This is a genomic window from Amycolatopsis kentuckyensis (assembly GCF_041679295.1).
In the GTDB taxonomy this organism is placed as follows: Bacteria; Actinomycetota; Actinomycetes; order Mycobacteriales; family Pseudonocardiaceae; genus Amycolatopsis; species Amycolatopsis kentuckyensis_A.
Map to the genome: position 1 here is coordinate 170,399 of NZ_JBGDMD010000011.1, position 218,008 is coordinate 388,406.

General features: G+C 70.6%; 174 protein-coding genes, 2 tRNA genes, 2 pseudogenes and 1 riboswitch. Of the genes and pseudogenes, 79 read left to right on the forward strand and 99 right to left on the reverse strand.

From position 1 onward, the window contains the following. Positions 1 to 76 precede the first annotated feature (76 nt). Genes cobC through ACERZO_RS39145 form a run of 4 tightly spaced genes read right to left on the reverse strand, consistent with a single transcriptional unit; the run spans position 77 to position 4,968 of the window. Positions 77 to 1,093, reverse strand: coding sequence for an Rv2231c family pyridoxal phosphate-dependent protein CobC (cobC, locus tag ACERZO_RS39130; RefSeq protein ID WP_372671055.1), 1,017 nt, complete (start codon positions 1,091 to 1,093; stop codon positions 77 to 79). Then, a complete protein-coding gene (locus ACERZO_RS39135) occupies positions 1,086 to 2,417 on the reverse strand; it encodes a cobyrinate a,c-diamide synthase (protein ID WP_372671056.1) in 1,332 nt (443 codons plus the stop codon). The genes cobC and ACERZO_RS39135 overlap by 8 nt, the downstream gene beginning before the upstream one ends. After that, positions 2,411 to 3,025, reverse strand: a complete 615-nt coding sequence (gene cobO / locus ACERZO_RS39140) for a cob(I)yrinic acid a,c-diamide adenosyltransferase (RefSeq protein WP_372671057.1) — start codon at positions 3,023 to 3,025, stop codon at positions 2,411 to 2,413. The genes ACERZO_RS39135 and cobO overlap by 7 nt, the downstream gene beginning before the upstream one ends. Further along, the gene (locus tag ACERZO_RS39145; protein WP_372671058.1) at positions 3,025 to 4,968 is read right to left on the reverse strand and encodes a putative cobaltochelatase; all 1,944 of its coding nucleotides are present in this window, start codon (positions 4,966 to 4,968) and stop codon (positions 3,025 to 3,027) included. The genes cobO and ACERZO_RS39145 overlap by 1 nt, the downstream gene beginning before the upstream one ends. Positions 4,969 to 5,036: 68 nt before the next feature. Here ACERZO_RS39145 and cbiE point away from each other — a divergent pair, with 68 nt between their 5' ends. From cbiE to ACERZO_RS39175, 6 genes are read left to right on the forward strand one after another with little or no spacing between them, the layout of a single operon-like run. Next, the gene (gene cbiE / locus ACERZO_RS39150) at positions 5,037 to 6,188 is read left to right on the forward strand and encodes a precorrin-6y C5,15-methyltransferase (decarboxylating) subunit CbiE (RefSeq protein WP_372671059.1); all 1,152 of its coding nucleotides are present in this window, start codon (positions 5,037 to 5,039) and stop codon (positions 6,186 to 6,188) included. Then, complete coding sequence (cobM, locus tag ACERZO_RS39155) at positions 6,185 to 6,946, forward strand: precorrin-4 C(11)-methyltransferase (RefSeq protein ID WP_372671060.1); 762 nt, start codon at positions 6,185 to 6,187, stop codon at positions 6,944 to 6,946. Before cbiE ends, cobM begins: the two co-directional genes overlap by 4 nt. After that, positions 6,943 to 7,956, forward strand: a complete 1,014-nt coding sequence (locus ACERZO_RS39160) for a Gfo/Idh/MocA family protein (RefSeq protein ID WP_372671061.1) — start codon at positions 6,943 to 6,945, stop codon at positions 7,954 to 7,956. Before cobM ends, ACERZO_RS39160 begins: the two co-directional genes overlap by 4 nt. Next, entirely contained in the window at positions 7,953 to 8,672 is a 720-nt protein-coding gene (locus tag ACERZO_RS39165) for a cobalt-precorrin-6A reductase (RefSeq protein WP_372671062.1), read from the forward strand. Before ACERZO_RS39160 ends, ACERZO_RS39165 begins: the two co-directional genes overlap by 4 nt. Then, a complete protein-coding gene (gene bluB / locus ACERZO_RS39170) occupies positions 8,669 to 9,328 on the forward strand; it encodes a 5,6-dimethylbenzimidazole synthase (protein WP_372671063.1) in 660 nt (219 codons plus the stop codon). The genes ACERZO_RS39165 and bluB overlap by 4 nt, the downstream gene beginning before the upstream one ends. An 18-nt stretch (positions 9,329 to 9,346) precedes the next feature. Further along, the gene (locus ACERZO_RS39175) at positions 9,347 to 12,439 is read left to right on the forward strand and encodes an arabinosyltransferase domain-containing protein (RefSeq protein ID WP_372671064.1); all 3,093 of its coding nucleotides are present in this window, start codon (positions 9,347 to 9,349) and stop codon (positions 12,437 to 12,439) included. Here the strand turns inward: ACERZO_RS39175 and ACERZO_RS39180 are convergent. Genes ACERZO_RS39180 through ACERZO_RS39200 form a run of 5 tightly spaced genes read right to left on the reverse strand, consistent with a single transcriptional unit; the run spans position 12,436 to position 16,628 of the window. After that, positions 12,436 to 13,149, reverse strand: coding sequence for a hypothetical protein (locus tag ACERZO_RS39180; protein WP_372671065.1), 714 nt, complete (start codon positions 13,147 to 13,149; stop codon positions 12,436 to 12,438). The genes ACERZO_RS39175 and ACERZO_RS39180 overlap by 4 nt on opposite strands. Further along, on the reverse strand, positions 13,128 to 14,618 hold the full coding sequence (locus tag ACERZO_RS39185; RefSeq protein WP_372671066.1) for a precorrin-2 C(20)-methyltransferase: 1,491 nt from the start codon (positions 14,616 to 14,618) through the stop codon (positions 13,128 to 13,130). Before ACERZO_RS39185 ends, ACERZO_RS39180 begins: the two co-directional genes overlap by 22 nt. Further along, positions 14,615 to 15,238 carry a precorrin-8X methylmutase gene (locus ACERZO_RS39190; RefSeq protein WP_372671067.1) on the reverse strand — a complete coding sequence of 208 codons (624 nt, stop codon included), beginning with the start codon at positions 15,236 to 15,238 and terminating at the stop codon, positions 14,615 to 14,617. The genes ACERZO_RS39185 and ACERZO_RS39190 overlap by 4 nt, the downstream gene beginning before the upstream one ends. After that, the gene (locus ACERZO_RS39195; protein WP_372671068.1) at positions 15,235 to 16,308 is read right to left on the reverse strand and encodes a precorrin-3B synthase; all 1,074 of its coding nucleotides are present in this window, start codon (positions 16,306 to 16,308) and stop codon (positions 15,235 to 15,237) included. The genes ACERZO_RS39190 and ACERZO_RS39195 overlap by 4 nt, the downstream gene beginning before the upstream one ends. Positions 16,309 to 16,313: 5 nt before the next feature. Further along, positions 16,314 to 16,628: a DUF6191 domain-containing protein gene (locus ACERZO_RS39200; protein ID WP_372671069.1), complete on the reverse strand. Its 315-nt coding sequence runs from the start codon at positions 16,626 to 16,628 to the stop codon at positions 16,314 to 16,316. 109 nt (positions 16,629 to 16,737) lie between these two features. Here ACERZO_RS39200 and ACERZO_RS39205 point away from each other — a divergent pair, with 109 nt between their 5' ends. From ACERZO_RS39205 to ACERZO_RS39215, 3 genes are read left to right on the forward strand one after another with little or no spacing between them, the layout of a single operon-like run. Next, positions 16,738 to 17,664 (forward strand): ABC transporter ATP-binding protein, encoded by a 927-nt coding sequence (locus ACERZO_RS39205; protein WP_372671070.1) that lies wholly within the window; start codon positions 16,738 to 16,740, stop codon positions 17,662 to 17,664. Beyond that, the gene (locus ACERZO_RS39210) at positions 17,661 to 18,506 is read left to right on the forward strand and encodes an ABC transporter permease (RefSeq protein ID WP_372671071.1); all 846 of its coding nucleotides are present in this window, start codon (positions 17,661 to 17,663) and stop codon (positions 18,504 to 18,506) included. Before ACERZO_RS39205 ends, ACERZO_RS39210 begins: the two co-directional genes overlap by 4 nt. A 2-nt stretch (positions 18,507 to 18,508) precedes the next feature. After that, positions 18,509 to 18,742, forward strand: coding sequence for a helix-turn-helix transcriptional regulator (locus ACERZO_RS39215; protein WP_372671072.1), 234 nt, complete (start codon positions 18,509 to 18,511; stop codon positions 18,740 to 18,742). On the opposite strand, the gene ACERZO_RS39220 is transcribed toward ACERZO_RS39215, so the two are convergent. Next, the gene (locus tag ACERZO_RS39220) at positions 18,739 to 19,641 is read right to left on the reverse strand and encodes a hypothetical protein (protein ID WP_372671073.1); all 903 of its coding nucleotides are present in this window, start codon (positions 19,639 to 19,641) and stop codon (positions 18,739 to 18,741) included. The two genes, ACERZO_RS39215 and ACERZO_RS39220, sit on opposite strands and share 4 nt — an antisense overlap. Before the next feature lie 196 nt (positions 19,642 to 19,837). Here ACERZO_RS39220 and ACERZO_RS39225 point away from each other — a divergent pair, with 196 nt between their 5' ends. The 9 genes from ACERZO_RS39225 (at position 19,838) to ACERZO_RS39265 (ending at position 33,967) form a co-directional block, all read left to right on the forward strand. After that, on the forward strand, positions 19,838 to 22,186 hold the full coding sequence (locus ACERZO_RS39225) for a HAMP domain-containing protein (protein WP_372671074.1): 2,349 nt from the start codon (positions 19,838 to 19,840) through the stop codon (positions 22,184 to 22,186). Position 22,187: 1 nt separating this feature from the next. Beyond that, complete coding sequence (gene pgsB / locus ACERZO_RS39230) at positions 22,188 to 23,366, forward strand: poly-gamma-glutamate synthase PgsB (protein ID WP_372671075.1); 1,179 nt, start codon at positions 22,188 to 22,190, stop codon at positions 23,364 to 23,366. Beyond that, entirely contained in the window at positions 23,366 to 23,848 is a 483-nt protein-coding gene (locus ACERZO_RS39235) for a poly-gamma-glutamate biosynthesis protein PgsC/CapC (protein WP_372671076.1), read from the forward strand. Before pgsB ends, ACERZO_RS39235 begins: the two co-directional genes overlap by 1 nt. A 7-nt stretch (positions 23,849 to 23,855) precedes the next feature. Continuing rightward, positions 23,856 to 24,863, forward strand: a complete 1,008-nt coding sequence (locus ACERZO_RS39240) for an NlpC/P60 family protein (RefSeq protein WP_372671227.1) — start codon at positions 23,856 to 23,858, stop codon at positions 24,861 to 24,863. 72 nt (positions 24,864 to 24,935) lie between these two features. Beyond that, positions 24,936 to 25,046: riboswitch (cobalamin riboswitch) on the forward strand. 49 nt (positions 25,047 to 25,095) lie between these two features. Beyond that, positions 25,096 to 28,659, forward strand: a complete 3,564-nt coding sequence (cobN, locus tag ACERZO_RS39245) for a cobaltochelatase subunit CobN (RefSeq protein WP_372671077.1) — start codon at positions 25,096 to 25,098, stop codon at positions 28,657 to 28,659. A 39-nt stretch (positions 28,660 to 28,698) separates the two neighbouring features. After that, positions 28,699 to 30,537 carry an ArnT family glycosyltransferase gene (locus ACERZO_RS39250; protein ID WP_372671078.1) on the forward strand — a complete coding sequence of 613 codons (1,839 nt, stop codon included), beginning with the start codon at positions 28,699 to 28,701 and terminating at the stop codon, positions 30,535 to 30,537. A gap of 35 nt (positions 30,538 to 30,572) precedes the next feature. Further along, the gene (locus ACERZO_RS39255) at positions 30,573 to 31,229 is read left to right on the forward strand and encodes a response regulator transcription factor (RefSeq protein ID WP_372671079.1); all 657 of its coding nucleotides are present in this window, start codon (positions 30,573 to 30,575) and stop codon (positions 31,227 to 31,229) included. Further along, on the forward strand, positions 31,226 to 32,308 hold the full coding sequence (locus tag ACERZO_RS39260) for a sensor histidine kinase (protein WP_372671080.1): 1,083 nt from the start codon (positions 31,226 to 31,228) through the stop codon (positions 32,306 to 32,308). The genes ACERZO_RS39255 and ACERZO_RS39260 overlap by 4 nt, the downstream gene beginning before the upstream one ends. Positions 32,309 to 32,761: 453 nt before the next feature. Next, positions 32,762 to 33,967, forward strand: coding sequence for a chitinase (locus tag ACERZO_RS39265; RefSeq protein ID WP_372671081.1), 1,206 nt, complete (start codon positions 32,762 to 32,764; stop codon positions 33,965 to 33,967). Here the strand turns inward: ACERZO_RS39265 and ACERZO_RS39270 are convergent. Next, positions 33,964 to 35,055 (reverse strand): dihydrofolate reductase family protein, encoded by a 1,092-nt coding sequence (locus ACERZO_RS39270; RefSeq protein WP_372671082.1) that lies wholly within the window; start codon positions 35,053 to 35,055, stop codon positions 33,964 to 33,966. The two genes, ACERZO_RS39265 and ACERZO_RS39270, sit on opposite strands and share 4 nt — an antisense overlap. Positions 35,056 to 35,141: 86 nt before the next feature. Here ACERZO_RS39270 and ACERZO_RS39275 point away from each other — a divergent pair, with 86 nt between their 5' ends. Further along, positions 35,142 to 35,393, forward strand: a complete 252-nt coding sequence (locus tag ACERZO_RS39275; RefSeq protein ID WP_372671083.1) for a hypothetical protein — start codon at positions 35,142 to 35,144, stop codon at positions 35,391 to 35,393. Between the two features lie 134 nt (positions 35,394 to 35,527). On the opposite strand, the gene ACERZO_RS39280 is transcribed toward ACERZO_RS39275, so the two are convergent. From ACERZO_RS39280 to ACERZO_RS39290, 3 genes are all read right to left on the reverse strand, one after another. After that, complete coding sequence (locus ACERZO_RS39280) at positions 35,528 to 36,760, reverse strand: aldehyde dehydrogenase family protein (RefSeq protein ID WP_372671084.1); 1,233 nt, start codon at positions 36,758 to 36,760, stop codon at positions 35,528 to 35,530. A gap of 54 nt (positions 36,761 to 36,814) precedes the next feature. Next, on the reverse strand, positions 36,815 to 37,588 hold the full coding sequence (locus tag ACERZO_RS39285) for a M50 family metallopeptidase (RefSeq protein WP_372671085.1): 774 nt from the start codon (positions 37,586 to 37,588) through the stop codon (positions 36,815 to 36,817). Between the two features lie 706 nt (positions 37,589 to 38,294). Continuing rightward, positions 38,295 to 39,197 (reverse strand): DNA-3-methyladenine glycosylase family protein, encoded by a 903-nt coding sequence (locus ACERZO_RS39290; RefSeq protein WP_372671086.1) that lies wholly within the window; start codon positions 39,195 to 39,197, stop codon positions 38,295 to 38,297. A gap of 143 nt (positions 39,198 to 39,340) precedes the next feature. Here ACERZO_RS39290 and ACERZO_RS39295 point away from each other — a divergent pair, with 143 nt between their 5' ends. The 3 genes from ACERZO_RS39295 (at position 39,341) to ACERZO_RS39305 (ending at position 42,603) form a co-directional block, all read left to right on the forward strand. After that, positions 39,341 to 40,093, forward strand: a complete 753-nt coding sequence (locus ACERZO_RS39295) for a class I SAM-dependent methyltransferase (protein ID WP_372671087.1) — start codon at positions 39,341 to 39,343, stop codon at positions 40,091 to 40,093. A 39-nt stretch (positions 40,094 to 40,132) separates the two neighbouring features. Continuing rightward, positions 40,133 to 41,455 carry a M20 family metallopeptidase gene (locus ACERZO_RS39300; protein ID WP_372671088.1) on the forward strand — a complete coding sequence of 441 codons (1,323 nt, stop codon included), beginning with the start codon at positions 40,133 to 40,135 and terminating at the stop codon, positions 41,453 to 41,455. Positions 41,456 to 41,553: 98 nt separating this feature from the next. Then, positions 41,554 to 42,603: a S1C family serine protease gene (locus tag ACERZO_RS39305; RefSeq protein ID WP_372671089.1), complete on the forward strand. Its 1,050-nt coding sequence runs from the start codon at positions 41,554 to 41,556 to the stop codon at positions 42,601 to 42,603. A 113-nt stretch (positions 42,604 to 42,716) separates the two neighbouring features. On the opposite strand, the gene ACERZO_RS39310 is transcribed toward ACERZO_RS39305, so the two are convergent. Then, positions 42,717 to 43,094 (reverse strand): DUF3224 domain-containing protein, encoded by a 378-nt coding sequence (locus ACERZO_RS39310; RefSeq protein ID WP_372671090.1) that lies wholly within the window; start codon positions 43,092 to 43,094, stop codon positions 42,717 to 42,719. Between the two features lie 67 nt (positions 43,095 to 43,161). Further along, positions 43,162 to 44,694: a helicase HerA-like domain-containing protein gene (locus ACERZO_RS39315; RefSeq protein WP_372671091.1), complete on the reverse strand. Its 1,533-nt coding sequence runs from the start codon at positions 44,692 to 44,694 to the stop codon at positions 43,162 to 43,164. A 102-nt stretch (positions 44,695 to 44,796) separates the two neighbouring features. Here ACERZO_RS39315 and orn point away from each other — a divergent pair, with 102 nt between their 5' ends. From orn to proP, 3 genes are all read left to right on the forward strand, one after another. Continuing rightward, positions 44,797 to 45,405, forward strand: coding sequence for an oligoribonuclease (orn, locus tag ACERZO_RS39320; RefSeq protein WP_372671092.1), 609 nt, complete (start codon positions 44,797 to 44,799; stop codon positions 45,403 to 45,405). A 77-nt stretch (positions 45,406 to 45,482) separates the two neighbouring features. After that, positions 45,483 to 45,558, forward strand: a tRNA-His gene (locus ACERZO_RS39325). Between the two features lie 96 nt (positions 45,559 to 45,654). Then, positions 45,655 to 47,079 (forward strand): glycine betaine/L-proline transporter ProP, encoded by a 1,425-nt coding sequence (proP, locus tag ACERZO_RS39330; RefSeq protein ID WP_372671228.1) that lies wholly within the window; start codon positions 45,655 to 45,657, stop codon positions 47,077 to 47,079. On the opposite strand, the gene ACERZO_RS39335 is transcribed toward proP, so the two are convergent. Further along, positions 47,076 to 48,260, reverse strand: a complete 1,185-nt coding sequence (locus ACERZO_RS39335) for a L,D-transpeptidase (RefSeq protein WP_372671093.1) — start codon at positions 48,258 to 48,260, stop codon at positions 47,076 to 47,078. The two genes, proP and ACERZO_RS39335, sit on opposite strands and share 4 nt — an antisense overlap. 166 nt (positions 48,261 to 48,426) lie before the next feature. Between ACERZO_RS39335 and ACERZO_RS39340 the strand changes: the two genes are divergently transcribed. Next, a tRNA-Lys gene (locus ACERZO_RS39340) sits at positions 48,427 to 48,499 on the forward strand. A gap of 245 nt (positions 48,500 to 48,744) precedes the next feature. Here the strand turns inward: ACERZO_RS39340 and ACERZO_RS39345 are convergent. After that, positions 48,745 to 49,167 (reverse strand): annotated as a pseudogene (locus ACERZO_RS39345) (tyrosine-type recombinase/integrase); the annotation flags it as partial. Beyond that, on the reverse strand, positions 49,164 to 49,979 hold the full coding sequence (locus ACERZO_RS39350) for an AAA family ATPase (protein ID WP_372671094.1): 816 nt from the start codon (positions 49,977 to 49,979) through the stop codon (positions 49,164 to 49,166). The pseudogene ACERZO_RS39345 and the gene ACERZO_RS39350, both read right to left, overlap by 4 nt. A 138-nt stretch (positions 49,980 to 50,117) precedes the next feature. On the opposite strand from ACERZO_RS39350, the gene ACERZO_RS39355 reads away from it, so the two are divergent. From ACERZO_RS39355 to ACERZO_RS39375, 5 genes are all read left to right on the forward strand, one after another. Continuing rightward, the gene (locus ACERZO_RS39355) at positions 50,118 to 52,706 is read left to right on the forward strand and encodes a hypothetical protein (protein WP_372671095.1); all 2,589 of its coding nucleotides are present in this window, start codon (positions 50,118 to 50,120) and stop codon (positions 52,704 to 52,706) included. A gap of 193 nt (positions 52,707 to 52,899) precedes the next feature. After that, entirely contained in the window at positions 52,900 to 54,615 is a 1,716-nt protein-coding gene (locus tag ACERZO_RS39360) for a hypothetical protein (protein WP_372671096.1), read from the forward strand. A 131-nt stretch (positions 54,616 to 54,746) separates the two neighbouring features. Continuing rightward, on the forward strand, positions 54,747 to 55,034 hold the full coding sequence (locus tag ACERZO_RS39365; protein ID WP_372671097.1) for a hypothetical protein: 288 nt from the start codon (positions 54,747 to 54,749) through the stop codon (positions 55,032 to 55,034). Next, positions 55,031 to 56,479: a WXG100 family type VII secretion target gene (locus ACERZO_RS39370; RefSeq protein ID WP_372671098.1), complete on the forward strand. Its 1,449-nt coding sequence runs from the start codon at positions 55,031 to 55,033 to the stop codon at positions 56,477 to 56,479. The genes ACERZO_RS39365 and ACERZO_RS39370 overlap by 4 nt, the downstream gene beginning before the upstream one ends. 34 nt (positions 56,480 to 56,513) lie before the next feature. Further along, positions 56,514 to 57,110, forward strand: coding sequence for a hypothetical protein (locus tag ACERZO_RS39375; RefSeq protein WP_372671099.1), 597 nt, complete (start codon positions 56,514 to 56,516; stop codon positions 57,108 to 57,110). On the opposite strand, the gene ACERZO_RS39380 is transcribed toward ACERZO_RS39375, so the two are convergent. Further along, positions 57,107 to 61,453 (reverse strand): FtsK/SpoIIIE domain-containing protein, encoded by a 4,347-nt coding sequence (locus tag ACERZO_RS39380; protein WP_372671100.1) that lies wholly within the window; start codon positions 61,451 to 61,453, stop codon positions 57,107 to 57,109. The two genes, ACERZO_RS39375 and ACERZO_RS39380, sit on opposite strands and share 4 nt — an antisense overlap. Here ACERZO_RS39380 and ACERZO_RS39385 point away from each other — a divergent pair. Continuing rightward, positions 61,390 to 62,865, forward strand: coding sequence for a serine/threonine-protein kinase (locus ACERZO_RS39385; protein WP_372671101.1), 1,476 nt, complete (start codon positions 61,390 to 61,392; stop codon positions 62,863 to 62,865). The two genes, ACERZO_RS39380 and ACERZO_RS39385, sit on opposite strands and share 64 nt — an antisense overlap. Positions 62,866 to 62,917: 52 nt before the next feature. On the opposite strand, the gene ACERZO_RS39390 is transcribed toward ACERZO_RS39385, so the two are convergent. From ACERZO_RS39390 to ACERZO_RS39405, 4 genes are read right to left on the reverse strand one after another with little or no spacing between them, the layout of a single operon-like run. Continuing rightward, the gene (locus ACERZO_RS39390) at positions 62,918 to 65,056 is read right to left on the reverse strand and encodes a DUF3488 and transglutaminase-like domain-containing protein (RefSeq protein WP_372671102.1); all 2,139 of its coding nucleotides are present in this window, start codon (positions 65,054 to 65,056) and stop codon (positions 62,918 to 62,920) included. Next, positions 65,053 to 66,204, reverse strand: coding sequence for a DUF58 domain-containing protein (locus ACERZO_RS39395; RefSeq protein WP_372671103.1), 1,152 nt, complete (start codon positions 66,202 to 66,204; stop codon positions 65,053 to 65,055). The genes ACERZO_RS39390 and ACERZO_RS39395 overlap by 4 nt, the downstream gene beginning before the upstream one ends. A gap of 3 nt (positions 66,205 to 66,207) precedes the next feature. Next, positions 66,208 to 67,173, reverse strand: a complete 966-nt coding sequence (locus ACERZO_RS39400) for an AAA family ATPase (RefSeq protein ID WP_372671104.1) — start codon at positions 67,171 to 67,173, stop codon at positions 66,208 to 66,210. Between the two features lie 28 nt (positions 67,174 to 67,201). Continuing rightward, the gene (locus ACERZO_RS39405) at positions 67,202 to 69,832 is read right to left on the reverse strand and encodes a fibronectin type III domain-containing protein (protein WP_372671105.1); all 2,631 of its coding nucleotides are present in this window, start codon (positions 69,830 to 69,832) and stop codon (positions 67,202 to 67,204) included. Between the two features lie 230 nt (positions 69,833 to 70,062). Between ACERZO_RS39405 and ACERZO_RS39410 the strand changes: the two genes are divergently transcribed. Further along, a complete protein-coding gene (locus ACERZO_RS39410) occupies positions 70,063 to 71,823 on the forward strand; it encodes a hypothetical protein (RefSeq protein ID WP_372671106.1) in 1,761 nt (586 codons plus the stop codon). 36 nt (positions 71,824 to 71,859) lie between these two features. Here ACERZO_RS39410 and ACERZO_RS39415 read toward each other — a convergent pair whose 3' ends face one another. The 6 genes from ACERZO_RS39415 to ACERZO_RS39440 all read right to left on the reverse strand — a co-directional run bounded on the left by ACERZO_RS39415 (position 71,860) and on the right by ACERZO_RS39440 (position 74,507). Beyond that, positions 71,860 to 72,252, reverse strand: a complete 393-nt coding sequence (locus tag ACERZO_RS39415; RefSeq protein ID WP_372671107.1) for a hypothetical protein — start codon at positions 72,250 to 72,252, stop codon at positions 71,860 to 71,862. 77 nt (positions 72,253 to 72,329) lie between these two features. Continuing rightward, complete coding sequence (locus ACERZO_RS39420; protein ID WP_372671229.1) at positions 72,330 to 72,503, reverse strand: transporter substrate-binding domain-containing protein; 174 nt, start codon at positions 72,501 to 72,503, stop codon at positions 72,330 to 72,332. Beyond that, positions 72,422 to 72,751 (reverse strand): hypothetical protein, encoded by a 330-nt coding sequence (locus tag ACERZO_RS39425; protein ID WP_372671108.1) that lies wholly within the window; start codon positions 72,749 to 72,751, stop codon positions 72,422 to 72,424. The genes ACERZO_RS39420 and ACERZO_RS39425 overlap by 82 nt, the downstream gene beginning before the upstream one ends. Before the next feature lie 125 nt (positions 72,752 to 72,876). Continuing rightward, complete coding sequence (locus ACERZO_RS39430) at positions 72,877 to 73,389, reverse strand: caspase, EACC1-associated type (RefSeq protein WP_372671109.1); 513 nt, start codon at positions 73,387 to 73,389, stop codon at positions 72,877 to 72,879. A gap of 450 nt (positions 73,390 to 73,839) precedes the next feature. Continuing rightward, entirely contained in the window at positions 73,840 to 74,253 is a 414-nt protein-coding gene (locus ACERZO_RS39435; protein WP_372671110.1) for a hypothetical protein, read from the reverse strand. Next, on the reverse strand, positions 74,184 to 74,507 hold the full coding sequence (locus tag ACERZO_RS39440; RefSeq protein ID WP_372671111.1) for a hypothetical protein: 324 nt from the start codon (positions 74,505 to 74,507) through the stop codon (positions 74,184 to 74,186). The genes ACERZO_RS39435 and ACERZO_RS39440 overlap by 70 nt, the downstream gene beginning before the upstream one ends. Positions 74,508 to 74,635: 128 nt before the next feature. Between ACERZO_RS39440 and ACERZO_RS39445 the strand changes: the two genes are divergently transcribed. Beyond that, on the forward strand, positions 74,636 to 75,010 hold the full coding sequence (locus tag ACERZO_RS39445; protein WP_372671112.1) for a hypothetical protein: 375 nt from the start codon (positions 74,636 to 74,638) through the stop codon (positions 75,008 to 75,010). Between the two features lie 322 nt (positions 75,011 to 75,332). Here ACERZO_RS39445 and ACERZO_RS39450 read toward each other — a convergent pair whose 3' ends face one another. Further along, the gene (locus tag ACERZO_RS39450) at positions 75,333 to 76,028 is read right to left on the reverse strand and encodes a hypothetical protein (protein ID WP_372671113.1); all 696 of its coding nucleotides are present in this window, start codon (positions 76,026 to 76,028) and stop codon (positions 75,333 to 75,335) included. 542 nt (positions 76,029 to 76,570) lie between these two features. On the opposite strand from ACERZO_RS39450, the gene ACERZO_RS39455 reads away from it, so the two are divergent. The 7 genes from ACERZO_RS39455 (at position 76,571) to ACERZO_RS39485 (ending at position 85,558) form a co-directional block, all read left to right on the forward strand. Then, on the forward strand, positions 76,571 to 77,122 hold the full coding sequence (locus ACERZO_RS39455; protein ID WP_372671114.1) for a hypothetical protein: 552 nt from the start codon (positions 76,571 to 76,573) through the stop codon (positions 77,120 to 77,122). A 99-nt stretch (positions 77,123 to 77,221) separates the two neighbouring features. Next, entirely contained in the window at positions 77,222 to 77,680 is a 459-nt protein-coding gene (locus tag ACERZO_RS39460; protein WP_372671115.1) for a hypothetical protein, read from the forward strand. Further along, on the forward strand, positions 77,677 to 79,410 hold the full coding sequence (locus ACERZO_RS39465) for a hypothetical protein (RefSeq protein ID WP_372671116.1): 1,734 nt from the start codon (positions 77,677 to 77,679) through the stop codon (positions 79,408 to 79,410). The genes ACERZO_RS39460 and ACERZO_RS39465 overlap by 4 nt, the downstream gene beginning before the upstream one ends. A 1-nt stretch (position 79,411) precedes the next feature. Beyond that, positions 79,412 to 79,567: a hypothetical protein gene (locus ACERZO_RS39470; RefSeq protein ID WP_372671117.1), complete on the forward strand. Its 156-nt coding sequence runs from the start codon at positions 79,412 to 79,414 to the stop codon at positions 79,565 to 79,567. A gap of 4 nt (positions 79,568 to 79,571) precedes the next feature. Next, positions 79,572 to 80,090, forward strand: coding sequence for a hypothetical protein (locus tag ACERZO_RS39475; RefSeq protein ID WP_372671118.1), 519 nt, complete (start codon positions 79,572 to 79,574; stop codon positions 80,088 to 80,090). A 13-nt stretch (positions 80,091 to 80,103) separates the two neighbouring features. Beyond that, on the forward strand, positions 80,104 to 81,648 hold the full coding sequence (locus ACERZO_RS39480) for an AAA family ATPase (RefSeq protein WP_354916893.1): 1,545 nt from the start codon (positions 80,104 to 80,106) through the stop codon (positions 81,646 to 81,648). A gap of 10 nt (positions 81,649 to 81,658) precedes the next feature. Next, positions 81,659 to 85,558, forward strand: coding sequence for a CHAT domain-containing protein (locus ACERZO_RS39485; protein ID WP_372671119.1), 3,900 nt, complete (start codon positions 81,659 to 81,661; stop codon positions 85,556 to 85,558). Here the strand turns inward: ACERZO_RS39485 and ACERZO_RS39490 are convergent. Continuing rightward, a complete protein-coding gene (locus ACERZO_RS39490; protein ID WP_372671120.1) occupies positions 85,539 to 86,696 on the reverse strand; it encodes a toll/interleukin-1 receptor domain-containing protein in 1,158 nt (385 codons plus the stop codon). The two genes, ACERZO_RS39485 and ACERZO_RS39490, sit on opposite strands and share 20 nt — an antisense overlap. 1,734 nt (positions 86,697 to 88,430) lie before the next feature. Here ACERZO_RS39490 and ACERZO_RS39495 point away from each other — a divergent pair. Then, positions 88,431 to 88,637: a hypothetical protein gene (locus ACERZO_RS39495; protein ID WP_372671121.1), complete on the forward strand. Its 207-nt coding sequence runs from the start codon at positions 88,431 to 88,433 to the stop codon at positions 88,635 to 88,637. Positions 88,638 to 89,235: 598 nt separating this feature from the next. Here ACERZO_RS39495 and ACERZO_RS39500 read toward each other — a convergent pair. The 15 genes from ACERZO_RS39500 to ACERZO_RS39570 all read right to left on the reverse strand — a co-directional run bounded on the left by ACERZO_RS39500 (position 89,236) and on the right by ACERZO_RS39570 (position 112,556). Continuing rightward, the gene (locus ACERZO_RS39500; RefSeq protein ID WP_372671122.1) at positions 89,236 to 90,009 is read right to left on the reverse strand and encodes a DUF2637 domain-containing protein; all 774 of its coding nucleotides are present in this window, start codon (positions 90,007 to 90,009) and stop codon (positions 89,236 to 89,238) included. Between the two features lie 191 nt (positions 90,010 to 90,200). Then, a complete protein-coding gene (locus ACERZO_RS39505; protein WP_372671123.1) occupies positions 90,201 to 91,211 on the reverse strand; it encodes a site-specific integrase in 1,011 nt (336 codons plus the stop codon). Then, entirely contained in the window at positions 91,193 to 91,897 is a 705-nt protein-coding gene (locus ACERZO_RS39510) for a hypothetical protein (protein ID WP_372671124.1), read from the reverse strand. Before ACERZO_RS39510 ends, ACERZO_RS39505 begins: the two co-directional genes overlap by 19 nt. 696 nt (positions 91,898 to 92,593) lie before the next feature. Then, on the reverse strand, positions 92,594 to 95,332 hold the full coding sequence (locus ACERZO_RS39515; RefSeq protein WP_372671125.1) for a DUF4365 domain-containing protein: 2,739 nt from the start codon (positions 95,330 to 95,332) through the stop codon (positions 92,594 to 92,596). A 287-nt stretch (positions 95,333 to 95,619) separates the two neighbouring features. Then, complete coding sequence (locus ACERZO_RS39520; RefSeq protein ID WP_372671126.1) at positions 95,620 to 97,209, reverse strand: hypothetical protein; 1,590 nt, start codon at positions 97,207 to 97,209, stop codon at positions 95,620 to 95,622. A 730-nt stretch (positions 97,210 to 97,939) separates the two neighbouring features. Continuing rightward, complete coding sequence (locus ACERZO_RS39525; RefSeq protein WP_372671127.1) at positions 97,940 to 102,316, reverse strand: trypsin-like peptidase domain-containing protein; 4,377 nt, start codon at positions 102,314 to 102,316, stop codon at positions 97,940 to 97,942. Positions 102,317 to 102,324: 8 nt separating this feature from the next. After that, positions 102,325 to 102,627, reverse strand: coding sequence for a trypco2 family protein (locus tag ACERZO_RS39530; protein ID WP_372671128.1), 303 nt, complete (start codon positions 102,625 to 102,627; stop codon positions 102,325 to 102,327). An 862-nt stretch (positions 102,628 to 103,489) separates the two neighbouring features. Then, positions 103,490 to 103,960 (reverse strand): hypothetical protein, encoded by a 471-nt coding sequence (locus ACERZO_RS39535; protein WP_372671129.1) that lies wholly within the window; start codon positions 103,958 to 103,960, stop codon positions 103,490 to 103,492. 1,803 nt (positions 103,961 to 105,763) lie between these two features. Continuing rightward, entirely contained in the window at positions 105,764 to 106,732 is a 969-nt protein-coding gene (locus ACERZO_RS39540; protein WP_372671230.1) for an IS481 family transposase, read from the reverse strand. Positions 106,733 to 106,848: 116 nt separating this feature from the next. Next, complete coding sequence (locus ACERZO_RS39545) at positions 106,849 to 107,643, reverse strand: LLM class flavin-dependent oxidoreductase (protein WP_372671130.1); 795 nt, start codon at positions 107,641 to 107,643, stop codon at positions 106,849 to 106,851. 484 nt (positions 107,644 to 108,127) lie between these two features. Beyond that, complete coding sequence (locus tag ACERZO_RS39550; protein ID WP_372671131.1) at positions 108,128 to 108,403, reverse strand: muconolactone Delta-isomerase; 276 nt, start codon at positions 108,401 to 108,403, stop codon at positions 108,128 to 108,130. Between the two features lies 1 nt (position 108,404). Next, positions 108,405 to 109,523, reverse strand: coding sequence for a muconate/chloromuconate family cycloisomerase (locus ACERZO_RS39555; protein ID WP_372671132.1), 1,119 nt, complete (start codon positions 109,521 to 109,523; stop codon positions 108,405 to 108,407). Between the two features lie 33 nt (positions 109,524 to 109,556). Next, positions 109,557 to 110,402, reverse strand: a complete 846-nt coding sequence (gene catA / locus ACERZO_RS39560; RefSeq protein ID WP_372671133.1) for a catechol 1,2-dioxygenase — start codon at positions 110,400 to 110,402, stop codon at positions 109,557 to 109,559. 15 nt (positions 110,403 to 110,417) lie between these two features. Continuing rightward, positions 110,418 to 111,974: a 4-hydroxyphenylacetate 3-hydroxylase family protein gene (locus ACERZO_RS39565; RefSeq protein WP_372671134.1), complete on the reverse strand. Its 1,557-nt coding sequence runs from the start codon at positions 111,972 to 111,974 to the stop codon at positions 110,418 to 110,420. A gap of 27 nt (positions 111,975 to 112,001) precedes the next feature. Beyond that, positions 112,002 to 112,556: a flavin reductase family protein gene (locus ACERZO_RS39570; RefSeq protein ID WP_372671135.1), complete on the reverse strand. Its 555-nt coding sequence runs from the start codon at positions 112,554 to 112,556 to the stop codon at positions 112,002 to 112,004. 124 nt (positions 112,557 to 112,680) lie between these two features. Between ACERZO_RS39570 and ACERZO_RS39575 the strand changes: the two genes are divergently transcribed. Continuing rightward, positions 112,681 to 113,475 carry an IclR family transcriptional regulator domain-containing protein gene (locus ACERZO_RS39575; RefSeq protein WP_372671136.1) on the forward strand — a complete coding sequence of 265 codons (795 nt, stop codon included), beginning with the start codon at positions 112,681 to 112,683 and terminating at the stop codon, positions 113,473 to 113,475. Positions 113,476 to 113,569: 94 nt separating this feature from the next. On the opposite strand, the gene ACERZO_RS39580 is transcribed toward ACERZO_RS39575, so the two are convergent. Further along, positions 113,570 to 114,721, reverse strand: coding sequence for an oxidoreductase (locus ACERZO_RS39580; protein WP_372671137.1), 1,152 nt, complete (start codon positions 114,719 to 114,721; stop codon positions 113,570 to 113,572). A 101-nt stretch (positions 114,722 to 114,822) separates the two neighbouring features. Between ACERZO_RS39580 and ACERZO_RS39585 the strand changes: the two genes are divergently transcribed. After that, the gene (locus ACERZO_RS39585; protein ID WP_372671138.1) at positions 114,823 to 115,650 is read left to right on the forward strand and encodes an alpha/beta fold hydrolase; all 828 of its coding nucleotides are present in this window, start codon (positions 114,823 to 114,825) and stop codon (positions 115,648 to 115,650) included. Here ACERZO_RS39585 and ACERZO_RS39590 read toward each other — a convergent pair. Next, complete coding sequence (locus ACERZO_RS39590) at positions 115,625 to 116,428, reverse strand: IclR family transcriptional regulator (protein ID WP_372671139.1); 804 nt, start codon at positions 116,426 to 116,428, stop codon at positions 115,625 to 115,627. The two genes, ACERZO_RS39585 and ACERZO_RS39590, sit on opposite strands and share 26 nt — an antisense overlap. Positions 116,429 to 116,552: 124 nt before the next feature. Between ACERZO_RS39590 and ACERZO_RS39595 the strand changes: the two genes are divergently transcribed. Genes ACERZO_RS39595 through ACERZO_RS39610 form a run of 4 tightly spaced genes read left to right on the forward strand, consistent with a single transcriptional unit; the run spans position 116,553 to position 121,124 of the window. Next, positions 116,553 to 117,458, forward strand: coding sequence for a CapA family protein (locus tag ACERZO_RS39595; RefSeq protein ID WP_372671140.1), 906 nt, complete (start codon positions 116,553 to 116,555; stop codon positions 117,456 to 117,458). Between the two features lie 25 nt (positions 117,459 to 117,483). Then, positions 117,484 to 118,683 carry a dipeptidase gene (locus ACERZO_RS39600; RefSeq protein ID WP_372671141.1) on the forward strand — a complete coding sequence of 400 codons (1,200 nt, stop codon included), beginning with the start codon at positions 117,484 to 117,486 and terminating at the stop codon, positions 118,681 to 118,683. Next, positions 118,680 to 119,822, forward strand: coding sequence for a M20 family metallopeptidase (locus tag ACERZO_RS39605; protein WP_372671142.1), 1,143 nt, complete (start codon positions 118,680 to 118,682; stop codon positions 119,820 to 119,822). Before ACERZO_RS39600 ends, ACERZO_RS39605 begins: the two co-directional genes overlap by 4 nt. Before the next feature lie 12 nt (positions 119,823 to 119,834). Further along, positions 119,835 to 121,124 carry an MFS transporter gene (locus ACERZO_RS39610; RefSeq protein WP_372671143.1) on the forward strand — a complete coding sequence of 430 codons (1,290 nt, stop codon included), beginning with the start codon at positions 119,835 to 119,837 and terminating at the stop codon, positions 121,122 to 121,124. On the opposite strand, the gene ACERZO_RS39615 is transcribed toward ACERZO_RS39610, so the two are convergent. The 5 genes from ACERZO_RS39615 to ACERZO_RS39635 are packed head-to-tail and all read right to left on the reverse strand — an operon-like array spanning position 121,125 to position 126,044. Further along, entirely contained in the window at positions 121,125 to 122,150 is a 1,026-nt protein-coding gene (locus tag ACERZO_RS39615; protein ID WP_372671144.1) for a zinc-binding dehydrogenase, read from the reverse strand. Next, positions 122,147 to 122,944, reverse strand: coding sequence for an FAS1-like dehydratase domain-containing protein (locus ACERZO_RS39620; protein WP_372671145.1), 798 nt, complete (start codon positions 122,942 to 122,944; stop codon positions 122,147 to 122,149). Before ACERZO_RS39620 ends, ACERZO_RS39615 begins: the two co-directional genes overlap by 4 nt. Then, on the reverse strand, positions 122,941 to 124,086 hold the full coding sequence (locus ACERZO_RS39625) for a CaiB/BaiF CoA transferase family protein (protein WP_372671146.1): 1,146 nt from the start codon (positions 124,084 to 124,086) through the stop codon (positions 122,941 to 122,943). The genes ACERZO_RS39620 and ACERZO_RS39625 overlap by 4 nt, the downstream gene beginning before the upstream one ends. Positions 124,087 to 124,110: 24 nt before the next feature. Next, positions 124,111 to 124,893, reverse strand: coding sequence for an HpcH/HpaI aldolase/citrate lyase family protein (locus ACERZO_RS39630; protein ID WP_372671147.1), 783 nt, complete (start codon positions 124,891 to 124,893; stop codon positions 124,111 to 124,113). After that, positions 124,890 to 126,044 carry an acyl-CoA dehydrogenase family protein gene (locus ACERZO_RS39635; RefSeq protein WP_372671148.1) on the reverse strand — a complete coding sequence of 385 codons (1,155 nt, stop codon included), beginning with the start codon at positions 126,042 to 126,044 and terminating at the stop codon, positions 124,890 to 124,892. The genes ACERZO_RS39630 and ACERZO_RS39635 overlap by 4 nt, the downstream gene beginning before the upstream one ends. A gap of 89 nt (positions 126,045 to 126,133) precedes the next feature. On the opposite strand from ACERZO_RS39635, the gene ACERZO_RS39640 reads away from it, so the two are divergent. The 5 genes from ACERZO_RS39640 (at position 126,134) to ACERZO_RS39660 (ending at position 130,421) form a co-directional block, all read left to right on the forward strand. Continuing rightward, entirely contained in the window at positions 126,134 to 127,066 is a 933-nt protein-coding gene (locus ACERZO_RS39640) for a LysR family transcriptional regulator (protein WP_372671149.1), read from the forward strand. 414 nt (positions 127,067 to 127,480) lie between these two features. Then, complete coding sequence (locus ACERZO_RS39645; RefSeq protein WP_372671150.1) at positions 127,481 to 127,690, forward strand: hypothetical protein; 210 nt, start codon at positions 127,481 to 127,483, stop codon at positions 127,688 to 127,690. Positions 127,691 to 127,798: 108 nt separating this feature from the next. Further along, a complete protein-coding gene (locus ACERZO_RS39650) occupies positions 127,799 to 128,062 on the forward strand; it encodes a hypothetical protein (RefSeq protein ID WP_372671151.1) in 264 nt (87 codons plus the stop codon). A gap of 54 nt (positions 128,063 to 128,116) precedes the next feature. After that, a complete protein-coding gene (locus ACERZO_RS39655) occupies positions 128,117 to 129,370 on the forward strand; it encodes a PucR family transcriptional regulator (protein ID WP_372671152.1) in 1,254 nt (417 codons plus the stop codon). Between the two features lie 223 nt (positions 129,371 to 129,593). Beyond that, entirely contained in the window at positions 129,594 to 130,421 is an 828-nt protein-coding gene (locus ACERZO_RS39660) for a carbon-nitrogen hydrolase family protein (protein WP_372671153.1), read from the forward strand. Here ACERZO_RS39660 and ACERZO_RS39665 read toward each other — a convergent pair. The 11 genes from ACERZO_RS39665 to ACERZO_RS39715 form a co-directional block, all read right to left on the reverse strand. Further along, positions 130,402 to 131,748, reverse strand: coding sequence for a PepSY-associated TM helix domain-containing protein (locus ACERZO_RS39665; protein WP_372671154.1), 1,347 nt, complete (start codon positions 131,746 to 131,748; stop codon positions 130,402 to 130,404). The two genes, ACERZO_RS39660 and ACERZO_RS39665, sit on opposite strands and share 20 nt — an antisense overlap. A gap of 29 nt (positions 131,749 to 131,777) precedes the next feature. Continuing rightward, entirely contained in the window at positions 131,778 to 133,400 is a 1,623-nt protein-coding gene (locus tag ACERZO_RS39670; protein ID WP_372671155.1) for a copper resistance CopC family protein, read from the reverse strand. Further along, the gene (locus tag ACERZO_RS39675) at positions 133,397 to 134,134 is read right to left on the reverse strand and encodes a DUF1775 domain-containing protein (RefSeq protein WP_372671156.1); all 738 of its coding nucleotides are present in this window, start codon (positions 134,132 to 134,134) and stop codon (positions 133,397 to 133,399) included. The genes ACERZO_RS39670 and ACERZO_RS39675 overlap by 4 nt, the downstream gene beginning before the upstream one ends. A gap of 68 nt (positions 134,135 to 134,202) precedes the next feature. Beyond that, positions 134,203 to 136,521 (reverse strand): YncE family protein, encoded by a 2,319-nt coding sequence (locus ACERZO_RS39680; RefSeq protein ID WP_372671157.1) that lies wholly within the window; start codon positions 136,519 to 136,521, stop codon positions 134,203 to 134,205. Positions 136,522 to 136,718: 197 nt separating this feature from the next. Beyond that, on the reverse strand, positions 136,719 to 137,228 hold the full coding sequence (locus ACERZO_RS39685; RefSeq protein WP_372671158.1) for a hypothetical protein: 510 nt from the start codon (positions 137,226 to 137,228) through the stop codon (positions 136,719 to 136,721). Between the two features lies 1 nt (position 137,229). Next, positions 137,230 to 138,192, reverse strand: coding sequence for a PDR/VanB family oxidoreductase (locus ACERZO_RS39690; protein ID WP_372671159.1), 963 nt, complete (start codon positions 138,190 to 138,192; stop codon positions 137,230 to 137,232). A 209-nt stretch (positions 138,193 to 138,401) separates the two neighbouring features. After that, positions 138,402 to 139,271, reverse strand: coding sequence for a helix-turn-helix domain-containing protein (locus ACERZO_RS39695; RefSeq protein WP_372671160.1), 870 nt, complete (start codon positions 139,269 to 139,271; stop codon positions 138,402 to 138,404). A gap of 94 nt (positions 139,272 to 139,365) precedes the next feature. Next, on the reverse strand, positions 139,366 to 140,181 hold the full coding sequence (locus tag ACERZO_RS39700; protein WP_372671161.1) for a hypothetical protein: 816 nt from the start codon (positions 140,179 to 140,181) through the stop codon (positions 139,366 to 139,368). 450 nt (positions 140,182 to 140,631) lie between these two features. Next, complete coding sequence (locus ACERZO_RS39705) at positions 140,632 to 141,333, reverse strand: helix-turn-helix domain-containing protein (protein WP_372671162.1); 702 nt, start codon at positions 141,331 to 141,333, stop codon at positions 140,632 to 140,634. Between the two features lie 579 nt (positions 141,334 to 141,912). Further along, a complete protein-coding gene (locus ACERZO_RS39710) occupies positions 141,913 to 142,398 on the reverse strand; it encodes a hypothetical protein (RefSeq protein ID WP_372671163.1) in 486 nt (161 codons plus the stop codon). Next, on the reverse strand, positions 142,395 to 148,892 hold the full coding sequence (locus ACERZO_RS39715) for an RHS repeat-associated core domain-containing protein (RefSeq protein WP_372671164.1): 6,498 nt from the start codon (positions 148,890 to 148,892) through the stop codon (positions 142,395 to 142,397). Before ACERZO_RS39715 ends, ACERZO_RS39710 begins: the two co-directional genes overlap by 4 nt. A gap of 625 nt (positions 148,893 to 149,517) precedes the next feature. Between ACERZO_RS39715 and ACERZO_RS39720 the strand changes: the two genes are divergently transcribed. Further along, positions 149,518 to 151,641, forward strand: a complete 2,124-nt coding sequence (locus tag ACERZO_RS39720) for an FUSC family protein (protein ID WP_372671165.1) — start codon at positions 149,518 to 149,520, stop codon at positions 151,639 to 151,641. Here the strand turns inward: ACERZO_RS39720 and ACERZO_RS39725 are convergent. Genes ACERZO_RS39725 through ACERZO_RS39740 form a run of 4 tightly spaced genes read right to left on the reverse strand, consistent with a single transcriptional unit; the run spans position 151,638 to position 153,825 of the window. Then, positions 151,638 to 152,198 (reverse strand): TetR/AcrR family transcriptional regulator, encoded by a 561-nt coding sequence (locus ACERZO_RS39725; protein ID WP_372671166.1) that lies wholly within the window; start codon positions 152,196 to 152,198, stop codon positions 151,638 to 151,640. The two genes, ACERZO_RS39720 and ACERZO_RS39725, sit on opposite strands and share 4 nt — an antisense overlap. Beyond that, positions 152,195 to 152,632 (reverse strand): nuclear transport factor 2 family protein, encoded by a 438-nt coding sequence (locus ACERZO_RS39730; protein ID WP_372671167.1) that lies wholly within the window; start codon positions 152,630 to 152,632, stop codon positions 152,195 to 152,197. Before ACERZO_RS39730 ends, ACERZO_RS39725 begins: the two co-directional genes overlap by 4 nt. 45 nt (positions 152,633 to 152,677) lie before the next feature. Next, the gene (locus tag ACERZO_RS39735) at positions 152,678 to 153,637 is read right to left on the reverse strand and encodes a quinone oxidoreductase family protein (protein WP_372671168.1); all 960 of its coding nucleotides are present in this window, start codon (positions 153,635 to 153,637) and stop codon (positions 152,678 to 152,680) included. Beyond that, a complete protein-coding gene (locus ACERZO_RS39740; protein ID WP_372671169.1) occupies positions 153,634 to 153,825 on the reverse strand; it encodes a hypothetical protein in 192 nt (63 codons plus the stop codon). The genes ACERZO_RS39735 and ACERZO_RS39740 overlap by 4 nt, the downstream gene beginning before the upstream one ends. An 88-nt stretch (positions 153,826 to 153,913) precedes the next feature. On the opposite strand from ACERZO_RS39740, the gene ACERZO_RS39745 reads away from it, so the two are divergent. The 3 genes from ACERZO_RS39745 to ACERZO_RS39755 all read left to right on the forward strand — a co-directional run bounded on the left by ACERZO_RS39745 (position 153,914) and on the right by ACERZO_RS39755 (position 157,146). After that, complete coding sequence (locus ACERZO_RS39745) at positions 153,914 to 154,639, forward strand: TetR/AcrR family transcriptional regulator (RefSeq protein ID WP_372671170.1); 726 nt, start codon at positions 153,914 to 153,916, stop codon at positions 154,637 to 154,639. Positions 154,640 to 154,837: 198 nt separating this feature from the next. After that, on the forward strand, positions 154,838 to 156,271 hold the full coding sequence (locus tag ACERZO_RS39750) for a non-reducing end alpha-L-arabinofuranosidase family hydrolase (RefSeq protein ID WP_372671171.1): 1,434 nt from the start codon (positions 154,838 to 154,840) through the stop codon (positions 156,269 to 156,271). 134 nt (positions 156,272 to 156,405) lie between these two features. Continuing rightward, entirely contained in the window at positions 156,406 to 157,146 is a 741-nt protein-coding gene (locus ACERZO_RS39755) for a ribonuclease activity regulator RraA (protein ID WP_372671172.1), read from the forward strand. On the opposite strand, the pseudogene ACERZO_RS39760 reads toward ACERZO_RS39755, so the two are convergent. From ACERZO_RS39760 to ACERZO_RS39790, 7 genes and pseudogenes are all read right to left on the reverse strand, one after another. Beyond that, a pseudogene (locus ACERZO_RS39760) lies at positions 157,143 to 158,110 on the reverse strand (IS481 family transposase). The gene ACERZO_RS39755 and the pseudogene ACERZO_RS39760 sit on opposite strands and share 4 nt — an antisense overlap. A 641-nt stretch (positions 158,111 to 158,751) precedes the next feature. Continuing rightward, positions 158,752 to 158,892, reverse strand: coding sequence for a hypothetical protein (locus ACERZO_RS39765; protein WP_372671173.1), 141 nt, complete (start codon positions 158,890 to 158,892; stop codon positions 158,752 to 158,754). Between the two features lie 95 nt (positions 158,893 to 158,987). Beyond that, entirely contained in the window at positions 158,988 to 160,241 is a 1,254-nt protein-coding gene (locus tag ACERZO_RS39770) for a mandelate racemase/muconate lactonizing enzyme family protein (RefSeq protein WP_372671174.1), read from the reverse strand. Continuing rightward, positions 160,238 to 162,253 carry an ABC transporter permease gene (locus tag ACERZO_RS39775; protein WP_372671175.1) on the reverse strand — a complete coding sequence of 672 codons (2,016 nt, stop codon included), beginning with the start codon at positions 162,251 to 162,253 and terminating at the stop codon, positions 160,238 to 160,240. The genes ACERZO_RS39770 and ACERZO_RS39775 overlap by 4 nt, the downstream gene beginning before the upstream one ends. Next, the gene (locus tag ACERZO_RS39780; RefSeq protein WP_372671176.1) at positions 162,250 to 163,674 is read right to left on the reverse strand and encodes an ABC transporter substrate-binding protein; all 1,425 of its coding nucleotides are present in this window, start codon (positions 163,672 to 163,674) and stop codon (positions 162,250 to 162,252) included. The genes ACERZO_RS39775 and ACERZO_RS39780 overlap by 4 nt, the downstream gene beginning before the upstream one ends. A 111-nt stretch (positions 163,675 to 163,785) precedes the next feature. Continuing rightward, positions 163,786 to 164,934, reverse strand: coding sequence for a Gfo/Idh/MocA family protein (locus ACERZO_RS39785; RefSeq protein WP_372671177.1), 1,149 nt, complete (start codon positions 164,932 to 164,934; stop codon positions 163,786 to 163,788). A 46-nt stretch (positions 164,935 to 164,980) separates the two neighbouring features. Then, on the reverse strand, positions 164,981 to 165,715 hold the full coding sequence (locus tag ACERZO_RS39790) for a FadR/GntR family transcriptional regulator (RefSeq protein ID WP_372671178.1): 735 nt from the start codon (positions 165,713 to 165,715) through the stop codon (positions 164,981 to 164,983). A gap of 73 nt (positions 165,716 to 165,788) precedes the next feature. Between ACERZO_RS39790 and ACERZO_RS39795 the strand changes: the two genes are divergently transcribed. The 3 genes from ACERZO_RS39795 to ACERZO_RS39805 all read left to right on the forward strand — a co-directional run bounded on the left by ACERZO_RS39795 (position 165,789) and on the right by ACERZO_RS39805 (position 173,664). Further along, positions 165,789 to 166,946 carry a mandelate racemase/muconate lactonizing enzyme family protein gene (locus ACERZO_RS39795; protein WP_372671179.1) on the forward strand — a complete coding sequence of 386 codons (1,158 nt, stop codon included), beginning with the start codon at positions 165,789 to 165,791 and terminating at the stop codon, positions 166,944 to 166,946. 88 nt (positions 166,947 to 167,034) lie between these two features. Continuing rightward, positions 167,035 to 171,918 carry an RHS repeat-associated core domain-containing protein gene (locus ACERZO_RS39800; protein WP_372671180.1) on the forward strand — a complete coding sequence of 1,628 codons (4,884 nt, stop codon included), beginning with the start codon at positions 167,035 to 167,037 and terminating at the stop codon, positions 171,916 to 171,918. A gap of 132 nt (positions 171,919 to 172,050) precedes the next feature. Continuing rightward, the gene (locus ACERZO_RS39805; RefSeq protein ID WP_372671181.1) at positions 172,051 to 173,664 is read left to right on the forward strand and encodes a DUF4041 domain-containing protein; all 1,614 of its coding nucleotides are present in this window, start codon (positions 172,051 to 172,053) and stop codon (positions 173,662 to 173,664) included. 29 nt (positions 173,665 to 173,693) lie between these two features. Here the strand turns inward: ACERZO_RS39805 and ACERZO_RS39810 are convergent, their stop codons facing one another. Further along, positions 173,694 to 175,346 (reverse strand): RecQ family ATP-dependent DNA helicase, encoded by a 1,653-nt coding sequence (locus ACERZO_RS39810; protein ID WP_372671182.1) that lies wholly within the window; start codon positions 175,344 to 175,346, stop codon positions 173,694 to 173,696. A 39-nt stretch (positions 175,347 to 175,385) separates the two neighbouring features. Beyond that, positions 175,386 to 176,045, reverse strand: coding sequence for a hypothetical protein (locus tag ACERZO_RS39815; protein ID WP_372671183.1), 660 nt, complete (start codon positions 176,043 to 176,045; stop codon positions 175,386 to 175,388). A 158-nt stretch (positions 176,046 to 176,203) separates the two neighbouring features. On the opposite strand from ACERZO_RS39815, the gene ACERZO_RS39820 reads away from it, so the two are divergent. The 3 genes from ACERZO_RS39820 (at position 176,204) to ACERZO_RS39830 (ending at position 180,053) form a co-directional block, all read left to right on the forward strand. Next, positions 176,204 to 177,403, forward strand: coding sequence for a HupE/UreJ family protein (locus ACERZO_RS39820; RefSeq protein ID WP_372671184.1), 1,200 nt, complete (start codon positions 176,204 to 176,206; stop codon positions 177,401 to 177,403). A gap of 114 nt (positions 177,404 to 177,517) precedes the next feature. Next, complete coding sequence (locus tag ACERZO_RS39825) at positions 177,518 to 179,047, forward strand: fibronectin type III domain-containing protein (RefSeq protein WP_372671185.1); 1,530 nt, start codon at positions 177,518 to 177,520, stop codon at positions 179,045 to 179,047. A gap of 61 nt (positions 179,048 to 179,108) precedes the next feature. Continuing rightward, entirely contained in the window at positions 179,109 to 180,053 is a 945-nt protein-coding gene (locus tag ACERZO_RS39830; protein WP_372671186.1) for a WxL protein peptidoglycan domain-containing protein, read from the forward strand. On the opposite strand, the gene ACERZO_RS39835 is transcribed toward ACERZO_RS39830, so the two are convergent. The 10 genes from ACERZO_RS39835 to ACERZO_RS39880 all read right to left on the reverse strand — a co-directional run bounded on the left by ACERZO_RS39835 (position 180,041) and on the right by ACERZO_RS39880 (position 190,463). Continuing rightward, positions 180,041 to 181,414 carry a hypothetical protein gene (locus ACERZO_RS39835; RefSeq protein ID WP_372671187.1) on the reverse strand — a complete coding sequence of 458 codons (1,374 nt, stop codon included), beginning with the start codon at positions 181,412 to 181,414 and terminating at the stop codon, positions 180,041 to 180,043. The genes ACERZO_RS39830 and ACERZO_RS39835 overlap by 13 nt on opposite strands. 10 nt (positions 181,415 to 181,424) lie before the next feature. Continuing rightward, on the reverse strand, positions 181,425 to 182,348 hold the full coding sequence (locus tag ACERZO_RS39840) for a poly(ethylene terephthalate) hydrolase family protein (protein WP_372671188.1): 924 nt from the start codon (positions 182,346 to 182,348) through the stop codon (positions 181,425 to 181,427). An 11-nt stretch (positions 182,349 to 182,359) separates the two neighbouring features. Further along, on the reverse strand, positions 182,360 to 183,232 hold the full coding sequence (locus ACERZO_RS39845; protein WP_372671189.1) for a transporter substrate-binding domain-containing protein: 873 nt from the start codon (positions 183,230 to 183,232) through the stop codon (positions 182,360 to 182,362). Positions 183,233 to 183,293: 61 nt separating this feature from the next. Continuing rightward, positions 183,294 to 184,517, reverse strand: coding sequence for a 2-hydroxyacyl-CoA dehydratase (locus ACERZO_RS39850; protein ID WP_372671190.1), 1,224 nt, complete (start codon positions 184,515 to 184,517; stop codon positions 183,294 to 183,296). Beyond that, positions 184,514 to 185,524, reverse strand: coding sequence for a 2-hydroxyacyl-CoA dehydratase (locus ACERZO_RS39855; protein ID WP_372671191.1), 1,011 nt, complete (start codon positions 185,522 to 185,524; stop codon positions 184,514 to 184,516). The genes ACERZO_RS39850 and ACERZO_RS39855 overlap by 4 nt, the downstream gene beginning before the upstream one ends. Next, complete coding sequence (locus ACERZO_RS39860; RefSeq protein ID WP_372671192.1) at positions 185,521 to 186,759, reverse strand: CaiB/BaiF CoA transferase family protein; 1,239 nt, start codon at positions 186,757 to 186,759, stop codon at positions 185,521 to 185,523. The genes ACERZO_RS39855 and ACERZO_RS39860 overlap by 4 nt, the downstream gene beginning before the upstream one ends. Then, positions 186,756 to 187,895: a CapA family protein gene (locus tag ACERZO_RS39865; protein WP_372671193.1), complete on the reverse strand. Its 1,140-nt coding sequence runs from the start codon at positions 187,893 to 187,895 to the stop codon at positions 186,756 to 186,758. Before ACERZO_RS39865 ends, ACERZO_RS39860 begins: the two co-directional genes overlap by 4 nt. Next, a complete protein-coding gene (locus ACERZO_RS39870) occupies positions 187,892 to 188,677 on the reverse strand; it encodes an amino acid ABC transporter ATP-binding protein (RefSeq protein ID WP_372671194.1) in 786 nt (261 codons plus the stop codon). The genes ACERZO_RS39865 and ACERZO_RS39870 overlap by 4 nt, the downstream gene beginning before the upstream one ends. After that, positions 188,674 to 189,549 carry an amino acid ABC transporter permease gene (locus ACERZO_RS39875; protein WP_372671195.1) on the reverse strand — a complete coding sequence of 292 codons (876 nt, stop codon included), beginning with the start codon at positions 189,547 to 189,549 and terminating at the stop codon, positions 188,674 to 188,676. Before ACERZO_RS39875 ends, ACERZO_RS39870 begins: the two co-directional genes overlap by 4 nt. Beyond that, a complete protein-coding gene (locus ACERZO_RS39880) occupies positions 189,546 to 190,463 on the reverse strand; it encodes a transporter substrate-binding domain-containing protein (protein ID WP_372671196.1) in 918 nt (305 codons plus the stop codon). Before ACERZO_RS39880 ends, ACERZO_RS39875 begins: the two co-directional genes overlap by 4 nt. A 210-nt stretch (positions 190,464 to 190,673) precedes the next feature. On the opposite strand from ACERZO_RS39880, the gene ACERZO_RS39885 reads away from it, so the two are divergent. After that, positions 190,674 to 191,663 carry a PaaX family transcriptional regulator gene (locus ACERZO_RS39885; RefSeq protein ID WP_372671231.1) on the forward strand — a complete coding sequence of 330 codons (990 nt, stop codon included), beginning with the start codon at positions 190,674 to 190,676 and terminating at the stop codon, positions 191,661 to 191,663. A 139-nt stretch (positions 191,664 to 191,802) separates the two neighbouring features. Beyond that, a complete protein-coding gene (locus tag ACERZO_RS39890) occupies positions 191,803 to 193,182 on the forward strand; it encodes an endo-1,4-beta-xylanase (protein ID WP_372671197.1) in 1,380 nt (459 codons plus the stop codon). Between the two features lie 50 nt (positions 193,183 to 193,232). Here the strand turns inward: ACERZO_RS39890 and ACERZO_RS39895 are convergent, their stop codons facing one another. Beyond that, positions 193,233 to 194,222: an LLM class flavin-dependent oxidoreductase gene (locus ACERZO_RS39895; RefSeq protein WP_372671198.1), complete on the reverse strand. Its 990-nt coding sequence runs from the start codon at positions 194,220 to 194,222 to the stop codon at positions 193,233 to 193,235. Between the two features lie 26 nt (positions 194,223 to 194,248). Beyond that, positions 194,249 to 195,151 (reverse strand): SMP-30/gluconolactonase/LRE family protein, encoded by a 903-nt coding sequence (locus ACERZO_RS39900; RefSeq protein ID WP_372671199.1) that lies wholly within the window; start codon positions 195,149 to 195,151, stop codon positions 194,249 to 194,251. A gap of 92 nt (positions 195,152 to 195,243) precedes the next feature. On the opposite strand from ACERZO_RS39900, the gene ACERZO_RS39905 reads away from it, so the two are divergent. From ACERZO_RS39905 to ACERZO_RS39920, 4 genes are all read left to right on the forward strand, one after another. Continuing rightward, positions 195,244 to 195,921, forward strand: coding sequence for a TetR/AcrR family transcriptional regulator (locus ACERZO_RS39905; RefSeq protein WP_372671200.1), 678 nt, complete (start codon positions 195,244 to 195,246; stop codon positions 195,919 to 195,921). Between the two features lie 105 nt (positions 195,922 to 196,026). After that, positions 196,027 to 196,551 carry a PadR family transcriptional regulator gene (locus tag ACERZO_RS39910; RefSeq protein ID WP_372671201.1) on the forward strand — a complete coding sequence of 175 codons (525 nt, stop codon included), beginning with the start codon at positions 196,027 to 196,029 and terminating at the stop codon, positions 196,549 to 196,551. Next, on the forward strand, positions 196,548 to 197,237 hold the full coding sequence (locus ACERZO_RS39915) for an ABC transporter ATP-binding protein (protein WP_372671202.1): 690 nt from the start codon (positions 196,548 to 196,550) through the stop codon (positions 197,235 to 197,237). Before ACERZO_RS39910 ends, ACERZO_RS39915 begins: the two co-directional genes overlap by 4 nt. Then, positions 197,237 to 199,528: an FtsX-like permease family protein gene (locus ACERZO_RS39920; protein WP_372671232.1), complete on the forward strand. Its 2,292-nt coding sequence runs from the start codon at positions 197,237 to 197,239 to the stop codon at positions 199,526 to 199,528. Before ACERZO_RS39915 ends, ACERZO_RS39920 begins: the two co-directional genes overlap by 1 nt. 314 nt (positions 199,529 to 199,842) lie before the next feature. Here the strand turns inward: ACERZO_RS39920 and ACERZO_RS39925 are convergent, their stop codons facing one another. Further along, positions 199,843 to 200,733 carry an NmrA family NAD(P)-binding protein gene (locus ACERZO_RS39925; RefSeq protein WP_372671203.1) on the reverse strand — a complete coding sequence of 297 codons (891 nt, stop codon included), beginning with the start codon at positions 200,731 to 200,733 and terminating at the stop codon, positions 199,843 to 199,845. Between the two features lie 67 nt (positions 200,734 to 200,800). On the opposite strand from ACERZO_RS39925, the gene ACERZO_RS39930 reads away from it, so the two are divergent. The 3 genes from ACERZO_RS39930 to ACERZO_RS39940 are packed head-to-tail and all read left to right on the forward strand — an operon-like array spanning position 200,801 to position 202,854. Further along, positions 200,801 to 201,433: a TetR/AcrR family transcriptional regulator gene (locus ACERZO_RS39930; RefSeq protein ID WP_372671204.1), complete on the forward strand. Its 633-nt coding sequence runs from the start codon at positions 200,801 to 200,803 to the stop codon at positions 201,431 to 201,433. Between the two features lie 10 nt (positions 201,434 to 201,443). Then, complete coding sequence (locus tag ACERZO_RS39935) at positions 201,444 to 202,334, forward strand: helix-turn-helix domain-containing protein (RefSeq protein WP_372671205.1); 891 nt, start codon at positions 201,444 to 201,446, stop codon at positions 202,332 to 202,334. A gap of 58 nt (positions 202,335 to 202,392) precedes the next feature. After that, positions 202,393 to 202,854: an SRPBCC family protein gene (locus ACERZO_RS39940; protein WP_372671206.1), complete on the forward strand. Its 462-nt coding sequence runs from the start codon at positions 202,393 to 202,395 to the stop codon at positions 202,852 to 202,854. Positions 202,855 to 202,861: 7 nt separating this feature from the next. Here the strand turns inward: ACERZO_RS39940 and ACERZO_RS39945 are convergent, their stop codons facing one another. Then, positions 202,862 to 203,302 carry a MarR family winged helix-turn-helix transcriptional regulator gene (locus ACERZO_RS39945; RefSeq protein ID WP_372671207.1) on the reverse strand — a complete coding sequence of 147 codons (441 nt, stop codon included), beginning with the start codon at positions 203,300 to 203,302 and terminating at the stop codon, positions 202,862 to 202,864. 89 nt (positions 203,303 to 203,391) lie between these two features. Here ACERZO_RS39945 and ACERZO_RS39950 point away from each other — a divergent pair, with 89 nt between their 5' ends. Continuing rightward, entirely contained in the window at positions 203,392 to 204,612 is a 1,221-nt protein-coding gene (locus tag ACERZO_RS39950) for an amidohydrolase family protein (protein WP_372671208.1), read from the forward strand. Between the two features lie 19 nt (positions 204,613 to 204,631). Here the strand turns inward: ACERZO_RS39950 and ACERZO_RS39955 are convergent, their stop codons facing one another. Both ACERZO_RS39955 and ACERZO_RS39960 read right to left on the reverse strand, forming a co-directional pair. After that, entirely contained in the window at positions 204,632 to 206,215 is a 1,584-nt protein-coding gene (locus tag ACERZO_RS39955) for an ABC transporter substrate-binding protein (protein ID WP_372671209.1), read from the reverse strand. A gap of 23 nt (positions 206,216 to 206,238) precedes the next feature. After that, on the reverse strand, positions 206,239 to 208,140 hold the full coding sequence (locus tag ACERZO_RS39960) for a hypothetical protein (protein WP_372671210.1): 1,902 nt from the start codon (positions 208,138 to 208,140) through the stop codon (positions 206,239 to 206,241). A 274-nt stretch (positions 208,141 to 208,414) separates the two neighbouring features. Here ACERZO_RS39960 and ACERZO_RS39965 point away from each other — a divergent pair, with 274 nt between their 5' ends. The 3 genes from ACERZO_RS39965 to ACERZO_RS39975 all read left to right on the forward strand — a co-directional run bounded on the left by ACERZO_RS39965 (position 208,415) and on the right by ACERZO_RS39975 (position 211,364). Further along, complete coding sequence (locus tag ACERZO_RS39965) at positions 208,415 to 209,272, forward strand: oxidoreductase (RefSeq protein ID WP_372671211.1); 858 nt, start codon at positions 208,415 to 208,417, stop codon at positions 209,270 to 209,272. Between the two features lie 9 nt (positions 209,273 to 209,281). Next, complete coding sequence (locus ACERZO_RS39970) at positions 209,282 to 209,884, forward strand: TetR/AcrR family transcriptional regulator (protein ID WP_372671212.1); 603 nt, start codon at positions 209,282 to 209,284, stop codon at positions 209,882 to 209,884. A gap of 151 nt (positions 209,885 to 210,035) precedes the next feature. Further along, the gene (locus ACERZO_RS39975; protein ID WP_372671233.1) at positions 210,036 to 211,364 is read left to right on the forward strand and encodes a glycoside hydrolase family 6 protein; all 1,329 of its coding nucleotides are present in this window, start codon (positions 210,036 to 210,038) and stop codon (positions 211,362 to 211,364) included. On the opposite strand, the gene ACERZO_RS39980 is transcribed toward ACERZO_RS39975, so the two are convergent. From ACERZO_RS39980 to ACERZO_RS39995, 4 genes are read right to left on the reverse strand one after another with little or no spacing between them, the layout of a single operon-like run. Further along, positions 211,353 to 212,498: an NAD(P)/FAD-dependent oxidoreductase gene (locus ACERZO_RS39980; protein WP_372671213.1), complete on the reverse strand. Its 1,146-nt coding sequence runs from the start codon at positions 212,496 to 212,498 to the stop codon at positions 211,353 to 211,355. The two genes, ACERZO_RS39975 and ACERZO_RS39980, sit on opposite strands and share 12 nt — an antisense overlap. Then, positions 212,499 to 213,263 carry an amino acid ABC transporter ATP-binding protein gene (locus tag ACERZO_RS39985; protein ID WP_372671214.1) on the reverse strand — a complete coding sequence of 255 codons (765 nt, stop codon included), beginning with the start codon at positions 213,261 to 213,263 and terminating at the stop codon, positions 212,499 to 212,501. Then, positions 213,260 to 214,081 carry an amino acid ABC transporter permease gene (locus ACERZO_RS39990; protein ID WP_372671215.1) on the reverse strand — a complete coding sequence of 274 codons (822 nt, stop codon included), beginning with the start codon at positions 214,079 to 214,081 and terminating at the stop codon, positions 213,260 to 213,262. The genes ACERZO_RS39985 and ACERZO_RS39990 overlap by 4 nt, the downstream gene beginning before the upstream one ends. Next, on the reverse strand, positions 214,078 to 214,974 hold the full coding sequence (locus ACERZO_RS39995; protein ID WP_372671216.1) for a transporter substrate-binding domain-containing protein: 897 nt from the start codon (positions 214,972 to 214,974) through the stop codon (positions 214,078 to 214,080). The genes ACERZO_RS39990 and ACERZO_RS39995 overlap by 4 nt, the downstream gene beginning before the upstream one ends. Before the next feature lie 72 nt (positions 214,975 to 215,046). On the opposite strand from ACERZO_RS39995, the gene ACERZO_RS40000 reads away from it, so the two are divergent. Continuing rightward, the gene (locus tag ACERZO_RS40000; RefSeq protein WP_372671217.1) at positions 215,047 to 215,937 is read left to right on the forward strand and encodes a MurR/RpiR family transcriptional regulator; all 891 of its coding nucleotides are present in this window, start codon (positions 215,047 to 215,049) and stop codon (positions 215,935 to 215,937) included. On the opposite strand, the gene ACERZO_RS40005 is transcribed toward ACERZO_RS40000, so the two are convergent. After that, entirely contained in the window at positions 215,938 to 216,891 is a 954-nt protein-coding gene (locus ACERZO_RS40005; RefSeq protein ID WP_372671234.1) for a helix-turn-helix transcriptional regulator, read from the reverse strand. It lies immediately after the preceding gene. A gap of 93 nt (positions 216,892 to 216,984) precedes the next feature. Between ACERZO_RS40005 and ACERZO_RS40010 the strand changes: the two genes are divergently transcribed. Then, positions 216,985 to 217,440 (forward strand): VOC family protein, encoded by a 456-nt coding sequence (locus ACERZO_RS40010; RefSeq protein ID WP_372671218.1) that lies wholly within the window; start codon positions 216,985 to 216,987, stop codon positions 217,438 to 217,440. Between the two features lie 201 nt (positions 217,441 to 217,641). After that, positions 217,642 to 217,989 carry a UBP-type zinc finger domain-containing protein gene (locus tag ACERZO_RS40015; protein WP_372671219.1) on the forward strand — a complete coding sequence of 116 codons (348 nt, stop codon included), beginning with the start codon at positions 217,642 to 217,644 and terminating at the stop codon, positions 217,987 to 217,989. Positions 217,990 to 218,008: the final 19 nt, after the last annotated feature.

Here is a 218,008-nt window from a genome sequence, read left to right on the forward strand (position 1 = left end):
TCCTTCCGCTGCCACGCCGGGCGTTTCCCGGCTGCACCCACTTTCGGCCGCGGTAGCGACAACCCCCTGTCGGTGTTTACAGAAGTTTCCGCAACGCGGTCAGGAACGCGTCCGTCGTCGCGCGGTCGCGGACCGCCAGGCGCAGGTGGTCCGGGCCGAGGCCGGGGAACGTGTCCCCGCGCCGCACCGCGTAACCTGCCTCACGCAGACGCGCGCGCAAGGAAACACCGTCGGGCACGCGGACCAGTACGAACGGGCCGCGCGGGTCGCCCAGTACCGGCACACCCGCCGCCGTCAGGCCGGACACCAGGTACTCGCGGTCCGATTCCGCCGCGATCGCCAGCTTTTCCGCTTCCTCCAAGGCGGACGGGCGACAGCAAGCCACCGTCGCCACCCCGGCCAAAGTGGACACCGACCACGGCACCTGCACCGCCCGCAGCCGCTCGATGACGTCCGCCGAAGCGAGCACGTACCCCGCCCGCAGCCCGGCCAGCCCCCACGTCTTCGTCAGGCTCCGCAGCACGACGACACCGGGAACACCGGACGCCAGGCTCTCGGCCTCCCCCGGGATCGCGTCCAGGAACGCCTCGTCGACCACGAGCAGTCGCCCAGGTCGCGCCAAGGAAAGCAGCGACGACGCTGGATGCAGGACCGACGTCGGGTTCGTCGGATTGCCGACGAACACCAGGTCGGCCTCGGCCGGAACCAGCGCCGGGTCCAGCACGAAACCGTCCACTTCGGACAAAACGACCCGCGAAACCGGATGCCCCGCGCCCCGCAACGCCGCTTCGGGCTCGGTGAACTGCGGGTGCACGACGACCGCGTGCCGGGGCCGAAAAGCCGACGCCAGCAGCGTGAACGCCTCCGCCGCACCCGCGGTGACCAGGACTTCCGAGGGGGAACGACCATGGCGTGCGGCGACGGCGTGCACAGCATCCGAAGTGGAGGGGTAAGCCGCGAGAGAGTCCAAAGCGGACGCCAGTTCATCCCGCAGCCACGCGGGTGGCCGTGGCAACCGGACGTTCACAGCGAGGTCGACCAGCCCCGGCCCGACCTCGCGATCGCCGTGGTGGTGCAGGTCGTAGTCAGGCATGGGCCCGGACCCGCGCCGCGAACCGGTGGGCCAGCTCGGGATACCCCGCCCAGTGGACGTGCAGGTAGGACGCGTGCAACGTCGGCGACGCGAAGCCGTCCAGCTGCCGGTCCCAGCCCCACGCCGCCGAAGTCCCGTGCGACGGCGTCACTTCGGTGCGGTGGAACTCGTGCCCGGTGACGCGCTGGCCGGCCGACGCCAGCAGGTTGTCCTCGACGGCGACCGCGCGCCGGTAGCCGAGCTTGCCGCGCGCGGTCATCTTCGCGTCCGCGGGGACCGCGCCGACCATCGGCACGCCGTCCAGCGACTGGCACAGGTACAGCAGGCCCGCGCACTCCGCGCTCACCGGCATCCCGCCAGCGATGGCCGAAGCCACTTCCCGCAGCAACGGCGTGTTCGCCGACAGCTCCGCCGCGTGCACCTCGGGAAACCCGCCGCCGAAGTAGAGCCCAGCACAGCCGTCGGGCAACGCCGTGTCCCGCAGGGGATCGATGTCCACGACGTCGACGCCGCACGCGGCGAGCAGCTCCACGTTCTCCGTGTAGCGGAAGGTGAACGCCGGTCCCCCGGCGGCCGCGACCGTCACCCGCGGACCGTCCATTCCGGACGGTTCCCAGACCGGCGCGGACAGCGAGGGCGCCGCGGACGCGATCCGGACGATCGCTTCCAAGTCGACCCCGTCGGAAACCCAAGCGGCCAGCGCCGGCAGCACGTGCTGCGCTTCCGCCGCCCGTTCCGCCGCCGGGACGAGCCCCAGGTGCCGGCTCGGCGCGTGGATCTCTTCGTTGCGGTACAACGCTCCGAGCAGCGGGACGCCGGTGGCCTCCAGCGCGGACGCGATCTCGTCGAGGTGCCGCTGCGAGCCCAGCTTGTTGAGGATCACGCCGGCGAGCCGCACGCGGTTGTCGTAGTGGGCGAACCCGAGCACGGTCGCCGCGACGCTGCGGGAGGCCGCCGACGCGTCCACGACCAGCACCACCGGTGCGTCCAGCAGGCGGGCCACGTGCGCGGTCGAGGCGTAGCCCTCGGTCCCGAGAGCGCCGTCGAACAGGCCCATCACGCCTTCGATGACCGCGATGTCCGCGCCGAGGGAACCGTGGCGCAGCAACGGGATCAAGGTGTCCTCGCCCTGCAGGAACGGGTCCAGGTTCCGCGCCGGGCGCCCGGTGGCGAGGGCGTGGTAGCTCGGATCGATGAAGTCGGGCCCGACCTTGTGCCCGGAGACCCGGTGCCCGGCCGCGCGCAGCGCCGCCATCAGCCCCGCCGCGACGGTCGTCTTGCCGTGCCCCGACCCGGGCGCGGCGACGACCACGCGCGCTACCACTCGATCCCCCGCTGGCCCTTCTGGCCGGCGTCCATCGGGTGCTTGACCTTGGTCATCTCGGCGACCAGGTCGGCGGCCTCGACCAGCTCGGGCGGCGCGTACCGCCCGGTGATGACGACGTGCTGGTGCCCCGGCCGGTCGACCAAAGCGGACACGACGTCGTCCACCTCCAGCCAGCCCCACTTGAGCAGGTAGGAGAACTCGTCGAGGACGTAGAAGTCATGTGTTTCGGCCGCCAGCCGGCGCTTGATCTCGGCCCAGCCCTCACGGGCGTTCGAGGCGTGGTCCTCTTCGGAGCCGGACTTGCGCGCCCAGCTCCAGCCCTCGCCCATCTTGTGCCACTCGACCGGCCCGCCCTGGCCCGTGTCGTCGTGCAGCTTCCCCAGCGCCTTGAACGCGGCTTCCTCGCCGACGCGCCACTTCGCCGACTTGACGAACTGGAACACGCCGATCGACCAGCCCTGGTTCCACGCGCGCAACGCCATCCCGAACGCGGCGGTCGACTTGCCCTTCATCTCGCCCGTGTGCACGGCGAGCAGCGGCCGGTTGCGGCGCTGGCGGGTGGTCAGGCCGTCGGCCGGCACCACCGACGGTTTTCCCTGCGGCATCAGGCGGCCTTTCCGGTCCGGGCGCGGACGGCGCTCGCCAGCGACTCGGCGGCGACGTCGGCCAGCGGCACGTGCTCCGCGCCGAGGTGGGCGGCCAGCTCGGCGGCGAGGCCGAGGCGCATCTTGCCGCTCTCGCAGTCCATGACGATCGTCGTGACGCCGGTCAGCAACCCGGCCGCGGCCTGGGCGCGCGCGACGGCGTCGGGCCCGCTGGTGGCACGGCCGTCGGTGACGACGACCAGCAGCGGACGGCGCCGCGGGTCGCGGATCTCCTCGACGCGCAGCACCCGCGCGGCCTCCAGGAGGCCTTCCGCGAGGGGCGTCCGGCCGCCGGTCGGGAGGCCTTCGAGGCGGGACGCGGCCGCGTCGACGCTGATCGTCGGCGGGAGCACGAGCTCGGCGGCGTCACCGCGGAACGTGACGAGCCCGACCTTGTCACGGCGCTGGTAGGCGTCGAGCAGCAGCGAGAGCACCGCGGACTTGACCTCGCGCATGCGGGCCTTCGCACCCATCGAGCCGGACGCGTCGACGCAGAACAGCACGAGGTTGCCTTCGCGCCCTTCGCGCAGCGCGTACCGCAGGTCCTCCGGGCGCAGCTTCAGGGCGGCGCCGTCGCGGCCGCGGGACTTCTGGTGCGGCGCCGCGGCTTTCACGGTCGCGACCAGGTGCGGGCGGCCGTCGCGAACGCTCGGGGGCTGGACGCCGATGGTGCGGCCGCTGTCGGTGATCGCGCGCGACCGGCGTCCGCGCTCGCCTTCGCCCATGCCCTTGACGCGGAACACGCGGGCCTTGAACGTTTCGCCGGCGCCGACGGTCTTCTGCGGGCCACCGCCGTTCTGCTGCTGGGGCTGGGGTGCGTCTCCCGGTGGGACTTCCTGAGGGGCGTCCTCGGGCGTCGAGCCCGAGCCGGGGCCGTCGTCCTCGGGTCCCGGGTCCGGCTGGGCGTCCTGGAGGGCCTGCTCCAGCTGCTCTTCGGAGATTCCCGGGGCGTCGAAGGGGTTGCGGCGACGCCGGTGCGGCAGCGCGAGCCGCGCGGCGACGCGGACGTCGTCGGTGGTCACCTCGTCGCGGCCGGCCCAGGCCGCGTGCGCGACGGCCGTGCGCGCGGTGACGATGTCCGCGCGCATGCCGTCGACCTCGAAGGACGCGCAGATCTCGGCGATCTGGCGCAGGGCGTCGTCGGGGAGCTTGACGGCGGGCAGAAGCCGTTGCGCCGCTTCGATGTCCGCGGCGAGCTGCGCGTCTTCTTCGGCGTACTGCGCGGCGAAGGCGTCAGGATCCGCTTCGTAGGCGAGACGGCGCCGGACGACTTCGACGCGCTGCTCCGGGTCGCGGCTGGAGGCGACCTCGACGGTCAGCCCGAACCGGTCCAGCAGCTGCGGCCGCAGCTCGCCTTCCTCGGGGTTCATGGTGCCGATCAGGACGAACCGGGCCGCGTGCGACACCGAGACGCCCTCGCGCTCGACGGTCGCGCGGCCCATCGCGGCGGCGTCGAGCAGGGTGTCGACGAGGTGGTCGTGGAGCAGGTTGACCTCGTCGACGTAGAGCAGGCCGCGGTGCGCGGCGGCGAGGAGGCCGGGCTGGAAGTCCGTGACGCCTTCAGCCAGCGCGCGTTCGAGATGCAGCGAGCCGATGACGCGGTCCTCGGCGGCGCCGACCGGCAGTTCGACCAGCTTGGCCGGGCGGCGGTGGCTGGTCGCGCCGTCGTGCGGGCCGTCCGGGCAGAGCGGGTCGGGAGCCGTGGGAGCACACGAAAAGCGGCAGCCGTCGACGACGTCCACGCCCGGCAGCAGGCCCGCGAGCGCGCGGACCATGGTCGACTTCGCGGTGCCCTTCTCGCCGCGCACCAGCACGCCGCCGACCGCGGGGGAAATCGAGGAGAGGACGAGCGCCAGGCGCAGGTCCGGCAGCCCGACGACGGCGGTGAACGGGTACGGCTTCAACAGCGCTCCTCCAGCTCGGCGACCGGCCGATCATCGCACAGCGCCCGGCTCGCTTAGGGTGGGAAATCGTGCGCGAAAAATCACGGTTGACGGTGGTGGGGATCGGGGCGGACGGGTGGTCCGGCCTGTCCGAGCAAGCCCAGGCCCTGGTGCTCGGCGCCGACGTCGTGCTGGGCGCGCCGCGGCAGCTGGCCTACCTGCCCTCCGAGGTCGCGGGCGAGCCGTGGCCGTCGCCGTTGCTGCCTGGGCTCGATGCGTTGATCGCCGAGCACGAAGGCGAGCGGATTTGTGTCCTGGCCAGCGGTGATCCGTTTTTGTCGGGGGTCGGCACTACGCTCGTGGCACATGGATACGAGGTCGAGGCGCTGCCCGCGCTCTCGTCGGTGACACTGGCCCGGGCGCGGCTGGGCTGGTCCGCCGAGGAGACCGAGGTGGTGACGCTCGTCGGCCGGTCGTCGGCCCGCGTCGCCCGGGTGCTGGCGCCGGGGCGGCGGGTGCTGGTCCTGGGGGCCGACGCGGCGGCGCTGCGCTCCCTGCTGACCGTGCGGGGGTACGCCGAGAGCGAGCTGTTCGCGCTGGAGAACCTGGGCGGGCCCGACGAGCGCATCTCCGACGGCTGGTCCGGCGACCCCGGCCCGCTGACGGTGTTCGCGCTGGCGTGCGCGGGTCCGGCGCTGCCCGTGATCGGCATTCCGGACGACGTGTACTCCCACGACGGCCAGCTGACCAAGCGCGACCTGCGGGTGTCGGCGCTGGCCCGGCTCGCGCCGAGCCCCGGCGAGCTGCTGTGGGACGTCGGCGCGGGGGCGGGCAGCGTCGGCATCGAGTGGTCGCGCCTGCACGGGCTGAACCGCGCGATCGCGATCGAGCGCGACCCCGCCCGGGCGGAGCGGATCGGGCGGAACGCGCTGGACCTGGGAGTACCGGAGCTGGAGGTGGTGACGGGCGAGGCACCGGACGCGCTGAGCGCGCTGCCGGCGCCGGACGCGGTGTTCATCGGCGGCGGGGTGACGGTGCCGGGCGTGCTGGACGCATGTTTGGCGACGGAGGCGCGGGTGGTCGCGCACGGAGTGACGTTGGAGGCGGAGCAGGTGCTGGCGCGGGCGTATGCGCAGTACGGGGGCGAGCTGGTGCGGATCGGGGTGGAACGGGCCGGGGCGCTCGGCGGGTTCACCGGGTGGACGCCGGCTCGGGTCGTGACCCAGTGGAGCAGCCGGTGACCGTGCACTTCGTCGGCGCCGGGCCCGGTGCCGCGGACCTCATCACCGTGCGTGGGCGCGACTTGCTCGCCCGCTGCGAGGTGTGCCTCTACCCCGGCAGCATGACGCCACCCGACCTGCTCGCCTACTGCGCGTCCGGGACGACCCTGGTCGACACCGCGAACCTGAGCCTCGAACAGATCGTGGACAAGCTGGTCGAAGCGCACGAAGCCGGTCACGAAGTCGTCCGGCTGACCTCCGGCGACCCCTCGCTCTACAGTGCCGTCGCCGAGCAGATGCGCCGGCTGGACGCGCGGAACGTGCCCTACGACGTCGTCCCCGGCGTACCTGCCTTCGCCGCCTCCGCGGCCGCGCTGAAGCGGGAGCTCACCGTGCCCGAAGTCGGGCAGAGCCTGGTGATCACGCGCGTGCAGGCGCGGTCGACCAAGATGCCGCCGAAGGAAACCCTCGCCGCCTTCGCCGCCACCGAGGCCACCCTCGCGCTGCACCTCGCCGTCAACCACGTCGAGCGCGTCGCCGAAGAACTCGCTCCGCACTACGGCGCCGACTGTCCCGTCGCCGTCGTCGCGCTCGCTACGCAACCCGGCGAGACCGTCGTGCGCGGGGTGCTCGGCGAACTGCCGAAACTCGTGCGGGAAGCCGGGATGACCCGCGCCGCCACGATCTTCGTCGGCCGGGTGCTCGCCGCCGCGAACTTCCCCGACAGCTTCCTCTATTCCAGTGCCCGCGACCGGGCGAACCAACCGGAGTCGTTGTGACCGAACTGCGTTGGGGCCTGCTGGCCGCCGGGACCATCGCCGCCCACTTCGCCGCGGGCGTCGACGAAAGCAAGCACGGCACGCTCACCGCCGTCGGGGCCCGCGACGGCGGCCGCGCCCGCGAGTTCGCCACCCGCTTCGAGATCCCGAAGGCCTACGGCAGCTACGAAGACCTCCTCGCCGACCCGGACGTCGACGCCGTGTACGTCTCGACGCCGCACGCGCTGCACAAGCAGTGGGCCATCGCCGCGGCCGAAGCGGGCAAGCACGTGCTGTGCGAGAAGCCCCTGACGCTCACCGCCGCCGACGCCGAAGAGGTCATCGCCGCCGCGCGCGAAAACGACGTCTTCCTCATGGAGGCGTTCATGTACCGGCTGCACCCGCAGACGCGGCGGCTGGTCGAGCTCATCGCGAGCGGCGCGATCGGCGAGGTGCGCGCGGTCGACACGACCTTCTCCTTCGACAGCAACCCGGAGGAGACCGCGCGCCTGTCCGACCCCGCGCTCGGCGGCGGCGGGATCCTCGACGTCGGCTGCTACTGCACGTCGCTGGCCCGGCTGGTCGCCCAGGCCGCGACCGGCCAGGACGTCGTCGAGCCCACCGAGGTCAGCGGGATGGCGGAGCTGTCCCCGCAAGGCGTCGACGAGTACGCCACCGGCCTGCTGCGCCTCCCCGGCGACATCCTCGCGACGATCTCCTGCGGCATCCGGCTCACCCGCGAGGACGGCATCCGCGTCTACGGGTCACAAGGTCAGCTCTACGTGCCGCAACCCGCGTGGATCCACCCGCTGCGCAAGCCCGGTACCTCGCAGATCATCCTCACGCCGGCCGACGGCGAACCGGAGGTCATCGACGTCGAGGCGACGCAGGGCGTCTTCGCGCGCGAAGCCGATCACGTCGCCGCGCACGTCGCTGACCGGCAGGCACCCGAGCTGACCTGGGCGGAGACCCTGGCCAACATGCGGACGCTCGACCGCTGGCGCGAGGCCGTCGGATACGGAAAGCCGTGATCCTGATCCTCGGCGGCACCGGCGAAGCGCGGAACCTCGCCGAAGAACTCGCGAAGAGCGACGTCCGGGTGGTGTCTTCGCTGGCCGGACGCGTCGCGCGGCCGCGGCTCCCGGTCGGCGAAGTGCGCGTAGGCGGCTTCGGCGGCCCGGACGGGCTCGCGGCCTACCTGCGCGAGAACGACGTGAAGGCCGTCGTGGACGCGACGCACCCTTTCGCCGAGCGCATCGGCGCCAACGCGGCCAAAGCGGCCGAACGCACCGGAACTCCCCTGCTCCGGCTCGCCCGGCCGGGCTGGGAACCGGGCGAAAACGACGTCTGGCACTGGGCGGACGACCTCGAAGACGCCGCGAAAATGCTCCCCGGCCTGGGCAAACGCGTCTTCCTCACCAGCGGCCGCCAGGGCCTGCCCGCCTTCGCGCACCTGGACGACCTTTGGTTCCTGATCCGCTGCGTCGACCCGCCGGAGCCGCCGCTGCCGCGGCACCACGAGCTGATCCTCGCCCGCGGACCGTACGAGGTGGCCGCCGAACGCGAGCTGCTCGCGAAGGTCGACGTCCTGGTCACCAAGGACTCCGGCGGTCCGCAGACCGAAGCGAAGCTGACGGCGGCCCGTGAACTCGGGAAGCCCGTCCTCGTGATCCGGCGGCCGCCGAGACCGCGCACGGAGACCGCCGAAACCGTGGCCGACGCCGTCGAATGGGTACGCAACCGATGATCGAAGAGTTCTACGAAGTCCTCCGCAAGCGCCGGGACGTCCGCGGCGAGTTCACCGGCGAGCCGATCCCGGAGGCGACGCTCACCCGGATCCTCGAGGCCGCGCACGCCGCGCCGAGCGTCGGGCTCACCCAGCCGTGGGACTTCGTGCTGGTCGACGACCACGAGACGCGCGAGACGTTCGCGAAGCACGTCCACGAGGAGCGCGAGGTCTTCGCCGCGCAGCTCGACGACGACCGCGCGAGCACCTTCGCGAACATCAAGATCGAGGGCATCCTCGAATCGAGCCTCGGCGTCGTCGTCACCTACGACCCGGCGCGCGGCGCGCCCGACGTCCTCGGCCGGCACGCCATCGCCGACGCCGGCCTGTACTCGGTCTGCCTGGCGATCCAGAACCTCTGGCTCGCCGCGACCGCCGAAGGCCTCGGCGTCGGCTGGGTCAGCTTCTACCGCGAGCCGTTCCTGAGCGAGCTGCTCGGCGTCCCGGACGGCATCCGGCCGGTCGCGTGGCTCTGCGTCGGGCCGGTCAGCAGGCTGGAAACCGTGCCCGACCTGGAGCGCCACGGCTGGCGCAGCCGCCGTCCCCTGACCGAGGCCCTCCACCACGGCCGCTTCACGCCGCGTGACCCGGGGGTTGCGTCAGAGGCCGACGTCTGACCCGTTAGCGTTGCGCCGATGCGTCTGATTGCCGTAGCGCTGGGGTTGCTCTCGGCCTTGTGCGCGCTGGCTTTCCCCTTCCTGCCGGTGGTGCAGGACACGGCGGAGGTCGTCTGGCCGACCGGCAGCGACACCCGCTCCGTCAACGCGCCCTTGACCGGGTACTGGGCCCAGGACCTGCGCGCCGAACTGCCGTGCGCGGCCATCCGCTCGGTCGACGCCCGCACGAACGGCCCGGGCCTGCTCTTCGCCACCGTGCCGGACGGCCGCACCGACCCGAACGCCGGCAAGGGCGTCGGCCTGCAGCTGCGCATCGACAACGGCGTGCTGTTCGCCTCCAGCCAGGGCCAGCAGATCGCCCAGCAGCCGCTGCCCGCCGAGAAGTGCGACGTCGAGCTGGACGTCGACGCGACGCAGATGACCCTGGCCGTGGCCGGGACGCCGATCTTCCACGCGAACGGCGACGTCCGGCCCCGCGTGGTCGGCATCTACTCCTCGATCAACTCGAGCAAGGACCCGATCGTCGGCCTGCACGTCTCGGTCGTGCCGGACACGCGCTACCAGACGTCGCCGACCGCGCTGAAGATCGGCGTCGGCGTGGTCGCCGTGCTGTCGCTGATCGGCTGCATGATCGCGGTCTGGCGCCGCGACTCCGGCTCCGCGAGACGCGCGCCGCGCTGGGCGCCGGTCGGCTGGTGGCGGCTGACGCTGCGCGACGCCACGGTGATCGCCGCGCTCGGCGCGTGGGTCTTCATCGGGCCGGTGACCTCGGACGACGGCTACATCCTCACGATGGCCCGGGTCACCGAGCAGACCGGGTTCCTGACGAACTACCACCGCTGGTTCGGGGTCGCCGAGGCGCCGTTCGGCTGGTTCTACCACGTCTTCGAGCTGATGGCGCACGTCAGCGTGGTGCCGCCGTGGATCCGGCTGCCGTCGTTCCTGCTCGGCGTGCTCAGCTGGCTGCTGATCAGCCGCGAGGTGATGCCGCGCCTCGGCACCCAGATCCGCACCAGCCGCCCGGCCAGCTGGGCGGCGGCGACGGTGTTCCTGATCTGGTGGATGCCCTACAACAACGGCGTCCGCCCGGAACCGGTGGCCGCGCTCGGCTCGCTGCTGGCGATCTGCGCGGTGGAGCGCACGCTGGTGACGCGCCGGATGCTGCCGATGTGCCTCGGCCTGACCGCGGCCGGGTTCACGCTCGCCGCGACGCCGACCGGACTGATCGCGGTGGCGCCGTTCCTGGTCGCCGCGCGCCCCCTGTTCAAGCTGATCCGCCAGCGCGCCAACGAAAGCGGCTGGATCCCGGTGCTCGCCCCCATCGCCGCGGCCGGGCTGCTCGTGCTGGTCGTGGTGTTCGCCGACCAGACGTTCGCGACCGTCCAGGAGGCGACCCGGATCCGGACGCAGGTGGGCCCGAACCTGTCGTGGTTCCAGGAGCTCGCGCGCTACCAGCTGCTGTTCGAGAGCCTGCCGGACGGCTCGGCGCCGCGCCGGTTCCCGGTGCTGCTGGTCGTGCTCTGCACGGCCACCTGCCTGGTGGTGCTGCTGCGCCGCGGCCGCATCCCGGGCGCGTCGCTCGGCCCGGCCCGCCGCCTGATCGGCACGACGGCGCTGTTCTTCCTGCTGCTGGCTCTGACGCCGACGAAGTGGACGCACCACTTCGGCGCGTTCGCCGCGGTCGGGGCGTCGATGGCCGCGCTGGCCGCGCTCGCGACCAGTTCGACGGTGCTGCGGTCCAAACGCAACCGCGCGGCCTTCCTCGCGGCGCTGCTGGTGGTCGCCGCGCTCGCCGCGACCGGGCCGAACACCTACTGGTTCGTCTCGCGCCTCGGCGTCCAGTGGACGAACGTGGCGCCGTCCATCGGCGGCATCCCGCTGTCGACGATCCTGCTGATCGCGGCCGCGGTCGCCGGGATCTACGCGTTCGTCGAGAACGTCCGCGCGCACCGGCCGGGGCTGCCGGCCCAGCCGCAGGAAGGCCGGCTGCGTGCGCTGCGGCTCGGGTCGCTGTCGCTGGTGGTGGTCTGCGGCCTGGTGGCGGCGGGCGAGTTCGTCACGATGGCGTGGGCGATCCACAACCAGTCCGGCAGCTACAGCCTGGGCGCGGCGAACGTCGGGCACCTGTTCGGCAAGAGCTGCAACCTGTCCGACCACGTGATGGTCGAGCGCGACGCGGCGACGAGCATCCTGCGCCCGCAGTCCGAGCAGCGGACGGTCGCGGAGAAGCCGAAGGAGACCGACTCCCCGCTGCCGAACCCGGACCAGGACAACGGCCGCGTCCAGACGGGCTTCCACACCCGCCCGGTCGACGACAAGGACCCCCTGGCCGAGCCGCCGCACGGGTTCACCCCGGAGACCGTGCCGATGTGGTCGAGCTACCTCGACCCGGAGACGCGCGCCGGTCGCCTGCGCAGCGACTGGTACGCGTTGACGGAGAAGCCGGCGGACGGCCAGATCGTGGTGGCGACGGCGGGTGCGGCCCGCCGCCCGACGTCGGTGAGCCTCGACTACGGCGTCAACACGCCGGAGGGCGTCAAGATCCTGCGCAGCCAGTTCATGCTCCCGCCGGGCTCGGGCACGGGCGGCTGGAACGACACGCGCATCAACCTGCGCGACCTCCCCGCGGAGACGAACGCGGTCCGCATCAACATCGTCGACAACGACCTGACGGAGGACGGCTGGATCGCGGCCTCGGCCCCGCGCGTCCCGACGTTCACGACGTTGACGGACAAGATCGGCTCGAAGCCGGTGTACGTCGACTGGCCGGCGTCGTTCGTGTACCCGTGCGTGCAGCCGGTGACGTCCCACGACGGGATTTCCCAGGTGCCGGAGTACCGCATCACGGCGGGCGGCCTGGCGGACGAGGCGCAGTGGGCGTCGTCGACGAACGGCGGGCCGATCGGGTGGCTGGAGGAGCTGGCCGAGGAACCCGAGGTGCCGAGCTACCTGATCGGGCAGCCGAGCCAGTCGTGGGGCCAGCTGCTGCAGATCGAACCGTTCACGGAGGGCATCGCGCCGACCGTGGTGCACGGGGAGAAGACCGTGCCGGGGTGGTGGTCACCGGGGCCGGGACCGAGCCAGCCCAACGGCAAGGATCCGACGCGCTAAGGCTTCGTCCAAGCCTGACGGCGGTGGAGGCGGAACCCGGCCCGCTCCAGGTTCACCACACTCGGTGAGCCGGGGCGGGCCGTCGCCACCGCCAACGTGCAGCCCTCCGCCGCGGCCGCTTCGAGGCGGCGGCGCAGCAACGTCGGCTGGGCGCCTCGGCCGCGGTGAGCAGGCAGGGTCGACGCGGCGCCGAGGATCGCGACCCCCGCGTCGACCGTCATGCCCGCGGCCGCGATGTCCGCCAGCAGGAACCGGCGCATGATCGGGAGCCGGTGTTCCGCCGCCATGAACGCCGCCACCGCTCCCCTCGCCTCGAAGCCGGCCAGCAGGACGCGCAGGAAGACCTCCTCGTCGGCCGCTTTCGGGGGCGGCGACGGCGCAGGCTCGATGTGGCGGACGGCCAGGAACCGCTCGCCCGCCGGCACCAGGCCTGGTACCGGCAGACCCGCCGGCGCGACGACCGCCGGGTGAACGCCGTTCCAGTCCGGTGCACTCAGCAGCTCCGGGAGCGCGGGCAGCGTCTCCGGCGTCACCCCGGTCACCGTCGACAGGTAGGCGAGCGCGGGGTCAGTGGCCAGTACGGCCAGCAACCCCGCGTGCTCCCACGTGTGGAAGCGGCCGGGCACCCCCGCGGCCGACGCCGCCTCGCCCGCCCGCGCCGCCCGGCGGTGCAAGGCCCGCTCGGCCGTCAGTAGCTGCGCGGGGTCCACACCACCCCGTTCTCCGCGCGGGTCCTCGACGAGCCCACGATCAGCAGGCAGCGCATGTCCACTGTGGACGGATCGAGGTCCCCGAGCGTGGTGATCCGGATGTCCTCCTCCGGGCCGCCGACGTCCCGCGCGACCACCACCGGGGTCGCCGGGGCGCGGTGGCGGAGGAGGACGTCCCGGGCGTCGGCGAGCTGCGTCGTCCGGGACCGCGACGCCGGGTTGTACAGCGCCAGCACCAAGTCCGCCGCGCCCGCCGCATTCAGCCGCTTCTCGATGATCTCCCACGGCTTCAAGCGATCCGACAACGAAAGCACGCAGTAGTCGTGGCCCAGCGGCGCGCCGACGCGCGAGGCCGCCGCCTGCGCCGCCGTCACGCCCGGGACGATCCGGACCCGCACTCCCGCGCCGTGCCCGGCCGCGACCTGCTCCAGCACCGCGGACGCCATCGCGAACACGCCCGGGTCGCCCGAGGACACGACGGCCACCCGGGATCCGCCGGCGGCCAGCACCAGCGCTTCGCGAGCCCGGTCCGCTTCGACGCGGTTCCCGGACGCGTGCCGCTGCTGCCCCGCCTTCTGCGGAACGCGGGCGACGTACGGCCCGTACCCGACGACGTGCTCGGCCGCGTCCAGTTCCGCCGCGGCTTCCGGAGTGAGCCACTCGGGACCGGCCGGACCGAGACCCACGACCACGACCTCGCCCACGGAAGCCGGCGAAGGGGAAGCGGCGGGAGCGGGCGAAACGCGCGAGGCGTAAGCCGGCGAAGGCAGCAACGCCAGGGAAAAGTACGGAACAGTCGAAGGATCCACCGAAGCGAGGGGTTCGATCCGCTGCTGTCCCCAGGTCGCGCGCTCGACGTACACGGCGTCGTCCAGCTTCCCGGCCTCTGCCAGTGCTTCCCGGACCGAGCCGAACGTCCGGCCCAGCTTGAGGACCGCCGCCGCGTCGGTGTCCGCGAGCCGCCGCGCCAGCTCGGGCGCCGGCAGCGTGCCCGGCAGCACCGTCAGCACCTCGTCGCGCTGGACCAACGGCCGGCCGAGCACCGCCGACGCCGCGCTCACCGACGTCACCCCGGGCACGACGACCGCGTCGAAACGGCCGGAAAGCCGTTCGTGCATGTACATGTACGAGCCGTAGAAGAACGGGTCGCCTTCGCAGAGCAGGACGACGTCACGGCCGGCGTCGAGGTGCTCGGCGAGCCGCTTCGCGCTCAGCTCGTAGAAGTCGGCGATCGCGCCTTCGTACCCGCCGGGGTGGTCGGTCGTCTCGGTCGTGACCGGGTAGACGAGCCTCTCCTCGATCTGCCCTTCGCGCAGGTACGGCTCGGCCACCGACCGCGCGATGCTGCGCCCGTGGCGAGCGCAGTGGTACGCGATCACCGAAGCCTCGGAGATCAGCCGCGCCGCCTTGACCGTCATCAGTTCCGGGTCGCCGGGGCCGAGCCCGACGCCGTACAGGGTTCCCGTCATTCTTCGGCGCTCGCGAGGGCGTTGATCGCGGCGACGGCCATCGCGCTGCCACCACGGCGTCCGTGCACCACCAGGTAGGGCGCCGGGGCCTGCTTGGCGAGCTCCACTTTGGACTCGACCGCGCCGACGAACCCGACCGGCACGCCGATGATCGCCGCGGGCGCGCCGACGCCTTCGTCGAGCATCTCCAGCAGGCGGAACAGCGCGGTCGGCGCGTTGCCGATCGCCACGACCGAGCCGGGCAGCCTGTCGCGCCACAGTTCCAGCGCCGCCGCCGACCGTGTGGTGCCCATCCGCTCCGCCAGCGAAGGAACGCTGGGGTCCGACAGCGTGCAGACGACTTCGTTGCCCGCGGGCAGGCGGCGCCGCGTGACGCCGCTGGCGATCATCTGCGCGTCGCACAGGATGGGCGCGCCCGCCTCGAGCGCGGCGCGGCCGGACTCGACGACGTCGAGCGTGTAGCGCAGGTCGTCGACCAGATCGACCATGCCGCAGGCGTGGATCATCCGGACCGCCAGGCCCGCCACGTCGTCGGGCAGGATCGCCAGGTCCGCCTCTTCGCGGATCGTGGCGAACGAATGCCGGTAGATCTCGGCACCGTCCCGCAGGTAGTCGATCACAGCTTCCCTTCCATCTCGTCGAGCGGCACCCAGCGGCCGTCGATGCGGTAGCCCCCCGCTTCGGCGACAACGTCCACATGGGACTGCGACGGCTTTCCGCACCGCCGTTCGCAGCCCGAGAAGTGCGCGCGCAGGCCCGGCCGGAAGACGGCGTCGGCCCGCACGTCGGCGCGGGACTTCGCGCAGCCCGGCCGGCCGATGCACGCGGTGGTCCCCAAGGCGACGCCACCGAAGCCCAGCCGCTCGAAGACGTCGGCGGGGACGTCCGGCAGGACCAGCGACTTCCACGGCGTGACCAGCGCGGGGCCGAACTCCGCCAAGGCGCGGGCCTGGTCGGCCGTCAACTGCCCGAAGCGCGGCACGACACCGGCGGCCCGGCCGCCGTCCCGCTCGATGAGCCCGGCCGGGACCTCGACCTCGGCCCGCGCCACGGGCGTCCCGCGCCAGGCCGGGTCGTCGAGTTCGGCGACGCGCCAAGCGGATCCGCGCACCCGGCCGAACTCCAGCGCGACCTCGACGAGCGTCGCCACGGCGTCGGCGCGCGCCACACGACGTCCGGTGTCACCGCCAGCGAGCAGCAACGTCCCTTCGTCCGCGTCAAGAGCCAGCCAGCAGACGTCGGCGCCTTCGCCCGCGACGTCACCGCGTCCGTCGTCGAAGGCGAAGAGGAAACGGCCCGGCAGCGAGGCCAGCTCGGGCGTCGCGCACAGCAGGACGTCGAGGTCGTGCGCCAGGCCCCGGACATCGGCGAGCCCGCCGCGGATGCCGCTCAACGGCGACGCGAGGACGTTCCGGACCCGCTCGTGCGACGGCGAAGGCAGCAGACCCGCGTCGGTCAGCCGCGCCGCGAGGCCGGGCCGGGTGACGCCGCGCAGCTGGACGTTGCCGCGCGAGGTGAGGTGGAGGTCGCCGTCGCCGCACGCCTCGGCGCAGTCGGCCAGCGCGCGCAGCTGCGCCGCGGAAACCGCACCACCGGGCAGCCGGACCCGCGCCAACGGGCCGTCGGCGGCGTCGTGGGGTGCGAAAACACCCGGGCACGCGTCGGCTCGCACACGCGCTGGGGTCGGCATGGGAGTCACTGTAGCTGGCGGTTTTCCGGCTCCGGCGGGTCCGAACGCGGCCGGATCCGGGCGGTCCCGGCGTCCAAGTCCACGTCACGCCGGGGAGGCGCGCCCTCGGCGTCCTGCTCGACGAGCATCGACATCGTTTCCCGGTGTTCCAGCTCACGCCGCTTGGTGCCGTAGAGGAACGCGGTCGTCTCCTCGAGGTACGTCGCGGACAGCCGCGCCTTGAAGCGCGAGCCGTTCTTGCGCGGGCGCAGCTCGATCGCGGCCATGACCAGCAGGATCACGACGCCGCCCGGAAGAGCCAGCCCCAGCCAGGTACCCATGCCCGGCGAACCGGGTGACCGCCGGTCAAGTTCCCGGCACAGCAGAACTCTGATCGAATGTAGTAGGTGTGCTACATTCGATCGCATCAGTCCGATGGGGGTTGGCGAGATGAGAGATCCAGCTGTTCCCGTGGTCCGGGTGCGCGGGCTGCGGATGCGCTACGGCGCGAACGACGTGCTCCACGACGTCGGGTTCGAGGCGTACCGGGGCGAGGTCGTGTGCCTGCTCGGACCGAACGGCGCGGGCAAGACGACGACGATCGAGATCCTCGAGGGGTTCCGGATGCGGTCGGCGGGCGAGGTCGACGTCCTCGGCGCCGACCCGGCGCACGGCGGTGAGGACTGGCGGGCGCGGCTGGGGGTCGTGCTCCAGTCGTGGCGCGACCACGGGAAGTGGCGCGTCCGCGAGCTGCTCGCGCACCTCGGCCGTTACTACGCGCCGTACTCGACGGCGTCGCACCCGCGGCCGTGGGACGCCGACGAGCTGATCGCGGCCGTCGGGCTCACCGAGCACGCGCACAAGAAGATCAAGACGCTCTCCGGTGGCCAGCGCCGGCGGCTCGACGTCGCGATCGGCATCGTCGGGCGGCCCGAGCTGCTGTTCCTCGACGAGCCCACCGCGGGCTTCGACCCGGAGGCGCGACGGGAGTTCCACGACCTGGTGCACCGGCTGTCCGACGAGCTGGACACGACGATCCTGCTGACCACGCACGACCTCGACGAGGCCGAGAAGCTGGCCGACCGGATCCTCATCCTCAACGGCGGGCGCATCATCGCCGACGGCTCGGCCGACGCGCTGTCGCGGCAGATCTCCGGCGAGGCCGAGGTCCGCTGGACGATCGACGGCCAGCGCTTCGTGCACCTGACGACCGAAGCGACGAAGTACGTCTACGACCTGTTCAAGCAGCACGGCGAGGCCGTCGCGGACCTCGAGGTGCGACGGGCGTCGCTGGAGGACACCTACATGACGCTGGTCCACCGCGCGGAAGCCGGCGGCGAAACCGAGCTCGGCCTCCAGGAAGCGGGTGCGCGATGAACGCCGTCGCCGTGCGGGCCGGGGTGGCCCGCGGCTGGATCGAGTTCAAGCAGACGTGGACCAACCTCGACGACGTGATCGGGCAGGTCGTCTTCGTGCTGCTCTTCCTCGGTACGTTGTTCTTCATGCGCAACGCCACGCTGCCCGGCACGTCGTTCTCGCTCGGCGCGGCGACCGTACCCGGCGTGCTCGGCGCCGGCATCGTGTTCCAGGGCCTGACCGGCGCGGCCGGCTACCTGGCCATCGACCGCGAGGACGGCACGCTGCTGCGCGCCAAGTCGACCCCGAACGGGATGCTCGGCTACCTGGTCGGGAAGACGACAGCGCTGACGCTCGCCCAGCTCACGTCCATCGCCGCGGTCCTGATCCCGTGCCTGTTCGCCTTCTCCGCGCTGGCGCCGGACGGCGGCTGGTCGTACCTGCACCTGCTCGGTGTGCTGCTGCTCGGCATGGCCGCGACGATGCCGATCGGGGCGGCGCTCGGGTCGCTGACCAACAGCGCCCGGTCGATCGGGCTGATCACCCTGCCGGTCATGGCCATGGGTGCGATCTCGGGGATCTTCTACCCGATCACCGCGCTGCCGGCGTGGGTGCAGGGCATCGCGCAGGCGTTCCCGATGTACTGGCTCGGCCTCGGGATGCGGTCGGCCCTGCTGCCGGACGGCGCGGTCGTCGTCGAGATCGGCCAGTCGTGGCGGCCGGTGGCGACGGTCGCGGTGCTCCTCGCCTGGGCGGTGCTCGGCTTCGCGCTGGCCCCGGTCCTGCTGCGTCGCATGGCGCGGCGGGAGGCGGGTTCGTCGGTGGCCGAGCGGCGGCAGAAGGCCATGCAGCGTGTGGGGTAGCCATGAGTGAGGTCGTCTACAACCGCATCGCGATGCTGCGCGCGGAGCGGTCGATCTCGCGCCGGCAGCTGGCGGAGGCCCTGGGCGTGCACTACCAGACGATCGGCTACCTGGAACGCGGCGAGTACAGCCCGAGCTTGTTCGTGGCGCTGCGGATCGCGGAGTTCTTCGAGGTCCCGGTGGAGGTCCTGTTCTCGACGAAGCCGTTCCCGCGGCTGGGTGAGCGGTCCGCCTAGGGCTTGGTGAGCTCGGCCTCGACGAGCGCCCGGACGACGCCGGCACGTCGTTCGGGCGATTCCCGCACCGTCCGGCTCATCTCCACGTGCAGGAACACCGTGTCGTCCGCCGCCGCCAGCTTGCCTTGGACGTTCTTCGTGCCCTCGAGCGCTCCGCAGCGCTCTTCCCAGGCCCGGCACACCGCGAACCCGTCGGCGGTCAGGCGCGTCGCCGTGCGGCGGGCCGCGTCGCCGGCCACCGACGCTCCCGAGGACAGCACGACGTCCGTCGACGGCAGGTTTTCGTCGTGGAACCCGTGCAACTGGACCTGCGCCAGCCCTCGCCCGGCCAACGCCGAAGCCACGACGTGGAACACCGAGTCCTCTTCGTGCGCGACGTCGGCCTTGCTGTCGTCGGCCTTGCGGTGCGCGCCCGCCACCAGCAGCACCGCGCCCGGCGTGCGGCGGAACAGGTCGACGCCGAAGAGCTCCGTCCGGAGGTCGAATGCCGGGTGCGGCACCTCGACCGCCAGCGACGGCGGGGCCGACCGGTCGATCACGTACATCCCCCACGCCCGCTCGCTGTCGGGCTCGTTGACGGCGATCGTGTACGGCCGCCCGGTCGCCGGGTCGACGCCGTCGCGCACCGAGAACCCGAGCTTTTCGAAGTCCGCCGTGCCCCGGCGGTCCAGGAGCGCCGCGAACCCGGCCGCCGCCGTACGACGTTCGTCGGATTTCGGTGAGCGGTACTCCTGGTCCGCGGACAGCTTCGAGGTGAAGTCGGTCACGAGGGAATCCAAACCGGCCTCCGGGGCGGGCTTCGGCGGTGCGTCGTCACCGAGGGTCAACACCAAGGTGAGGACCAAGGCCAGCGCGACGGCCAAGCCGGCCACGCTGAGCAACACCCGTGGTCGGCTCATCACAAAACGGAGTGTACTGATGTCACCCGTTAGTTAGCCTTAGCCGCCATTTGTCCCCCGATGGGGGCAGTTGTAACGTCACCGAACACAGCATTGCTACGTTCATGTAACCCGAACGGGTGGGTGCTTCGCTAGCGGCCGCGGTGGCCGGCGGTCCTCCGGGGCCGTGTGACTGGAAGGGCCTGGGGAGACCCTCTTGAAACAGCAGGAAGTTCGCACCGCGCGGCTGCGCGCGCAGATTCCGGAAGCGGGGTTCCCCCGCGGCGTCGGGGTCGCCTCGGCGACCACGTTCGTCCTGCTGCTGATCATCGCCGCGTTCACCGCGCTGTACCTGTCCACCGCGGGTCCGCTTTCCCTCATCCGCGCGAACGACGCCGCCGGCCGGGTCCCCGACGAGGTGACCGCCGGCCAGCAGCGCACCGCCGCCGGTCTCGCGCAAAGCGTCGCGACCTCGGCGACGGCCGCCGCCGGCGACCTCCAGGTCGCTTCCGGCTCGGGAGTGTTCGAGACCGCCGACGACACCGCCCTCCTCACCCGCCTGGGTGAGACCTACGAAGACTGGCGCGGGGTCGTCGTCTACGACCCGGCCGCGCAGAAGGTCCTGGCCACCCGCGGCGAGCCGGTGCCGGTCGAGACGCTGCGCGGGGTCGCCGTCGCGAACCTCACCGTCCGTCCGGTCGCCCGGCCCGGCGACACCCCGCTCGTGCTGACCGCGCTGCCGCTCACCGGCCCGCGGGCGGGCAAGGTCCTCATCGTCTCGACCGCCCTGCGCACCACCGCCGGCGAACTCGACAAGGACACCCAGCAGCAGGTCCGCCTGGTCACCGCGGACGGCGCGGTGCTGTACACGCACGGCTCCGACGTCGCCGCGACCGACACCCCGGCCCAGGAACTGCTGGCCCGTGCCGCCACGGCGGCCGCGGCCGGGCAGTCCGGTGTCCTCACCGGGGCCGCCGTCGCCGAGAAGGGGAAGGAACGGGCACCGGTCGCCTCCTACGCCCCGGTCTCCCCCGCGGGCATCGGCGGCAGCCTCGGCCTGTCCGTCGTGACGTTCAGCCGCTTCCCGGTGGAGGCCGTGCCGGTGCGCTGGCCGGGCCTGATCCCCGCCGCCGCGCTGCTCGCGCTGGCCATCACGGGCTTCTTCCTGCTGCGGCGCACGGTCGTCGCGCCGATCCGCCGGCTGCGCACCGACGCGCTCGCCGTCGCCGCCGGGGTGCTCGGCAAGCCGGTCCGGCAGTCGCGGATCCGCGAGGTCAACCGCGTGACCGCCGCCCTCGAGCGGTCCCGCGCCAAGCTGCGCCGCCGCAAACCCGCACCGAAGGTGCGTCCGTTCCTGTCCGCGCAGCTCGTCATCGTGCTGGTCGCGCTGGCCCTGCTCGGCTGGTCCGGCGCGGTCGCCGCGACGCTCGGCCGGCAGCACGCCGAGGTGTCGCCGACCATGCTCAGCGAACACGGCGTCCGCGTCACGCGCTCGGCCGACACGCTGCGCCGCAGCCTCGCCGAAGGCCTCACCGACCTGCAGTCCGTCGCCCGGCTCGGCAAGGGCAAGGAGCCCGGGCAGCTGCGCGGCATGCTCGACCGGCTGGCCGGCACCGAGAGCCGGTTCCGCAGCGTCTACGTCGCCGACGAGCAAGGCGCCGTCCAGCTGCTCGCCGGGCGCGAGTCGCTGCGCGACCCCGGGAAGCTACCCGAGGGCGAAGGCCTGCGCCAGCACAACACGAGCGGCCGGGTCCCGGTCGTCTACGCCTTCACGCCGCTGCCGGATTCGAAGAACGTCCTGGTCGGCGAGTACGACGTGCCGCGGATGGCCGAGCTGCTCGGCTCCGCTGGCGGCCGCGTCCGCGTCGTCGACGAGGGCAAGCGCACGATCGCCGACACCGAGGGCTACCTCGCGTTCTCCCCGCTGTCGGACCCGGCGCTGATCAAGAACGTCGACGCCGCGCAGTCCGGCAAGGACGCCCGCGAGACGACGTCGTCCGCGCTGGTGGCGGCGCAGCGCCTGGCCGACAAGGGCAACGCCGCGACGCTCAAGTGGGTCGTCGTCGCCGAGCAGCCGATCGGCTCGCTCGGGGTGGCGGACAACACCGTGCGCTCGGGCGCGCGGGTCGCCGCGCTGCTCACCGCCGTCGTCGCGCTGATGCTGTTCGCCTGGCACCTGCTGGTCGTCGTGCGGCCGCTGCGGCGGGTCGGTGACGAGGCGCGGCAGATCGCGGCCGGCGACACCGGCGCGGTCGTCTACCCGCAGCGCCAGGACGAGATCGGCACCGTCGCCTCCTGCGTCGAGATCTGCCGCCAGGCCCTGACCGACGGTCGCGACCGGCTCGGCGAGGTCCGGCGGCCGACGGGTGCGGCGACCGACGAGACCGAGCTGCTCCAGAAGATCGTGGACGAGCCGGCGCCGAAGCGGCAGCCGAGGCCACAGCCGCCGCGTCCGGCCCGCCCGGCCCGGCCCCGCCCGCAGACGCCGCCGCGCGTGGCGGCCCGGACGCCCGAGGAAAAGGCCACGCGCGACTACCTCAGCTGGCTGGACGGGGCCGGGGTCTGACGTGACGTTCCTCTACGTCGTGCTGGTCCTGGCATCGGCGGCGATGCTGGCCGCCGGGATCGCCGAGCAGCGGCAGCACTACAAGCACCTGCACAGCATCCCGACGCGCGTGCTGGTCAACGGCATCCGCGGCAAGTCGTCCATCACCCGCCTCTGCGCGGGCGCGCTGCGCGGCGGCGGGCTCGTCACCACGGCGAAGACCACCGGTACGGCGGCCCGGTTCATCCACCCCGACGGCAGCGAGGAGCCGGTCTACCGCAAGTTCGGCATCGCGAACGTCGTCGAGCAGATCGGCATCGTCCGCCGGGCCGCCGCCTACCGGCCCGACGCGCTGGTCATCGAGTGCATGGCCGTCATGCCGGACCTGCAGGAGATCAACCAGAGCAAGCTGATCCGCTCGACCATCGGCGTGCTCTGCAACGTCCGCGAGGACCACCTCGCCGAGATGGGTCCCACGCTCGACGACGTCGCCCGCTCGCTGAGCCGGTCGATGCCGGTCGGCGGGATCTGCCTGACCGCGGAGAAGGACCGGCTGCACATCCTGCAAGAGGAGGCCGACAAGCGGAACTGCGAGCTCATCGCCGTCGACCCCGAATCGGTCACCGACGCCGAGATGCGCCGCTTCAGCTGGATCACGTTCAAGGAGAACGTCGCCATCGCGCTGGCCGTGGCGGACCTGCTCAACGTCAACCGGCAGCTCGCGCTGGAAGGCATGTGGGCCGCGCCGCCGGACCCGGGCGTGCTGCAGGTCCACCGGTACCGCGCCGGACGGCGGCTCCTGCGCTTCGCCAACGTCTTCGCCGCGAACGACCCCGAATCGACGTTGCTGAACATCGACCAGCTCCGCCGCCAGGGCGCGATCAGCGACCCGCTGCACGTGATCATCAACTGCCGCCCGGACCGCGTCGAACGCAACGGCCAGATGGGCGCGCTCATCCCGAAGATCGCCCCGGAACGCGTGGTGCTGATCGGCGAGCCGACGCGCAGCGCGCGGGTCGCGATCCCGAGCGAGTGGCACGACCGCGTCGTCGACCTCGGCGGTTCGCGGTCGCCGCGGGAACTGCTGCGCGGGATCGTCGGCGGCGTCGGGCGCCAGGCGTCGCTGATCGCCATCGGCAACATCCACGGCCAGGGGGAACTGCTCATCGAGGAACTCGCCAAACTGGAACCGGTCGCCTGATGCTCACCACGTCCCTCGCCCCCGAGGTCGCCACCGTCGGCCTGGCCATCGGCCTGCTGCTGTCGCTGGTCTGCTACCTCACGACGAACCTGTCGCCCGGCGGGATGATCACACCCGGCTGGATCGCGCTGACCATGGTCGAGGACTACCGGCGCGCGGCGATCATCGTCCTGATGACGGCGCTGACCTTCGGCGGCACGAAAGCGTTGCAGCGCATGGTCATCCTCTACGGCAAGCGGCTCTTCGCCGCGGTCGTGCTGCTCGGCGTCGTGCTCCAGACGACGTTGCTCCTCTTCCTCCAGGCCGACTTCCCGCTGCTGTTCGTGCACCAGACGCTCGGGTTCGTCGTGCCCGGCCTGGTCGCCTACCAGCTGGTGCGGCAGAAGCCGGTGGCCACGATGCTCGCGACCGGCGGGGTGAGCCTGGCCAGCTACGCGATCCTGATCAGCGGGGTGCTGGTCGGGCTGGTTCCCACGGTGTGAGGTGACGATGCGCAAGGCGGTCCGGATCGGCGTGCTGGCCGCGGTCATCGGCGTGTCCGGCACGGCGGCGGTCTACGTCGCCACGCAGGACCGGCAGGGCATCACGGCCATCTCGGCGTCGGCCGCGCCCTCGGGCGCGGCCGTCACCGGCGGGTACACCTACGAGCGGCTGGAGAACCCGGCCCGGACGGTCGTGCGCGACGCGGCGGGCGCGCAGCTCGCGTCCTTCACCGACGGCTCCCGCACGGCGATGCTGACGGGCCGCTCGCGGACCTTCACCGAGCCGAAGTTCACCAAGGTCAGCATCACCTCGACGGCCTGGATCCGGCTCGCGCCGCAGGTGTGGCACGGGGGCGCGGAGAAGGAGAAGTGGTTCACCGACTGGCTGCCGAAGGCGGTCGGCGACACCGATCCGGACATCCTGGCCATCGCGTTGCAGTACACCGACGGCGCGGCCGACCAGACCGCGAAGAAGCTGCGGATCGCCGGGGACGCCAACTTCGGCCCGGACAGCGCCGAGGGCCGGCTCGAGAAGTCGGATTTCTACGACTACCTGGGCATCGGCTGGGACTTCCCGGGTGGCGTCCACGAGGCGGCGGAGCCGGCGCGAGCGCGGTCGCTGGACTGCTCCGGGTTCGTGCGGATGGTGTACGGCTACCGGTCGGGCTACCCGCTGCTCGGGACGAACACGAAGGGCCCCGGCCTGCCGCGCCGGGCGTGGGCGCTGTCGGAGCTGGGCCCGGGCACCGAGGTCATCCACGACGAGAAGAAGCAGGCGACGGACTTCAGCACGCTCCAACCGGGTGACGTGCTGTTCTTCAACCTCGAGCCCCAGCTGGGGACGCAGGTGTCGCACACGGGCATCTACCTGGGCATCGACAGCGACGGCCACCACCGCGTGCTGTCCAGCCGGAAGGTGGCGAACGGGCCGACCTTCGGGGACGCCGGCGGGGTGTCGCTGATCGACGGCTCCGGGACGTACGCGAAGGCGTTCCGCGCGGCGAAGCGCCTCTAAGCCACGTACGTCACCTTGACGCACCTCGACCGGCACCGGAGAGTGGAGCCGATACCCACGCGTCGGCAGGTGGAGGAACCCGGTGAGAGTCCGGGGCGGTCCCGCCACTGTCATCGGAGAGCGCTGTATCCGATTGCCCCTCCGAGGGAGGGAGTACGTCGGGGCTCCGAGAGCCAGGAACTCCGGCCGGCGCGCCCGTCTACCCGGGGCGCGGACCCCGAGGAGGAACCTCGTGATCCTGCTGCTGTCCACTTCGGACACCGACCTGCTCAGCGCCCGTTCGGCCGAGGGCTCGTACCGGCTCGCGAACCCGTCGCGCATCGACGTCGGCGAGCTGCCCGCGCTCTTGGATGGCGTGAAGATCGTGGTCGTCCGGATTCTCGGCACCCCGCGGACCTGGCAGGACGGCCTGGACACGCTGCGGGCGTCGGGCGCGCACGTCGTCGTCCTGGGCGGGGAGCAGACGCCGGACGCCGAGCTGATGAAGCTCTCGACCGTCCCGGCCGGCATCGCCGCCGAGGCCCACGCCTACCTGGCGCAGGGCGGGCCGGCGAACCTCACGCAGCTGCACCGGTTCCTCTCCGACACGCTCCTGCTGACCGGCGACGGCTTCGAGCCGCCCGCCCGCCAGCCCGAATGGGGCGTCCTCGAACGTCCTTCGCGGGGTGACGGCCCGGTCATCGGCATCCTGTACTACCGGGCGCACCACCTGTCCGGGAACACGCACTTCGTGCACGCGCTCGCCGACGAAATCGAAGCGGCGGGCGGGCGCGCGTTGCCGATCTACTGTGCTTCGCTGCGTACGCGCGAGCCGGAGATGATGGCCGAGTTGGGGAAGGTGGACGCCCTGCTGGTCACGGTGCTCGCGGCGGGCGGCACGCGGCCGTCCGAGGTGGGCGCCGGGGGCGACGACGAGGCGTGGGACGTCGCCGAGATGGCCGCGCTCGACGTCCCGATCCTGCAGGCGCTGTGCCTGACCAGCGACCGCGAGACGTGGGCGGCCAACGACGACGGCCTGTCGCCGCTCGACGCCGGGAACCAGATGGCCGTCCCGGAGTTCGACGGGCGGCTGATCACGGTGCCGTTCTCGTTCAAGGAGCTGGACGAGGACGGTCTCCCCCGGTACGTGCCGGACACCGAACGCGCGTCCCGCGTCGCTCGCATCGCGCTGGCGCACGCCCGCCTGCGTCATACCCCACCGGCTTCTCGGCGGATCGCGCTGATGCTGTCCGCGTACCCGACGAAGCACTCTCGCGTCGGCAACGCGGTCGGGCTGGACACGCCGGCGTCGGCGATCGAGCTGCTGCGGCGGATGCGCGCCCAGGGTTACGACCTGGGACCGGACGCGTTTCCCGGCGTCGACCCGACCGGCACCGACCAGCCCGACGGGGACGCGTTGATCCACGCGCTGATCGCCGCCGGCGGGCAGGACCCGGAGTGGCTGACCGAGGAACAGCTGTCCGGCAACCCGATCCGGGTGCCCGCTTCCCGGTATCGCGAGTGGTTCGCCGAGCTGCCCGCGGAGCTGCGGGCGGGCGTCGAGGAGCACTGGGGCCCGGCGCCCGGTGAGCTGTACGTCGACAACGGCGACATCGTGCTGGCGTCGCTGCAGAGCGGCAACGTGATCATCATGATCCAGCCGCCGCGCGGGTTCGGCGAGAACCCGGTCGCGATCTACCACAACCCGGACCTGCCGCCGAGCCACCACTACCTGGCCGCGTACCGGTGGCTGGAGGAGGAGTTCGGCGCGCACGCGGTCGTCCACCTGGGCAAGCACGGGTCCCTGGAGTGGCTGCCGGGCAAGACGGCCGGGCTGTCGGCGTCGTGCGCGCCGGACGCGGTGCTCGGGAACCTGCCGCTGGTGTACCCGTTCCTGATCAACGACCCGGGCGAGGGCGCGCAGGCGAAGCGGCGGGCGCACGCGACGATCGTCGACCACCTGATCCCGCCGATGGCGCGCGCGGAGTCCTACGGCGACCTGGCGCGGCTGGAACAGCTGCTCGACGAGCACGCGAACATCGCGGCGATGGACCCGGCGAAGCTGCCGGCGATCCGCGCGCAGATCTGGACGTTGATCCAGGCGGCGAAGCTGGACCACGACCTCGGCGTCGACGAACGCCCGCACGACGCGGAGTTCGACGACTTCCTGCTGCACATCGACGGCTGGCTCTGCGAGGTCAAGGACGCGCAGATCCGCGACGGGCTCCATGTGCTGGGTTCGGCGCCGACCGGCGAAGCACGCGTCAACCTGGTGCTGGCGATGCTGCGGGCACAGCAGATGTGGGGCGGCAAGCAGGGCGCGGTGCCGGGGCTGCGGTCCGCGTTGGGACTGAAGGAAGACGCGCCGCTGTCCGAAGTGGACACTGTCGAGACGACGGCTCGTGCGTTGGTCTCGGAGATGGAGGCGCGCTCGTGGGACGTCTCGGCGGTTGCGTCGGTGACGTCGGACGCCGAGGTCGCGCGGGTGCTTTCGTTCGCGGCTTCCGAGATCGTGCCGCGACTGGCGGGAACGTCCGCGGAGCTGGACGCGGTGCTGCACGCGCTGGACGGCGGGTACATCCCGGCAGGGCCGAGCGGATCGCCGTTGCGCGGGCTGGTGAACGTCCTGCCGACGGGCCGCAACTTCTACACGGTCGACCCGAAGGCCATCCCGAGCCGGCTGGCGTGGGAGACGGGGCAGGCACTGGCGGACTCGCTGCTTCGCCGCTATCGCGAGGACAACGGCGACTGGCCGCGCTCGGTCGGGTTGTCGGTGTGGGGAACGTCGGCGATGCGCACGTCGGGCGACGACGCGGCGGAAGTCCTGGCGCTGCTGGGAGTCCAGCCGGTGTGGGACGAAGCATCGCGGCGCGTGACGGGGATCGAAGCGATTCCCCTGGCGGAGCTGGGCCGGCCGCGCATCGACGTGACGATCCGGATCAGCGGCTTCTTCCGGGACGCGTTCCCGCACGTGATCACGCTTCTCGACGACGCGGTGCGCCTGGTGGCCTCTTTGGACGAACCGTCGTCGGAGAACTTCGTCCGGGCGCACGTTTCCGCGGACATGGCCGCACACGGCGATTCCCGCCGGGCGACAACGCGGATCTTCGGTTCGAAGCCGGGCGCGTACGGCGCGGGTTTGCTGCCGTTGATGGACAGCGGAAACTGGCGCGACGACAAGGACCTGGCGGAGGTGTACGCGGTCTGGGGAGGTTTCGCGTACGGCCGAGACCTGGACGGCCGCCCGGCGCGCGAGGACATGGAGAACTCGTACAAGCGCATCGTGGTGGCGGCGAAGAACACGGACACGCGCGAGCACGACATCGCGGACTCGGACGACTACTTCCAGTACCACGGCGGGATGATCGCGACGGTCCGGGCGTTGACGGGCACGGCCCCGGCGTCGTACGTGGGCGACAGCACGTCCCCGGACGCGGTCCGCACGCGGACGCTGGGCGAGGAGACGGCCCGGGTGTTCCGCGCCCGGGTGGTCAACCCGCGCTGGCTGGCGGCGATGCGACGGCACGGGTACAAGGGGGCGTTCGAGCTGGCGGCCACAGTGGACTACTTGTTCGGCTTCGACGCGACGGCGGGCGTGGTCGGCGACTGGATGTACGAGAAGCTGACCGAGTCGTACGTGCTGGACGAGGTGAACCAGGAGTTCCTGCGGCAGGCGAACCCGTGGGCGCTGCGGGGGATCGTGGAGCGGTTGAACGAGGCCGCGGACCGGGGGCTTTGGGAGGAGCCGGACCCTTCGCTGCTGGAGAAGATGCGCGAGGTGTACCTGTCCCTGGAGGGTGACCTCGAGTCGGAGTAGAAACGCCTGGGAAACGCGGGCCGGAGTTGGGTGGCGGCCATGATCACCGCTGCCCCTCCGAAAACCCGTCCCTGGGCGCTTCCCCTCGTCTGCCTCGGCGCCGCCCTGCTTTACGCCTGGAAGATCGGCGACGGGCAGCTCGGGAACACCTACTACTCCGCCGCCGCCAAGTCGATGACCGAAAGCTTCACCAACTTCCTCTTCGGCTCCTTCGACCCCTACGGCGTCGTCACCGTCGACAAACCGCCGATGGCCCTGTGGCCGCAAGCCCTCTCCGTCCTGGTTTTCGGCTTCCACGGCTGGGCCCTGCTGCTGCCCCAGGTCCTCGAAGGCGTCGCCGCGGTGTTCCTCCTGCACCGCACCGTCCGGATCTGGGCCGGCGAGAACGTCGCCCTCCTGGCCGCCGCCATCCTCGCGCTGACCCCGGTCACCGTCATCATCAACCGCGACAACAACCCCGACACCCTGCTCGTCCTCTTCCTCGTCGCCGCCGCGTACGCGCTCACCCGCGCGCTCCGGGACGGCCGGCACTGGCTGTGGTGGTGCGCCTTCTTCGTCGGCTGCGGCTTCCTCACCAAGATGCTGCAAGCGTGGATCATCGTCCCCGCGCTGGTCGCCGCCTACCTCGCCGGGACGAGCGGGCCGCTGCGACGTCGCCTGCTCGACGTCCTCGGCGCGGGCCTCGTGCTCGTCGTCTCGTCGTTCTGGTGGATCGCGCTCTACGACTGGTGGCCCGGCGCCAAGCCGTATATGGGCGGCAGCGAAGACGGCTCCGCGTGGGACCTCGTCTTCGGCTACAACGGCTTCGGCCGCCTCTCCGGCGACGGCGAAGGCGGCGGCATGATGATCATGCGCAACGGGCAGCAGACCATGAGCTCCTTCGGCGGCGACCCCGGACCGGGCCGGATGTTCAACGACCTCGTCGGCGGGCAGATCTCGTGGCTGCTGCCGCTGTCCCTCGTCGTCCTGGTCGTCATCGGGCGCCGGTGGCGCGACGCCGGCTGGCTGCTCTGGGGCGGCTGGCTGCTCGTGACGGCCGTGGTCTTCAGCTTCGCCGGCGGCATCTGGCACCCGTACTACACGACGGCGATGGCCCCCGCCGTCGCCGCGGTCTCCGCCGCCGGGCTGGCGCTGCTGTGGCGGCGGTACCGGCGGACCCTGCTCCCCCTGGTCATCGCGCTGACCGCGGCCTGGGCGTTCGTCCTGACTTCGCGCGACACGTCGTTCCACGGCTGGACGCGCTGGGCGGTCGCCGGCACCGCCGCGGCGGCCATCGCGGGCCTGCTCGTCGCGCGCGACCGGTGGACACTCGCCGCCGCGCTGGTGCCGCTGCTGCTCACGCCCGCCGTGTGGTCGTACGCCGCCGCGCAGAGCACGTCGGCCGGGACGCTGCCCGCCGCCGGCCCGGCCACCGGACCGGGCGCGCCGCCCCCGCCGTCGCCCGGCGGACCGGGACCGCGGTTGATGCTCTCCGGCGGCGACGGCACCGCCACGCTGTCCGACGAGCAACGCCGCATCCTCGACTACGCCCGTCGCGACGGGACCGAAATCACCCTGGCGGTGAACGCCGAAGCGGGCGCGGTCGCGCCGTTCCTCATCGACTCCGACGCGACCGTGATCGGCATGGGCGGCTTCGGCGGCCGCGACGACGCGCCGTCGGTCGCGCAGCTCGACCGCTGGCTCGCGGAGGGCAAGTTGCGGTACGTGTTGAGCGGCGCCGGCACCCCGCCCGGGCCGCCGCGGAGCCCCGTCCAGGGCGAACGCCAACGCTGGATCGAGCAGCACTGCACGATCGTCGACGCGGGCGCGTACGGTGGCGGCCACCCGGGCCCGACGCGCGTCATCGGCGGCGCGGACACGCTTTACCGGTGCCGCTAACGGCGAGGAAACACCGCCGCGGCGATCATCGGGGCATGCGGGTATTGGTGGTGGAAGACGAGCCGATGCTCGCGGACGCGATCGCGGAGTGGCTGCGCGACGAGTCGCACGCGGTCGACATCGCCCACGACGGCGGTGCCGCGCTCGACCGGATCGCCGTCCACGACTACGACGTCGTCGTGCTCGACCGGGACCTGCCGGTCGTGCACGGCGACGACGTCTGCCGGCAGGTCGTCGCGTCCGAGGCGGCGACGCGGGTGCTGATGCTCACCGCCGCGGTCGAGGTCACCGACCGCGTCGCGGGACTGTCCCTCGGCGCCGACGACTACCTGACGAAGCCGTTCGCCTTCCCCGAACTGGCCGCGCGCATCCAGTCGCTGGGGCGGCGCTGCCGGCCGGCCGCGCCGCCGGTGTTGTGCCGCTCCGGCGTCACGCTCGACCCGGCGCGGCACGAGGTGTTCCGCGACGGGCGCTACCTGCCGCTGTCCAAAAAGGAGTTCGCCGTGCTCGCCGAGCTGCTGCGCGCGGACGGCGCGGCCGTGTCCGCCGAACACCTGCTGGAGAAGGTGTGGGACGAGCACGCGGACCCGTTCACCGGCGCCGTCCGGCTCACCATCCTCAAGCTGCGCCGCAAGCTCGGCGACCCGCCGCTGGTGGAGACGGTCACCGGCGTCGGCTACCGGCTCCGGTGAGCCTCCGGCTGCGGCTGACCGTCCTGTACGGCGGCCTGTTCCTGCTGGCCGGCGGCGTGCTGCTGGGCGTGACGTACCTGCTGTTCACCCAGCAGGTCGGCCGGCGGGTCACGGTGATCTCGGGCAGCCCGCCGCCGGGACTGCCCACGCTGCCGTCGCTCGAGGCCCTCGACGAGCAGGCGCGGCAGGTGCGCGCCGCGGCGGCGACGTCGCTGCTGACGCAGGGGGCGATCGCGCTCGGCGCGGTGGCGGTGCTGGCGGCCGCGCTGGGCTGGCTGGTGGCGGGGCGCGCGCTGGCGCCGTTGCGGCAGGTGACGGACACCGCGCGCGGCATCGCGGCGGCGGCCGACCCGGGCGGCCACGCGCGGATCGCGTTGCGCGGCCCGGACGACGAGGTGAAGGACCTCGCCGACGCGTTCGACGTGATGGTCGAGCGCCTCGACCGCTCGTTCGACGCGCAACGCCGGTTCGTCGCGAACGCGTCGCACGAGCTGCGCACGCCGCTGACGTTGAACCGGTCGCTGGTCGAGGTGGCGATGCACCGCCGCACGGCGTCGGACGACGTCCGGCAGCTCGGCGGCAAGCTGCTGGAGATCAACGCGCGGCACGAAAAGCTGATCAGCGGGTTGCTGCTGCTGGCCCGGTCGGAGAGCGCGCTGACCGAGCGCTGCCCGGTCGACCTGGCGGCCGTGGTCGCGCACGTGGTGCCGCCGGAGGTGCTCGCCGATCTCGGCGAGGCGACGGCGCCGGGCGACGCGCTGATGCTGGAGCGGCTGGCGCACAACCTGGTGGAGAACGGCCTCCGCCACAACGTGCCGGACGGCTGGGTGCGCGTGACGACCCGGTCGCGGCCGGGGCGGGTGGAGCTGGAAGTGGCGAACAGCGGACCGGTGATCCCGCCGGCTGAGGTGCCGGCGCTGTTCGACCCGTTCCACCGGCGGGCCCGGGTGGCTGCCGAGGGCGCGGGGCTGGGGTTGTCGATCGTGCGCTCGGTGGCGCACGCGCACGGCGGGGAAGTCGTCGCGACGGCGCGGCCGGAAGGTGGCTTGGTGGTGGTCGTGACGCTGCCGGCAGCTTGAGGTGCGTTGCTTCGGGGCGCCGCGCTTCGGCGCGCTCGCCCGCACCGCCGATCGTTTGCCCGCACCGCCTCGCCCTCGCCCGCCGCCGCCTCAGCCGCACCGCCGCGCTCGTTTGCTCGGCACCGCCTCGCCCTCGCCCGCCGCCGCCTCGGCCGCACCGCCGCGCTCGTTTGCTCGCACCGCCGCTTGCCCGAATCTCCGGCGCCGTTGCCCTTCACCGCCGTAGCGCCTCGCCTCGGCGCGCGGGAAACCGGCCGCAGCCTTACTCTCCCGCCTCCGCCACCACGCGGAACCGGCTCGACCTCACCCGCGCGTCCTCGATCGCGGACCAATTTCGGATATTCCGGCGCTTATCGCCCGCCGTTTCCCCCTATCCGACCTTCGCGTCTTGACTTCATCAATGGTCTAGTCCAATAGTTTGTCCACCCTCGATCCCCACCGGGAGGACAGATCATGCGCAGGAGCAGACTGGCCGCCATCGGGCTCGCCGCCGCCACTTTCGCCGCCACCGCCGTGAGCCTCGTGCTCGGCGCGCCGTCGGCCACCGCGGCGTTGAGCAACAACTGGTACGCCGCCGCGCCTTACCTGATGCCCGTGAGCAACAACCCGCCCGACCCGATCACCGTGATGAACGCGACCGGGCTCAAGGCGTTCCAGCTGGCGTTCATCCTGGCGCCCAACGGCGGCGGCTGCAGCCCGACCTGGGACGGCACCAACGCGGTTTCCTCCGACACCACGGTCGCGAACGTGATCTCGCGGATCCGCGGCGCGGGCGGCGACGTCTCGGTGTCCGTCGGCGGCTACGGCGGCACGAAGCTCGGCCAGACCTGCGGCACCGTCGCGGCGACCGCCGCCGCCTACCAGCAGGTCATCACGAAGTACTCGCTCAAGGCGATCGACTTCGACCTCGAAGAGCCCGAGTACGAGAACACCGCGGCCATCGCGAACGAGCTCGGCGCGGCGAAGACGTTGCAGGCCAACAACCCCGGCCTCTTCGTGTCGGTGACCATGCCGGGCACCGCGGCCGGCACCGGCTGGTTCGGCACACAGCTGCTCGACCAGGCGAAGTCGATCGGCTTCACGCCCAACAACTTCTCGATCATGCCGTTCGACGGCGGGTTCAACGGCGGCTCGTCGCAGGTGTCGGCGCTGGAAGCGTTCCACGGCCTGCTGACGTCGCACCTGGGGTGGGACAGCGCGACCGCGTACTCGCACGAGGGTTTCTCGGGCATGAACGGCAAGTCGGACGCGGCGGAGATGTTCTACACGGCGGACTTCCAGACGGTCTACGACTACGCGACGAGCCACGGCCTCGGCCGCTTCACGTTCTGGTCGGTCAACCGCGACCGCGCCTGCGTCGGCACGACCGACAACGGCGTCTGCAGCAACGTCCCGCAGAACGACTGGGACTTCACGAAGTTCAGCGTCCGCTTCGCCGGCGCTACGCCGCCGCAGACGACGCCGACCGCGACGACGACCCCGACCACCCCGGGCGGCGGCTCCTGCACCGCGGCGGAGTGGGACCGGACGAAGGTCTACGTCAAGGACGACGCCGTTTCGCACAACGGCCACAAGTGGACGGCCAAGTGGTGGACGCAGGGCGAAGAGCCCGGCACCACCGGCGAGTGGGGCGTCTGGGCGGACAACGGCGCCTGCTAGAACTCGAGGTGGGTGTTCTCGCGCTGGACCTCTGGGGTCAGCGCGGGAACCTCCACGACGTGCCGCCCGGCTTCGCGCAGCAGCTCGGTACCCCGGGCGTCGACGAAGACGGGCGGCTCGCGCCAGGCGAACACGACCCGCGGGATCCCGGCGTCGAGGATGAGCTGCGTGCAGCTGCGCGGGTGCGAGCTGCGGTGGCTGCACGGCTCCAGCGAGCTGTACATCGTCGCGCCGGCCAGGCGCGGATCGCCGGCGCACTTGGCGAGCGCGGCTTCCTCGGCGTGGTTGAGCGGATCCCCCTCACCGGAATGCCCGGTGGCGACGACTTCGCCGGCGGCGTCGGTGATGACGGCCCCGACCCGGAAGGTGTGGCTCGGCGGGCATTCGGCGGCGAGCGCGATGGCTTCCCGCAGGCGCGCGATGTCCCGGCCGGTCGGCTCGGGCGCCGCGCGGTACCGGAGGATCGCCATCCCCTGCAGTTCTTCGGCGCTCGTGAGGAGCAACGGACGCGGGTAGAGCCCGGGCCCGACGAACCGCGGCGCGTCCGGCTGCCCGACGAAGAACGGCGCGATCGCGAGCCGCAGCTCGTCGGCGAGGCCTTCGGTGAGGAACCGGGTGTGGATCCCACCGCCGCCCTCGACCAGCAGGTTTTCGATACCGCGCGCGCCGAGGTCGTCCAGGACCCGCGCGAATTCGGGTGGATTCCCGGCATCGACGACGGTGGCGACGTGCTTCAGCGCGTCGGCGGCGCCAGGCGGGGCGTAGACGATCTTTTCGGTGTCCCCGACGGTGAAGAACTGCGCGTCGGGGTCGAGGCCGCGGGTGGTGACGGTGACCTTGACGGGTTGTTCGGGTTTCCCTCGTTCCAGACGTCGTCGCCGCAGCTCGGGGGATCGCACGAGCAGCCGCGGGTTGTCGGCCCGCACGGTCCCGGCGCCGACGAAGATCGCGTCGGCCTCGGCCCGCAACCGGTCCACGACGGCGAAATCGTCCTCTGTGGACAGCACGAGCCGCTCGGGCGAGGTGTCGTCGAGGAAGCCGTCGAGCGACTGCGCGGCGGACAGCAGGACGTGCGGCCGGGTGATCACGCGGCCCAGTATGCCGTAACGCCCTCGGCCGTCCGGGCGTCTCACGACGTATCCCTGTCGAGCCCATCCCCCGGAGCTTTCTGAACATGACAACGCGAGGCTGGTACAAGGAGCGGACGCTGACCACGGTCGACACGGTCGGCCGCGAGGTGTCGGTGACGACCGGACTCACCCGAGACCCGGAGGGCCGCCTGGTGGCGGCCATAGCGATCAGCGACGGCCCGACGGCGATCTACCGCTACGCGGGCGACGTGGGAGAAGGCACGGAGCTGGTGTGCAACGCGACGGACACGGTGAAGGAACTCCGCCGGTTGGCCAGCATGGGGCCGACCATCTAGCGGAGGTCGGGCCGGGCGGGGCCTCGGCGTGCTGCCGGAGCCCCACGGCCCCGGCTGCGCGCGAGCCGCCCGCCCGCGCAAGGCCCGCCCGGCTCGGCCGAGCGGGCCGGCCGTGGATTCGTCCCGTGCCGGCGTCAGGCGGGCAGGACCGCGTACTGGCGGACGTAGAGGTCCGTGTACGTCACCGGGCCGCGGGGGCCGGGGACCTTGTCGAGGTTGATGCCGGTTTCCGGGACCGCGAGCAGCTTGAAGCCGTCGAGGAGGCGGGTCGGGGCGTTCCAGAACACGCCCGTGCCGGTGTAGCCGTCGAAGAACGCGTCGGCGGCCGAGGTGTCCTCGGTCGCGATGCCCGCCGCCAGGCCCGAGGTCTGTTCGTTGGCGATCTCGACCGCGTCGGCGAGCGCGCCGACCTTGGCCACCGTGACCGTCGCCTCGCGGTCGGAGTCCAGCGCCCACTCGTAGCCGATCGCGTGCTCGTGCGGGGCCAGCGACGGCGTCACCCCGCGCTCCGCCAGCGCGTCGGCGATGCCGGGCCAGACGTCGTCGTGGATGCCCTCGTGGATGAGCAGCAGGTTCAGCCGGTTGCACACGCCCAGCCGGTCGAGGCTCGCGAAGACGAGGTCACGCACCTTCGTGACGTCCGCGCCGCGGTCGACGTACAAGACGCCGCCGCCGTCGGCGTGGGCCAGCGTGCGCACGCCGTGGACGGCCGCCTCGGTGGCCAGCGCCCGGGTGCTGTCGCCGCTGCCGCGCAGGATCACCAGCGGGACCAGGTTCGGCAGCCGGACCAGCGCGGACGCCGCCTCGCGCTCCGTCCGCGGCACCAGCTGGACGCAGTCGGCGTCGATGCCGGCCTCGGTCAGCGCCGGGGCGATGACGACCTCGCGCAGCCGCTGGGCCGAGCCGAGTGCGGCCGAGCCGGTGCGCAGCACGCCCGCGTTGCGCGACTTGACCAGCTGCGACGCCACGTCGACAGTCACGTTCGGCCGCGCCTCGTAGTTCGCGCCGATGACGCCGACCGGGCGTCGCCGCTCGACCAGCTTCAGCCCGCCGTCCAGGGTGGACACGTCGACCGAGCGCTCCTGGTGCGGGGCGCCGGCGAGCAGCCGCAGCTGCTCGGCCATGCCGGTCAGGCGCTCCGGGGTGATGGTGAGCCGGTCGAGCAGACCGGCACTCATCCCGTCGGCCTTCGCGCGCTCGACGTCGGCCTGGTTGGCCTCGAGGATCTCGTCGCGGTGGGCGAGCAGCCGCTCGGCCATCCCGGTCAGGGCGGCGTCGACGGCTTCGGCACTCGCGGCGGCGAGCGACGGCGCGGCCAGCTTCGCCGCCCGTGCGCACTCCTCCACGGCCTTGGCGACCTCGTCCATCGTTCGTCTCCCTCCGCGCGGACCAGCGGAGACCAGTTTGCCGCATGGGCGTGGCTAGGCGGCCACGGGCTCCAACAGCCACAGCCCGCCGGCGATCAGGCAGCTGATCGTCGCGACGGCGAAGACCAGCACCCACAGCACCGGCGGCACCGCGGTGAGCCGGCCCAGCTGGTCGGCGTCGGAGTCGCGGGCCTGGCCGCGCCGCCGCTTGACCTGCAGCTCGACCACCGGCCGCACGCCGCCGAACAGCAGGAACCACGTCACGAGGTAGCTGAACGGAGCCTGCACCTCGACCGGCGCGACGAACGCGACCAGCGCGAGCACGACGGCGCTGACGACGACGGTGAACACCCCGTAGGCGTTGCGCACCATCACCAGCACGCCGAGCAGCAGCAGCGCGATCAGCCCCAGGACAGTCCCGACCAGGTCGGCGCCGAGCAGGCTGGCGAACAGCAGCCCCAGCACGGACGGCGCCAGGTACCCGGCCATCGCGGTGAAGGCCATGCCCGGCCCTTCGGGCTTGCCGCGCGAGACGGTGACGCCCGAGGTGTCCGAGTGCAGCTTGATGCCCTGCAGCCGCCGCCCGACCAGCACGGCGGCCAGCGCGTGCCCGGCCTCGTGCACGATGGTGACGCAGTTGCGCGCCATCCGCCACGGAGTGCCCCCGACGAGCACGACCAGCAGCGCCACCCCACCGGCGACGAGCGTGATGACGGCGGGGGTCTGGGCCTGCTCGAGCAGCGACGGAGTGGTGGCGGCCGCACGGAGGGCAGCGCCGACGCCGGCGCGGGCCGGATCGCCGAGCGCGAGTTGAACGGGCGAGCTCACCCGAACACCTCACCACAGGCGACATCTGGCTACGGTGAGTCCCCACGGCTCGCGGTTTCGCGGCTTCGGGTAAGGGGTCGATGTGGTCTCCTTTCGCGGGTTTGGTCGGCGCGGCGGGTTCGGCGGTGCGCGGACGGCGGGAGCGGGGCCGGCGGTGCTCGCTCACCGGCGAGTGAGCCGCGGCCCTCGGCGGGCGCGGGCCCACGTGGGTCGCGCGGGCGGCCGCCGGACTCAGGCTGGCGGCGCCTGCTCACCAGTGGGGCAGCCGCGCCTGGCGGCCGCGGACCCAAGCGGGCAGCCCACGCCGCTGGGATCGAGCCACCCCAGCGCCGGGCGGTACTCGCGTGCCGGCGGACGAGCTGTGGCACTGGCGAGCGCCGCGCGAGGCAGCCGAGCGGGCGCCCGATCGAGCCAGGCTCGGGCAAGCAGAGCCTGCTCACCAGCGCGTGAGGTGTGGCCCGGGCGGGCCCACGCGGGCAAGCGGTCGGCCGCTGGATTCGAGCCGACTCGGGCCGGCTGTGCTGCTCGCCAGTCGGTCAGCCGCGTCCTGCGGCCGCGAGCCCACGCGGGACGAGCGGCGGCTGCCGGACTCGGCTCGGCGACGCCGGCTCACCAGTGAGTGAGCCATGGCCGACGCGGACGCGCAGCCAAGCTACCGAGCCGACGCGATCGGCAAGCCACCCAGCCGAGAAGGTCGGCCCTCAGCTCAGCGGGACTCCCTCATCCGGGCCTCTCCCTCCACTCTGAACAGGAACGACGCCCAGCTCCGGAACGGCGCCCACGCTTCGGCGATCTCCGCCAGTTCCTCCACCCCCGCGTCCGGGAGGTGGTACGCCTCGCGCATGATCTCGTGGAGGCGCGTCTCGGCCCTCGGAAACACGTCCGGGTGGCCTGCCCCGCGGATCAAGATCAGCTCCGCGCTGAACCTGCCCACTCCCGGCAGGACTTGTAGCTGTTTCAGTGCTTCGTCCGCCGGCATCGAGCGCAGCGAAGCCGCGTCGAGGGCGCCGTCACCGGCCGCTTCCGCGATCGCTCGCAAACGCTGCATCTTCGGCCCCGACAAGCCCGGCAGGTACTCCAGCTTCGCCAGCACCGCCGGTGCCGGGAACGACGTCAGGACGCTGCCGCCGACCTCTACCTCCGTTCCGTGGCGCTCGGCCAGGCGGCGGCGCAAGCGGACCGCCTGTGTCATCCAGATGCGATGGCTCAGCACCGCCCAGCACGCCGCCTCGTACGGGGACGCGAACAGCACCGGGCGCAACCCCGGGTGCAGCTCCTGCAGCAGGGACACCACCGGGTCGCGGCCGGCGACCTCGCGGAAGCCGGTGCCGTCGATGTCGAGTGAGCACATCCTCGTCACCTGGGCCACCACCGCTTCCGCCGACGCAGGCGAGCCGTGGACCTCGACCGACACCTCACCCGGCGATCTCTGGCGCAGCACCACTCCCACCGGGGTCCACTCGCCGTCGAGCGGGAACGCCACCCGGAGCGCGCCCGGTTCCGCTTCCGGCTGCCCCGCCGGCGCGAAGCCGGTCAAGAACCTGGCCGCCGCGGCCAGGTCGAACTCGCCCTGCACCGTGATCTCGTTGCCCAGCATGGAAATCGTCATCTCTCCTCCTCGGATCGGGACCTCGGCTGCGACGCTAGGCCGGGACACCGACAATTCCGGGGCTCGAACGCCTGAGCCCGCGGATTGTTCACTCGATCGAGTGCAGTGGATTTGACATACTGCCGGTATCCGAGAGGAGCGCAATGCCGACGAAGACCGCCACCGAACGCCTCGAAGCCCTGCTCGAAACGCCCGCGAAGGCCGGCGACGGCTACCTCGACCTGCTGGGCACCGCCCCCCAGGCCGGCCCGCCGACCGGCCTCACCCAGCGCCTGATGCGCACCACCCTCCTCCCGCAGGTCTACGAGCGGTACTGGCGCCCCGCGCTCGGCCGCGCGCTCAAGGGCCCGCTCGGGCCGAGCATGGCGGGCGAAGTCTGGATCGCGACGGAACTGCTCGCCCTGAAACCCGGCGACACCGCGCTCGACGTCGCCTGCGGGACCGGCCGGTTCACGCGCGCGTTCGGCGCGGCCGTCGGGCCGGACGGGCTCGCCGTCGGCCTCGACGGCGCGCGCTCGATGCTCGGCAAGGCCGCGGCCGAAGCAAGCCCTGGCTCCGTCGCCTACCTGCGCGCGGACGCCGTGCACCTCCCGCTGAAAGAGTCCACTGTGGATGGCCTCTGCTGCTTCGCCGCCCTCCACATGTTCGCCGAGCCCGAGACCGCGTTGGACTCCTTCGCGCGCGTGCTGAAACCCGGCGGCCGGATCGTGTTGCTCACCAGCGCCCGGCGGGGCTGGCAACCCGCGCGAGTCGCGGAGACCGTCGGCGGGATCCTGAGCGGGCAGCGGATGTTCGACCGGGGCGAGATCGCGGCGAGCCTGCGCGCCCGCGGCTTCACCGGGATCACCGAGCGGTACGCGGGCGTCACGCAGATCGTGGCGGGCCGGCTGAGCTGAGCACCGCGGATTGTCGGTGCTGGCGGTTAGCATCGCCCCATGACCCACCACGAGCCCGTCCCGCCCGACGACAGCTACCTGCGTTCCCTGGTCGAGGCCACCGCCGACGCCGTCGCGGCCGCCGAACCGCTGTCCTCGCCGCACACCGGCGCGGACGAGGCGACGCGGGCCGAAGTGACCGCCGCGGTCGAGCGCAGTTCACCCGATCTGGTGGCGTTGAGCCAAGATCTGCACGCCCACCCCGAGGAGGGGTTCGCCGAGCACCGGTCGGTACAGGCCTTGGCAGACCTCCTGAAGCGCCACGGCCACGAAGCGACCGTCGGCGTCGGCGGGCTCGACACCGCGCTGCGCGTCAGCACGCCACCTCGGGACGGTCCGCACATCGCCGTCCTCGCCGAGTACGACGCGCTGCCCGGGCTCGGCCACGCCTGCGGTCACAACGTCATCTGCACGACCGCCGCGGGCGGCTTCCTCGGCGCCGCCACCGTCGCCGAGCGGCTCGGCGGCCGCGTCAGCCTCATCGGCACGCCGGCTGAAGAAGGCGGGGGCGGCAAGGAGATCCTCGCCCGCGCCGGCGTGTTCGACGACGTCGACGCCGTGATCATGCTGCACCCGTTCAGCCACGACATCGCATTGCACCCGTTCCTCGGCCGCCGCCAGCTGGAGATGGTCTTCCACGGCGTCGGCGCCCACGCGAGCGCCCAGCCGTTCATGGGCCGCAACGCCCTCGACGCCGCCGTCGCGGCCTACCAGGGCGTTTCCGCGCTGCGCCAGCAACTCCCGCAGAGCGACCGCGTCCACGGCGTGTTCAGCGACGGCGGCGCGCGGCCGAACGTCATCCCGGCGCGCGCCGCGCTGCTGTTCTACCTGCGCTCCCAAACCCCCGACACCCTGCGCGACCTCGCCGCCCGCATGACGTCGATCGCCGAAGGCGCGGCGGCGATGACCGGCTGCGGGGTCGAGCTGATCTGGGACGCCCAGGCCGCCTACCTGCCGATCCGGTTCAACACCGCGCTCGCCGCGCGCTGGACGGCCAACCAGCTCGGTACCGGCCGCAAGCCGCTCCCGCCGGGCATCGTGCCGGAGTCGCTGACCGGCTCGACGGACCTGGGCAACCTGTCGTACCGGATGCCCGCGCTGCACCCGATGCTCGCCGTCTCGGGACCGACGGTTGCGTTGCACACCAAGGAGTTCGCGGCCGCGGCCGGTTCGGAGACCGGCGACGCGGGCGTCCGGGACGGCGCGCTCGGGCTGGCCCTGACCGCCGCCGACTACCTGGGCGACGCCGAGCTGCGGCAAGCGGTGCACGACGAGTTCGAGGCGGCGGGAGGAGCGCTGGACGTACCGTCGTTCTTCGCGTGACGCCTGAGGATTACCTGAGTTTTCTCAGCTGATTCTTCTCAGCAAAGCCTGAGGTATTTCCACAGGCTGTTCACAAGCACGGGCGCGAATCTAGTGCCATGACCGAGAACGAGAGTCGGCCCGGCCCCGCCTCACCCGGTGGGCACCAGCCGCACCAGAGCACCCAGCAGTACGGGCCGTACGCGCAGCAGCCGCAGCCGCAGCCGCCGCACTACGGCTACCAGCACCAGGCCGCGCCGAACCCTCTGTTCACGCACCAGCCGCCGACGGGTCAGGCGCCTACGGCGCTGAAGACCAAGCCGCGCAAGGGCGGCCGCGTCGCGATGTTCGTCAGCGCGACCGCCCTCGGCGCCGCGCTGGTCGGCGGGGTCGGCGGCGCCGCGATCGTCGGCCTGACCACGAACTCGGCCGACGGCGCGACGACGTCGGTGAGCACGCCGGCCGCGAGCGGGCAGACGGTCGCCAACTCGACCGCCTCCGGCGACGTCAGCGGCGTCGCGGCGAAGGTGACGCCGAGCGTGGTCCAGATCAACGTGACCACCGGCGAGGGCGAGGCCATCGGGTCCGGCGTCATCCTCACCTCGGACGGCCGGATCCTGACCAACGCGCACGTCGTCGACGGCGCCCAGAACGTCGTGATCACGACGTCCGATGGCAAGAAGTACCAGGCCAGCGTGGTCGGCGCGGACACCAAGGCGGACATCGCCGTGGTCCAGGCCCAGAACGCCAGCGGCCTGACCGCCGCGACGCTGGGCGACTCGAGCAAGCTCGTCGTCGGCCAGCAGGTGATCGCGATCGGCTCGCCGGGCGGCCTGCAGAACACCGTCACCACCGGCATCGTCAGCGCGCTCAACCGGAACCTGTCCGACATCGGCGAGGGCCAGCAGCAACAGCAGTCGCCGTTCAGCCGCACGTCGAACCAGGCGCAGGACTCGCCGAGCTACACCGCGATCCAGACGGACGCCTCGATCAACCAGGGCAACTCCGGCGGCGCGCTGGTCGACGCCCAGGGCAACGTCATCGGCATCAACTCCGCCCTCTACAGCCCGACGGCCTCGGCCAACGGCTCGGCGGGCAGCGTCGGGATCGGCTTCGCCATCCCGATCAACGACGCCAAGAAGATCGTCGACCAGATCGTGAACAACTAGGACGCGGACGGGCCGTGGTCGGGGCGGTCCGTCCAACCCGCTTTCGGGGAGCGGGGACAGCGAAGGCCGTTTCGAGAGTCAATCGGGGGCTCTCGAAACGGCCTTCGCGCTGTCTACAGGTCGTAGCTGAGGACCAGCGTGTGGTTCTGCTCGGCGTCCATCTCGATGTTCGCCGTGCCGGAGATCCCGGCCAGCTCGCCGAAGCCCGAGCCGGTGAGGATCTTGAGCGTCAGGCCCGAGTCGTCGGCGGTGTGGTGCAGGACGAAGCCGCCCTTGCGGCCGTCGACTGAGACCTCGAGACGTTCGAAGGCGACATACGCGCGCGAAGTCGCGTTGGACGCCGAGAGCATCTCGACGGTGCTGGTCCCCTCCACCGCCCCGGTGAACGTCTTGGCGATGGCCACCCGGGCGAACTCGGTGCCGCCGGCCTCGTCGGTCGCCTGCGGCTCCCACTTGTCGAGGACGAACGACGCGGTCGCAGTGCTGGTCATGGCTTTCCCCTGTCTCGATGGTGGAGCCAGCTTGGCAGCCATACCTGACAGTTCGCGTCAGGTTTTGTCAGCGCCTCCGGTTGCCGAACAGCCCGCGCGTGATCTCCCGGCCCAGCGCGCTCGCGGCGGACCGCATGAACGACTTCACGGCCGGGTTCTTCATCGCCGACTCGATGAAACCCGGCTCGTCCTTGCCGGGAGCCTGCGCCGGGGCAGGAGCGTCAGGAGACGGGGCGGGGGCGGGCGCGGCGGCGACCTTGGCCGCGAGCTGCTCGTAAGCGGACTCGCGGTCGATCGTCTCGGCGTACTTCGCATGCAGGTCGGACGAAGAAACCGAAGCGGCGACAGCCTCGTCGCCGATCGAGCCCATCTTCGACCGCGGCGCCCGCAGCCGCGTCCACGCCACCGGCGTCGGCGCACCCCGCTCCGACAGCACCGTGACGATCGCTTCGCCGATGCCCAGCGACGTCAACGCCGTGTCGAGCTCGTAGAACTTCGTCTTCGGGTACGTCTTCACGGTCTTGGCCAGCGCCGCCTGGTCGTCCGGGGTGAACGCCCGCAGCGCGTGCTGGATCCGCGCGCCGAGCTGCGAAAGCACGTTGTTCGGGATGTCCGTGGGCAGCTGCGTGCAGAAGAACACGCCGACGCCCTTCGACCGGATCAGCTTCACGGTCTGCTCGATGCGTTCGAGAAACGCCTTCGACGCATCGTTGAACAGCAGGTGGGCTTCATCGAAGAAGAAGACCAGCTTCGGCTTGTCGAGGTCGCCTTCCTCCGGCAGCTCCTCGAACAGCTCGGCCAGCAGCCACATCAGGAACGTCGAGAACAGCGCCGGCTTCGACTGCAGGTTGTCCAGCTCCAGCAGTGTGACGACGCCCTTGCCGTCCCGTGCGCGCATGAGGTCGTGGACGTCCAGCTCGGGCTCGCCGAAGAAGTCCTCGCCGCCCTGCGCTTCGAGATTGGACAGGGACCGCAGGATCACGCCGGCCGTCGCGGCCGAGACCCCGCCGATGCCCTTGAGGTCCTCCTTGCCCTCGTCGCTGGTCAGGTGCGTGATCACCGACCGGAGGTCCTTCGTGTCCAGCAGCGCGAGGCCGCGCTGGTCCGCCCAGTGGAAGATCAGCCCGAGCGTCGACTCCTGCGTCTCGTTCAGCCCGAGCACCTTGGACAGCAGCACCGGACCGAAACTCGTGATCGTCGCGCGGATCGGCGAGCCCTTGCCGCCGGTCCCCAGCGAGAGGAACTGCACGGGGAACGCCGTGCCGGACCAGTCGTCGCCCAGCTCCTGAGAGCGCTTCGCGACCTTGTCGTTCGCCTCGCCGGCCGCGGCCAGCCCGGACAGGTCGCCCTTCACGTCCGCGAGCACCACCGGCACCCCGGCCGCCGACAGCTGCTCCGCCACCAGCTGCAACGTCTTCGTCTTGCCCGTTCCGGTCGCGCCGGCCACCAGGCCGTGCCGGTTCAGCGTCGCCAACGGCAGGCGCACCGCGGCCGCGGCGTCCGCCGTGCCGTCGATCACCACCGCGCCCAGCTCCAGCGCGGCACCCTCACTCGCATAACCGGCGGCGATCTCACTCGCCGGCGACCCCTGCTCCGTCACTTGCAGCTCCCCGATCGTGTGTCCTGCACCACACTGGGAGCGTAACGCGCCGTACGCACAGGTAACGCCCGTCGTATCCCCGTGTCGGGTTAGGGTCACCAGGTGACCGACCGCCTAGTCTGGATCGACTGCGAAATGACGGGGCTCGACCTCGGCAAGGAAGCGTTGATCGAAATCGCCGCCCTCGTCACCGACGCGGAGCTGAACGTGCTCGGCGACGGAGTCGACATCGTCATCCACGCCGACGAGGAAAAACTCGCCGGGATGCCCGACGTCGTCCGCGAGATGCACGCCCACTCCGGCCTCACCGAAGAGGTCCGCCGTTCGACCGTGACCCTCGAGGAAGCCGAACGCCGCGTCCTCGAGTACATCCGCGAGCACGTCCCCGAGTCGGGCACCGCGCCGCTCGCCGGCAACTCCATCGCCACGGACCGCGGCTTCATCGCCCGCGACATGCCGGACCTCGACGCCCACCTGCACTACCGCATGGTCGACGTCTCCTCCGTCAAGGAGCTCGTCCGCCGCTGGTACCCGCGGATCTACTACGCCAAGCCGGAGAAGGGCCTCGCGCACCGGGCCCTCGCCGACATCAAGGAATCCATCGGCGAACTCGACTACTACCGGCGCGTCGCCTTCGTGCCACAACCCGGCCCGACCAGCGACGAAGCCAAGGCTGTGGCCGCTGAAGTGCAGGAACGGCACCAGGGGTAACCCCCTGCAATCCGGTTGAGGGCACCCGCTACGATTACTCCCAGCGAGGTGATCGCAAGCGGATCCCCTTGGCAATGGTGGGCGTAGCTCAGCTGGTAGAGCACCTGGTTGTGGTCCAGGAGGTCGCGGGTTCGAAACCCGTCGCTCACCCCATCACCCCAGTTCGGACTTCGATCCGAGCTGGGGTTTTTGCGTTCCGCCGTCGGTGGCAACCCTCACGTCCGGATGGCTCAGCGTGCGAGCCGCCGTATGCCGGTGCACGGTGTTCGGGTGGCACGTTCAGGACCGAAGCTCAGGCGGAAGAAGAAACTGCGGTACGAGGACATCACCGTCGTCGACCAGTCGCTGCTCAAGCGCGCGGTGGGGGCCGCCGCGCTGGGCAATGCCATGGAGTGGTTCGACTTCGGCGTCTACGCCTACATCGCCGACACCATCGCCGAGGTGTTCTTCCCGCCGACCGTGTCCCCCGGCGTCCGGCTGATCGGGACGTTCGGCGCGTTCACCGCCGCCTTCCTCATGCGGCCGCTCGGCGGCCTGGTCTTCGGGCCGCTCGGCGACCGGATCGGGCGGCAGAAGGTCCTCGCCGTCACCATGATCATGATGGCCATCGGGACCCTCTGCATCGGGCTGATCCCGTCGTACTCGAGCATCGGCGTCTGGTCGCCGATCCTGCTGGTGGTCGCGCGGATGGTGCAGGGCTTCTCCACCGGCGGCGAGTACGGCGGCGCGACCACCTTCATCGCCGAGTACTCACCCGACAAACGACGCGGGTTCATGGGGTCCTGGCTCGAGTTCGGGACGCTGTCCGGGTACGTGCTCGGCGCGTCCGTCGTCACCGGGATGAAGGCGTGGGTCCCCCACGAGACACTGCTCGACTGGGGCTGGCGCATCCCGTTCCTGGTCGCCGGGCCGCTCGGGATCATCGGCCTCTACCTGCGGCTGAAGCTCGAAGAGACGCCCGCGTTCCAGAAGCACGCCGAAGAAGCGGAGAAGCGCGGGCGCTCCGGCGAGCCGTTCTGGAAGATGTTCACCGAGTACTGGCCCGCGCTGCTCATCTGCGTCGGCCTGGTGCTCGTGTTCAACGTCACCGACTACATGCTGCTGTCGTACATGCCGACGTACCTGTCCGAGCAGCTGCACCTCGACGCCACCCACGGCCTGCTGCTGATCATCGTCGTCATGGTCGTGATGATGCTGATCATCCTCGTCGGCGGGCGGATCACCGACCTCGTCGGCCGCAAGCCCGTCATGATGGCCGGCTGCATCGGGTTCGTCGTCTTCTCGTGGCCGCTGATGCTGCTGGTGCACGACGGCGGCCTCGTTCTCACCTTCCTCGGCCTGATGGGCCTCGGCCTGCTGTTGCTCTGCTTCGAGGTGTCGATGCCCGCAGCGTTGCCGGCGCTCTTCCCCACGGCCATCCGCTACGGCGCGTTGTCGATCGCGTTCAACATCTCGGTGTCGCTCTTCGGCGGCACGACGCCGCTGGTGATGCAGGCACTGATCTCGTCGACCAAGCACGACTTCTGGCCGGCCTGGTACCTGATGGCGGCCGGCGTGGTCGGCGCCGTCGCGGTGTTCTTCAGCCGCGAGACGGCGAACCAGCCCCTGTGGGGTTCGGGCCCGTCGGTCGCGACGGAGGCCGAGGCCCGGGAGCTGGTCCGCGACTCGGGTTAGTTGCCCGCCGTCCGCCACTCGTCCCAGGACAGCTGCCAGACGCTCCAGCCGTCGGTGGGCTCGAGCTTCGGGCCGCCGCTGTTCTGGACCGTGACGATGTCGCCCTTCTTGGACGTGTCCATCAGCCACTTCGTGTTGTCGGTCGAGAGGTTGAGGCAGCCGTGGCTGACGTTGCTGTGGCCCTGCTGCCGCACCGACCACGGCGCGGAGTGGTAGAAGATGCCGCTGTAGGACAGGCGCACCGCGTACTGGACGAAGGTGCTGTACCCGCCGGGCGCGTCTTCGGGGACGCCGTAGGTGGCGGAGTTCATGGTGTAGCCGGTGTGCTCGCTCATGACGGTGTAGGTGCCGGCCGGCGTGTTGTGGCCGGCCTTGCCCATGGAGGTCGGCATGGTCTTGACCTCCTTGTCGTTGATCGTGACGGTCATCTGGTGGGTCTGGCCGTCGGCGACCGCGACGAGCTTGTCGCCGACGGCGGCGTTGATCGTCTTGTCCTCGCGGCCGTAGCTGCCCTTGCCGAGCGCCTTGCCGTAGACGGCGGCGGCCACCTTGATCTTGGTGCCGCTCTTCCAGTAGTCCTTCGGCCGCCAGGTCACCTGCTTGTCGCCGGACCAGCGGAAGGCGCCCTCGGTGGCCGGCTCGGCGGTGACCTTGAGCGCCTTCTCGGCGGCAGCCTTGTCCGCGACGTTCCCGGTGAAGGTGAAGATCAGCGGCATCCCGACGCCGACGGTCTCGCCCTCGTCGAGGTTCACCGAGACGCCGAGCTGGCGCGCGGGCTTGACGGTGCTGAAGCTCGACTCGGCGCTGACCGGCTTCCCGTCGGTGCCGGTGGCGGTCGCGGTCAGCTTGTAGGTCTTGTTGTAGCCGAGCGGCTCGGCGGAGTCCCACCCGGAGCCATCGGCGCGCGCCTTCCCGGCGACGACCTTCCCATCGGCCCCGGTCAGCGTCACGGCACCGACCTTCCCATCGGCAACGACGACGCTGACGGGCTCCCCGGGCGCGACGTCCTTGGCATCCTTGGCGGGAGTGAGCGTGAGCGCGGCCGGCTTCACGGGAACCGGCGGTTTGCTCTGAGACGACGTCGGCGCCGGCGGTTCACCCGAAGGGCTACTGCTGCAGCCGGCCACCGTGAGGCCGATCACCCCCGCGGCCAAGAGCAGCCGCACCCCCGAACTCGTCATGCCCACCTGCCTGTTTCGCCGTCGATGTCCGACTACAGTGTGCCCGACCAGCCCCGACGGGGGTGCGGCAACGTCGAAACCCGGGTTGGGGACCCCCCGTGAAACGGCCTCCGAACCGGGTGCTAATCTTTTCCACGTCGCCGAGGGAAACCTCCGGCAGACACCGGCGCCATTAGCTCAATTGGCAGAGCAGCTGGCTCTTAACCAGCGGGTTCGGGGTTCGAGTCCCTGATGGCGCACCCCCACTCCCCAGGTTGAAGATCTCTTCAGTCTGGGGTTTTGTGGTATCCGGAATCATTTCTTCCGCTTCCTGTCCGTCCACAATGGTCGCCGAAGAGCCCGAGATGTGCCCGAGCTGTCGCGTTGCCGTCCGCGGGATGATCTTGGCCGTCGCCTCGGCTGCGGCCAGCGCCACCTCCGGCAGCACAGTGGTGTAGATGTCGGCGGTCACAGTGATCGACGAATGCCGCAGCATGCTCTGCACGACCTTCATGTCCGCACCCGCAGCGAGCTCCAGCGTCGCAGCACTGTGGCACAGATCATGCAGCCGGATCGGCGGCAGCCCCGCCTCACGTGCCAACTCCTGGAACCGGGCGGTGACATCGGCCGGGCGCAGCGGCCTACCGTCGGGCCCAGTGAACAAGAGGTCCGTGTCGATCCAGTCGCTACCAAGCCGCGCACGGGCCGCGTCCTGGTCGGCCTCATGCTGGCGAAGCACGAGGACCGTGTCGCCGTCCAAGGCCCCGATTCCTTCGGACTTGGTGGTCTTGGGCTTGGACTCACCGGTCTTCTCCCAGCCGTACTGCACGATCTGGTTCGCCACCAGCAGCATTGCCTGATCCAGATAGGTCTCCGAACGTCGCTGCCCGCATGCCTCCCCACGACGGAGCCCGGTGTGCGCTATCACGTTGAGCGTGCGAGGCTGGCGCTGGTGAGCGTGCGGTGCGCATCTCCGTCGACGAAGAGGCGCATGTTCCGGATCAGCTTCAGCGGGTCCTCCGGCGCCGCGGCGAGCTCGGTTTCGATCGCTTGCGCGTCACCCACCATGTCGGTCAGGCGGCCGCCGATGTTCCGGCTCAGGTCACGGATCACCTCCAGTTCGTTCAGGCGGTCGTTGGCTTCCCGCATGGACTTCCGCACGTCGTCAAGATCCTCCTCCTCAGCCGCCGATGCCGCGGCCTGGAGCAGGGCCCGTAGGGGGGATCGGCGCCAGTTGCGGATGTCGGCTTCGACGTCGCGGAGCGCGTGCAGGAAGAGCAGGTAGATCGTCGACCGCACATCGGAGGGCAAGGGCCGCTCCCCCTGGTCGCCACCGTAGACCGCACCGCGATCGCGCGGGACGGCCGCCGTGACGCCGTCGTCGATCGGCGCGAACCGGTAGGTCAGCCGCGCCCGGAGCGGTGCCTCGTCGAGCAAAGCTTCCGCGAGAGCGGCCAGGAGCTGCGGTTCCTGCTCGAAGTCGACGATGTCGATCGAGGCTTCGACGACTTCGCCGAGGGCCATCGGGTCGCGGTCAGTCCCGGGCGCTGCCCAGAAGTCCTCGCGGCCCAGCTGCCGGTCCGCATGGGAGAGGATTCCGTCAAGGATCAGCCTTAAGGCGTGCACGAGGTTGGTCTTGCCGACCCGGTTCGCGCCCACGACGACCGTTCCGGGGCGCAAGAAGATTTCGACATCCTCGAGGTTCCGGAAATTCTTCACGCTCAGTCGTTCGATGTGCATCGTGCTCCGCCCGGTGGTTCCGCGGGACCGTGGCTGTCCATGGTCAAGTCCTCGGCAGAGATATCGTGATCGCGTCGATGAGGTGTTGATGGATTGTGGAGGTCCTTTGTGGCGTCGTCCTAGGCGCAGGACCAGTACGTGGCCGACAACCGCGTCGCGGACCTCACCTTGGCGGGTCCCTGGTCGATTGCAGGGCCGGACAACAGGCCCGACTCGCAGGCGAAGAACGCCGAGTCCGCCTCGCGAGCCCGGCCGACATCGGCACCGCGCGCGGACCGGACGAGCTGTACTTGTCAGCACCTGCCGATCTTTGCCACGCTTCGAATTCACCGTCGCGGCAGCATCGGTGGCGGGGAGTCAGCGGTAGGCTGGAACTCGCTCGGCCTGTCGGCTTCGGGGAGGAATCAGGTGACGTTGGCCGCCATCCAGAGCGCGCTCCGGTCGGGCACACCTCTCAATATGGAACTCCGCCAGCTCGACTCGGCCCTGGTCCGGAAAGCCCTGTCACTCGTCGGAGACGGCGTCGATCCCCGTGGCCTCACCATTTCCAACGCCGGGCTGACCGGCCGGTTGGATCTGCGGGCGATGCGGTTCGCGCACCCTCTTCGATTCGATAATTGCACCTTCGACTCCGTCCTCGATCTCGAAGGCGCTTCCCTGTATGAGCTTTCCCTCACCGATTGCCCCAAGATCCCAGGCCTTCTCGCGAACGGTCTCACGCTCAGCCGGGACCTGACGCTCTCGGGTTCCCGCGTCGCCGGCAGCGAAAAGACGTCCGGCAGCACCTCCAAGGCTGCCGCGATCTGGCTCTGTGAAGCCGACATCGCCGGGAAGATCCTCTGCGTCGGAACCATCATCGATCCGGGCTGCGGGCGCGCCATCCACGCCGACCGGCTCCACGTCGGCGGTACGGTCCGCCTGCTCGATGGATTCATCGCGCGTGGGGAGATCCGGATGATCGGCGCACAGATCGACGGATCCATCGACTTCACCAACGTCTCCGTGCACAGCAGGCGGCGTGCCCTCGACCTCGCCGAGGCCGAAATCGGCGGCAGCATGTTCATCGTGAACCTGATCGGAACACGACCCTCGCACATCCGCGGGCTGATCGACATGGGCAACGCGCGCATCAAGGGAGAGCTTCTGCTGCGCAACACGGTGCTCGAAGAGAACACGTCGAAACGGGAGCCGGAAGAGTACGTCAGCGACAAGCGGCGCGGAACGACCATCAACGCGCCGAGATTGACCGTCGAGGGTGATGTCAGCTTCGAGGGCAACTGCGTCGTCGACGGCGGGATCGACCTCAGCCGCGCCAGTTTGGGGCACTTGATCTTCCACGCCGGCTGCACCCTACGAGCGCCGCATCGAACCGTCCTCGACCTGGCCAGGGCCGACCTCCACGCCGATCTGGTGCTCGCGCCCGGTGTGGAGGTCGCCGGAACCATCCGCATCACGAGCGCTCGCTTCGGCGGCAATGTCATTCTCGCCGGGGCCAAGCTGGATCGTCCGGAGGGACGGTCCCTGCTCGCCGCGCAAGCAGTTCAGGTCGCCGGCGATGTCGAGCTCCAGAATCTGGTCGCGACGGGCGGACAATTGCGTTTCCGCAACGCGACGCTGGGAAGCGTCTTCGACGCGGGCGGCGCGGAGCTGTCGAACCCGTCCGGTTCCACGATCAGCCTGCACCAGGCGGTCGTCGAGGGATCGGTCAACCTCAACGCCGGATTCACCTCGGTCGGCCGGGTCTCACTCAACCGCTGCCTCGTCAAGGGGCGTCTCGAGTGCTCGACGGGTAGCTTCACCGGCGCCCCGCATCCGGAAAGCCCCCGGAAGGCGAACGCTGTCGACGCCATCGCCGCCACCGTTCAAGGCGGGCTCTACCTGGGCTGGCGCGACCTCACCCCAGGCATCGACCTGACCGGCTGCACTACCTCGACGCTGGTCGACGACCCGGCCAGCTGGCCGCCCAGGTATTCCCTCTCAGGGCTGACCTACGACCGGTTCGGGCAGCTCCCGGGCTCGCCACCTGACTCGGTCTGGAACAGCCGAGATCGTCTCGCTTGGCTCGACGGGCAGACTGACTTCGACCGCGGTCCCTACGAACAAGCAGCTCAGGTCTTCCGTCGGCACGGCTTTCCAGCCGAAGCCGAGTCGTTCTTGATCGCACAACGAAGCCGGGCGCGTCGGCACTCACGGCAAGCAGGCCGGCGAGGTCACCCCAAATATGCGCTCAGGAACTTGCGAGACGCCCTCTACGGCGTCTCGGCCGGCTACGGCTTTCGGCCGGCACGCACCCTGTGGGCGATCCTCGCACTGCTCATCGCCGTGGTCATCGGCGTATACGTCCACCAGGCGGACTTCCGCGCCACCGACCCGCGTGGAAACGTCTACTCCCCCGGGGGCCGGCTGGTCACCGTCGCCGACGTACCCACCTCCAGCCCGGCACAGTCCACGAGCGGCCACCGAGGCGACTTCGCCACGAACGCCCCGGCTCCGGCGACGGCCGACGCCTGCGGCGATGGTCAGGTTCGCTGTTTCAACGGGTTCTTCTACGCCGTCGACACGGTCGTGCCGTTGATCTCGTTCAGCCAGCGCAGTACCTGGTACCCCGATACCCGGAGCCCGGCCGGGCTCATGCTGGAAATCCTGCTCAACACCGCGACTGTCCTGGGCTGGCTCCTCTCGTCGATCTTCGCGCTCTCATTCACGCGTTTCGCTCGAAATCTGTGAACCGCGCGCGTCGCCGAACTCGTCGCGCAGTTGGTCGCCGATCTTCCGGGATACGGGCGTGTCCGTAACACCGGCCGCCGGTGCAGAGACTCTGGTGGCGAGGAACGCACACCCGTCGATTCCTCGGACGCCGGAAAGCCCGGGAGGATGTGTGCCGCCGCGATCGCGTCGAAAACGTGCTGTTCTCGCCCTCGTGACGGTGGTCGTGCTGGCAGCGAGCGGGCTGACCGCCTGGCTGCTGACTGGCCCCTCCACTCCGTCCGAAGACACCGCGAGCGGCTCGTTCCGGGACATCGGCGGCGGCGTGAGCGTCTCGGACGGTGCGCCGTCGTCGATGGAGGCGATCCTCGACAACGTGGTTGCGAAGCCGTTCTTCGCGGGGACCGAGTCGCTTAACGGTGTCGTCCACCTGGCACCCGACGGGGATCTGCCGACGCCCGTCACACTCCGGTTCGCGCTGAACCGCCCCGTCGAAGCAGCAGACGTCGTCATCGGCGTCAACCGGACCGGCGCGGCCGACGGCTGGGAGCTCGTGGCACCAACCAAAGTGGAGAGTGGATTCGCCTACGTCACGACCGCCCACCTGTCGCGTTGGGACCCGCTGATCCGGCACTTCGGCGACCTGGTGGACACGGCCAAGACCGAGTTGAAGAAGAGCTTCGACACCCTGACCGGTGACGCGTTCGCGGAGGCGGAGCAGCCCAAGTGCGCCGGTGAGCGCGACGCCCGCGCTCAGGGCTACTCCATCGGCACGAAGGGAAGCGACCCACTCCACTGGTGCCTGGGCATCGAGAACGGCAAGCCGATCGTGCGGATCGTAGACAAACGGCGCTATCCGATCCTGGTCAACCACACCGGATTCACCGTCGCCGAGCGGCCAAAGGACCGGTTTGCCTTGCAGTGGGTCGCCCAGCAGTCCTTCAGCGACAAACGTACGGCCCTGATGCCGTTCGACCAGGCCGGGCTGGTGTTCCAGCTCGGCAACAGCCAGAACATCAGCTTCACGACCGAATACGACGGCTTCGCCGAGTCCCTGTACCAGCTCGAGTTCGGCCTGACCTCTTTGATCAACATTCTCACGCGGTTCGGCGCCGGGGGCGGCACGATCAGCAACGGCGCCCTCAAGATCAGCGAGTACGACCGGGTCGTCGAGAAGATGGCGAAGGCCCTCGGCATCAAGGAGTGCGCCGCGGCCGTCGACCAGCGGACGCCGGACGTCGGCGCCATCCTGAAGGGCTGCTTCAGCCCGGCGGCACTTGCGGAGATATTCGGCTGGCGAGGCGTGCTGCTGGGTGCGGTGATGGTCGCGGGCCCGGCCACCGAGTTCTTCCGCAGCCAGTTCGAGACCCTCCGCGATCTCCTCGGCGGTCGCGTTCGGGAGACCGTGACCGTCGGCTACCACCCGAAGGTGACTGACCAGGATCCCCACGTCGTGCGGTTCGACGGAGTCGGGTCGTTGAACTTCGACCTGACCGCGAACGATCTGCGCGAGCGTGGATACACCGACCAGGGCAATGCCTACGACCAGAACTCCCCGTCGTGCGTGCGGTACGCCAAGGGCAATCAAAGTCTCAGCGTCAGCGTCGAGGCCAAGACCGGCCGGATCCTCGCCGTGCGCAATTTCGGCGGCGACCAAGCCCTCCGTACCCAGGTCGGCGGGATCAGAGTTGGCTCCACCCTGGCCGAGCTGCGGAAGGCGTTCGCCGGTTACACCATCGACGAGCAGCTCGACCTCGACTTCGGGCAGGGCTCCAACGGCGTGGTCGTCAGCTCGGCGAAGGGTGCCATCGGCTTCGGCTTGGAGGACCGCAGCCAGGCAGACTACGCCGCAGGCCAGGCGAAGGTCTCCTACATCGTGGGCGTCGGGTTGCCAGGCCACGCTCCGACCAACCGGGAGGAAGGTTGCTGAGCCCACCGGTGATCAGGTACGCGAATCGCATAGTTCGATCAGGCGTAACAAATCATTGCCGGACAACGACCTGGATACGTGATCTCGGCAGCTCGTGAAACCCGTGCTTACCGGCAAAGGCGGTCCTGCGGATGAACGGATTCACCGTCGACCCGGCGGTGCTGCGCCGACTGGTCACCACACTGCGGAGCATCGACGAACAACTCGATCAGCTCGCGGTTACCGAGCCGTTGAGTCCAGAGGAGACCGGTCACGCACGGCTCGCGCACTCGGTCTCCGACTTCACCGGCCGGTGGGGCGAAGCACGGAAGCAGCTGGGCCAGCGGATCAAAGACTGCACAGACCACCTCGAAAGCGCGATCTCGGCGTACTGCCAGACCGAAGACGATGTCGTCCAGGCATTCGGAGGGAACAGGTGAGCTACCCCGCGCTGGGCCGAGACCCCGCTCCGGGAGAACCTGAGCGTGTCGAGAGCACCGCAAGCGTCTTCCGATCGGTCTCGCGCGATGCCAACGACGCCCGAAACAGGCTTCAGGCCATCAGCGACTCCGGCATCGACGCCGTTTGGACCGGTGACGCCGCGAAGGCGTTCGAACGATCACTGCACGAATTGTGCGCGGACCTCGATCGTCTGACGAACTCCTATGGCGACGCAGGCGATGCACTCGCTTCCTACGCCGCGGAACTCAGGCGGTGCAAGGACGATGCACGACAGCACGAAGCCGCCGCGGAAGCGGCCGAAGCCGACGAGGCGAACTTCACCAGCCGGCACCGGGAAGCAGCGGAAAGGTCAGCTACTTACGCCGCGCAGGCACGATCGGCGCAAGGCCGGATCGTGGCCTCCCGGCTGCAGCAGACCGTGAGCAACGCAGTGGGCGACGTCGCCGGAGCGACCACCGCTCAGAACCACATCACGCAAGACCTGCGCGTGAGCCAGGAAGCCGACTCGGCCAAGTACCAAGCGGACAGTGACGCACGGCACGCGGCGACTCAAGCCGACTCTGCCCGGCAACGCTTGGCCGCGGCTCGGCGCCTGGCCGATCAGGTTTCCGAACTCCAGCGCGACGCCGGCGACAGAGCTGCGACGAAAATCGACAACACGAGCAAGGCCGCCGACAAATACCACCGGAACACCTTCGAAATCATCTTGCGGGGCTTCAGCGACTTCATTGCATCGCCCGAGTTCGACCACTTCCTGAATGCCCTCTCGGAAGTGGGGTCCTTGCTGACCGCCGCAGCGCCGTTCGTCGGGATTTTCGCCCCTCATGCGGCGGCCGTGATGTATGGGGTCGGTCTCGCCGCGACCGGGGTCGTCGCACTCGGCCGCGGCGTCCGAGCTCTTCAGGATCACCGGAAAGCCGGCGAAGCCGGTGAAGCCCTTCTCAGCTTCGGCTTCACGCTTTTGGGAGGTGTTGGCAAAGCCGGGGCTCTGCGTGGCAACGGTGCGAACCTCAACTGGTCGAACGACGTCAAGGAACTCAAGGCAAACTTCGGGCCCGAGCTGAAGCGGCTGGTGAGCCCGGCTGACCACGGCAGCCATGTCGTGCTGAACAGCGCGAAGCTCTCCGGCCCACTCAAGCAACTGACCGAAGGGGTCACCACCGCGAAAGTGCCCTTGGGCATCCAGAACATGGCTCACGGCCACCCGGTTTCGGCAGCGGCGAGAACGATCGTCGCGCGTGGCTATTTCGCCGGTAACGTCGCCATGGAGCCGGTCTCGGTTATAACCGCTCCGGCACTGCTGCTGACAACCGGAACCGAGGTTGTCAGCGACCTCACCGATTGCGAAAATCCCATTCCCCCCGCGGTGAACAAGACTGTCGAGTACAGCGACTACGCGTCCACAGCCTGGAAACAGCTCTGAGACCAGAATCGCACGAAAAGTGAGGACACCCGAGATGCCGATCGAAGCCCCAAACCGCCAGATCGGTGTCCGGTTGCCGAAGGACTGGCTCGAGATCGACCCCCGAGCCGAGGACCTCATCGCCGAGCTCACCCGGACCGCTCGCGAACACCACGGCGATGACGTCGACGAGGACCTGATCGCCCGGTTGGCCGGGCCGCTCGCGCTCGAGCTGCGCCGGCTGACCGCGAGCACCGACTTGATCCTGGCCGGCTTCTTCGCCGAGATCGTCGACACCGGCTCACCGCAGCCCATGCTGATCACCGCGAACGTCGCGATCGCCCTCTCGCCCCCTGTCGGCGATCTCCAGCAGATGCGACGCCAGATCGAACACGACGCGCGTGACACGGACCCCGAGATCACCACCCGGGAACTGCCCGCCGGACTGGCGGTATCGACCGCCGGGCACATCGAAGTCAGCCACCCTGGCTGGTCGGACACCGTGCCGGCGTTCACCCGCCGGTTCTACGTCCCGGTGCCTGGTCTCGGCCGCGTCGCCGCGCTGACCTTCGTCACTCCGAACCTCGACCTCGTCGAGGAGTTCGACGAGGTCTTCGCTGCGATCGCCGGCACCCTCTCTTTCGACAGCTAGTCCCGAGCCGCGGCCGGCCGCGACGCCAGGGTGATGTCCGCGGCCTGCCCCAGCTCCGCTTCACCGTGGGACACGAGGTAGCCGCGCCCCGCCGGGAAGTCGAACGTCGGGCGGGGGAAGTCCACTCCGAGGAGTTCACCGCGCTCCGGCCGCAGCACCAGTCCCGCCTCGGCTTTGGCGAGCACCTTCACCAGTCCCTGCCCGAACGCCAGCTTGTCCGCGCGACACGCCCCCACGAGCGCCGGGCTGCCGGCATTGCCGAACTCGACCAGTCTCGGGTCGGGCAGCGCCAGGCCGTCCGCGTCGTCGACGAACAGCACTTCGACGCCACGTGCCAGCACATCGGCGAGGTCGCCGGTGCCCACGACGTCGACTCCGCTGTCCGCCAGCGCGATGTGCGCCGCATCCCGTCGTGGCGCGACCACCGCGACGCGCTGGCCGCGGCGGGCCGCGGTGAACGCCGCCGAGCACAGCGCCGTGCTGCGCCCGGATCTGCGGGGACCGGCGATGGTGACGACCCGTTCGGCCGACAAGTCGACCCAATGCGGTGCCAGCCGGTCTCCCCCGATCCCGAGCATGAGCGCCGGCCCGGAACCGGGCCCCTCACCGACGACCGACGCGTCCGAGGGCGCGAACCGGGACGGCAGCCGGTCGATCCGGAGCGGCTGCCGGTCGGACGACTCGCCCCAGCGCTGCGCGACGCTGTCGACCACCGCGGTCAGCGCGGCTTGCTGAGCCGGCCCCGAGGGATCCTCGATCAGCAGCGGCAGCTGCACGAACGTGGCGTCCGACTGGCAGAGTGCCCGTCCGGCAGGCAACGCGGTGACGTCCACGCGAGCGGGGAACCCCAGCATCGACAAGCGGTCGTTGTCGGACTGGCGCAGGCTCAACCGGTACTCGAACAACCTCGCGAACGTCGTCCGGACGCCGGAGCCGCTTGTCGTCACGCAGAAGGTCACGCCCGCTGCCGGTCCGTTCTCCAATGCCCGGCGAAGCAGATCGGCGTTCTGTTCTCGCTCGAGAACCGTGTCGACGCCGTCGATCAGCACGACGAGGTGCGGCGGTGCGGTCTGCTCGACCTCGCGCAGCTCGTTCAGGTTCGCCACTCCAAAGCCGGCGAACAGCTCCCGCCGCGCCTTGAGCTCGGCCTCGAGCCGGATCAGCAACCGCTCCACCCGCCAGACTTCACCGGCGTTCGCCACCACCCCGGCGTGCGGTGCCCGAGCGATGTCGTCGAGCCCGTGGCCCGCGTCGATGACGTGCAGCTGAACTGAGTCAGGCCCGGCACTCCGCAGACAACTCGCGGCGATCGCTCGCAGTGCGCTGGTGCGTCCGGACTGCGGCGCACCGACGATCAGGACGTTGCCGGTACCCAGCCGGGGCGCATACGCGTCTTGCCGCTGTTCGTGCGGGACATCTCGCATTCCCAACTGGAGGGAGAGTTCGGTGGCGGGCAGCTCGTCGAGGACGATGACCGGCCGGAGGGGCGGCAGCCAGGCGCGGTGGGGAGGCCGGAGACCGTCCGCGGCCGCCGCGGATGTCACCGCATCGATCAGGTCGTCCAGCTCGGTCCGCGGCTGGTCACCGGACGAGGCCTCGGACTTTTCCGGAATGTCCAGGTCCTGCTCCCGCAGCGGCACCACCCGCAGTTCGACCACCTGTACGGCACCGCTGGGTGCGCCGGACCAAGCCGTCTGGACGATGCGCAGGTTGTCCGCCTGGCGGAGTACGGCACGGCCCTTCTGGCGCTGCCCGATCTGACCGGCGAGCGGGCTGTCCAACAGCAGGTCGCTGCCGGCTCGGCTGACCTTCAGCGCGACGCGCAGCGCCGAGTTGTCCTTGATGTTCTTCTTCACGTCCCCTTCGGTCTGGGTCGCCAGCAGCAGGTGCACGCCGAGCGCGCGCCCCACGCGGGCCAGACCGACGAGATCGTCCACGGCGCTCGGCAGCAGATCGTTGAGCTGCGCGAACTCGTCGACCGCGACGACCAGGCGGGACAGCTTCGGCAGATCCGTGCCGGCGCGCCGGGTCTCGTAGTCGGTGAGCGCGTTGGCCTCGGCCAGCTTGAAGAGCCGTTGCCGCCGCTCCAGTTCGGCTTTCAAGGAAGCGAGGAACCGCGTGGGCGATCCATCGAGGTTGGTCGCGGTGCCGATGGCGTGCGGGAGCCGGTTGAGGTCCTTGAACGTCGCTCCGCCCTTGAAGTCCACGAACAGGAAGCTGAGGTTTTCCGGGGTGTTCGCCAAGGCCAGCGAAGCCAGCAGCGTGACCAGGAACTCGCTCTTCCCTGCGCCGGGCATGCCGACGATGACGCCATTGGGGCCGTCCTTGGCGATGTCGACCAGCACCCGGCCGGAGATGTCCACCCCGATGGGAACCGAGGTGCACGCGGGCACCAGCCGCCAAGCCGCCCGCACCGCGTCGGCGTCCATCGGCGGTACGAGTTCCGTCAGCCGCACCAGCTCCGGGAGCTCCGCCGCCCCTGCGGCGCCCACGACTCGCAGCGGCGCCAACGTGCGCGCGACCCGCTCACCGGCTTCGTCGTCGATCCGATCGGTCGTGATGCCGAACGCGTCCCCGCGATCGAGGCTGAGGCGATCCCCGGCCGAAGACAGGTGCAGGACCGCGGTGCACACGTCGGGCAGAGCGGCCGGTGACGCGTCGATGCAGACGAACCGGATACCGGCGTACCGCCCGCGCTGCAGCAGTTCGGCGACGTCCGGCCGTTCGCAGAGTTCTCGGGTGCCCGACAGCACGACAAGCGTGTCGGCTGCAATTTCGCCGCGGTGCGGTGCCTCGAGCCGGTTCTGCGTCTGGTCGTTGAGCGCGGCCACGACCGGAGCGACCGCGTCCTCGATCCACGCCGCCAGGACACCGCCGGTGGCCGCGCGCGCGTGTGGCAACCACCTCGTCCACATCGGAGCGCCGCCGCGCGGGGCGATCACCACGATCTTCAGCTCGTCGGGTCCGTGCAGCACCGCGGCCTGGACGAGCACCCAGTCCATCACCGCGCGGGCGCCGTCACCGGCGATCCCCAGCGCGCCCGCCGCGGCGAGGTCGACACCAACCGGCGCGCCTCCGAGACGTGGTGCGGCCCAGCCGTCGGCCGGGGCCGGGCCGTGCAGCTTCACGCTCGCGCTCCGAGTCCAGCTGCCGAGCCGCAGGCGCAACCAGTCATCGTCGTCACGACGTCGCTGCCAAAGTCCGGGCGCGGCCGTGCCGGCCCAGCTCAGGACCATCGCCGGAGCCGGCCATTCCCGGCGCAGGTAGGCGTCCTCGTCGTCGACAGCGGCGTGGATGGCGATCTTCGCCTCGGTGAGCCGTCGCTCGTAGTCCGCAGCGCTTCCGTCCCGTTGCCGCCGCGCATTGCGCCGGCTGTTCCACCACATCCCGATGGTCATCACCGGCGAGAGAAGCGCGAACAACAGGAAGAGGTACTGCCGCGTGAACAGCACCATCGCACCGCTGACCAGCAGCGGACCCACGATCATGATCACGAGTGGGATGCGGGGCGGCGTGTGCTGCTGGGGAAGCGGCGGAAGGGTCACTTCGGCCTCCGGACGCCGGGGACGCGTCCGCGGAGCCCGGTTGACCAGGCGTCCGCCGTGGCCGTCGCGGCTCGGCGCGCTCTCCGCGACCGCGTTCTCGACCGCCAGCCGAGTGCCGCCGACCTGGAGCAGCTCGCCGGGCGGCACCACCTGGGTCTCCTTCGCGCGCAGCACCCTGGCGTCGGTGAACCGGGCGTCCCGGCTCACCGACGTCCCGTTGCTGGAACCGTGGTCGATCACCTCGATCCGGTCGCCGTCCCAGCGCACACTGCAATGCACGCGCGAAACATCGGGGTCGGTCAAGGACAGCTGCGCCGACGAGCTTCGGCCGACAACGACGACGTCGCCCCGAGCCAGTCGATGGGATGCTCCGGCGTCGCGCCCGGACACGACGCGAAGCAGCGGCTCCGATCGGTTTCGGCGCGGTTCGGGTGCGACGTCCGCGATTCCGAACTCCACGATCGCGCCGTCCCGCAACGCGGATTCACCGACGGGGTCTTCCCCGGCGAGTGACCGGCCGTCGATGTGCGCCGCGCCCGTACACCCGGCGGCTGCGCGCAGAACACCGACAACTTCGTCGATGGAGTTTTCCGGTACGCATTCGATACCGAAATCGCGTAACACGGAGTCCCGCGGACCACGGACGGACAATCGGATGCGCACGCCTTCTCCCAGGTATTTCGTAGTTGTCACAGAACTATCGCCGCCGAGCTGACGAGCGCTACGCTTCGGTCGTGCATTTCTCGAATCGCGGCGATGAAGTCCCGGAAATTCCCGGACTGTCCCAGTTGACTCCACTGGCGAGCGGTGGGTTCGCCACCGTTTACCGTGCCGTTCAGGAAAACTTCGACCGCCCGGTCGCCGTCAAGGTCTTCCACGCTTCGGCGCTGGATCGGCGTGCCCGCGAATCATTCCTCGACGAATGCCGCGCCATCGGCAAGCTGTCCAGCGGTCTTGACGTCATCACGATGTACGACAGCGGATTGACTCCCGGGCGGGAAAGCCGCCCGTACCTGGTCATGGAACTGTGCCAGCAGTCGCTGGCCTCGCGCATCGCCACCGGCGGCCCGCTGCCGGCCGGCGAGGTGGCTCGGATCGGGCAGCGGATCGCCACCAGCCTGAACGCGGTGCACGGCAAGCAGCTGGTGCACGGCGACATCACGCCGCCGAACATCCTCTTCCGCGGCGCCGTTGACCCCGTGCTCACCGACTTCGGCCTGTCACTGCTCGCCGACGCCGCGGGAGCGAGAGCCGAATACGCCACCTGGGAGCACGCTGCACCCGAGGTGTACCACGGTTCCTCGACGCTGCGATCCGACATCTACGGTCTCGGTTCGACGCTCTACACCGCCCTCACGGGACAGCCGCCGGTACCCCGGCACCCGGGGGAATCGCTTCGCGACTACCGGCTGCGTGCGGTCAGCACTCCCGCTCCGAGGCTGGGCGACGAAGTTGCTGGTGCCGGATTCGCCGCGGTCTTGGCGAAGGCCCTCGCCGAAAACCCGTTGGAGCGGCACGCGAGCGGGAACGAACTCGCACTGGAGCTCGCTGCCCTCGCTCCGGTCGCCTCCAGCGGCCGCCCCGCGCCGGCGGCGGGCTGGGAACCAGCCGCACCGGTCGTTCCGCCGTCGTCCCAGCCCGCGACCGGACTGCGTCCCGAATGGCGGCCGCACGCCGAGCTCGCCGAAGCGGCCGGTCATCAGCGATCGGCAGCCGCGACGTCTCTGCGGCCTTCTCTCGCCGATGAGGCGATCACGAGACGGCGGCCGGCCGCGACCCGCTGGCTCGTGGCCGGCGCCGCCACCCTGGTGGTGCTGCTCGGCGGTGGAACGCTGTGGCTGGTGAACGCCGGGGAGACAGCGGATTCCGCTGTGCCCGGTCCGGCCGCTCCGGCGCCCGTAACGACCGAACCGAGTACGTCTGTCGCGGCCACCGCTCCCGTGCTCGCCCCGCCGGAGGACCTCGGGAAGCAGGTACGCCTCTCCTGGACCGGCGGCGCGGACTGGGACTACGCGGTCGTGATCGCCGAAGACGGCGCCACCACCCCGACCGTTAAGCTCGCCGACCGCCAGACGACCTTCACCGTGGACGTCGCCCAAGGAAAGCGGTACTGCTTCCAGATCCAGGCCACCTGGGACAGCGGAAACCGCACCGCAGCCAGCCAAAGCCTCGGGATCCGCCAGGCTCAGTGCGTGCACCTGAGCACCTAGCTCGCTACGAACATCGAAGCGGGCGCCGACGAACCGGCGCCCGCTTCGGCTTTCAGGCTCTTACTGGCAGCAGGCTTCGCACTGCCAGCGCCGCCCTGATCCGCTGCCGGAAGGTGCCGCGGCCGGCCGCTCGCACAGTGTCCGACGCGGCCCAGGCGCGGCGTGCCACATCGGGCGTGGCGTCCCAGCCCGACCAAAGCGCCAGGTCGACGCACTGGGCCAGCTGCCGGAGTCCCTGAACGACTTCCTCCGGGCAGCCGGGACCGACTTCGGCCGCGAGGTCCCGAGCCGTCATGCCGGGCACCACGGTGACGCCGCGATCGCGCAAGCCGTCCCGGGTGTCGAGCCACGCTCCGACCACGGCCTCCGCCGGTGCGCCGCGACGGCGGCGGTGCCGCCGCTCGGCCTTGACCACGACAGGCGCCAGTGCTGCGAGAAGCAGCACCGCCAGCGGGGTGAGCGCAACCCACACCCACCACGGGGTTCCGGCCGCGGCCGGCTGCGGCGCGACGTCCGGCGTCGGCTGCGGGCGGGTGTCCGGCTGGGCCGGGAGGTTCTTGCGCGCGTCGTCGGTGGCCTGGGCCACGCTGCTTTCCTGCCGCCCGGCGTCCGCGGTGGCTGTGCCGGTGGGGTCGAGCGGCACCCAGCCGATGCCGCGGACCGCGACTTCCGGCCACGCCAGGACGTCACCGTTGTGCACCACCACCGAGCCGCCCGAGGCGGATGCCGGCTGCCGGAAGCCGACCGCTACCCGCACCGGCAGACCCGCCGCGCGGGCCAGGACGGCGTAGGCGGTAGCGAACTGCTCGCTCGTGCCGCGTTTGCTCGAACCGAGGAAGAAACTCAGCTGCGCGTAGCCGTGCCCAGTCGGGATGTCCTCCCCCGACGCCACCTTGTAGTTCTTGCGAAACCACTGTTCCAGGACGAACGCGGTCCGCAGCGACGGGCCCGATCCACCGGTGGCCTCACGAAGGAGCGGCGCGATCTCCTTCGGCAGCTGCCCGACCGGCTCCAACCCGTCCGCCGCCCCGTCCACGTCGGACGATGTCAGCTTTTGGGCCTCGACCGACGGCGGGCGCCAGAACAGGCGGTAAGCCAGGCCGTCCGTGGCCTGGGTCGGCAGCAGTGTCCCGGTGGCGGTGTCCACCAATGGGCTGGCTCCATCGACGTGGTCGGTCCGGGTGACCGTGGGCAGCCAGGCACCGGGCGCCGAGGCGAGCGTGACGGCCGCTTCAGCCGTCGGCCCGCCTGCTGGGACTCCTGGGAGGGCCGGCAGCGAACTGCCCAGCGGCCGGAACCGCGCGCTGCTCGTCCAGTTCACCCCGTCGAACCGGTTCAGCACCGACACGGTCCACCGGTCGACCGGCGTGGAGACGCGGGCGTGGAACACCTCGGCGGCAGGGGTCGCCAGCCGTGAGCCGATCTCGTCGAGCGGGTTGGCCAGCACCGAGGTGACTGACGGCGGCTGGTGGTGGGCGGGCAGCGAATAGGCGGGCCTGCTCAGCGGGGTCCACGCCGTGAACGCCAAGCAGCCGGCCGCGATCGCCGCGACGGTCACCACCGCCGGTAGTGCGTACCCGGTGAGCGAGCCGCGGAACTGCGCCGTACGCCGGTGTCCGGCGGGTCCGCCGACCCGGTCTTCCGCTGACTTCGCCGCGGCCAGGACGACGACCGCGGCCACCGTGTAGCCGCCGCCGAACAGCAGGGCGTTTCCGCCGTCGGCCACGGAGAATGCCTGCGAAAGCCCGACCAGCGCCAGACTCGGGAGCAACGCCACCAGCGGGCTGCGCTCCCGGCGAAGGCATTCGACCCCGAGCACGCCGGTCAACAGCACGAGCACGGGTACGAACAGCAGGAGCGCCGGCTCGGACCGGGCGGGCCACGTGCTCTCCAAGGTGCGGAGCCACCCGTGCAGCACTCCGTCGACCAGCGCGTGCACCGTCGCCGACGTGGGCAAGAGGCCGTCCAACGTCGGGCGCAGCACGGTGAAGCTGAGGGCCAGCAGCCCGAACAGCAAGGCCAGCGGCGGTCGCAGGACCGCCGGTGCGCGTGTGGTGGCCAGGTCGGCGGCCACAACGGCCACGCAGGCGGCGAGTACCGGGATCAGCAACGCGGGCAGCGTGAACACCGGCTGGAACAGCAACCCGCCGATGCCCGCCGCGACCGCGGCGCACGCCGCGAACCGGCTCATGCGGCCACCAGCCGGTTCCAGGCCGCCGCGGCCACGACGGCGTCACGCTCCTTGATGACGGACACCCCGGGCAGCGTCACCGGCTGGGACTGACCGAAGTCGAACAAGATCACCTCGCGCGCCCTCTTGCCCAATGCGCCGACCAGAGCGGTCTCGAACGCGCCGCCGAGCAGGGCCAGGCTGGTGCCGCGGTCACATCGCGACACCAGGACCTCGGGGCTCAGCTCGGCGGCGCCCTGCTCCACGGCGCAGAGGGCGTCCTGCAGTACGCGGCTGCCCGCCACGCCACCCCGAGTGTTCAGGTCGAGGCCGGTCGTCGTGAGCAGCCGGGTCTGGGTGCCGGCGGCCGTGGCGGCGTGGGTGAGCGAAGCGGCGATCTCGACGGCGGCCTCGAACCCGTCCTCGTCGAGCGCGCCCGCGCGGTCGTCGAGCAGAACCGTGAACCGGGGCTGTACGGGGTCGACGTACTCCCGGACCATCATCCGGCCGGTCTTCGCGGTCGCGCGCCAGTGCACGTGCCGGAGCTCGTCACCGAGCACGTACTCGCGGACCGCACGCAGGTCGGCCGATCCCGCCATCGGCCGCGGCGCGATGACCCCTTCGTGGTGGTGACGCGGGTGGGCGCCGAGGCTGACTCCCACGCGGTGCCGTCGCGGGTGCACGAGCAGGGTCGACGTGCTACCGCCGCGGGCGTCCGCAGCAACCAGGCCGAGCAGGTCGGCGCGCCGCACGGTCAGGGGGCCGATGGTGAGCACGCCGCGCCGCTGGGTGGGCAGGCGGTAGACCCGCTCAGTCGATGCTCCAGGGGTGAGCGGGTGCACGGCGAGCTGCGCGTCCTCGGTGGGTGGGTCGATGGCGGTGAACCCACCGCTGCGCCGGCGCGAGCGGTTGGTCAGGGTGAGCGTGGCGACCGCGGCGTCGCCTCGCTCGACACGGTCGGGCACGAGTTCGCGGTGGACGTCGACGCTGACCCGCCGCAAGCAGCTCAGCACCGCCACGACGAGCACAGCTATCGCGGCGCCGGCGACGAGCCGCAGGAGCGGGAACCCCAACCCGATGCCGGCGGCGAGACAGAATGCGGCGGCGCCCAGCAGGCCGACGCCGCGGCGGGTCAGCCGGAGGCCGCGAGCAGCGGGAAAGGACGGCATCGTTCAGCCCCGGACCGTCGCGGAGCCACCGGGGGCGGGTACCGCCCGCAGCACTTCGCCGAGGACGTCGGCGGGCTTGCGGCCGTTGAGCTCCGCCTCCGGGGTGAGCACGAGCCGGTGCTCGAGCACCGCAGGCGCCACGGCCTTGACATCGTCCGGAGTGGTGTACGCGCGGCCGTCGGTGGCGGCCCATGCCCGCGCGGCGCGGACCAGTGCGACGCTGCCGCGCGGGCTCGCGCCGAAACGCACCAGCTCGTGCTGCCGCGTCGCTTCCGCCAGGCTCACGGCGTACGAGCAGACGGCCGGGTGCGCCTGCCCTTGCCGTACCGACGCGATGACGCCGGCGAGCGCCTCCTGGTTCATGACCGGCCCGAGCTGCGCGGGGGTCGCGCCCGCCATGTCGCCGAGCACCACCTGCACCTCGGCGTCGTCGGCCGGGTAGCCGACGTTGAGGCGCACGAGGAACCGGTCGAGCTGCGCCTCCGGCAGCCGGTACGTGCCTTCGAGCTCGATCGGGTTCTGGGTCGCCAGCACGAGGAACGGCCGCGGCATCACGTAGCGCTGCCCGTCGACGGTCACCGCTGACTCGGCCATCACCTCCAGCAGCGCCGACTGCGTTTTCGGCGTGCCACGGTTGATTTCGTCGGCGAGCACGATGTTCGCGAAGATCGCGCCGGGATGGAACTCGAGCCGCTCACTGCTCTGGTGGTAGATCGACGCGCCGGTGATGTCGCCGGGCAGCAGGTCCGGCGTGAACTGGATCCGGTTCAGCGTGCCTTCGACGCTGGCCGCGAGGCACCTGGCCAACGTGGTCTTGCCGAGGCCGGGCACGTCCTCCAGCAGTACGTGCCCCTCGGCGAACATGGCGACGATCGCCATCCGGACCACGTCGGGCTTGCCCTGCACGACGCGCTGCACGTTGGCCGAGATCAGGCTGTAGGCGTCGCCCGGGGTCAGCTGCGGGTTCATTCGTTCTCCTCGTTCACTAAAACCGGGGTCACCAGGTGAGGTGGTTGGATTCGACGCCACCGACGACGGCCCAGACCTGCTTGCCGCGGTAGCCGAAGAAGCAGACGGAGCTGTCGAACGCGCCGGACCCGTTGGTCCGCGCCGTGTACGTGTAGTACGTACCGTCCACGGTCGACACGCATGAAACGGAATAGCCGGTGTTGGCAGCGAAGTTGCGTGCCGAGACGACCACGTAGGCACAGCTCGGGTCGGTGCACGACGAACTCGAATAGCGCCTGCCCTTCGACACTGAAACGGACGGCGGTGGGGGTGGCGGGTCGTTGGTGCGTGCCGAGCCACGAGACCCGGTCGGTCCGCGGCCGAAGCTGTTCTCACCGGTGACGTAGATGTCGTACGTCGTCGCGTAGTCCAAGCCGCCGACGGTGATCGAGTTGCCGCTCGCGCAGCCACCCGTCCACCGCTCGGCGCCGTTGAACACGACGTGGCACGTCACCGCGCCACTGCTGTAGTCGGACACGTTGACCGTCAAAGTGATCTGCCGATCACCGCTGCTCGAAGCTCCGGTCACGTCGACCATCGGGGCACGGCCGGGCGTGGCTTCGGTGGTCGCTGGAGCGCCGTCCACTGTAGATCCAGTTGTGCCGCGCTGGCGCGTCTGCGCACGCACGGTGAAGCTGTACTTGGTGCCATTCGACAGCCCGTTGAAGGCCGCAGTCGTGCTGGTGACCGTCTGCGGCGTCAAGCCGTCGGCCTCGACCAGATATCCGGCGAGGTCACCACCGTTGAGCTCGGGCGCGGTCCAGGTGAGGGTCACGGTCGAATCAGCGGCGGCAGCGCTCAGACCACCGACTGCGGCGGCGGGCGAGTACGGGGAAACCGCACCGCTCGAAGGCGAGTCGGAGCTGGACAGTCCCAGCTCGTTCCCCGCGGTCACGGTGAACGTGTACGCAGTGCCGAGCTTCAGAACGCCCGTGGCGGTGGTGAGTGAGGCCTCCGTCGAGGTACCGGCGGCCGTCGTGCTGCCGTCGGCGCCGTGCGCGGTCACCGTGTAGCCGGTGATCTGGTGGCCCTGACCATCCGCCGGGGCCCAGGTGAGCTTGACCGTGCCATCTTCGACTGCGGTCGCTGTCGGCGCGCCTGGCGCGCCGGGGACCTCGGAGCTCGGGGTGACCGGCTGCGAGTCGGCGCCGGGACCGGTACCGACGGAGTTCACGGCGATAATCGTGAAGACGTATGTCGCGCCGTTTCGCAGGCCCGGGATGTCGGCCTGCAGCTGGTTTCCCCCGACGCTCAGCGCACCGTCGGTGCCCCCGCCCGCGGTCGAGTGCCAGCTGATCCGGTACTCCGCGATGGCCGCGCCGTTCGCACTGGCTTCGCCCCACGACAGCTTCACCGTGGTGTTTCCAGGCTGCGCTTGGACCACTCCTGGCACACCCGGCGCCTTCGGCGGCGTCTTCGCCGGGTCCTTCGTCCCCTTGCCGGCCGTGGGGGCCTGGGGTTTGCCGTGCGAAGCGACTGGAGGCGGGTTCACCGGTGGTTGAGGCGTCTTCGGTGTGTCGGGCGATGGCACGTCCTGCTTGCCGATACCGACCGTGGTGACCGATCCGTCGTGGTCGACCACGACGGTGTGAGCGCCGTCTTGGGCGTCGACGTACACGCGCCCGTCCTGACCGCGCGTCATCCGGGGCTGGCCAGCACCGTCGGGAAGCGGTGTCGTCGCCTTCTGCTTGCCGGTCGGGGTGAACGTCAGCACCCGCCTGCCCGCGCGATCGAGCACCGCGACGGCGTCCGTCGACGTCACTGGCGCCGCGAAGTCGCCCTCCCCCAGGCCGACGGTGATCGGTGCCGATCCGGGCCGTCCGCCACCGAGGCCGTCAAGGCCGGCCAGGATCAGCCGGTTGTCGCCCGGATCGACCATGGGGAGCCGCTGGGCGACCGCGACGGTCGCCGTGCGCGCGTCCTTGGCAACTCGCACCCCGAGGTTCGCCGGCTGGCCGGCCCCCTGCTCGCCAAACGGGGTGAGGGTTCCCGCGGATGGGTCGACGAAGACAGCCTGATCGCCTGTCGCCACCACGTTGCCCTGCTTGCCGTCGGTGTCGACCGGGCAGAGCACGTCGCCAGCGTCACGCTTCACCCGGCACAAGGCACCGTTGTCGACCCGCTGGAACCAGATCGTGCCGTCGGCCAGCGGAGCGGGCTCGCCGACCGTTCCCCCGGCACGCATGGTGACCGGCGGAAGTTGTGCGAACCGCACCACCGTACCGGCCTGCTTGTAGACGTAGTACGGCCCGCCGGGCACTTCGAGGCTGACCGGCACATCTCCGCCAGGCGCGGCCACCGTGGCCGCGACGGCGAGATCGGACTTGCCGAACACCACGGCTTTGCCATCGCCGACAGCACTCAGCTGACGGTCTCCTTGGCCCATCGCGACGGCCCCGTTGAGCTGAACTTTCCCGGTCCGCGCGTCGACCTGCTTGGTCCCGCCGTTGACGTGGAAGGCGGCCTGCTCGGCCGCGTTGTAGACCCAGTGTCCTTCCTGCTGGAAGTTCAGGTCCGGGCGCGCGTCACTGCTCGCCGCGATCACCACGAACGTCGTCGCGGCCAGGAACACTCCCGCCCACACCGCGACCGCGGCACGCGTTCGCCTCTGCCCTGGCACTCGGCCTCCAGAATCGCTGGGAAACGGTCGCCGCGATTGATCCGTCCGGCGGCCACGATCCTCTTAAGCGCCCGAGAGAGCATTGCTGTTACACCGAAGATCGCCTCCGGCTTGCGAAAATGACCAACGCGACCGCCGACGTAACCGGTTTTTCCCGCCGATTGACACTCTCGGATAACAACACCGCGTTCGCCGTAACACCTTGAGGCCGAGGCGGCGATCTTGGATGGGTGAGCCGAAACCGTGCCAAATGGTCGATCGCGATCGCTGCCTTGGCCGCCTGCCTGGCCGCCGCCGGCGCGATCGTCGTGTTCGACACCGACGATGACGCACCCGACGCAGCACGAGGTGCCTCGGCAGAGATCACCGAGCAAGGCGTGTCGCTGTCGGTGGACGACGTCGTCATCACAGGTCCACCTGGTGTGGCGCCCGTCGGCACGGTCCTCACCGCGGACATCGGTACCCGCGCTCCGTTCGGTGCGGGCGCGTCCATGTTCACCGGGGCCGGCTCACTGCTCGAACTGAAACTCACGGACGGAGCACAGCCCGCGAAACCGTTGTCAGTCCGTTTCCCCGTTCAAGCGCGGCCACCTGCCGGCGCGGCTGGAGTGGTGCTCACCAATCCGTCGGGTAGCGATGGAACACACCTGATTCCGGCCGCGTACGACGCCGGGAAACGTACGCTCACCACGGAGATAGATCATCTCAGCAGCTTTTGGCCGGGCTTTTTCGACTTCGGCAAACTGGCCGAATCCGTCAAGCGCTTCACCGGGCAGACGACCGGAATCACGTCGGCTCGGCCTGGCTGCACGGCTTCACCCGTGACGACTGGCGACGGTACGAACGTGACGCTCGGCGGAGCGGTCGCCGGCGACCCGGTGTGGTCGTGTCTGCGGGTCGAGGACGGCCAAGCGATCGTCACGATGACGCCCAATTCGCCACTGCCGCGGCTGCTTCACGCCGCTCCCGACGCGACCCTCGAGCCGCCTGGCACTGTGGACGCCGGCAACGCGGCCGTCCTCGCCGGCTACGACACCTTGATCAAGACCAAGCCGTACGCGGAGGGGCTCCTCGTCCCAGGTGTGCCGCGGACCTACCGGTTCCCGGTCGCCCAGCTTCCCGGCGTCATCACCGGAAAGGTCGACACCGGTACCTACCTGGGCATGGCGCTGCTGTTCGGCGTCGAGGAAGCCCTCGAAGTCTTCGGTATCGACGTTGGACGAATCGGAACTGCCACCGACGCCGTGCGCTGCGTCGGTGACGCGATCGAGGCGGCATACATCACGACGCCGCCGACCGCCGACGCCGTGGCCGGTCTTACCAAAGCAGTTCTCTCCTGCGCCAGCACCGCGGCGACGGCGGCAGGACACCAGGCACCCAGGCCGGTGAAGGTGGTGATCGGCATCCTCACCTCCGGCGTCAGCCTCGTCGCGGCCGGCCTCCAAGGGATCGTCCGCATCGCGACCGGAACCGACACGTTCACCATCAACGTCGATGCCCAAGTGCCGCCTACCGACCTGCACCGCACCAAGCTGACGTCGATCCGTGTCCCGGCCTCTCTCTGCGACACCAACAGCGACTTCACCTTGCGCAACGGTTCCGCCGCCGGCATCCCATCCCGGTACGGGCCTCTCGAAGCCGGCACCAGCGGCACGGTCGTTTACGGAGACCTCGACGGCGACGGCCACGACGAGGCCGCGATCGACGTCTACTGCAACTTCAGCGGCGGCAACGGCGTTCCCGGACAAGGATTCGTCGTCATCACCGGCAAGAGCGGCAAGCCGGCCCCGGTCGGCGTCGTCACGGCGCAGAAGCAAACGCCCCAGACGTACACGTCGGCGGTCGAAACGATCACGATCTCCCGCGGCCGCATCGAAGCCACCGAAGACTGGTACCACCCCGAGGACGCCCACTGCTGCCCTAGTGGCCGCGCCCAAACCACGTGGACGTACGGCGAGGGCAAGCTCACACCGGGGAAGCCGAGAATCTAGGTGAACGCCGTCCCGCGGGTCGGCTGACGCCGGCGATCACCGGCGCATGCGCTCTACCGGCGGACCCGTGGCGACTTCGGGCAGCAGTCTGCCCAGCGAGTTGCGCCACGCGATCCGGTAGCGCCCGTCCGAGTAGCTGCGTTCCAGGATGCCGTCGATTGCGTCGGCCAGCTCCGGGTACTCCAGAGCCACGGCCAGACCGTAGGTCGTGTCGGCGAGGGCGGGGCCGACGATCTTCGCCCGGATGCCGAGGCTGGGCAGGTAGCCCAGCAGCAGCGACCGGTCGGCGCTGACCGGGGTGGTCCGGCCCTGCAGCAGTAGGATGAGGCGGTCGGTGATCGCCGAGCGCATCACCAGCTGGGCCAGATCCGCCAGGTAGGGGCGCAGGTTTTCCGCCGCGGAGCTGCCTACGGCGGCGCAGACTGTCAAATCCGGTCCCGGAACGACTGCGGGCCGTCGACGACGACGTCGGCGCCGCCCACCATGAGCGTCTGGCTGGAGATCTCTTACGGGCCGCCGAAGCGGATCTGTTGCTTGCGTGAGTCGGTGAGGGCCATGCTGTCGGCCACGATGTCGACCTCATGCCTCTTGACCGCGCTCAGCCGCTCCCCGGCAGAAAAGTCGATCCACTGAACGTAATCGAGCGGAAATCCGAGGTCGGTCGCGATGATTTCGGCGATGGCGACGTCGAAGCCAGCCTGCCGTCCGCACAGCGCTCCGCGTGACCTGGACGGCCGAACATCGTGTCGATCCGCAGGACTCGTCGCGAAGACAGGGATGCCGTGGCCGCGCGGACAGCTGGGGTATTCGTTGCGTGGGCGAGCGGGATCGGCTGTTCAGTCACCTTGCACGCCATCGTCGTGGTCAGCTCCGGGGTCACCGCGACCGGGACGGCGTCGGCCGAGGTGAACAGCGAAGCCGTCAGCACGACCGCCGCCGCGACCCGCGATTTCCGAGGCGGAGGTGGCGCGAGGGCGGCGAGCCGGCGCGGTTGCGCACAAGCGGGATACGAGGTCCTGAGTTGCGGCTACGCAGCTGCGGCAGTGGGCGAGCCTAGGCCTGCAAGTTAGCCCGCAGGTACGTGTAGACGGTGTCGACGTCGAGGACGGCCGGCCCGCCGGGAATGCCCTGCGTCAGCATGGTGATCAGCTCGCCGGTGAACGCCGTGAACGGCTCCCCGCGCGGCGCGAGCGCGGTCTTGGTCTCGGCGCTGGCGGTGAGGACGCAGGCACCGTCGACCGCGGCGTGGTCAGCGGCGTCGTCGGCCAGCGTCCCGCCGAGCACCACTCCGCTGTAGCAGCAGTCGAGCACGATCAGCTTGCGTTTCGCCCGCACGGACGGATGCCTGACCGCGCGACGGATCCAGTCGTACGACAGCCCGGTCCACGGTCGCGCGCGGTCGGTACCGGGCAGCGCGAGAAACAGCTCGTCGGATTCCAGGTCGACGAACCCGTGCACGGCGAAGTAGAACGCGAACAGGTCGGTCGCGGCTGCGGCGGTGTCGCGGACCCGATCGAGCACATCGTCCGCCGACGGAGGCGCAACGCGAGCGGCAGGTCGTCGCACAACTTCGCCAGCCGGTCGAGCAGGTCTTCCGCGATGCCGGCGGCGTAGCTGTCCAGCAGCTCGACCGACACCTTCCGGTCCAGGGCGGGACCTGGACGGTGTGTTCGGTAAAGCTCTGCACTCGGAGCCGCGACGTGATCAGGGTGGTCTCCGCGCCGCCGGCCCGGACGATCGGGGATGTGGTCGGCCTCCCTGGCGTTGTCGAGAACGAGCAGAGTTTCGTCCGACGGAGGGCGGCGGCCAGCCGTTCGTACAACGCGGCGTCTTCGCGGAGGCCAGCGACCATCCGCTCGCCCAGCGCGTCCAGCAGGATCCGGGCGGCGGTCCGCGCTCTACGGCGGCTCTCCGGGGTCATGCCGTGGAGATCGAGGTAAAGAACCGTTTCGAGGTCGTCCGCGACCTAGTGGGCCCGGTGCACTGCAACCGCCGACGTGCCCGTCCCGCCGGTCCCTAGAGCCAGACGACGGAGGCGGCCGGGACGGCGTTGAGCAGCCGGCCCCGTCCGCAGAAGCGCTGATCGGCCGCGGGAAGCACGCACATCTGCCGCGCGGCGGGAGTCAGCCGGCGGTCGCGCTCGTCGAGCTTCGTGCGGACAGTTTCCCGCTGTGCCCTCTCCGCCAAGACGACTTCGTGGGAAGTCGACCGGACCGGCGGGGTGAAGCCGGGTAGCAGGCGTCGCCCGGTCGCTTCGGCCAGGTGGTCGCGGAACCGGTCGAGCGCGAGAGTCGCGGTCCCGTCGTCGTCGCGGGTCCAGTGGCGCACGGCTTCGCCGTGGTTCTCCGCTTCGCGGATGATCAGCGCGGCCTGCAGCCTGTGCCGGCGCGCCCGCTCGTCGAAAGCGGGATCGCCGAAGTCCTCGAGCAATGCCTCGACCGCCCGCCGGGGCCGTGGCGGGACGCCCGGCCCAGCAGGTGGTCGTCGATCGCGCTCAGCAGCCCGACCGTCGGGGCCGCCTGCTCCGCCGATCCGGCCGCGTGCCGGCGATGCCGGGCGGAGAGCAGCTTCAGGAGGCGTTCGGCGACGACGGGCAGCGCGTCGTCCAGGACTGCCGTTCCGGCGAGTTCCTCGGGGTGCTTCGCCGCGCCGCCGAGCGGGACGGAGACCGCGACGTGGCCCATCCGGATCCCGCCGGACGAGGTCCGCGGCGACTTCGACGAAGGACCGTATCTCCCCGAGGCCGGTTTCGGAGACAAGCACGACCGTCACGGCGGAGGCGTGGTGCTGCCGCTCGGACTCCTGCCGCGGGGTGTCCGGAGCCAGGACGACGCGGCCGCCCACGCGGGCGCGCTGTTGCAGCGGTTCCGTCAGACGCTGGGCAGCGGGCGCGTCGGGCCGGCGGCAGACGACGAAGAAGTCCAAGCTGGCCGGCGCGGGAACCCGGGCCGGCTTGCCGGTCACCTTGTCCCGGCGGCCGTCCCAGTACGCCGCGTCGCGGGCTGCGGCGGGCAATTCGCGGCACAGCGCGGACGTCCGCGCGCGCGGGCTGTGGGTCAGACACGACTCGACGAAGATCAGCACTGTGCGCCGGCGCGGGTCGGTCTTGCCGGAGAGCAGGTTGCTGATCGTGCGCTTGCTGAGCAACGTGCCCTTGCGGTCGGCGGAGTCGACCAAGTCCTGCTAACCCGGTGATCCGACGGCCTCGTACAAGAGCCGCAACACGTCGTGGCCATTTTCCGCCCCCACCGGCGCTCCCCGCTTCGTTCAGTTCATTCAGTTCGGGACAGCTGCCGCATGGCGAACACCGCGGGGGTGACGCTGCCGTGGCCGCAACCCGCCTGGAGGAGGAACGATGCTGACGACCCTGCTCAACCTCGTGGCCGCGTGGCCGTGGCTGGAACCGATCACGGTGCTGGCTCGCGCCGGATCGGCCGTGCTCGGTCCCGGCGTGGCGGTTCACCGGACCATTCGCTGCGTTCGCCGGTGCCGTTACGAGCCGCCGCCGGTCAACGCGGGGCCGCCGTCTGCACCAGGACGTCGAGGATCGGCTGGAAGTCTGCCCAGCGGGATTCGTCGACCGACGCGTAGACCGCGTAGTCGTGCTCGTTCGCGCGCCAGTACCGGCCGAGCGCGTGGCGCTGGACGCCCGCCTTCGTCGTGAACCGGAACTCCCACACGACTTCGCCGGAGGCGAGTTCGTCGAGGCGGAGCCGCTCGTAATCCCTGCGGATGGTAGGCGTGTCACGCTCCAGCGCCGCTACCGCATCCGGCAGGGACAGCACCGGTGTCGGGCTTCCGCTGTACCGGATGATCGAGCCGGACCCGTCCGGAGCGTCGGCCTCGTCCGTCGTCGCGAACGCGCCCCGCTGCACCGACCAGCCAGCCGGGATGCTGACCGACACGCCTGCCGGGCCGGTCACCTGCTGGTAGCCGTCGGGCACCGCGCCCGGGGAGTACGACGTCGATGCCGCCGACGAAGTTTCCGTCGTGGACGCCGTCGTCGGCGTCGGCGTCTCGGTCGAGGCGTAGGCGGGCGCGTAGGTCGGGACGTAGCTCGAATAGGCGCCCGCGCCGCTTCCGGCCCCCAGGACCTGGCTGTTAGCGTCGGACCGCGGCGCGGGCCGGTAGGTCACCGCGGAGACCACGATGACCGCCGTCACCGCGACGAAGGCCGTCACCGCGGCACCGATCACAACCTTCACCCGGCCGGCGCTCTTTCCCCCGCCGGGCGCGGGCGGCGGCTCCTCGACCGCACCGGGAGGCGCGGGCGGGATCGCCGCGATCGGTTCCGTCGGCGGGCCGTCGGTCCGGAAATCCGTGGATTCCGCACGTTCCGGCGAATCGGCGGGAGCCCGCGCCGGGCCCCACAACGAACCCCGCGGGGGCGGCTCGTTCCCGGGCGCGTCGAAAACCGGAGATCCGTTCACTTCGGGCACCTTTCACGTCGGCGGCCGCGCCGGGTGAGCGTTTCCCAATCGAGACTTCCCGGGCGCGCCATCACCCGACACAATCGCATCCGGTTCGCGTTCTGTTTCGGATTCCGCGAACACCGTGATGGTGAGGAATGACGATCATGCCCGTTTCCTGCCTTTCCTGTGGTGCCCCGCTGAGCACGACAGACACCGATTGCCCCGCGTGCGGCGGCCGCCCGGTCGCGCCCGCGGGACGAGTCGCGGCCGCGACGGAACCACCGCCCCGCGTCCCCGGCCGCCTCGCGACCGGGACGGTGCTCCGGTCCGGCCCGGTGCGGCAGGAACCGGTCCTGGGCCAGAGCCTCGTGTGGGCGAGCCGGATCGGGGCGGCGCTCACCGCCGCGGCGCTGGCCGTCGCCGTGCTCGCGCACGCGTCGCTCGGTCCGCTGCTGGTGGTCTGCGGCGCCGCCGCGGTAGTGCTCGCCCTCCTCGGCGCCGGCCTGCGAACGACGCTGCCCGCGGACGCACGGGAGACCGGAAAACCCTGGTGGTCCTGGGTTCTGCCCCTGCGGGAGCGAGCGCGGTCACGCACCGTGGACGTCTCCGACCTCGTGCTGAAGGACGTGACGGGGACGGAACACGTCTGCGTCGTGACCGGGAAACTGATCCCCGGCGCACCGGCGACGGGCACGGTCGTCGAGGCCTACGGGCGGCGCGACCGGTCGGGCCGGGTGGTCGTCCGGCAGCTGGTGGACACGGGCACCGGGCGGGTCCTGCGGCCCCGGCTGCCCGCGTCCGGCCGGCTCACGAGAATCCTCGCCGTGGCCACCGCCGTGGTCTGGACGGCGGCCGCGACGGCCGTGTTCGTCCTGGCCGCCGGCTGATCCGTTGCGCCATCCGGGTGACGCTGGCGGTATCCGTAATAGCCGCCGCGCGTGCGACGACTAGGGACAGGAAATGTCTCACCCCAGGGAGCCGGCACGGTGCCGAAACCAATGATCACCCGCCAGAACGGGATGCTTTCCCGATCTTCGCGCGCCACGAACAGCGCGGCGACGAGCGGCAGCAGGCTGAAATCCGGACACCGGTCCGAGAACTACGTCCGGGCCCTTCGCGCGCTCGACGCGGCCGGGAGTCTCAGCGCGGTGGAGACCGACGAGTTCGTCGACGGAGTACGCCGCGAATTCGCCGACAAGTACCACACGATTCCGTTCGGCATTGTGGCCGAATGCTTTCTCGGCGAACCGTTCGAGGTGCACACCCTGGCGTTGGACGGGTCGATCATCGAGCACTACCACCGCGGGCAGGCGCTGCCCGCGGCTCTCGAACGCGCCCGCGCCCTCGCCGTGTCACCGGCCTACCTGGCCGTCGAGGTCTACCCGGACCGGCTCGTCTGCGTGCGCGCTGACGGCTCGGTCGTGCTACTGGAAGGTGAGTCGTGACCGACCCCGTCGCCAACGCGTTCCGGCAGATCAGCCGGGCGGTCGAGCAGCTCGCCGACTCGCAGGCCACGCTGAACCAGCAACAAGTCGTGCTCCACCAGTCGATCGGCCAGGTCGCCGTCGCGCAGGACCACACCAAGAATGAGCTGCTCGGCCTGCGCGCGGAGTTCACCGAATACCGGCGCCGGGACGAACTCCGCCACAACCTGCAGGTCGCCCACACCGAGATCATCCAGGTGCGCCAGGAGCTGGAAACGAACTTCGGGCACTTCGCCGAGGTGCGCCGGCTTGCCACCGGCGCACTGCAGGCGCTGGACGTCGGGATCGTCACGCACGGCGCGATGCGCCAGCTGTCCGAAGAGCTGATGCTGGTCACCCCGCGGTACTGGCTCGCCCCGGCGCTCGTGGCCGTCGCCGCCTGGATCCGCGACGATCCCGACCTGGCGCAGAAGGCCCTGGTGGAGACGACCCGCCGGGACAACGACAAGGCGGCCCTCTTCTTCGCGCTGGTGCTGCGCCGGCACCAGCGCAACGAGGCCACCGCGCGGTGGCTGCGCCAGTACACCGCGCGCCAGGACCCCACCGGGCTGTCTCGCGAATTCACCGTGATCCTCGACGCGGTCAGCACCGGCGCGTTCGGGCACGAGTCGAAGCACCTGGTGATGCACCAGCTCGGCGAGTGGTACGAGCGCCTCGCCGACGACCGCGACACCGTCGACAAGCAGGTCGACCGGTGGGCCCGGCTGCTCGACGCCGACCGGCGGCCGGTCGACCCGCGGTACACCGTGCTGCCGGCCATCAGCCCCACCTGGCCGGAGCTCAAGGAGCTCTACGAAGGGGCGACCGTGCACCGCACGGCGGAGGAGCGGTTCCGGACCCTGTTCACCGGCGAGCTGCCGCAGAGCGAGGACCTGCGCCAGCGGGTCGACGACATCCTCGACGGGCTCGTCACCGGCTACGACGTCGAGGAAGCTCCCCTGCGCCGCAAGGAACACGAGCTGCAGGAGATCGTCAAGGCCGACGGCGACAAGACCCAGGCGGCGAAGGCGGTCCAGACGGCCGCCCCGCTGCACGAGGAGACGGTCGACTTCCTCACCCTGCTCAGCAACGCGGCGGTGGGTGACCCGCGCACCGGTACGTCGCCGGGCACCCAGCGGTTCGCGGTGGCGCTGGCGAAGGACTGGATCGTCGAGGGCGCCGGGCGGCTGGAGGCGGCCAACGTCGCCGCACAGCCCGCGGCCGTCGAGTTCCGGCTCGAGGGGTGGGCAGCGCGGATCGACCAGACGACCGGCGAAGCCGACCTCGTCGCCGGCCTGGCCGCGCACATCGACGCCGAAACCGAAGCCGCGGTCGCCAAGGTGAAGTTCACCGGTCCGCCACTGGCGTCCGCGATCACCGCCGGAATGGTGCTGTTGCTGGCGCTGTGGGCGGGCTTGGCGCACAACCCCGGGCTCGCGGTGTTCTTCCTCCTCGGCACGGCCGGCCTCGCCGGTTGGTCCGCCTACCAGGCCCGCGCGCTACCCGCACGCCGCCGGGAACTGCGGCGCCAGGGCGAGCAACGCCGGGCCGTCGCGGTCGCGCAGCTTCGGGGTGGCATCGCCGAGCTGGTGGACCTGCGGGCCGAGTGGGAGCGTGAACTCGCCCTGGCCGCGGCCTTGCGCTCGTACCTCAACCGGTTGAACAGCACGGCGTTCGCCGCCCCGGCGCCCGGCGCGAAGCGAGGAGCGTGACATGCCCAGAGCGATCACCGGTCGCCCGGAAGTTCCCGAACGCCCCGAAGAATCCCGGCCCCGGCCGGTCCTCCAGGATGACGAGGTCGCGCTGGACCTGCCCGGCTGGGACCTGCTGCCGCCCGCCGAGTTCCTCCGACGACACCCCCGGAAGTGACGGCGTGCACCGGACACCCGGCCCGTACGCCGCGTGGGTGAGCTGGCTGACGGCCTTCGGCCGGGGCGAGGACCTGCCGGCGGGGCACCTGCAGCCGATCGACGCCGAACTCGGGCCGCAGATGGCCGAACGGCTGGCCCGGCACGTCGCCGAGGCGTTCCACGACCGGGTCCGCCGCTGGCAGGAGGCCTTCTCCCGTGACCAGCAGCTGCTGCTCGCCCAGCCCGAGCGGGCGATGACCGTGCTCCCGGTCGTCCTCGCGGACGCTCGGAAGCGGCTGGGCCCGTTGGTGGCCTTCACCGTCCACTCCGGACTCCCGAGCGAGCTGCGCACCAGCGTGGCCGACGCGCTCCGGGAGACGATCTCGTCAGCGCAGCGGAGTCTCGAAGACTCCGTGCGCGAGGCGCCGGTCTCGCTGCGCAACGCCGTCCGGCAGAACAGCCTCGAGCCCGCGCTGACCCGCCCGGCGGCGGCACCCTCGCCCGCCGGACCGGCGCGTGGCCGCCGGGTCATCCTCGACTAGGGAGAACAGGGACATGCCCAACGGGGCGGAGACGAAAGCCCGCATCGAGTCCTACCTGCTGGCCCGCATTCCGTTCGTGTCCGTCCGCACGGTCGAACGCGGGCGCGCGCTGGAGATGCTCGGCGAACTCGCCAGGGAGAAGCAGCTCGACATCGTCGTGCACACGCTCAGCCAGGGCCTGCGGGACCTGCGGAACCGGCAGGTGCTCTCGGACGACAAGTCGCTGCTCGGCGCGCTCGACCTGGCCGGCGAATGGTTCCAGGCCCGGGCGAACCAGACCGTCGTGTTCACCGACGTCCAGCACCTCGGCGACGACAACGAGATCTCGCGGCGGTTCGTCGACCTCGCCCAGCTGGCCGAGGAGCACGGCGGGTGCATCATGGTGATCACCGCCGATCCGACCTGGAACACCCTGCAGCGCATGGGGATGGCGGTCGCGCTCGACCTGCCCGACGTGGACGAGATGCGCGCGGAGATCGAGAGCTTCCTGCACCAGTACGCCGGCGAGATCCGCATCGAATGGGGTCCCGCCGAGTGCGAGGAGGCCGCGTCGATCCTCACCGGGGTCACGAAGATCGAGGCGCTGAACATCCTCGCCACGTTCGTGGTGCGGAAGTCCATCACCAAGGCCGAGCTGGTCGAGCTCGGCCGGGCGAAGGACTCCATCTTCAGCGAGCTGGCCGGCATCGAGCGGGTCCCGGTGCGCGCCGGTGACCACCTCGTCGGCGGCCTGGCCGGGCTGCGGCGGTGGCTGGATCGCAAGCGCCCGCTGCTCACCATGGACCTGCGCGACCGCGGGATGCGGCCACCCCGCGGGGTGCTCCTCGTCGGCGTCCCGGGGTGCGGCAAGTCGTTGTCGGCCAAGGCGATCGCGAGCGACTGGCAGCTGCCGCTGTACCGGCTGGACATCGCGTCGGTGCTCGGCATGTACGTCGGCCAGTCGGAGGGACGGCTCCGCGAGGCGCTCGCCACGGCCGACGCCGTCGCGCCGTGCGTGCTCTGGATCGACGAGATCGAGAAAGGGCTGGCCGGCTCGGGCACCGACAGCACCGGCATCACCACCCGGCTGGTCGGACAGTTCCTGTACTGGCTGCAGGAATCCCCCGCCCGGGTCTTCGTGGTGGCGACCGCCAACGACGTCCGGGCGCTCCCGCAGGAGCTGCTGCGCAGCGGCCGGTTCGACGACATGTTCTTCGTCGACCTGCCCGACGCGGAAGAGCGGCGGGAGATCATCCAGATCTACCTGGGCAAGTACCTGCGCGCGCCGGTGGCGGACGACGTCGTCGACGAGCTTGTCCGGCTCAGCGACGGGTTCGCCGGCTCGGACGTCGAGGCGGCCGTGAAGGAGATCGGTTACGAGGCGATCGCCGCCGACGATGACCGGAACGTGCCGATCGAGTTCTACCGCGACGCCTTCCGCAACATCGTGCCACTGGTGCGTTCGGCGCCGGAGCGGATCGACGAGGTCCGCCAGCTGCGCGACCGGGCCATCCCGGCGTCGGGGAAGGTGCGGGACTCGGCCGAAAAGACCGGCTCGCGCCGCGTGGTGCTCGGCTGAGGCTCCGCCGATGACGACCGGGCACCTGAGCGAAGCCGAGCTCCACCGCCGGGCCGGCGAGCTGGCTGCGCAGGTCGAGCGGGATCCGACGGCCGTGGACGCGAGCTTGACCGGGGCCGTCGGCTACCTCCTGGTGGATTCGCTCGACGACGCGGCCCCCGGCTTCGCGGCCGACCTCGACACCGCGGTACTCCTGCTCGAGCACGGGCTCGCCTTCGCCGCCGACGATCCGCTGTCGTGCTCCTGGCGGACCGCGCTCGCGGTGGGGTACGCCTACCGGGCCATCGCCGGAGACAGTACACAGTGGACCGTGGCGCTGCACTGGGGCGAGCAGGCGGTCGCCACCGCGCCGACCGCCGAAGAGCTCGCCGAAGCGGTGCTCACGGTGGCCGACATTCGTACGGACCGGCTGGCGGCGCTGTGGGACGACGACGTGGTTACCCCGGCGACGCGCCGGCACGAACTCGACGACACACTGGCGGCGCTGTCCGTGCTGGGCGAGCAGCTGGCGGACCCCACCGATCGCGCGCTGCTGGACTTGCACCGCGGCCGGCTGCTCGGCGTCCGGTACGACCTCGTGGCCGCCGACACCGACCTGCGGCACGCATTCCGGTTGGTGGACAACGCTGTGGGGTGCCTGCCGGCCGGGCATCCCATGCTGCCGGAGGGGATGTCGTCACTGGCGGGACTCCACCGCGACCGTTACGCGAAGGACGAAAACCCGGACGACCTCCACACGGCCCTCGCCTTGGCGACGGCTGCCGTCGAGGCCACCCCACACGGCGACCCCGCACGGCCGATGCGTCACCTGTTGCTGGCCAGGCTCCTGCTGACGCGCCGGGCCGAGAACCCGGATCCCGACGACCTCGACCGGATCATCGACAGCCTCGCCGTCGTCGCCGACCCGGCCGATCCGGAAACCGCGGTTTGGTACGGCGCAGCGCTGCTCGAACGCGGGGAGGAAACCGGCAGCCTCGCCGACCTCACCGCGGCCGCCGAGTGGCTGGCCCGCGGCGCCACCGACCAGGACCCGGATGCCGTGGACGACTGGCTCGTCTGGAGCCGGCTCGCCGAGACGCACAGCGAACTGTTCGAACGGACCGGAGACCAGCGCCACGCAGACGCGGTCCTGGAAGCAGTCGGCCACGGCATCGGGCTCCCGGTCCCCGATCCGAACTTGACGTACGAGTTCCACGCTCGGCGGCTCCAAGCGGTCTTCCAGGACGGCAACCGACCGGAGCTGCGCGAGCTGCTGGCCCGGCAGCCGGTCGTAGAGTGGGTGCGGCGGGCACACTCGGCCGTCGACGAGGCGGCAGCCGCGGGCGCCCTTTCCGAAGAAGCGGCTTGGCTGTCGTACACGGTCGGGATGTCCTGGTACTACCTCGTCACCAAGGGCGGCCACGGAGTGACCACCGACCTCGGCGCATTCCGCGCCTTGCTGGACTCCATGGGCCCGCTGTTCCAGAACGCCGTCGACGTCCTGGACCTGGGTCCGGAACTCCGGCCGCTGCTGGAAGCGATGACAGAGTTCTTCGGCAACACCGCCCGGATCGTCGCCGGGGACGGCGACGCGGATTTCTCCGCCCTGCGCCGCGTGCTCACCGGAGCGGAGTTGCCGGAGGGCCTCGACGACCTCCCGTCGCTGGCGACCAACTTGATCGCCATGGTCGGATCGGCCACCGGGTCCTTGAGCGCCTTGGACACCGGGTTGACGCACATAGCCGGCATCCGCGACGACGAAGCTGAAGATCCGGCCAAGCGCGCCGAAGCCGCGGCGATGCACGGGTTCTTCGAGGTGAGCCGAGCCGTCCACGCGGGGAAGGAGATGCGGGAGATCTTCGAGCTCGCTCGGCGTGCCTGGGACCTGCTGGACGCACTGCCGCCCGACCCGACCAGCGAACCGCTCTACGACCTGCTCGAAGGTGTCCTCCGTGCCGGGGCAGCCGCCTTGGGGACCGACCCGCCGCCCGTCCGCGACCGCGTGCGCACCGAATCGTGGCTCCGGAAGTTTCTGGCACCGGTAATGGCCAGCGACGAAGCGCTTGTTGCCATCAGGAACAAAGATGTCGCTGCGTTGCGGGAAATCTGCGCGCGCTGGTCGGAGGTGGAGGTACCGGCCGACGCCGAGGAGGCGTTGGGGCTCCACGTGCCGCGAGCCGTCGCGTACGACAACCTCTCGCTGCTGGACCCGAGCGACACCGAAGCACTGGAACGGGCCATCGAAGCCTACCGGGGGTGCCTCACCGGGATCCGCCGGGACGGCACCCCGCTGCTCACCGAGCAGACGACCTCACTCGCCGCCGCGCTGCGGCGGCGCGGCCGTCCTGGGGACTTCGCCGAAAGCCGCAAACTCGCCCGACAGGTCGTGGAGAACGCCGCCTGGCGGGTGCTGATCCAGTCCGAAAGCGAGCACGCGATGGAGATCGCGCGCACGGCGATGGACGCCGCCGACCGGCTCGCCGCCTGGTGCGTTGACGACGACGCGGTGGCCGAACTCGTCCAGATCGTCGACGCGCGGCGCAGCCTGGTGCTGCGGTCGGCCAACACCACCCGGTCGGTCTCGGCCCAGCTCGGCGCCCTGGGCCAGGACGAGCTGGCGCGCGAATGGGAGTCCACCGGCGGCGTCGACGAGCCGCTGGCCTCTGGGCACGGTGGCCCGGCCACCGGCTGGGGCGCCCTGCGGCGCAAGGTGCTGCGGGTACTGGCGGAGGACTCGGAGGACCTGCTCAGCCCGCCCACGGTCGAGGAGGTCCGGAACGCCCTGCGCGCGCAGCGCTCCGACGTGCTCGCCTACCTCCTGCCGGCGAACGACCACCACGGGGCGCTCGCCGTCCTCGTCCCCGCGGACGGTGACCCGGTGGTGCGGCCCCTGCCGAAGCTGGGTGATGCCGAGGCGGTCAAGCGCTACCAGGAGGCCTACGCCGCATGGGACGCCGCGCCGGATCCGAGCGGCCCGGAGTACCGGCAGTGGCGCACCGAGCTGCGCGAAGTCTGCGGCTGGGCCTGGGGCGCCGCGGCCGGTGAGCTCCTCGCCCACGCCACCGAGGTCGCCGGGGTCGCGGGGCGCGATCCGCGGCTCGTGCTGGTCCCGCTGGGCGTCCTGGGCCTGGTGCCGTGGCACGCCGCGTACCGGCGGGTCGACGGCCGCGACCGGCACCTCGTGCAGGACGCGACCGTCTCGTACGTCCCCTCAGGGCGGCTGCTCTGCGAAGCCATGGCGCGCCCCGGCGTGCGCGGCGACGCGGCCTTGCTCGTCGGGAACCCCGTCGGCGACCTGCCCGACGGCGCGGCCGAAGCGCTGGCCATCCGCGACTCCTGCTACCCCGGCGGCCGCTTCCTGGGCGGCACCGGACAGGCGCACTGGTGGATCCCGGCCCCGGCCGGTCCGGGCACCCCCGGCGAGGTGCGGGATCACCTCCGCGACCCGCTCGGCGTGCTGCACCTCGCCTGCCACGCATTCGCGGACGTGCGCAGCCCGCTGCGGTCCCGGATCGAGCTGTCGGGTGGCGCGTTGTCGGCGCGGGACCTCCTGGAGCTGAGCCCGGCCCGGCCCCTGGAACTCGCGCTGGTCGTGCTGGCCGGGTGCACGACCCAGGTGTCCGGAGTGGACTACGACGAGGCGCTGTCCCTCTCGGCGACCTTCCTGGCGATCGGCGCCCGGACCGTCGTCGGCTCCCTGTGGCGAGTGCCCGCCGGGTGGTCCACGGCCGCGCTGATGTGGCTGTTCCACGAGAACCTGCGCCGCCACGGTCTCGCCCCTGCCGAGGCGTTGCGCCGCGCTCAGATCACCCTGCTGGAGGATTCGCCGTCGCTCGACGGGCTGCCGGAGGCACTGCTGGAGCTGCGGCCGCCCGGCTCCCGCGCGATCGGCATCGAGAGCTGGGCGGGGTTCACGCCGCAGGGGCGGTGAACAGGACCTTCAGCAGCTCCGCGGCCGCGTCCGCGGTGATGGCGGAAAGGACGTAGTGGTCGGCGATCGCGGGGAGGAAGGTCAGTGGGATCTCGTCGGGCGACCGGCCCGGCAGGACGACCGGCAGCAACTTCCTCGTCCACAGCTCCCGCTTGCGGTGCAGGAGGTCGGCCAGCCTGCTGTACTCCGACCGGATGCCGAGGTGGCGCGTCCCGTCGGTCAGTTCGCCGTCGCCCACCGCTTTGTACGCCGGTGACGCCACGACGATCACGTAGTCGCTGCGCAAGAGCTGGTTCGTCGTCCACTCGTCCCAGTTGCGGCGGCGTTCCAGGCCGTCCTGGTCGACGCGCACGTCGACGCCCGCCCGGCGCAGCAGCCGACACAGCTTCATGACGGCCTGCTTGTGCGCCAGGGACTCCTGCGCGTAGGAGACGAAGACGCGGGGCCTGCCGTCGCCGGCCGGCATGGCCGGGACCTCCGGTTCCGGCGCTCCCGGAAGCCGCACGGAGAAAGAGTCCGGCTGGCCGCTCGCGCGGAGGGCGAGCCCGCCGTCCACCGTCAGGTTGTACGTGCCGCCGACCAGCACCGGCAGCTCGGTGCAGCCGGGTGGGGCCAGCAGGACGAGCCACGCGGTGTGCGTGCCGGCGCGGACGTCGCCGGAATGCCGCCACCGCACGCGTGCGCCCCCCAGGCCGGAACAGGTCACGTGCGGCCCGACCGCGGGCAGCGCGATGTTGGCCTCGCTGGCGTCGGCTGCCCAGGAGGAGCGGCCGTCGGTGCGGCGGACGAAGTTGAGCTGCCCGGTCAGCTCGTAGGTGCGTGCGGGCTCGGCGGCCAAGACCGCGCGGGGGATCGCGTCGACCACCATCACGTCGGCGGCGTCGAAGGCGAACTGCACCTCCGCCCAGGCCGGCGGCGCCTCCCCGGGCGGCACATCGAACTCGTAGTTCACCCGGACCAGGTAGGCCGCGTGCCCGGCGAAGCCGGCCGGCAGTGGATCGATCCGGTGCAGCTGCCAGCCGGAGAACCGGATCAGGCCGATCTCGATGCCGTCGGGCGCCATTTCGACTGACCTCACGAAGACGTCGAGGAACAGCGGGACACTGCCCGCCATCTGGTTGTCCGTCGACGAAAGCACGGATCCTCCCTGGGTCATGCGAGGGTGACTTTTCGACCAGGCAACGGAACGAGATCCGCCCAGCCCGCAGCGTGGTCCGGACGTCCGGACGTCCGGCGCCGAACTTTTCGTGGCTTAGCAGCGTCGTCCGGTACAAGCCCGGCGCAGCCGGCCGACGCGGCCCGGAGCGCGGCGTCCGCGGCGTTGACGATGCTCGTGGTGAAGCGGGCACCGGACAGCGCCGTAGGCTCCACCACATCCGGCTCGCCGGACGGCGAACGTTCACGGAACAGCTCGTGCAGCGAACGGCGGCCGGGCTCGACGCCCACACCGCGATGTCGAGGTAGCCGGTCACGGGTCCCCGGTGGACCGGCAGCTCGGTGAGGTGCGGAGCACGGACGTCTTCGGTCCGTTCGACGTGCACCGGGCGTCCGGTGACCACCAGCACGTCCAGCCGGGTGCCCGGCTCCGTGGCCACGTCGCGCAGGGACACCGCGACGTCGGCCGAAGCTCCGGTTCCGCGACGCCACGGCCACGTCGAGGTCTCCGGTCGCTCGTCGGCCCCGAAGCGGGCGGTGCCGGCTGGCAGGGTGGGCGCGGGGCAGGCTCGAAATCGATCGTGCGCATACGCAGGCGCCGCTCCTGCGAACCGGACCGGAGCGGTGCCGCCCGGACGCCGTCCTGCTCGAGGACCCGGCCGCCGACGGGCTCTGCGGTCACCAGCACGACGATCGTCTCCGGGCGGGCAACCGCCTGGGGAAGGTCGGCCGGCCAGCTCAACGGCACCCCGCGCAGTGCGCGGACCAGGCCGGTCACCCGGAGGTCGTACTCCAGGTGATGCCCCCGTCTCGTGGGCGACCGCTGCGAGCCACCAAGCTCCCCGAACTGCTCCTTCGAGAAGCGAGATGAGCGGCACCGGCAGCTCGGAAGTCAGCTCGTCCACCAGTTCGTCTCCGGTGAGCTTCAGCTCACTTGGCACCGAGCAGCGACGGAGCACGTGTCGGTCGGAGCGGTCGTCGATGAAGCGCAGGGGTCCGGCCGGCGGGGTGCTGAAGGTCCGCACGAACGGCTCCCGCCAGCAGCTGAGGGTGACCTTGTCGGCCGACGCCAGGAGTTCGGAGCATGGATGTCCGGTGAGCCGCTGCTCGTACTTGGCCGCGTACCACTTCAAGACGGCACGGACGACTGCGGTGCACCGATCGATCTTCCGGCGGCACGCGTACTCCACACCCGCGTTTCTTTCTTGCATCTCCTGAGCGGCGGCGATTCGGTCGAGTACCCCGAGCAGGATCGTCTCCAGTACGTCGAGGTGGCCGGCGAAGGGACGGAAACGGAGGCGTCCGCGTCGATCGGCAACCCAACCGACGACTTCGTCGCGGGCGGCCGCGATCGTCGCCGCGCAGCGCGCCGTCCGTGCCCGCAGGCGGTCGGGTGTGACCGCGCCGGCGAGCAACGACGAGACCGGAATTGTCGGCTGGATGTCCATCGCTCCCTTTGGTCGCTGCGCTACATTCCGGAGTTACACCTTCAAGACGGCCGAACGGGTGATTTCCGAGCGAGGCCAAAAGGGCTGCCACCGGCGGTCACGCCTCCCTCGTACCTGCGATTGCCGCCGATGAGCTCGGTCTGCCACCGCGACGAATGTGCTCTGAGCCGTGGGCGGAGCCAGCCGAGAAGACGCTGAACTGCGCAACTCCAGCAACCTCGGCGATCGTCCGTCAGGTAGTAGTCGCAATGATCATCGAAGGAGGGCTCATGGGTGATCTGGAGAATCGCGTAGGACGGCTCGACGCCGAGGCGGATTACGCGGCCCGCACTTTCGACCGCGCGAACTTCAGGTTTGAACAAGCCAACGAAGAGCAGGACAGGTTCGAGCACTTGCGAACGGCCGCAACCGCACTCAATGCGCTCGGGAACCTCAGGCTCGCCCAAGCGATGCTCTTGACCAGCGACAACAGGTGATTTGCCCGATCGGGGCGCAACCCCGGAAGGAGAGATATCCGTCGTCGGAGCCGCTCACCGTTCAAGGCCCCGGTGGTCCGGCCGGATCCGCGACCTCGTCAGCCGCGCGCCGCCGGGTCCGGGAAGTTCGAGCAACTCGGCCCCCTCACGATCCGAGACGGCGGCACCGGCGACCGCCATCAGGCCAGCCTGTACTTTGCGTGGGCTGGCGACTCCGCGGGCCTCAGCCGCGGCGTTCGAGACGCTCAGCTCCATCCTCAGAGAGTTGGGCGGCCCTCGTCGGCTCGGCCGCCTCCATGGGGACGGAGAGGCGATACAGCACGGCCCGTTGCCGGATTGTCCCCGCCGCATGAACTATGTCTCACCTCGTTGCCGGAATGACCGAGCACCAGGCCAAGGGGCGCGAGGCCGGGCCGTCGGCATGCGGCTCACCCACGGCGAGGCGGCCAAGTTGTCGGCCGGCCTAAGGCAAGACCACTTCGAAGATCGGGTGCTCTAGATCACGCTGACCTGCGCCGCGAGGAAAGTGTTTCCGTTGTTGATTGCCGGTCTCCTCAGGACGCAGACAGGTCTCCAACAAGCCAATCTCTGAGCCGCATCACGACAGCGGAGCCGAGTTCACGACCGCCCCCGTGGGCCTCATTGCTGGGTCGGCGGCCGCAGCACGTCCAGTACCGTTTACCTGCCGGTCTTGTTCGGTCCTCCACTTCCGGAGAATCCGCCGACCGTAGTTGTGCGTTCCAGCCGCTCGGTCAAGCTCGGCGCCAGTCGGCGTGCGGACGCAGGCCCGCTCGCCCACGTAGTACTCCCACATCCGCTGCTCAGCCGTTCGACCGCAGTTCTCCATGCTCAACGTCGAAGCCACGACTGACTGAACCGGCATCGAGGTCTCGCAATCCGTCTCCCTCTCGCGAGCTTGACCAAACGTCTCGCTACCAGCGCCGGCGGTCTCGGTGCCAGTCTCGCGAGACCGCTGCTTCAACGCGCCGTTCAACAACTCGACCGCCAGTAGCAACACCAGTGGCGGACACGCCGCCACCGTCACCTGCAACACGCTCAAGGCCGGCGCCGAACCGATGTTCGCCACCAGCGACAGGCAGATTCCGAACACGAACGCCAGCCACGCCACGCACCGGCCCGACCGACAACCAGCGCGGTGGGTCTTCCAAAGTTCGACCGTCGCGATCGTCAACAGACCGTCAACCAGCAGCGGCCAGATCGATGCCGTCACCGTGTCCGCACCGAAGCGGAGCGCGAACTCCCGTCCGTGGCGATACGAGGCGTACGCCGCGCCCAGGGCGATCAGCCCGGTACAGGCGCACTGAATGGACAGGGCAAGGTCTTGAGCAAGCCGTTCCCTGAGCCGCGTCACGATCGCACCGCATTGCTTGCGGTCTCGACGGCCACACCCGCGTACCGATCAAGTGGCTTCGGCGAGGAGCTCGGATCATGCGACACGGACCGACATTTGCGAGCCCGAGAGCGCACGGTCACGACGACAGACGACGGCACAGGGCGGCACTACCGCGACCCTATGACCGAGAAAGACGACCTTGTCCAGCATCACTCGACATCATCCGGAACATCAAGGTGGGCACTCTTAACCAGCGGGTTCGGGGTTCGAGTCCCTGATGGCGCACCCCACTGAATCGAAGCCCACCTGCGGGTTCCTCCGTCGCGAGGATCTTGCCGGTGGGCTTTGATCATGTGGTGGAACCGGCGTGAGCCCGAATGCGGGCCGCACTTTCGCGATCGATCTTTGCCTGACCTCCGCTTTCGCTGCTTTCGACGCTGCTTGCGCTGCGGCCGCAGGTCGTTGGCTTGGTCACGGGCGGCGGCCAGGATCAGGGCCGCCGTGGCTTCGGCTGCCTGGTGAGCAAGGCAGCGCAGGACGCTCGTATAGGTGTCGGCGGTGATCACGATGCTGGTGTGCCCGAGCAGCGCCTGCACGATCTTGAGGTCGTTGCCTGCCGCCAGCGACAGGCTCGCCGCGCCGTGCCGTAGATCGTGTAGCCGAATCGGCGGTAGCCCAGCCTCTGCGATGAGCCGGGTGAACGTGTGGGTGAGGTAGCCGGGACTCAGTGGCCGTCCGTCCGGCTTGCGGAACAGGAACCCCGTCGGCTCCCCGACATCCTCGCGGAGTTTCCGCAGGGCGCCCACCAGCAGGTGGTCGAGCGCCACGGTACGGACACTTGCTTCGGCCTTCGGCGGGCAGACCACGGTCCGGCCACCACGGTCTTGCACCTGATGCGACACCTGCAGAGTCCCGGCATCCAGGTCGAGATCACACCACCGCAGCCCGGCCGCCTCACCCCGGCGCAGCCCGAGCAGGGCGATCGACAGGAACAGCGCATACAACGGGTGCCCCTTCGCATAGGCGAGGAACTCGGCCGTCTGGCGTGCCGTCCACACCGCCACCGGTGGCCGTTCACCGGTTGCCCGCCAGTGCACTACCCGGGCGTCCGTCCACACCACCGCTCGCGGCCGTCGCCCCGGCGGCAACTCCACCAGGTGCGCTGGGTTGCGCTCGATCAATCCCACGCGGATCGCACCGTTCAGCACCGCATGCAGCACACCGCGGATCCGGACGAACGTCGCCGCCGCCAGCGGCCGCTCCCGATCGGCGTTCGCCCGGCAAGTGCGACGAACATCGCTTGCACTCGAGCCGTGGTCAACGACCGCAGCGGCACGCTGCCGAGGTACGGCTTTAGGTAGGTGTTGATGTGCTGGGTGTATAGGCGGCGGGTGTTGAAACTCAGCGACTGGCACATCTCCAGCCAGATGTCCAACCACTGCCCGACCGTCACCGCGCTCCGGCCGGGATCCACATCCGCACCGAGTAAATACGCCCGCGCCTGCTCCGCCGCCCCACGGCTCCGGAACCCGCCACGCCGCACCCGATGCCGACGACCATTCGGACCGCACGGCAACTCCAACGAGAAGTACCACGTCCCATGGCCACGCTCACCAAGCCGAGGACAACGTGTCCCCATACGGTTACACGGCCCCAGACTTCGACAACCGCATCTCTTATACACCGCAGCTCGTCTCGCCATCACGGCCTCCTTGGACTCGCCGACAGCGTGCACCGCTGCTAGTGACAGCACCACAAGAAGCTCACCGGCTGGCCTGAACAGATGACCCGCGACCAAGGACGTCGCCGCCGGGTCAAGGTGACAGTCGAAGCCATCATCGAGATCGCCGACGAGAACGCACTCGAACAGGCCACCCATCGCCAACATCGAATCAGCCGAGTTCATGCTCCTCCGGCAGCAACGTCAGCGTTTCGCAGAGCCGACTTGACGAACAGGACGACATCCGCGGTAACTCCTTGGCCGCGGTGCAATGGTTGGTCGACGCTGGCGCGGTAGCGTTCAATCGCCCTGGAATCGAGTTCGACGGAGCGACCGAGAGCGTCGACAAGGACGGCTATCCGCTGTCGACTTGGTCGCAGTTCGGTCAGCTTTTTCCCCTACAGCTACGGTGCCAAGTCCTGAACCAATGCAGCGACTTTCAGATGCCGCCATGCACAGCAGCCGCGGTGGACGGCCGCTGGTGTGTTGGCCGACCAGGCCTACGACGATGTGCTCGAACACGGCCACGAGCCTGTGGACAACAACGGCCACCTGAGCTACCGAGGCCCAGGTCATTGACCTGGGCCTCGGTTCCCCCGCTCGGACTCGAAGCAAGAACCCTCCGGATTATTGGTTCGAGTGGTTTCGGGTCGACGTCAGTCGATCTAGCTGGGATGTTTGCAATCGCTCATGCCCTCAGTCGCTGTCAGTCGACCTCGTTCGACCTGCAATTTCGCCCTTAAATCGCCCCCATAGTTCAACAGCCAGTGCAGGCGCGGTCAGGTGATCGGAGTTCGTGTCGCCCTCGACGGCGCCGCGGGAAGACCTGCACGGGCTGTTGCTAAGGCGGTTGTGCGGATCACGCTGACGCGACACTGCGGTCTACCACGGCTGGGCCGCGCTGCCGTCCGCATCGAGACCCCACTTCAGCTCAGCATCGTCTCCGCGCGCCGCGGTCAGTGCTTTTCCCGGTGACGCATCAGACCACTCCATGTCCACCGAGTTGATGGCGCACAGCGCGAGCCGCTCGGCGCTTCGCTGGTCGCCGCGGTCCAGCAATTGCTCACTGACCGCCACCAGCCCCGCCGTTACTCCCAGGACGGAGGCCGCCATGGCCAGGGACTCGGCTTGGGCGAAATCACCCCTCCGGGCATGGAAGCCGGCTAGGGTCACGTACGCATGGGCGACTTCGTCTTCCGTCTGCGCGGGGTCCGCCGTCAACCAGGTGTCCGCGCCTGTCGAGAGCTCACGCGACCGGCTGTTTTCGAGCCTGTCGCGCAGCTGCCGGGCGACTTCGTGCTCGCCGAGTGATTCCAGCACCTCACGGAGTACTCGGCTGAGGTGCGGCGACGCCTCGACGATGGCCGCGGCCTGGTCTTCGACATCCCGCGCGCCGGATACCCTCGCCAGCAGCCTCCTCGCTCGCTCGTAGTCGCCGGCGCGAGCACCGATCAAGGCCACGCGCAACGCGTCCTCAGATTCGTCAGGATCGGGGGCTCGTGCCAGCAACCTGCGAGCCGCGGTCTTGGCGCCTCTGTCCTGCCGTTCGTCCGCGAGCGTCCACAGCACGTCGGGGTGGCCCTCGACGGCTGCTTCCACGGCGAGCCGCTCCGCGCCTTCGGCGTCCTCGAGCCCGTCCCGCCTCGTCGCGAATTCCGCCAGCGCCGCCCATCGCAGTTCTTTGGGCAGGCCTTTGACCAGCTTCTCAGCTTCATAGGGGAAGTCGACGTCCCGCCATTCGGCGATAGACACGGTCGCTGCCCATGACCCGAGTTCGACGGCCCGTCGTGCGACGGCTTCGGCACCTTCCTTGTCCCCAGTGCTTTCCAGCTCGGACGCGAGGTAGTCGAGGGCCTTGAGATCACCTATGTCCCCGGCTTGGCGCAGCAAGGACACCCTGTCACCGCGACCGCGGCCGGACAGAGCCACCAAGGTCAAAGCCTCCGGCACGCCAGCCGCGGCGGCCAGTCGCGCGACGCGCTCGGCGGCGTCTGGGGCTTCCTCGAACAGGCAATGCGATGCGAGCGCACTCAGCTGTCTACCGGCATCGATCGTACCGATGCGTTTGTACAGAGACGCGGCGATCCGCCACCGGAGCCGTGCCGCGGCACCGGCTGCCATCCGCAGCCGGCTATCCGACGTCACCTCGCTCTCGGCAACCGCCGTCCAGAACTCCGCGGGCGGAAACTCGAACCGGCGGTGCACCCGGCCGCGCGCGTCCAGGTAGTCGTCGAGCCGATATCCGGGAAGATCACGGTGGAGCGCCGGACCGCTTGCGGTCCCCGGCTCCAGCAGGTCGGCGATCGCCGCATCGAACCAGGACGGGGTCTCGTCGGCACTGCGCCGGGCGTCGCCGTCCAGATAGCAGCGCGTCGCGGCGTACAAGAATGACGTCGAGAACCATTCGCCGTGCCCGAGCCTGCGTGCATCCATCAGGGCGTGCACAGCGGCCTGCGCCACCGCGCCGGCCGTCTCATACCGGTGCAAGAGATCTGTCGTCCCGGCCAGTTCCTGCGTCACCGAGGTTCCCGCCGGCCGGCTCGCCGCGGCCACGAGCAACGGGTCACCCGACTGTCGCGCCACGGCGACTTCGGCGTTCGTGAACCGGTCCGGCACGCGAACCTGGTTGCCATCGAGGAGCCGCCGGGCCGCGCGAAAGCGATCTACCTCGGCCTTCTCCTCGGGCTCGTGGGTGAGTTCGTGCGCATGTTCGGGCCATAATGTGCCGAGTACCAGGACAGGTCCGCGCGACTCGTCGGCGAGCAGTGCCAGCAGCTCGTTCGCGATCCAGGCTCGGACGTCCTCCGCGGGGTCGGCCAGGTAGCGCTGCGCCTCGTTGAGCCAAATCACTGTCTGCGGCTCGACCAGTTTGAGCTCGTCGAGAAATCGCCTAGGCGGCAGAGGATTCGTCTCGGGCCAAACGCGCCAGCCCGCTTCGGCCAAGCTGGGTGCGCCCGGGCCGCTCCCCCGCCGGTGCAACGCCTCGTACAGAGCTCTGGTCTTGCCCGTGCAGGAATCCCCGACGAGGATCGCGCAGCCCGACCGCGCCGCCGGGCTTGCCGCGCCGGCGACCAGCTCGTCCAGAGCGCGGTCATGAGCGCGGACCACGTACGCGGGCAGGGCGCCGCCGCCTTGTGCCGCTCTGTGCACTTCGAGATCCGACGCGGAGAACGAATCGATCGGCCCGCCGGGCGGCTGGCGGCGTTGTCCGGCGTCGCTCTCGGCGGCCTCCCTTAACGGCCGGACGGCGGAGCTGTCAAGAACGTGTGCTTCCGGCACGAACAGCTTCCACTGTTTCGAGGCGGACTTCTCGACCGTCGCATCGGTGACCAGCTGCCAGTGGCACCGTTTGGTGTCCAGGTCGACGAGCACCACGATCACGGGAACCGAGAAGCGGAGCCAGTACTTGAAGTGCGCGGCCTTATCGCGGAACCACCAGCCGCCGTCGGCCGGGGAACCGAAGTAACTCCGGCCGCTTTTGATCTGCAGCGCGATCAGCCTGCCGAGCATCTCATCGCCGTCGACCAGTTCGACGTGGGCGTCGATTCCGTAGTCCTCGAGCGGCTGCTCACGGAACACCCACTGCAGGCCGGACTCGACCGCGTGCCTGGTCTGGGTCACCCCGGCGCTCGCGGTCCTCGCGGAGGCAGGGCGATGGACCATTTGCCCATCTTCTCCCATGGGCCGGCGCCGTGGCCACTCGCCGCTCGGAGCGCCTTCAGCCGTCCTCGTTGCGGTTCACCACCCGCAGGACCAGCCATTGGTCGAACCAGGCTGCGCCCGTCGTCACCACCAGCATCAACAGGCCGATGAACAGGTGGCGGTAGCTGTGCGCGGCTTCGTTCTGCAGCTTCGTGAGCCCCTGGGCGACCGTCGTCCGGGCTTTGCAGACGTGGCGGCGGTAGTGGTCAGGTCGGTTTGCGGACTAGGCCCGTGTAGGCGGCGATGGCAAGGGTGGCGAGGCCCCAGAGTAGGGCCTGGAGTGCCCAGAGGATAACGGTGAAGGTTTGACCCCAGGCGGTGACGGTGTCGAGGTCGCAGCGAGCGCGCAGGCCAGTAGTGCCGAGCGGGAGACCGCGGTCAATGCCGAGACCGATGAGTTCGACCGGAGAGCAGGTCGCAGCGGGAGAGCTGGCTGACGCGGTGGCGGGTGGGACGCGTTCGGCGGCATGGTGGCCGGGATTGCTCGTAACGTGCCCGGCGACTAAACCGACTCCTGCGGCGAGGGTGAAAACTACCCCGAGGGCGAGCATGAGGCGGTCTGCGCGGTAGCCGTAGCGGCCAAGCCAGCCCCAGAGTGCATGGCGTCCGCGTGCGAGACGGTTGCCCACATCGTGCGGAGCGCGGCGGCGGAGATCGTGTTGTTGCGTGATTAGCACTTCACGGGCGTTGTTTTCGTGGCCGACAGCCCGCTCGGTCGTGGCGAGTTGTTGAAAGGGCTGGGGCCAGTAGCTGGGAGTGTGGTGAACCAACAGGTGCAGCCACTGACGCCATGAGATCTCGCGTAAGACAGGATAGGTCAATCCGTGGGCAGTGATGATGCGGTCGCTGTCGGGGCAGCCACGGCGGCTCATCCCCTGTCTGCCGGCCGGGCACACCAGCGCAGGGGGGAACAGTGCCCCGGTGATCTGCGCCTCATGCAGTATCAGGAGCGGCCCTGAAGTGTTTTCCAGCTTGGACATCAGCAAGGCAGCTTGGCCACTAATTCGAGCGCCGGACAACCGGATCGCTCCGAGCTCTCCGGAGCCGGTGGTGGCAGCTCCTTGCATGAACAGGTTGCCGTCGATCCGGAGGAGCTCGCCCGTCAGGGCAGGCCCCCTGGCGCTGGTGATGTTGGCTCGTTCGAGTTGGCAAGAGCCACCGATCCGGGCATCGAGCAGGCGGAGTGCGCCGCGTTCCCCGGCGCCAGCGATCGTGGCGTCCCGCATGAAGAAGCTGCTGCCCACGCGGAGGCGCTCGGCATCCACTGCGGGCCCCTCGGTGCCGGTGATAGTGGCGCGATCAAGTTCAAGTGTGCCACCTATCTGAGCGCCGAGCAGGCGGAGCGCACCGCGTTCTCCAGCGCCAGTGATCGCGGTGTCCCGCATGAGCAGGTCGCTGTCGGCACGGAGACCGTCTGCGTCCAGGGAGGAGAGCAGGCTACCGTTTAGATGCAGGTAGCGAAGACGCGCGTCTCGGCAAACGATGCCGTCCGGAAGCGCACATCGGTACAAGTCCAGGCCGGTGACGGCGGAGACGTGATCGAGGTCGAGCTGCCCAATGACTCGCGCCCCTACTACCTGGAATCCGCGGGGGTCGAGGTCGCCGCGCATGCCGCGGAGCAGTTCGCGGAGCAGATCTGCTCGTATCAGCAGTTCCGGATCGTCGGTGAGCGCCAGTTCCTCCACCGTCCTCGCGGTGGCGGGTTTTGCCACGCCCCCGCGGCGGGCGGCGGCGACCACTTCTTGCTCGAGCTCGCTCAGGTCAGTCAAGGCGCGTGAGGGGTCCGTCTCGTCCACGTAATCGTAGTCGATTGCACGCTACGGAATGTGACATCTGGCAACCACGCGACAGTCACGGGCTCAAATGCGGCTCACCCTCGTCGACACCCGCCGTGCGCGTGGCCGGCCACGCGCACCTCCAACACCGACGCGATCGACCAGCACCTCGACCACATCACAGCACAAGCATCGCCCTGGACCCTCGCCTGGCCCCGCGGCCTTCGACCGATCCACACCGTGAACCACCTGGACCGAACTCGCCGAGGTCCTCCACTCCCCGGAACCATTCCGAAGTCTTCACAGACTCGTCCGTCGCAGCCGCCGAGACCCAAATGGTCAACGCCGTCTCGAAGCGACGCACTGGTACAGATGAGATCGACCGCTTCGACCCTCTGGTACTTCACCAGCCGCTGAGGCATTCCACTCGGCGTAACCAGACCCGACACAACTCCCGGGCCTACCCTTCCCGCCCCGACCAGGGGCTACTCGTACCGTCGCGTAGCAGGACCATCTCCATCCGCCGCAACCCACAGAGAGCACCTCGCCTCCGGTTAACTGGAGGTGCTAACCCTGGGTCGACGTCAGTCGATCTAGCTGGAAATGTTGGCATTCGCTCATGCCCTGATTCAGTCCCAGTCGACGTCAATCGGTTCGCGTGGTTGTCTCTCGTCTGATGGCCGTCGGGATGTGCGTCGATGGCCCCGTCGCTGGCGTCTGTTGTCCGCCAGCTTCATCCAGCGGATCGTGGTCACGGCCACCACTGGGCGGCGTCCAGAACGGCATGAGCCACTTCGGATGCCGCCTGCTCGCGGAGGAGGCCGGCCGTGTCGGCGAGACGGTCAAGTAGCGTTGCTCGTAGCATTTCGGGCCGTAGGCCGGCGCCCGCCGTCGGCGCGGCGTAACACTGGAGCATGGCGGCGAGGGCGTTGTCGCGGCTGTGGCCGTCGAGGTACGGCGCTATTTGGGCAAGTGTCTGAGAGCGCCGTAGGTCGTCACGGATGGCGAGGGCGGCGTCCAGGGCGGCCGGCCGGTCTTCCGGGAAGCGGGCGAGAGCGGCCATCGCCTCTTCGCGGTCGTCGCCGGTCAGGCGCAATGCTGCGCTCCGCGCCGTAGCGGCGTCAGTTAGCGCAGCCAGAGCTGTCACGTACGCGGGGCCAGCGAGTTGCCCGGCTATGGCGAGGGCGACCTCCGGCTCAGTGCCGTGTAAATGGGGCGCTAGCAGTACAAGAGCTTGGACGGCCTCACGCCGTTGCAACCGAACAAGGTCTTCGACGACTTGCAATGCGATCCGCCGGCCCGAGTCGGTTAGGTCTGCTGCCAGTCGTTCAAGAACGAAGAGGAAGTCGCCGGGCATTTCACGTGCCATCGGGACAGCTTCGTCCAGTGCGTTGTCTGCGCCGGCGTGGCGGCGCGCGGCGAACGCCGCCGTGACGAGGTAGAGATTGCTTCCGCTAGCTTCCGCCATCGTCTCTGCTGCTGACAGCTGAGCCTCCGGCAGGTACGAAACGAGGGCGGCAAGCAGGTGTGACTGCTGAAAACTGTCCTCTATACGGCCCACCGCATCAAGGGCGTCGCCGAGCAGGTGCGGCGCCAGCGACCCGATGAGCGCGGCGTGCCTCTCGTCGCGCAGTAGCGGACCAGCTTTCTCGACGGCCTCTGCAGCGAAGGGAGCTCGCTCCGGCTTGGGCAGCCGCGGCACTAGAGCTGCCAGAGCGTGAGCCTGGTATGGCTCGTCGTGGATCGACTGCACGCGAGCTAGTTCGGCGACGAAAACTGAGTCGCGGCGTGCATTGTCCAGCTGCGGAAGCAGGACTGCCAAGACCCGCGCGCGGAGCTCATGATCTGCAACGTCGTCCTTGGCCCGTACAGCGGCTTCCAACTGGTCTGGAGGTAGGTCGGCAAGCGCGGCGAGGGCAGCCTCGCGCTGCCAGAGCGAGTCCAGCATGCCGGTGCCTGCGGCGGCGTGCACTGTTGCTCCGATCCGGCCCGACAGAATCGCGCGCCGACGCTCAGGTGACAGCGACGTGGCGAGGAGCGGCAGGTTCATGTCGGCGAACGCCTTCGCGAAAAGGCTGGTGTAGCTGAGCAGTTGGTCGACGAACCTGCCGACGCGTGCTGCACGCCGTGCGGGAGACAGGTGCGGGGCGACGACGACTAGCGCTTGCAGGTACCACCGGTCGGTGGTGTCGCGGTCTTCATCCCGGTAGATCCGTTCGGCGAGGTCGAGCAGGCCGTCCAACAGGTCCTCGTCCGGTTCGAGCTGGGTCAATGCCGTCAACACATCGGGGAGACCGTCTTCGTCGAGCGCTTTTGCGAGAGTGGCCACCTCTCGGATTGTCGGTGCCGGATCTGGCTGCGCACTGGCGAGTGCACACAACGCGAGGCCTTTCTCCCAATGCTCCTCCATGTTGTCGATCTCGGCCCGTATCTTCACAGTCAGCTCTTCGCGTAGCGGTTCGCGTGCCTGCGTCCCTATTGCAGCCAGCGCCCGCACGTACCCGAGTGGGTCGTCAATAGAGTCCGCGAGCTGCGCGGCTACCGGGAGGTCCTCGTCTGCCAAACGCGCGGCGACGCGAGTGAGGATGGTCATCACATGCCGGTCGTCGCCGAGTGTCTCGGCGGCCTCGATGATCTCACCAGCTAAGGCCGTCGATGTCGCGGTTGTTGCGGCCAGCGCACTCAGGATCAGGCCACGTTCGTGGTCGTTGCGGTCGTTCGCGGCTTGCAGTTCGACCCTGACGGCTTCTTCCGCGCGTGTCGGGTCCGTGAACAGCGGCAGCAGTCCAGCAATCGCTCGTGCGCGGTTGTAGGGATGCCGCCAGGCGTGCGCTGCATCGATCGCCTGAGACAAGGGTAGCTTTCCGTATTGGACGCACAGCTCCAGCAGTCGGCTAGGAATGCGTGCGATTCCAGCCGGGATCGACGCGAGATAAAGGGCATATCGAGCCTTATGGCCGAGATCCGCCGCCTGCCCCATCGCCTCGCGGACGTCCACCAGGTAGTCGTCCAACTGCCCATTCAAGGTCTTCGCGTGATACCAGCCGTTACTTATTTGACTGCCGACAGACCACTGCCTGCGCAGCAAGGCGTGCAACAGCTCCGGCTGGCCGGAGCGGAGGAGATGCGCTGTCAGGTGCCGCAGGGCATAAGGGTCGAGCGCATGCCACTCCCGTTCCGTCCACTGCTCCAGCGCGGACCCGTAATGGTTCGCAAAGAGTAGGTCGTATTCGACCAACTCGTTGTCTCGTGCAAGAACCTCACGACGCCACTGGGCGATCAGCGGGTGAGACATCACGTAGGTATCCGCCACCGGGTCCCACAGGACCAACCTGCGCAATTTAGACAGCGCGGCGTTGAGAGCGTCGCCACCTTTCACATTGCACCGCGCGGCCAACTCCAGGAGCTGGACGCGGCTTAAGGGCGCAAACGCGCAGGCGAGCACGCTGAATACGACTCCGACGTCAGGTGGCCGGGAACCAAGCGGACCGTCCCACAACTGCTGCTCTTGGTCTTCTAGCCAGCGCTTCAGATATCCCCCTAGCCCAGGCTGTCGGTCGGCCTCAGCCAGCGTCGCTATCCAGTCGTCACGATCAACCGCGGTGGCGAGCTCCTCAAGATAGAGCCGAAGAGCGAGGGGATCGCCGTCGGTAAGGTTGACCAGCAGCGGCCGCAAAGCGCCTGTCTGAACCGGGGTGAGCGACGGTCGCACGCTGTCCAGGGCCTCGCCGACGCCGGCTTCAGTGAGCACCTCCAGGTCCATCGCGCCGGCCTCCCCGGGGTTGTCACCCACGAGGCGATGACACCAGGCTGCAGCATTCGGCCGATCCGCTGTCTGCCGAGCGGCCACCAGCAGCCGGACCCCCTCCCCGAGCCTGCACCGCCGTCGGGACAGCACGGCCGCCGGATCCCAGTCGGCGGCCTCGTCGAGGCCATCCACGATGATCACGAGTGGGTTGCCGAGCGGGGCCGGCCGCGCCAGGAATTCCATCAGTGCGTCACGTAGCTCGCCGACGCTAACCCCTCGGGACGCCTCAGCGGGGTCCTCTCGGTGCACCTGAGCGAGTCGAGCGACCAGCGCGCGCAGAACGTCGTCTTCGGTGTCCGTGCCGGAGCCGATGTTGATTGGTACGAAGACGGTTGGGCCGTTGCGGTACTGCTGCCACCACCGGGTGAGCAGCGTGGATTTGCCCCGGCCGGGTGGCGCCGATACGACGAAGCGGGCAGGCCCGGCTGGGTCCCGGGCCCAGCGGGTCAGCTCGTTGAGCTGCTGGTTGCGTCCGCCGAACGGGATCGGGGCCTGTCCGTCGACTGCCAGATGGTTGGCTTGAAACAGCTCGATGGGCTGCGCCAAGGGTAGCGGCCAGGCCCGATCTGCGTCGCGTTTCTCGGGGACGACGGGATGGCCCGTCACCGTCTTCAGAGCTTCGCGCAGCCGCGGGGACGCCGCCAGCGCGGTGGCGAGTGGCACCGCAAGCAGCCTGCGAGCCTGCCGGTCGGGTTCCACCTCGACGACGATCCCAGCGAGCCGGCCGTCCGCCAGTACGACGCCCGCACCGGACATGCCGCCCCATTGGGCGACTTGTTCAGGCGTAGCGGTTGCGACGTCCAGCGGCATCACCTGGGACGCCCCGCCAGCGCGTGGCTTGACCTGTCCCATCGGCAGCAACATCCCAACAGCATGCTCGCTTTGCCTGACAGTCTCGTCGGCCGAGGTCCCAGGCAGGGGCGGTGCATTCGCATCGGGGAACCCGACCGTCTCGCACCTAAGCTCGGCAGCGCTGGCGAGCTCAACGATCCGCGGCCCATTGGAGGCTGGTGTGAGCCAGGCGGCCAGCCCCTTCGGATCGGCCGGATCCACCTCGAGAACCACGAGGTCCCACTCGGGGTCGTCCGCCACCACCCGCATCAGCACCCATGGCCCGACGGTCGTGCTCGGCCGGCCGGTCGGCCATGCGCCCGCCAGCGACGGGTGCACGCCACGCGCCAGAACCCGGATCGGCTGACCGGCACTCACCACGTGCCGCGAGGTGAGCACTCCTGTGCGACCGAACGCCACCCCGGACCCGGCCTGGCCAGGCGCGGCCCAGACCTCGACCAGCCTGTCATCCCAGAGCCAGTCCGCCATAGCACTAGTCACTTACCAGGCGCGGTCTGGTGCCCGAACACCTGCATGGGCTTACCGTCGATGAGTGGCGTCAATTTCAAAGTCAGCGACTGGGTTCGCTCTTCACTGCTCTTGAGGCCAGCACCCGCCTCCACGACGTACCAACGGATCTTCCCCGAGCCGTCCGCCTCTCGACGTGCGACAGTCTGCAACGTAACCGTCACCTCACTAGCCTGGAACTTGATCGCGCGGTCACGGCCACGCTCCCAGGCCGCCTCAAGCTCGTCGCGCAGTCCCTCCAGCACTGTCGCCAGACTCACCTCGTCTGCCATGTCGCCTCCGAGCGAACATCGATGCGGTTGCACTCATGGCCTGTACACCCACACGCCCACGGATTGGTCTCAATGCCTCGGTCTCCCGCATGCCTACGATCTCACCGCGACAGCCCTGATCGCCAGTCCCAGCGAACAAGCCAAACACTTCCTGTGCCTACTCGTGCGCGGCAACCAGCCAATTGTCACACCACGCGCTAGATTGCTGACTCTTCGACATCAGTCCCGACGCTGCGCAGCTCTCAGATGCGCGCCGAAGCCCCCACCGCCCCTCCCTGATCACCGGCCGAACTCGAGTCATCTCTCCCGGGGCATCCCAGAAGAAGATCACATCGACCCACACCCACGCCGCAGCTAAGAATTTAGTGCCATGCCTCTGTTGGGGCCTGCATGTCTCGACATAGGATGGATGCCCCTTCTCGACGGTGACAGCCACCATAGTTTCGTTCGGGCACGGCGGAGATTCACCGATCGCGTCCGTCGGCTCGTCGACACGCCAGACTTCGTCGGTGTCATCGCCGCGCGGCGAACGATCGAGAAACGCCCGGTATCTTCGGGCTTTCGATTTCTCCCCATTCCGGACTGGTTACCCACACGCGGACGCCGGAGACCTGCTGGACACGGCGGCCATTCGCCGCATGAGCTTGCCAATTATGGCACTTCTCTACCCAATCGCGCCCACCCGCGGAGAAGGTTGATCTCCCGACGAGTTCTCGAAGAGTGTGCTACCAAAGTGAAGCTTCCGGCGTCGCGACTGTCGTACTCTCGAAGCAGTGCGCGCAAGTTAGACCCTTGCCCACCGGGCATCAACCTCCATACCGTGCGTTTTATCGGCTCATCCATCTCCTTGGGTAAGATATCTTTATATGAACTCAAGAACACTGTCCAGCTCTAACAAAAATGGCTCATGCACACGCGCCGATTCATCACGCTGGGATATTCGCCACAAAGCCTCCTCGATTGCACTCTCACCATCGTCAAGCCTGAACACATCGAGCACATCAGCGATCGGTTCACGTTTCGAAGCTGACTGCAACTTGTCGATACTGGAACGAACGGGGCGAGCAGCTATGAAACCATCAACGAGGCTCACTAGCACTATGCCACCCCCAAGAGAATAATTGATACTTCTTCCTGGCCACAGTTGCGAAGCAACGGAAAGGAAGGCGATTCCACCTAACGCTAACACGAGAAACAAAGTCCGAGCCGGAGTTGATCGAGCACAATGTACCGCCAGCCCCACCTTTTCCAAGGTCGGACGCGCCACTGGAACACGCATTATCTGCAATTGCGGAAACCGAAATAGACGCGCCTCAGCCTCCGGCGGAACCACTGCAGCATACGCTATCATTGCAGGCGACCAAGTGAATGCCCACAGCAATAGAACACTTCCCCGCCGCATCTCCCACATGAGCCGTAAGAGCGATGACAGCGCCGACACCTCCTATCGTGAACAACACTAAGGCAACCCCATAATAGTGATTGCACAGGAGCGAACGATCCGTGACATGCGCGACGAAACAGAAATCCAGAGGAAACAATAAAGGTGACTGCTAGAGCAGCGATGGTCGATTCCGTCAGAATATTGGGCAGCTGCGATGCTTTGAGCGCCGCTCGGATCATCCACAAGATGACACACACGGCCATCACTTGACCGATGCGCAGCATCCATCGCATCCGTCCAGGGAGCGAGCTCGCTGAAATATCTTGAGTGACCTGATCAAGAACACGATGAAGCCGATCAGGCTTGGCAGCTGCACCCAGGAGCCACATCCACTGACGGCCACTTATCCTCTGGTAGATACCCGGAGATGCGGCGACCTGTGTCACCAGGTGATCAGTGACGCCGGTCTCGTCCTCAAGCTCGATCACATAAGCGGCGACTGCGGCCGCGACTTCGTGTGAAGTCAACTGGAGCAGATCGATAGCGTCCGATCGGTCGCGGTTGGCGCCCGCCACTATCGCGGTGAGGACAGAGTGTCCACCTCGTCTATGACCGCATTGGCCAGCTGATCTGTTGTTCCGTCGACGAGTCCGTCGCGTATCAACATGAGCAATGAGAGCGAAACCGGGTTCCAAATGAAACTGCCGGGCGTTGGCAGGTGTCCGTTGCCGGTCAAGGATCCAACATCTTCGACAACGTGGTTCATTCATTACTAGGGCTTGCGTCAGAAGTCATGCAAACCGTTCGTCGATTGCGGCCATGGGAACGGTGGACCGCAACGGGCGGGGGTACGTGCCTCCAGCCGGTAGCGCAGAGCTGATCATCTTCAGGCCTCGCGCCCTCAGACCCGGCCGTCAGGGTTTCGTCCAGATGGCCAGCTGTCTACTCTGAGCGGATGAGCTTCGATGATCCCGACATCACGAATCGGTAGATGTTGCCAGGCTGGCATTCAGCGCCGAGGAAGGCGTTGTACAGGACGACCTAACGTGGCAGTCCTACGTCGAGACCGACGACACAGGTGAAATAATCGTGGACGTATACCCCGACCGCAATCCCATGGGGGAAGCGGACACGCATGGGTTTCGCTATCGCGTGCAGTATCTCGGGCCAGTACCAGCAGGACCACATTCTTGATCAATTCGGTGATCACGCCCGACACGCCCAGGTGGTCATTCACCATCCGCTGAGGTCTTCGGTGGTCTATGCCGGGCTGCCCGCGATACCAGAGCAAGCCGTGCGAGCGCTGTTGAGCTTGAGGGCACGCTGTGGATCGAAATGCCGACCTTCGACCGGTTGGAGCCGGCGCCCGGCCACGAGCTCGACGCCTGGCCCTCGGACCGCGTGTGATCGGCACCGTCGTGCATAGCGGGACCCCACGCACACCGGTGCCGCGCACCTCATATACGAGCTGACGGTTCAACCGGCGAACGATCATGGTCTGCAGTACCTGCCGCAGCAGAGCGCCTCACGTTGCCGGGCGTACGTCTATTAGGTGGATTCGCTCCTCGTCCCTCGCTCGCAGGTGGCGTGCGAGTTGTTCTTCGTAGGTGGTTACGACGACCTGCCTGAGCTGTCCCTCGCCACTCGTCGCACGCGAGAGGATGTTGGCCACGCGCCGGCGGACGTCCGGGTCCAGGTGCTCGAGGGGCTCGTCGAACCAGCAGAAGTCGGCCTTTGTGGCCATCTGAGCGGCTAGCTGTAGTGCCCTGTGAGGTTGTTGACGCGGGTGATGGGTGGTTTGCCGCCGAGTGAGGTGTGGGCTCGGTGGTGGTTGTAACGGTGCAGGAACTCGGGTAGCGCTTCGGCTCGGTGGTGTGAGCTGGTGAAGGGTTGGGCGTAGGCCCATTCTTCGGCGAGGGTGCGGTTGAACCGTTCGGCTTTGCCGTTGGTTTGCGGCCGGTAGCGGCGGATGAAGCGGGCTTGGGCACCGAGGTCGGCGAGGGCGTCGCGCCAGGCGTGGGAGCGGCGGTAGGCCAGGGCGTTGTCGGTCATGACTCGTTCGATCCGGTCGATGCCCAGTTCGGCGAGAGCGGTGGCGGCGCGGCGGAGGAATCCGGCGCAGGTGGTGGCGGTTTCGTCGGGGTGGATTTCGGCGTAGGCGATGCGGGTGTGGTCGTCGATGGCGCAGTGGACGTACTCGTAGCCGACGCGTGGTGCGTGACGTGCGGCGGCGTGTTGGGTGCTGTCGCGGCCGTGGACTCGCCAGCCACCACCGTCGCGGAGCCGGCCGAGTTTCTTCACATCGACGTGGAGGAGTTCGCCGGGGCGAGCGCGTTCGTAGCGGCGGATGGGTTGTCCGGTGGGGCGGTCCAGCCAGGCCAGTTTCGGCAGGTGGTGGCGGGTCAGGACGCGGTGCACGGTGGAGGCGTGCAGGTCGAGGATGCCGGCGATGCGGGCCGGGCCCAGCCGGCGGGTCCGGCGCAGGTCGATGATCTGCTGCTCGATCTCCTCGGGAACCCGTCGGGGTGAGTGGTGCGGCCTGGAACAACGGTCGAGCTGGCCGGCTTCGCCGTGTTCGCGGTAGCGGCGGACCCATTTGTGCCCGGTCGCGCGGGAGATTCCCAGCTCGGCGGCGACATGCGCGACTGGGCGTCCAGCGATGACACGGTCGATCAGCAACCGGCGTCCGTGCAGGGTCAACCGGGCGTTACGGTGGGACACGAAGACCTCCGTTGTGTTCGGTGATGGCGTCAGACACCAGCACCACACACGGAGGTCTTCGTCATGTTCAACTCGACGCGCCGCTCAACCGTCAACAACGTCCATGGTCACTACAGCTAGCGCCCAGCCAGCTCGGCCACGACCGGTGCGAGAGCACCCGCGGCGTCGGCGCCGACCACGAAGTAGGAGAAACCGATCTCCTCGCGTCGCCGTTGGATCTCCTCCGCTGCGGCAGCGGGATCACTGGGCAGGAACGCCAGCGAATCCGCAGCTCGGACGGCCGCGGGGTCGGTGTCGGGTCCGGCCATGAACGCGGCGACCGAGTCGCCGACCACCGGGACGTGCAACGCCAGCTCCACACCGCGACGGTTGTCGAAACCTTCCACCCGTTGCGTCGTCGCGGTCCGCGTCTCGGTCTGCGGCATCACGAACGTCACCGTGTCGGCGACTTCAGCGGCGAGCGCCTGCGCCTTCGGGCCGCCCACGGCCATGACCACCGGGGTGTGCCGGTCCGGGCCGTCGAGGTCGCGCAGGGCCGTGACGACCTCGCGCACCTGGCTAGGCCGTTGACTCGCCGGGGTGGGCGGCAGACCCAGCTCGCGGAGCTGGTCGGCGATCCCGGGCCGGCCGGTGCCGATGCCCATCTCGAAACGACCCTCGGTGAGCACGGACAGCGAGTGCGCCTCCCACGCGGTGATCCACGCAGGCCGGACCGGAGACGCGTACACCCAGGTGCCCACGCGCAGACCGGTGATCGTTGCCGCCACGGCGAGCGCCGGGCCCGGTGCCGGCTGCCACTGCGGCACATCGGGCATCAAGATCGTCGAGTAACCACTGTCGGCCAGACCACGTAGCTGGTCGCGCCAAGCCGACATGTCGGTGGTGATCGGCGCGACGACTCCGAATCGCAACGGTCTGCTCTCGGGTGCCGTGTGACCCGTCATGGCGAAGCCCCTTCCCTTGCTGCCCGGCCTGGCGCCAGGCTCCATATCCTCCACGAATGGGCAACAGGGAATCCGACACGCCGTCCGGCGCGACTTCATTCATCGTCCGCGCTCCACGACATCGGCGTGGACACATGGCGGGCCGGCACGGCTCGTGGCGATCCGGGCGCGGAACGGCTGCAGCACGGGACTGTCCGGCAGTGGAGCCGTCCGCCGGTAGGACGGCGCCCGAGCCACCGCGGCCGTCCGGGGCCGCGTCGGGCGAGTGCTGGATCACCGCGGCCGAGGACGGGAAGAGCTCCTGCTGGCCGGCGCAGAACACGAAGCCGACCGCACCGCCGCGGCCGTGATCGGCACCATCCAGGGCGGTGTCACGGTCCTCCACCGAGCACCTGGAAGCCGGGCTGAACCTCTGCCTCGACCGCCCCTTGGTGTGAGCGCCGTCTTCGGCCTACTGGGCGGCCAGATCCGAAGGGTGCGTGGCCAGCGGGGTGACGTCGATGGTCATGAACGGGTAGAGCGGCAGGCCCGAGAGAATGCCGTGCAGCTCGTCGTTCGAAGCGACGTCGAAGACGCTGAAGTTGCTGTAGCGCCCCACGATCCGCCACAGGTGCACCCACACTCCCGCGCGCTGCAGCTCCAGCGCGCGGGCCTTCTCGGCGGCCACCCGGTCGGTGACGTCCAGCCCCGGCGGGATCGAGACGTCCATCCGCACGTGGAACAGCATCTCAGTGCCTTTCCAGGCGGCGCACGGCCGCCAGGTCGAGGTCGACGCCCAAGCCGGGGCCGTCCGGCAGGTGCAGCTCGCCGCCGTCGTAGCGCAACGGCGTCGTCAACAGCTCTTCGCTCATCAGGAGCGGGCCGAACAACTCGCTGCCCCACGTCACCGCCGGGGTCGTGCACGCCAGGTGCAGCGTCGCCGCGGTCCCGATCGGGCTTTCGATGGACGTGCCGGCGTGGCAGGGGATCCCGGCCGCGGCGGCGACCTCCGCGATCGCCCGCGTCGCGCGCAGGCCACCGGATTTCGTCGTCTTGAGGGAGAACACGTCGGCGGCGCGGGCTTTCGCCAGCCGCAGCGCGTCACCGGGGGTGCGCAGGCTCTCGTCGGCCATCACCGGGATCGGCAGTGCGCGGTTGATCTCGGCGAGCGCTTCGACCTCCGCGCCCGGCACCGGCTGCTCGACGAGGTCGACGCCCGCGTCGGCCAGCCGCGGCAGGTACTTGAGCGATGTCAGCAGGTCCCAGCGCGCGTTGAGGTCCACCCGCACGCTGGCCACCCCGACGAGCTTCTCGGCGACCGCGCACACCCGCGCGACGTCCTCGGCCGGGTCGAGCGCACCCATCTTCAGCTTGAAGCTGCGGTGGCCGGCGTCGAGCTTCGCGAGGGCCTCGTCGGCGACGACCGGCGCCGGTTCCGTGCCCAGCGCCCACGTCACCGGCACCGACCGCCGCACGAACCCACCCAGCAGCGTGTGGACCGGGACGCCGAGTGCGCGAGCCCAGGCGTCGTGCAGGGCCACTTCCACGGCGGCTTTGGCGTACAGGTTGGCCGCGACGACGTCGCCGAGATCACGCAGGATCCCGGCGACGTCGTCCACCCGGCGGCCGAGCAGGACCGGCGTGAAGTAGCGCTCCACGACGAGCCGCATGGTCTCCACGGACTCGCCGCCCCACCACGGGCCGCCCGGTACCACGCCCTCACCGACGCCGACGGCGCCGCCGCGGGTGTGGACGAACACCAGCAGCACCGGCTGCGCGGTCATGCCAGTGCGGGCGAAGCGGTGCGGTCGGCGCAGCGGCACGTCCAGCAGCACCGTCTCGACACGCTCGATCCCCAGGTCGGTCATCGATCCTCGTTTCGGCAGAAGAGAAGCGGGACGTCAGGCGCGTTCCAGCACGAAGTCGTACGTCGCGCGCAGCCGGCCGTCGCCGGCCGGCCGCGGGTCGAGCACGAGTTCCGGCTTGGTGGCTTCGGCGACGTCGCTGTCGAGCCACTCGCCGCCCTGGAAGTACAGCTGCGTGGTGATCGTCCGGTGGCCCGGTGCGCGCACCATCAGGTGCAGGTGGGCGGGCCGCCACGCGTGCCACCCGGCGGCGGCGATCAGCCTGCCGGTCGGGCCGTCGGTCGGGATCTGGTACGGCGCCGGCTGGACGGTCGTGATCTCGAACCGGCCCTCGCCGTTGGTCACGACGACGCCGCGCAGGTTGCCCGCCGGGATGTCCGGCGCGAAGCCCGAGTAGTAGCCGTCGTCGTCGGCGTGCCAGATGTCGAGCTCGGCCGCGGCGACCGGACGGCCGTCGAGATCGCGGACCTGCCCGGCGAACACCAGCGGTGTCCCCTTTTCGTCCGGCCGCATCGGCAAGACTGCCTGCCACGGCAGCTTTTCCTGATCCGGCAGGTAGTACGGGCCCTGGATGCTGCCCTTCGTGCCGTCCTGGGTCCGGGCGGCGACCTCCTCGACGACGTGCTCGACGAACACGTCGAGGAACAGCGGCCATTCGCCGCCTTCGCCGACGTCCATCAGCCACTGCTTCGCGGCCTGGAACTCCGGGTAGGTGACGTCGTGGTCGCGGATCGCCTGGTGCACGCCGCGCAACACGGCGCGGGCGACCTCGTCGACGCGTTCGGGCGGCACGTCGTGGGTGGTCCGTGCGGCCGCGCGGAAGGCCGCGCTGGCGGAGCTGCCCGAGCCCGCCGCGGTGGGTACGTGTTCGGTGGTGGTCATCGTGCGTTTCCTTCGTCAGCGGGAAAGGGAAGTGGCGCCGGGGTTGTAGAGGTCGGGCACGGTCCAGCCGTCGAGGTCGTACTCGGCCATGCACTGCTCGGCGAAGCCCTTCATCGCCTCGGCCGAGCCGGACTGCTGAGCGGCGAACAGCAGCTCGGCGCGCACGCCTTCGTGGTTGCCGGAGTAGTTGCGCTCGTAGAGCTCGTGGCGGCCGCCGAACTCGCTGCCGATCGAGTCCCAGATCAGCTTCATCAGCTTCACGCGCTCGACGGAGTCGTACCCGTTGGAGCCGCGGACGTACTGGTCGAGGTAGGGCCGGATCTCCGGCGAGCCGAAGTCCTTCGCCGACGACGGCAGGTAGATCAGCGCGGAACCCAGGTCCTGCATGATGATTTCGCGGATGCGCGGATAGCCGAGCGTCATGAACCAGCGGTAGGCCAGGCCGTAGTCCAGGTGCGGCAGCACGGCGCCGTTCTTCCACTCGTCCGGGTTGGCGGCCATCGCGTCCGAGAGCGCCCAGAACAGGTTGCGCCAGCCGATGACCTCGCCGACGCGGGTTTGGATGCCGCGGAAGTCCTTGGTGCCGGTGACTTCCACCCCCTTCATCAGCAGCCCGGCGATGAAGTCGAGCTTGACGGCCAGCCGCGCGACGCCGTGGAAGGTGAAGCGGTGCAGGAATCCCGAACCCGGGAAGAACGTGCTCGCCTTCTCGGCGTCGCCGTAGATGAAGACGTTCTCCCAGGGGATCTTCACCTTGTCGAGGATGAAGATGGTGTCGTTCTCGTCGAACCGGCTCGAAAGCGGGTAGTCGAACGGGCTCGCTGTCTTGTCCGCGACGTTCGAGTAGGAGTTGCGGCAGATCAGCTTCATGCCGGGCGCGCCCATCGGCACCGTGCAGACGAGCGCGAACTCGCGCTTTTTGATCGGCAGGCCGTAGTGGGCGATGAAGTTGTAGTTGGTGATGGCCGAGCCGGTCGCGACGACCTTGGCGCCGGAAACGATCAGGCCGTCGTCGCGCTCCTCTTCGACGTGGATGAAGAGGTCCTTGACGTCGTCGGGGTTGCGGTCGCGGTCCACCGGCGGGTTGATGATCGCGTGGTTCCAGTACAGGACCTTTTCCTGCGACTCGGCGTACCAGCGCCGGGCGTTGTCGGCGAAGGGCTCGTAGAAGTCGGAGTTCGCGCCGAGGGTGCCGAGGAACGCGGCCTTGTAGTCCGGGCTGCGGCCCATCCAGCCGTACGTCATCCGCGCCCACGCGACGATCGCGTCGCGGTCGGCGAACAAGTCCTCTTCGGACCTCGGCGTGCGGAAGAACGGGTGGGTGAAACCGCTGCTGCCGGTGTCGGTCGGCGCGGTGAGCACCGACTGCTGGTCCGGGTCGTGCAGGGCGTCGTAGAGGCGGGCGGTCATCCGGACCGAGTTGCGGAACGCGGGGTGCGTGGTGACGTCGTCGACCTTGTCCCCGTAGATGAACACCTCCCGGCCGTCGCGGATGGACTCGACGTATTCGTCGCCGGTCATCGGCCGGGTCGTGCGCACCTTCGCCGGCGCGTCGTGCTCTTGGATGGTCATCGGGCAAACCCTTCGTCGGTGAACGGTTCAGGAAGCGGTGGTCAAGGGGGCGAAGTCGGCGGCGCCGAACCAGCCGAGGTCGGGGCAGTCGACCGAGGCCGACCAGTGGGCGTGACCGCGCGGGCCCAGTTCGCGGAACCCGCCGGCGAAGAACAGCAACGGGTCGGCGTCGCTGGTTTCGAGGTGCACGACCTCGCCGATGACGATGAGGTGGTCACCGCCGTCGTAGAGGCGCCACGGACGGCATGAGATGGTGGCCGCGGTGCCGGTCAGCACCGGCGCCACCACTCCCTCCGCCCACGCCGGCGCCTGGTCCTGGGGCCGGCCGGCGAAGTGCCAGGCCGTGTCGAGCTGGTCCGCGGCGAGGACGTTGACGGCGAACGGCGCGCCCTCCAGGTAGCGGCAGGCCTTCGACCGGCGCGTCAGCGTCACCTGGCACAGGGCCGGTTCCAGCGAGACGGCGGTGAAGGCGTTCACCGTCGCCCCATGTGGTTCGCGCTGGTCGTTGCGGCACGTCACCACCGTGACGCCGGTGGCGAACCGGCCGAAGGCGTTGCGGATTTCGCGCTGGTCGAGCGTCATTGCCCATACCTCCTGTACGCTGTGCGTACATAATGAACGCTATGCGGACACGTTAAGGAGAGTCCCCCGGCGGGTCCGCGTTGTCAAGACGGGGTCCCCGGCACGGGTGCGGAAGGATGGAGTGATGGAGACCGACCGCGACTTCATCCAGAGCATCGAGCGGGGTTTCGCGGTGCTGATGGCGTTCGACGCCGAGCGCGCGAACCCGACGCTCGCCGAACTGGCGTCCGCGACCGGCCTGTCCCGCCCGGCCGTCCGGCGGATCCTCCTTACGCTGCAACGGCTCGGGTACGTCCGCGGCGACGGCCCACGCTGGTCGCTGACCCCGCGCGTGCTCAGCATCGGCCAGCACTACTCGGCCTCGCACGCCATGATCGAGACCGCCCAGCCGAGGCTGCTGAGCCTCGCCGAGGAGACCGGCGAGTCGGCGTCACTGGCCGCGCTGGACGGCGCCGAAGTCGTCTACATCGCCCGCGTGCCGGTGCGGCGGATCATGAGCATCAACGTCTCGATCGGCACCCGCGTGCCGGCGCACGCGACGTCGATGGGCCGGGTGCTGCTGGCCTGGGCCCCACCGGCCTTGGTCGACGAGGTGGTGGCGGCCGGGTTGCCGAGGTTCACACCCCGGACGGTCACCGACGGGGAGAAGTTCCGCCAGGCGTTGCGGACCGTGCAGGACCAGGGCTGGTCCTTGGTCGCCGAGGAGCTCGAGGAAGGCCTGCTTTCGGTGTCGGCACCGGTGCGCGACGCGAGCGGAGCGGTGGTGGCGGCGTTGGCGTCGTCGACGTCGAGTGGCCGGTCGGACGTCGAGAAGCTGCGCCAGGAGGTGGTGCCCCTGGTGGTGCGCACGGCCGCGCGGATCAGCGCCGACCTCGGGCACCGCGTCGCACCTGGCAGCGGCCGCGAAGGATTCTTCTGAGCAGTGCCGCGCCGCAGTCGCGCAAGATGCCCCGTGGCCCAGTCCGGTGGTGCGCCGTTTCGCGAGCCCCGGGTGGCTCCGTGGGCGATCCGGCTCAGCGCCCTCCGGCTGTTCGAGCACCGAGGGGCGGCCCGCCCTCGGTGGACGGCACGAATCCCGGGAAGCTCTGCTCCCGCTTGCCGAGCCAGTGCGAAATGCGCGCCGGGGCGCGGACGTAGGGATCGGGCACGCCCAGTTTGCGCGCGGCGTCCAGCGGCCAGTTCGGGTTGTAGAGCAGCTCTCGGCCGAGCGCGACCAGGTCCGCCCGGCCGTGCTCGATGATGGACTGGGCTTGGGCGGCACGGACGATGTGCCCCACGGCCATCGTCGGGCTTCCGGTCCGCTCGCGGATCTGGTGCGCGTAGGGCACCTGGTAGCCGTAGCCGGTTTCCAAGCCCGCGTACGGCAGCCCGGTGATCCCTCCGGAGCTGCAGTCGATGACGTCGACGCCGTGGGTCCGCAACTCCCCGACCAGCTCGACGGTCTGGTCGATCGTCCACTCGACGTCGACGCACGAAAGGCGGACGAAAAGCGCCTTTCCGTCCGGCCAGACCGTCCGGATGCGGTCGACGATCTCCACGAGGAACCGGAACCGGTTCTCCGTTGACCCGCCGTAGTGGTCGGTGCGCCGGTTCGCCAGCGGCGAAAGAAAGCTGTGGATCAGGTAGCCGTGGGCCGCCTGGAGTTCGAGCACTTCGTACCCCGCGTCGTCCGCCCGTCGAGCGGCGTCCGCGAAAGCCGCCACGGTCTCTTCGATGTCGCGCAGCGTCATTTCGACCGGGGTGTCGGAGCCCTCGAGTCCCATGGGGACCGCGCTGGGCGCGAGCAGCGGCCAGTCAGCGGAGGGTGGTGGCGTGCCGGGGACCCACGGCGGGTTCCGGCGCCCTTTGCGACCGGCGTGGATCAGTTGGATACCCGGCACGGCGCCACCGGCTTTGACGACCTCCACGAGCTGCGCGTAGAGCGGAACCACGCTGTCCTCCCAGAGACCGAGGTCGCCCGCCGTGCCGCGGCCGCGCCGGTCCACCGTCGTGCCCTCCTGGATGACCAGCCCCGCGCCGCCTTCGGCGAGGCGTCCATAGTGGACGGTGTGCGTCGGCGTCGGGCGACCGTCCACTCCGGAGTACTGCCACATGGGCGACACGACCACCCGGTTCGGCAGGCGCACCCCGCGGATCTCGATCGGGCTGAACAGGGTCGGCGGCATCCCGCTTCTCCTTCACTCGGCGATTGACATGCCCACACAGCGCACTTACCGTCATGCTACTCGACGAAACGTCGTATCGCATAGTGGCACAGGGAGCAGACATGGCGACGAACCGGGTGATGGACAGCCGCGAAGTCCACCGACCGGACGAGACGTCCATCCGGTATTCGATCAGCGGACCGGACGAGGGACCCACGGTCGTCTTCGTCCACGGCTGGGCGTGCAACCGGACGGACTTCGACGCGCTGACCCGGTTCCTGCCGGACGAGTTCCGCGTGCTCGCGGTCGACCTCGCCGAGCACGGCGAATCGCGTTCGGCGCGCGGCACCTGGACGATCGAGGAGTTCGCGCGCGACGTCGCCGCGGTCCTCGACGCCGAAGGGGTGACCGACAGCGTCGTCGCCGGACACTCACTGGGCGGCGCAGTGGCGGTCGAGACCGGCCGGCTGCGTCCCGAGCGGGTCCGGCACATCGTCGCGCTCGACGCCCTGCACTACCTCTTCCTCTTCGGCGCCATGAGCGACGATGAGGCCGAAGGATTGCTGCGACCGCTGCGGGACGACTTCGCCGGGCTGGTCCGCTCCATGGTCGAAGCCGGTTCGCCCCCGGGCACCGACCCGGCGCTCAAGGACGCGCACTTCGCCAAGATGGCCGCGGTGCGGCAGCCGGCGGGGACCCGGGCGTTCGAGGGCCTGGTCGCCTGGGACATGGACGAGGCACTCGCCGACGTACAGCAGCCGATCACCGTGTTCGGCGTGCGCGACCTGGTCACCCAGGAAGCCCTCGACCGGCTGACGGGCCGCGTCGACGTGGTGCTCGTCGACCTCGGCAGTCACCACTTCCCGGTGGAGTCACCGGAGGGGACGGCCGCGCTCATCGCCGGCGTCGTGCGCGCGCGGGCCGTCACGGGGACGCGAGCAGGCGGCTGATCTCGTCCGCGGCCGCGACGACCTTCTTCGCCAGCTGCTCTTCCCGTGCGGGCTGGTACCGCATTTCCGGGATGCTCAGCGTGACCGCCGCGATGGGTCGTCCGGCCGCGTTGGTGACCGCCGCGCCGAGGGAAGCGACGTGCGGGCGGTACCACGACGACATGTTGACGGCGTAGCCGCGCCCGGCGGTCCGCGCGATCTCCTCGCGCAGCTCGTCGGGGCCGAGCAGCGGCGCGCCCTCGAACTCCCGGGGTTCGGCCCGCAGGAGGTCGCCGACCTCGTCGGGTTCGAGGCGGGCGAGGATCGCGACGCCGCCCGAGCTCGCCCCGAGCGGCACCCGGGTGCCGATCTCCATGAAGACGCGGACGAGCTGCGTGCTGTCTTCGCGCGCGACGATGAGGTACTCGGCGCCGTCGCGCAGGCCGAGGAGCACCGTCTCGCCGGTCTCGGCGGCCAGCCCCTTGATGACCGGCGTCGCCACTTCGCGCAGGTCCTGCTCGCCCGCGCTGCGCAGACCCAGCACGAGCGCCTTCATCGTGACGCCCCACCGCGCGTGCTCCCGGTCCACGATCCGGAGCCAGCGGGCCTGTTCGAGGGTGACCAGGCAGCGCTGGACCGAGCTCTTGGGGATGCCCGTCACCCGGGCCAGTTCCGAGACGCCGATCGGCTGGCGCACCGCGACTTCTTCGAAGACGCGAAGCGTGCTCAGCACGCTGTTCATCGACCGGATGCTGCTGGTCGGCTTGTCCGGTTCGCCGCCGTCGCCAGGGGTGCTCATGAGGCCACGACCGTACCACCGAGCGCACTGCCGTACCTCATCCCGGCACAGCCGTTTCTTTACAACGCCGCCAGCGTCGGTCTACTCTGCGGCACAGCGTGCCACAGTACGGAACGGAGTTCGTATGGATCTGACTGTCGTGGGCGATGTCGTCGTTTCGGGGTGGCCCCGCCGCCCCGGTGGGGCGGACCCCGGCGCTTCGGCGTTCGGGCTCCTGCGCGGCGGCGACCTGACGATCGGCAATCTCGAAGTCCCGCTCACCGGCCGAGGTCAGCGCGCGGAAAAGCTGGTCGCCATGCGGGCTCCGACGTCGGGCGCCGCGGAACTGGCCGCCCTCGGGTTCGACCTGGTGTCCCTGGCCATGAACCACGCGCTGGACTACGGCGCCGATGGGATGCGCGACACCGTCCGCGCGCTGGACGCGGCGGGAGTCGGCCACGCCGGCTTCGGCGAGACGCGCGCCGAAGCGACGCGCGCCCGCGTCGTCTCGGCCGGCGCGGAAAGCCTGGCGTTCTTCAGCTTCTGCTGCGCGCTACCGCGCGGCTTCGACGCGACCGCGGACCGCGCGGGCATCGCCGCCATCCGGGTGCGTCAGTCCTTCGAATACGACAGCGGCTTCCTGGACGAGACACCGGGCACGCCGCCGTTCGTCCACTCCGGCGCCCACGAGCCGGATGTGCAGACAGCCGAAGCCCTCGTCCGGGAAGCGAAGCGGCACAACGACTTCGTCGTCGTCGCCTTGCACTGGGGCGTTCCGCACTGCTACCTGCCCGCCGCGCAGGGGCCGCTCGCCCAGTACCAGCAGCCCTTGGCCCGGCGGCTGATCGACGCGGGCGTCGACCTCGTCATCGGCCACCACCCCCACTGCCTGCACCCCGCGGAGTTCTACCGGAACGGGCTGATCCTCTACTCGACCGGCAACTTCGTCTTCGACTGGTGCGACGGCTGGAACGCCGAAGCGTCCAGGGACCTCGACCCGGCCGTCGTCGTGGACGACGACGGCACCGTTCGCCGCGCTGCCACCGCCTAGCCACCGACCACCCAGGAGCGTCTCGATGTACAGCCCCGCCGCCAAACCCGACGACTACGAGTCATTCCCCTACCTCCGGCGCGGAGCCGACTTCCCCGCCGTCGAACTGGCCGATCCGAGCGCCCGCCGAAGCCGCTTCACCGCCGGTTCGGACGACGCCCGGGTCGAGCGCCTGCTGGCGGACAACGTCACCATCAGCTTCCACGACCACCCGCAGCTGCTGCCGGACGACTTCGCGGACACCCCCGCCTTCCTGCGCGCCAAGCACGAGTTCACCGCGTTCGCCGAGCTGCGCCGGGCCGGCCTGACCGCGGTCTTCGACAACTGGTTCGGCGTCATCGGCAGCACCCGCCGGGCGGGCTGGAAGTGGGACGACCTGATCACGACGCTCGGCCTGCGGCTCGCCGACCTCGCCCACCAGGACGGTGTCGTCGTCGCCCGCACCGTCGGAGACATCCTCGGCGCCCAGCGCGCCGGGCACGTCGCCTTCGTCATGGGCACCGAGTCCGCCGGGATGATCGAGAACGAGCTGGACCGCATCGACGTCCTCTACGGACTGGGCATCCGGCAGATGGGCCTGGTCTACGCGGAGGCCAACACGCTCGGCAGCGGCCAGAAGGAGCAGCTCGACGGCGGCCTGACCGCCTTCGGCCGGCGTGCGGTCGAGCGCATGAACGCCGTGGGCATGCTCATCGACGTCTCCCACGCGAGCGACCGGACGAGCCTGGACGCGATCGAGGTGTCGGCCAAGCCGCTCGCGATCACGCACGCCGGTGCGCGGGCGGTCTGGCCCATCGCCCGGATGAAACCGGACGAAGTCCTCAAGGCGTGCGCGGAACGCGGGGGCGTCCTGGGCATCGAGGCGGCGCCGCACACGACCCTGTCCTACGACCACCGGGCGCAGTCGATCGAGTCGGTGATGGACCACTTCACCCACGCCGTCGAGGTGATGGGCATCGAGCACGTCGCGTTCGGCCCGGACACGCTCTACGGCGACCACGCCGCCTTCCAGAAGGCCATCTCCGACGTGATCGGCTCGTCCACCGTGTTCGACGCGGGCGACCTCGAGTGGGAGCGGGTCAGCCACGTCGACGGGCTCGAGAACCCGACCGAGAACTTCCGCAACATCGCCGGCTGGCTCGTCGAGCACGGGTACCGCGACGACGAAATCACCGCCGTGCTCGGCGGGAACATCCTGCGACTGCTGACCGAGGTGTGGCGATGACCGGTATCGAAAGCGCTTTCGCCCGGCACCTCGACGACGTCTTGGCGCTGTCGCACGCCATCAACGCCGACCCGGAGCTCGCCTTCGAGGAGCACCGGACCTCGGCCGCGATCACCGATGTCCTGGCGCGGCACGGTTTCGCCGTCGAGAAGCCGGTGGCGGACCTGCCCACGGCGTTCGTGGCTTCGGTCGGGTCCGGCGAGCTGGTGTTCGGCATCTGCGCCGAAATGGACGCGCTCCCCGGGATCGGGCACGGCTGCGGGCACAACACGATCGCCGCGGCGGCCGTGGGCGCGGCCCTGGCCCTGGCGCCGTGCGCCGACGATCTGGGGCTGACGCTCAAGGTGTTCGGCACGCCGGCGGAGGAACGCGGCACCGGCAAGGAGATCATGGTCAACCGCGGTGTCTTCACCGGGACGCACGCGGCCATGATGGTGCACCCGTCGCTGAAGGACGTCGTCAGTCCTCAGTTCCGGGCCTCGCGGTCGTGGCGGATCGACTACACCGGCCGCGGCGGCCACGCGTCGCGGCCGTGGAACGCGCTGAACGCCGCCGACGCGGTGGTGGTCGCGCAGACCGCCATCGGACTGCTGCGGCAGCAACTGCGTGACGGGGTCCGGGTCCACTGCGTGGTGCAGGAAGCCGGTTCGGCCGTCAACGTCATCCCCGACCGGGTCGTGGCCGAGTGCATGATCCGCTGCGACACCATCGCGGAAGTCGACGAGGTGTGGGCGCGGGTCCGCCGGTGCTTCGAAGCCGGCGCGCTCGCGGCCGGGACCACTGTGGACTTCACCACCCAGCCGTCGCTGTACCGCGAGTTCCGGCACGACCCGGACCTGGCCGCGCTGTTCGAGACCCACGCGAAGACCTTGGGCCGCACGTTCCCGGACTACCCGGACAAGCTCTTCGGCTCGACCGACATGGGCAACGTCTCGCAGGTGCTCCCCGCGCTGCACCCGATGCTGTCGTTCGACCTCCCGGCGGAGGACGGCAACCACACCGCCGCCTTCGCGGCCGCGGCCGGTGGGGCGGAAGGCGACCGGTTCGTCCGTGACGGCGGACTGGCGATGGCGCTCACGATCGCAGACATCGCCCGGTCCGCACCGATCCGGGCCCGGCTGACGGCCTCCGGGAACTGAGGGAGTACGACCATGGAACCCACTCGGACCAGCACGGCCCCGGCGGCAGCGACCGGACGGGGCAACCGCCGGGCGCTCGTCGCCGGCAGCATCGGCAACGCCGTCGAGTTCATCGACTGGGCGGTGTACACGACGTTCTCGTCCGTCTTCGCGCACCACTTCTTCCCGCCGGGCAACGACAGTGCGGCGCTGCTGTCCACTTTGGCCGTCTTCGCCGTCGGTTTCGTCGTGCGGCCCATCGGCGCCGCGATCATGGGCGCCTACGCCGACCGGCACGGCCGCAAGAAGGGCCTGGTGCTCACGATCGGCCTGATGGCGGCGGCGACGTTCGTCATCGGGGTCTCGCCGTCCTACGCCCAGGTCGGCCTCGTGGCGCCGGTCATCCTGGTGCTCGCGCGGATGGCGCAGGGCTTCGCCGCCGGCGGCGAATTCGGCTCGGCGTCGGCCTTCCTCGTGGAGTCCGCCGGCCCCGGCCGCCGCGCGTTCGCGGGCTCGTGGCAGCAGGTCTCGGTCGGCGCCGGGATCCTCATCGCCTCGGGTATGGGCGCGATCGTCACCTCCGTGCTGCCCCGGCAGGCGGTGGACAGCTGGGGCTGGCGCTTGGCGTTCGTGGTCGCTTCGCTGTTCGGGCTCATCGGGCTCTGGCTGCGCCGCTCGGTGGAGGAAACGGCTTCGTTCCACCGCACCCGCGGTCCCCGGAGCAACGCCCTGGTGACGATGCTCCGGGAGCACCCGAAAGCGGCGTTGCGCGTCTTCGGCCTGAACATCGCCGGCGTCGTGCTCTACAACATGTGGCTGACCTACTTGCCCACCTACGCGGCCGTGTCCACGCACCTCCCGCTCAACCAGGCGCTGCTGGCCAACGTCATCGGGCTCGTCACCTTCGTGGTCCTCCTGCCGTTCGCCGGGATGCTGTCCGACCGGATCGGCCGCAAGCCCACCCTGGTGGCGTTCGCCGGCGGCTTCCTGCTGCTCGCGTGGCCCGCGTTCCGGCTGCTGAACGGTGATTTCCGGCTGCTGCTCCTCGTCCAGGTCGCCGGGCTGGTCCTGCTGCTCGGCTATTCGGCCAACGTCGCGGCCGTCATGGCGGAGCAGTTCCCCCCGGAGGTACGGGCGACCGGCATCGGTCTCCCCTACGCGTTGTCGGTCGCGGTGTTCGGCGGCACCGTCCCGTACCTCACGACGTGGCTGACCACCCACGGGCTCGGGTCGTGGGTGTGGCTGTACTGCGCGATCGCCGCCGCGATCGGCCTGGTCGTCTACCTGACGATGCCCGAGACGAAGGACAAGGCCATCGACTGATCAGCCGATCGTCAGCACCACCTTGCCGAAGCGGTCCGGGCTCACCAGCCGTTCGTGAGCCCGGACCAGGTCGGCCAGGGGGAACACCGAATCGACCGCGGGACGCACCTTCCCCGCGGCGAGCCAGGCGAGGACGTCGGGGACTTCACGGAGGTCCCCGGCGTGCGCCCCGCGAAAGTCGATCTCGTGGCGGTAAAGGCTGTACAGGTCGATCTCGGCGCGCGGGCCGGAGTGCGAGCCCATGCCGATCAGCCGGCCACCGGGGCGCAGCGCCCGGATGGACTCCTGGATGGTCGTCCCGCCCGCCGAGTTGTGGACGAGGTCGACGCCCCGCCCGTCCGTCAGCGAGCGAACCGCTGCGCCGAATCCGGGCACCTGCCGGTAGTTCACGACTTCGTCGGCGCCGATTCCCCGCAGCAGGTCTCGCTTGTCTTCGGTGCCGGTGGTGGCGATGACCCGCGCGCCGAGAGCTGCGGCCAGCTGCACCGCGGCCGTACCCACGCCGCTCCCAGCACCGACGACCAGCGCGGTTTCACCGGGCTGCAGGCCGCCGCGCGTCACCAGCATGTGCCAGGCCGTCAAGTACGCGAGCAGGCTCGCCGCCAGGTCGACGTAGGTCAGGGACTCGGGTGCGGGGACGGCGTTGCGGGCCGGGACGGCGAGGTATTCGGCGTACGTGCCGTCGGTGTGCTCGCCGAGGAACTTCAGCTCGCGGCAGCGACTGTCCACGTCGGACCGACAGGCGTCACACGCGCCGCAGCCGAGCATGGGCAGCAGGACCACGCGTTGCCCCACCTCGACGTTCGTGACCGCACTGCCGACCGCCGCGACGTCTCCGGCGCCTTCGACCCCGAGGATGATCGGGAACGGCGGTTGTTCGGCGAACTTCCCGTCCCGGACGAGCACGTCGGCGCGGTTGAGCCCGGCGGCTCGGATCTGGACCAGGACCTCCCCCGCGCCGAGCGGGGGACGCGGCACGTCGTCGATCTCGACGACGCCGGCTTGCCTCACGATTGCGGCCTTCATCGTGCTTTCCCTTCTCCAGTAAGCGTTTCGACCTGGCCGGTGGCGGTGAGCCGGCCACTGTGGTCACGAACGGAAACCCCGCCGCTGGTGGCGCGCACCACCAGACCTTGGTGGTCGAACAACGGCGCGACGACGCGGTAGCCGATCGCGGTGGCCGCCGCCCCCGTTTCGCGGACGGTTTCCGCCATGGCCAGCGCCTGCAGCGGGCCGTGGACGACCAGCCCCGGGTAGCCCTCGACCTCCCGGGCGTAGTCGCGGTCGTAGTGGATGCGATGGGCGTTGTAGGTCAACGCCGAGAAGCGGAACAGGACGGTCGGGTCGACCGGGAACTCCCGCTCGTCCGCCTCGACCGGCACTGACGTGGCCGCCGTCGCCGAGACAGGCGTGGAGGCGGCGTCGCGGTAGACGATGTCCTGTTCCTCGACGACCTTCACTTCGCCGTCCTGGCTGATGGTGTGCCGGACGACCACGAAGGTCAGCGGGCCCGAACGGCCCTCCTTGTCCGTCGTCGACACGATTTCGGTGCGCCGGGTCGCGGCCCGGCCGACGACCAGCGGCCCGGTCCGGGTGACCCGGCCTCCGGCCGCCATGCGCCGGCGACCCGGCGCCGGGTCGACCCCGCGCACGGGATGGCCGTCCGGCCCGAGATCGGCCTGGTGCGGCCGGTCGAGCAGGTAGACCCAGTGCCACAGCAGGGGCAGCCCGTCGTTCTCCAGGTCGGGCAGATCGACGCCGAGCAGCCCGGCCAGCGCGACGGCGGGCTCCGGTTGCAGCACTTCGGTGCGCTCGGTCACGAGGCGACCTCCTCGAATTCGGCACGGAGGGCGTCGTTGTGCTCGCCGAGCCGGGGCACCGGGCCCAGCACCGGCTCGACTTCGTCGATGTCGACCGGCGGCAGCAAGGCCAGGACGGCACCACCAGGGGCTTGGACCGGCTGCCAGCGAGCACGCCCGGCGAGCTGCGGGTGATCGAGGAGCTCACCCGGCCGGCGCAGGCGGGCGCACGCGATCCCGGCCTCGCCGAGCAGTGCGACGACCTGGTCAGCGTCGAACGCGGCGAAAGCCGCCTCGATCAACGGCCCGATCAGGTCGTCGTGGGCAACGCGTTCCGGGTTGTGGGCGAACCGCGGGTCGTCGGCCAGCTCCGGGCGCCGGAGCACGTCCCGGCACAACCGCACCCATTCACGATCGCTTTGGACGGCCAGGAAAACCTGGTTGCCGTCTCCGGTCTGATAAGGACCGTAAGGCGCGATCGACGCATGTTTCGCCCCGGTCCGGCGGGTTTCCGAACCGCCGTAGACCGCGTGGTAGGCCGGTTGGACCATCCACTCCGCCAGCGCGTCGAGCATGGCGACCTCGACGGTCGCGCCGACGCCCGTGGCGGCTCGGCGCAGCAGCGCGGTGAGGATGCCCGAGTAGGCGTACATGCCCGTCGCGATGTCCGCGATCGAAATCCCGGCCTTGCTCGGCTGCTCCGGCGTGCCGGTGGCGGTGACGAGCCCGGCCTCGCACTGGATCAGCAGGTCGTAGGCCTTCTTCGCCTCATACGGTCCGCCGGGACCGTAGCCCGTTATCGAGCAGTGAACGAGGTCGGGCCGGGTCGCGCGCAGGGTCGCGGCGTCGAGGCCGAGGCGGCCCGCCGCACCCGGTGCGAGGTTCTGGACCACGACGTCGGCGGTCGCGATCATCGCGTCGAGCACCCGGCGGTCGGTCGCGTCCTTGATGTCCAGCTCGATCGACTCCTTGCCGCGGTTGAGCCACACGAAGTAGCTGGAGTCGCCGTGGACCGTCCGGTCGTAACCGCGGGAAAAGTCCCCGGCGCCGGGGCGTTCGACCTTGATGACGCGGGCGCCGAGGTCGGCGAGCTGCCGGGTCGCGAAGGGAGCGGCGACCGCCTGTTCCAGCGCGACGACGGTCGTGCCTTCGAGAGGGAGCATGGAAAGCCTTTCGTAGCCGGCACTTCAGGGCCGGAGGACGGCACGGGCCCGGTCGAGCACGGGCTTGTCGATCATTCGTCCGTCAGGACCGGCGACCGCGCCCGCCGACCCGTCAGCTGCCTGGAGTACTTGCCGTGCCCACGCGATTTCGTCCGCGCCGGGGGCCAGACCCCGTGCCGCGGGCCCGATCTGGGCCGGGTGGATGCAGAGCTTGCCGCGGAAGCCGAGGCTGCGGGCGTAGCGAGCCGCCGTGGTCACAGCGTCGGCGTCGTCGACGACCGTCGTGACGCCGTCGATCGGCGCCGGCAGGCCGGCTACCCGGGAGGCGAGCACGATCGTGCTTCGCGCGAACAGCATCGCCTCGGCGGTGTCGTCGGCTCCGAGGTCGGCGGCCAGGTCGAGCGCGCCGAACGCCAGCCGGGTCACCCCGGGCGCGGTGGCGACATCGTGCACGCGGTGCAGCCCGGCCGCGGTCTCGACCAGCGCCACCACCGCGGTGCCCAGCCGCGCCGACAACGCGGCCAAGGCCGCCGGGTCTTCGGCCTTGGGCACGAGCACGCCGAGCAGCCCGCTCGCGACGGCGTCGACGTCCGCGTCGAACCACGGCGTGCCGGCGGCGTTGAGGCGGACCCAGGCCTCGCCGCCGGTCAGCCAGCGGCGCGTTTCGACCCGAGCGGTGTCCTTGTCCTCGGGACGCACCGCGTCTTCGAGATCGATCACGACGGCGTCGGCGCCCGCGGCCGCCGCCTTGGCGAAGCGCCCGGGGACGTTGCCGGGCACGAAGAGCCAAGTGGCCGCGTGGCTCATCGGACGGGGTTGCGCTTGATGAGCTGACGCGCGATGACGTTCCGCTGGATCTCGTTGGTGCCCTCGCCGACGATCATCAGCGGCGCGTCGCGGAAGTACCGCTCGACGTCGAACTCCGTCGAGTAGCCGTAGCCGCCGTGGATCCGCACCGCGTCGAGCGCGATCTTCATGGCCGTCTCGGAGGCGAACAGCTTCGCCATCCCCGCCTCCATGTCCGCGCGCTCGCCGGAGTCGTACCGGCGGGCGGCGTACTGGACGAGCTGCCGGGCCGCGGTCAGCCCGGTCGCCATGTCGGCCAGGTAGTTGCCGATCGACTGGTGCTGCCAGATCGGCTGCCCGAAGCTTTCGCGTTCCTGGCTGTAGCGGATCGCGCGCGAGAGGGCGGCGCCGCCGACGCCGAGCGCTCGCGCCGCCACCTGGATGCGGCCGATTTCGAGCCCCCGCATCATCTGCGCGAACCCCTCGCCTTCGACGGTGCCCAGCAGCGAACCGCGGGGCACGCGGAAGTCGGTGAAGGACAGCTCGCAGCTTTCCACGCCCTTGTAGCCGAGCTTCGGCAGATCGCGGGACACCTCGAAGCCGGGTCCCTTCTCGACCAGCAGGATGCTGACGCCGCGGTGCTTCGGCTCGGCGTCGCGGTCGGTGAGGCACAGCAGCGCCACCAGGTGCGCCCGGCGGGCGTTGGTGATCCAGGTCTTGGCGCCGTTGACGACGTAGCCGTCCCCGTCCTTCCGGGCCACGGTGCGCATGGCCTGCAGATCGGAGCCGCCGCCGGGTTCGGTGAGCGCCATGGTGGCCCGGATCTCCCCGGTGGCCAGCTTCGGCAGGTAGTGGTCCTTCTGCGCCTGGGTTCCGTAGTGCAGCAGGAGCTTGGCGACGACGCTGTGCCCGCCCATGGCGCCGGCGAGGCTCATCCACCCGCGGGCGAGTTCCTCGGTCACGGCCGCGTAGCACGGGGTGGACACCCCGGCGTCGTTCCACGGCTCCGGAACGGCGAGCCCGAAGATGCCCATTCGCTTCATCTGCTCGATCAGGGCTTCGGGGTAGGTGTCGGCGTGTTCCAGGTCCTGCACCACGGGCTCGACCTCACGGTCGACCCACTCGCGGACGACGTCGACGATCGCTGTCTCGTCTGCGCTGAGTTCGTACATGACTGTCATCCTGAATCGTGATGACAAGTCGAGGGAAATACTGATGCGTGATATCCCTAGACCGGTCCGGCATAGCGGCAGGAGGACGAGTGGAACTCAAGCAGCTCTTGGCACTGGTCACCGTGGGCGACACCGGGAGCGTCACCAAGGCGGCCCGCCTGCTCCACGTCGTGCAACCCGCCGTCAGCCGCTACATCCGCTCCTTGGAGGACGAAGTCGGCGTCCCGCTCTTCGAGCGCAGCCGCCAGGGCATGACCCTCACCCCGGCGGGTGAAGTCTTCGCCGAGCGCGCGAGACGCGCGCTGCTCGAACTGGACCGGGCCCGCGCCGAGATCCGCCCGGACCCCGAGCACGTGCGAGGCATCGTGACGATCGGCTTGCTCGAGAGCACCGTCGAACTCGTGGCCGCGCCCTTGGTGGCGGCACTGGGGCGGCGTCACCCGGGTATCGAGGTGCGGATCCTGAGCGCGTTCTCCGGTCACCTGCAGCAGTGGCTCGACGACGGCTCGGTGGACATGAGCCTGCTCTACAACCTGGATTCGACGCCGTCGATCGCCGTCACCCCGTTGCTGCGCGAAGCTTTGTGGGCGATCGCTCCCCCCGACGCCGGACTCGGCCGCGAGGCGATCACCTGGGCGCAGGTGTGCGAGAACCGGCTCATCCTGCCGGTCGCGGGACACGGCCTGCGCACCCTCGTGGACCAAGCGCTCGGCGCCGTGGCCGCGGCGCCCACGATCGTGTGCCAGACCAACTCGATGCCGGTGCAGAAGAAACTGGTGGCGGTCGGCACCGGGTGGAGCGTCCTGCCCGCCGCCGGCGTCGCCGAAGACGTGGCAGCGGGGCGGTTGCTCGGCGGCCCGATCGTCGATCCCGCGATCTCCCGCACCATCGTCCTGGCGTTGCCGCGAGCCGGCCGCATCCCGCCCGCCGCCGAGGTCGCCGCCACCGAGATCGTCCAGGTCACCCGCCGGCTGGTCGAGGACGGCACCTGGCCGACCGCCAGCGTGGCTCAGGCCGGGTGACCGCTTGATCGCACGACTCAACCGGACCTTCGCGATCAGTGCCGCGACGACCAGGGCCAGCGCTACATATTGCAGCGCTCCATTGCGAATGAAGAACCCCGTGACCGTCTCCGGGAGCTTTGTGAAGAGGCCGTAGTCGAAGTAGTAGAACCCGAGGTAGGCGAGGAAAACTGTCGCGGACAGGACGATGATCGCGTTGAGCACAAGGTCGAGGATCTTCATGGTCTTTCACCATGATCGCCATCGCACGACCCGGGTAGTGACCTGGTGTCACATCTTCGGATGACACCGCAGCACTGCACGTTCGGCAACCGACGGCATGAAATGGAGAGCATGACATCTGGTCCGGCTCTTTCCGAGCGTCCCGCACACTTGCCGTTTTGGCGGCGACCCTTCCGGATCATCCGCGAGAATATGCGCGCCTACCTCATCGTCAACGCGCTGGCGTACGGCCTCCTGGTCATCGGGTTCGTGATCGGGCTCCTCTTCCCCGACCTCGTCGCGGGGCAAGCCACGGCATTGGAGGACAACGGCACCGGCGAGTTGGTGCGCCGGCTGGTAAACACCCCGCCGCTGTTCGCGCTCATGATTCTCGGCGTCAACGTCTTCCGGCTCAGCTGCTGACCATCGTGTTGCCGTCGGTCATCGTGCCCTTCTCGGGGCTCGCGTTCTTCGGCTACTGGGCGGTCGAGACCGGAATCACGATCGTTCCGAGCTCCCCCCAGGGGGTGGGTGGCTCTCATCCCCCACTCGCTGACCGTCGTCATCGAGCTGCAAGCCTACGTGCTTTTTCTGCTCGGCGCCCTTCTCCTGGGCAGGTACTGGCTGTTTCCACACACCATCGATGCGAAGAACCGACGCCAGGGATACGTCCGAGGTGTACAGAGGATCGGCCTGCTGGCACTCCCGGCACTCGTGCTTCTCACAGCCGGGGCGGTGTGGGAGGCCTACTCACTTCGATACCTCATCCACCCGCTCAGTCAGTTGCTCCGGTAACCTGCGATCACTCTCTTGGTCCGCCCGTGGCCACCGCGGCGGTAGCATGCCCGGATGATCGACGAATCGGCCGTCACGGCGCACGTCGAACGCATCGCGGACGGGTTCATCGCGCGGGCCGGCGACCTCACGGCCGAAGTCGTGAAGGTCTACACCCGCGAGCTGCCGAACCTCGTCTACGACGACGAAGCCGTCGTGAACCTGCTTTCGGCGAGCCTGCTGCAGAACCTCGACACCGTCCTTCGAGTCTTCCGGCACGGCATCGACCCCGGCGAAGTCCGGGCGCCCGCCGCGGCCATCGAATACGCTCGGCGGCTGGCGCAACGCGGCACCCCCGTCATCGACCTCATCCGGGCGTACTTCCTCGCCCAGAGCACTCTCATCGCCCATGTGCCCGCCGAAGCCATCAAGCAGTCGGTCGACAGCGAGATGCTGGGCGCCGTCATCGAGCGGTACATGGCCGGCGCCTTCGCCTTCATCGACCGGGTGACGCAGCAAGTCGTTTCCGCCTACCAAGACGAACGAGAGCACTGGCTGCTCGATCGCAGCGCGGTACGCGCGGCGCGAGTGCGGGACTTGCTCGGCAGTGACCGCGTCGACGTGGACTCGGCCGAAAAGACGCTCGGCTACCGGCTACGCGGACGTCACCTCGCGGCTGTCGTCTGGTTCGACGAGACGGCTGCCAAGCCTCGCACACTCGAATCGATGACACGGGCGATCGCGGAGCACCTGCCCACGTCGGCAGCCCCGTTGATCGTTCCGGCGGACGAACAGTGCCTGTGGGCGTGGTTCCCGCTGGCAGCGGGAACCACCCTCGACGACGACCTCATCCGCCGCGTCGCGCAGACCGTCGCCCCAGGTGTTCGGATGGCGCTGGGCGACCCTGGCGACGGCGTTGCCGGCTTCCGCGACAGCCACGAACAGGCCGGCAGGGTGCACGCCCTCGCCGCGATCGCGGGTGACCACCCCGATCACTGCCTCACCTTCCGCGATGTCGGCACACTGGCCCTGATGACGTCGGACCTGCCGGCGACGCGCAGCTGGGTCACCGGCGTCCTCGGCGAACTGGCCACCGACGACGAACAGCACCATCGCCTGCGGGAGACCCTGCTGGTCTTCCTGACGACCGGTGGTAGCTACACCGCGGCGGCGACCACGCTGTCCATGCACAAGAACTCGGTCCAGTACCGCGTGCGGAAGGCGGAAGAGCTGCTCGGCCACCCGATCGCCGACCGGCGGCTCGAGATCGAGCTGGCGCTCAAACTCTGCCGGCACGTCGGTCGAGCACTGCTTTCTTTTCAACCGTGAAGCCGGCAAATAGGTGCCCCAGCCCTCCCGGCCGTCAATGCGGACACAGGCAGTCTCACCAGGACTTCGCCTCCTCGTAAATGCCTTCCGCTTCAGCGCGTCGCGTGAGGTATTTGCCTTTCCCGCCAAACGGATCCGTTTCCGGTAATCCACGAAAAACAACCTTGTGACCTGCCGGTCATGTGTTTCGGCATCATTGACCGGACAGCACCAGGAGGACCGGATGAGGCTATCGCGGATTGCCACCGTCGCCGCTCACTTCGGCCGCGACCTCACGTTCGGCACGGCGCGCGTCGCCGCGCTGATCGAGGAAGCCCGCCAGGCCGGAGCGGCGGTTCTGGTGCTGCCGGACGGCACGCTCGGCGGCTCCTTCGCCGACTTCGGCCGCTCCGATCCCGAGCACCTGGCACCGGCGCTCGACCCGGACGGACCCGAGGTGCGCGCGGTGACGGCGCTGGCCGCGGAAATGGTGGTGTGCTTCGGCTACACCGAAGCGGGCCGGGGAAACGAGCGGTACTCGGTTGCCGCGTGCGTGTCCGGCGACGGCGTGCTCGGCCGGCACCGCAAGGTGCACCTCTCCGCGGCCGAGGCGCTGCACCGGCAGCCGGGCCGGGGGTTCGCCGCCTTCGACACCCCCGCCGGCCGGGTCGGCATGCTGCTCGACTACGAGAAGGCTTTCCCCGAACCCGCCCGCAGCCTCGCCGTCGATGGTGCCGAAATCGTCGCCTGCCTGTGTTCGTGGGCGACCGGTAGCCGAGCCCCGGCACTCGCGCGCGATCGCCAGGCGCGGCTCTTCGACGTCTACGACTGCGTCCGGGCAGCCGAAAACCAGGTGGTTTTCGTCTCCGCCAACCAAGCCGGTGTCCTGAACGGAACACGGTACCTCGGCTTGGCCAAGATCGTCGGCCCGGACGGCACCACCCGTGCCCGAACCGGTTCCCGGGCCGGTCTCGTCGTCGCCGAGCTGGATGTCGAGGGGGAAATCGCCGCGGTGCGCCGCGTCCGCGATCACCTCGAGGAGCGGAAGGGCGCTACGCCGAGCGTCGCTTGACCCGGCTCAGCAGAGCGTCGAGGACCAAGAACACCAGCAGGCTCGCGCCGATGAGCGGCAGGACCCACGCCAGCACCGCGATCCCGAGCAGCACCGCGATCAGCGGGCCACCGGCCAGCTGCCGCCACACCGGACGCGGCAACGACGTCCACCGCCCCTGGTACGGGTGGTGGATCCACCACATGCGGTACCCGAGCGCGAGCAGCACGAGCGTCGCGACCGCCACCAGCGCGAGGACGATCTGGTTCGCCAGTCCGAACAACGTGCCGGTGTGGAACTCCGTCGCCAGGGCGCTGAGCTTCGCGGGCAACGAGTAGTCGCTCCAGCCGATCCGCTCGGTCACCTCCGCCGTGTACGGGTCGATCGTGACCGCACCGCGGTGGATCGGCAGTCCCTCCGCCACCTCCGTGGCGGTGTAGGGCGCGTCCGGCCGCGACGGTACGGCCACGGCCAGCTCGCCGCTCAGCCCCGCGGCCTCGGCGGCCGCCACCGCGCGGTCGATGCCGATCGGCTCCGCGCCCGGCCGGACCGGCACCGGGGCCGCGGCCAGTACCGGGGCACGCAAGTGGATCGGGTCGGTCGACGCGTCCGCGCGCCCGCCCGCGAACTGGCTCATGAGCAGTCCGGTGACCGCCACCACCAGCAATCCCGCGGTGAGCCACAACCCCGCGGCGCCGTGGATCGCGCGTAGCCGGGTCCAGCCCGTCTTGTCCCGGGTGGTGGGCAGGAGCACTTCGCGCAGCGGGCGCTTGCGGCGGGTACGGGCCAGCCACAGGATCACGCCGCCCACGGCGACGAGGGGCACCCAGCTCGCGGCGAGCTCGGCGTAGAGCCGGCCCGGCTCGCCCAGTTGCAGGTTGCTGTGCAGCCGGCGCAGCCACGTGTTGGCGGGCAGCCGGTTCTCGACCGTGCTCAGCTCGCCGTTGATCAGGCCGGTGTACGGGTCGACGAACACCGTGCGGTCCCCGGGCGGGCCGGGGACCGCCAGCACCACGCGGGTCGTGCGGTCGGCGGCGGGCGGCGTGAGGACGGACTTCAGCGTCGCCTCGGGGTGCGCCGTGAGCGCCGCGCGGACCTGGTCGGCGAGCGGGCGGCGCACCTCACCGACGTGGTTCACGTGCAGGTCGGCCCGGTAGAGGCTGTCGTGGATCTGCGGGCTGAACACGTACACGAGCCCGGTCAGGCACAGCACCGCGAGGAAGGGGGCGACGACGATGCCCGCCAGGAAGTGCAGCCGCCGGGAGACGAGCTGGAGGACGGTGCTCAGGCGCGGTCGCGGTGACGGCCGGGTGGCCCGGTGCGAGGGGACGGTGGGGGTCGAAGACAAGGCGGCTCCCGCACGGCTGGAAGGGGCGTTCATCTCACGTCGATGGGCTGCTTGACGGTCTGCGTGCGGCCGTCCCCGGCCCGCAGCGTCAGTGCGAGCTCCCAGCGGCCGGGTCCGGCCGCGCTCGCCTGCCCCGTCCAGTAGCCGGCTCCGGCGCGGTCCAGCGGCACCGGCGTGGGGCCGAGCGCGGCGGTCACGGTCGTGTCGGCGCTCTGCGGGGCCAGCACCGACACGAGCACGTCGAGCCGGCCGGCCGCCGGGATGACGACGAGGTCCAGCGCGCCGGTGTCGTACGCGAGCCGTGTCGGCGCGGCCTGCTGCCGGATCGCCGCCGGGGACCGACCCGCCGGGCCCTGCGCGTGCGCGCTCCGGCCGGGATCGAGCGCGAGCAGCGTCGCGGCGGCCGCGGTGCTCAGCACCGCCGAACCCGCCACCGCGGCGATCCGGCGCGCCTTCACCGGATGCCGCGCCACGAGCCAGGCGAGGACGGCGAGGGCCGCCGCCAGCGCGAGGGCGCCGGCGGGAAGCCAGCCGAGCCGGTGCCCGAACCAGGCTTGCGCGGTGCCCGCGACGGCGAGCAGCGCCGCGCACCCGGCGACCGACCGCGCGAACCGGGAGACCGTGTGCCGGTGCCGGGCGACCGGGTAGCGCAGCAGCACCAGGCCACCGGCCGGAACCGCGAGGGCGACGAGGAGGCCGATGTCCGCGGCGAGCGCGAGCACCGGCGGGGCGCCGGGCGGCCGTGGGTCGGCGAAGGTCCAGGTGGCGAGGACCGCGGCCGCGCAGCCCAGCACCGCCGCGCCGCGCAACCGCCGGTCGCCGGCCGTGGCCGCGGGCGGGCTCTTCACCAGCAGCGCGAGACCGAGCGTGGCGGGGACGAGCGTGGCCAGGCGGGCGAGCAGCGCTCCCCCGGCGCCGGACTCGAAAGCACCCGCCAGCAGCCGCGGGTCGAACGCGTCGCGCCACGGCACCCACGCCGCGTACGGCCCGAACGACACCAAGGCGACCAGCGTTCCGCCGGCCAGCAGCCACCAGGTGGTCTTGACCAGCCGGCGGGTGGCCCGGGTCCGCGCGGCGGCGGGCCCGATCGCCGCGGCGAAGAACGCGAGACCGGTGAGCAGCACCATCGCCGCGACCGCCAGTGTCCGCGCCGTCAGGTGGACGGCCGCCACGACCGGGTCGCGGGTCGTCTCGATCTCGGGCACGCCGTCCGGCTGGATGGGGTAGGACACGTCGAACGTGAAGGAGCCGCTGACCGGCTCGAGCCGGCTCGACGGCACGATCCACGCCACGGCGTAGGTGCCTTCGTGCCGCTCCGCCGGCATGGGCACGGAGATCGCGTCGTCGCGACCGTCCGGATGGGACGGTCGCGTGTAGACGACCTGGCTGCCGTCGGGGTCGAGGACGCGCACGGTGGCCAGCGCGGCCGGCACCGGGCGGTCAAAGGTCAGCACGACGGCGTCGGGCGACTTGACCACTTCGGTGCTGCCCGGGGACGTCGTCAGGAGCACCGGATCCCCGGTCACCGCCGGGGTCACGGCGAGCAGCGCGCCCCAGCAGGCGGCGACCAGGAGCAGGAGCGCGACGAACCGGCCGGCACCGGCGCGCGACCGCGGCGGCGCAACGCGAGGACGCTCTTTCACCGCCGTCATTCGACGCCCACCTCGGCGCGTGGCGACTCGGGTTCCGGCGCGGGCGCGTGCAACCGGCGGCGGTGGGCCCGGTACCCGACGACCCCGATCACGACGAGCGCGAGGCCGAAGGCTCCCCACAGCACGGCGAAGGGCGGCCCGCTCGTGCTCTGCGGCACCTGGTCCATCGGGACCGCGGCGTCGTCGACGGCCGGAAGCTGTTGCTGCGCACCGGGTTCGGCGGCGGGTGCCACCGGTCCGGCGCCGAAGGTGATCGCCGGAGCGGGCGAAGTCGCCTGGTTCCAGTGCGCGACCGTTCCGTTGGCGAACGTCTGCGTCGCCTCGAACAGCAGCCTCCCGTCGGCGGGCAGCGGCCCCATCGTGACGAGGAACTGCTCGAACTGCCTCGGCGCGACCGCACCGCCTTCGACGACGAGGGTGTCCGCGACCTCGCGGACCACCGTGCCGCCGGCTTCGACCGGCGGGTTCAGCGGCCGCGGGCGGACGGTGGCGGTCCACCCCGGCGGCGCGTCGACCTTGACGTAGGCGACCGGCGGGGTGGGCGGGAAAAGCAGTTCGAGGCGGGTGGACTTCGTGTCGGTGCGCTCGTTGGCCAGCCGGAAGGCGAAGGTGTGCGTACCGCCGCCGTCGACGCGATCGGGCACGATGGACACTTGGGCCGCCGCGGGTGGCGCCAGTGCCAGCACGCCCAGCACGGCCGTGAGCAACGCGAACAGGGAACTGCGGTGCGCCATGGGATCTCCTCGGACGGCGGGGCCCGGGGCCGGGTGCGAACCCCGGCCCCGGACCACTACCGTGATGGTCAGCAGGCGGACTGGGTGATGGGGTTGAGCTGCCGGCAGGTCAGCTGCGCCCGCCAGTTCCCCTGGTTCTGCTGGACCCAGCCGTTGTAGACCAGCGGAACGGCCAGCACGCCCTGGCCGCCGTAGCCGGCCTTTCCGGCGATCGAACCGTCCATTTTGGTCGTCGCCGTCGGGTCGAGCGTCAGCTGGCCCGCGACCTTCGCGTCGTCGATGGCACCGTCGCCGTTCGGGTCGACGTCGATGATCTGCATGACGTTGGCGAACTTGTTCGACACGTAGCCGTAGTAGCCGCCGCCCTTCTTGGCCCCGAAGTTGATGCCGTGGCAGCCCGCCGCGCACGGCAGGTCCTTGACGATCTTGTCGATCCTCGGGTCGATGACGCTGACCGTCTGGGACAGCACGTTCGCCGCGAGCATCGCCTTGCCGTCCGGGGTCACCGGCAGCTGGATCGTCAGGCCGCCGAACGGGGCGCCGGCCTTCGGGCCGTCCTGCGGGCTGTAGTTCGCCCACAGGTCGATCGTCTTGCTGTGCACCTTCTGCCCGTTGTCCACGCAAGCGGGCGCCGCGAGCGAAACGCAGGTGATCGATTCGCCGGTGAAGTCCGCCGTGTAGAACTTCGAGGAGTCCGGGGTCATGCTCGAGGCGATCGGGAACTGGCCCGTCTTCTCGGTCCGGACGGTGCCGGTCGGCAGGTCGATCACCGACGCGTTGTTGGTCAGCACGTTCGGGGTGACGACCGTCTTGCCGTCCGAGCTGGTCCAGTGCGCGTGCGGGTGCCGGACCTCACCGGTCGGGCTGACCGTGATCTTCCGGAGCACGTTCGTGCCGCCCGGCGCCAGTTCGACGACCTCGTTGCCGGCGTTGATGCCGATGACGAGCTTTTCGCTGCCCGGCTCCGTCATCACGTGCGCCGGGTTCTGGCCGACCTGGGTCTGCCGGACGAACTCACCCGTCTCCCGGTCGAACACGTCGACCTTGTTGGAGAACCACTCCGTTTGGTAGAGGTACTTGTAGTCCTTGTCGGTCCACATGTTGTGCGGGTTGTTCATGTTGATCGACGGGGCGCCGATCTTGCGGTCGACCGTCCAGTTCGTCACGTTGACCTTGGTCGCCGAACCGACCGCCTTCTTGCCGGCCCACTCCTCGACCTCGGTGTCGATCCACACCTCGCCGACGCCCGGCGTCGCGGGGGGCTGATTGCCCTTCGACAGGGTCTTCGGGTACGAGAACTTCTTGTCGAAGTAGGCGTCCAGGTTCGGGATCAGCACCGGGTTGCCCGCAGCGTCGTACTGCAGGATCGGCACCGGCGGCTGGATCGCGTTGAACTTGTTCTCGGAGTCCGGCTTGAACTGCTGCCAGTTGTTCGGGTTGGTGATGTTGAAGAAGGTGTTCACCAGCCGGTTGACGATGTCGGAGTTGGTCGGGACGACGAGGTTGCGCGAGTTGATCATCGACGCCTTGCCGAAGTCCAGGCCGATGGTGAGCGGGTCGTCGACCACCACCGCGCCCAGCATGTACGGCGTCACCATGTCGGTGAAGGCGTACAGCCCGGGCTCGGTCAGCTGGATCGACCGCCGGCCGAACATCGCCCCGCCGGGCATGTCGTAGGGGAAGCCCTCCGCTCCTTCGGGAGCGATCAGGCCCATCGGGTCGCGCGCGCCGGTCGACTCCTTCGGGTCGACCACGAAGTTGACCGTCACGGGCGGGCCCTTGACGGCGAACTGGGCGAGGTCGTTGAGCGCGCCCTGCAGGTCCAGGCCGACCGGCAGGGAGTTCAGGTTGAGCGGCTGGTCGGCGTGCATCGTGGTCAGCTGCTGACCGAACTGCGCCAGCAGGTTCTCCGCCTTCGCCGCCGCCGGCGCGGCCTGCCGGTTGGTCGCGCCGATCGACTTCACCGCGGACAGGGTGCTGTCGAGGTTCAGCGCCTTCCCCAGCTCACCGCCGAGCGAACCGAGCAGCGGGACCTGGCCGAGGAGGTTCTGCGTCAGGTTGCCGACCGCACCGGCGAGGTCGGAGTTCAGCAGGCTGGACAGCTCACCCCCGGTCGTCAGGCCGCCCAGCGTGCCGAGGCGGGGCATCTCGGCCACGGCGAGCGACTGGTCGCCGAACAGGTTGAGCCCGGAGTCGAACCACTTGCCGTTGTCGTCCTTCATGTGGAACGTGATCGGCACGGGGCCGACCCCGATCGGCTGCTGCGCCGAGGCCGGGACCGCGGCCATCGCGGAGGCGCCGAGGGTGGCGACCGCGAGGGTGACCGTGACGGCCGACTTGGCGCGACGCCGCCTCGTGCGGGCTCCTGGCGGAGCTTCTGGGGACATGGGCTTCCTTTCGGTATTCGTTCGGCCCGGCGGGAAACGGGCCGTCCGGACGCAGGAAAGTGAATCACGAACCCGGCGGGGTATTCCCGGCTTTTCTGTTAACGCGACGTGAAATAATCAGCCCTGAAATGCAGGCGTCTGGTGAGCAATTGTGTCCATAAAAGCGGAGAAACTATTTGCGTTGAATAGTTCCCGGTTCAGCCGAGCAAGCCGAACACGGTGCACAGCAGCGGTCCGAGCAGTCCGCTCGAGTCACATTCCGGGGCGGGCGGCGGCGCGGGTTCGGTCGGCGGGGGTTCCGACGGCTCCGGCGGCACCGGCGACGTCTCGGGCGGCGGCGCCGAAGTGGGCGGCAGCGGCGGTTCTCCGGACGGCGGCGGGTATTCCCCCGTCGGCGCCGGTGGCCCTGGTGTTCCCGGTGGCGTCGTGACCGGGACGCCGCCGGTCACGACGGGCCGGTCGGGGAGGGCCGGATCCGGCCCGGGCAACGACGGCGGTGACGTCGGAGCCGGTGCCGCAGGAGGCGGACCGGGCGGCGTGGCCGAGGGAACGGCCGGCGACGTCGTTCGCGGAGCGGCGACCTGGGCCACCCACGGCCGCCGCTCGTCGCCGAGGTGGCCGGCCACCGTCCACAGTGCCCAGCCACAGGAGGCGGCGGCCAGCAGGGCCGCCAGCCAGGTTCCGAGTTTCTTCGTCGTCACGAGCATCTCAGAGGTCCAGTACCAGCTTCCGGCCGCAGGAGCGGGACACGCAGATCATCATGGTTTCGTTCGCGGCCTGCTCCTCGTCGGTGAGCAGGGAGTCGCGGTGGTCGGGGAGCCCGCCGAGCACCGGGGTTTCGCACGTGCCGCACGTGCCTTCGCGGCACGACGACAGCACCGGCACCCCGGCGTCTTCGGCCACCTCGAGGATCGACCGGTCGGCGGGGACCGTCAGCGTCAGGCCGGACCGGGCCAGTTCGACGTCGAACCCGGCCACGACCCCGGTGATCTCCTTGGGAGAAAACCGTTCCAGGTGCAGTTCGAGGCGCCGGCCGGCGCAGGCCGCCTCGGCGGCGGCCAGCAGCGGCTCGGGTCCGCAGCAGTAGACCGCGGTGCCGGCGGCCGCGGTGCTCAGCACCCCGGGCACGTCGGGCAGTCCCGCCCGGTCGCGCGGCCACAGCACCACCCGGTCGCCGTGCTTCTCGAGCAGCTGTGTGGCAAAGGCCATCGACGAGTGCGACCGGCCGCCGTAGAGCAGCTGCCAGTCGGTGCCGGCCGCGTCGGCCGCCGCCACCATCGGCAGGAGCGGGGTGATGCCGATGCCGCCCGCGAGGAACAGGTACCGCTCGGCCGACACGAACGGGAAGTTGTTGCGGGGGCCACGGATCCGGACCCGGTCACCCGCGAGCAGCACGTCGTGCACGAACGCCGATCCCCCGCGCCCGGCGGGCTCGCGCAGCACCGCGACTTCCAGCACCGAGCGGTCGCCGGGATCACCGCACAGGGAGTACTGGCGCACGATGTCCGGTCGCAGCAGCAGATCCACGTGGGCGCCCGGCGTCCACGGCGGCAGCAGGTCCCCGGCGGGGTGGCGGAACACCAGCCGGACGACGCCGTCGGCGATCGTCTCCTTGTGCGCCAGCAGCACTTCGAGGTCGAGGTCGGCCGAAGGAAGGGTGTTGACGGTCATGGCTCTCCCGGTTGTCCGCGTCGGTTCGCCCACCAAGTCAAACCAGCACCGGAAACAGCGGCATGGCTGAGAAATGAATTCCGTGTATCGCCGTTTTCACGGCGCACGAGAGGAGCGGTGAAGTTTTCCATGACCTCAACTCGGCTCTGTTGTCAAATACTACTCATTCGCGGCGACACCGCAAGACGTACTTGTTCCGTTCTCGGAATTCAGCCGAGTGTGAAGCGCACCGACAGCCGGCCGGCCCGGGGCTCCGGCCAGGCCCGCAGCAGTGCGTCGTGCTCGACGGGCCATTCGCAGACGACGAGGTTGAGGCCTCGGCCGAACTGGCCGGTCAGCCGCGTCAGGAACTCGTCCGCCTGCCGCCCGTCGAAGGCCCCGCGCCGCGCCTGGAAGAACACCATTCCCCGGTGTGACAAGGCGAGCAGGAGGTTGACGTCGCCGTAGTAGTCGCGGAACCCCGTCAGCAGGTTCTGCCGGCTCGCGACCGGGCCGCGCCGCGAACCGGCCGGCTTGTGCGGGGTCGTCCAGGCCAGCCAGAGGACCTCCGCGTCCGGGTTCCATTCGTTGCCGGGCACCGGTTCGCGCGGCCGGCCCGACAGGACGCGCCCGCGCCGCATCTCCAGCAACCGCTGCTCTTCCACCAACCCCCAGCGGGTCAGGTACTGCGACACCGTCGGCGAGCTGATCAGGATGCCGAATTCGCGGCGGACCAGTTGGGAGATCGCCTGCCGGGTCCAGAGCCGCTGGGGCAGCCCGCACAGCTCGGGCAGGCCGGCCACGATCGTCCGCACGACCCACGCCTGCTGCTCGGCCGACAACGCGAACTGCTCACCGGGCCGCCGCCCCCGTCGCCGCGGCCGGAACGCGTCGTCGCCCTCGCGCTGGTAAGCGGCGACCCACGCGCCGACGGTCTTGCGCGAGACCCCGAACAAGCGGGCGACCTCCGCGCGCGTCACCCCCGCTTCGACAGCCGCGACCGCTCGCCGCCGGAGCGCTTCCAGTGCGTCCGCGGAGAGGCTGCGTGCATCACGATCGGTCACGGCCAAGTCCCGGATGATGGCAGCTGCGCTGCTCATGAGGAATGTCCCTTCGTGAACGGGATGTCACCACTCGTCCCTCCTGCGAAGGTCGCCGTAACCGGGCGGTAACGGAGCTTCGCGGGCGGCGGGATCAGCGGGAGCGGCGGACACCCCACCTGCGCACCAGCTGGGCGCTCACCGCGGCCAAGAGCAGGATCCCCGCCAGGACCGGCCAGGAGAGCTCGTCGCCCGGCGGCGCGGCCAGTGCCTCCCCCGAGCCGGCCGAGCGCCGCGCGTCGAGCACCACCGGAGCTCCGCTGCCCGCCTGCGGCATCCCCGAGCCGGCGAACACCGGGAAGCCGTCCCCCGGCAGCCGGCCGGGGATCGGGGTGCCGAACACCGCGCCGCCACTCGACGTCGGCCCGGGCACCGCCGCGACCGTCCACTGCCGGCCCGCGACGGGTGTGCCACCGCTCGGGGAACCGCCGACCGCACCGGGCGGCGCCGGGTCGGCAGGGGGCGTCGGCGAGGAGCCCGCGGGCGCCTGGCCGCGCACGAGGATGCCGCAGAGCGAGGCGAGCGAACTGCGCACCGCGGACACCAGCGGGGTGAGCACCGGCGCGAGCACGGGAAGCTCGCCGAGGCGCGTCACGACCGCGTCCGCGATCCGGGTTCCCGGGATCTCCGCCTCCCCGGCGGGGACGGTCCCCACCGGGATCGGGGCCGTGGTGGCCCAGATCGACCGGAAGGTGCCCGTCAGCAGGCCCAGCGGGTCCAGGCCGGACAGCGCGGACACCAGTGGCTCGGCAACCGACGTGGGCGCCAGCGCCACCTGCTCGCCCGGCACGCCGGTCACCGTGGCCGAGCAGCCCACCACCGTCGCGGGGGTCTCGGCCGCGATCGCGGGTGTCGCGCTCAGGAAAGTGAGCGCGACGGCGCCCGCGGTCAGAAATGGGGTGGTTCGCACGTGCCGCCTCCTCGGGCGCCGGACTCTTGGCCCGGTCTCAGGTATTCGCGGTCCCGATGTGCCAGTCTGGGAAAACTCCGACGACGGCATGGTGACAGCTTCACGGCTTTCTTGACCAGCAGGGCGAAAACGAGCGAGAGGGTTCGTTGCGGCCGTGTTGCGATCACTGGACCCGGCGCCTCTACCAGGGCTTATGCCTACCGCAGCGGAATGAACCCGGAAACAGCGCATCGACCGCGACAGGCAAATACCGGACACCCGTCGACAGGGCGGCTGAGGTCGCGATCGAGGCGGCTGTAACCCTTTCAAAGCGAACACGGAACCCCTTTCCGGCGAAATCACCGGCCGCGATCCGGAAACCGGGCAACTGTTTACGCCGGGGTAACACGCCTTGGGCGCAAGAAAAACCGCCGATCCGGATTCCGGATCGGCGGTCGTGGGGCGCCGGGTTCAGGCCGGCCGTGCCTCGCCGTCGTCGAGCAGCGCCGCGTGGGCGGCGGGCCAGTCGTGCGGGACCAGCCGGACGTCACGGCCGCATTGGATCCGCAGCCGGCGCCGGAACTCGCCGATGCCGGTGAACGGCGTCGTCGCGGCGAGGAAGTGCAGCGTGCCGCGGCCGCTCACCGCGACCAAGGCGTGCAGCGCACCTTCGCCCGTGGGCGACCGCGGGCGGGTCCAGGTCACCAGCAGCGTTCCCGGCGGGCACCCGGGTCGCCGGCAGAAGACGCCGTCGCGGCCGGTCAGTTCCCACCGCAGCAGGTACTTGTCGATCGTCGTCCCGGCCAGCGCGAGACCGCATTCCCGCGCGATCAGCTCGGCAACGGCCTTGCGTGTCCACACCAGCCACGGCAACCCGGCCTCGTCGGGCGGCCCGGCGGCCAGGAGGTCGACCACCCGGCCCTGCTGGGCCGCGGACAGGACCAGCTGCTCCCCCGTCCGGCGGCCGCGAGGCCGGGGACGCAGCGTCGACTCGCCCCCGGACTCGTAGGCGCGCACCCAGGAGCCGACCGCTTTCCGGGACACGCCGAACATGTTCGCGACCCTCGTCTGCGACAACCCCGAGCCGACCGCGGCCACGGCCTGCCGGCGCAGCTGTTCCAGTGCCTCCGTGGGCAGGCTTCGAGCGCCCGGCCCTCGCTGGACCTCCACCATCGCCACCCCATCCGGTTCGTCGGGCTACAGCCGGGCTTCTTCCCGCTCGGGAGCTTCACCGGCGGCTTCGGGCCGCCCGCGGGGTCGGTGGCACAGCCGGCGAAAACAAACGCTCCGCGCCCAGTACGCGACCGACAATGTCCACATCGGACACTCGAAGGCGACCGGAGCGAGACTCGGCGGTTCCGGCCGCCCGATCCGCGGCGAAGGCGCGCACATGGTCTTCCCCTTCGTGGATTCCCCATCGTGACCGGACCATTCCCGGTACGGCCGGATGGCGGAACGGAGATCATGGTCCGGCCAATGGTGCGGGACCACATGACCGATGGATGACGCCACTGTTGACAGCTCTTTACCGAAAGCTCCCCACCGCGGCGGAGGGCGGTGATCCGGCGTGCGTCGCGGGCGGGCTGCCGAGAAAGGTGCCACACCATCCGCGCGGCGCCGGACTTCCCCGGCGCGTTCTTCCACGTCAGGCTAGCAGTACAGCCGCCCTATCGCCCGATGGAGTGAGTCACCTATTTGCCTTCGCGTCTTTTCCTTGACACCGGCTCTCCGGCCTTCTGGCGTGTCGAAGGCCTAGTGGTCACCGATCACCGCGGCATCCGGGAAGACGTAGTGGACGTCGGAACCCCGATCGAACAGGCGCCACTGCTCGATCGGGCCACCGCAAGCCGGGAAGACTTCGATCACGACGGCACCCGTCAGCTCCAGCGTTATCGTCCCCGCCCGGCCCAAGGTCGCCGTTTCGACGACGTACTCGACGGACTGGAAACGCTCGCTCACCTGTCGCGCCCTTTTGTCGAACATCGTCTCGTTCTTCCGGTAGGCCTCGGCCGGGTCGGCGTCGGCCGTTGCGGGGTAGGCCGTGTCCACCGTGCCGAACCAGGTCGACTCGCCGCGGGTCACCCTGAACGGGCATTGTGCGTGCAGCCAGGTTTCGACCTCGCCGCGGGCGAATCCGACTTCGGCGATGTTCACCGTCCTGCTGAAGCCGATCACCCTGGCCGACACCAGATCGGCCAGGGCCGCCTTCAGCTCATCGACCGTCGACAGCGGACTCATCCTCCACAGAACAGGTGCAGGCCTTCACGAAGGATTCCATTGTAGTCGAGCCCACGGTGGCTGATCGCGTCGTGCCAGGTCCGCCGGTCGGCTTCCGTGAGCCGCTTGCCGAGCTGGGAAGCACGCCGCTGGATCTCCCGCCAGGCACTGTCGGCTTGCTCCTGCTGGACGTCCCGGCTCTTCGACGTGTGCCAGCCGTCGTCGTCATCGTCGTCGCCCGGATCCCACTCCATGTCCTCGAAGCGGCCGATGCCGCCGGCCATGGCAGCCGTCATGCCACCGGCGGCCGCGCCGGCCGCGCCGATCACCGCGACGGCGCCGGCGTCGATCGCGATCGCGCCGCCGACCCCGACGGCGATCGCGCCACACGGTTCGAGGACGGCGCAGGCGCCGATGGCCAGCGCCGCGCCGGCGACCATCAGGCCGGCGGTGAACGAGCTCCAGAAACTGCGGCCGGTCGGATCGGTGTAGTTGAGCGGGTTGCCGCCGGTGTAGGCGTACGGCGTGCGGGTCTGGTCGACGAGGGGGTCGACGGTCAGGAACTGCGCCGTCCCGGGGTCGTAGTACCGGGCGCGGAGGTAGACCAGCCCTGACTCCGAGTCGGTGTACTGCCCGGTGAACTGCAGCGGTGTCCGGGCGGTGCCCGCGGCGGTCACCCGGCCGTACGGGGTGTAGGTGTAGCTGCCTGCGACGGCCCCGGCGTTGTTCAGCAACGCAACGGTCGACCCCACCTGGTCGTGCACGTACCAGAACGAGCCGCCGGCACCGATTTGTTCGATCGGGGTGCCGCCCGGGCCGTACAGGTAGCTGTTCGTCCCGTCGTTCAGGAGGTTCGGTGTCGCTTCGGCGTCCCAGACGAACCGGGTGGTGACCCCGGCGGCCGTCTTCGAGACGCGCAGGTCGTCGCCGTCGTAGGCGTAGGTCGCCTGAGCCGGCCCGGTGAGGCTCGTCAACCGGCCGACCTGGTCGTAGCCGTAGGTTGCGGAGCCTGCTGTCTTGCGTTCGCCGAGGTTGTCGAAGGTGTACCCGGTGGCGCCGGCCGGAACCGTTCCACAGCTGGGATTGCTCACCGTGCCGCTCGGCAACGACCAGCACAGCCGGCCGGCCGGATCGAACGCCTGAGTGGCGGCGCCGACGGTGACCGGGTTGTTCGCCGCGTCGTTCGCGTAGGTGGTGGCGCCGTCCGAAGCGAGCTGTTCACGGACGGAATAGCCGAAGTTCTGGGACGTCGAGCCCACCGTACGGGCCGACAGCTGGCCCATAGGGTCACGGCCGAACGTCATCGACACCGCGGTAGCGGTCCCGGCCGCGGCCGTCGTGCCGGTCAGCGCATCGGTGTCGTCGTAGCCGTCGGTGACCGTGATTCCGTCCGGATAGGACGTGGTCTTGACGGCATTGTCGTTGTCGTAGCCGAACGTCGTCTTGTTGCTGTTCCAATCGGTCACGGTCTTCAGCCGCTCGGCGTCGTCGAAACCGCGCACGACCGGCGTCGCCTGACCCGGGTAGGTGATGGAGGTCAGGTTTCCGTTGTCGTCGTAGCCGTAACCGACCACGGTGCCGGAGCCCTGCTTCTGCGAGGTGATCTCGCCGAACGTGTCGTAGGTCCAGGTCGAGGTGCCGGTGCCGTCGGTCATCGACACCCGGTGGCCCGCGGGGTCGTACCCGTAGGTGACTCCCGGGGTCACTCCGTCCGAATAGGACACCGTCTTCGGCTGACCGGCCGCGTCGTAGCCGATGGTGACGACCCGGCCGTCGGGGTCGGTCGTGGACAGCGCCCGGCCGGCCGGATCGAGGTGCGAACCGGTCGTGCGGTTGCCGGCGTCGGTGCGCGAGTTCTTCCGTCCCTGGCCGTCGTAGCCGTACGTCGTCTTGGCGTTGAGGCCGTCGATGGTGTCGGCGACGGTTCCGTCCGGGTTGTGGTCGGTGATCTGCGTCGTGTTGTCCGCCTGCGTCACCTTGCTCAGCTGGCCGACCGGGTCGTAGGCCGAGGTCGTGGTGTGGTGGTCGGCGTCGGTCACCGAGGTCTGGTTGCCGTCGGCGTCGAAGCCCGCGGACGTCTGGTGGCTGAGCGCGTCGGTGGTCAGGGTGACGTGGCCGTGCGCGTCGTGCCCGTAGACCGTGCACCCCTTCGCGGGCGGGGTGCAGCCGGGGACGACTCCGGCCGCGACGCCGTTTCCATCCACAGTGGACGTCTGCAAGCCGGTCTGGGCGTCGTAGCCGAATCGGGTCTTGTCCCCGGCCCCGTCGGTCACCGAGACCTTGTTGCCGTAGCCGTCGTACTCGGTGGTGGTCGTCTTGCCGTTCGGATCCGTCGTGCGGGTCCGGTCGCCGGGGTGGGCGGCGTCGTCGTAGTAGTAGTTGGTGGTCCGGACCGGCGCCGGGCCGAAGTTGCCGGTGGTCGATTCCACGACGTTGTTCGCGCGGGTGATCGTCGTCGAGGTGGGCACCCGCACCCCGATGGCCCCGGCGGGGACGTGGCCGGCCTGGTCGAACTGGCTGACCGTCGCGACGCCATCGGGGTCGATGGTCTCCACGAGGTTTCCCGCGTCGTCGTAGAGGTGGTCCGTGGTGAACCCGAGAGCGTTCGACTCCGAGGTCTTGTTGCCGTGGTCGTCGTAGGTGAAGGTCTGCAGATCGCCGTCCGGATCGGTCAACGTGCTCACGCCCAGGGTGACCGGATCATAGGTGTACGAGGTGGTTCCCGCGTCGGACGTGCCGTATCCCTTGGTCTCCGAAACCAGCAGGCCGTTCTGGTAGGTGTCCAGCTTCTGGTGCCCGGCCGGATCGGTCACCAGCGTCTGCCCGGCCGCGAGGCCGCCGTCCGGGCCGTAGGTGAACGTCGTGGTGTGCCCGTTCGCGTCGGTCTGGGTGTGTACGCGTTCGGCGCTGTCGTAGACCATGGACGTCGCCGCGGACGCTGGTCCCGCGTAGTTCGCCGGGGAACGCATCGACGTCATCAGGTGGTTGCCGTCGTAGGTGTACTTGGTGTGGTCGTCGTCCTTGAGGGCCGGCGTACGCGTGGTCCCGACTCCGTAGACGTCCGTCAAGTTGTCGCCGGCGTCGTACCCGTAGGTCACCTGACGCCCGGCGGTGTCGGCGAGACCGGTGATGTGGTTACCGGTCCAGGTGAGGGTGTACCTGCGGTTGCCGGGATCGGTGACGGTGGCGAGGTGGCCCGAACCGTCGTAGGCCAAGGTCGTCTGGTACTGCGGCGAAGCCTTGCTCCCGGCCAGGTCGGTCTCCGCCGTCAAGTGTCCGCTCGCGGCGTCGAAGGTGAAGATCTGGTTGCCGCGCCGGGTGTAGACGTACGAAGAACCGGACTTCACCAGTGTCGCGTCGAAACGGGGTGCCACGGGCGTGTAGCCGCCACCGCTGCCGACGAACGTGACGGAGGATCCGTCTTCCTGCTTGACGGTGACGTTCCCGGTCGAGGAGTCGGTGACCGCGGTGCTGTTGTAGGAGAAGGTCCAGCCCCAGCCGAACGGGCCGTCGGCCGAGAGTGTCTTGTTGGGGCCGTTGGGGTCGGCGATGCTCTCCGCGTAGGTGCGGTTGAAGTCGAGCGCCATGCCGCGGCCGGGTGTGGCGAGGTCGGTGAAGCTGTCGCCGAAGTAGCCCGTCGAGGTGTCGACCGGGTCGCCCGCGGTGCGGCGGGCGCAGCCGCAGGCGATGTAGGCCGGGTTGGACCCCTTGGGAGCGTCCTGGATGCCCGGTGGGCCGCCGATCGGCTGTCCCGGCGTCCCGCCCTGGGGGACGAACGCGACCGCGTCGAACGCCACGTCGAAGTCCGAATAGCCGAAGCCGCCCTGGTCCTGCGAGCTGCCGTTGTTGTTCAGGGTGACGTTGCCGCCGTTCTGCATGGCGAACGTCCCGATGGTCACCCACTGCTCGGAGTTCCACGCCTGGTTGACCCGGATCTTCCACGGCGTCACCCCGCCACCGGGATTGATGTTGTAGACGACGTTCGTCGCCTGCGCGCCGAGGCCGGGCAGGTGCAGCTTGACCTTGTAGTACTGCAACGACGGCAGGTTCGGCGTCCAGACGCCGGTGTTGATCAGGGCCGGGTTCGAGCCGTCTTCGGTGTGGGTGAACAGCACCCGGCCGCCGAGGCCGGTGCCGAGCTGGTGGGTGTCGATCGCGCCGATCGGGTCGCCGGCGGAGTTCGTGCCGTAGGTGTAGGTGAACGTGCCGTTGCCGGACCAGTTCGCGCCACCGCAGCCCTGCAGGTTCAAGCGGTTCGGCTCGTCGTCGACGATGATCGACCCGCTCGGCACCTTCGAGGTGTCCTGGCTGCACGTGGGTGGGTTCTGGGTCGGGTTCGCCGGCTCGCTCCCTCCCGAGACCGCGTACGGGCTCGTCGCGCACGTCGTGGCGCAGCTGGGGATCCACGTCACCGGGTTGTGCCACCAGCACTGGAAGTCGTCGAGCATGCAGTGGCTGGCGCCGGGGTTGGAGGTGTTGGTGTTGTTCGGGTCGCACTGGTTGGCGGCCAGCGAGCACATCGTGGTGTACGGCGCGGGCTGTACCCAGTGCTGCCCGCCGTTGTACGTCGGTTTGGCGTAGGCCGGGCTGCCGTAGCGGATCAGCGGGCTCGCGGTCCAGCCGAGCACGCGCTCCTGGTACGGCCAGCTCGCCGGGTGCGCCGCGTCGGCGTAGGTGTCCTGCAGGTACGGGTCGCGGTTGGGCGGGTAGTCGAGGTTGGCCGGGTTGTTGGTCCAGCCGAGGCCCCAGGTGCCGTGCGGGCCGGTGCAGGACGGGCCGGGCGTGCAGCCGGTGGTGTTGCCGTTGGCCGCGTTCGGCTGGATGCCGGAGTTGTACGCCCAGGCGGCGAAGTACCAGTTTTCCAGGTAACGCGGGTCGGCGTTGTTCGCGGTGATCCCGGCGCTGTAGAGCTGGTTCCAGGTGGTCTCGAGGATCTGCAGGCCGGCGGCGATGTTCTCCTGGTAGTCGACCGCGACCTTCCACTGGCCGTGCTCGGACAGCGAGTGGTCGCCGATGTGCATGCCGTCGGTGACCTGGCTGATCCCGTAGCCGCAGTCGGAGGCGGCGTAGTTGATGGAGACGATGTCGCCGCCGGCGCCGTAGTAGCTGGCGATCAGCGGGTCGCCCGCGGTGCCGGCGGGGGCGTGCCAGGAGGCCTGTGACCAGTTCGACTCCTGGGCCATGATGCCTTCGAAGATCGACCGCGGCACGGTGTTCGTCCCGCCCGAGGGGTGCGACAGCGGGATCAGCGGGAAGTCGCTGTTGGGCGCGTACGCGACGAGGCCCAGGTTGCCGAAGCCGGCCGGCCGCGTGTAGGCGCTGCCGGTGAGCAGGCCCTGCTCGGCCATCTGCACCGCCCAGTTGACCTGCGCCGGGTTCGGCTGCATCACCTGGCGGTTGGCGTTCAACGGCGGCACCGCGCACTTCGGAGTCTGCGCCTGGGTGGTGTTCGTCGTCTGCGGCGCCGCGTCGGCCTGGGCGCTCAGGCGGTTCTGGTGCGGGGCCTGGGCGGCCTTCGGGGCGACGGAGTACGTGGGCACAGCGGTGGCGACCTTGGCCGCGCTCGGCGGAACCGCGGGCGCGAAGACCTTGCCCGTCTTCGTGGCCAGCACCGCGGGCGTGGATTTGTGCCCGTCGGCGTCCGGGCCGAGCAGGGCGTCGCCGTCCAGCGACGCGGTCGAAGCCCCGCGGGCGAGGTTGGTGTCCGCGACCGCCGTGACGTCCGCCGCGGCCAGCACACTCGCGCCGGCCGGCGTCGCGCCGGAGAGGATGGCGTGCCCCGCGCGGCCCTGGGACAGCTGCACGCGGGTGAGGTCGCCGGTGCCGAGGGTCGTGACGACGCCGCCGTGCTCGTGAGCGGCGGTCGCGACCTTCGCGCCGGATGCGGTGTGCAGGAAGCTCACGCCGCCGTCGGCCGAGGGGCGGAGGTCGTACACCGACCCGGGCACGGACGCGATCACGGCGGGATTTCCCATGGCGGGCACGGAAACCAGGCGGTTGCCCGCGGCCCCGACAATGCCGGTCCGGGTGGGCACGGCCGAGGTGATCTGCCCCGGCGCGGTGATCGCGCCGGTGATCTTCCCCGCGGCGAGGTCGGCGGTCAGCAGCTTCGTCTTCTGGTCGGCCGCGACGGTGAACACGGCGTCGTCACCGGCCCCGCAGCCGGGCGAGTAGTACTTCAGCCCGACGCCACCGGCGAGCGCGTGCACCTCGCCCGAAGCGAGGTCGACGGAGTAGGCGAACGCGCCGTGATCGCGTGCCGCCTGCACGTTCACCGCCGACGCGGGCAGGATCGCGAGCGCGGCGAACCGGCCGTCCCCGGACAGGCACTGGTAACCGGTCCACGACGAGTCGTCGAAACCCGCCGGGTGGATCAGCGCGATCTCGTGCCAGGCGAACCCGGAACTCTCCCGGCCGACTTCGAGGTGGTAGCCCTGCGCGTCACCCCAGCCGTCGACGACGACATCCGCGGACTTCGCCGCGTCCGGGCCGAAGTCGGCGGGCTTCGCGGCCACGACGCCACCAGACCTCGGGTCGGCCGGCGGCTTCGCTTGGGCAGCCGAAACCACGCCGGCCGTCAAGGCGACAACACTCACGAGCAGGGTGAGAGTTCGGGCAAGCCGGAGCAAAGCCCGGATGATCGATCTTTTGCGCGCAGGAACGACCGAACCAGGCATCGCAACCTTCCCCCAGGCAGCCCGCAAGAGGCACTCCAGTCAGCTACCCGGGAACCCGGAGCCGCAGACGAAATCTAACGCGCCTCTTGACCGCACCCATCAGCCGTTGGGGTGAAGTTTTCTCTACGGATTCCAAACATGTGATTCACCGACATTGTTTCCCCTTTACCTTCGGAGGCGGCACCGAGGGGATCAGCAGAGCGCTCGGCCGAACCGAAATCATCCGAGTGGGCCTTTTGGCGTAACAGAAAACGTCGGCTGGGACGCTTTCCGGTCACCGTCGGTTTGTTGTTTTCCCTTTGCAGCCTGATGGCGCGCGGACGCCGAGTCCTTGTGCCTTGTCCGCCCTCCGAGATCGATGCGTATTCACCTTGGTATGCCTGGGACTCGTGCATCAAGGCGGTCCGGTCGCGTACAGCAGCGTAGGCGGCGTTCGGCGACCCCGAGCGCCTATGCTCGGCCGGTGGCGATCGATTCTCCCGCGCCGAAGACACGTGCGTGGATTCCACAGTGGTCGACGGCCGCTGCGCTGCGTGCGGTCCGGGCCACGCTCGTCGTGCCCGGCCTGTTCGCCTTCAGCGTCACCGTGATCGGCGACCTGCAAGTGGCGACCTTCGCCGCGTTCGGCGGGTTCGCCACGCTGGTCTTGGCCTCCTTCGGCGGCGACCGGCGGGACAAGCTGCGCGCGCACTTCGGGCTCGCCGTCGTGGGCAGTGTCCTGCTGGCCGTCGGGACCGCCGCCAGCGCCTCGTTGCCGCTGGCCGCGGTCGTCACGCTGATCGTCACCTTCCTCGTGTTGTTCGGCGGCGTCGCGGGACCGAACGCGGCGGCCGGCGGCACCGCCGCCCTGCTCGCCTACGTGCTCCCGGCCGCCTCGCCCGGTGCGATGAGCATGGTGCCCGCCCGCCTCGGTGGCTGGTGGCTGGCGTCCGTGGTCGGCACCGCGGCCGTCCTGCTGCTGTCGCCCCGCTCGCCCGCGACGACCCTGCGTGACGCGGCGTCCCGGGCGGCCGGCACGCTGGCCGACTACCTCGATGCGGCCCTGCGCGGCGACCCCGCCGTCGGCACCGCCCACGAGGCGGCGATCGAGGCCAAGCACCACCTCATCGACGAATTCACCGCGACGCCGTACCGCCAGACCGGGCTGGCCGCCGAAGACCAAGCCCTCGACAACCTCGTGGGCTTGCTCGAATGGTGCGGTTCGGTCGTCGCCGACACCCTCGGCGAGTACCCGGACCTCGGCGGCGCGCCGGAGGTCGAACGGCAGCTCCTCGCCGAAACCAGCGCCTGCCTGCGCACGGTCGAGCGGCTGATGGCGGGTCGATCCGCCCGGCTGGACACCGGCGAACTGGACCGCAGGATCCAGGCGAGTGTGGCGTGGTTGCGCGACCTGGATTCCGGCGACCCGGGTTACGCCGACGCGGTCCACCTGTCCTTCCACGCCCGCACCGCCGCTTTCGCCGTCCGTGCCGCGGCTGTCGAAGCACAGGCCGCGGCGCCCGGCAGCCGGCGTCCGCGCGGGTTCTCGTTCGCGTCGCTGACCCGCGTCGCTTCACCCCACACGAGCGTGCGGTCGGTGTGGTTCGTCAACAGCCTCCGCGGTGCGGTGGCCCTGACCGCCGCGGTCGTCGTCGCCGGCGTGAGCGGGGTCGAGCACGGGTTCTGGGTCGTGCTCGGCACGCTGTCGGTGCTGCGCGGCAACGCGGCGGCGACCGGGTCGACCGCGCTTCGGGCGTTGCTCGGCACCGCGTTGGGCGTCGTCGTCGGTGCGCTGTTGCTGCTGGTCATCGGCACCAGCGCGCCGGCGTTGTGGATCGCCCTGCCGATCGCGGTGCTGGTCGCCGCCTACGCACCCGGCGCCCTGCCCTTCACCGCCGGTCAGGCCGCCTTCACCGTGACGGTGTCCGTGCTGTTCAACCTGCTCGCGCCGGCCGGGTGGCGGATCGGTGTCGTGCGGATCGAAGACGTCGCCATCGGCTGCGCGGTGTGCCTCGTGGCAGGCGCGCTGTTCTGGCCGCGCGGCGCCCGGGCGGTCGTCGCCGACGACCTCGCCGACGCGTTCCGGACCGGCGGCGCGTACCTGGCCGCGGCCGCGGACTGGGCGCTCGGCCTCCGCCACGACGCCCCCACGCCGGCCGCGGCGACCGCGGCCGGGACCCGGCTCGACGACGCGCTCCGGGGCTTCCTCAGCGAGCAGGGCACCAAGCACGTCCCCAAACACGACCTGTGGCGGCTGGTCATGGGCACGGTCCGCTCGCGGCTGACCGCGCAGTCGCTGGCCGGTCTGCCGAACCCGCACGTCGAGCCGGACCCGTTCCGCCGGCTCCTCGGCGACCAAGCCGGGCAGCTCGCCGCCTGGTACGACCACCTCGCGTCGCGGCTGGACCGCACCGACCACGGCGACGTGCCCATGCTCGCCCCACCCGCGTTCCCCGACGTCCTCGAGCAGCCCGGCGCTTCGGTGCGCGACCTCGCCTGCGCGCTGTGGGTGCACGAACACATCAAGCACATCGCGGCCCGGCTCGGCGAGCTCGTCGAACCCGCCGCCGTGGTGGCGGCCCAGCGCCACCGCCCGTGGTGGCGCTAGCGGGGCCCCTCCGCGGCGGCCGGATCGGCGAGCCCGAGGATCCACCCGCTCCAAGCCGTGTCGGCGCGTCGCCCGGGCAGCTCCAGCGCCGCCGAGACCGTCTGGACGAGACCGGTGGCGAAGAACGTCCGCACCTGCAGGGCATCCGCCCCCGTCAACCGGGCGATCGAGTCCAGCAGACCGAGGTGGCGGCGCCGCACCGCCTCCCGGACGTCCTCGTCGGCCGCCGCCGCGTAACCCTGCAGCACGACGAGCCCGACCGTCCGATCACGCTGCAGCAGCCGCACGTAAGCGGTCCCGAGCGCCACGAGTGTCGGCTCGGCACCGTCGAACGCGGCCTCGATCCGGTCGAAGGCGGCGTGGACGACGTCGAGGAACAGCTTCTGCTTGGAGCCGAACATCTGCACGATCCGCGGGTGCGAGATCCCGGCCCGGCCGGCGATGGCTTCCAGCCGCGTACCCGCCAGCCCGTGCACGGCGAACTCCGCGTCGGCGGCCTCGATGATCCCCGCCCGGCGCGCCGCGGCGGGCAGGCGAGCCCGGCCTCCGTCGGTCACCCCTGCTCCGCGCCGCCGAGCTGGCTCAGCACGAACTTGTTGTCGTACAAGCAGCGATAGGCGTGGATCAGCCCGTCCTCGCCCAGCTCCAAGCGGTCGTCACCGTGGAACTCGACCCGGCGGCCCGTCTTGGCGAAGGTACCGGTGAAGCGCCACGCGACCAGCACGGCGCGGCGCGTCACCTCGGCGTACAACCCCATGAGCGTGAAGGAGTAGTCCGGATAGCCGCGCGCCATGCGCGTCACGAACTCGCGGATCGAATCCGGGCCGTGGACCGTCCGGCCCACCGCGGGTTCGTCGTAGACGAGGTCGTCCGCGCACATCGCGGCGACCGCGTCGGCGTCGTGGTCGTTCCACGCCTTCGCCCACCGGTCACTGAACGCCTGGACCGCGGCCAAGTCGGTCGCGGCCACGGCGGCCTCGAACGTTGTCATGGAGCTAACTTACAAGTAAGTAAGCTCACTGGCAAGCGCGGTGCCTCACGGGGTCACGACGAGCCGCCGGCCGCGCAGGTCGGTTCGCTGCCAAGCCGTCTCGATGTCGCCGAGCGGGGCGCGCTCGACTCCGGCGACGAGTTTCCCCTCGCGCGTCCACCGGACGATGCGGCCGTAGGCGTCGGCCACGGCCCGTCCGTCCAGGCCCTTGCCGACGCCGCAGACCTCCACGCCGGACGTGCGGACGCTGTCCGCGGTGAGCGCGATCCGGGATCCGGCCGACTCGCCCGCCTGGACGAGGCGGGTGGCTTTCGGCCGGCCGATCCGGCTGGGTACGAGCGCCTTGAGCAACAGCTCGGTCGGGCGGCCCCACAGGAAGTCGAGCACCACGTCGTAGCCCTCGCCGGCTTCGGTTGCGAAGGCTTCGGTGAGCTCGTCGTCGGCCACCGCGGTGTTGATCACCGCGTCGGCGCCGAGGCCGGCGACCTCGGCCAGCGCGTCGTCGTCGCGGCCCGTGGCCACCACGCGTCCCGCGCCGAGCAGCCGGGCCACCTGCACGGCAAGCCTTCCGGCGACGCCGGTCGCGCCCTGGACGAGGACGGTCTCGCCCGGGGTGAAGCCGGCCGCGGTCTCGATCGCGAAGCCGGTGACGGCGGAGGAAATCACGACGGCGACGGCCGGGTCGATCCCCTCGGGTGCCGGGGTCGTGTTCCGGACCGGGACGACGGTGCGCTCGGCCAGCGCGCCGTAGGGCGGGCGCGGCCGGCTGAACCCGACGAGGGTGCCGTCGGGGAGGGTGCCGATCCCGTCGAACACGACGATCGCGGGAAGCCCGGGGAGGAAGTGGCGGGCGGCGAAGTGGGTGCCCGCCGCGACGGCCTTGTCGACGTTCTCCACCGCGACAGCCTTCACCTCCACCAGGACCTCACCGTCGCCCGCGACCGGATCGGGGAAGTCCTCGTACCGCGGCACACCCCCGAACTCGTGCAGGACCGCCGCTTTCACCGGCGATCACCTCTTCCGGCGACGAGGCCGGCGATCCAGTTCTGCCACCCGACCAGGACCCGCGGCGGCCTGGTGTGCCGCCGCTTCGGGTTCGCGTGCCGGTGCCGATGGCCTGCTTCCGAGTGCGCGGGCATCCCCGGCAGCTTGTGCAGGTGCTCGTGGAGCCGTTCGGTGATCGATGCCGACATGGAGTCCTCCTCCTGGGCGTGGCCACTTGTTCGTATCAGGTACGAACAAGATGATCGTATCACGCACGAACAGGGCGAGGACAGGAAAATGGCGAAGACGGACAGCAGTGACTTGATCTGGCTGCGACCGCAGCCCCACGAGCGCCGGCCGCGGTTCAGCCGCGAGCAGATCACCGCCGCCGCGGTGCGGGTCGCGGACGCCGAAGGCTTCGGGGCGGTCACGATGAAGCGCGTCGCCGCCGAGCTCGGGGCGGGCACGATGAGCCTCTACTACTACGTGCGCACCAAGGCCGACCTGGTGGCGCTGATGCAGGACTCGATCCTCGCCGACCTGCTGATCCCCGACGACGAGCTACCGCCGGACTGGCGCGACGCGGTCATCGTCATCGCCCGGCGGACCCGCGACGTCCTGCTCGCCCACCCGTGGTCCATCGCGTCGCTCGACGACGCCCGGTTCGGGCCGAACGCCATGCGGCACATCGAGCAATCGCTTGCGGCGCTCGACCAGCTCGACCTGGACCCCGCGGCGAAGCTGTCGCTCTGGGGGATCGTGGACGACTACGTGTTCGGCAGCGCCCTGCACACCATCGAGACGCGCACTCGCGTGGCCCAAGCCGAGCACAACCCCCAGCTCGTCGCCGACGCCCTCACCTACGGGCAGCAACAGCTCGCCACCGGGCAGTTCCCGCGCCTCGCGGCCCTTTACCGGCAGCAGTCAGGGGCCGATCGGAACAACGACACGGCCGGAGCGGATCCGCTCACGGCCCAGTTCGAGCGCGGCCTCGTCGCGCTTCTGGACGGGCTCCGCCTCTGATTCGTCCACTGTGGTCGCGTCCATGTAACTTTCACCGCCGGGACGTTCCCCGGGCGCCTTTCATTGACATTTCTTCTCCCGGACAGCCACGCTGGCGCAACTCATGTTAGCGATAACAACCGGCTCGCCGACGGGGATGCCGCACGACGGCGGGCGCTCCCCGGAAGCGGACCTGAACCTGGCTGGGAGAAGTTCGTCATGAGCAGAGGAAGCATCCGATCACTGATCGCCGCGGCGACCGCCGTCGTGACGGTTGTCGCCACGGTGGTGCTGGGTGGGACGTCGGCGCAGGCCGATGTCACCGGTTCGCTGCACGGGGTCGGTTCGGGGCGGTGCCTCGACGTCCCGAACGCCAGCCAGACCGACGGTACCTCCCTGCAGATCTACGACTGCTGGAACACAGCCGGCCAGCAGTGGACGTCGACCACCAGTGGCCTGCTCACCGTGTTCGGCAGCAAGTGCCTGGACGTACCCGGCAGCTCGACCACCGCCGGCACGCGGGTGCAGATCTGGACCTGCCACGGTGGGGCCAACCAGCAGTGGCGGGTGAACTCCGACGGCACCATCGTCGGCGTGCAGTCCGGGCTCTGCCTCGACGTCACCGGTGGCGGTACGGCCAACGGGACCGCCGTGGGGCTCTGGACCTGCAACGGGGGCAGCAACCAGAAGTGGACGGGCCTGTCGACCACGCCGACGACGACCACGACCACGACCGGCGGGGGCACCGGCTGTTCCCTCCCGTCGAGCTACCGCTGGTCGTCGACCGGTGTGCTGGCGACGCCGAAGAACGGTTGGGTCTCGCTGAAGGACTTCACCAACGTCGTCTACAACGGCAAGCACCTCGTATACGCCTCGAACGTCTCGGGTTCCACCTACGGCTCGATGGCTTTCAGCCCCTTCACCAACTGGTCCGACATGGCTTCGGCCGGCCAGAACGGGATGAGCCAGGCCGCGGTCGCGCCCACACTGTTCTACTTCGCGCCCAAGAACATCTGGGTACTGGCCTACCAGTGGGGTGCCTGGCCCTTCATCTACCGGACCTCGAGCGACCCCACCAACCCCAACGGCTGGTCGTCGCCGCAGCCGTTGTTCACGGGCAGCATCTCCGGCTCCGGTACGGGTCCGATCGACCAGACCCTGATCGCCGACGGCTCGAACATGTACCTGTTCTTCGCCGGGGACAACGGCAAGATCTACCGGGCGAGCATGCCGATCGGGAACTTCCCGGGCAGTTTCGGCTCGAACTACACGACGATCATGAGCGACACGCAGGCCAACTTGTTCGAGGCGGTCCAGGTCTACAAGGTCCAGGGCCAGAACCAGTACCTGATGATCGTCGAGGCGATGGGCGCGAACGGCCGCTACTTCCGCTCGTTCACGGCCAGCAGCCTCGGCGGCTCGTGGACGCCGCAGGCGGCCAGCGAAAGCAATCCCTTCGCGGGCAAGGCCAACAGCGGTGCGAGCTGGACCAACGACATCAGCCACGGTGACCTGGTCCGCACCAACCCGGACCAGACCATGACCGTCGACCCCTGCAACCTCCAGCTGCTCTACCAAGGCAAGTCCCCCAACGCCAGCGGTCCCTACGACCAGCTGCCGTGGCGGCCGGGCGTGCTGACGCTGCAGCGCTGAGCCGACGAAACACGGAAACCCCGGCCCGCGGCCGGGGTTTCCGTGTTTCGCGGAAGTTGATCGACCGGGTTTCCCGGACTAGGCTCGGAACACTCCGGTTTTCCGGCCGGCGCGGACCCGAGGGAGCTGCCGACGTGGTCGAGACGCACGACATCGTTCGCCCGCCCGCCGAGCTCAGCGCGGCGCTCGCGGCCATCGGCAGTGCGACGGCCAGCGGCGAGCTCAGCCGCATGGGCATCCGCAGCGCCTTCATCCGCGGCCCGGTTTCGGTGACGCCCGGCGTGCGCGTGGCCGGGCCGGCGCTGACGCTGCAGTTCCTGCCGAAACGCGAAGACCTCTATCCCGTCGACGAGTACGAAGAACCGGAAAAGCAGCTGCACCGGCACGTCATGTACCACGCCCAGCCCGGCGACATGATCGTCGTCGACGCGCGCGGGGACATGGAAAGCGGCGTGTTCGGCGAAATGATGCTGACCTACTTCAAGGGCCGCGGCGGGGCCGGCGTGATCGTCGACGGGTGCCTGCGCGACACCGGCGAGGCCAAGCAGCTCGGGCTCGGGCTGTGGATCCGGGGCGCCACCCCGAACTTCCACGCCCAGACCGGCATCGTCCCCGCCGCCGTCAACGTGCCGGTGGCCTGTGGTGGCACACTCGTCGAGCCGGGCGACATCGTCGTCGCCGACGACGACGGGGCGGTCGTCGTGCCGGTCAAGCTCGCCCCCGCGCTGGTGGCGCACGCCCAGGAACACGCGGAATGGGAGGAGTTCTCCCGGATCCGGCTGGCCGAGGGCGGCGACATGCGGCTGTACTACCCGCTCTCGGACGAGGCCCGGCCCGAATACGAACGGTGGCGCGCCGACCAGGGCCGCGCCTAGCTGTAGTGCCCTGTGAGGTTGTTGACGCGGGTGATGGGTGGCTTTCCGCCGAGTGAGGTGTGGGCTCGGTGGTGGTTGTAGCGGTGGAGGAACTCGGGCAGGGCTTGGGCGCGGTGGTGTGAGCTGGTGAAGGGTTGGGCGTAGGCCCATTCCTCGGCGAGGGTGCGGTTGAAGCGTTCGGCTTTGCCGTTGTTTGCGGCCGGTAGCGGCGGGTGAAGCGGGCTTCGGCGCCGAGGTCGGCCAGGGCTTCACGCCAGGGGTGGGAGCGGCGGTAGGCCAGGGCGTTGTCGGTCATGACTCGTTCGATCCGGTCGATGCCCAGCTCGGCCAGCGCGGCGGCGGCGCGGCGGAGGAATCCGGCGCAGGTGGTGGCGGTTTCGTCGGGGTGGATTTCGGCGTAGGCGATGCGGGTGTGGTCGTCGATGGCGCAGTGGACGTATTCGTAGCCCACGCGTGGTGCGTTGCGTGCGGCGGCGTGTTGGGTGCTGTCGCGGCCGTGGACTCGCCAGCCACCACCGTCGCGGAGCCGGCCGAGTTTCTTCACGTCGACGTGGAGGAGTTCGCCGGGGCGAGCGCGTTCGTAGCGGCGGATGGGTTGTCCGGTGGGGCGGTCCAGCCAGGCCAGTTTCGGCAGGTGGTGGCGGGTCAGGACGCGGTGCACGGTGGAGGCGTGCAGGTCGAGGATGCCGGCGATGCGGGCCGGGCCGAGACGTCGGTTGCGGCGCAGGTCGAGGATCTGCTGTTCGGTTGCCTCGGGCGTGCGGGTGGGTGTGTGGTGTGGCCGGCTGGGGCGGTCGAGCAGGCCGGCGTCGCCGTGTTCGCGGTAGCGGCGGACCCATTTGTGGGCGGTGGCGCGGGAGATTCCCAGCTCGGTGGCCACGTGGGCGACCGGGCGTCCCGCGGTGACCCGGTCGATGAGCAACCGGCGTCCGTGCAGGGTCAACCGGGCATTACGGTGGGGCACGAAGACCTCCGTTGTGTTCGGTGATGGCGTCAGACACCAGCACCACACACGGAGGTCTTCGTCTTGATCAACCCGACGCGCCGCTCAACGGTCAACAACGTCCATGGTCACTACACCTAGCTGGTCCCGATGACATGAATGAGTCATTCATGTCGCCAGGCGTCAGGGCTCCGGCAAAGTCGGGTGGGGCGATGCTCCGCCCGGCACCACCGCCCGCGGAACGCCGGGCCGAAGAGGCGCTTCGGCGGCCCCCGGACCGGCCGCGCCGATCCGACTATGCCGGGACCCTGTCGTCAGGCGTCATGAATGAGTCATTCATGCCATCCGCCAACCGCCACCTCCACGACTGACTACCCACCGCCTCGCCACGCCACAAAGGCCGACACCAAAGGCGAGAGGCCCCCGAGAACAGACACCGACGAGAACCCAGACTCCCCCCGCACCCCGATCCGAAGCCAGAACACGGCCGGCAACGCCGGGTCAAGGCATCTTTCCCGCCTTGACCCGGTGTTGCCGGCCGTAGTCACCATGACAGCTTCGGGGTGCCGGAAGGGCTTTGACAGGACAGCTGCAGCCGCCCCACCTCACGCGACCCGAATGCGCGTCCCCAAGCCCCACCCCGCCCCGCACGCCATGACCATTCAAGTCACCTGACGCCAGGGCTCCAGCAAAGTCGGCCGGGGCGATGCTCCGCCCGGCACACCTCCGCCCGCGGAACGCTGGGCTTCGGTGGTCATCAACGACTCGTTCATCGCATCCGGCAAGGTGAACGACTCGGTCATGACGTCACCGGCCACCGGGCCGGCCGCACCGATCCGACTTTGCCGGGACCCTGTCGTCAGGCGTCATGAATGAGTCATTCATGTCATCGGTGACCCTAGCTCCACAGCCGGTCGTGGCTCGACTCCTTGTCCCAGTGCGTCGTTTCCGCGAAGAACACCGGATCGCGCGGGTCGAGGTGGCGGCGCAGCAGCTCCTCGTTGAGGTCGCCGAACCCCAGCCCCGGCGTATCCGGCACCGTGATGTGACCCTCCCTGATCAGCGGACCGGTGACGAGGTCGCTCCAGAACTCCACGTCGGCCGCGTGGTGTTCGAGGGCCAGGAAGTTCTCCGTGGCGGCGGCCAGGTGCACGCACGCCATCGTCGCGATCGGTGACGCCGCCAGGTGCAGGGCCATCGCGATCCCGCGCTCCTGCGCGTAGTCGCCGAGCCGCTTGGTCTCCGCGATCCCGCCCGCCGTCGCCGGATCCGGGTGCACGACGCGGATGGCGCCCGCGTCCAGCAGCGGCCGGAAACCCTCGACCAGGTAGATGTCCTCCCCCGTGCACGTCGGGACCGCGACGGCATCGGTCAGCCGACGCCACTGATCGGTGAGCTGCCACGGGATCAGGTCCTCGATCCACGCCAGCGTGAACGGTTCCAGGGCGCGGCCGATCCGGATGCCCGAGTCGAGGGCGATGTGGCCGAAGTGGTCGGCGGCGAGCGCGACGTCGTAGCCGACGACGGACCGCACGATGTCCACATAGGACACGAGGTGCTCGACGCCGCGGGCGGTGACCTGGATGCCGGTGAACGGGTGCATCGTCGTGGCGTCCTCGCGCGCGCCGGGCGGCGCGATCAGCGCCCCCGGCACGTCCCACAGCAGGTCGATGCCGACGTCCATCTTCAGCATCGTGAAGCCGCGCTGCTTGCGCTCCAGCAGCCGGGCACCCATCGCGTGCGGGTCCGGCAGCGACGGCGTGTCCGCGTAGCAGCGGACCGAGTCCCGGAACCGGCCCCCGATCAGCGCGTACGCGGGCACTCCGTACGCCTTGCCGGCCAGGTCCATCAGCGCCATCTCGACGCCGGAGACCCCGCCGCCCTGGCGGCCGTGGTGCCCGAACTGCTTGATCTTGCGGAAGATCTTGTCGAGGTTGCAGGGGTTTTCCCCGACGAGCCTGCTCTTCAGCACGAGCGCGTAGGTGGCGCTGGCCTGGTCGCGCACCTCCCCGTAGCCGACGAGTCCCTGGTTGGTGTCGATCCGGATGATCGACGAGCGGAACGGCACGCCGGCCAGGTTGGCCACCCGCAGGTCGGTGATGCGCAGCTCGCTCGGCCGGGACGCCGTCGGGACGTGCTCCTCGGTGATCATCCCTTCACCGCGCCCGCGGTGAGGCCCTCGGTCAGGAACCGCTGCCCGAACCCGTACATGAGCACGACCGGGATGCTGACCAGCAGCGAGGCCGCGGCCAGCTGCCCCTGCGGCACGACGTCGCCGAAGATCATCGACTGCATGCCGACGGGCAGGGTCTTGTTCTCGTCCTTGGTGATGAACACGAAGGCGAACAGGAACTCGTTCCACGCGTTGGTGAGCGTGAACAGCGCGACCGCCAGCAGGCCCGGTTTGGCCAGCGGCAGCACGATCCGCACGAACGCCCCGAACCGCGTGCAGCCGTCGACCAGCGCGGCCTCCTCGAGGTCGGCCGGGATCGACTTGAAGTAGCCGACGAGCAGCCACGTCGCGAACGGCAGCGTGAACGTCGGGTAGGCGAGCACGAGCGACCACAGCGAATCGTTGAGCCCGATCCAGCTCACCAGCTCGTACAACGGGATGAACAGCAGCGCGCCCGGCATCACGTAGGTGAGCAGGATCGTCACGGTGAAGCTCTCCGAACCCCGGAACTTCAGCCGTGCCAGCGCGTACCCCGCCAGGGCCGCGCAGACCAGGGCGATCGCGGTGGACGCCACCGACACCAGGATCGTGTTGACGTACCAGGTGCCGAACGCCCCGGTGAACAGGTTGGTGAACTGCTGGGTGGTCCACGGGGTCGGCCAGAGGTCGTCGGTGCGCGCGACGATCTGGTCGTCGGACTTGAAGGCCGTGATCGTCATCCAGTACAGCGGGGCGAGCACGAAACCCAGCAGCGCCAGGAGTGCGAGCCCGCTGCCGGTGCCGCCGACCAGGCGCGCGGCCAGCCGGTTGCCGCGGATGGCGAGCACGGAGACCGCCCGGCCGACCGCGGCCGCGAGCAGCACGAACACGCCCAGCACGAGCGCGGCCTTCCAGACGATGTGCGGCGACGCCCAGGCCAGCACGAGCACCGAGACGACCACGATCGCCCACGGCAGCGCCCGGCGCTGCGCCGGAGTCAGCCGGCGGCGCCCCAGGTCGACCGCGCCCGGCCGGTCGTCGCGGCGCATCAGCCGCACGAGGATCACCACGAGGATCGCGATGACCGGCAGCATCACCAGCGTGACCGCGGCGCCCGCGCCCAGCTGCAGCTGCTGGATGGCCTTGGAGTAGGCCACCATCACGTACGGGGCGGTGGCGTCCCCCGGGCCACCCTGGGTCATCAGCCAGATCAGGTCGAAGTTGTTGAACGTCCAGATCGACGACAGCAGGACCGTCACGATCATGACCGGCCGCAGCCCCGGCAGCGTGATGTGCACGAAGCGCTGCCACGGCGAGGCGCCGTCCACCATCGCCGCCTCGTGGAGATTGCCGTCGATGGCCTTGAGCCCGGCCAGGAACGTCACCGTGAAGAACGGGATGCCCTTCCAGACGTTGACCAGGATGACCGCCGGCATCGCGAGCGCGGGATCGGACAGCCACTCCGCGGGCCACTTGTCGACGAGCCCGATCGCGGCGAGGCCGGGCCCGATCCCGGACTCGGTGAGCAGGACGTTGACGCTGCCGAAGATCGGGTCCAGCAACGACCGCCACGTGAAGGCCGTGACGACGGTCGGGATCACCCACGGCAGCAGGATCACGCCGGCGACGATCGCCTTGCCGCGGCGCATGTGGTGCAGCATCAACGCCGCGATGAGGCCGAAGGTCACCTTGAAGATCTCGGCGTACGCGGTGAAGACGAACGAATTCAGCACGCCGTGGTAGAACAGGCCGTCGCCGATGAGGGCGGTGTAGTTGTCCAGCCCCACGAAAACCGTCTCGGCGCCGTGGCGTTCGGTGGCGCTGGTGAAGATCGAACCGACGATCGGGACCAGGATCAGGCCGGCGACGAGCACCAGCGTCGGCCCGATGAAGACGGCGGCGAGGCGCCAGTCGCGCCCGAGCAGCCGCTGCACGCGCGTGAGCGAGGACGACCCGCCCGGCGCCGGGCGGACCGGCGCCGGCCGCGGCGTCTTCGTGCGCACGACCGTCATTGCCGGTAACCCTGCTGCTCGAAGATCTGCACGATCCGGCCGTGGGTCGCGGCGACGGCGTCGGCCGGCTTGGTGCCCTGGATGACCGACTGCATCATGTCGGTCAGCAGGTAGGCGGCGATGGCGGCCTGCTCGCCGGGGCTCGGGGTCTGGGGGAACGCGTAGCCGGTCTCGGTCTTCACCGGGAGCTGCACGCGGGTCTGCTCCCGCAGCGCGGCGAAGGCCGGGTCACCGGTCGTGTAGTACGGGTCGGAGTCCCACACCTTGCTCCACGACGGGTTGACCAGGCACGGTGCTTCCTTCGCGACTCCGAGCAGCGCCGTCCCGCCGGCCATGAACTTCGCCACCACCTTGGCCAGCTGAGGGTTCTTCGCCCCCTTGAACACGACGAAGGAGTTGGACTCGCCGTACGCGAGCGGCACGTCGAGCGCCGGGCCGGTGGCGCCGTTGAACACGTGCGTGTTGCCGTAGACCGGGTTCTTCTTCGTCTTCGAGTCGGCGTAGACGCTGAACTGGTTGAGCGTGAGCCCGAGGATCCCGGCCAGCCAGTTCTCGTTGTTGCTCGAGTCGGTCCAGCTGCCGACCCCGGGCGGCAGCATCGGCTGGTACTTGGGGTTCGTGTAGATGTCGCCGATGAACGTGACGGCGGCGACGGTCTCCGGCGAGTTGAACACCACCTTCGTGCCGGTGTTGTCCGCGATCGCCCCGCCATAGACGTTGATGACGTTCTGGATGAAGCCGTTGGCGTCGCCGGAGCGGTTCACCGTGAGCCCCCAGCCGAAGCGCCGCTTCGACGGATCGGAAACCGCCAACGCGTTGTCGCGCAATTCTTCCCACGTGTAGTACGGCTTGAGCGGGAGGCCCTTCTCCTGGTACCAGTCCTTGCGCAGGTACATCCCCGACGCGATGAAGTGGTACGGGATCGCGAACCAGCGCCCGTCGAACACGCAGTAGTCGTTCGCCTCGGTCGCGGGCTCGCCGTAAAGCGCTTTCATGTCGGTGACCACGTCGGTGACGTCGGTGAGCGCGCCGAGGTTGTGCAGCTGGCCGACGAACCGCCGGTCGCTCACGAAGGCCAGGTCGCGGTTGGTGCCCGCCTTCACCTCGGCGTCCATCTTCGCGACCATGTCCCCGGCGTCGCCGGAGACCAGGTCGTTGCGGATCGTGGTTCCGGTCGCCTGCGCGAACGCCTGCAGCGACTTGTCCAGCGCCTTGTTGGCCGCTTCCGAATACAGCTTCTGCGAAAGCATTCCCACCGACCCACCGCGCAGCGAGGCCGCCTGGTCGAGCAAGGGTTGGGGCACCTGGACGTCGACCTGCGGCGCCGGTGCCGGGCCGCTCCCGCACCCGGCGAGACCGAGCACGCCGAGCGCGCTCACCCCTAGGAACGTGCGCCTCGACAGGTCCGTTTTCTGTTCCATGACAACTCCTCTCGCGTCCGATCGGGCGGACGCGTACCGACGGGGCGACGTTGCAACCGGCGGGACAGCGCGGCGAGCGCCGCGCTGTGAGTCTTCAAAGCTGGGGGTCGTTCATGCGGCGAAGGACGCCGAACTGCTGATGCGTTGTCCTGGCAGCCCGTCGAAGAGCCCGGTCGAGCCACGGGGCCGCCACAGCGGTACCGGGCCCGCGCCGCGCACGGGGTCGATCGCCAGTACCGCCGCCCGTTCCGCGGAGTCGAGCGCCCGCTGGACGACCATCGTGTTGGCCACGCTCTGGGCCACGCTGCCGACCGGCCGCGCGCCGAACTGCACGGCATCGGCGAAGTCGACGAGCTCCGCGCGGTAGCCGTTGTCGCTACCGCGGAAGACTGTCGTGTGGGTGGTGGCGTCGGGACTGCTGCGCGTCACGCGGCGCTCCGACTCGTCCCCGGCGAGCACGAGCACACCCTCGGTGCCGTACAGCCGCATCTCGTTGGGCTCGGGCGGCACCGGGATTTCGGGGAAGGACGCGGTGTAGTTGCCGATGGCGCCTCCGGTGAAGACGAGGGTGAGCGCGAGGTCCGACGGTGCGTCGATCGTGCTGTTGGCCGCCTGCACGGCACCGTGCAGCCGCGCGATGTCGCCGCAGAGCAGCCTGATCTGGGCGATGTGGTGCACGCCGAAGTCGAGGTGCACACCACCGCGGTACTGCGGCCGCTGCCGCCACGGCGTACTCGTGAAGCCGCCCGGCCGGGGCACCGACTGGCCGGCGTGCCGCCACGCCATCAGGTGCGGACGGCCGATCGCGCCGCTGTCGAGCAGGGCGCGGGCGTAGCGCAGGTCGTCACGGTAGAAGAAGTTCTCGCCCACGACGAAGGCGCGGTCCGGGTACCCGGCCGCCAGGGCGAGGAAGGCCTCGGCCTGCTCCGCGTCGACGCCGGCCGGCTTCTCGCAGAACACGTCCTTGCCCGCGGCGAGCGCGTCGCACGCCACCTCGTACAAGTGCGGGATCGGCACCGAGATCAGCACGGCGTCCACGTCGTCGCGGGCGAGCAACGCGGCCCGATCGGTGGTGGCCGACGCCGGATCGGTTCCGCTGTAGCCGGTGAACCGCTTGCGCTGTTCCGCGGAGGGGTCGGTGAACGCGGTGACGACGAACCGGTCGGCGAGCCCGCGCAACGCCGGCCAGTGCAGCTTCTCGACCGCGAGCCCGGTGCCGATCAGCCCCAGCCGGATCGGCCGGATCGCAGGTGCTGCCATGGCTCGTCCGTCCTCGTCATCGGTTCCGGATCGGTCGTGCAGTGTGCTAGCGACGCTTGCTTCGCTGTTTCTTTTCCGCGAGGAGCGTGGAGTAGTTGTTGCTCAGGTGCTTGCGCATCGCCTCGCGGGCCGCGGCCGGGTCGCGCGCCACGAGCGCCTCGTAGATCTCCGTGTGCTGGGCGGTGGCGCGGCGCAGACCGGCCGGCGCCTCGTTGGTGACGCGCCGGCTGGCCGTGCCGAGCCAGCGTGCGGAGTACATGATCCGGTCCAGGATGCGGTTGTCGGCCGCCCGGCAGATCTCCATGTGGAATTCGTGGTCGACCTCGAGGTAGGCCTCGGGATCCGTTTCGAGCGCCGCCATGCGGCCGATCTCGTCCCCGAGCCGGGCCAGCGTCTCGTCGGTGACGCTGGCCGCGGCCATGGCGGCCAGCTCGGGCTCGAGCAGCGCGCGCATCTGGTGCAGTTCCTGCAGCAGCTCGTCGACGATGTCGGCGGGCAGCCACTCGATCAGCAACGGGTTGAGGTAGTCCCACTCCGCGCGGGGGCGCACGACGACCCGGCGGCCCTGCGCGACGTCGACGATGTCGAGCGAGGCGAGGATCTTGAGCGTCTCCCGCGCGACCACGCGGGACACCCCGAACTCCTGGGAGATCTCGAGCTCCGACGGGGCCCGGCCGTCCTCGATCGCGCCGCTGACGATGCGGCGGGTCAGGTGGGCCGCCACCTGCACCGGGAGGGTCCGGACCTTGACAGCGTCCGGAGACTCTTGTCTCCTTGGCATGTCATCAGCTTATAGGACAAGTTGGACTTCGCGACAGTCCGTTCTTTCGGCACTACCCGGCGGCGGGAGAGCAATGCGGATCGTGAACGTGACGACGGCGGTGGTGGCCTACCACGGTCAAGCCACGCTGGTGCGGATCGACACCGACGAAGGCCTCAGCGGGTTCGGCGAGGCCAATCCCGACGCGGGCGCGGGCGCCGTCGTCGGGATGATCGAGTCCCTGACCCCCCTCCTGGTCGGCGAGGACCCGCGCAACGTCGAGCGGTGCTGGGAAAAACTGCGCCGCAGCAAGGTTTTCGCGGGCGCGCAGAGCGGGGTGTTCGTGATCGCCCTGTCCGGCATCGAGCTCGCGCTGTGGGACCTCGCGGGCAAGGCCGCGGGCCAGCCGGTGCACCGGCTGCTCGGCGGGAAGTTCCGCGACCGCATCCGCCTCTACGCCGACTGCGGCGACGGCGACGACCCGGCGGGCTCGGTCGCCGGGTGCGTCGACCGGGCCCAGCGGATGGTCGCCGAGGGCTTCACCGCCCTCAAGTTCGACATCGACGACCTGCGCCACCCGGCCAAGTTCGACGATTTCAACCACACGGTCAACGCGGCCGAGCTGCGCTCGATGGTCGACCGCGTGGCCGCCGTCCGGGAGGCGATCGGCCCGGACGTCGACCTGGCCATCGACCTGCACGCCCGCTACGACGTCCCGAGCGCGTGCCGGATCTCGTGGGAGCTCGAGCCGTTCCGCCTGATGTGGCTGGAAGAACCGGTGCCGGCGGAGAACGTCGACGCGCTGGTGCGGGTGCGCGCGCAGACCCGCACGCCGATCTGCGCGGGAGAAAACCTTTACCTGCGTTGGGGATTCCGCGAGCTGCTCGAACGCGGTGCCGTGGACGTCATCGAGCCGGACGTGCCCAAGTGCGGCGGTCTCGCCGAGGCCAAGAAGATCGCCAACCTCGCGGAGCTGCACTACGTCCCCTTCGCACCGCACCTGGTGTCGACGCCGCTGGGCACGATGGCGACCTCGCACCAGTGCGGCGCGATCCCGAACTTCTACGTCCAGGAATGGCACGCCCTCGAAGAGCGCGAAGTGTGGGACAGCTACGTCCACGCGCCCGACGGGAGCGGCTCGATCGTCAAGGACGGCTACATCACGCTTCCCGACACGCCCGGCATCGGCGTGGAACTCGACATGGACGGCGTCCGGGCGCACGCCGTCCCGGGCTTCGGGTTGTTCGAGTAACTGCGCCGCTGCGTCTCCGGCCACTCGTATTTGCCCGATGGGGCACAGGTCCGGGCGGCCGGGGGCCGGGTTCGATACTGTCGGCGTGGTGAGTAATCCGCTGGTTGCGCCGGTGAAGGATTCGACGACGGCGATTTCCGGCGTGTCACTGCTGGAAAGCGCCTCCGACCTGAAGAAGGCGATCGAGAGCGGCGACTGGGCGTCCGTGGCCATGGGCGCGGTGGGGACCGCGCTCGACGCGCTGTCGATGGCGATGGACCCGTTCGGCGCCATCCTCGCCGCCGGGGTCGGCTGGCTGATCGAGCACGTCGGGCCGCTCAAGGAAGCCCTCAACGCGCTGACCGGCAACGCGGACGAAATCGCGGCGCAGTCGGAGACCTGGGCGAACGTCGCCAAGGAGCTGGGGAGCGTGTCCGCCGATCTGGTGGACGCGGTCAAGGCGGACCTCGGCGGGTGGACGGGCCCGGCGGCCGACGCCTACCGCAAGCGTGCCGAGGACACCTCGACGCTGATGGCGAGCGCGCAGAAGGGCTGCGAAGGCGCGGCCAGCGGGGTGAAGACGGCCGGCGAGGTCGTCGCGGCGGTCCGCGCTCTCGTGCGCGACATCATCGCCGAACTGATCGGGCACCTGATCTCGTGGGCGCTGCAGGTGGTGTTCACCCTCGGCATCGGCCTGACCTGGGTCGTCCCGCAGGTCATCGGCGCCGTCGCGAAGACCGCGTCGAAGATCAGCCAGCTCACCACCAAGCTGGTCAAGGCGCTCCAGGCGCTGATGCCGCTGCTGAAGCGGGCCGGGTCGCTGTTCGACGACGCCGGGAAGGCGCTGAAGAACATCAAGCCGGGCAAGGCCGCGCCGCCGCCGAAGCACGGCGACATCAACGGCAACCCCAAGGACCTGGGCGGCCCCAAGGGCAAGGGCAGTGACTCCACCAGCACCAGCGGTGACCACAGCGGGGGCGCCCCGAACAACCACAAGGGCGACTCCACCGACACCTCCGGGAGCAAGGGTCCGTCGGGCAACGGCGATTCCACCGTCCCGTCCGGCACTCCCGGCAAGGGCCCGGACAACGCGGGCCAGGGCGGCAACGGCTCCCGCGGCAACCCCGACGGCACCAAACCGCAGGGAATCCGCGGCCAGGGGCAGAACAACCGCTCGATCGGCAACGAGGTCTGCGTGACCGACCCGGTCGCCGTCTCGACCGGGCAGATGGTGATGGAAGAGGTCGACGCGAGCCTGCTGGGGGTGCTGCCCCTGGTGTTCCGGCGGACGCACTTCTCCGGCTACCGCGCGGGGCTCTTCCTCGGCGCCAGCTGGGTGTCCACTGTGGACCAGCGGATCGAGGCCGACGCGCTCGGCGTCAGCTTCGCCGCCGAAGACGGCACCCTGCTGCGCTACCCGACCCCGGGCACGGACGACTGGGTCGTCGCCGAAAGCGGCCCGCTGCGCCCGCTGAAGCGCGCGCCGGACGGTGGTTACCTGGTCGACGACCAGGAGCTGGGCCGGCTGCTCTACTTCGCGCCGGGCGAGCGGGCGTTGCTGACCTCGGTGACCGACCGCAACGGCAACGCGTTCGAGGTCGTGCGCGCCGACGACGGGCTTCCGCTGGAGATCCGGCACACCGCCGGGCACCGCGTCCGCTTCGAAACCGTCGACGGGCTCGTCACCGCGCTGTACGCGGTCACCGGCGACGGCGAGGTCGAGCTGGTCCGCTACGGGTACGACCGCCGGAACCTCGTCTCGGTCACCAATCCGTCGGGGCAGCCGATGACCTACACCTACGACCGCGCGGGGCGCATCGTGGGCTGGACCGACCGCAACGACGAGTGGTTCCGCTACCACTACGACCACGCCGGGCGCGTCGTCCGCACCGAAGGTTCGGGCGGGTTCCTGGACTGCGTGCTCGAGTACGACCAGGAGAACCGCGTCACGCGGTCCACCGACGCACTCGGCCACACGAGCGAGTTCCACTACGACGAAGCCGGGCAGGTGGTCCGCGAAGTCGACCCGCTCGGGCACGTGACACTGTCCGAATGGGACGCGCACGGCCGGCGGCTGAGCTCGACGGACCCGCTGGGGCGCACCACGCGCTACCGCTACGACGAGCTCGGCAACCTCCTCGCCGAGACCCGCCCGGACGGCACGGAACGCACCTGGGAACGCGCGGCGGACGGGCGCTCGGTGACGGTCCACGACGCGCCCGGCGTCGCGACGCGCCAGGAGTTCGACGAGCGGGGCAACCTCGTCGCGGTCGTGGAACCGGACGGCGCGACCACCCGGTACCGCTACGACGACCGCGGGTTCACCATCGCGCGGACCGACCCGGCGGGGGCCACGGCCACCATCGTCAACGACGAGGCCGGCCTGCCGATCGCGGTGACCGACCCGCTCGGCGGCGTCACGCGCTACGAACGGGACGAGTTCGGCCGCGTCGTCGCGATCACCGACCCCGTCGGTGGCGTGGAGCGCTTCGGCTACTCCGTGGACGGGAAGCTCGCCTGGCACCAGAACCCCGACGGGACCCAGGACCGGTGGGTGCTGGACGGCGAGGGCAACAACCGGGCGCACACCGGCGCGGCCGGCGGCGTCACCCGCTACGAATACGGCGGCTTCGACCAGCCGACGGCGCAGATCCTCCCGGACGGCAGCCGGATCTCGGTCGGCTACGACGGCGAACTGCGGGTCGAGGCGGTCACCAACGAGCAGGGCCGGGTCTGGCGCTACGAACGCGACGCGGCCGGGAACCTGGTCCGGGAAACCGACTTCGCCGGCGGCGTGACGACGTTCGGCTACGACGCGGCCGGCCGGCTCGTGGAGCGCGTCCGCCCCGACGGGCAGCGCACGACGTTCCGCTACGACCTCGCCGGCCACCTGGTCGAGCAGGTCGACGGGACCCGCACCACCCGGTTCGAGGTCAGCGCGACCGGGCAGCTGCTGGCGGCCGACGACGGCACCACGCGGATCAGCTACGAGCGGGACGCGGCAGGCCGGGTGCTGGCCGAGACGGTCAACGGCCGCACGGTGCGCTCGGCCTACGACGCCGCGGGCCGCCGGGTGCACCGGACCACGCCGTCCGGCGCGGAAAGCGCGTGGGAGTTCGACGCCGCCGGGCTGCCGGTCGCCGCCCGGCTCGCCGGCCGCGACCTGCGGTTCGCCCACGACGCCGCGGGGCGCGAAGTGCGCCGCACCCTCGGCGCCGGCGCCACCCTGACGCAGACCTGGACGCCGAACTCGCAGCTGGCGTCGCAGGTGATCACCGACCGCTCCAGTGCGACCCGCCAGCAGCGCTCCTACGGCTACCGGGCGGACGGCGAGCTGGTCGCGCTGCACGACCAGGCGACCGGTCCGCGCGAGTTCGGCCTCGACCCGCTCGGCCGGGTCACCGACGTGCGGTCCCCGCGCGGGTCCGAGTCCTACCGCTACGACGAAGCCGGCAACATCACCGAGGCGGCGTGGCCCACGGCCGAGCCGGACCTGGTGGGCCGGCGGACGTTCGCGGGCCCGCTCGTCACCACGGCCGGCGGGACGCGCTACGGGCACGACCGGCGCGGGCGGGTCGTGCTCCGGGAACGCACGGTGCCCGGTGGCGCGAAGCTGACCTGGCGGTTCACCTGGGACGGCGACGACCGGCTCGTCGCGGCCGCGGTTCCCGACGGCACCAGCTGGCGCTACACCTACGACGCGCTGGGCCGCCGCGTCGCCAAGGAGCACCTGGCCGCCGACGGCCGGACCCCGCTCGAGCGCGTCGAGTTCACCTGGGACGGCCAGCTGCTGGTCGAGGAGGCCCGGCACACGCCCGACGGCGTCCAGGCCACGGTGTGGGACTACGAGCCCGGCGACTACCGGCCCCTTGCCCAGCGCGGCCGGGCGGCCCGGCCGGGCCAGGCGTGGGTGGACACCCGGTTCGACGCGATCGTCGCCGACCTGACGGGCACCCCCGCGGAGCTGGTCGACGACCACGGCCGGATCACGTGGTGCGCGCGCACGAGCGTGTACGGGGTGGGCGGGGCTTCGGCGACCCCGTTGCGGTTCCCCGGGCAGTACTTCGACGCCGAAACCGGGTTGCACTACAACGCCCAGCGCTACTACGACCCGGTGACCGCGCGCTACTTGAGTCCCGACCCGCTCGGCCTGGTGCCGGGGCCGAATCCCTATGCCTACGTGGACAACCCGTTCGGGCAGATCGACCCGCTGGGCCTCGCCCCGCAGTCCTGCGGCAAGCCCAAGCTGACGATCGACACGAACGTCGGCAACAACCCGATCCAGCAGTCGCCGGGCGGCGGGAAGTACAGCCAGTCCCCGGGCGGCGGCTGGTACAAGGAGTCGGCGCCGGCGGGCCCGAACAAGAACAAGAAGAACCGGCCGGCGGCGGGCATGGACAACCCCAGCTGGACGCACCAGAACATCCGCCCGATGTTCGAAGACGCGTTGGTGAACAAGCACCAGATGCCGCCCGGCCTCAAGACCGACGCGCAGAACAAGTGGATGCAGAAGCACGGCCAGTTCCAGACGTACCACCAGGACGGCACGCCGGACCAGATCGTCCCCAAGAAGAACGCGATCATGGGCCACAACAAGGCGGCGGGGACGTACTTCAACGAGACCGGGCACAAGCTGCCGATCGAGGACAACAAGCACTACAACCGCCAGGGCAGCAGCTACGGCCAGGTCGAGTACTCGAAGAGCTCCTCGGGCACGGGCGCGCACGAGGACAAGTACCTGCCCCCACGCCCGGACCGCGGATCACACCCGACGTACACGAACCCGGCGGCGCCGAACCACACGGGCGGTCCGTGGCCGTCGTACCCGCAGGCGCCGAACGGGCTGCCGCCGGGATCGTCGAGCGTCCTGCCGGACGGGACGCCGATGCCGCACGCGCCGACCAGCCCGACCCCTTCGAGCGGTCCCCCGCCGGTGCACACTCCGCCGGCGTCGCCCACCGGGCCGCCGGCGAAGCGGCCTAGGTTGGGCTAGACCTCGCTGCCCGCCGAGCGGTGGGGCTCGCCGGCAGTATCGAGGACACGGCGCTCATCGGCCGCTAACGTGTAACGCGTGTTCGCGACGTCGCGACTCCTGCTGTGATCGTCAGCAGTGGAGGCACGCGGTATGGCATACAGGTTCAACCCACCGCCGAACTGGCCGGCCGTTCCCGCCGGATGGACACCGCCGCCTGGCTGGCAGCCACCCGCGGACTGGCCGGCGCCGCCGAAGTTCTGGCAGCTGTGGACCCTTGAACCCGAACCGCGGGCCCAACCGGCGCCGGTCCAGGCAGGATCCGCTCCCGCGGCATCGGGCAAGCCCGGCTTGTTCGGCTCCCGGAAACGGGTTCGAGAACTCGAGACTGAACTGAGCGCGGAAAACGCCAAGTTCCAGCAGGCGGCCTCTCAAGTTCGTGAACTCAGTGCACAGAACGCCACGTTGAGCGCGAAGCTAGCGGATCTCAACACCAAGTACGCCGAGCTTCGTGGCAAGGACGCGCTGGAACTGGAGCGAGAAATCCGGCAGATGCGCCGGACTGTCGCCGAGCTTGAGCAGGACGCCCAGAAGCAGCGCGAAGCTCAAGCGCAGCGCCGGAAGGACGCCGAGGCGGAACTGGCCGCCGTCAAGCAAAAACTCGACGAAGCGGCGACGGACCTCCGCTCACTGCGCGGCCAGATCGTCGAGACCGAAGAGATCACACTTCTTCAAGAGGCCGGCATCTACGAGTTCCGGCACCGGCTCGCCGACGCCGTGGCCTACAAGGCGGCTTTGCAGCGGCTGAAGGACTCCATCAAGATCGCCGCGAAGAACAACCACGCGATCACCGCGAGCACGGACTGGACGGTGAACGGCTCCGCCGTGGAAGGCCAGCGCATGGTCCGGGACTTCTCCAAGCTGATGCTCCGCGCCTACAACGCCGAAGCGGACAACTGCGTGAGGTCCATGCGACCCTACCGGCTCGACTCCGCAAAGGACCGTCTGACCAAAACCCGTGAGGTCATCTCCCGTCTCGGCAAAACCATGAACATCAACATCGCTCCCGGTTATCACAGGCTGCGTCTCGAAGAACTCGAACTCACCGCTGACCACCTCGCGAAGGTCGAAGAGGAGAAAGAGCGCATCCGAGCCGAGCGCGAGCGTCAACGGGACGAGCAGCAGGCGCAGCGGGAGTTCGAGCGTGAAAAGGTCCGGCTGGCCAAAGAAGAAGCGCACTGGCGCAACGCCCTGCAGAAGTGGGCGGAGTCCGGTGACGCGCAGCAGGCCGAAGCGGCACGCACGAAACTGGACGAGATCGGTGACGCGATCAGAGGGGTCGAGGAGCGCGAAGCGAACATCCGCACCGGGTGGGTCTACGTGATCTCCAACGTCGGGTCCTTCGGCGACGGTGTCGTCAAAATCGGATTGACCCGGCGGCTCGATCCGCTCGAGCGCGTGCGGGAACTCGGCGACGCCTCTGTTCCGTTCAGATTCGACGTCCACGCCAAGATCTTCGACGCCGACGCGGTGAGCTTGGAAACGCGGCTGCACCAGCACCTCGCCGATCGGCGCGTCAACCGGGTCAACCTCAGGCGCGAGTTCTTCTACGCCACCCCGTCCGAGATTCTCGCCATCCTCGAAGACCTGGGTCTGAAGGACAACCTCGTCGACTACGTCGAGGAACCCGAAGCGGAAGAGTGGCGTTCCAGTCGGCAGCTGGCCGGCGGCACTGATGCACCGGCCGTCTCAGCGGCGGTTTCGTAGTCCGCAGCCACACAGGCCACCACGCCCCGTCAACCCCGCGGCCGACGCGGACCGTCGACGGTGGTGAGGAGGCCTTGCTCGCGGACCGCCGGGGCCGACAGCGTCTTGTAGCCGTGGTCGTCGAACACGGTCGTCACCGTTTCTTCGTCCGAGGACATCACGATGCCCCGGCCCCACTCCGCGTGCTCCACCACGCTGTTCACCGGGAACGCGCCCGGCGATGGTGCCTGGGCGGTGCCGGCGATGCACGTGTCGCAATTTCCGCACGGTTCCTCGAGCTGCTCGCCGAAGTAGCCGAGGAGGAACTGGCGACGGCAGCCGGTCGTTTCGGCGTAGCCGCGCATCATCTCGATCCGGGAGCGGGTCAGGCGTTGGTGGGCTTCGGCGGCCTCCACTCCTCGCGCGACCGCCTCCTCGGGGTCCACATCGGACTGTTCCAGGCGGCCGTCGGGGGTGACGGCGACCGATCCCGTCTGTTCCAGCAGGTTCAGCGCCCGCGTGCGCTGGGCTGAGGAGACCGTCACCTCCTTGCCGAGTTCGGCCGGCTTCAAGGGTTCGTCGTGCTCCGCGAGGGTCGTGGCCACCTCTGTCAGCGCCTGCTCGGGTGCCTTCGCCGCCGTCAAGAACTTCTGCCGGCCCAGGTCGCGCGGGCGGTGGTACAGCGTGATCTCCGCCGGCTCGCCGTCGCGGCCGGCGCGGCCGATCTGCTGGTAGTACGTGTCGAGCGACTCCGGTGCGGCCGCGTGCAGCACGAACCTCAGGTCGGCCTTGTCGATCCCCATGCCGAACGCCGAGGTCGCCACCACGACGTCGAGGTCGCCCTTCAGGAACTCCTCGTGCACCCGCTCGCGGTCGGCCGCCTTCATCCCGGCGTGGTACGCCGCCACCCGGACGCCCTCCGCGGCGAGCTCCCCCGCGTACGTTTCGGCGTCCTTGCGGCTGGTGACGTACACCAGCCCGGGCCGGGTCGCGGGGTCCTCGGTCAGCGCGCGCGTCCGGGTGAGGACGGCCTGGTGGCGGTCGTCGTCGTCCGGGAGCGGGTCGACGCCGAGGCGCAGGTTGGGCCGGTCGAAGCTCGCCAGCACCTCGCGGTGGCCGCGCAGGCCCAGCCGGGCCGCGATGTCGGTGCGGACCGGCAGTGCGGCGGTCGCCGTCAGGGCGATCACGCGCGGGTGCCCGAGCCGCTCGATCACCGGGGCCAGGCGCAGGTAGTCCGGCCGGAAGTCGTGGCCCCACGCGGAGACGCAGTGCGCCTCGTCCACCACGAACAGCGACACGCCGAGCTCGGCGACCGCGTCGAGCACCTCGTCGGACGCCAGCTGCTCCGGGGAGAGGAACAGGTACTCGGCCTCGCCCGCCCGCAACGCCTCCCAGGCGTGCTTGCGCTCGGCCGCGCGCTGGGCGGAGTTCAGCGCGACGGCCGCCGGGGCGCGGCTGCCCTCGATGCCTTCGATCTGGTCGTTCTGCAGGGCGATCAGGGGCGAGACCACCAGCGTCGGGCCGTCCAGCAGCAGCGCGGGCACCTGGTAGATCGCGGACTTGCCGGCCCCGGTGGGCAGCACGGCGAGGACGTCGTGGCCGGCCATCACGTGCTCCATCGCCGCCAGCTGCTCGCCGGTCAGCTGTGACCAGCCGAAGTTCTCCGCCGCGATCCGCTGGAGTTCGTCGCGTCTGCCTGTCATCCGCCGCAGGTACCCGCGCCCCGGCGGCAGAAACCCCCGCTAGGCGAGCCGGATCACGATCCCCGTCAGTCCGTTCAGGACACTCGCCACGCCCGCGCGGACCGCCGCCGACGCGCGGTCCGGGGTGAACGACGCCGGGTCGTAGCCCGTCGACGTGCCCAGGCCCTCGCCGCGGAACGACGCGCCGGGCCAGTTGGCCGCGGTCACGTTCGCCGTGGGTTCGGCCAGCTCGGCGCCGAGGACCAGGAACTGCTGGTCGAGGTGGCTGGCGGTGACCAGGGCCAGTGCGTCGACGAGGTCCTTGCCGGTGCTGATGACGAGGTCCGGCGCGAGCTTCACGGCTTCGCTGATGCTCTCGGTGAACCGGCCGGTCTCGGGCGCCTCGACGGTCTTCAGGCTGACCTGCTCCTGCGCGGCCCAGCTCGTCACCGCGGCCACCAACGTCCGGCTCGGCGCGTCGTCGCCGGACTTCAGCAGCACCACCCGGTAGCCGGGCGACGGGCGGACCGCGTCCCACGAGCCCGGGCTCGGAGTCACCGTCGCCTCCGGCGTGGGCGACGCCGTGACGAAGCCGGGCCCGAGCGCCCCGATCGGGCCCGGCTTCGGGTGCGGTCCCGACCAGTCGTCGGCCGAACCGCAGCCGGCGGCCACGACGGCGAGCGCGGCCACCACGCCGGCCGTCCACAGACGCGAACGCACGCTGATCGTCCTTTCGGGAGGGCAGTTCGGGAGGGGAAGTCGCCTCTTCCTACCCCACGTCCCGTCCCGTGCGACGGCCGTCGGCATCCCGTCGCCGGTTGTTCGCCGTGCGTTCGCCTGCGGCCAGCAGTCTGCGGGGCGACCGGAAAGAGGACCCCATGCGCCGCCGTCTCGCCCAAGCCTTCGCCGTCGCCGCGCTCGCGGCCGTGGCCGTCACGCTGAGCGGGCCGCCCGCTTCCGCCCACGGCTTCTCGTCGACCGTCTACGCCGACCTGACGTCTCCCGAGCAGGGGCACGTCCGTGCCGTGCTGGGTCTCGAGTACGACCTGCTCGTCGTGTCGGCCGCGGACGCCGGACGCGACGACCCGCTGTTCCGGCAGGGCACCGCGGCGTTCGACGCCCGCGACGCCGCCGAGCAGGCCGCCGCCCTGCAGGCCCACGCGGCGACCGTGGTCGAGTACGTGAGCGAGCGGTTCCGCGTCACCGCCACCGGCCAGTCCTGCGTGCCCGCCCAGGACGGCGGCTTCGGGATCGAACAACGCGACGGCGTGCCCTACACCCGGCTCACCCTGGACTACCGGTGCCCGGCGGCCGAGTCCCACGAGGTGGCCGCCACGCTGTTCGGGAACGCCGAGGGCTACGTCCGCGACACCAAGACGATCCTCACCTACCACCTCGACCTGGCCTCGGGCAGCGCCGCCTTGGACGCGCAGCAGCCCTCGTTCTCGACCCACCAGGCCTGGACCCAGCGGTTCCTGGAGTTCTTCCGGCTCGGCGCGGAACACCTGCTGACCGGGCTCGACCACATCCTGTTCCTGCTGGCGCTCATCGCCGGCTCCCGCCGCCTGCGCGAAATCGTGCTCGCCGCGACGACGTTCACGCTCGCCCACTCGGTCACGTTCGTGCTGGCCGCGCTCGGCCTCGTGCACGTTCCCGCCGAGATCATCGAACCGCTCATCGCGCTGTCGATCGCCGTCGTCGCCGCGTGGCCGTTGTGGCGGATGTGGCGCCGCGGCTCGCCGGCCGGCGACCTCGCCGGCGACGGCCACTTCAGCCTGGACCGGGCCGGCTGGATCCGGCTCGGCGTGGTCTTCTGCTTCGGCCTGGCGCACGGGCTCGGCTTCGCGTCGGCACTCGGCATCGACGCCGCCTGGTCGTGGACGCTGCTCTGGTCGCTGCTGGTCTTCAACCTCGGGATCGAGACCGTGCAGCTGGCGATCATCGCGCTGGTGTTCCCGCTGCTGGCCCTGCTGCGCCGCCGGTCCCCGGCCGCGCCGCGCTGGGCGACCGGCGCGATCGCGGCGGCCGTGTCCGTCGTGGGGCTGACCTGGTTCGTGCAGCGGGTGGCCGGCGGCTGAGTTCTTCGGGCGTACGCAACCGGCTGTCCCGGCTCAGTTCACCTGCCCCACATCACGAGCGTCAACGCTCTCACCGCCTCATCCCGCTTTCCCGACCGAAACGGACAAAACTCGATGAAGTTCCCGAGAACGATCGCGGCGGCCGCCCTGGGCGTCGCCGTGGCGTTCGGCACCGGCCCGGTCACCGCGGCCGCCGCCGACACCCCCGTGACGCTGTCCGGCGTCATCCTCGGCGTCGGCGCCAAGGAGTCCCAGCGCGTCGTGAGCTGGTACGCCTCGTCCGACGCCAAGCAGGTCGTGCAGGTCGCGCCGACGAACCAGCTCAAGCACGGCCAGTTCCCGAAGAACGCCCAGACGTTCCCGGCCACCGTGGCCGCGAACAGCGTCAACGGCGGCTTCAACGCCCACACCACGATCGACGGCCTGCGCCAGCGCACCGGCTACTCCTACCGCGTCGGCTCGGGCAGCACGTGGTCGCCGGTGTACACCTTCAAGACCCAGGACTTCCGCGGCGACTTCGACTTCCTGTTCTTCGGCGACCCGCAGATCGGCTCGTCGGGCAACGTCGCCAAGGACGGCGCCGGCTGGGCCGACACCCTGAACGTCGCCCTCGGCGCGAACCCGGACGCCGAACTTCTCGTCTCCGGCGGCGACCAGGTCGAGTCCGCCAACACCGAGGCGCAGTGGGATGCCTTCCTGGCCTCCGACAAGCTGCGCCAGTACCCGTGGGCGGCAACCATCGGCAACCACGACGTCGGCGGCAAGGCCTACGAGCAGCACTTCTGGACGCCGAACACCGACCGCTCGGCCGCGTACTACAACGGCGACCCGAGCACCCGCTCCGGCGGCGACTACTGGTACCTCTACAAGGACGTGCTGTTCATCGACCTCAACAGCAACGCCTACGCCACCGGTGCCGACGAAGCCCACATCGGGTACGTCACCGACGTCGTGAAGAACCAGGGCCGCAAGGCGAAGTACACCGTGCTGGTCTACCACCACTCGATCTACTCGCCCGCCGACCACGCCAACGACAAGGACAACCAGCAGCGCCGCCAGGACTTCCCGACCGCGTTCTCGAACCTCGGCGTCGACCTGGTCCTGCAGGGTCACGACCACAGCTACTCGCGCAGCTACGTGATCAAGAACGGGCAGAAGGCCAACCCGGGCGAACAACCCGGCGCCACCCAGGTCACCCAGGGCCCCGGCGGCGTCGTCTACGTGACGGCAAACTCCGCGTCCGGCTCGAAGTACTACGACCTCACCGACCCGGACACCACCCAGGACCCGAACTACGGGCCCGACCCGCTCAACCCGGACCACCACTGGGCCAACTCGGTGGAGAACCAGGAGCACGTCCGCACCTACGTCAAGGTCGGCGTGCGTGACGACAAGCTCGTCGTGCAGAACCTCCGCAGCGGCACGTGCGCCGCGCCGAACGCGGCGGTCGAGCTGGGCAAGGTCGCCTGGTGCGGCCCGGACAGCGGCGCCACCCCGGCGCAGCCGGTCGGGTCCACTGTGGACAAGGTCGTCATCCACCCCTACCGCGGCCACGGCGGCGGCGGGTCGCCCGCGCCGGGCACGCCGTGCTGGCTCGAGCAGCCGGCCACCGGCCCCGGACGCACCATCACCGCGCTCAACTGATCCGTCCCGCGTGGGTGGGACTCGCTTCCACCCACGCGGGCCCTCTTCGACTGGACACCCCATGCACGCCATCACCCGAGCCGTCGTGACCCTGCTGGCCGCCTCCCTGGGTTTCGCCGTCGCCGCACCCGCCGAAGCACAGGAAACACCGTGGACGGTGTCGACGGCCGCCAACGACTTCGGCGCCGGCCGCGACAACTACAGCTACACGGCGGCCCCGGGCGACCGCATCGACGACGGCCTGGTGATCGCCAACCACGGTTCCGTCCCGCTGGACCTCGCCGTGTACGCCGCGGACGCCTTCACGGCCGAATCCGGTCAGCTCGACCTCCTCGCCCACGCCAAGCCCTCGACCGGCGTCGGCGCGTGGGTCCACCCGGCGCACGACCGCGTCACCGTCCGACCCGGACAGTCGGCGCAGGTGCCGTTCACCCTCGCGCTCCCTGCCGACGCCACCCCCGGCGATCACCTGGGCGGCATCCTCGCCTCCCTCACCCAAGGCGACGTGGAGCGACGAGTCGGCCTGCGGATCCGGCTGCGCGTGGGCGGCGACCTCCGGCCGGCCCTGGCGGTGGAGAACCTGGACATGCGGTATTCCGGCACGATCGACCCGCTCGGCACGGGCGACGCGACCCTCGCCTACACGATCCGCAACAGCGGCAACGCCGTCGTCACGGCCCGGCAGTCGGCCACCGCGACCGGCCCGTTCGGCAGCCTGCGCGTCGCCGCCGACCCGATCCCCGACTCGCCGCCGCTGCTCCCCGGCGAGACGTGGCAGGTGACCGCGGCCGTCCACGGCGTGACACCCGCGCTGTACCTGGCCGGGACGGTCAGCCTCGTCCCGCTGCTCACCGACGCGGCCGGCTCGACGACCCCACTGTCCGGTGTGGACACCACCGCGCACTCCTCGGCCGTCCCGTGGACCGCGGTGCTCTTCATCGTCCTTTGTGTACTGCTGATCGTGTTCCTGGTTGTGCGTCGCCGCAAGCGCGCTCACGCGGGGTAGGGCCGGTTGAAGCGCGGCGGGACGTAGCTCAGGTAGCGTCCCTCCGCACCGTCCACGGCGATCGAGAGCGTGTTCATCGTCCGGGGCGAGGTGTCCGGCCAGTGCCCGGTGCGCAACCGCGTCAGCATGCGGTCGACGGCCGCTTGCTGTTCACCGGTCGTGTAGGTGCAGTGCCCGGCGGTCCGGACGTACGTCTGCCGGAGCAGGGACTCGTTGCCCGCCCGGCGGACCAGTGCGCCGTAGGACTGCTGCTGGGCCACCGTGGAGATCTGGTCGCCGGTGCCGTTGACCGTCAGCACCGGGATCCGCAGGTCGCCGGTGAACACGATGCCCCGCTCCAGGTAGCGGACCGCCGCGGGGTCGGCGGAAACGCGGCGTTCGGCGGCGAGACGGCCGAAGTCGGCCCGCAAGTCCAGGCCCGCGCGGGAGTACAGCCGGCGCACGGCGTTCTGCAGACTCGGTGCCGCCGAGGCGAACTGGCGCGCGTAGTCCACCCCGGTGTTCCAGGACGGGTTGCCGCCCGACAGCTGCTCGATCGTCCGCCGGCTGCTGACCGCCTGCCCGAGGTACGGCAGCGGGCCACCGGCGAGGGCCAGGAACGCGCCCTGCTCGACGCCGTCGGCGTCGCGGTCGTCCGGGACCGGGGTCGCCGAGCCGTCCGGGGCCAGTCCCCAGGCCGGCAGCTGGCCGATCGCCGCCGCGAGGGCGATGCGCGCCTTGCCCGCCGGTGTCGCCTGCGCCGACGCCGTCGCCGAGAGCCACTGCTGCTGCGTCCCCGGGACGTCGGCCGGAATGCCGGTGACCGGCAGGGCCGAGCCGGGGAACAGCAACGTCTTGAGCGTGAAGACGGTGTCGAGCTTCTGGTTCCACTGGCCCACCGAGCCGCCGAGGCCGCCGCACATCGGGATGGCCGCGGCGAAGCGGCCGGGGTGCACCTGCGCCACACCGGCGGCGACCATGCCGCCCATCGACCGTCCTTCGGCGATCGCGTATCTGGCCCGGCCGAACGCGGCTTCGAACCGGCCGAGCGCCTCCGCCTGGTTGTCGATCGCCCGCGCGATGTTCCAGCTGCTGACCGCGCGCGTGGTGCCGCCCACCGCGTAACCGCGGTCCAGCAGGCTCTTCGTGAGCGGGCTCGCCAGGCCGCCCGCGGCGAAGTCGAGGTCGACCAGCACAGCACCGTTCCACCGGCCCGGTTTCGCGAACGTGTACGGCGTGCCGTCGGTCAGCTGCCCGTCGGTGCACCGCGCCGTCGCGACGGGATCCGGACACGGTGTCCCGGCTTCCGCCGCGTGGGCGGTGGCGGGAAGCCCGGCGACGAGGACCGCGACCGCGGCCAGAAGGGTGAGCTTGCTGCGCATGGTGCTCCTGTCAGAAGTTCTTGCCGGTGACGGTCCAGCCCGGTGTGGCGCAGAGACCGCAGTCCGTGCCGAGGAAGTAGCTCCGCGCGGAGCGGTTGCCGTTGAGGGTGAAGTCGAACCAGTTGACCAGGACCCGGACGGCTTCCTCGCGGACGCTCGGGTCGGGGCTGCCGTTTCGCTGGCCGTAGACGAATCCGGTGTGGCCCGCGGCCGGGTTGGTCGCGTGGACCGCCGGGACGGTGACGAGGTCGTAGTTCGCCGCGCTGTTGGGGTAGGCGACGTCGTCCGGGCCGCCGTCGACGAACAGCGTGGGCGTGTGCAGGTTCCGCAGGTGCTCGCGGCCGTAGCCGAGGGTGCCGTCGGCGAAGAACCCGCTGTCCAGCGAGAGCACCGACTTCACCCGGGGGTCCGCGCCGGCGACGAGTGCTTCGATGCCGCCGCAGGAGTGGCCGGTGACGCCGATCCGGTGCGTGTCGAGCCGGTTCCGCAGATCGCTGCCCCGGCGGTCGTCCTCCCGCTGCGCCCAGGTGATGGCGTCGGTGACGACCGCCGGTTCCGGGCTGCCGTTCTCGGTCAGGGCGGGCTCGTCGAACCCGCCGACCGCCACGACGACGAACCCGTGCGCGGCGAGCAGCGTCTCGAGGGTGAGCAGTTCGTCGTTGCTGGCGTGCCGGCAGGCACCGTTGCCGAACACGACGACCGGCAGCCGGCCGGGCACGCGGTCCAGGTCGGCGGGCCGGTAGACGGTGTACTCGGCGGCGTAGTTCCCCGTCCTGGCCGCGGCTTCGCGGACCACGGGGTGGAACACCGTGGACGCGGGCGGCGCGGGCGGGGCCGCGACTTCCGCTTCGGGAGAGCTGGGGACGACGACCGCCGCGGTCAGCGCGACCAGGGCCGTCGCGGCGGCGGCGAGAGCGGGCTTGAAAAGGGCCATCGGAAGTCCTTTCACCGTGGGGTGGCCGCGTTGAAGACCGGCTTCGGCACCGAGACCTGGTTCAGTCCCCAGCGGGACATGATCCCGACGTATGTGCCGTCCGCGAAGAGCTCTTCGAACACCTTCTGCAGCACCGGGCCCAGTCCGGACGACTTGGGGACGTACAACGCCAGGTCGTCCTTGGTGGCCCCCTGCGCTTCGGTCTGGGTGACGTACTTGGTCCCGCCCTGCCGCTGCGTGACGTCGATCGCCGCGGCCTCGGTCATCCCCGCGGCGTCCGCGCGGCCCGAGCGGGTGGCCAGCAGCGTCGCGTTCGTGTCGTCGAGGCCGACGGTCTGCGTTGCCTTCCGCTTGGTGTCCGTGCAGAACCGCGACAGCTTGTTCAGCTGGTCTTCGACGACGCTCGCGGTCACCACGGCGATGCGCTTGCCGCACAGGTCTTCGACCCGCGCGATCCCGGCCGTCGAATCGGTGGGGAACACATAGGCGGTCCGGGTCGTCATCCAGGTGATCGTGTCGAACTGCTTTTCGCGCTCGGCGGTCGCCTTGACCGGGCCGTTGAACGCGTCGTACCGGCCGGCCTGCATGCCCTGCAGCGCGGCCGGGAGCCCGGCGACGACGACGGTCCGGGTGCGGACGCCGAGGACCTGGCCGATCGCGGCCTGGAAGTCGGCGTCGATCCCGGTGACCGTGCCGTCCGGTGCGACCGTGCGGTAGGGCGGGTGGGAGTCGCCGGCGAACCGGATCTCACCCGCGTCCTTGACCGCCCGCGGCAGCGCGTCGTGCAGGGACTGCACCACCGGGAGGCTCGTTCCGGTGGCCAGGCCGGGGGAATCGGTGCCCACCGTGCACCCGGTGGCAGCCAGCCCGAGGGCGGCGGTCACGAGGATCGCACTTCGGCTTCGTCGGCGAAGTGGGGATCTCATGGAGGTCCTTTCCGGACAGTCAGGTCAGGTCGTCGAGCCATTCGGTCATCCGCGCGGTCAACCCGTCCCCCGTGCGGGCGTCGACGTTGTCGGCGTGCAGTTCCAGGACCGGGATACCGGCCGCGCGCAGGGCGCGGGTGGTGAAGTAGCCGCCGCGGGCGTCGTCGGAAACCAGGTGGACCACGCCGTCCACGCCGTGGTGGCGCGCTTCCTTGACGTACCACTCCGCCGACCACGGTGGCGTGTACAGCTGGTCGCCGAACGCCGCGAACCGAGCCGCCAGGGCGCGCAGCGGGTCGTCGCCGTAGCGCAAGTAGCCGTCGGCGGCGATGGCCAGGTACATCGACCACACGAAGACCGCGCCGTGCGACTCCTGGAACCGCCGGTAGAAGCCGAGGTCGAACCACAGCCCGCGGCCGATCCACATCAGCCGCAGCCGCTCGTCCGGGCACACCGCGACACCGGCGTCGATCCGGTCGCGCACCTCGTCGTGGAACGCGCGCGCCGCGTCGCGCGCCCACTCGGTGCCGCGGTGCCACTGGGGCACCATGACGCTGGGGATCCCGTCGGTGACGGCGATCGGGCACGGCCGGGCCGCCGCGATCAGGTCGCGGGTGCGGCGGTTCCACTCCTGCTGCTCGTTCACGAGCGCCAGCACTTCGCGGAACCGGGTCTCGGAGAACACCCGGCCGGTGGTCTGCTCGAGGAACCGGATGAGCCCGGTCAGCTCGCCGGTCAGCAGGTCGAGGCGGTCGCTGCCGATGGCCTCCTCCCAGCGGTGCGGCATCAGCTCCCACCACCGTTCGGGCACCGAGTTCTCCGCCGCGCTTTCCAGCGGGTAGTAGGTGACGCCGGGTTGGGCGTCCCAGACGTCGAAGATCTTGCGGGACGCGTCGCCGGTGGTTTCGCCGAGCACGATCGACGGCGTCGGCAGGCCGCCCCAGGGTGCCTGGCCAAGATCGGTCTCGAACGCCGACGCCAGCGAAGTGGCGCTGTACTGCTCGACGTAGTCGGGGTAGCCGCGCTCGCGCAGCAGGCCGAGGTAGCGCTGGGTCTGGCGTTTCGCCGCGACGATCGAGGCCCACCACTGGTTGACCACGTACGGGATGCCCATCGCGCGGAAGATCTCCTGCGGCGCGTCCGCGTTCACCAGAGCCAAGGGGCCACCCTCGTCGCGCACCCGGGCGAACCACTCGCGCTGGTAGGCGGTCGCGGTGGTCGCCGACGCCAGTCGCGCGGTCATGCCGCCGCTCCGGCCGGGACCAGCGCCGCCAGCGCCTCGGGCGTCAGCTCGCCGTACGGCTGGCGCTCCGCCAGGACCGCGGGCAGCCCAGCCGCGGCCCGTTGCTCCGGGAAGTCCCACGGCGGGGCGTCGTCGTGGACCCGCGCGTAGGAAAACAGGATCTCGGCACCACAGGCGCGGGCAGCCGCCGCCGTGTGTGCGGCGCGCTGCCGGATCGACGCGCGCTGCGCCGTCGGCCCGTTGTGCTGGTAACGCTCGGCGAGCGCGAGTTCCGTCGGTGCCGCGCAGGTGCGCGCGAAGAACAGCTCGCCCCAGTCGTGGTCCTCGCCCACGACGAGGAAACCGTTGCGCTCCACCGTTTCGTACACCTCCGGCGAGTCGTGCGAGCTGCCGGTCAGGAACAACCGCACCCCTTCGGTCTCACGCGGGTCGGCGGAAACGCCGTCCACGAACGCGATCGCGTCGGTGACCGGCAATGCCGTGGTCGCGGCGACGACTTCGAGGAACCGGGTGCCGCTCAGCCGGTTCGCCCTCCGCAGGTCGGCGAGCCGCCCGAGCGACCGCCGCAGCGTGTCGTGCGCGGTGATGGCCGCGGCGAGGTCGTCGTCGCCGATGGGCCGCCACTGCCCCAGCCACTCGCGCAGCTGGGCGATCTTCGCGTGGACGTACCGGGTGGTCGTGTGGTGCGGCAGGTGCAGGACGTCGACCAGACGCACCGGTGGCAGCCGCAGCTCCGGCTCGACGCGGCGCAGCTCGCGCAGGGCGTAGAACAGCCGCAACGACGCTTCGCAGTCGCGGCAGACGACGATGGCTTCCAGTGGCCCGTAGTCCCCGGTGAGGATCCGCGTCAGGATCGACCGGGCGACCGGATCCACCCCACGGCCGAGGTAGCGGTCGCCGAGCGTGCTGTCCTCGCCCGGCTTCCCGGTCAGGCGCAGGGGCCGCAGGCCCGCCGCGGTGATCAGCTCGATCGGGACGTCCGCACCGACATACCCGACGGTGCTCAAATGACCGCCTCCGAAACGAGCTCCGCCAGCTGCTCTTCGGTGTAGCCGAGCAGCTCGCGGTAGACGTGTTCGTTGTGCTCCCCCAAGCTCGGCGCGGGCCGGTCGAGGGAGACGCGGGCGGCGGAGAAGCGGATCGGCACCCCGGTCCCGGCCAGGTCGGCCACGTCCCCGTGCCGCGGGTGGCGCAGGGGCACGACCTCCTCGCGCGCCAGGACCAGCGGATCCCGGACGGCGTCGTGCGGCTCCCGCACCTCGGCCGCGGGCACCCCTTCGGCGGTGAAGGCGGCGAGGATCTCCTTCAGCGGGCGCACCCGGCACCACTCGCGGATCAGCTCGTGCAGCTCGTCGGCGGCCCGCACACGTCGGTCACGCGTGCGGTAGCGGTCGTCCTCGGCCAGCTCCGGCCGGCCGATCGCCCGCAGCACCCCGTGCGCGAAGGCGTCGGTCGGCGCGCAGAGGGCGAGGTGACCGTCCAGCGCGGGCAGGATCCCGAAGGGTGCCAGCCGCGGCACCATCGACCCGGTGCGCTGCGGCAGGCCGACCGCGTCGAAGGCGTCGAAGGGCTCGCACGCGACCAGCGACGTCAACGCGCCGAGCATCGACACGTCGACGTGCTGGCCCTCGCCGGTGTGCTCGGCCTGCAGCAGCGCGGACACCGTGCCGACCACGGCGAAGAGCGGCGCCAGCAGGTCGCCGATCGGCAGCCCGAACCGGACCGGGCCTTCGTCGGGTTCGCCGGCGGTCATCATCACCCCGCTCAGCGCCTGGATGATCGAGTCCATCGCCTTGCCCGAGCCCGGGCCGCCCTGGGCGCCGAACCCGCTGATCGAGGTGTAGACGAGCCGGGGGTTGATCTCCCGGACCCGCTCGTAGGAGATGCCGAGCCGCTCGGTGACGCCCGGGCTGTAGTTCTCGACCAGCACGTCGGCGTCGCGGACGAGGTCGGTGAACACCGCTTGGGACCGCGGGTTCTTCAGGTCGAGGGTGACGCTGAGCTTGTTGCGGCCTCGCAGGAGCATCGACACCGAAAGGTCGTCGTCGTGGCGCCGGGCGAGGTTCAGCCCGTCGCGGCCGACGTACGGCGCGTTGTTGCGGGACGAATCCCCGCCGGTGGCCGGGTTTTCGACCTTGATCACGGTGGCCCCGAGCCCGGCGAGCAGCAGCGTGGCGTACGGCCCGGCGAGCGCGGTGGTCAGGTCGACGACGGTGCGGCCGGCCAGTGGCTGGTCGGTCATGCGGGAACCCCCTCGGTGAGATCGACGAGCACTTCGGTCCCGCGGGTGGTGAACCGGCCGTTGAGCCGGGCCCCGCGGGTGATGTCGTCGATGTACTTCGTGACGGCCTCGCCCTCCGGCGTGCCGCCGACCGGCACCGGGCGGCCCCGGTCGTCGATCCAGCAGGGCACGAAACCGGCTTCGCGCAGCCCGGTTCCGTCGAAGCGGCAGAAGGCGATGGCGGTGTTGCGGCTTTCGGGGTGGAACGGGAAGAACGGCATGTCCGGGTCCGGCGCGAAGCCGTACAGCTCCGTCCGCCGCTCGGCCCACGCGCGCAGCTCGTCCGCGCCGACACCGGCACCCGGGGTCAGGGCGTGGGTGACGGTGGCGAAGTTGCCGAGGCCGTGGAAGATCGGCCGTCCTCTGTGGACTTCGATGCCGCGCATGATGTGCGGGTGGTGGGAGAACACGGCGTCGGCGCCGGCGTCGACCGCCGCGCGCGCGACCGGGCTCTCGTACATCGCGACGACGCCCGGGGTGTGCCCGACGCCCTTGTGCAGCGACACCACCACGACGTCGGCCTCGGCCCGCAGGCGGCGCACGTCGCCGGCCATCGCGTCCAGGCTGTCGGGATCGGCGAAGGTGTAGATCTTCGGCGGACCGCCCGGGCTCGCGTGGTCCAGCTCGTAGTGGGTGAGGACGTGCACGTACGCGCACCCGGGCTTGCGGGAGCCGGCCCAGGACTCGCGCGGGCCGACGCAGTTGTAGGACAGCACGCCGATCCGCAGGCCATCGCGCTCCACGATCGCCGGCCGCCGGGCCTCGGCGAGGTTCACCCCGGCGCCTGCCGTCACCATGCCCGCCTCGCGCGAGTAGGCGATGGTGTCGGCCAGGCCGCCGGCACCGGCGTCGAGGACGTGGTTGCCCGCCAGGGTGACCACGGCGAAACCGGCCTCGGCCACCGCCTTCAGCGCCGCGGGATCCGCGGGCGGCGCCGGGACGTCGGTGCTCTGCTGCACCGACGTGGTCGAGTGCGGCACCTCGACGTGGCCGATCGCCAGGTCCATCGCCTTCAGCACCGGCGCGGCCGGGGCGAGGAAGAACTCCGGGTCCGGCTCGTCCAGGATGAGGTCGCCGACCGCGCCGACAGTGATCACGAAGCACCTTCCTTTTCGGACAGATGACGGGACAGGAACGCGCGCAGCCGGTCGGTCCGCGGCCGGGTGAACAGCTCGGCCGGCGGACCCTCTTCGACGATCCGGCCCGCTTCCATGAACACGCACCGGTCCGCGACCTCGCGCGCGAAGGCCATCTCGTGGGTGACGACGACCATCGTGGTGCCCGCCGCGGCGAGGTCGCGCAGCACGGCCAGGACCTCGTCGACCAGTTCCGGGTCGAGCGCGCTGGTGGGTTCGTCGAACAGCATGATCCGCGGCCGGACCAGCACGGCCCGGGCGATGGCGACGCGCTGCTGCTGCCCGCCCGAGAGCTGCCGCGGGTAGTGGTCCTCGCGCCCGGCGAGGCCGATGCGTTCGAGCAGCTCGCGGGCCTCGGCCTCCACAGTGGACCGAGCACGCCGGTGGACGCGGATCGCCGCGTCGGTCACGTTGCGCAGCACGGTGAACTGCGGGAACAGGTTGAACTGCTGGAAGACCATGCTCATCCGCCGCCGCTGGGCGGCGACCCGCCGCTCGGTCAGCGCGCGCAGGCCACCCGGGGAACGCCGGTGGCCCAGCAGCTCGCCGTCGAGGTACATCGCGCCGCCGTCGATGGGCTCGAGCTGGTGGGCGCAGCGGACGAGCGTCGACTTGCCCGAACCGGACGGCCCGATCACGACGACCGTCTCGCCTTCGTGGACGTCGAGGCTCACCCCCGCCAACGCGGTCACCGCGCCGAACTCCTTGCGGACGTCGTCGATCCGCAGCACCGGGGCGCTCATCGGGCGCTCCGGTGGCCCCGGGAGAACCGGCGCTCCAGCCGGCGTTGCCCGGCGGTGAGGACGGTGACCACGACCAGGTACCAGAAGCAGGCGACCAGCAGCATCGGCACGATCTCGTAGGTGCGGTTGTAGATCACCTGCACCGAGTGCAGCAGGTCCGACATCGCGATGACCGACACGAGCGCCGTGCCCTTGAGCACGTTGATGAACTGGCTGCCGGCGGGCGGGATGATCACCCGCATCGCCTGCGGCAGCACGATCCGCAGCAGCGTCTGGCCCGGCGGGTAGCCCATCGCGCGGGCCGCGTCGCGCTGACCGGGATCGACCGACGAGACGCCGGCGCGGAAGATCTCCGCCAGGTAGGCCGACTCCACCAGCGACAGGCCGATCACCGCGGCGGTCAGCGGCGTGATCACGGTGTTGGCGTCCCACGTCCCGAAGACCGGGCCGAACGGGATGCCGATCGACAGCTTGGGCAGCAGGTAGGCGAGGTTGAACCAGAAGATCAGCTGCACCAGCGGCGGGATGCCGCGGAACAGGCCCACCCACAGCGTCGCCACCCACCGCGCGGGCGCGAACCCGCTCAGCTGCATCGCCGCGACCACGCCACCGGCCAGCGACCCGAGCACCATCGCGGCGACCGCGAGCAGCACCGTGGTGCCCAGGCCCGCCATGACGCTCTTCTCGAAGAGGTACTTCGCCACGACGTCCCACTGGAACCGGGAGTTGCCGGCCAGGAACACGACCAGCTGCGCGGCGAGCACCACCAGCACGAGCACGAACAGCCAGCGCAGCGGGCGGAAGCGGCCGCGGGCCCCGGCGACGTCGTCGCGGGCCGGTGCCGTCTCCTCCACAGTGGACACGGCGGTCATTTCGCCGAGGCCACGTCGAACAGCGGCTGCGGGACCGTGACGTCGTTCAGGCCCCACTGGTTCATGATCCGGGCGTAGGTGCCGTTGCGGAACAGCTCCTCGAAAGCCTTCTGCAGCACCGGACCGAGCTTCGCGGACTTCGGGGTGTACAGCGCGAGATTGTCCTTCGTCGCGCCCTGCTCCTCGGTCTGCGTCACGTACTGGTACTGGCCCTTCTGCTGGGTGGTCACGTCGATCGCGGCGGCCTGGGTCATCCCGGCGGCCTCGGCGCGACCCGACTTCGCGGCCAGCAGGGTGGCGTTCGTGTCGTCGAGCCCGACCACCTGCACGGCCGGTTTCTTCGCGCCTTCACAGAACTTCGACAGCTTGGCGAGCTGGTCCTCCACCACGCTGGCGGTGACCACCGCGACACGCTTGCCGCACAGGTCGGCGGCCTGCTTGATGCCCGCGGCGGAGCCTTCGGGGACCACGTAGGACGTCCGGGTGGTCATCCACGTGACGGTGTCGAACTGCTTTTCGCGTTCGGCGGTGGCCTTGACGGGCCCGTTGAACGCGTCGTACCGGCCGCTGAGCATGCCCTGCAACGCGGCCGGGAGCCCGCTGACGATGGTGGTTTCCGTGCGCACGCCCAGGAGCTGGCCGAGCGCCTGCTGGAAGTCGTGGTCGATGCCGGTGACGGTCTTCCCGTCCGGGCCGACCGTGCGGTACGGCGGGTGCGAATCCCCGGCGAACCGGAGGAGACCGGCGTCCTTGACCGCCTGCGGCAGCTGGTCGTGCAGCGCCTGGTCGGTGGTCAGGGCCGCGGCGGTCGGGGCGGAGGCCGCGCCGTCGTCGACCGTGCACCCGGCCAGGACGAGGCCGGCGGCGAGCACGGCGAGCGAGCTTCGACGGCGTTGACGAAGTGAGGAACCCATGTCGTTTTCTTCCTGAGGAAGGCCGTCCGAGCGGGCGGCGCGGGAACCCGGAGGATCAATTGGTTGCTATCTGGGCGCCGATCGTCGCATGATGTGTCGCGTGATTCAACCCCTCGATCCCGCGGGCCGGACGGCACTGCCACCATGGACACCCGCGGCGGGCAGCCCCGCCCGGCCGCCGACCCGAGCCCCGGAAGAGGCACGCGCGCGATGACGGTGACGCCCTCGGGGCCGCTGCCCCGCTCCCAGCAGGGAGCCGAACCCCAGCTGCTGCTGACGTCCCTGCTCGGCGACTTCTGGTACTGGCGCGACGAGCACATCCCCTCGGCCGCCCTGGTGCAGCTGCTCGGCGAGTTCGACATCAGCCCGGCGAGCGCGCGGGCGGCGATCCGCCGGCTCGCCGCCCGCGGGCTGCTCACCGTGTCGCGCAGCGGCCGGACGACGGCGTACGGCATCCCGGCGCGCACGTCCGAGGTGATCATCGAGCGCACGCACCGGATGCTGACCTTCGGCACCAGCGCCCCCGACTGGGACGGGCGGTGGACCGTGGTGACGTTCTCGGTGCCGGAACAGGACCGCGGGCTGCGCACGGCACTCCGGTCCCGGCTGCGGGTCCTGCGGTTCGCCGCCCTCTACGACGGGGTGTGGGTCAGCCCCCACGACCTGGCCGGACCCGCGCTGACCGCGTTGCGGGAGCTCGAACTGCGCAGTGCGACGGTCTTCCGCGCCACCGAGGTGCCCGGGTCGGCCGCGGCGGTCACGGCGTTCGACCTCGAGCCGCTCGCCCGGGAGTACGAGCAGTTCGTCGAGCGGTACGAGCAGGTGCTCACCGGTCTGGAGGCCGGGCTGATCAGCCCGGCGCAGGCGTTGCGCACCCGCACCGAACTGCGCGTCGACTGGCGCCGGTTCCCGGAGACCGACCCGGACCTGCCGGCCGGGCTGCTGCCGGCCGACTGGGCCCGCGACCGCGCCCAGAAGGTGTTCCTGCAGATCTACGACCGGCTCGGGCCGCTCGCCGAGCTGCGGTTCCGGCAGGTGCTGGCCGCCACGGACCCCGAGCTGGCCGATCTGGCCACCCACCACGACTCGGTGAAGGTGGCCGCGTTGTTCGCCGAGCTCGGCGACCGCCACCCGGCGGGTGACACGCCGTTCGAGCAAGCCGCCGAAGCCCGGCGGCTGGACGACGCGCGCCGCCGCTAAGGGCGGCACTTGGCGGGTCGGTCGTCCGCCTGAGGTGGGATCGAAAGTCGACCGAAAGTCTTTGCGGAGCGGCGAAGCACCGTGTTCTTCTGCTGACGGTAAGCAACTTCTTCGACGCGTGCCGTTAAGGAGACCACGAATGGCCAGAAGTTCTTCGAGCCCGCTCGGCAGGTGGTGGCGGTCGCCCGCCACCCGGGCACTGGCTGGAGTGGCCACCGTCGCCGCGACAGCCGCCGTCCTGGTGACCGCGCCGGGCGCCGACGCCGCCGCCGGCACACTGGGGGCCGCGGCCGCGCAGTCCGGGCGGTACTTCGGCACCGCGATCGCCGGCAGCAGGCTGGGTGATTCGACTTACACCACGATCGCGGCGCGCGAGTTCAACATGGTCACGGCCGAAAACGAGATGAAGCCGGACGCGACCGAGCCGAACCAGAACCAGTTCAACTTCTCCGCCGGCGACCAGATCTACAACTGGGCGGTGAGCCACGGCGCCAAGGTCCGCGGCCACACGCTCGCCTGGCACGCCCAGCAGCCGGGCTGGATGCAGAACATGGGCGGCAGCAACCTGCGCAACGCCATGATCAACCACATCCAGAAGGTGATGGCCCACTACCAAGGCAAACTCGCCTACTGGGACGTCGTCAACGAAGCCTTCAACGAAGACGGCAGCCGCCGGTCGTCGAACCTGCAGAGCACCGGCAACGACTGGATCGAGGTCGCGTTCAAGACCGCGCGCGCGGCCGACTCCTCGACGAAGCTCTGCTACAACGACTACAACATCGACAACTGGAACTACGGCAAGACCCAGGGCGTCTACCGGATGGTCCAGGACTTCAAGTCCCGCGGCGTGCCGATCGACTGCGTCGGCCTGCAGGCCCACTTCACCGGCGGCAGCTCGGTCCCGAGCAGCCTGCAGCAGACGATCTCCAGCTTCGCGGCGCTCGGCGTCGACGTGGCGCTCACCGAGGTCGACGTCACCAACGCGAACACCTCGCAGTACGCGGCGCTGACCCAGGCGTGCCTGAACGTCGCGCGCTGCGTCGGCATCACCGTGTGGGGTGTGCGGGACAGCGATTCCTGGCGCTCCAGCGAAAGCCCGCTCCTGTTCGACGGCGGCGGCAACAAGAAGGCCGCCTACAACTCGGTGCTGAACGTCCTCAACTCCGGCGGGACGACCACGACCCCCACGACCACCCCGACGGGCAGCACGACCCCGACGACACCCACGACGACGCCGACCACCCCGGGCGGCGGCAGCTGCACCGCGGCGCTGTCGGCCGGGCAGTCCTGGGGTGACCGGTACAACCTCAACGTCTCGGTCAGCGGCTCGTCCTCGTGGACGGTCACGATGAACGTGCCCAGCCCCGAGCGGATCAGCGCCACCTGGAACGTCAACGCGACGTGGCCCAGCAGCCAGGTCCTCATCGCGACGCCCAACGGCAGCGGCAACAACTGGGGCGTCACCATCATGGCGAACGGGAACTGGAACTGGCCGAGCGTCAGCTGCAGCGCCTCCTGAGCCACGGCACCCCGGCACCGGCCCGCTCACGAGCGGGCCGGTGCCGCCGGTCAGGCGGTGGCGGCGGCGAGGAACCGCTCGAGCTCGCCCCGGGTGTCGGGTCCGGTCGGCTGGAACACGATCTCGGTGACGCCCTTGGCGGCGACCTCGGCCAGCCGGTCCCGGATCTCCTCGCGGGTGCCGGTCATCGTCACGTCCCGCAGCATCGCGTGGCCGCCGGCTTGCCAGGCGGCCCGGTCGGCTTCCCCCAGCTCCACACAGTGTCCACTGTGGACCGCAAGGTGCCGTTCCGCCGGCGGCGTCCGCTCGACCACCGCCAGCCATTCGGCCCCGCCCGGTAGTTCGCGCACGGCGGCGGGGCCGCCGAACTCGTACGCGCCGTGGTAGGCCAGTGCCCACCCGGGCCCGGCGGCCTGCCGCGCGTGCTCGGTGTCCGTGCGCTCCCCTTCGTCGAGCACCGTGCCCCACACGAGGTAGGGCACCCACGGGTACTCGGTCGCGAACTCGGGCAGCTGCAACGTCACGTACAGCCCGTCGCCGAGTTCCTTGGCCACCCGGTGCCCCTTGGGTCCCAGCGCCCCGATCAGGACGGGGACGTCGACGGGCCGGGCGGGAGCGTGGCCGTCGGGGTGCAGCATCCGCATCCGCGCCCCTTCCCACTCGACGACGTCGCCGCGCAGGAGCCCGCGGTACGCCCGGATGTAGGACTCCATGGAGGACCAGGTGATCGCGCGGTACCCCATGGCGCGGCGGCCGGTGAACCCGGTGCCGAAGGAGACCGCGACGCGGCCGGGCGCCAGCGCGGCGAGGGTGGCGGTCGCCGCGGCGTTCACCATCGGGTGCCGCAGGCTGGGCACCAGCACGCCGGGACCGAGGCCGATCCGCTCGGTCCGCTCGGCGGCCAGCGCGAGGGTCATCCACACGTCGGGGCTCTGCTGCGGGGTGTCGTAGACCCACGCCCGCGCGTAGCCCAGCTGCTCGGCCACAGCGATGTGGTCCGGGGAGTCCAGCGCGGTCGGGAAAGCGCAGGAGACGTCCATGCGGGCCCTCCGTTCATTCGTCGGGGTCAGGGCAGGCCCGCGTGCGGGACCTCGACCCGGACCGCGAGCAGCTGCGCTTCACGGACCGGACGGCGTTCGTGCTCGGCGAAGGACGGCGCCGCGCAGAGGAAGAGCGTCCGCCCGTCGTCACCGCCGAGCATGCAGGCGAAGACCCCGGTGCCGGCGTCGATCTCGTCGAGGACCCGGCCGCCCTCTTCCACCCGCAGGACGCGGTTGTGGACGGCGTCCGCCACCCAGATCGCGCCCTCGGCGTCGGCGCAGATGCCGTCGGGTGCCACCTCGAGGCGTTGCACCGCCTCGCCGACGTCTTCGGTGCGCGGGGGCTGCCCGAACTGCGCCCAGACGCGCCGCCCGCTCAGCTCGCCGTCTTCGCCGATGTCGAAGGCGGTCAGCCGCCCCGCGAAGGTTTCGGCGACGACCAGCACGCCGCCGGGGAGGATCACCATGCCGTTGGGGAAGCCGAGGTCCTCGGCGGCGACAGCCACGCCGCCGTCCGGGTCGACGCGCGTGAGCGTGGTGTAGCGCAACGGCGCGCCGCCCATGAGGTCGAAGCCGAAGTTGCCCACCCAGGCGCGGCCGCGGTCGTCGACGACCATGTCGTTGAGCACCCCGGACACCACGCCGGACAGGTCGGCGTGCTCGGTGAGCTTCCCCTCCTCGTCGCGCACGAGCAGGCGGTGGTCGCGCATGGACACCACGAGCAGGCGCCCGTCGGGCAGGAACCCGAGGCCCGAGGGCTGCCCGGGGACTTCGGCGACGACCTCGGTGCCACCGCGGTCGTCGATCGCCACGACCTTTTCGGTGTAGAAGTCCGACACCCACAGCCGGCCGGCGTGCCACCGGGGGCACTCGAGGTAGGAGAAGCCCGCCACGACGACGGTCGGCTGCCTGGACGCGGTGTGCCCCATCGCGGCTCTCCTCGGTCTTCGTCGACTAACTGAGCGCACAGTTACCATGACCCCGGCGCCCGGAGGTGTCAAGTGCGGAGGGGAGAGCGGGGATGTCAGGGAAAGAACGCCGCCGCGGCGGCGGGCGGCACCCGGCGGCGGCCGGGCTCACGACCAAGCTCGGGCCCGAAGCCGTCCCGGACGAGTTCTGGGGGCAGGACACGTCCCCGGTGGCCCGCGCGCTGCTGTCGTCGGCCGTGCAGTGCTTCGCCCGCACGGGTTTCCACGCCACCACGACCCGCGACATCACCGCCGTCGTCGGCTTGAGCCCCGGTTCGCTCTACGTGCACTTCGCCTCCAAAGAGGCCGTGCTGTTCCACATCGCCCGGACCGGGCACGAGCGGGCGCTCGCGGCCCTGACCGCCCAGCCCGGCGCCGGCGATCCCCGGGCGCACATCCGCTTGCTGGTGGCCGCGCACGTGTCGTGGCACGCCCGCCACCACACCGTGGCGCGGGTGTGCCAGTACGAACTGGCCGGGCTCGAGCCCGCGCACCTGGCGGAGGTCCTCGACCTCCGGCAGCGGTTCTCCGCGGTGGTGCGGACCGCCGTGGAGCGCGGCGCCCGCGAAGGCGTCTTCGACGTGCCCGACGTCGACCGGGCGGTGCGCGCGATCCTGTCGCTCGGCATCGACCTGGTGCGCTGGTACCGCCTGGACGGCGCGGACTCGCCCGAGGCGCTCGGCGAGTCCTACGCCGAACTGGCCGCCCGGATGCTGGGTGGGCCGTCCTGACCTGCGGCGACGCGCTATTCTGCGGGGGTATACACGGGAGGTATACGCCTCGGGTATAGTGATCGTCAGCCTCGGGGAATCCGGGGGTCGAGGAGGGACAGGAGCATGTCGGTTCCGCACACCCTGCTCGCGTTGCTCGAACCCGGGCCGCGGCACGGCTACGACCTGAAACGGGCGTACGACGAGCAGTTCGGGCACGATCGCCCGCTCGCCTACGGCCAGGTCTACTCGACGCTGTCCCGGCTGCTGCGCAACGGCATGGTCGAGGTGGCGGGCGTCGAGAGCGGCGAGGGGCCGGAGCGGAAGCGCTACACGATCACGGACGCGGGGGTCACCGACGTCGAGACGTGGCTGCGCACGCCGGAAAACCCGCAGCCGTACCTGCAGAACACGCTCTACACGAAGGTGGTGCTCGCGCTGCTGTCCGGGCGCAGCGCCGCCGACGTGCTCGACGTCCAGCGCGCCGAGCACCTGCAGGCGATGCGCGCGCTCACCAAGCGCAAGAACGGGGGCGACCTCGCCGATCAGCTGATCTGCGACCACGCGCTCTTCCACCTCGAGGCGGACCTGCGGTGGCTGGAGCTCACCGCCGCGCGCCTCGGCGAACTCGAGAAGGCGGTGCGCGCATGACCGGACCGGGAACGCCGTTGCTCGCCGGCAACGGGCTGCACAAGTCGTTCGGCCCGACGCGGGCGCTCGACGGGGCGGCGCTGGCCGTCTCGGCGGGGGAAGTGCTCGCGATCATGGGCGCGTCCGGTTCGGGCAAGTCGACGCTGCTGCACTGCCTCGCCGGCATCGTCCGGCCGGACGCGGGCACCATCAGCTACGCCGGTGCCGACCTCGTCGGGATGGACGACCGGGGCCGGAGTGCGTTGCGGCGCACCGAGTTCGGCTTCGTGTTCCAGTTCGGCCAGCTCGTGCCCGAGCTGTCCTGCCTCGAGAACGTCGCGTTCCCGCTGCGGCTGACCGGGACCAAGCGGAAGCCGGCCGAGGCCGAGGCGACCGAATGGCTCGCCCGGCTGGAGGTCGACGATCTGGCGAAGCGCCGGCCCGGGGACGTGTCCGGCGGGCAGGCGCAGCGCGTGGCGGTGGCGCGGGCGCTGGTGACCGGGCCGAAGGTGGTCTTCGCGGACGAGCCGACCGGCGCGCTCGACTCGCTCAACGGCGAGAAGGTCATGCAGCTGCTCACCCAGGCGGCGCGGGAGACGCACGCCGCGGTGGTGCTGGTGACCCACGAGCCGCGGGTCGCGGCCTACTCGGACCGCGAGGTCGTGGTGCGGGACGGGCGCACGGTCGACCGGGAGCTGGTCGCGTGATGCGGGATCTGGTGCTGGGTCTCCGGCTGGCCGTCGGGGGCGGCCGGATGTCCGGCGCGGCGCTGCTGCGCCTCGCGATGACCGCGTTCGGGATCGCGCTCGCGGTCGCCGTGCTGCTGCCCGCGGCCGCGGTGTACCACCTGGCCGGCGCGCAGGCCGCCCGCGCGGCGGCGATCAAGCCGGTCACCGAGCCGCGCGCGGGCGTCGCCCCGCTGCTGACCTACAGCTGGTACCCGTCGGCCGGCGAGGACTTCGTCAAGCTCACCGCGGTCGCGGCGACCGGGCCGGGTTCGCCGGTGCCGCCGGGCGTCGGCCGCCTGCCCGCACCGGGCGAGCTGGTCGTGTCGCCGGAGCTCGCCGCGAAGCTGGCTTCGCCCGGCGGCGAGTCGATGCGGGCCCAGCTGCCGGGGCACGTCGTCGGCCAGTTGTCGCGCGACGGCGTCGCCGACGCCGGCGACCTGAGCGCGTACTACGGGGTGCCCGCCGCGCAGATCCGGGCCGAAGGCGACCGGGGCAGCACGGTCTACGCGTTCGGCCGGCCCTACCCCGGGCTCGGACTGCCGGCCGTCATGCTGACCATCATCCTGCCGATCGCCGCGGTGCTGCTGCTGCCGTTGCTGATCTTCGTCACCACGGCGTCGCGGATGGGCGCGGCGCAGCGGGAACGCCGGCTCGCCGCGCTGCGGCTGCTCGGCCTGGATTCGCGGCAGGTCAAGCGGGTCGCGGCGGCGGAGTCACTGGTCGGCGCGGGGATCGGGCTCGCGGCCGGCATCGGGTTCTTCGCCGTGCTGCGCACGTTCGTCGCCGACATCCTGCCGTTCGGCCTGCGGATCTTCCCGGAGGACTTCGTCCCGGACTGGCCGCTGGTCGTGGTGGTCGTCCTGCTGGTGCCCGCGCTCGCCGTCGGCTCGGCGATGTTCGGGCTGCGCCGCACGATCGTGGAACCGCTCGGCGTGATCCGCCAGGGCAAGCCGACGCGGCGGCGGATGTGGTGGCGCTGGGTGCTCACCGCGCTCGGCGCGCTGTTCCTGGCCGCGAGCCTGGCCTTCGACCGCGGGAACGGCGACACGGCCGGCGCGCTGGCCCTCGCGGTGGGCAGCGTGTTCCTGCTGGTGGGCGTCGCGGCCCTGCTGCCGTGGCTGGTCGAGCGGGTCGTGGAGCGGCTGCGCGGCGGTCCGCCGTCGTGGCAGCTCGCGATCCGGCGGCTGCAGCTGGACAGCGGCACCGCCAGCCGCGTGGTGTCCGGCCTGGTCGTCGTGCTGGCCGGCACGATCCTGATCCAGGGCGTGATCACCTCGCTCACCGGCGGCGTCCGGCAGCAGACCCCGCCGGCCGGCGCGGCCGCGGCTCCAGTGCGGGTGCAGACGACCGCCGCGCACGAGGCGGAAGTCGTCCGGCTGGCGGCGTCGGCGGCCGGCGTGACCGGGACGCACCCGGCCCGGAACATCCTGGCCCGGTCCGGGCCGGAGCGGACCTACGGCGTGGTCGGCGACTGCGTCGCGCTCGAGGTGGAAGCGGACGTCGGCGGCTGCGCCGACGGCGACGCGTTCTACGTCGTGCCCGCACGGGGTGCCACCGCCCCGGCCGGCAAGGTGCGGCTGCAAAGCTCGTTCCACGACAGCGAAGTGATCGGTCCTGAATGGACAGTGCCGAGCACGGTCAAGGTCGTGCAGTCGGGTGACACCGCGCGAGGCGCGGAAGGTCAGCTGCTGGTCACGCCGGGCGCGCTCGGCGGGCTCGCGCTGCCGGAGTCGTCGGTCGCGGTCTACGTGTCGGGCACCGGCGACCCGCGGGCGCTGACCGACAACGTCGCGAGGGCGGTCAACCCGCTCGCGTGGCACGCCACGGTGAGCAAGAGCGACTACCTCGACGACTTCGCCGCCCGCGACCAGCGGCTGGTGGAGAGCTTTCGCTCGGTGCTGATCACGGCGTCGCTGTTCGTGCTCGCGGTGGCGGCGATGAGCTTGCTGATGCTGTCGATCGAGCAGATCAGCGAGCGGCGGCGGCCCCTCGCGGCGCTGTCCGCGGCCGGGGTGCCGATCGGCGTGCTGGCCCGCGGATTGCTGTGGCAGACGGCGATCCCGGTGGTGATCGGCGTGGTACTGGCAGTCGCGGCGGGCCTCGGGCTGACGGCGCCGATCCTGCGGCTGGCGGACCGCGAGATGGTCATCGACGCCCCGGCACTGCTCGCCCTGGCGGGCACGACGGTGGTGGCGGTGTTGCTGGTGACCGGGTTGACGTTGCCGTTGCTGCGCCAGGTGACCCGCTTGGACACGCTGCGCTCGGAGTGACCGGCGCCCGGCCATTTCGCGGCTTCGGAGGTGAGGCGCCGGACAGCCTGGACGGCTCGGTCGGGCTGATCGAGGTAGATGTAGTGCTCACTGCCGGTGGCGACGACCGGCTCGCTGCGGCCGGAGAGGGCGAGCCACTTCTCCCGCCCGGCGGTCCACGCCTGTTCCGGCGCGGTCCCGCACTCGGGGATCCGCGTGGCGAGGTAGGGGCTTTCCGTGCCGGAGCAGCTGCCATCGCGCGTGCTTCGGCGGTGGGCGGGCGTCGCCACCGACTGGTCGACGCCGCGCTCTTCGATGCACATCAAGCTCCCAAGTCATTCCGCTGCGGAGAGGGCGTCCACGGCCGGCTTGACGTTCTCCACGGCGAACTCGCGGAACGAAGTGGGCGTGGTGTTCCCGGCGGTGCGCGGCGTGCCGTTGGTGATGCCGCGCTCACCGGCGAGGTCCATGTCCACCATGGACTGCGCCATCGCCTCGGAGACGCCCCGGTCGACGAGGAACCGCTTGACAGCCCCGCGTTCGCCGATCCGGTACCGGACGGGCCGGCCGAGGACGTCGCTGAGGGTCTCGGCGATGTCCTGGTACGAAAGGTCTTCACCGCCGAGGATCTCGACGGACTCCTGCCCGGTCCAGGTGTGGTCGGCCAGGTACCCGGCGGCGAGCGCCGCGATGTCCTTCGTCGCGATCCACGGCATCCGGAAGTCGGCCGGCAGGGTCCCCGGGAGGGTCCCGGTGCCGATCGCCGCCACCTGCCGCAGGACGTTGTCCATGAACGTCGGCAGCGCCAACGCCCGCACGTGCGCGCCGGTGCTGCGGAACAGGTCCTCCATCGCGTGCGACGCGGAGATGTGCCCGGCGTAGATCCGCGACCCCCGCCCCAGCGAGGAAACGATCACGACGCGCGGCACCGCGTGGCGCACCACGGCGTCGGCTCCCGGGATCGAGGCGGTCACGTACGCCTCGTAGGGACTGTTCGCGGTCGCGGCCGCCGGCATCAGCCAGAACACCGCATCGGCGCCATCGAGCGCCCGGTCCAGGACGTCGCGATCACGGTGCGAGCCGACGACGATTTCGGCCCGCTCCCGTACCGCGGCGGTCAGCTTGCCCGGGTCCCGGACGACGAGGCGGATCGGCTCGCTCCGCCGCAGCAGCTCGTCGACGAGCTTGCTGCCGATCTGCCCGGTGGGGGCGGTGACCACGATCATGGATGATGACTCCGTTCGGTGAGAACCAAGTAAACTACACTGTACCGTATACTTTAGGGTGGACGCCATGGCCCGACGCGGCGAAGCGCTGCGCGAGCACATCCTCGACACGGCGAAACTCGCGTTCCTGGATGACGGCTTCGAGCGGACCTCCATGGACGCGATCGCGGCGCGCGCGGAGACGTCGAAGCGTTCCCTGTACGCGCACTTCCCGACCAAGGACGCGCTGTTCCTCGCGGTCGTCGAACGCATCCGCGCCCTGTTCGGCGACCGCATGGGCGTGCCCGCCGACTACGCGGAGGAGCCGGTCGAGGCGGTCGTGCGGTACTGCGGGCGCTTCGTGCAGCTGCTGGGCTGGTCTTCGGTCGGGAAGGTGCTCCGCCTCGGCATCGGCGAGGCCGACCGGCTGCCGGAACTGGCGGCCGGGCTCTTCGACGTCCTCTTCGGCGTCACCACCGGGAACCTCGCGGCGCACCTGGTGACCGCGTCGGGACTCGCCGCCGGCGAAGCCGAGGCCCTGGCGACCGAGCTGATCGGCCTCGCCGTCCACCCGGTGCTGCCCCGGCTGCTGTTCGGCGTCGACCCGCTCACCGACGAGCTGCCGGACCGGGCCCGGCTGGCGGCCGACGTCGACCTCGACCGGATCCGGCGCCTCTTCCGGCTCCTCGTGCCACCGCCGGCGCCGGGGGCCGGTCGGTAGCCTCGGGACCATGGTGTTCGACTCGGCCCGGTTCGACCTGCGGCCCTACACCGGTTTCGAAACGGAACGCTTTGTCCGCCGGACCTTCTGCAGCTGGCAGGACGCGGGCTGGCGGTCCCTGCTCGTGCAGCGGTTCGACCACGTCCCGGTCGCCGAAGACCTGGCGCTGCCCGCGGCCGCCGACCTGCACCTGGTGCTGCCGGTGTCCGGGCGGGCCGAACTGGAGACGCGGGCCGGCGGGCGGGCCGTTCGCGATCGGTGGCTGCCCGGCCGGGTCCAGCTGGGCATTCCGCACCAGGCCGTGGTCCGCCGCTACCGCGGGGACGCGGACATGCGCAGCGTCCAGGTGCACATCCCGCGCGACACCGTCGATTCGGCCGTGGCGCGGCTGGGCGGTGACGTCCCGGACTTCGAGGCCATGGCCGCGTCCGTCGCCGCCGGCGATCCGCTGCTCGAGGCGGCCGTCCGGGCGCTCGGCGAGCCGGGGACCGCGGACGACCTGTACGCCGAGACCGCGGCCGCGTTCCTGGCCACGCACCTGCTGACCCGGCACGGGCGGCTGCGGGCCGGGCGCCCTTCCGGACGGGAGGACGCCCGCGTGCGCGCGGCCGTGGCCTTCCTGCGCGAGCGGCTGGCCGAGCCCGTCACGCTGGCCGATCTCGCCGACGAGGTGCACCTGTCGGTCTACCACCTGGTCCGCGTGTTCCGGACCGCGACCGGGCGGACCCCGCACCGGTTCCTCACCGAACTGCGGGTCGAGGAAGCGAAACGGCTCCTGCGCGAAACCAGCCTCTCCCTCGACCGGATCGCCCCGCGGTGCGGCTTCGCCGGCGCCGGCGCGCTGTCGGCCGCGTTCGTCCGGCACGTCGGTGTCCGGCCGTCGGCCTACCGCAATTCCTGACCGGTACCCCGCAATTCCACGCCTGGGCCGCGCGGAGCGCCGGTCTTAGCCTGCCTGCATGAGCCAGCAGTCCTACGACGTCACCGCCGAATCCCCGGCACCGCCCGCGGCCGTGTGGGCGTTGCTGCTCGACCCGCACAGCTGGCCGTCCTGGTCCCGCATCGACGCCCTGGAGGCGGCGCAGTCGACGGGTCTTTCCCCCGACGGCCGCGACGGCGTCGGCGCGGTGCGCGCGTTCCGGACCGGGAAGGTCGTCACCAAGGAACGGATCACCGCGCTCGAGCCGGAACGCCGGTTCGCCTACGAAGGCGCCGAAAACCCCCAGCTGACCGGCTACCGGGCGGCGGTCGAGCTGACGCCGCGCCCCGGTGGCGGCACCCGGATCCGTTGGCACGGCACGTATTCGGCGCGGTTCGGCATGCGGTGGTTCCTGCGGCGCTACCTCCGCCGCTTCATGCAGGGCATGGCGACCGGGCTGGCCGCGCACGCCGCCGGCGACCGGACCGGCCGCCCGAGCTGAAAGGCGCCTACTCGCCCTCTGCGCTTCGGCGCGACCACGTCGCAGCGTCCGTGGCGTAGCGGACCAGGAGCCGCGCGAACTGGACGCGGTCCGCCGGCGCCCACCCGGCCGTGATGTCTTCGAACGCGGCACGCTGCTCGGCGGCGAACCGGGTCCGCTCGGCCTCGCCGCGTTCGGTGAGCTCGAGCACCGTGCGGCGGCCGTCGGCCTGGGAGGCGGCCCGCCGCAGCAGGCCGTCGGCGATGCACGCCGCGACCGTGCGGCTCGCCACCGGCTGCACCACGCCCATCTCCGCCGCGAGCCCGCCGACCGTCATCTCCCCCGGCGCGTCGGCGACCACGTTCAGCACCAGGTTCCGGGACAGGTCCCGGCTCGACGCCGGAGTGCGCCGGCGCAACCGCGACAGCGCCGGGCCGATCTGGTCCAGCAGAAGGTCTTCACCGCTCACCTCCCGGATCGTAGTACTTCGCGCATTTGCATACCAGTCGCAAACTGCATAGCATCAGGTATGTAACTGCGAACGAAAGCGAGGCCACCATGGCCACCACCGCCATCACCGGCGCCCGGGTCTTCGACGGGGAGAAGACGCTGGGGGTGCAGACGGTCGTCCTCGACGGCCGGAAGATCCGCTCGATCGGCGGCGACGTTCCCGAGGGCGCCGACGTCGTCGACGGCCGGGGCGCGACCCTGCTGCCCGGGCTGATCGACGCGCACGTCCACTCCAGCCCCGGCTCCCTGGCACTGGCCCTGCGGTTCGGCGTCACCACCGAACTGGAGATGCAGGGCATGAACACCCGCGAAAACCGCGCGCACATCACCGAAGACGACACGGTCGCCGACGTCCGGTCGGCGGGCTTCGGCATCACGCCACCCGGCGGTCACCCGAGCGAGCTCATGCCCGAAGGGTTCCGGCCGGCCGGCGAGCTGCCGCCGGTGATGCCGCTGATGCCGTTCTCCACCACCCCGGAGCAGGCCGCCGCGTACGTCCCGCAGCTGCTGGCGCGCGGCTCCGACTACATCAAGTTCATGGTCGACGACGGCAGCGTCGAAGGACACCCCGGGCTGCCGATGCTCGACCAGGCCACGCTCGACGCGGGGGTCGCCGAGGCCAAGAAGTACGGCGCCCTCACGGTGGCGCACACCCTGACCCTCGAAGCCACCCGCATGGCCGTCGAGGCCGGGGTCGACGGCGTCGTCCACGTGTTCATGGACCGCCCGCACACCACGGAGATCGTGGACCTCATCGCCGCGTCGGGGATGTTCGTCGTGCCGTGCGTGTGCCTCGACGCGTCGATGATGGGCATCACCGGCGACGAACTCGCCGACGACCCCCGCGTCGCCCGCCGCCTCGACGACAAGTGGGAGAAGACCCTGCGCGCCAGCTACGACCGCTACCCGCAGGGCCGGCTCGACGACGTCCTGGCGACCGTCCGGGCCCTGGCCGCGGCGGGCGTGGACCTGCTGGCCGGCACCGACGCCTCGATGGCCGAGACCTTCTTCGGCGGCCTGGCCCACGGCGCCAGCCTGCACCACGAACTGCGGTACCTCGTGGCCGCCGGCCTGACGCCCGCCCAGGCCCTGCGCGCCGCGACGGCGACCACGGCCCGCCGCTTCGGCCTCGGCGACCGGGGCCGCATCGCCGAGGGGCTCCGCGCCGACCTGCTGCTCGTCGACGGCGACCCGACGACCGACATCGGCGACACGCTCAGCACCCGGGCGATCTGGCGCCGCGGCAGCCGGCTCGAGCAGGCCTCGTAACACCGGCCGAACGCGTCCCTCAACAGTTCGGCGGGACCCCCGGCCGGACGAGGACGGTCGGGGTCCGCGCCGCCTGGTCGCCCTCCGCCGGGCGGAGCGGGCACACCCGGACCACCGGCGGCCCCGCGTCGGCGCGGTTGCCGCTGTTGTCGAACGTGATCGGCCCGCCGGCCCCCACCACCGCCTGGCCGCTCGAGGAGAACCCGCTGATCGCGGTGTTGACCTGGCTGCGCTGCACCGGTTTCGCCGACGGGAGCGTCCGCAGCGCCGCCGAAACCGTCGTCACGGCGTCGTAGCCGTTGACCGCCCAGCCGTCGTCGAGGTGGGCCGCGTCGAAGCCGGCGCCGGCGAAGGCCGCTTCGAGGTCGCGGAACCCGGGGTTGTCGCCGCGGAAGCGATCCGCGCCGGACACGAGCGTCGACACCAGCCGGATCCGGCCGTCGGCGAAGCTCGGCGACCGCAGCGCGCGCAGGCGGAGGTCCTCCAGCATCGCGGTGTCTTCCGGCGCGCGGACGCGGAGGCCGTCGGAGGTGCTGACGACGGTGACCGACGTGGCCGCGCACCGCCCGCCGAGGAACGCTTCGTCCAGGCTGAAGAGGAACCGGGCGAGGTCGCTGCCGCGCGCGATGTACAGCACCTCGACGTCCTTCGCCGTTCCGCAGACCCGCTGGGCGGTCAGCGGGACCGTGCTCGCTTCGTCGGCGTCGAACTTGACTTCGGTGATCTTGCCGCCGAAGCGGCGCTGCATCATGGGCAGCGCCGTGCACGGGTACGGGTCGGACCCGCCGGTGGGCACCATGATGAAGTCCGGCCGGCCGGGCAGCACCGCGGCGAGCTGCTCGATCTGCACGGCGTTGCGGTAGGCGACGCGGTAGAAGTAGTCCCGCCCGACGCCCCGGGGGTAGGTGATGTCCGGGTCGCACGCGCGGAAGTCCGGCTGGTCGTCGCGGGACCCGGTCTGGTCGAACCCTTCCGCGGTGATCAGGTCGGCCACCATGGGGATCTTGGCCCCCGCCAGCAGGTCCGCCACCTCGGCCGATTTCTGCTGGCTCAGCCCCAGCCCGGCGACCGCCACGACGTCCGGGTCGCCGGCGAGCTCCCGAGCCACCTCGACGGCCTCGTTGTCCGGCCCGTACGCGCCGACGTTCGCGACCACCAGCCGCATCGGGTGCAGGCAGCCGGTGTCGTTGGCGTGCCGCTGCCCGGCGGCCATCCCTTCGAGCTCGTGCAGCGCGCGGCCGCCGGCGTTGCGGTCGGTCAGCGTCAGCAGGACGCCGACGGTCACCGGGGTGCCCTGGGGATCGCACTTGTCCGCGGCGGCGCCGTTCTGCTGCCCGATCACGTGCAGCACGGCGGCGAAGCGGTCGAGCCCGTAGTCGTACGAGCCGTCGCTGAGCCCGACGCACTCGCCGCCCGCCGACCACGCGGAGCCGTCGAACCACCCGCAGGTGAACGCGCGCTGCAGCGGCTGCTGGAAGACGAGGCCGCCCGCCACCACGAGGGCGACGACCAGCGCGACGGCCACCCGCCACCAGTCCGTCCGGCGGTGCGGGAAGTCGCGGTCGGGATCGGGGAGCAGAATCCAGCGGTAGCGCGAGGCCACGGTCGGTCCTTTCGGGACAGGGGTCAGTACCAGCTGCCGTCGGCCGAGTAGCGGCCGGCCCGGTCGAGGAACGGCTCCTTGTCCGCCACCCCTTCGGTTTCGGCCAGCCGCAGGAAGCCGTGGGAGGCCAGCTTCCGCAGGGCCGCGATGTCTTCCGGACGCGTCACGCACGGGTCGCGCTCCAGCGCGGGCACGATGCCGAACAGCGCGTCGGTGTGGCCGGCCGGCGTCGGCGGCCGGCCGAGGCCCTTCAGCTCCGCCAGGTCGGTCACCCGCGGGTCGGGTGTGGCGACGACGGCGTCGAACAGCGCCAGCCACTGCGCGGCCGGCAGTTCGGGCAGCAGGGCAGCCAGCTCCTCGGCGACTTTCGCGCGGCCGCCCAGCATCCGCTCGTGGTGCCACCGCCCGGCCCGGTCGTCGGGGTGGAGTTTTCCCCGCAGGACGCGGAAAACGCCTTCCCAGCCGGTCTGCGGGTCCGGGCGCACCGCCAGCGCCCGCAGGCCGAGGTAGCGGGCCAGCGGGTGGAGCCGGCGTTCACCGCCGCCGGGAGCGGCCCACAACGTCGGCGAGGTGTAGAGCGGCGAGCCGAGGCCGAACGGCGGTGGCAGCAGGGGAACGAGCGCCCCGGCCTCCTGCCAGGTCCGCGCGGCCGACAGCGTGATCAGCGCCTCGACCGAGGCGTCGTCCGGCCTCCGCTGGGGATCGAGGCCGCGGACGAAGATCCGCAGCAGGTGCCGGTCGACCTGGACGTCTTCGTCGGGTTCGCGGCCGCCCAGGAGCGCGCCGAGGTCGTCCGCCGAGCCGGGGTTGTCCCCCAGCAGGCGCAGCACGAACTCGGTGGCGAAAGCGTGGCCGTGGGTGAGCCGGCCGGCCACGGTTCCGGTGCGCTCCGACGTCGCCCAGTCGTGGCTGCGAGCCAGCTGGAGCACCTCCGCGGACGTCAGGTCGGCCACCTCGACCCGCACCCGCGGCCCGGCCACCGGCCCGGTCCCCGGCCACGGCGTGGCACCGGCCGCGGCGGGCCCCGCGCTGGTCGTGACCACGGCCAGCGGATCGGGCAGCCGGTTCTCCGGGGTCGGCCGGCTGTCGGCGATCGCCTGGCGCACGCGCAGCAGCGAGCGGACGAACGTCACCGCCGACGGGACGTCGCCGTCGTCGAGCAGCAGGAGCATCTGCGGCACCCGCCCGCGGACGCGGGCGTGGCTGCGGCGCAGGTCCGCGAGGAACGCGGCGACCAGGACGTCGTCGACACCGCGCCGGACCACCGGGTCCGCGCTCTTCGCCCGGGCGCCGAGCTGGATCAGCGTCACCTCGGCGTCGCCTGCGAAGTCCTGGTCCTGGTGCCCGAACCAGTCCACGGCGTCGCCCCAGGAAAACCGCGTCAGGCCGCGTCCGCGGTACAGCCGGTTCAGGGCGCTCTCGGCGACTTCGGCCGCCAGCTTCGGGACCAGGTCGGACAGACCCGGCACCTGGACGTGCACCAGCGCGAAAGAATCGTGCGCCAGCGCTTTCAGGAAACGGTCGAGCGCGGGCTTGCGCTTGTAGTCGTTGAGCCGTTCTCGCAACCGGATCCGCTGATCGCCCGCGGGCAGCCCGGCGAAATCCGCGCTGAGGGCGAGCTGCGCGACCACCGAGCGCGGAAACGAGACCGGATAACCCGAAACGCCGACGCCCAGCCCGAGCATGACCGACGTCAGCAACGGCCGCAGCGAGGTCCGGTCGCCGTCCAGCACCAGCGGCTGGACCAGCACGGACGCGGTGCGTTTCCGCCACGTCCGCAACGTCTCCTCGAGGATCGCGGTCCGCCCGGATCCGCCGCAGCCCGTCAGGACGACGACCGGCCGCGGGGCGGCGGAATCGTGTTCGCCACGCGGTTCGACCAGGCCGCCGATCAGCTCCAGAACCGATGTCCGGCCCACGAACATGTATCCCCCCGGTGCTCTTCGCCGCTCCCCTGCGAAGACCGGCACCTTATCGTTTCCGATCCGGCGGGAAAACCGCGGAAAGTCACAAAAGGCCGAAGGTCAGCCGAACGCCTCGGCAACGACCCGAATGCCGCAGCGTGCCGCACGCGGAGTAACCGGTTCTGCCGGATGGCCGCACCCAGCAGCCATCCCCGAGAGATTATCGACACAGTGTCGATTTTAGTCGACACCGCGTAGAGTCCGTGGCGACGACGTCCCCGGACAGGAGCAGCCGATGTCCCCCAAGACCTTTCTCATCACCGGTGTCAGCAGCGGGCTCGGCCGGGCCTTCGCCCGGGGTGCGCTCGACGCCGGGCACACCGTCGCCGGCACCGTGCGCCGGGAGACCGACCTCGGCGCTTTCGAAGCCCTCGCACCCGGGCGCGCGCACGCCCGGCTTCTCGACGTCACCGACGACGACGCCGTGTTCGCGCTCGTCCAGGCGGTCGAAGCCGAAGTCGGGCCGATCGACGTGCTCGTCGCCAACGCCGGCTACGGCCACGAAGGCGTCTTCGAAGAGTCGCCGCTCGCCGAGCTGCGCGCGCAGTTCGCCACCAACGTCTTCGGCGTCGCCGCGACCGTGCAAGCCGTGCTGCCCGGTATGCGGCAGCGGCGGTCCGGGCACATCTTCGCCGTCAGCTCCATGGGCGGGCTGATGACCGTGCCGGGGCTCGCCTTCTACTGTGCCAGCAAGTACGCCGTGGAAGGCCTGCTCGAAACCGTCGGCAAGGAGGTCGCCGGGTTCGGCGTGCACGTCACCCTCGTCGAACCCGGCTCCTTCCGCACCGACTGGGCCGGCCGCTCGATGGTGCGCACCGACCGGTCCATCGCCGACTACGACGAGCTGTTCGCCCCGATCCGCGACGCCCGGCAAGCCGCCAGCGGCAACCAGCTCGGCGACCCCGCCAAGGCCGCCGAAGCGCTCCTCGCGGTCGTCGGCGCCGCCGAGCCGCCGACGCACCTGGTGCTCGGCTCCGACGCCCTGCGCCTGGTCGCGGCGGGACGGTCCGCCGTGGACGCCGACATCGAGAAGTGGGCGGAACTGTCGCGCTCCACGGACTTCCCCGACGGGCACCAGCTCGCCGCGAACTAGGATCGCGCCATGGCCACCACGCGCAAGCGGCGCGACGCACCGCGCAAGGGCGACCTGCGGGAACAGGCGATCCTCGACACCGCCGAAGCCCTGCTGGAGCGCGAGCACGTCGAGCCGATGACCGTGGAGACCATCGCGAAGGGCGCGGGTATTTCCCGCGCCTCGCTGTACTTCTACTTCGGGTCCAAACAGGACGTGCTCACCGCGCTCGTCGCGCGCACGGTCGCCGTCCTCGACCGGGACGCCGGTGCCGCCTCCGTGGACACCGGTCCGGCGCCCGCCGAGACGGCGCGGGCGGCCGTGCTGCTCACCGCGAAGATGTGGCGGGCCCACGGACCCGTGATGCGCGCGGCCGTCGAGCTGTCCCCCACCGTGCCGGAGATCGCCCGGCTGTGGAACGGCACCGTCGAGCGCTACGCCGAGGCGATGACCGCCGTCCTGCGGCGGGCGGGCGTGCCCGCGGGCGAGAAGCCGGCCGCGCTGGCGCAAGCGTTGTGCTGGATGACCGAACGCGTCTTCTACCACGCGTCGCGGGCCGGCGAGCCGGGCGAACTCGACGCCGCGGCGGAGACGTGCACCGAAGTCTGGCGCCGCACCATCGCCGCGGGCTGACCACCCGGCCGAACGGGCGGCACCCCTTCCCCATCCCCACATCCGCGGCTACCATTCCGGATCACTGGGAGCGCTCCCAGTCGTCTCGGGCGCGGCGAGGACGGAACACTTCACGGTCGTTCAAGGGAGAACGTGCATGCGAAGCAAAACCGTGGCCGCCGGTGCGGTCGCCGCCTTGGCGGTGAGCAGTGTCGTCGCACTGACGACCTGGGCCGGCGCCGAAGCCGCCGGGTCGGCCTTCTACGTCGATCCCGGGACCAACGCCGCCAAGTGGGTCGCCGCCAACTCCGGTGACTCGCGCGCCGGCGTCATCCGGGACCGGATCGCCTCCGTGCCCCAGGCCAGGTGGTTCACCACCACCAACACCTCGGCCGTGCGCGGCGAAGTGGACGCCTACACCGGGGCCGCGGCCGCCGCCGGGAAGATCCCCATCCTGGTCGTCTACGACATCCCCAACCGCGACTGCGGCGGGGCCAGCGGCGGCGGGGCGCCATCGCACGACGCCTACCGGGCCTGGATCGACCAGGTCGCCGCCGGCCTCGCCGGGCGGCCCGCGGCCATCGTGCTCGAACCCGACGTGCTCGCGCTCATGACGAACTGCCAGAGCGGCGACCAGCAGAGCCAGACCACGGCGTCGATCGCCTACGCCGGCAAGCGGCTCAAGGCCGGCTCTTCCCAGGCGAAGGTGTACTTCGACATCGGGCACTCCGCCTGGCTTTCGCCCGGCGACGCCGCCTCGCGGCTGCGGGCCGCCGACATCTCGAACAGCGCCGACGGCATCTCCACCAACGTCTCCAACTACCGCGCCACCGGCGACGAGGTCGCCTACGACAAGGCGGTCCTCGGCCAGCTCGGCGACTCGCGGCTGAAAGGCGTGATCGACACCAGCCGCAACGGCAACGGGCCGGCGGGCAGCGAGTGGTGCGACCCGGCCGGGCGCGCGATCGGCACCGCCAGCACCGACCAGACCGGCGACAGCGCGATCGCCGCCTACCTCTGGGTCAAGCCGCCGGGCGAAGCGGACGGCTGCATCGCCACCGCCGGCCAGTTCGTGCCGCAGCGGGCCTACGACCTCGCCGTCGCCGCCGGTCCGGTCCCGACCACCACCCCCACCACACCGACGAGCAGCACCACGCCCACGACGCCGACCAGCACCACCCCGCAGCCGACCGGCGGCTGCAAGGTCACGCACCGGGTGGTCAGCACGTGGTCGACCGGGTACACCGGCGAGATCGTCCTCGAAAACCGCGGCGCGCCGGTCGACCACTGGACGCTCACCTTCTCCGCGCCCGGGGTGACCGTCGGCCAGGGCTGGAACGGCACGTGGACCGACACCGGCGACGTCGTCAAGGTCGACAACGCGTCCTGGAACGGCTCCCTCGCCACGAACGCGACCGCGACGATCGGCTACAACGCGAGCTACACCGGCGGCACGCCACCGTTCCAGGCGCCGACGCTCAACGGGACGTCATGCGGCTGACACCCCCAACCGCGCGAACCTGAACGGCCGCAACGGTTCCGGGCGGACACGGTCGAGCGCCCACGTCGCGAGGGCTTCCCCCACCGCCGGCGTGAGCGCGAAACCGTGTCCGCTCCAGCCCGTGCCGACGAGCACAGAACCGAAGCCGGGCACCGCGTCGAGCACCGGGATCCCGTCGATCGTGCTGGTGTCGGCGCGGCTGTTGTCCACGGCGAGCACCTGCGCGCCCGCCAGGGCCGGGATGGTCGCGGCCGCGTCGGCGACGCTCGCGCGCAGGACGTCGGGATCGGGCGTGCCGACGCCACGCACCGGGTCCCAGCCGCCGGGACGGCCGCCGGAGAGCATCACGCGGCCGTCGTCGGTCAGCTTGACCGACAGCGAGCGTCGCGTGTGGCCGATCTGGTGCTCGAGCGAGAACCCCGGCGGGGGTGCGACGAACGTGACCTGGGTGGCCTTCTCCCACAAGGGAAGGCTCAGCCCGAACGCGTCCGCGAGCAGGCGCGGCGTCGACCGGTTGGCCACGACGATCACCCCGCGGCCGGCCCGCAGGGACTCGTCCCCGGCCAGGCGCAGGACGACCGAGCCGTCCGGGTGGGGCTCCAGCGCGGTCACCGCGGTGTGCTCGCGGACGCGGGCTCCGCACTGCTCGGCGGCCTTCGCGAACGCCCGCGTGGTCGCCGGGTGGTCGGCGGTGCCGTCTTCGGGGGTGTGGAGCGCGAACCGGAGGTCCTCGGCCAGCCCCGGCTCCAGCTCCGCCAGCTCGTCACGATCGACGACGCGGCACGGGATCCCGGCCGCCTGCTGGGCTTGCACCCTCGCCGGCAGGCTCTGCCAGCCCGACCCGCCGGCGACCTCGACGTCGTAGACGGTGAGCAAGCCGTTGCGGCGGTACCCGGTCGGCGTCCCCAGCTGCGCGTCCAAGTCCGGCCACAGCTCCAGGGCGCGGCGGGCCAGCGGGAGTTCCCGGAGGTCCCGGCCGCCGGCCCGCACACCGCGCCGCCCGGGGCCGCCCGACGCGCCGGACGCGAGCTCGTCCGCTTCCAGGAGAACGACTTCCGCGCCGCGGCGGGCGAGGTTCCACGCGGTGGCGGCCCCCATGGCGCCACCGCCGATGACGGCGTACTCGACGGACATTCAGCTGACCCTTTCCAGGAATCGGCGGGTGCGGACCTCGCGCGGGGCGTCGAGGACCTGGTCGGCCGGCCCCCGTTCGACGATCCGGCCCTGGTCCATGAAGACGATCGTGTCCGCGACCTGCCGGGCGAAGCCCATTTCGTGCGTGACGATGACCATGGTCAGGTCGTCGCGGGCCAGGTCGCGCAGGACGTCGAGCACCTCGCCCACGAGTTCGGGGTCCAGCGCGCTGGTGGGTTCGTCGAACAGCATGAGCTTCGGCCGCATGCACAGGGCGCGGGCGATGGCGACGCGCTGCTGCTGCCCGCCGGACAGCTGCGCCGGGTAGCTCGCGTGCTTGTCGGCCAGCCCGACCTTGGCGAGCAGTTCCTCCGCGTGCCGCACGGCTTCGCGCCGCGGCACGCCGAGGACGCGGACCGGTGCCTCGATCAGGTTCTGCAGCACCGTGAAGTGGGAGAACAGGTTGAACTGCTGGAACACCATCCCGATGTCCCGCCGGTCGCGGCGGGCCTGGCGCGGCGTGGCCTGCTGGAGGTCGGCGCCGGCGCGCCGGTAGCCGACCAGGCCGCCGTCCACGAGGATCGTGCCCGCCTGGATCTGCTCCAGGTTGTTGATGCAGCGCAGCAGGGTGCTCTTGCCGGACCCCGACGGGCCGATCACGCAGACGACCTCGCCGCGCCCGACGACCAGGTCGACGTCACGCAGGACTTCGGCGGCGCCGTAGGACTTGCGCACCCGCCGGATTTCCACGGCCGGGGCGGTCATCGGAGCTCCCCGCGGTCGAAGTGACGCTCGACGCGACGCTGGACGACGGTCAGCAGCGCCGTGACGACGAGGTACCAGAACGTCACGACCAGCAGCAGCGGGATCGTCTCGTAGGTGCGCGCGTAGATGATCTGCGCGCTGTAGAGGAGTTCCGGCATGGCGATGACGCTGACGATCGACGTCGTCTTCACGACGTTGACGAACTGGTTGGTCAGCGGCGGCACGATGGCACGCATGGCCTGCGGCAGCACGATCCGGCGCAGCGCCAGCACACCCGGCATACCCAGCGCTTCGGCCGCTTCACGCTGGCCGCGGCCGACGGAGATCAGCCCGGCGCGGAAGATCTCCGCGCAGTACGCCGCTTCGTGCAGCGTCAGCCCGATGATCGCGGCACCCGCCACCGTGACGACGGAGTTGGTGTCGAGCGTGAAGAGCTTCGGGTACAGCGCGGCCAGGTTGTACAACAGGAGCAGCAACACCAGCAGCGGAGTCGCGCGGAAGACCCAGATGTACGCGCCGGCGACCGTGGTGAGCACCCGGTTCGCCGACTGGCGCATCATGGCCAGGCCGACACCGGCCACTATGGACAGTGCCATCGAGAGCACCGCCAGTTCCAGGGTGTGCCCCAGCCCCAGCAGGATCGACGGGCTGAAGACGTAGTGCCCGAACGCCGGCCACGAGAAGTTCCGGTTCGTGAACGCCGACCCGAGGAGCAGCGCGACGAGCCCGGCGACGACCAGGCCGGCGACCCACGTGCCGTACTTCTTCCGGCCGATGATCCGCGCGGGCGGCGCGCCGCCGAGGGAGACCGTGCTCATGACTGTCCTTTCAGGATTTCCGAGGTGTCGAGGTGGTTCTCCTGCAGGCCCCACTTGGCCAGGATCGTGCGGTAGGTGCCGTCGGCCATCAGCCGGTCCACGGCCTCGTGGACGGCGCCGGTCAGCGGCGAATCCCGCTTGAGGCCCAGTGCCACGATCGCCCGCTTGTACCGGCCCGCCAGGCGGAACAGGTCCGGCGACTTGCTCGCGACGTACTGCGTCAGGGAGATCGAGAAGTACAGGACGTCGATGCGGCTGCTGCGCAGCGCGAGCACCGCCGCGGTGCCGTTGGGGAACAGGCTGAGCCGCCAGCCGGGCCGGCCCGCGGCGGCGCAGGTGCCCGCCGCCTGGTCCAGCTGGCCCTGCTGGACCGACCCGACGACCACGCCGACCGCGTGGCCGCACAAGTCCACATAGGAATCGACCGGGAAGTCCGTGCGGTGGTTGGCGAGGAAGCCCTGGCCGCCGTTGTAGTAGGTGACGAAGTCGGCTTTCTTCCGCCGCTCCGCGGTGGGGCTGAGCGAGGCGAGCACGAGGTCGTAGCGCCCGGCGGCGAGGCCGGGCACGACCGCGTCGACGTTCGTCGGGACCGGGTCGGTGCCGACGCAGAAGACGTCGGCGATGGCCTGGCTCAGGTCGCGGTCGAACCCGACGATGGTCGCGTCGTCTTCGGCGTAGTACGCCATCGGCGGCGTGTCCGGCACCATCGCGACCCGGAACGCGCCGCGCTGGCGGATCGGGGCCGGCAACGCCGTGGTCAGGGCCGGGTCGCACCGGCCGTGCGGGCGGGCCACCAGCGCGGGGTCGGCGGTGCCCGCCGAGCCGAGCCCGCAGCCCGCCACGGCCAGCGCCGGGATCAGGACCGCGGCCAGCAGCCGTCTTGTTCGGTTCATGTCACTACCTCCACCCGTCCGGGGTGATGTAGTGTGTACTTCATGAAATCTCGATTGTCTAGTGAGCACTAGATGGACCTGACGAAACGCATCGCCCAGGTTCGGGAGCAGCTGAGCGCCGGCGGGATCCGGGTGGTGGACTTCTTCGCCGCGCACCCGGCGGAGGCGTCGGTCTTCTCCGCCCAGGAGATCGCCCGCCGCGCGGAAGTCAGCGACGCGACGGTCATCCGCACGGTCAAGCAGCTGGGCTTCAGCGGGCTCGGCGAACTGCGCCGCGCGGCCGCGGCCATGCTCAATCCCGTCCGCGACCCGGAACAGACGCTCGCCGAGCACCTGACGCAGTCCGACGACACCGGCCGGCTCCTGGCCAAGATCAGCCTGGACGCCGCCGAGCTCGTCCGCGCGGTGCCGCGTTCGGTGCCGCCGGAGACGTTCGACGCGGCGACGCGGATCCTGGCCGCGTCGACGCACACCCTGGTCGTCGGCTACGGCTCCGCGCACCCCGTGGCCGATTCGCTCGCACTCGGCCTCCGGCGCATCGGCCGCCGGGCCGGCGCGACCGGGCTGACGGGCTACAACTTCGCCGACGAGCTCAGCCAGCTGGACGCCGGCTCGGCGCTGGTGCTCGTCGCCCCGCTGCGCCACGTGCGCGAGCACGACGTGGCGATCAGCGAGGCGCTGCGGATCGGCTGCCCGATCGTGCTGATCACCGAGGTGCTGGCCAGCCACTTCGCCGACCGGGTCGGCACGGTGCTCGTCACGCCGTCGACGGAGAACCTGTTGCCCAGCAACCTCGTCGCGCAGCTGCTGCTCGTGGACGCGTTGCTGCTGGCGGTTTCGGCGACGGACACCGACCGGGCGCTGAACGGCTGGAAGACGACCAACCGGCTGCGCACGGAACTCGTCGAAGGCAGCCTCGACGTGCCCCTGACCCCGGCGAAGTTCCCCCTGCCCAGCAGCTGACTACCCGGCCGCGCGGGTGGCTCGCGCGGCCAGGTCGGCGAAGGCCGTCCGCAGCTCCGGCGGACCGACCACGTCGAGGTCGGCGTCGAACCGCAGCAGCCCCGCGGCCAGCGCCGCCCACGACCAGGACCCGGTGCGCAGCCGCGTCTTCCCCGGCGCGATCTCCTCGGCGACGCCGTCGCCGGCGAACGGCGCGACCTCGGCGAGCGGCAGGTCGAGGACCACTTCGCCCTGGCACGGCCACGCGTCGGAGCCGGCGGAGCCCTTGAACCGCGCGGCGAGGAACGTGGCGACGTCCCCGCCCGGCACCTCCCGCGGGGTGAACCGGGGTCCGTTCGGCACGCGCAGTTCCAGCCGGTCGACGCGGTAGGTCCGCCAGTCGTCGCGGGCGGCGTCCCAGCCGACCAGGTACCAGCGGCCGTTGCGGACGACCAGGTGGTGCGGCCGCACCTGGCGCCGGCGGGGCGGGTCCCCGTAGTCGAACCGCACTTCCTCGGTCGCCCGGATCGCCGAGCTGAGCGCGAGCAGGACGTCCGTGCCGACCTGCGTGTCCCGCGCGGCCGCGGTGATTTCGAGCTGGTCGACGCGCTGCCGCAGCCGGGCCGGCATCACCTGGCGGACCGTGGCCAAGGCCCGGGCGGCGGCCTCCTCGATGCCCGCGCCGGTCCCGACCGCGATCCGCAGCGCCACCGCGAGCGCGACCGCCTGCTCTTCGTCGAACAGCAGCGGCGGCATCTGCCGGCCGGCTTCGAGCCGGTAGCCGCCGTCGGGCCCCTTGACCGCCTGGACGGGGTAGCCGAGCTCGCGCAGCCGGTCGACGTCGCGGCGCACGGTCCGCTCGCTGACGCCGAGCCGGCCGGCGAGCAGCGCGCCCGGCCAGTCCCGGCGCACCTGCAGCAGGGACAGCAGCGAGAGCAGGCGACTCGAGGTCGCCGTCGAGGAGGCGGTCGGCACGGTTTTCATGATGCCACGAGAAGCGGACGTTCCCTGACCGCTACTGCTGACACGGTGGCTCTCGTCGGAGAACACCACTCGCAAAGGAACCCCATGTCTCTCACCACTGCCGCCCACCTCAACTTCACCGGCCAGGCCCGCGCGGCCCTCGAGTTCTACGCGTCGGTCTTCGGCGGCCAGGCCGTGGTCGTCACCTACGGCGACTTCGGGATGCCCGCCGAGCTCCCCGACGCGGGCAAGGTGGTCTTCGGTCAGGTCACCGCGGACAACGGCTTCCGGGTGCTGGCCTACGACGTCCCCGGCACCGACGGACCGGCCACCCCGGCCGCACCCACGACCCGCCGCGAGAACGGCACCACGATCACGAAGGAGCCGTTCTTCCTCTCGGTCCGCGGGTCTTCCGTAGAGGAGGTCGCGCCGCTGTGGAAGGGACTCGCCGAAGGAGCGACGGTCATCGAGGAGTTCGGACCGGCCCCGTGGGCGCCCGCGTTCGGCATGCTCGCCGACCGGTTCGGCGTCACGTGGGTCATCGACGTCGCCCAGGGCTGACCCGTTCGCGCGGTGGGGTGCGTCGCGCACCCCACCGCGCCCGACCACCGGAATCGCCTTGCCGGTTGTCGATGGGGTTGTTCTCCGGCCGCTACCGCAAGGAGACGGCTCTCGGCCCGATCGACGTGGCCTACGAGCCGCCGCACCTGCGCCGCGCCGGGGGCTGATGCACGCCGGCGCGGCACGGGGCAGACTGTCGGCATGGCCGAAATCGAGGGTATCGACGTCACCGCAGTGCCGAGCGGGACCGGCTGCGCGGAATGCCTCGCCGCCGAGGGCTGGTGGGTGCACCTGCGACGCTGCGCCCAGTGCGGCCACATCGGCTGCTGCGACACCTCGCCCGCCCAGCACGCGACGGCGCACTACAAGGCGACCGGGCACCCGTTCATCCGGAGTTTCGAACCGGGCGAGGACTGGTTCTACAGCTTCGAGACGGGCGAGGCGTACGACGGTCCCGCGCTGGCACCGCCGGAGCACCGCCCGGAGACGCAGCCGGTGCCGGGCCCCGAGGGCCGCGTGCCGGACGACTGGCGCACGCACGTCCACTAGCAGTGCGGCGGTTCCCCCC

What these genes read in the sequence shown, in the direction of transcription:
- cobC (WP_372671055.1), bottom strand. Translation starts at nt 1,093, where the DNA reads ATGCCTGACTACGACCTGCACCACCACGGCGATCGCGAGGTCGGGCCG.
- cobO (WP_372671057.1), bottom strand. Translation starts at nt 3,025, where the DNA reads ATGCCGCAGGGAAAACCGTCGGTGGTGCCGGCCGACGGCCTGACCACC.
- bluB (WP_372671063.1), top strand. Translation starts at nt 8,669, where the DNA reads ATGATCGAAGAGTTCTACGAAGTCCTCCGCAAGCGCCGGGACGTCCGC.
- ACERZO_RS39175 (WP_372671064.1), top strand. Translation starts at nt 9,347, where the DNA reads ATGCGTCTGATTGCCGTAGCGCTGGGGTTGCTCTCGGCCTTGTGCGCG.
- ACERZO_RS39185 (WP_372671066.1), bottom strand. Translation starts at nt 14,618, where the DNA reads ATGACGGGAACCCTGTACGGCGTCGGGCTCGGCCCCGGCGACCCGGAA.
- ACERZO_RS39195 (WP_372671068.1), bottom strand. Translation starts at nt 16,308, where the DNA reads ATGCCGACCCCAGCGCGTGTGCGAGCCGACGCGTGCCCGGGTGTTTTC.
- ACERZO_RS39200 (WP_372671069.1), bottom strand. Translation starts at nt 16,628, where the DNA reads ATGGGTACCTGGCTGGGGCTGGCTCTTCCGGGCGGCGTCGTGATCCTG.
- ACERZO_RS39205 (WP_372671070.1), top strand. Translation starts at nt 16,738, where the DNA reads ATGAGAGATCCAGCTGTTCCCGTGGTCCGGGTGCGCGGGCTGCGGATG.
- ACERZO_RS39210 (WP_372671071.1), top strand. Translation starts at nt 17,661, where the DNA reads ATGAACGCCGTCGCCGTGCGGGCCGGGGTGGCCCGCGGCTGGATCGAG.
- ACERZO_RS39215 (WP_372671072.1), top strand. Translation starts at nt 18,509, where the DNA reads ATGAGTGAGGTCGTCTACAACCGCATCGCGATGCTGCGCGCGGAGCGG.
- ACERZO_RS39220 (WP_372671073.1), bottom strand. Translation starts at nt 19,641, where the DNA reads ATGAGCCGACCACGGGTGTTGCTCAGCGTGGCCGGCTTGGCCGTCGCG.
- ACERZO_RS39235 (WP_372671076.1), top strand. Translation starts at nt 23,366, where the DNA reads ATGCTCACCACGTCCCTCGCCCCCGAGGTCGCCACCGTCGGCCTGGCC.
- ACERZO_RS39240 (WP_372671227.1), top strand. Translation starts at nt 23,856, where the DNA reads ATGCGCAAGGCGGTCCGGATCGGCGTGCTGGCCGCGGTCATCGGCGTG.
- ACERZO_RS39250 (WP_372671078.1), top strand. Translation starts at nt 28,699, where the DNA reads ATGATCACCGCTGCCCCTCCGAAAACCCGTCCCTGGGCGCTTCCCCTC.
- ACERZO_RS39255 (WP_372671079.1), top strand. Translation starts at nt 30,573, where the DNA reads ATGCGGGTATTGGTGGTGGAAGACGAGCCGATGCTCGCGGACGCGATC.
- ACERZO_RS39265 (WP_372671081.1), top strand. Translation starts at nt 32,762, where the DNA reads ATGCGCAGGAGCAGACTGGCCGCCATCGGGCTCGCCGCCGCCACTTTC.
- ACERZO_RS39275 (WP_372671083.1), top strand. Translation starts at nt 35,142, where the DNA reads ATGACAACGCGAGGCTGGTACAAGGAGCGGACGCTGACCACGGTCGAC.
- ACERZO_RS39280 (WP_372671084.1), bottom strand. Translation starts at nt 36,760, where the DNA reads ATGGACGAGGTCGCCAAGGCCGTGGAGGAGTGCGCACGGGCGGCGAAG.
- ACERZO_RS39290 (WP_372671086.1), bottom strand. Translation starts at nt 39,197, where the DNA reads ATGACGATTTCCATGCTGGGCAACGAGATCACGGTGCAGGGCGAGTTC.
- ACERZO_RS39295 (WP_372671087.1), top strand. Translation starts at nt 39,341, where the DNA reads ATGCCGACGAAGACCGCCACCGAACGCCTCGAAGCCCTGCTCGAAACG.
- ACERZO_RS39300 (WP_372671088.1), top strand. Translation starts at nt 40,133, where the DNA reads ATGACCCACCACGAGCCCGTCCCGCCCGACGACAGCTACCTGCGTTCC.
- ACERZO_RS39305 (WP_372671089.1), top strand. Translation starts at nt 41,554, where the DNA reads ATGACCGAGAACGAGAGTCGGCCCGGCCCCGCCTCACCCGGTGGGCAC.
- ACERZO_RS39310 (WP_372671090.1), bottom strand. Translation starts at nt 43,094, where the DNA reads ATGACCAGCACTGCGACCGCGTCGTTCGTCCTCGACAAGTGGGAGCCG.
- proP (WP_372671228.1), top strand. Translation starts at nt 45,655, where the DNA reads ATGCCGGTGCACGGTGTTCGGGTGGCACGTTCAGGACCGAAGCTCAGG.
- ACERZO_RS39335 (WP_372671093.1), bottom strand. Translation starts at nt 48,260, where the DNA reads ATGACGAGTTCGGGGGTGCGGCTGCTCTTGGCCGCGGGGGTGATCGGC.
- ACERZO_RS39350 (WP_372671094.1), bottom strand. Translation starts at nt 49,979, where the DNA reads ATGCACATCGAACGACTGAGCGTGAAGAATTTCCGGAACCTCGAGGAT.
- ACERZO_RS39365 (WP_372671097.1), top strand. Translation starts at nt 54,747, where the DNA reads ATGAACGGATTCACCGTCGACCCGGCGGTGCTGCGCCGACTGGTCACC.
- ACERZO_RS39375 (WP_372671099.1), top strand. Translation starts at nt 56,514, where the DNA reads ATGCCGATCGAAGCCCCAAACCGCCAGATCGGTGTCCGGTTGCCGAAG.
- ACERZO_RS39390 (WP_372671102.1), bottom strand. Translation starts at nt 65,056, where the DNA reads ATGAGCCGGTTCGCGGCGTGCGCCGCGGTCGCGGCGGGCATCGGCGGG.
- ACERZO_RS39395 (WP_372671103.1), bottom strand. Translation starts at nt 66,204, where the DNA reads ATGCCGTCCTTTCCCGCTGCTCGCGGCCTCCGGCTGACCCGCCGCGGC.
- ACERZO_RS39400 (WP_372671104.1), bottom strand. Translation starts at nt 67,173, where the DNA reads ATGAACCCGCAGCTGACCCCGGGCGACGCCTACAGCCTGATCTCGGCC.
- ACERZO_RS39440 (WP_372671111.1), bottom strand. Translation starts at nt 74,507, where the DNA reads ATGGGCCACGTCGCGGTCTCCGTCCCGCTCGGCGGCGCGGCGAAGCAC.
- ACERZO_RS39470 (WP_372671117.1), top strand. Translation starts at nt 79,412, where the DNA reads ATGCCCAGAGCGATCACCGGTCGCCCGGAAGTTCCCGAACGCCCCGAA.
- ACERZO_RS39480 (WP_354916893.1), top strand. Translation starts at nt 80,104, where the DNA reads ATGCCCAACGGGGCGGAGACGAAAGCCCGCATCGAGTCCTACCTGCTG.
- ACERZO_RS39485 (WP_372671119.1), top strand. Translation starts at nt 81,659, where the DNA reads ATGACGACCGGGCACCTGAGCGAAGCCGAGCTCCACCGCCGGGCCGGC.
- ACERZO_RS39495 (WP_372671121.1), top strand. Translation starts at nt 88,431, where the DNA reads ATGGGTGATCTGGAGAATCGCGTAGGACGGCTCGACGCCGAGGCGGAT.
- ACERZO_RS39510 (WP_372671124.1), bottom strand. Translation starts at nt 91,897, where the DNA reads ATGAACTCGGCTGATTCGATGTTGGCGATGGGTGGCCTGTTCGAGTGC.
- ACERZO_RS39525 (WP_372671127.1), bottom strand. Translation starts at nt 102,316, where the DNA reads ATGGCGGACTGGCTCTGGGATGACAGGCTGGTCGAGGTCTGGGCCGCG.
- ACERZO_RS39530 (WP_372671128.1), bottom strand. Translation starts at nt 102,627, where the DNA reads ATGGCAGACGAGGTGAGTCTGGCGACAGTGCTGGAGGGACTGCGCGAC.
- ACERZO_RS39550 (WP_372671131.1), bottom strand. Translation starts at nt 108,403, where the DNA reads ATGCTGTTCCACGTGCGGATGGACGTCTCGATCCCGCCGGGGCTGGAC.
- ACERZO_RS39555 (WP_372671132.1), bottom strand. Translation starts at nt 109,523, where the DNA reads ATGACCGACCTGGGGATCGAGCGTGTCGAGACGGTGCTGCTGGACGTG.
- catA (WP_372671133.1), bottom strand. Translation starts at nt 110,402, where the DNA reads ATGACCACCACCGAACACGTACCCACCGCGGCGGGCTCGGGCAGCTCC.
- ACERZO_RS39565 (WP_372671134.1), bottom strand. Translation starts at nt 111,974, where the DNA reads ATGACCATCCAAGAGCACGACGCGCCGGCGAAGGTGCGCACGACCCGG.
- ACERZO_RS39570 (WP_372671135.1), bottom strand. Translation starts at nt 112,556, where the DNA reads ATGACGCTCGACCAGCGCGAAATCCGCAACGCCTTCGGCCGGTTCGCC.
- ACERZO_RS39575 (WP_372671136.1), top strand. Translation starts at nt 112,681, where the DNA reads ATGGAGACCGACCGCGACTTCATCCAGAGCATCGAGCGGGGTTTCGCG.
- ACERZO_RS39580 (WP_372671137.1), bottom strand. Translation starts at nt 114,721, where the DNA reads ATGCCGCCGACCCTGTTCAGCCCGATCGAGATCCGCGGGGTGCGCCTG.
- ACERZO_RS39585 (WP_372671138.1), top strand. Translation starts at nt 114,823, where the DNA reads ATGGCGACGAACCGGGTGATGGACAGCCGCGAAGTCCACCGACCGGAC.
- ACERZO_RS39590 (WP_372671139.1), bottom strand. Translation starts at nt 116,428, where the DNA reads ATGAGCACCCCTGGCGACGGCGGCGAACCGGACAAGCCGACCAGCAGC.
- ACERZO_RS39595 (WP_372671140.1), top strand. Translation starts at nt 116,553, where the DNA reads ATGGATCTGACTGTCGTGGGCGATGTCGTCGTTTCGGGGTGGCCCCGC.
- ACERZO_RS39600 (WP_372671141.1), top strand. Translation starts at nt 117,484, where the DNA reads ATGTACAGCCCCGCCGCCAAACCCGACGACTACGAGTCATTCCCCTAC.
- ACERZO_RS39605 (WP_372671142.1), top strand. Translation starts at nt 118,680, where the DNA reads ATGACCGGTATCGAAAGCGCTTTCGCCCGGCACCTCGACGACGTCTTG.
- ACERZO_RS39610 (WP_372671143.1), top strand. Translation starts at nt 119,835, where the DNA reads ATGGAACCCACTCGGACCAGCACGGCCCCGGCGGCAGCGACCGGACGG.
- ACERZO_RS39615 (WP_372671144.1), bottom strand. Translation starts at nt 122,150, where the DNA reads ATGAAGGCCGCAATCGTGAGGCAAGCCGGCGTCGTCGAGATCGACGAC.
- ACERZO_RS39625 (WP_372671146.1), bottom strand. Translation starts at nt 124,086, where the DNA reads ATGCTCCCTCTCGAAGGCACGACCGTCGTCGCGCTGGAACAGGCGGTC.
- ACERZO_RS39630 (WP_372671147.1), bottom strand. Translation starts at nt 124,893, where the DNA reads ATGAGCCACGCGGCCACTTGGCTCTTCGTGCCCGGCAACGTCCCCGGG.
- ACERZO_RS39635 (WP_372671148.1), bottom strand. Translation starts at nt 126,044, where the DNA reads ATGTACGAACTCAGCGCAGACGAGACAGCGATCGTCGACGTCGTCCGC.
- ACERZO_RS39645 (WP_372671150.1), top strand. Translation starts at nt 127,481, where the DNA reads ATGCGCGCCTACCTCATCGTCAACGCGCTGGCGTACGGCCTCCTGGTC.
- ACERZO_RS39655 (WP_372671152.1), top strand. Translation starts at nt 128,117, where the DNA reads ATGATCGACGAATCGGCCGTCACGGCGCACGTCGAACGCATCGCGGAC.
- ACERZO_RS39660 (WP_372671153.1), top strand. Translation starts at nt 129,594, where the DNA reads ATGAGGCTATCGCGGATTGCCACCGTCGCCGCTCACTTCGGCCGCGAC.
- ACERZO_RS39670 (WP_372671155.1), bottom strand. Translation starts at nt 133,400, where the DNA reads ATGACGGCGGTGAAAGAGCGTCCTCGCGTTGCGCCGCCGCGGTCGCGC.
- ACERZO_RS39675 (WP_372671156.1), bottom strand. Translation starts at nt 134,134, where the DNA reads ATGGCGCACCGCAGTTCCCTGTTCGCGTTGCTCACGGCCGTGCTGGGC.
- ACERZO_RS39680 (WP_372671157.1), bottom strand. Translation starts at nt 136,521, where the DNA reads ATGTCCCCAGAAGCTCCGCCAGGAGCCCGCACGAGGCGGCGTCGCGCC.
- ACERZO_RS39685 (WP_372671158.1), bottom strand. Translation starts at nt 137,228, where the DNA reads ATGCTCGTGACGACGAAGAAACTCGGAACCTGGCTGGCGGCCCTGCTG.
- ACERZO_RS39690 (WP_372671159.1), bottom strand. Translation starts at nt 138,192, where the DNA reads ATGACCGTCAACACCCTTCCTTCGGCCGACCTCGACCTCGAAGTGCTG.
- ACERZO_RS39695 (WP_372671160.1), bottom strand. Translation starts at nt 139,271, where the DNA reads ATGAGCAGCGCAGCTGCCATCATCCGGGACTTGGCCGTGACCGATCGT.
- ACERZO_RS39705 (WP_372671162.1), bottom strand. Translation starts at nt 141,333, where the DNA reads ATGGTGGAGGTCCAGCGAGGGCCGGGCGCTCGAAGCCTGCCCACGGAG.
- ACERZO_RS39710 (WP_372671163.1), bottom strand. Translation starts at nt 142,398, where the DNA reads ATGAGTCCGCTGTCGACGGTCGATGAGCTGAAGGCGGCCCTGGCCGAT.
- ACERZO_RS39730 (WP_372671167.1), bottom strand. Translation starts at nt 152,632, where the DNA reads ATGACAACGTTCGAGGCCGCCGTGGCCGCGACCGACTTGGCCGCGGTC.
- ACERZO_RS39740 (WP_372671169.1), bottom strand. Translation starts at nt 153,825, where the DNA reads ATGTCGGCATCGATCACCGAACGGCTCCACGAGCACCTGCACAAGCTG.
- ACERZO_RS39745 (WP_372671170.1), top strand. Translation starts at nt 153,914, where the DNA reads ATGGCGAAGACGGACAGCAGTGACTTGATCTGGCTGCGACCGCAGCCC.
- ACERZO_RS39750 (WP_372671171.1), top strand. Translation starts at nt 154,838, where the DNA reads ATGAGCAGAGGAAGCATCCGATCACTGATCGCCGCGGCGACCGCCGTC.
- ACERZO_RS39765 (WP_372671173.1), bottom strand. Translation starts at nt 158,892, where the DNA reads ATGACCGAGTCGTTCACCTTGCCGGATGCGATGAACGAGTCGTTGATG.
- ACERZO_RS39770 (WP_372671174.1), bottom strand. Translation starts at nt 160,241, where the DNA reads ATGATCACCGAGGAGCACGTCCCGACGGCGTCCCGGCCGAGCGAGCTG.
- ACERZO_RS39775 (WP_372671175.1), bottom strand. Translation starts at nt 162,253, where the DNA reads ATGACGGTCGTGCGCACGAAGACGCCGCGGCCGGCGCCGGTCCGCCCG.
- ACERZO_RS39780 (WP_372671176.1), bottom strand. Translation starts at nt 163,674, where the DNA reads ATGGAACAGAAAACGGACCTGTCGAGGCGCACGTTCCTAGGGGTGAGC.
- ACERZO_RS39785 (WP_372671177.1), bottom strand. Translation starts at nt 164,934, where the DNA reads ATGGCAGCACCTGCGATCCGGCCGATCCGGCTGGGGCTGATCGGCACC.
- ACERZO_RS39790 (WP_372671178.1), bottom strand. Translation starts at nt 165,715, where the DNA reads ATGCCAAGGAGACAAGAGTCTCCGGACGCTGTCAAGGTCCGGACCCTC.
- ACERZO_RS39795 (WP_372671179.1), top strand. Translation starts at nt 165,789, where the DNA reads ATGCGGATCGTGAACGTGACGACGGCGGTGGTGGCCTACCACGGTCAA.
- ACERZO_RS39805 (WP_372671181.1), top strand. Translation starts at nt 172,051, where the DNA reads ATGGCATACAGGTTCAACCCACCGCCGAACTGGCCGGCCGTTCCCGCC.
- ACERZO_RS39810 (WP_372671182.1), bottom strand. Translation starts at nt 175,346, where the DNA reads ATGACAGGCAGACGCGACGAACTCCAGCGGATCGCGGCGGAGAACTTC.
- ACERZO_RS39820 (WP_372671184.1), top strand. Translation starts at nt 176,204, where the DNA reads ATGCGCCGCCGTCTCGCCCAAGCCTTCGCCGTCGCCGCGCTCGCGGCC.
- ACERZO_RS39825 (WP_372671185.1), top strand. Translation starts at nt 177,518, where the DNA reads ATGAAGTTCCCGAGAACGATCGCGGCGGCCGCCCTGGGCGTCGCCGTG.
- ACERZO_RS39830 (WP_372671186.1), top strand. Translation starts at nt 179,109, where the DNA reads ATGCACGCCATCACCCGAGCCGTCGTGACCCTGCTGGCCGCCTCCCTG.
- ACERZO_RS39835 (WP_372671187.1), bottom strand. Translation starts at nt 181,414, where the DNA reads ATGCGCAGCAAGCTCACCCTTCTGGCCGCGGTCGCGGTCCTCGTCGCC.
- ACERZO_RS39840 (WP_372671188.1), bottom strand. Translation starts at nt 182,348, where the DNA reads ATGGCCCTTTTCAAGCCCGCTCTCGCCGCCGCCGCGACGGCCCTGGTC.
- ACERZO_RS39850 (WP_372671190.1), bottom strand. Translation starts at nt 184,517, where the DNA reads ATGACCGCGCGACTGGCGTCGGCGACCACCGCGACCGCCTACCAGCGC.
- ACERZO_RS39860 (WP_372671192.1), bottom strand. Translation starts at nt 186,759, where the DNA reads ATGACCGACCAGCCACTGGCCGGCCGCACCGTCGTCGACCTGACCACC.
- ACERZO_RS39870 (WP_372671194.1), bottom strand. Translation starts at nt 188,677, where the DNA reads ATGAGCGCCCCGGTGCTGCGGATCGACGACGTCCGCAAGGAGTTCGGC.
- ACERZO_RS39875 (WP_372671195.1), bottom strand. Translation starts at nt 189,549, where the DNA reads ATGACCGCCGTGTCCACTGTGGAGGAGACGGCACCGGCCCGCGACGAC.
- ACERZO_RS39880 (WP_372671196.1), bottom strand. Translation starts at nt 190,463, where the DNA reads ATGGGTTCCTCACTTCGTCAACGCCGTCGAAGCTCGCTCGCCGTGCTC.
- ACERZO_RS39885 (WP_372671231.1), top strand. Translation starts at nt 190,674, where the DNA reads ATGACGGTGACGCCCTCGGGGCCGCTGCCCCGCTCCCAGCAGGGAGCC.
- ACERZO_RS39890 (WP_372671197.1), top strand. Translation starts at nt 191,803, where the DNA reads ATGGCCAGAAGTTCTTCGAGCCCGCTCGGCAGGTGGTGGCGGTCGCCC.
- ACERZO_RS39895 (WP_372671198.1), bottom strand. Translation starts at nt 194,222, where the DNA reads ATGGACGTCTCCTGCGCTTTCCCGACCGCGCTGGACTCCCCGGACCAC.
- ACERZO_RS39900 (WP_372671199.1), bottom strand. Translation starts at nt 195,151, where the DNA reads ATGGGGCACACCGCGTCCAGGCAGCCGACCGTCGTCGTGGCGGGCTTC.
- ACERZO_RS39905 (WP_372671200.1), top strand. Translation starts at nt 195,244, where the DNA reads ATGTCAGGGAAAGAACGCCGCCGCGGCGGCGGGCGGCACCCGGCGGCG.
- ACERZO_RS39910 (WP_372671201.1), top strand. Translation starts at nt 196,027, where the DNA reads ATGTCGGTTCCGCACACCCTGCTCGCGTTGCTCGAACCCGGGCCGCGG.
- ACERZO_RS39915 (WP_372671202.1), top strand. Translation starts at nt 196,548, where the DNA reads ATGACCGGACCGGGAACGCCGTTGCTCGCCGGCAACGGGCTGCACAAG.
- ACERZO_RS39920 (WP_372671232.1), top strand. Translation starts at nt 197,237, where the DNA reads ATGCGGGATCTGGTGCTGGGTCTCCGGCTGGCCGTCGGGGGCGGCCGG.
- ACERZO_RS39925 (WP_372671203.1), bottom strand. Translation starts at nt 200,733, where the DNA reads ATGATCGTGGTCACCGCCCCCACCGGGCAGATCGGCAGCAAGCTCGTC.
- ACERZO_RS39930 (WP_372671204.1), top strand. Translation starts at nt 200,801, where the DNA reads ATGGCCCGACGCGGCGAAGCGCTGCGCGAGCACATCCTCGACACGGCG.
- ACERZO_RS39935 (WP_372671205.1), top strand. Translation starts at nt 201,444, where the DNA reads ATGGTGTTCGACTCGGCCCGGTTCGACCTGCGGCCCTACACCGGTTTC.
- ACERZO_RS39940 (WP_372671206.1), top strand. Translation starts at nt 202,393, where the DNA reads ATGAGCCAGCAGTCCTACGACGTCACCGCCGAATCCCCGGCACCGCCC.
- ACERZO_RS39950 (WP_372671208.1), top strand. Translation starts at nt 203,392, where the DNA reads ATGGCCACCACCGCCATCACCGGCGCCCGGGTCTTCGACGGGGAGAAG.
- ACERZO_RS39960 (WP_372671210.1), bottom strand. Translation starts at nt 208,140, where the DNA reads ATGTTCGTGGGCCGGACATCGGTTCTGGAGCTGATCGGCGGCCTGGTC.
- ACERZO_RS39965 (WP_372671211.1), top strand. Translation starts at nt 208,415, where the DNA reads ATGTCCCCCAAGACCTTTCTCATCACCGGTGTCAGCAGCGGGCTCGGC.
- ACERZO_RS39970 (WP_372671212.1), top strand. Translation starts at nt 209,282, where the DNA reads ATGGCCACCACGCGCAAGCGGCGCGACGCACCGCGCAAGGGCGACCTG.
- ACERZO_RS39980 (WP_372671213.1), bottom strand. Translation starts at nt 212,498, where the DNA reads ATGTCCGTCGAGTACGCCGTCATCGGCGGTGGCGCCATGGGGGCCGCC.
- ACERZO_RS39985 (WP_372671214.1), bottom strand. Translation starts at nt 213,263, where the DNA reads ATGACCGCCCCGGCCGTGGAAATCCGGCGGGTGCGCAAGTCCTACGGC.
- ACERZO_RS39990 (WP_372671215.1), bottom strand. Translation starts at nt 214,081, where the DNA reads ATGAGCACGGTCTCCCTCGGCGGCGCGCCGCCCGCGCGGATCATCGGC.
- ACERZO_RS39995 (WP_372671216.1), bottom strand. Translation starts at nt 214,974, where the DNA reads ATGAACCGAACAAGACGGCTGCTGGCCGCGGTCCTGATCCCGGCGCTG.
- ACERZO_RS40000 (WP_372671217.1), top strand. Translation starts at nt 215,047, where the DNA reads ATGGACCTGACGAAACGCATCGCCCAGGTTCGGGAGCAGCTGAGCGCC.
- ACERZO_RS40010 (WP_372671218.1), top strand. Translation starts at nt 216,985, where the DNA reads ATGTCTCTCACCACTGCCGCCCACCTCAACTTCACCGGCCAGGCCCGC.
- ACERZO_RS40015 (WP_372671219.1), top strand. Translation starts at nt 217,642, where the DNA reads ATGGCCGAAATCGAGGGTATCGACGTCACCGCAGTGCCGAGCGGGACC.